General features: G+C 44.7%; 202 protein-coding genes, 2 pseudogenes and 1 riboswitch. Of the genes and pseudogenes, 166 read left to right on the top strand and 38 right to left on the bottom strand.

What is annotated here, in order from left to right; translation table 11 throughout:
* Positions 1-197 precede the first annotated feature (197 nt).
* From MHH93_RS04410 to MHH93_RS04385, 6 genes are all read left to right on the top strand, one after another.
* Positions 198-950: a TrmB family transcriptional regulator gene (locus MHH93_RS04410; RefSeq protein ID WP_500052970.1), complete on the top strand. Its 753-nt coding sequence runs from the start codon at positions 198-200 to the stop codon at positions 948-950.
* 125 nt (positions 951-1,075) lie between these two features.
* Positions 1,076-2,239 (top strand): MFS transporter, encoded by a 1,164-nt coding sequence (locus MHH93_RS04405; RefSeq protein WP_500052969.1) that lies wholly within the window; start codon positions 1,076-1,078, stop codon positions 2,237-2,239.
* 277 nt (positions 2,240-2,516) lie between these two features.
* Positions 2,517-3,218, top strand: a complete 702-nt coding sequence (locus MHH93_RS04400) for an SDR family NAD(P)-dependent oxidoreductase (RefSeq protein WP_500052968.1) — start codon at positions 2,517-2,519, stop codon at positions 3,216-3,218.
* A 310-nt stretch (positions 3,219-3,528) separates the two neighbouring features.
* Entirely contained in the window at positions 3,529-3,939 is a 411-nt protein-coding gene (locus MHH93_RS04395) for a MarR family transcriptional regulator (protein WP_500053325.1), read from the top strand.
* A 180-nt stretch (positions 3,940-4,119) separates the two neighbouring features.
* Positions 4,120-4,686 (top strand): sugar O-acetyltransferase, encoded by a 567-nt coding sequence (locus MHH93_RS04390; protein WP_500053324.1) that lies wholly within the window; start codon positions 4,120-4,122, stop codon positions 4,684-4,686.
* A gap of 38 nt (positions 4,687-4,724) precedes the next feature.
* Entirely contained in the window at positions 4,725-5,270 is a 546-nt protein-coding gene (locus MHH93_RS04385; protein WP_500053323.1) for a sugar O-acetyltransferase, read from the top strand.
* A 237-nt stretch (positions 5,271-5,507) separates the two neighbouring features.
* Here MHH93_RS04385 and MHH93_RS04380 read toward each other — a convergent pair whose 3' ends face one another.
* Positions 5,508-6,938: a glycoside hydrolase family 1 protein gene (locus MHH93_RS04380; RefSeq protein ID WP_500052967.1), complete on the bottom strand. Its 1,431-nt coding sequence runs from the start codon at positions 6,936-6,938 to the stop codon at positions 5,508-5,510.
* A gap of 183 nt (positions 6,939-7,121) precedes the next feature.
* Between MHH93_RS04380 and MHH93_RS04375 the strand changes: the two genes are divergently transcribed.
* Positions 7,122-8,090, top strand: coding sequence for a LacI family DNA-binding transcriptional regulator (locus MHH93_RS04375; protein ID WP_500052966.1), 969 nt, complete (start codon positions 7,122-7,124; stop codon positions 8,088-8,090).
* A 204-nt stretch (positions 8,091-8,294) separates the two neighbouring features.
* Positions 8,295-8,588 (top strand): DUF3817 domain-containing protein, encoded by a 294-nt coding sequence (locus tag MHH93_RS04370; RefSeq protein ID WP_500052965.1) that lies wholly within the window; start codon positions 8,295-8,297, stop codon positions 8,586-8,588.
* A gap of 100 nt (positions 8,589-8,688) precedes the next feature.
* Here MHH93_RS04370 and MHH93_RS04365 read toward each other — a convergent pair whose 3' ends face one another.
* On the bottom strand, positions 8,689-8,826 hold the full coding sequence (locus MHH93_RS04365; protein ID WP_500052964.1) for a hypothetical protein: 138 nt from the start codon (positions 8,824-8,826) through the stop codon (positions 8,689-8,691).
* 118 nt (positions 8,827-8,944) lie between these two features.
* Between MHH93_RS04365 and MHH93_RS04360 the strand changes: the two genes are divergently transcribed.
* The 6 genes from MHH93_RS04360 to MHH93_RS04335 all read left to right on the top strand — a co-directional run bounded on the left by MHH93_RS04360 (position 8,945) and on the right by MHH93_RS04335 (position 15,556).
* Positions 8,945-9,289, top strand: coding sequence for a thioredoxin family protein (locus MHH93_RS04360; RefSeq protein ID WP_500052963.1), 345 nt, complete (start codon positions 8,945-8,947; stop codon positions 9,287-9,289).
* Positions 9,290-9,469: 180 nt separating this feature from the next.
* Positions 9,470-10,492, top strand: a complete 1,023-nt coding sequence (locus MHH93_RS04355) for a LacI family DNA-binding transcriptional regulator (protein ID WP_500052962.1) — start codon at positions 9,470-9,472, stop codon at positions 10,490-10,492.
* Positions 10,493-10,611: 119 nt separating this feature from the next.
* Positions 10,612-11,601 (top strand): ABC transporter permease, encoded by a 990-nt coding sequence (locus MHH93_RS04350; protein ID WP_500052961.1) that lies wholly within the window; start codon positions 10,612-10,614, stop codon positions 11,599-11,601.
* Between the two features lie 15 nt (positions 11,602-11,616).
* Positions 11,617-12,504, top strand: coding sequence for a carbohydrate ABC transporter permease (locus tag MHH93_RS04345; RefSeq protein ID WP_017688674.1), 888 nt, complete (start codon positions 11,617-11,619; stop codon positions 12,502-12,504).
* Positions 12,505-12,540: 36 nt separating this feature from the next.
* Positions 12,541-14,184 carry a type 2 periplasmic-binding domain-containing protein gene (locus MHH93_RS04340; protein ID WP_500052960.1) on the top strand — a complete coding sequence of 548 codons (1,644 nt, stop codon included), beginning with the start codon at positions 12,541-12,543 and terminating at the stop codon, positions 14,182-14,184.
* A 22-nt stretch (positions 14,185-14,206) separates the two neighbouring features.
* A complete protein-coding gene (locus MHH93_RS04335) occupies positions 14,207-15,556 on the top strand; it encodes a glycoside hydrolase family 30 protein (RefSeq protein ID WP_500052959.1) in 1,350 nt (449 codons plus the stop codon).
* Between the two features lie 112 nt (positions 15,557-15,668).
* Here MHH93_RS04335 and MHH93_RS04330 read toward each other — a convergent pair whose 3' ends face one another.
* Positions 15,669-16,073: a hypothetical protein gene (locus MHH93_RS04330; protein ID WP_500053322.1), complete on the bottom strand. Its 405-nt coding sequence runs from the start codon at positions 16,071-16,073 to the stop codon at positions 15,669-15,671.
* Between the two features lie 311 nt (positions 16,074-16,384).
* On the opposite strand from MHH93_RS04330, the gene MHH93_RS04325 reads away from it, so the two are divergent.
* Both MHH93_RS04325 and MHH93_RS04320 read left to right on the top strand, forming a co-directional pair.
* On the top strand, positions 16,385-17,377 hold the full coding sequence (locus MHH93_RS04325; protein WP_500052958.1) for a CgeB family protein: 993 nt from the start codon (positions 16,385-16,387) through the stop codon (positions 17,375-17,377).
* Between the two features lie 58 nt (positions 17,378-17,435).
* On the top strand, positions 17,436-18,524 hold the full coding sequence (locus MHH93_RS04320) for a glycosyltransferase WbsX family protein (protein ID WP_500052957.1): 1,089 nt from the start codon (positions 17,436-17,438) through the stop codon (positions 18,522-18,524).
* Positions 18,525-18,550: 26 nt separating this feature from the next.
* Here MHH93_RS04320 and MHH93_RS04315 read toward each other — a convergent pair whose 3' ends face one another.
* Positions 18,551-19,396: an AraC family transcriptional regulator gene (locus tag MHH93_RS04315; protein ID WP_500052956.1), complete on the bottom strand. Its 846-nt coding sequence runs from the start codon at positions 19,394-19,396 to the stop codon at positions 18,551-18,553.
* A 122-nt stretch (positions 19,397-19,518) separates the two neighbouring features.
* Here MHH93_RS04315 and MHH93_RS04310 point away from each other — a divergent pair, with 122 nt between their 5' ends.
* Positions 19,519-20,976 carry an alpha-L-fucosidase gene (locus tag MHH93_RS04310; protein WP_500052955.1) on the top strand — a complete coding sequence of 486 codons (1,458 nt, stop codon included), beginning with the start codon at positions 19,519-19,521 and terminating at the stop codon, positions 20,974-20,976.
* Between the two features lie 212 nt (positions 20,977-21,188).
* Complete coding sequence (locus MHH93_RS04305) at positions 21,189-22,745, top strand: exosporium glycoprotein BclB-related protein (protein WP_500052954.1); 1,557 nt, start codon at positions 21,189-21,191, stop codon at positions 22,743-22,745.
* A gap of 127 nt (positions 22,746-22,872) precedes the next feature.
* On the opposite strand, the gene MHH93_RS04300 is transcribed toward MHH93_RS04305, so the two are convergent.
* Positions 22,873-23,307: a hypothetical protein gene (locus MHH93_RS04300; protein ID WP_500052953.1), complete on the bottom strand. Its 435-nt coding sequence runs from the start codon at positions 23,305-23,307 to the stop codon at positions 22,873-22,875.
* A gap of 993 nt (positions 23,308-24,300) precedes the next feature.
* Between MHH93_RS04300 and MHH93_RS04295 the strand changes: the two genes are divergently transcribed.
* From MHH93_RS04295 to MHH93_RS04145, 31 genes are all read left to right on the top strand, one after another.
* Entirely contained in the window at positions 24,301-29,550 is a 5,250-nt protein-coding gene (locus MHH93_RS04295; protein ID WP_500052952.1) for a S8 family serine peptidase, read from the top strand.
* 199 nt (positions 29,551-29,749) lie between these two features.
* The gene (locus MHH93_RS04290; RefSeq protein ID WP_500052951.1) at positions 29,750-30,511 is read left to right on the top strand and encodes a YheC/YheD family protein; all 762 of its coding nucleotides are present in this window, start codon (positions 29,750-29,752) and stop codon (positions 30,509-30,511) included.
* A gap of 186 nt (positions 30,512-30,697) precedes the next feature.
* Positions 30,698-31,870, top strand: coding sequence for a GntR family transcriptional regulator (locus MHH93_RS04285; RefSeq protein WP_500053321.1), 1,173 nt, complete (start codon positions 30,698-30,700; stop codon positions 31,868-31,870).
* Between the two features lie 223 nt (positions 31,871-32,093).
* The gene (locus tag MHH93_RS04280) at positions 32,094-33,395 is read left to right on the top strand and encodes a glycoside hydrolase family 125 protein (RefSeq protein ID WP_500052950.1); all 1,302 of its coding nucleotides are present in this window, start codon (positions 32,094-32,096) and stop codon (positions 33,393-33,395) included.
* Between the two features lie 101 nt (positions 33,396-33,496).
* Positions 33,497-34,876, top strand: coding sequence for an extracellular solute-binding protein (locus tag MHH93_RS04275; RefSeq protein WP_500052949.1), 1,380 nt, complete (start codon positions 33,497-33,499; stop codon positions 34,874-34,876).
* Positions 34,877-34,944: 68 nt separating this feature from the next.
* Complete coding sequence (locus tag MHH93_RS04270; protein WP_036608294.1) at positions 34,945-35,811, top strand: carbohydrate ABC transporter permease; 867 nt, start codon at positions 34,945-34,947, stop codon at positions 35,809-35,811.
* Between the two features lie 22 nt (positions 35,812-35,833).
* Positions 35,834-36,658: a carbohydrate ABC transporter permease gene (locus MHH93_RS04265; protein ID WP_062834233.1), complete on the top strand. Its 825-nt coding sequence runs from the start codon at positions 35,834-35,836 to the stop codon at positions 36,656-36,658.
* A gap of 18 nt (positions 36,659-36,676) precedes the next feature.
* Positions 36,677-39,478 carry an alpha-mannosidase gene (locus MHH93_RS04260; RefSeq protein WP_500052948.1) on the top strand — a complete coding sequence of 934 codons (2,802 nt, stop codon included), beginning with the start codon at positions 36,677-36,679 and terminating at the stop codon, positions 39,476-39,478.
* Between the two features lie 244 nt (positions 39,479-39,722).
* Entirely contained in the window at positions 39,723-40,727 is a 1,005-nt protein-coding gene (locus MHH93_RS04255) for a Gfo/Idh/MocA family protein (RefSeq protein WP_500052947.1), read from the top strand.
* 24 nt (positions 40,728-40,751) lie between these two features.
* Complete coding sequence (locus MHH93_RS04250; protein ID WP_500052946.1) at positions 40,752-41,675, top strand: AraC family transcriptional regulator; 924 nt, start codon at positions 40,752-40,754, stop codon at positions 41,673-41,675.
* A 12-nt stretch (positions 41,676-41,687) separates the two neighbouring features.
* Positions 41,688-42,782 (top strand): Gfo/Idh/MocA family protein, encoded by a 1,095-nt coding sequence (locus tag MHH93_RS04245; RefSeq protein WP_500052945.1) that lies wholly within the window; start codon positions 41,688-41,690, stop codon positions 42,780-42,782.
* A gap of 152 nt (positions 42,783-42,934) precedes the next feature.
* Positions 42,935-43,648 (top strand): glycosyltransferase family 2 protein, encoded by a 714-nt coding sequence (locus tag MHH93_RS04240; RefSeq protein WP_500052944.1) that lies wholly within the window; start codon positions 42,935-42,937, stop codon positions 43,646-43,648.
* 188 nt (positions 43,649-43,836) lie between these two features.
* Positions 43,837-44,589 carry a FadR/GntR family transcriptional regulator gene (locus tag MHH93_RS04235; RefSeq protein ID WP_500052943.1) on the top strand — a complete coding sequence of 251 codons (753 nt, stop codon included), beginning with the start codon at positions 43,837-43,839 and terminating at the stop codon, positions 44,587-44,589.
* A complete protein-coding gene (locus MHH93_RS04230; protein ID WP_500052942.1) occupies positions 44,586-45,791 on the top strand; it encodes a M20 metallopeptidase family protein in 1,206 nt (401 codons plus the stop codon). The genes MHH93_RS04235 and MHH93_RS04230 overlap by 4 nt, the downstream gene beginning before the upstream one ends.
* Positions 45,792-45,793: 2 nt before the next feature.
* Positions 45,794-47,359, top strand: a complete 1,566-nt coding sequence (locus tag MHH93_RS04225; RefSeq protein ID WP_500052941.1) for an ABC transporter substrate-binding protein — start codon at positions 45,794-45,796, stop codon at positions 47,357-47,359.
* 105 nt (positions 47,360-47,464) lie between these two features.
* Positions 47,465-48,382 carry an ABC transporter permease gene (locus MHH93_RS04220; RefSeq protein WP_500052940.1) on the top strand — a complete coding sequence of 306 codons (918 nt, stop codon included), beginning with the start codon at positions 47,465-47,467 and terminating at the stop codon, positions 48,380-48,382.
* A 16-nt stretch (positions 48,383-48,398) separates the two neighbouring features.
* Positions 48,399-49,328 carry an ABC transporter permease gene (locus MHH93_RS04215; protein WP_253435129.1) on the top strand — a complete coding sequence of 310 codons (930 nt, stop codon included), beginning with the start codon at positions 48,399-48,401 and terminating at the stop codon, positions 49,326-49,328.
* Between the two features lie 21 nt (positions 49,329-49,349).
* Entirely contained in the window at positions 49,350-51,368 is a 2,019-nt protein-coding gene (locus MHH93_RS04210; RefSeq protein WP_500052939.1) for a S9 family peptidase, read from the top strand.
* On the top strand, positions 51,365-51,841 hold the full coding sequence (locus MHH93_RS04205) for a hypothetical protein (RefSeq protein ID WP_500052938.1): 477 nt from the start codon (positions 51,365-51,367) through the stop codon (positions 51,839-51,841). The genes MHH93_RS04210 and MHH93_RS04205 overlap by 4 nt, the downstream gene beginning before the upstream one ends.
* 164 nt (positions 51,842-52,005) lie before the next feature.
* Positions 52,006-52,368 carry an Asp23/Gls24 family envelope stress response protein gene (locus MHH93_RS04200; protein WP_500052937.1) on the top strand — a complete coding sequence of 121 codons (363 nt, stop codon included), beginning with the start codon at positions 52,006-52,008 and terminating at the stop codon, positions 52,366-52,368.
* Positions 52,369-52,400: 32 nt separating this feature from the next.
* Positions 52,401-53,009, top strand: coding sequence for a GNAT family N-acetyltransferase (locus MHH93_RS04195; protein WP_500052936.1), 609 nt, complete (start codon positions 52,401-52,403; stop codon positions 53,007-53,009).
* 251 nt (positions 53,010-53,260) lie between these two features.
* Complete coding sequence (locus MHH93_RS04190; protein ID WP_500052935.1) at positions 53,261-53,866, top strand: pentapeptide repeat-containing protein; 606 nt, start codon at positions 53,261-53,263, stop codon at positions 53,864-53,866.
* 60 nt (positions 53,867-53,926) lie between these two features.
* The gene (locus tag MHH93_RS04185; protein ID WP_500052934.1) at positions 53,927-54,463 is read left to right on the top strand and encodes a GNAT family N-acetyltransferase; all 537 of its coding nucleotides are present in this window, start codon (positions 53,927-53,929) and stop codon (positions 54,461-54,463) included.
* Positions 54,464-54,848: 385 nt separating this feature from the next.
* The gene (locus tag MHH93_RS04180; RefSeq protein ID WP_500052933.1) at positions 54,849-56,327 is read left to right on the top strand and encodes an Lsa family ABC-F type ribosomal protection protein; all 1,479 of its coding nucleotides are present in this window, start codon (positions 54,849-54,851) and stop codon (positions 56,325-56,327) included.
* Positions 56,328-56,542: 215 nt separating this feature from the next.
* Complete coding sequence (locus MHH93_RS04175) at positions 56,543-57,109, top strand: TetR/AcrR family transcriptional regulator (RefSeq protein ID WP_500052932.1); 567 nt, start codon at positions 56,543-56,545, stop codon at positions 57,107-57,109.
* A 351-nt stretch (positions 57,110-57,460) separates the two neighbouring features.
* Complete coding sequence (locus MHH93_RS04170; protein WP_500052931.1) at positions 57,461-58,615, top strand: glycosyltransferase family 2 protein; 1,155 nt, start codon at positions 57,461-57,463, stop codon at positions 58,613-58,615.
* Between the two features lie 37 nt (positions 58,616-58,652).
* Positions 58,653-59,960 (top strand): aminotransferase class III-fold pyridoxal phosphate-dependent enzyme, encoded by a 1,308-nt coding sequence (locus tag MHH93_RS04165; RefSeq protein WP_500052930.1) that lies wholly within the window; start codon positions 58,653-58,655, stop codon positions 59,958-59,960.
* A 43-nt stretch (positions 59,961-60,003) separates the two neighbouring features.
* Positions 60,004-61,035 (top strand): zinc-dependent alcohol dehydrogenase, encoded by a 1,032-nt coding sequence (locus tag MHH93_RS04160; protein WP_500052929.1) that lies wholly within the window; start codon positions 60,004-60,006, stop codon positions 61,033-61,035.
* Positions 61,036-61,127: 92 nt separating this feature from the next.
* A complete protein-coding gene (locus MHH93_RS04155; protein ID WP_500052928.1) occupies positions 61,128-62,372 on the top strand; it encodes an MFS transporter in 1,245 nt (414 codons plus the stop codon).
* Between the two features lie 82 nt (positions 62,373-62,454).
* Positions 62,455-63,048 carry a DUF1349 domain-containing protein gene (locus tag MHH93_RS04150; RefSeq protein WP_500052927.1) on the top strand — a complete coding sequence of 198 codons (594 nt, stop codon included), beginning with the start codon at positions 62,455-62,457 and terminating at the stop codon, positions 63,046-63,048.
* Between the two features lie 39 nt (positions 63,049-63,087).
* On the top strand, positions 63,088-63,729 hold the full coding sequence (locus tag MHH93_RS04145) for an HAD family hydrolase (protein WP_500052926.1): 642 nt from the start codon (positions 63,088-63,090) through the stop codon (positions 63,727-63,729).
* Here MHH93_RS04145 and MHH93_RS04140 read toward each other — a convergent pair.
* Positions 63,726-64,541, bottom strand: a complete 816-nt coding sequence (locus MHH93_RS04140) for an AraC family transcriptional regulator (protein ID WP_500052925.1) — start codon at positions 64,539-64,541, stop codon at positions 63,726-63,728. The two genes, MHH93_RS04145 and MHH93_RS04140, sit on opposite strands and share 4 nt — an antisense overlap.
* A gap of 294 nt (positions 64,542-64,835) precedes the next feature.
* Between MHH93_RS04140 and MHH93_RS04135 the strand changes: the two genes are divergently transcribed.
* The 3 genes from MHH93_RS04135 to MHH93_RS04125 all read left to right on the top strand — a co-directional run bounded on the left by MHH93_RS04135 (position 64,836) and on the right by MHH93_RS04125 (position 67,706).
* The gene (locus MHH93_RS04135; protein ID WP_500052924.1) at positions 64,836-65,978 is read left to right on the top strand and encodes an NAD(P)/FAD-dependent oxidoreductase; all 1,143 of its coding nucleotides are present in this window, start codon (positions 64,836-64,838) and stop codon (positions 65,976-65,978) included.
* Positions 65,975-66,262: a hypothetical protein gene (locus MHH93_RS04130; RefSeq protein WP_500052923.1), complete on the top strand. Its 288-nt coding sequence runs from the start codon at positions 65,975-65,977 to the stop codon at positions 66,260-66,262. The genes MHH93_RS04135 and MHH93_RS04130 overlap by 4 nt, the downstream gene beginning before the upstream one ends.
* A 211-nt stretch (positions 66,263-66,473) precedes the next feature.
* Positions 66,474-67,706, top strand: a complete 1,233-nt coding sequence (locus MHH93_RS04125) for a cytochrome P450 (protein ID WP_500052922.1) — start codon at positions 66,474-66,476, stop codon at positions 67,704-67,706.
* A gap of 95 nt (positions 67,707-67,801) precedes the next feature.
* Here MHH93_RS04125 and MHH93_RS04120 read toward each other — a convergent pair whose 3' ends face one another.
* Positions 67,802-69,241 carry a DHA2 family efflux MFS transporter permease subunit gene (locus MHH93_RS04120; protein ID WP_500053320.1) on the bottom strand — a complete coding sequence of 480 codons (1,440 nt, stop codon included), beginning with the start codon at positions 69,239-69,241 and terminating at the stop codon, positions 67,802-67,804.
* Positions 69,242-69,523: 282 nt separating this feature from the next.
* Between MHH93_RS04120 and MHH93_RS04115 the strand changes: the two genes are divergently transcribed.
* The 16 genes from MHH93_RS04115 (at position 69,524) to MHH93_RS04040 (ending at position 88,387) form a co-directional block, all read left to right on the top strand.
* Positions 69,524-70,129 carry a TetR/AcrR family transcriptional regulator gene (locus MHH93_RS04115; RefSeq protein ID WP_500052921.1) on the top strand — a complete coding sequence of 202 codons (606 nt, stop codon included), beginning with the start codon at positions 69,524-69,526 and terminating at the stop codon, positions 70,127-70,129.
* Positions 70,130-70,220: 91 nt separating this feature from the next.
* Positions 70,221-70,754: a GNAT family N-acetyltransferase gene (locus MHH93_RS04110; protein ID WP_500052920.1), complete on the top strand. Its 534-nt coding sequence runs from the start codon at positions 70,221-70,223 to the stop codon at positions 70,752-70,754.
* Between the two features lie 70 nt (positions 70,755-70,824).
* Entirely contained in the window at positions 70,825-71,499 is a 675-nt protein-coding gene (locus tag MHH93_RS04105; RefSeq protein ID WP_339187595.1) for a response regulator transcription factor, read from the top strand.
* Positions 71,496-72,866, top strand: a complete 1,371-nt coding sequence (locus MHH93_RS04100; protein ID WP_500052919.1) for a sensor histidine kinase — start codon at positions 71,496-71,498, stop codon at positions 72,864-72,866. The genes MHH93_RS04105 and MHH93_RS04100 overlap by 4 nt, the downstream gene beginning before the upstream one ends.
* 216 nt (positions 72,867-73,082) lie before the next feature.
* Positions 73,083-74,072, top strand: a complete 990-nt coding sequence (locus tag MHH93_RS04095) for an alpha/beta hydrolase (RefSeq protein ID WP_500052918.1) — start codon at positions 73,083-73,085, stop codon at positions 74,070-74,072.
* Positions 74,073-74,235: 163 nt separating this feature from the next.
* Complete coding sequence (locus MHH93_RS04090; RefSeq protein ID WP_500052917.1) at positions 74,236-75,219, top strand: alpha/beta hydrolase; 984 nt, start codon at positions 74,236-74,238, stop codon at positions 75,217-75,219.
* 133 nt (positions 75,220-75,352) lie between these two features.
* Positions 75,353-76,807: an alpha/beta hydrolase family protein gene (locus MHH93_RS04085; protein WP_500052916.1), complete on the top strand. Its 1,455-nt coding sequence runs from the start codon at positions 75,353-75,355 to the stop codon at positions 76,805-76,807.
* Between the two features lie 35 nt (positions 76,808-76,842).
* The gene (locus tag MHH93_RS04080; RefSeq protein WP_500052915.1) at positions 76,843-78,933 is read left to right on the top strand and encodes a serine hydrolase domain-containing protein; all 2,091 of its coding nucleotides are present in this window, start codon (positions 76,843-76,845) and stop codon (positions 78,931-78,933) included.
* Positions 78,934-79,034: 101 nt separating this feature from the next.
* Positions 79,035-79,709, top strand: coding sequence for a response regulator transcription factor (locus tag MHH93_RS04075; RefSeq protein WP_500052914.1), 675 nt, complete (start codon positions 79,035-79,037; stop codon positions 79,707-79,709).
* Positions 79,706-81,067 (top strand): sensor histidine kinase, encoded by a 1,362-nt coding sequence (locus tag MHH93_RS04070; protein WP_500052913.1) that lies wholly within the window; start codon positions 79,706-79,708, stop codon positions 81,065-81,067. Before MHH93_RS04075 ends, MHH93_RS04070 begins: the two co-directional genes overlap by 4 nt.
* A gap of 194 nt (positions 81,068-81,261) precedes the next feature.
* Positions 81,262-83,394, top strand: a complete 2,133-nt coding sequence (locus MHH93_RS04065) for a serine hydrolase domain-containing protein (protein WP_500052912.1) — start codon at positions 81,262-81,264, stop codon at positions 83,392-83,394.
* A 21-nt stretch (positions 83,395-83,415) separates the two neighbouring features.
* Entirely contained in the window at positions 83,416-84,357 is a 942-nt protein-coding gene (locus MHH93_RS04060; RefSeq protein WP_500052911.1) for an alpha/beta hydrolase, read from the top strand.
* A 179-nt stretch (positions 84,358-84,536) separates the two neighbouring features.
* The gene (locus MHH93_RS04055) at positions 84,537-84,911 is read left to right on the top strand and encodes a hypothetical protein (RefSeq protein WP_500052910.1); all 375 of its coding nucleotides are present in this window, start codon (positions 84,537-84,539) and stop codon (positions 84,909-84,911) included.
* Positions 84,912-84,913: 2 nt separating this feature from the next.
* Positions 84,914-86,632, top strand: a complete 1,719-nt coding sequence (locus MHH93_RS04050) for an ABC transporter ATP-binding protein (protein WP_500052909.1) — start codon at positions 84,914-84,916, stop codon at positions 86,630-86,632.
* Positions 86,633-86,888: 256 nt separating this feature from the next.
* Positions 86,889-87,311, top strand: coding sequence for a MarR family winged helix-turn-helix transcriptional regulator (locus MHH93_RS04045; RefSeq protein WP_500052908.1), 423 nt, complete (start codon positions 86,889-86,891; stop codon positions 87,309-87,311).
* Positions 87,308-88,387 carry a threonine aldolase family protein gene (locus MHH93_RS04040; protein WP_500052907.1) on the top strand — a complete coding sequence of 360 codons (1,080 nt, stop codon included), beginning with the start codon at positions 87,308-87,310 and terminating at the stop codon, positions 88,385-88,387. The genes MHH93_RS04045 and MHH93_RS04040 overlap by 4 nt, the downstream gene beginning before the upstream one ends.
* Positions 88,388-88,558: 171 nt before the next feature.
* On the opposite strand, the gene MHH93_RS04035 is transcribed toward MHH93_RS04040, so the two are convergent.
* Positions 88,559-89,476, bottom strand: a complete 918-nt coding sequence (locus MHH93_RS04035) for an AraC family transcriptional regulator (RefSeq protein WP_500052906.1) — start codon at positions 89,474-89,476, stop codon at positions 88,559-88,561.
* A 371-nt stretch (positions 89,477-89,847) separates the two neighbouring features.
* On the opposite strand from MHH93_RS04035, the pseudogene MHH93_RS04030 reads away from it, so the two are divergent.
* From MHH93_RS04030 to MHH93_RS03970, 13 genes and pseudogenes are all read left to right on the top strand, one after another.
* A pseudogene (locus MHH93_RS04030) lies at positions 89,848-90,121 on the top strand (aldo/keto reductase); the annotation flags it as partial.
* A 162-nt stretch (positions 90,122-90,283) separates the two neighbouring features.
* A complete protein-coding gene (locus MHH93_RS04025; RefSeq protein WP_500052905.1) occupies positions 90,284-91,063 on the top strand; it encodes a class I SAM-dependent methyltransferase in 780 nt (259 codons plus the stop codon).
* On the top strand, positions 91,060-91,689 hold the full coding sequence (locus MHH93_RS04020) for a pentapeptide repeat-containing protein (protein ID WP_500052904.1): 630 nt from the start codon (positions 91,060-91,062) through the stop codon (positions 91,687-91,689). Before MHH93_RS04025 ends, MHH93_RS04020 begins: the two co-directional genes overlap by 4 nt.
* 69 nt (positions 91,690-91,758) lie before the next feature.
* Positions 91,759-91,862: riboswitch (guanidine-I (ykkC/yxkD leader) on the top strand.
* 102 nt (positions 91,863-91,964) lie between these two features.
* Positions 91,965-92,303, top strand: a complete 339-nt coding sequence (locus MHH93_RS04015; RefSeq protein WP_500052903.1) for a DMT family transporter — start codon at positions 91,965-91,967, stop codon at positions 92,301-92,303.
* Positions 92,303-92,617, top strand: a complete 315-nt coding sequence (locus MHH93_RS04010; protein WP_500052902.1) for a DMT family transporter — start codon at positions 92,303-92,305, stop codon at positions 92,615-92,617. Before MHH93_RS04015 ends, MHH93_RS04010 begins: the two co-directional genes overlap by 1 nt.
* 116 nt (positions 92,618-92,733) lie before the next feature.
* A complete protein-coding gene (locus tag MHH93_RS04005; protein ID WP_500052901.1) occupies positions 92,734-94,149 on the top strand; it encodes a DEAD/DEAH box helicase in 1,416 nt (471 codons plus the stop codon).
* Between the two features lie 131 nt (positions 94,150-94,280).
* A complete protein-coding gene (locus MHH93_RS04000) occupies positions 94,281-94,637 on the top strand; it encodes an MmcQ/YjbR family DNA-binding protein (RefSeq protein WP_500052900.1) in 357 nt (118 codons plus the stop codon).
* A gap of 56 nt (positions 94,638-94,693) precedes the next feature.
* Positions 94,694-95,383 carry a hypothetical protein gene (locus MHH93_RS03995; RefSeq protein ID WP_500052899.1) on the top strand — a complete coding sequence of 230 codons (690 nt, stop codon included), beginning with the start codon at positions 94,694-94,696 and terminating at the stop codon, positions 95,381-95,383.
* Between the two features lie 172 nt (positions 95,384-95,555).
* On the top strand, positions 95,556-96,440 hold the full coding sequence (locus tag MHH93_RS03990; protein WP_500052898.1) for an alpha/beta hydrolase: 885 nt from the start codon (positions 95,556-95,558) through the stop codon (positions 96,438-96,440).
* Positions 96,441-96,695: 255 nt separating this feature from the next.
* Positions 96,696-97,853 carry a type III polyketide synthase gene (locus MHH93_RS03985; RefSeq protein ID WP_500052897.1) on the top strand — a complete coding sequence of 386 codons (1,158 nt, stop codon included), beginning with the start codon at positions 96,696-96,698 and terminating at the stop codon, positions 97,851-97,853.
* Positions 97,840-98,559, top strand: a complete 720-nt coding sequence (locus MHH93_RS03980; RefSeq protein ID WP_500052896.1) for a methyltransferase domain-containing protein — start codon at positions 97,840-97,842, stop codon at positions 98,557-98,559. The genes MHH93_RS03985 and MHH93_RS03980 overlap by 14 nt, the downstream gene beginning before the upstream one ends.
* A gap of 6 nt (positions 98,560-98,565) precedes the next feature.
* Complete coding sequence (locus tag MHH93_RS03975) at positions 98,566-99,714, top strand: NAD(P)/FAD-dependent oxidoreductase (protein WP_500052895.1); 1,149 nt, start codon at positions 98,566-98,568, stop codon at positions 99,712-99,714.
* Between the two features lie 180 nt (positions 99,715-99,894).
* Complete coding sequence (locus tag MHH93_RS03970) at positions 99,895-101,085, top strand: aminotransferase-like domain-containing protein (protein WP_500052894.1); 1,191 nt, start codon at positions 99,895-99,897, stop codon at positions 101,083-101,085.
* A 72-nt stretch (positions 101,086-101,157) separates the two neighbouring features.
* Here the strand turns inward: MHH93_RS03970 and MHH93_RS03965 are convergent, their stop codons facing one another.
* Positions 101,158-101,583, bottom strand: a complete 426-nt coding sequence (locus MHH93_RS03965) for a MaoC family dehydratase (RefSeq protein ID WP_124114590.1) — start codon at positions 101,581-101,583, stop codon at positions 101,158-101,160.
* A gap of 163 nt (positions 101,584-101,746) precedes the next feature.
* On the opposite strand from MHH93_RS03965, the gene MHH93_RS03960 reads away from it, so the two are divergent.
* From MHH93_RS03960 to MHH93_RS03920, 9 genes are all read left to right on the top strand, one after another.
* A complete protein-coding gene (locus MHH93_RS03960) occupies positions 101,747-102,745 on the top strand; it encodes a LacI family DNA-binding transcriptional regulator (RefSeq protein ID WP_500052893.1) in 999 nt (332 codons plus the stop codon).
* 115 nt (positions 102,746-102,860) lie between these two features.
* Positions 102,861-103,745 carry an AraC family transcriptional regulator gene (locus MHH93_RS03955; RefSeq protein WP_500052892.1) on the top strand — a complete coding sequence of 295 codons (885 nt, stop codon included), beginning with the start codon at positions 102,861-102,863 and terminating at the stop codon, positions 103,743-103,745.
* Between the two features lie 85 nt (positions 103,746-103,830).
* Positions 103,831-105,096, top strand: a complete 1,266-nt coding sequence (locus tag MHH93_RS03950) for an ABC transporter substrate-binding protein (protein ID WP_500052891.1) — start codon at positions 103,831-103,833, stop codon at positions 105,094-105,096.
* Between the two features lie 106 nt (positions 105,097-105,202).
* Positions 105,203-106,093 carry a carbohydrate ABC transporter permease gene (locus MHH93_RS03945; RefSeq protein ID WP_500052890.1) on the top strand — a complete coding sequence of 297 codons (891 nt, stop codon included), beginning with the start codon at positions 105,203-105,205 and terminating at the stop codon, positions 106,091-106,093.
* 14 nt (positions 106,094-106,107) lie between these two features.
* Positions 106,108-106,989, top strand: a complete 882-nt coding sequence (locus MHH93_RS03940; RefSeq protein WP_500052889.1) for a carbohydrate ABC transporter permease — start codon at positions 106,108-106,110, stop codon at positions 106,987-106,989.
* Positions 106,990-107,176: 187 nt separating this feature from the next.
* Positions 107,177-108,586 (top strand): spore germination protein, encoded by a 1,410-nt coding sequence (locus tag MHH93_RS03935; protein ID WP_500052888.1) that lies wholly within the window; start codon positions 107,177-107,179, stop codon positions 108,584-108,586.
* A gap of 40 nt (positions 108,587-108,626) precedes the next feature.
* Positions 108,627-109,742: a GerAB/ArcD/ProY family transporter gene (locus MHH93_RS03930; protein WP_500052887.1), complete on the top strand. Its 1,116-nt coding sequence runs from the start codon at positions 108,627-108,629 to the stop codon at positions 109,740-109,742.
* 18 nt (positions 109,743-109,760) lie between these two features.
* Positions 109,761-110,936 carry a Ger(x)C family spore germination protein gene (locus MHH93_RS03925; RefSeq protein WP_500052886.1) on the top strand — a complete coding sequence of 392 codons (1,176 nt, stop codon included), beginning with the start codon at positions 109,761-109,763 and terminating at the stop codon, positions 110,934-110,936.
* Between the two features lie 43 nt (positions 110,937-110,979).
* Positions 110,980-111,198 carry a hypothetical protein gene (locus tag MHH93_RS03920; RefSeq protein ID WP_500052885.1) on the top strand — a complete coding sequence of 73 codons (219 nt, stop codon included), beginning with the start codon at positions 110,980-110,982 and terminating at the stop codon, positions 111,196-111,198.
* A gap of 89 nt (positions 111,199-111,287) precedes the next feature.
* On the opposite strand, the gene MHH93_RS03915 is transcribed toward MHH93_RS03920, so the two are convergent.
* A complete protein-coding gene (locus MHH93_RS03915; protein ID WP_500052884.1) occupies positions 111,288-112,562 on the bottom strand; it encodes a stalk domain-containing protein in 1,275 nt (424 codons plus the stop codon).
* A 182-nt stretch (positions 112,563-112,744) separates the two neighbouring features.
* Here MHH93_RS03915 and MHH93_RS03910 point away from each other — a divergent pair, with 182 nt between their 5' ends.
* Positions 112,745-113,113, top strand: coding sequence for a hypothetical protein (locus MHH93_RS03910; protein ID WP_124114600.1), 369 nt, complete (start codon positions 112,745-112,747; stop codon positions 113,111-113,113).
* Positions 113,114-113,131: 18 nt separating this feature from the next.
* On the top strand, positions 113,132-114,364 hold the full coding sequence (locus tag MHH93_RS03905; RefSeq protein ID WP_500052883.1) for a sialidase family protein: 1,233 nt from the start codon (positions 113,132-113,134) through the stop codon (positions 114,362-114,364).
* Between the two features lie 78 nt (positions 114,365-114,442).
* Here MHH93_RS03905 and MHH93_RS03900 read toward each other — a convergent pair whose 3' ends face one another.
* Complete coding sequence (locus MHH93_RS03900) at positions 114,443-114,868, bottom strand: hypothetical protein (RefSeq protein WP_500052882.1); 426 nt, start codon at positions 114,866-114,868, stop codon at positions 114,443-114,445.
* 42 nt (positions 114,869-114,910) lie between these two features.
* Complete coding sequence (locus tag MHH93_RS03895) at positions 114,911-116,146, bottom strand: GAF domain-containing protein (protein WP_500052881.1); 1,236 nt, start codon at positions 116,144-116,146, stop codon at positions 114,911-114,913.
* Between the two features lie 162 nt (positions 116,147-116,308).
* Between MHH93_RS03895 and MHH93_RS03890 the strand changes: the two genes are divergently transcribed.
* From MHH93_RS03890 to MHH93_RS03850, 9 genes and pseudogenes are all read left to right on the top strand, one after another.
* Entirely contained in the window at positions 116,309-116,617 is a 309-nt protein-coding gene (locus MHH93_RS03890; protein ID WP_500052880.1) for a hypothetical protein, read from the top strand.
* Positions 116,618-116,771: 154 nt separating this feature from the next.
* A complete protein-coding gene (locus MHH93_RS03885; RefSeq protein ID WP_500052879.1) occupies positions 116,772-117,377 on the top strand; it encodes an esterase/lipase family protein in 606 nt (201 codons plus the stop codon).
* A gap of 191 nt (positions 117,378-117,568) precedes the next feature.
* Positions 117,569-118,567, top strand: coding sequence for a helix-turn-helix transcriptional regulator (locus MHH93_RS03880; protein ID WP_500052878.1), 999 nt, complete (start codon positions 117,569-117,571; stop codon positions 118,565-118,567).
* Between the two features lie 129 nt (positions 118,568-118,696).
* Positions 118,697-119,491 (top strand): annotated as a pseudogene (locus MHH93_RS03875) (SDR family NAD(P)-dependent oxidoreductase).
* Between the two features lie 183 nt (positions 119,492-119,674).
* On the top strand, positions 119,675-122,497 hold the full coding sequence (locus MHH93_RS03870) for a DUF8487 domain-containing protein (protein ID WP_500052877.1): 2,823 nt from the start codon (positions 119,675-119,677) through the stop codon (positions 122,495-122,497).
* Positions 122,498-122,726: 229 nt separating this feature from the next.
* Positions 122,727-123,467: a LytR/AlgR family response regulator transcription factor gene (locus MHH93_RS03865; protein ID WP_500052876.1), complete on the top strand. Its 741-nt coding sequence runs from the start codon at positions 122,727-122,729 to the stop codon at positions 123,465-123,467.
* Between the two features lies 1 nt (position 123,468).
* A complete protein-coding gene (locus MHH93_RS03860; protein WP_500052875.1) occupies positions 123,469-124,770 on the top strand; it encodes a GHKL domain-containing protein in 1,302 nt (433 codons plus the stop codon).
* A gap of 111 nt (positions 124,771-124,881) precedes the next feature.
* Positions 124,882-126,933, top strand: a complete 2,052-nt coding sequence (locus MHH93_RS03855) for a serine hydrolase domain-containing protein (RefSeq protein ID WP_500052874.1) — start codon at positions 124,882-124,884, stop codon at positions 126,931-126,933.
* A gap of 193 nt (positions 126,934-127,126) precedes the next feature.
* The gene (locus MHH93_RS03850; protein WP_500052873.1) at positions 127,127-128,530 is read left to right on the top strand and encodes an outer membrane protein assembly factor BamB family protein; all 1,404 of its coding nucleotides are present in this window, start codon (positions 127,127-127,129) and stop codon (positions 128,528-128,530) included.
* A gap of 69 nt (positions 128,531-128,599) precedes the next feature.
* Here MHH93_RS03850 and MHH93_RS03845 read toward each other — a convergent pair whose 3' ends face one another.
* Positions 128,600-129,274 (bottom strand): class I SAM-dependent methyltransferase, encoded by a 675-nt coding sequence (locus MHH93_RS03845; RefSeq protein ID WP_500052872.1) that lies wholly within the window; start codon positions 129,272-129,274, stop codon positions 128,600-128,602.
* Positions 129,275-129,517: 243 nt separating this feature from the next.
* Here MHH93_RS03845 and MHH93_RS03840 point away from each other — a divergent pair, with 243 nt between their 5' ends.
* From MHH93_RS03840 to MHH93_RS03830, 3 genes are all read left to right on the top strand, one after another.
* Positions 129,518-130,498 carry an SDR family NAD(P)-dependent oxidoreductase gene (locus MHH93_RS03840; RefSeq protein ID WP_500052871.1) on the top strand — a complete coding sequence of 327 codons (981 nt, stop codon included), beginning with the start codon at positions 129,518-129,520 and terminating at the stop codon, positions 130,496-130,498.
* 267 nt (positions 130,499-130,765) lie between these two features.
* On the top strand, positions 130,766-131,656 hold the full coding sequence (murB, locus tag MHH93_RS03835; protein ID WP_500052870.1) for a UDP-N-acetylmuramate dehydrogenase: 891 nt from the start codon (positions 130,766-130,768) through the stop codon (positions 131,654-131,656).
* A gap of 149 nt (positions 131,657-131,805) precedes the next feature.
* Positions 131,806-132,501 (top strand): hypothetical protein, encoded by a 696-nt coding sequence (locus MHH93_RS03830; protein ID WP_500052869.1) that lies wholly within the window; start codon positions 131,806-131,808, stop codon positions 132,499-132,501.
* 16 nt (positions 132,502-132,517) lie between these two features.
* Here the strand turns inward: MHH93_RS03830 and MHH93_RS03825 are convergent, their stop codons facing one another.
* Complete coding sequence (locus MHH93_RS03825) at positions 132,518-133,303, bottom strand: DUF817 domain-containing protein (RefSeq protein WP_500052868.1); 786 nt, start codon at positions 133,301-133,303, stop codon at positions 132,518-132,520.
* A 267-nt stretch (positions 133,304-133,570) separates the two neighbouring features.
* Here MHH93_RS03825 and MHH93_RS03820 point away from each other — a divergent pair, with 267 nt between their 5' ends.
* The 7 genes from MHH93_RS03820 to MHH93_RS03790 all read left to right on the top strand — a co-directional run bounded on the left by MHH93_RS03820 (position 133,571) and on the right by MHH93_RS03790 (position 138,877).
* Positions 133,571-133,915: a YojF family protein gene (locus MHH93_RS03820; protein ID WP_500052867.1), complete on the top strand. Its 345-nt coding sequence runs from the start codon at positions 133,571-133,573 to the stop codon at positions 133,913-133,915.
* 23 nt (positions 133,916-133,938) lie between these two features.
* Complete coding sequence (gene bshB2 / locus MHH93_RS03815) at positions 133,939-134,613, top strand: bacillithiol biosynthesis deacetylase BshB2 (RefSeq protein ID WP_500052866.1); 675 nt, start codon at positions 133,939-133,941, stop codon at positions 134,611-134,613.
* Between the two features lie 211 nt (positions 134,614-134,824).
* Positions 134,825-136,189, top strand: coding sequence for a right-handed parallel beta-helix repeat-containing protein (locus tag MHH93_RS03810; protein ID WP_500052865.1), 1,365 nt, complete (start codon positions 134,825-134,827; stop codon positions 136,187-136,189).
* On the top strand, positions 136,186-136,767 hold the full coding sequence (locus MHH93_RS03805; protein ID WP_500052864.1) for a nitrous oxide reductase accessory protein NosL: 582 nt from the start codon (positions 136,186-136,188) through the stop codon (positions 136,765-136,767). Before MHH93_RS03810 ends, MHH93_RS03805 begins: the two co-directional genes overlap by 4 nt.
* A 28-nt stretch (positions 136,768-136,795) precedes the next feature.
* Complete coding sequence (locus tag MHH93_RS03800) at positions 136,796-137,617, top strand: ABC transporter permease (protein ID WP_500053319.1); 822 nt, start codon at positions 136,796-136,798, stop codon at positions 137,615-137,617.
* A complete protein-coding gene (gene ccmA, locus MHH93_RS03795) occupies positions 137,610-138,323 on the top strand; it encodes a heme ABC exporter ATP-binding protein CcmA (protein ID WP_500052863.1) in 714 nt (237 codons plus the stop codon). The genes MHH93_RS03800 and ccmA overlap by 8 nt, the downstream gene beginning before the upstream one ends.
* 11 nt (positions 138,324-138,334) lie before the next feature.
* Complete coding sequence (locus MHH93_RS03790) at positions 138,335-138,877, top strand: TlpA family protein disulfide reductase (protein ID WP_500052862.1); 543 nt, start codon at positions 138,335-138,337, stop codon at positions 138,875-138,877.
* 111 nt (positions 138,878-138,988) lie between these two features.
* Here the strand turns inward: MHH93_RS03790 and metE are convergent, their stop codons facing one another.
* Entirely contained in the window at positions 138,989-141,283 is a 2,295-nt protein-coding gene (gene metE / locus MHH93_RS03785; RefSeq protein ID WP_500052861.1) for a 5-methyltetrahydropteroyltriglutamate--homocysteine S-methyltransferase, read from the bottom strand.
* Between the two features lie 192 nt (positions 141,284-141,475).
* Here metE and MHH93_RS03780 point away from each other — a divergent pair, with 192 nt between their 5' ends.
* Positions 141,476-142,099: a DUF8426 domain-containing protein gene (locus MHH93_RS03780; protein ID WP_500052860.1), complete on the top strand. Its 624-nt coding sequence runs from the start codon at positions 141,476-141,478 to the stop codon at positions 142,097-142,099.
* Between the two features lie 71 nt (positions 142,100-142,170).
* Here the strand turns inward: MHH93_RS03780 and MHH93_RS03775 are convergent, their stop codons facing one another.
* Positions 142,171-142,836, bottom strand: coding sequence for an MBL fold metallo-hydrolase (locus MHH93_RS03775; protein ID WP_500052859.1), 666 nt, complete (start codon positions 142,834-142,836; stop codon positions 142,171-142,173).
* A gap of 199 nt (positions 142,837-143,035) precedes the next feature.
* Between MHH93_RS03775 and MHH93_RS03770 the strand changes: the two genes are divergently transcribed.
* Entirely contained in the window at positions 143,036-143,506 is a 471-nt protein-coding gene (locus MHH93_RS03770) for a GNAT family N-acetyltransferase (protein WP_500052858.1), read from the top strand.
* A gap of 105 nt (positions 143,507-143,611) precedes the next feature.
* Here MHH93_RS03770 and MHH93_RS03765 read toward each other — a convergent pair whose 3' ends face one another.
* A complete protein-coding gene (locus MHH93_RS03765) occupies positions 143,612-143,977 on the bottom strand; it encodes a winged helix-turn-helix transcriptional regulator (protein WP_500052857.1) in 366 nt (121 codons plus the stop codon).
* 204 nt (positions 143,978-144,181) lie between these two features.
* On the opposite strand from MHH93_RS03765, the gene MHH93_RS03760 reads away from it, so the two are divergent.
* Positions 144,182-145,357 carry an MFS transporter gene (locus tag MHH93_RS03760; RefSeq protein ID WP_500052856.1) on the top strand — a complete coding sequence of 392 codons (1,176 nt, stop codon included), beginning with the start codon at positions 144,182-144,184 and terminating at the stop codon, positions 145,355-145,357.
* Positions 145,358-145,444: 87 nt separating this feature from the next.
* Here the strand turns inward: MHH93_RS03760 and MHH93_RS03755 are convergent, their stop codons facing one another.
* Positions 145,445-146,257, bottom strand: a complete 813-nt coding sequence (locus MHH93_RS03755) for an undecaprenyl-diphosphate phosphatase (protein ID WP_500052855.1) — start codon at positions 146,255-146,257, stop codon at positions 145,445-145,447.
* A gap of 211 nt (positions 146,258-146,468) precedes the next feature.
* Between MHH93_RS03755 and MHH93_RS03750 the strand changes: the two genes are divergently transcribed.
* The 5 genes from MHH93_RS03750 (at position 146,469) to MHH93_RS03730 (ending at position 150,418) form a co-directional block, all read left to right on the top strand.
* On the top strand, positions 146,469-147,497 hold the full coding sequence (locus MHH93_RS03750) for an ABC transporter substrate-binding protein (protein ID WP_500052854.1): 1,029 nt from the start codon (positions 146,469-146,471) through the stop codon (positions 147,495-147,497).
* Between the two features lie 186 nt (positions 147,498-147,683).
* Positions 147,684-148,109, top strand: coding sequence for a MarR family winged helix-turn-helix transcriptional regulator (locus MHH93_RS03745; RefSeq protein ID WP_500052853.1), 426 nt, complete (start codon positions 147,684-147,686; stop codon positions 148,107-148,109).
* Between the two features lie 136 nt (positions 148,110-148,245).
* Positions 148,246-148,890: an SDR family oxidoreductase gene (locus MHH93_RS03740; protein WP_500052852.1), complete on the top strand. Its 645-nt coding sequence runs from the start codon at positions 148,246-148,248 to the stop codon at positions 148,888-148,890.
* A 50-nt stretch (positions 148,891-148,940) separates the two neighbouring features.
* Positions 148,941-149,306, top strand: a complete 366-nt coding sequence (locus MHH93_RS03735; protein WP_500052851.1) for a rhodanese-like domain-containing protein — start codon at positions 148,941-148,943, stop codon at positions 149,304-149,306.
* Between the two features lie 89 nt (positions 149,307-149,395).
* Positions 149,396-150,418: an NADH:flavin oxidoreductase/NADH oxidase gene (locus MHH93_RS03730; protein ID WP_500053318.1), complete on the top strand. Its 1,023-nt coding sequence runs from the start codon at positions 149,396-149,398 to the stop codon at positions 150,416-150,418.
* A 101-nt stretch (positions 150,419-150,519) separates the two neighbouring features.
* Here MHH93_RS03730 and MHH93_RS03725 read toward each other — a convergent pair whose 3' ends face one another.
* Positions 150,520-151,425, bottom strand: coding sequence for an AraC family transcriptional regulator (locus tag MHH93_RS03725; protein ID WP_500052850.1), 906 nt, complete (start codon positions 151,423-151,425; stop codon positions 150,520-150,522).
* A 291-nt stretch (positions 151,426-151,716) separates the two neighbouring features.
* On the opposite strand from MHH93_RS03725, the gene MHH93_RS03720 reads away from it, so the two are divergent.
* Complete coding sequence (locus tag MHH93_RS03720; RefSeq protein ID WP_500052849.1) at positions 151,717-152,295, top strand: TetR/AcrR family transcriptional regulator; 579 nt, start codon at positions 151,717-151,719, stop codon at positions 152,293-152,295.
* A gap of 91 nt (positions 152,296-152,386) precedes the next feature.
* On the opposite strand, the gene MHH93_RS03715 is transcribed toward MHH93_RS03720, so the two are convergent.
* A complete protein-coding gene (locus MHH93_RS03715) occupies positions 152,387-152,800 on the bottom strand; it encodes a MerR family transcriptional regulator (RefSeq protein ID WP_500052848.1) in 414 nt (137 codons plus the stop codon).
* A 193-nt stretch (positions 152,801-152,993) separates the two neighbouring features.
* Here MHH93_RS03715 and MHH93_RS03710 point away from each other — a divergent pair, with 193 nt between their 5' ends.
* Positions 152,994-154,034: an NAD(P)-dependent alcohol dehydrogenase gene (locus tag MHH93_RS03710; RefSeq protein ID WP_500052847.1), complete on the top strand. Its 1,041-nt coding sequence runs from the start codon at positions 152,994-152,996 to the stop codon at positions 154,032-154,034.
* A 143-nt stretch (positions 154,035-154,177) separates the two neighbouring features.
* Here the strand turns inward: MHH93_RS03710 and MHH93_RS03705 are convergent, their stop codons facing one another.
* Positions 154,178-154,696, bottom strand: a complete 519-nt coding sequence (locus MHH93_RS03705; protein ID WP_500052846.1) for a hypothetical protein — start codon at positions 154,694-154,696, stop codon at positions 154,178-154,180.
* Between the two features lie 210 nt (positions 154,697-154,906).
* On the opposite strand from MHH93_RS03705, the gene MHH93_RS03700 reads away from it, so the two are divergent.
* Entirely contained in the window at positions 154,907-155,380 is a 474-nt protein-coding gene (locus MHH93_RS03700; RefSeq protein WP_500052845.1) for an HIT family protein, read from the top strand.
* 120 nt (positions 155,381-155,500) lie between these two features.
* A complete protein-coding gene (locus tag MHH93_RS03695; RefSeq protein ID WP_500052844.1) occupies positions 155,501-155,872 on the top strand; it encodes an iron chaperone in 372 nt (123 codons plus the stop codon).
* A 75-nt stretch (positions 155,873-155,947) separates the two neighbouring features.
* Here MHH93_RS03695 and MHH93_RS03690 read toward each other — a convergent pair whose 3' ends face one another.
* From MHH93_RS03690 to MHH93_RS03680, 3 genes are all read right to left on the bottom strand, one after another.
* Positions 155,948-156,928, bottom strand: coding sequence for an aldo/keto reductase (locus tag MHH93_RS03690; RefSeq protein ID WP_500052843.1), 981 nt, complete (start codon positions 156,926-156,928; stop codon positions 155,948-155,950).
* 261 nt (positions 156,929-157,189) lie between these two features.
* The gene (locus tag MHH93_RS03685; protein WP_500052842.1) at positions 157,190-158,071 is read right to left on the bottom strand and encodes an SDR family oxidoreductase; all 882 of its coding nucleotides are present in this window, start codon (positions 158,069-158,071) and stop codon (positions 157,190-157,192) included.
* A 146-nt stretch (positions 158,072-158,217) separates the two neighbouring features.
* Positions 158,218-158,538, bottom strand: a complete 321-nt coding sequence (locus tag MHH93_RS03680; protein WP_500052841.1) for a winged helix-turn-helix transcriptional regulator — start codon at positions 158,536-158,538, stop codon at positions 158,218-158,220.
* A 368-nt stretch (positions 158,539-158,906) separates the two neighbouring features.
* On the opposite strand from MHH93_RS03680, the gene helD reads away from it, so the two are divergent.
* Together helD and MHH93_RS03670 are read left to right on the top strand one after the other, a co-directional pair.
* The gene (gene helD / locus MHH93_RS03675; protein WP_500052840.1) at positions 158,907-161,324 is read left to right on the top strand and encodes an RNA polymerase recycling motor HelD; all 2,418 of its coding nucleotides are present in this window, start codon (positions 158,907-158,909) and stop codon (positions 161,322-161,324) included.
* Between the two features lie 258 nt (positions 161,325-161,582).
* Positions 161,583-162,287: an SDR family oxidoreductase gene (locus tag MHH93_RS03670; RefSeq protein ID WP_500052839.1), complete on the top strand. Its 705-nt coding sequence runs from the start codon at positions 161,583-161,585 to the stop codon at positions 162,285-162,287.
* A 117-nt stretch (positions 162,288-162,404) separates the two neighbouring features.
* Here MHH93_RS03670 and MHH93_RS03665 read toward each other — a convergent pair whose 3' ends face one another.
* From MHH93_RS03665 to MHH93_RS03655, 3 genes are all read right to left on the bottom strand, one after another.
* Positions 162,405-163,235, bottom strand: a complete 831-nt coding sequence (locus MHH93_RS03665; RefSeq protein ID WP_413408958.1) for a carbohydrate ABC transporter permease — start codon at positions 163,233-163,235, stop codon at positions 162,405-162,407.
* 1 nt (position 163,236) lies between these two features.
* Positions 163,237-164,109, bottom strand: coding sequence for a carbohydrate ABC transporter permease (locus MHH93_RS03660; RefSeq protein ID WP_339242596.1), 873 nt, complete (start codon positions 164,107-164,109; stop codon positions 163,237-163,239).
* Positions 164,110-164,177: 68 nt separating this feature from the next.
* Complete coding sequence (locus tag MHH93_RS03655) at positions 164,178-165,491, bottom strand: ABC transporter substrate-binding protein (protein WP_500052838.1); 1,314 nt, start codon at positions 165,489-165,491, stop codon at positions 164,178-164,180.
* Positions 165,492-165,697: 206 nt separating this feature from the next.
* Between MHH93_RS03655 and MHH93_RS03650 the strand changes: the two genes are divergently transcribed.
* The 4 genes from MHH93_RS03650 to MHH93_RS03635 all read left to right on the top strand — a co-directional run bounded on the left by MHH93_RS03650 (position 165,698) and on the right by MHH93_RS03635 (position 172,288).
* Positions 165,698-167,461: a sensor histidine kinase gene (locus MHH93_RS03650; RefSeq protein WP_500052837.1), complete on the top strand. Its 1,764-nt coding sequence runs from the start codon at positions 165,698-165,700 to the stop codon at positions 167,459-167,461.
* Positions 167,462-167,523: 62 nt separating this feature from the next.
* A complete protein-coding gene (locus MHH93_RS03645) occupies positions 167,524-169,053 on the top strand; it encodes a response regulator transcription factor (RefSeq protein WP_500052836.1) in 1,530 nt (509 codons plus the stop codon).
* A gap of 243 nt (positions 169,054-169,296) precedes the next feature.
* The gene (locus tag MHH93_RS03640) at positions 169,297-171,282 is read left to right on the top strand and encodes a methyl-accepting chemotaxis protein (protein ID WP_500052835.1); all 1,986 of its coding nucleotides are present in this window, start codon (positions 169,297-169,299) and stop codon (positions 171,280-171,282) included.
* 250 nt (positions 171,283-171,532) lie between these two features.
* Positions 171,533-172,288, top strand: coding sequence for a gamma-glutamyl-gamma-aminobutyrate hydrolase family protein (locus MHH93_RS03635; protein WP_500052834.1), 756 nt, complete (start codon positions 171,533-171,535; stop codon positions 172,286-172,288).
* A gap of 113 nt (positions 172,289-172,401) precedes the next feature.
* On the opposite strand, the gene MHH93_RS03630 is transcribed toward MHH93_RS03635, so the two are convergent.
* Positions 172,402-174,726 (bottom strand): MMPL family transporter, encoded by a 2,325-nt coding sequence (locus MHH93_RS03630; protein WP_500052833.1) that lies wholly within the window; start codon positions 174,724-174,726, stop codon positions 172,402-172,404.
* Positions 174,727-174,746: 20 nt separating this feature from the next.
* Positions 174,747-175,394: a TetR/AcrR family transcriptional regulator gene (locus MHH93_RS03625; RefSeq protein WP_500052832.1), complete on the bottom strand. Its 648-nt coding sequence runs from the start codon at positions 175,392-175,394 to the stop codon at positions 174,747-174,749.
* 240 nt (positions 175,395-175,634) lie between these two features.
* On the opposite strand from MHH93_RS03625, the gene MHH93_RS03620 reads away from it, so the two are divergent.
* The 4 genes from MHH93_RS03620 (at position 175,635) to nspC (ending at position 181,249) form a co-directional block, all read left to right on the top strand.
* On the top strand, positions 175,635-176,519 hold the full coding sequence (locus MHH93_RS03620) for a TetR/AcrR family transcriptional regulator (protein WP_500052831.1): 885 nt from the start codon (positions 175,635-175,637) through the stop codon (positions 176,517-176,519).
* A gap of 233 nt (positions 176,520-176,752) precedes the next feature.
* The gene (locus tag MHH93_RS03615; protein WP_500052830.1) at positions 176,753-178,012 is read left to right on the top strand and encodes a cytochrome P450 family protein; all 1,260 of its coding nucleotides are present in this window, start codon (positions 176,753-176,755) and stop codon (positions 178,010-178,012) included.
* Between the two features lie 869 nt (positions 178,013-178,881).
* A complete protein-coding gene (locus tag MHH93_RS03610; protein WP_017688530.1) occupies positions 178,882-180,120 on the top strand; it encodes a saccharopine dehydrogenase family protein in 1,239 nt (412 codons plus the stop codon).
* Between the two features lies 1 nt (position 180,121).
* Entirely contained in the window at positions 180,122-181,249 is a 1,128-nt protein-coding gene (gene nspC / locus MHH93_RS03605) for a carboxynorspermidine decarboxylase (protein ID WP_500052829.1), read from the top strand.
* Positions 181,250-181,440: 191 nt separating this feature from the next.
* On the opposite strand, the gene MHH93_RS03600 is transcribed toward nspC, so the two are convergent.
* Positions 181,441-182,214 (bottom strand): SDR family NAD(P)-dependent oxidoreductase, encoded by a 774-nt coding sequence (locus MHH93_RS03600; RefSeq protein ID WP_500052828.1) that lies wholly within the window; start codon positions 182,212-182,214, stop codon positions 181,441-181,443.
* Between the two features lie 111 nt (positions 182,215-182,325).
* Between MHH93_RS03600 and MHH93_RS03595 the strand changes: the two genes are divergently transcribed.
* From MHH93_RS03595 to MHH93_RS03575, 5 genes are all read left to right on the top strand, one after another.
* The gene (locus MHH93_RS03595) at positions 182,326-182,682 is read left to right on the top strand and encodes a MerR family transcriptional regulator (protein WP_500052827.1); all 357 of its coding nucleotides are present in this window, start codon (positions 182,326-182,328) and stop codon (positions 182,680-182,682) included.
* 90 nt (positions 182,683-182,772) lie between these two features.
* Positions 182,773-183,645 carry a YitT family protein gene (locus tag MHH93_RS03590; RefSeq protein WP_419892429.1) on the top strand — a complete coding sequence of 291 codons (873 nt, stop codon included), beginning with the start codon at positions 182,773-182,775 and terminating at the stop codon, positions 183,643-183,645.
* A 155-nt stretch (positions 183,646-183,800) separates the two neighbouring features.
* Positions 183,801-183,995 carry a hypothetical protein gene (locus MHH93_RS03585; protein ID WP_017688524.1) on the top strand — a complete coding sequence of 65 codons (195 nt, stop codon included), beginning with the start codon at positions 183,801-183,803 and terminating at the stop codon, positions 183,993-183,995.
* A gap of 217 nt (positions 183,996-184,212) precedes the next feature.
* Positions 184,213-185,346: a serine hydrolase domain-containing protein gene (locus tag MHH93_RS03580; protein WP_500052826.1), complete on the top strand. Its 1,134-nt coding sequence runs from the start codon at positions 184,213-184,215 to the stop codon at positions 185,344-185,346.
* Between the two features lie 298 nt (positions 185,347-185,644).
* On the top strand, positions 185,645-186,787 hold the full coding sequence (locus MHH93_RS03575) for a DUF4309 domain-containing protein (RefSeq protein ID WP_500052825.1): 1,143 nt from the start codon (positions 185,645-185,647) through the stop codon (positions 186,785-186,787).
* A 115-nt stretch (positions 186,788-186,902) separates the two neighbouring features.
* On the opposite strand, the gene MHH93_RS03570 is transcribed toward MHH93_RS03575, so the two are convergent.
* Entirely contained in the window at positions 186,903-187,877 is a 975-nt protein-coding gene (locus MHH93_RS03570; RefSeq protein WP_500052824.1) for a DMT family transporter, read from the bottom strand.
* A gap of 274 nt (positions 187,878-188,151) precedes the next feature.
* Here MHH93_RS03570 and MHH93_RS03565 point away from each other — a divergent pair, with 274 nt between their 5' ends.
* The 9 genes from MHH93_RS03565 to glyA all read left to right on the top strand — a co-directional run bounded on the left by MHH93_RS03565 (position 188,152) and on the right by glyA (position 197,400).
* Positions 188,152-189,141: a LacI family DNA-binding transcriptional regulator gene (locus MHH93_RS03565; RefSeq protein WP_500052823.1), complete on the top strand. Its 990-nt coding sequence runs from the start codon at positions 188,152-188,154 to the stop codon at positions 189,139-189,141.
* Entirely contained in the window at positions 189,134-190,012 is an 879-nt protein-coding gene (gene rbsK, locus MHH93_RS03560) for a ribokinase (protein ID WP_500052822.1), read from the top strand. Before MHH93_RS03565 ends, rbsK begins: the two co-directional genes overlap by 8 nt.
* The gene (rbsD, locus tag MHH93_RS03555) at positions 190,012-190,413 is read left to right on the top strand and encodes a D-ribose pyranase (protein WP_500052821.1); all 402 of its coding nucleotides are present in this window, start codon (positions 190,012-190,014) and stop codon (positions 190,411-190,413) included. The genes rbsK and rbsD overlap by 1 nt, the downstream gene beginning before the upstream one ends.
* Before the next feature lie 14 nt (positions 190,414-190,427).
* Positions 190,428-191,909 (top strand): sugar ABC transporter ATP-binding protein, encoded by a 1,482-nt coding sequence (locus MHH93_RS03550; protein WP_500052820.1) that lies wholly within the window; start codon positions 190,428-190,430, stop codon positions 191,907-191,909.
* A 10-nt stretch (positions 191,910-191,919) separates the two neighbouring features.
* Positions 191,920-192,882 carry an ABC transporter permease subunit gene (locus MHH93_RS03545; protein WP_500053317.1) on the top strand — a complete coding sequence of 321 codons (963 nt, stop codon included), beginning with the start codon at positions 191,920-191,922 and terminating at the stop codon, positions 192,880-192,882.
* A 13-nt stretch (positions 192,883-192,895) separates the two neighbouring features.
* Positions 192,896-193,828 carry a ribose ABC transporter substrate-binding protein RbsB gene (rbsB, locus tag MHH93_RS03540; protein ID WP_500052819.1) on the top strand — a complete coding sequence of 311 codons (933 nt, stop codon included), beginning with the start codon at positions 192,896-192,898 and terminating at the stop codon, positions 193,826-193,828.
* A gap of 333 nt (positions 193,829-194,161) precedes the next feature.
* Positions 194,162-194,905, top strand: a complete 744-nt coding sequence (locus tag MHH93_RS03535; protein ID WP_500052818.1) for a YggS family pyridoxal phosphate-dependent enzyme — start codon at positions 194,162-194,164, stop codon at positions 194,903-194,905.
* A 19-nt stretch (positions 194,906-194,924) separates the two neighbouring features.
* Positions 194,925-196,130 (top strand): benzoate/H(+) symporter BenE family transporter, encoded by a 1,206-nt coding sequence (locus MHH93_RS03530; RefSeq protein ID WP_500052817.1) that lies wholly within the window; start codon positions 194,925-194,927, stop codon positions 196,128-196,130.
* Between the two features lie 25 nt (positions 196,131-196,155).
* Positions 196,156-197,400, top strand: coding sequence for a serine hydroxymethyltransferase (gene glyA / locus MHH93_RS03525; RefSeq protein WP_500052816.1), 1,245 nt, complete (start codon positions 196,156-196,158; stop codon positions 197,398-197,400).
* Positions 197,401-197,536: 136 nt separating this feature from the next.
* On the opposite strand, the gene MHH93_RS03520 is transcribed toward glyA, so the two are convergent.
* Together MHH93_RS03520 and pdxR are read right to left on the bottom strand one after the other, a co-directional pair.
* Positions 197,537-198,157: an NAD(P)-dependent oxidoreductase gene (locus MHH93_RS03520; RefSeq protein ID WP_500052815.1), complete on the bottom strand. Its 621-nt coding sequence runs from the start codon at positions 198,155-198,157 to the stop codon at positions 197,537-197,539.
* A gap of 44 nt (positions 198,158-198,201) precedes the next feature.
* Positions 198,202-199,632: a MocR-like pyridoxine biosynthesis transcription factor PdxR gene (pdxR, locus tag MHH93_RS03515; protein WP_500052814.1), complete on the bottom strand. Its 1,431-nt coding sequence runs from the start codon at positions 199,630-199,632 to the stop codon at positions 198,202-198,204.
* Positions 199,633-199,913: 281 nt separating this feature from the next.
* Here pdxR and MHH93_RS03510 point away from each other — a divergent pair, with 281 nt between their 5' ends.
* The 4 genes from MHH93_RS03510 to MHH93_RS03495 all read left to right on the top strand — a co-directional run bounded on the left by MHH93_RS03510 (position 199,914) and on the right by MHH93_RS03495 (position 205,018).
* The gene (locus MHH93_RS03510; protein ID WP_500052813.1) at positions 199,914-202,019 is read left to right on the top strand and encodes a serine hydrolase domain-containing protein; all 2,106 of its coding nucleotides are present in this window, start codon (positions 199,914-199,916) and stop codon (positions 202,017-202,019) included.
* Positions 202,020-202,361: 342 nt separating this feature from the next.
* The gene (locus MHH93_RS03505) at positions 202,362-203,810 is read left to right on the top strand and encodes an amino acid ABC transporter substrate-binding protein/permease (protein ID WP_500052812.1); all 1,449 of its coding nucleotides are present in this window, start codon (positions 202,362-202,364) and stop codon (positions 203,808-203,810) included.
* Positions 203,803-204,531 carry an amino acid ABC transporter ATP-binding protein gene (locus tag MHH93_RS03500; protein WP_500052811.1) on the top strand — a complete coding sequence of 243 codons (729 nt, stop codon included), beginning with the start codon at positions 203,803-203,805 and terminating at the stop codon, positions 204,529-204,531. Before MHH93_RS03505 ends, MHH93_RS03500 begins: the two co-directional genes overlap by 8 nt.
* A gap of 130 nt (positions 204,532-204,661) precedes the next feature.
* Positions 204,662-205,018, top strand: coding sequence for a hypothetical protein (locus MHH93_RS03495; RefSeq protein WP_500052810.1), 357 nt, complete (start codon positions 204,662-204,664; stop codon positions 205,016-205,018).
* Positions 205,019-205,076: 58 nt separating this feature from the next.
* Here MHH93_RS03495 and MHH93_RS03490 read toward each other — a convergent pair whose 3' ends face one another.
* From MHH93_RS03490 to MHH93_RS03480, 3 genes are all read right to left on the bottom strand, one after another.
* Complete coding sequence (locus tag MHH93_RS03490; protein ID WP_500052809.1) at positions 205,077-206,357, bottom strand: glycoside hydrolase family 27 protein; 1,281 nt, start codon at positions 206,355-206,357, stop codon at positions 205,077-205,079.
* 108 nt (positions 206,358-206,465) lie between these two features.
* Positions 206,466-207,347 carry a helix-turn-helix domain-containing protein gene (locus tag MHH93_RS03485; protein WP_500052808.1) on the bottom strand — a complete coding sequence of 294 codons (882 nt, stop codon included), beginning with the start codon at positions 207,345-207,347 and terminating at the stop codon, positions 206,466-206,468.
* A 26-nt stretch (positions 207,348-207,373) separates the two neighbouring features.
* The gene (locus MHH93_RS03480) at positions 207,374-207,985 is read right to left on the bottom strand and encodes a TetR/AcrR family transcriptional regulator (RefSeq protein ID WP_500052807.1); all 612 of its coding nucleotides are present in this window, start codon (positions 207,983-207,985) and stop codon (positions 207,374-207,376) included.
* A gap of 136 nt (positions 207,986-208,121) precedes the next feature.
* On the opposite strand from MHH93_RS03480, the gene MHH93_RS03475 reads away from it, so the two are divergent.
* From MHH93_RS03475 to MHH93_RS03460, 4 genes are all read left to right on the top strand, one after another.
* Positions 208,122-208,883, top strand: a complete 762-nt coding sequence (locus tag MHH93_RS03475; protein WP_500052806.1) for an alpha/beta fold hydrolase — start codon at positions 208,122-208,124, stop codon at positions 208,881-208,883.
* A gap of 165 nt (positions 208,884-209,048) precedes the next feature.
* Positions 209,049-209,483, top strand: coding sequence for a ribonuclease domain-containing protein (locus MHH93_RS03470; RefSeq protein ID WP_500052805.1), 435 nt, complete (start codon positions 209,049-209,051; stop codon positions 209,481-209,483).
* Positions 209,484-209,497: 14 nt separating this feature from the next.
* Positions 209,498-209,773: a barstar family protein gene (locus tag MHH93_RS03465; RefSeq protein WP_500052804.1), complete on the top strand. Its 276-nt coding sequence runs from the start codon at positions 209,498-209,500 to the stop codon at positions 209,771-209,773.
* 275 nt (positions 209,774-210,048) lie between these two features.
* Positions 210,049-211,743 (top strand): ABC transporter substrate-binding protein, encoded by a 1,695-nt coding sequence (locus MHH93_RS03460; protein WP_500052803.1) that lies wholly within the window; start codon positions 210,049-210,051, stop codon positions 211,741-211,743.
* Positions 211,744-211,879: 136 nt separating this feature from the next.
* On the opposite strand, the gene MHH93_RS03455 is transcribed toward MHH93_RS03460, so the two are convergent.
* Positions 211,880-212,743, bottom strand: coding sequence for a helix-turn-helix domain-containing protein (locus tag MHH93_RS03455; RefSeq protein WP_500052802.1), 864 nt, complete (start codon positions 212,741-212,743; stop codon positions 211,880-211,882).
* A gap of 163 nt (positions 212,744-212,906) precedes the next feature.
* Between MHH93_RS03455 and MHH93_RS03450 the strand changes: the two genes are divergently transcribed.
* From MHH93_RS03450 to MHH93_RS03430, 5 genes are all read left to right on the top strand, one after another.
* On the top strand, positions 212,907-214,424 hold the full coding sequence (locus MHH93_RS03450; protein ID WP_500052801.1) for a glycoside hydrolase family 43 protein: 1,518 nt from the start codon (positions 212,907-212,909) through the stop codon (positions 214,422-214,424).
* Between the two features lie 7 nt (positions 214,425-214,431).
* On the top strand, positions 214,432-215,982 hold the full coding sequence (locus MHH93_RS03445; RefSeq protein ID WP_500052800.1) for a glycoside hydrolase family 43 protein: 1,551 nt from the start codon (positions 214,432-214,434) through the stop codon (positions 215,980-215,982).
* A 125-nt stretch (positions 215,983-216,107) separates the two neighbouring features.
* The gene (locus MHH93_RS03440) at positions 216,108-217,787 is read left to right on the top strand and encodes an extracellular solute-binding protein (protein WP_500052799.1); all 1,680 of its coding nucleotides are present in this window, start codon (positions 216,108-216,110) and stop codon (positions 217,785-217,787) included.
* 48 nt (positions 217,788-217,835) lie between these two features.
* Positions 217,836-219,602 carry a sensor histidine kinase gene (locus MHH93_RS03435; protein ID WP_500053316.1) on the top strand — a complete coding sequence of 589 codons (1,767 nt, stop codon included), beginning with the start codon at positions 217,836-217,838 and terminating at the stop codon, positions 219,600-219,602.
* On the top strand, positions 219,587-221,212 hold the full coding sequence (locus MHH93_RS03430; RefSeq protein ID WP_500052798.1) for a response regulator: 1,626 nt from the start codon (positions 219,587-219,589) through the stop codon (positions 221,210-221,212). Before MHH93_RS03435 ends, MHH93_RS03430 begins: the two co-directional genes overlap by 16 nt.
* A gap of 118 nt (positions 221,213-221,330) precedes the next feature.
* Here the strand turns inward: MHH93_RS03430 and MHH93_RS03425 are convergent, their stop codons facing one another.
* Positions 221,331-222,098, bottom strand: coding sequence for a helix-turn-helix domain-containing protein (locus tag MHH93_RS03425; RefSeq protein WP_500052797.1), 768 nt, complete (start codon positions 222,096-222,098; stop codon positions 221,331-221,333).
* A 274-nt stretch (positions 222,099-222,372) separates the two neighbouring features.
* Between MHH93_RS03425 and MHH93_RS03420 the strand changes: the two genes are divergently transcribed.
* From MHH93_RS03420 to MHH93_RS03395, 6 genes are all read left to right on the top strand, one after another.
* A complete protein-coding gene (locus MHH93_RS03420; RefSeq protein ID WP_500052796.1) occupies positions 222,373-223,728 on the top strand; it encodes an extracellular solute-binding protein in 1,356 nt (451 codons plus the stop codon).
* 105 nt (positions 223,729-223,833) lie between these two features.
* Positions 223,834-226,731 (top strand): extracellular solute-binding protein, encoded by a 2,898-nt coding sequence (locus MHH93_RS03415; protein ID WP_500052795.1) that lies wholly within the window; start codon positions 223,834-223,836, stop codon positions 226,729-226,731.
* Positions 226,732-226,750: 19 nt separating this feature from the next.
* The gene (locus tag MHH93_RS03410; RefSeq protein ID WP_500052794.1) at positions 226,751-227,707 is read left to right on the top strand and encodes a carbohydrate ABC transporter permease; all 957 of its coding nucleotides are present in this window, start codon (positions 226,751-226,753) and stop codon (positions 227,705-227,707) included.
* A 2-nt stretch (positions 227,708-227,709) separates the two neighbouring features.
* On the top strand, positions 227,710-228,585 hold the full coding sequence (locus tag MHH93_RS03405) for a carbohydrate ABC transporter permease (protein ID WP_278295182.1): 876 nt from the start codon (positions 227,710-227,712) through the stop codon (positions 228,583-228,585).
* A gap of 15 nt (positions 228,586-228,600) precedes the next feature.
* A complete protein-coding gene (locus tag MHH93_RS03400; protein WP_500052793.1) occupies positions 228,601-230,064 on the top strand; it encodes a hypothetical protein in 1,464 nt (487 codons plus the stop codon).
* Positions 230,048-230,683: a YIP1 family protein gene (locus MHH93_RS03395; RefSeq protein WP_500052792.1), complete on the top strand. Its 636-nt coding sequence runs from the start codon at positions 230,048-230,050 to the stop codon at positions 230,681-230,683. The genes MHH93_RS03400 and MHH93_RS03395 overlap by 17 nt, the downstream gene beginning before the upstream one ends.
* Positions 230,684-230,686 lie beyond the last annotated feature (3 nt).

Raw genomic sequence — 230,686 nt, 5'->3', positions numbered from 1 at the left:
ATTACATCTCCTTTCACAAGTGAAATGTGTATTCCCGATTGTTAATATAACCATTGGAAGGTCATTTTATTTTTGGTGATCGTTAAATTGAATTAGAGTCCACCTTTTCAGGTTAGTATGGGACATACTGGACAGGGAAAGTGTAGCCGTCTAAACTAGATAGACCAGACATAATAAGAAGGGATGCCAATCCGAGTATGTTGCAGAAATTCGGTTTTACACAATATGAGAGTCAGGTATACGAAGCTATATTTGCGCAGGATAAACCGCTTGATGCCACATCTATCGTTAATTACTCCAACGTTCCCAAAGCCAAGATCTATGAAGTGCTTAATCGGCTGATTGACAAGGGAACGGTGCTGACCACGATGGATGGGAAGAAGAAATTATATATGGCTGTTGATCTTCAGTCCATTATTCATAAGATCAAGGCTGATTTTGAGAAAGATATTGAGGAACTGAAGAGTTACAAAATCAAACGTACATTCACAGACGAACATATCTGGACGTTAAAAGACGAATCTTCCATCGAATCAAATATCGAACAACTCATCGAGGAGGCTGACTCATCCATTCTTTTCCTGGCTTGGAATGAGCGAATGGAAAAATATCGTGAGTTGCTTGAGCAGAAGGAAAAGCAGGGCGTGTACGTTGAAGTGCTTGCCGTTGGGGGAATGGAGACATCCTTAACTCGGAAATACTCGTTGATTCCATTGCTTGATGCCCCGGAGCCTTCACAGTTGCTCATTGTGGATCACGCGTATCTGCTGTTTGCCGGTGTAGAGCATGATTCATGGAGAGCCATTAAGACGATGTCCAAACCGATCGTTAAAGCGATGACCGATTATTTCTACCATGATGTAGCGCTTACTCAAATCACTAAAAAATACGGTGACCAACTGTTACAGGATGCTGAAATTGAGCGACTGCTTACCCGGTTGATCTATTAAAACTATTCTCTCGGAGGATAGTTTTTTTGTTATATCTTCTTATGAAAACAATTATGAAAATAAGTATTGAAACTTTCAATATTATAGGTTACTATCGTAGTTGTAACTTTTGAGGAGGATTCAACATGAATAAAAAAGTATATGTGCTTGCTATCGCAGCATTCGTGGTCGGAACCGTTGAACTGATCTTGGGCGGCATTCTGGACCTGATTGCTACGGATCTTCATCTATCCCTGGCTAAAGCCGGGTACTTAATTTCTATTTTCTCACTTGTCTATGCGTTGTCTGCGCCTATTTTATTAAATATAACAGCCAGATTTGAACGTAAAAAGGTATATATGTGTACGCTATTTGTTTTTCTGATCAGTAATCTGATCTCTGCGTTCAGTACCAGCTTCTACATGCTGATGGCGGGTAGAGCGCTTGGAGCTGCGACGGGTTCACTTATTTTTGTGCTCTCTCTGACCCTTGCAGCGCGCATTGTGGAACCACAGTACAAAGGACGCGCGGTGGGGACTATTACCATGGGAGGCAGTGCATCACTTATCCTGGGTGTACCACTTGGTATCTTTGTAGGCAACTTGGCAGGCTGGCGTGAAGTGTTTCTGCTGATTGCTATTCTGACTGCAGTGGTGATGGTAGCCATATGGATTGCAATGGATCGTGTGCAGCCTATTCCTGCATTGTCGCTGAAGAAACAGCTAACGGCTCTGTGGAATCCGAAAATGTTGGCAATCCATGCTACGACTTTACTGGTACTCGCTGGTCATTTGACTTTATATGCATACTTCACGCCATTTCTGCAAGAAACGCTGGGAGCCAGCGCGACGATGGTTACCTTTATCTATATGATGTTTGGGATCGCCGCTGTTGCAGGGGGAGGCATCGGAGGCATGTTATCTGATCGTCTGCATCCTGCTAAAGCCATTGTCATTGTGCTGATTCCTTTTATCGTGAGTATGGCTGTCATTCCGTTCAGCGTAGGATTACCTCTGATTGCCTTCTTGCTGCTGTTAAGCATCTGGAGTGCGCTGAGCTGGACCGTTACGCCTGTGCAGAATAGTCTGATTATCAAAACTTCGCCGGAAACAGCTGAAACGCTAATCAGCACCAATTCCGGTATTGCACATGCCGGTATTGCACTGGGTACCTATATCGGTGGTATGGTGATTGATCATTCATCAATTCTGAACACCGGATGGGTTGGTTCTGTACTGATTTTGCTTGGTTTGGTATCTGCCATTTACGCCATTAGTGTTAAGGAAAAAACCGTTCAGGCGGTTGCTTAGAATAAAAATGCACAAAAACATAAACACTATATTCCATATTCAGTTCGTTCTTGGAAGGAAGCAACATAACCAAAAAGGAAAGTCGCTCATTTATCGACTTTCCTTTTTGTCATACACTTATACGATGATATCCATCATCCCTTAGCTTGGTTGAGTTGAAAAACACCCCCTAATAAAAAGCTTGCTATAAAATAAAATCTGTCATAAACTGTTGATACATCAACGTTGATATATCAACAGTTTATGGTGAAATGTATAAAAAAGGAGATCAAAAGAGATGACAAAGACGGCATTAGTAACTGGAGCGAATAAAGGAATTGGATATGAAATTTCAAAACAGTTGATAGAAGCAGGGTATCGTGTTTTAGTTGGAGCACGAGACCAAGAGCGAGGAGAAGCCGCAGTGGCAGCCCTAAGAACATTTGGTGATGCAGAGTTAGTATTATTGGATGTTACTGACTTGGAAAGTATTAGTAGCGCAGTAACCACTATTAAGCAAAATTATCCGGAATTGAGTCTACTAGTGAACAATGCCGGTATACCAGGTGATATGCATAAAGCCGGGTGGGAATTTGACGTTGAGGATCTTCAGAGAACTCATCAAGTTAACTTTATAGGTCCCTTTGCTCTTTCAAAAGGCCTACTCCCACTATTGATTACCAATAAAGGCACTATTCAAAATATCAGTATACCGATTGAGCCATTACCTTTCTTCAATGCATTTGCTTATTCAACATCCAAGGCTCCTCTAAATGTAATGACCAAGTCTTGGGGAATGAGTTTTGAGAAGGAGAATATACCTGTAGAAATATTTGCAGTGATGCCGGGTGCTGTTTCGACGGATTTGAATGGAAATATGACAGGGGATTTTGTAAAAACACCTGCACAAGCTGCACAATTAATTCTAAGCTTTGTATTGGATAATGAAAATCACAATGGACAGATCATTAATTATGATGGAACGTTAGCAGTATATTGAAAATTTCATTTTTAATCCATTTTGAATAGTAGCCAAAACTTCGAATGATAGCATTAAAAAAAGAACACAAACTCCACTTCAGTGCGGAGTTTATGGTCTTTTCTTTCATATAGATATATGATGTGAAACTGATATTTAAAATCATTATTCTATGCCATTTGCACTAAAACCATTGTGATTGCAGGCTGACTTACTTGTAAAAGAAGAAATTAAGTTGTATATTGTCTAATACATTACAAGCCTTGTGCAGTAAAATATGATTAAGAAAGATGTGATAGTTTTGAGCAAAGATTGGTCACAGGACTCTGCGATGTTATACCAAATGTACCGTGTAAACAACGCGATAAATACTACATTCGATGCTTACATCAGCATTAGCCAATCTCGCTTTGAAATACTCGCATTAATATATCAGGAAAACGAAATTAGCCAAAGTGATTTACAACGAAAAGTGACCATTGACAAGGCTGCGGTGGCAAGACACCTCAAACAGCTTGAGGATAACGATATCGTATCAAGAAGAAAAAAAGATGGAGATAACCGCGTAACTTGGGTTAAACTCACTAATTTAGGTAAAGAGCTGATCGAAGTTTCACAACAAGAGAAAGAACACTTTGCGAAAGAATTATTAACGGATATTAGTGATTTAGAACTTACTATGCTCAGTAAAGTTTTAATTCAGTTGAATAAAAATATTGAAAGAATGAAGGGAAATGCTTAAAAATCATTCTTAAACATATGTAAGGAGGTCGCTATTTTAGCGGCTTTTTTTATTGAATGAAAATCATTTATGTCGAATTATGACTTGCTTTATTCAACATAATTTATATAATTAAAATAGTTTTAAAAAGTATTGTTATTAATAACAACTTATAATTGTCCGATAAAAGGAGATGCAATGATGACTACGAAAACAGAAAAACAAAAAATGCTGGATGGCGAGCTGTACATGGCTTCTGATCTCGAATTGTCTCAAGGCAGGGAGTATGCAAGAAGAATGACGCGGACATTTAATCAAACGACAGAAACAGACGGTGAGCTTCGCACCAAGTTACTGAAGGAATTGTTGGGATCTACAGGGGAACACTTGAGCATGGAACCTAATATTCATGTGGATTATGGATACAACATTCATGTAGGCAACCATTTTTATGCCAATTTCAACTGTACGATATTAGATGTGTGTGAAGTTCGTATTGGAGACTATTGTTTAATGGGGCCTGATGTACATATTTACACGGCTACTCACCCAATCCTTCCGCATGAACGCAATACGGGTGCAGAATATGGCAAGCCAGTCACGATTGGAAATAATGTATGGATCGGTGGTAGGGCCGTTATTAACCCAGGAGTTACGATAGGGGATAACGTTGTTATTGCTTCTGGGTCGGTAGTTACGAAGGATGTACCGGATAATATGATCGTGGGCGGCAATCCTGCCAGAATCATTAGAGAGATAGAGCTTTAACTTAATTAAGGGCAGAAGATGGGGAGTGCATCGACTTGATGACTGAAAAAGAGAAATCGCAATTAGGGCTACTGTATAATGCCAATTATGATCAAGAGTTAATTGAAGAGCGTTTGTATGCCAAAGGACTTTGTTACGATTATAATCAGCTCCATCCAGGCAAGATCAATGAACGAGAAGCGTTGATTAAGAAACTGCTCGGGAAAACAACCGATCGTTTCCTGATTGAACAGCCATTTGTATGTGATTATGGTTATAATATTGAAATTGGTGAGAACTTCTATAGCAATCATAATATTGTCATGCTGGATGGAGGCAAAATTAGTTTTGGAGATAACGTTTTTGTTGCTCCAAATTGTGGATTTTATACTGCAGGCCATCCTTTTGATGTGGAGCAGCGCAATGAAGGTTTGGAGATTGTTGGACCCATAACGGTAGGGAATAATGTGTGGATCGGTGGCGGTGTGACAGTTCTTGCTGGTGTGACGATTGGAGACAATACGATCATTGGAGCAGGGAGCGTAGTGACCAAGAGTATACCGTCTGGGGTGATTGCTGCGGGTAACCCTTGCAAGGTCATTTGAGAGATAACGGAAGAAGACACAACAAAGTACAGCAGGAATGTAGTAGGGTAAAGAACATAAAGTGAGGAATAGCATTTTAGCCCATGACAAAGCCCGATGTTTATTATCGGGTGTTTTTAATAAAATCCCCCACACAGAACACTTGCCAAGGTATCGTATAATCGACACTTTTACATGTGCTTTGCTGGGGGATAGAGGGATATATCTGTTACATTTGCTTAAACATCTGATTGAACCTTAACGTTTCAAACTTTTTCCGTTACTGCTGATCACTTCTTTGTACCAATGGAAGGATTTTTTGCGGTAACGTTCGAGTGTTCCTGAACCATCGTCATGACGATCAACATAGATGTAGCCATAACGTTTTTTCAACTGGGCAGTAGACGCACTGACTACATCAATACAACCCCATGAAGTATAACCCATGATCTCCACACCATCTTCAATGGCTTCGCCTACCTGAACCAGATGATCGTTCAAATACTTGATCCGGTAGTCATCCTCAACCGTTTTCTCGCCATCCGCACCGGTGATCAATTCATCCACTGCTCCAAGGCCATTTTCCACAATGAACAGCGGCTTCTGGTAACGGTCATAGAACATATTGAGTACATAACGCAATCCTTGCGGATCAATCTGCCAACCCCACTCACTTGCATCCAGATATGGATTAGGGTAACCACCAAGCAAGTTGCCTTCACCGGCAATCTGTTTCGCTGGATCAGCAGTCTGACATAGGCTCATATAGTAGCTGAAGGAGATAAAGTCTACCGTGTGAAGCAGCATATCTTCGTCGCCATCTTCCATATGAATCTGAATTCCGTTCTCACGGAAGTAGCGTTTCATGTATCCTGGGTAGCGACCTCTAACATGCACATCACCAAAGAAATAATTGCTATGTTCGAATTCCATTACCTGGATCATGTCGTCTGGATGTGGCGTCAGCGGATACGTTGGCATGCTGAGCATCATACAACCAATCTGAGCATCGGGAATAATCTCATGACAGAGTTTAACGGCAGAAGCACTGGCTACAAATTCATGGTGAATGGCTTGATACAGATCCTGCTTGCTCAGTTTCTCTTTGGGTGTGTATATACCTCCGCTCATGAATGGTTCTTCAAGAATGGAATTGATTTCATTGAAAGTCAGCCAGTATTTCACCTTGTTCTTATACCGGTTAAAGACAGTAGTTGCGTAGCGCTCATAGAATCCAATCATCTTGCGGTTCACCCAGCCGTCGTATTCTTTGGATAGATGAAGAGGGGTCTCGTAATGGGACAACGTAACCAATGGCTCAATTCCATATTTATGGCATTCGTCAAAGAGGTTGTCGTAGAAATGCAAGCCTTCTTCATTCGGTTCGAGCTCATCACCTTTCGGGAAGATTCGGGACCATGCAATGGACGTACGGAAAACTTTGAAACCCATCTCGGCAAACAGTTTCACATCTTCCTTGTAACGGTTGTACAAATCGATACCAATCAGTTTCATATTATCTTCAGTCGGCTCTTCCGTGATGGGACCCTTGATGCCTTGGGGAGCTACATCCTGAGTAGAAAGACCTTTGCCACCTTGATTGTATGCACCTTCAGCCTGATTGGCTGCAATTGCGCCACCCCACAGGAAGTTTTCCGGGAAGTGATATTGATTCAGAGCTTTGCTCATGTGTATCGCTCCATTCGTCATAAGTTTTTATTTTTCTATTCATTATGCTTGGCATAAGAAAAGCTTAATCGTTGTAACGGGTTACACGTCAAGTTTTACTTTTGACCCAGATTTGAGGCATACTATTATTCAAAATAATACTGGATGAACTTATGTAGTTCGTTAGCAAGAAAGGAGTCTCCGATGTCCAAGTTCGATGAAATTATGAAACGATCTGGTTACTCAAGAGCGACAGTGTCGCGAGTAATCAATCATTCCCCACATGTTAGTGACGAAGCAAGACATATCATAACGAATATTATGAAGGAGTTAAATTATATTCCAAACCGGAATGCAGTATCATTATCTACAGGCAAGACCAAACAAATTGGCATCATAACGTCAACCATTGACGATCTCAGTCTCACCTTCATGAATCAGTTTATGGAAACAGCGATGGATTTCGGGTTTCAGACGATCGTGTATACTTCCCGTGGAAATAAGGAAATTGAGTTACAAGGATTTGAAGACCTGCGTAGCAAGCGTGTGGATGGACTCTTAATTGTTACCTGTGTTAACGATCCTCGAAAATTAAAAGCGTATATGGAATACGGCCCGATTGTTTCTTGGCAGCGAATGGGGAACGACGAGATTCCGTCTGTAGCGATGGATCAGGCAAAAGGGTATAAGTTAGCTCTGGAGCATCTGGTATCAAGAGGATACACTCGAATTGCAAATGCATTTGGCAGGGCTGAGAGTCTGAATACCCAGAGCCGCCGTAAAGCCTATGAAACTTTCATGAAGAGTAGAGGGTTACCTGTATGGAATGAAGCATATCAGTATTCCGTATTTAGCTCCTCCGATGGTGAAGAAGCGATGCGAAGAATGGCAGAGGAGCGAGAGCTTCCACAGGCCGTATTATGTTCGAATGACTATGCAGCCATCGGCATTCTGAGTGAAGCACGCAGACGGAATATTCAGGTGCCGGAACAACTTGCCATTGTGGGGTTTGATGATATCGAGCTTTCCCGTGTTCTCGGAATTACGACCATACACAATCCGATCGCGAAGCAGGCGACCCAGGCATTCCATCAATTGTGGGCTGTATTGGGTAAAACAGAGTTGAAGACAGAGCAGCTGACATACCAGCTGATTGAGCGTGAGACGACTTGAATCCGTAAGACCTGATGTGGGAATCGGGTTTTATGGATTCAATAATTATTCAAATTTGAAGCATCTTCGAAATAACCTCATACGTTATACTGAGGATAAGCTTCAGAACGACATATCTGTACGGAGATGTGATTGAAGTTCTCGTAGCATGTTACAAGTTACATATTTCACAAACGATCAGCGGGAAAGGTGAGAATGGACTTTATGAAGACAGTGACAGGCCGATTTAGAATTGCGGGCATATGGGAGGGGGTATCCTTACTTCTGTTGATTTTTATTGCTATGCCTCTGAAATACTTTGCTGATATTTCTTCTGCTGTAGCCGTAATGGGCATGATTCATGGTGTTTTGTTTCCTTTGTACCTTATTGCGCTAGTGCATTTGGCTGTGGTCAAAAAGTGGAAGATCACGCGCTGGCTGATGGGTGGACTGGCTGGTCTTTTGCCGTTTGGAACTTTTGTATTTGAATCTTATCTTCGGAAGAGAGATTGGAAGTAAACATTCAATAAATGAGGAAAAATTTAATAGAATCTAATCAAAGCAGGCGACCGAGTACGGATGTTATCCGAACAGGTCGCCTGCTGAGTTCTAACGAATTTTATTTCACTGTACCTTGCTGACGATCAGACAGAAGGCTTACACCAATATCGCCAGAGGCATTCGACACAGGTGCATACGCCGAGAAGGAAGTTACAACAACAAGGGCAGTGAACAGAAATAAGATTGATTTTTTCATACCATAACCTCTTTCATATGGGGATATATTCCATTTTATTTTAACCCACATAGGCTATACTTGAAAAGAAAAATTTATAATAAGCAAGCTATCGAATGACGGAAAGGGTTGAGCTTCTATGAAAGATATTCATGAGTTAACATCCATAGAAATGGTTGAAGAAGCTATTCAACAACATGAATTGGTTTTTTTGTATGTATCTCGGCCAGAGTGCAGTGTGTGCCACGCTTTACTTCCTAAGATCAGGACGTTGCTTGAACCTTATCCATTGATATACCTGGGTCACATTAATGCTAATGAAGTGGAAGAGGTTGCGTCCAAGTTTCTTATTTTTACCGTTCCAACAATGATCATGCTTGTAGAGCAGAAGGAATATATTCGAGCGGATCGTTTTGTTCGCTTGGAACGTCTGGAAGAGCAGCTGCAACAGATTCACTCCATGTATGTCCAGGATGAGGAATAGAAAGCTAAAACTACAGGAACGGCGGCTCATACATGAGCCGTTTTTTTGCGCCCGCAGTGGCATATAGCTATGAATAAAGGGCATGATGCCTGAGCTCGCAAATTAAAGTGTTGCCATGAAAACGGTTTTATGATAATTTAAACATTATAAAAACGTTTTTATAGTAAAGGAACAAAACTTATGGCAAAGATAACGATTAAAGATGTGGCAAGGGAAGCTGGGGTATCCATATCTACCGTCTCCAACGCTTTAAATGGTGTAGATGTCTTGAACCCGGAGACAAAATCACATGTTCTTAAAGTGGCGGAGCGACTGAATTATGTGCCCAACCTGAATGGCAAGCTGTTGAAATCCGGTCAAACCAAAATGCTCGGTTTTTTCACCACAAGTGTATCGGGTCCGTATTTCTATAAGCTGGTCGAGTCGATGTCTCGCGAATGTGATCGTCTTGGGTATGGCTTGAATGTATTTGTGACCAAGGATAAACACGTTATTATGAGCAATATTCTGGGTCGGCGGGTGGATGGTGTCATTATCTACGAAGAGCTTCGGATTGATGAGCAAGATATTATCGCCATGGAGAAAGACAAGATCAAGGCTGTTTTTCTGGATCGGGTCTATCAGAGCAATACGATGGGAAGTGTCATTTTTGACTCGTACGTGGCGGCTTACGAAGCTACCAAGTATTTAATTGGGCTGGGGCATAAGAAAATTGCTTATATTTCGGGTGTGGATACGATGTTTGACAGTGTACAGCGTAGAGATGGCTATCTGGCTGCCTTGCGTGAATACCAGCTTCCAATTGATGAAGATTACATTATTCAAGGGTATTTTGAGGAGGACAGCACGTATAGTGCGATAAAATCTTTTCTTCATTTACACCCCGGCAAGCGGCCTGATGCATTTCTTGCAGGGAATGACTTGAGTGCCATTGGCTGTATGCATGCGTTGAAGTCTGAGGGTTTTGAAGTGCCTCAAGATGTTAGTGTCGTGGGTTTTGACGATATTGATATCGCACAGTATTTCTCTCCACCGCTCACAACGGTAAGAAATCAAATTGCAAGACAAGGTATCCTGGCAATTAATCAACTGGTGGGTATGATCAAGGAGAATGAACAAGGGTCTGCGCAAAAATTGGCGGGTGAGCTCGTAGTTAGAGGTTCAAGTCATGTGAAGATCGACCGGAAAGACTACCGTACATAAGTTGATTCAGCGTCTTCTCCGGTCTTTTTTTACATAAATATAAACAAAGGGGTTTTTTATACCGAAAAATAAAAACGTTTTTATAAACATGCATGCATGATGGAGGGGAGTAAAAAAACGTGGATAAATTAGCCGTAGACACATCAACCGGTAAAAATGCGATCAGTCCCAATGGGAAGAAACCCATCGGACAACGGATTAAAGAATTCATAGTCGATTATCGGAGACAATGGGAGATTCAATCGATGATTATCCCAGGCATTATCTTTATGATTATTTTCTGTTACATCCCGATTTACGGATTGACAATTGCCTTCAAAAACTACACGGTCATTGATACACTAGCCACGGCTCCATGGGTAGGACTGGATAATTTCAGAATCATTTTGTCAGACAAATACTTCTGGGATGCAGTCGTGAATACACTTGGGATCAGTTTTTTGAAACTGGGTATCGGCTTCGTCATTCCCATTATTCTGGCGATCATGATCTATGAGTTAAACAGCGGACGATTCAAGAAGTTTGTGCAAACGGTTTCATATTTACCTCACTTTTTGTCCTGGATCGTACTTGGGGGAATGCTGATTACCTGGTTTTCAACAACGGGCTTATTTAATCAGTTGTTGCTTAGTCTGGGAGTGATCTCGCAACCGCAGAACATTTTGCTTGATGCAGGGAAGTACTGGTGGATTGCTACGTTATCGGATATTTGGAAAGAGGCAGGTTGGGGAACCATTCTGTATCTGGCGATCATGGCGAAGATAGATCCTACGTATTATGAAGCTGCCAAAATCGATGGCGCAAGTCGTCTCAGACAAATCTGGAATATCACATTGCCTAACATGAGATCCATCATCAGCCTAAATCTGATTCTAACTGTAAGCGGTTTATTGGGGTCGAATCTGGATCAGACCCTGGTTCTCATGAACTCCCAAAACCGCGATAAAGCAGAAGTTATTAACTCGTACGTCTATCGTATGGGGATGTCTCAGGGTGACTTTTCATATGCAACGGCCGTTGGCCTAGGTGTCTCAATCATCTCTGTCATTCTGCTCGTCACGGCGAACAAAATTACTAGCAAATTAAACGATAATCAATCTGTGTTGTAGAAGGAGGCATCCCGTGTGAATGGAAAGGTGGCAAAAGAAGATCTCGATAGTCGGATCTTTGATACCTTAAATATGATTTTGTTAATCATCTGTACGATCGTTATTCTGGTTCCGCTCTGGAATGTCATTATCTCTTCCTTTAGCTCAGGCAAAGCGTTGGCGGAAGGTGGATTCATCTTCTGGTCCCCGGAATTCTCGCTGGAGAATTACAGAGCGGTGTTCAACGATCAGGGCATATGGCAGGCGTTCTTCATATCGGTGTCCAAAACAACGATTGGTGTTGTTACACATGTGTTCTTCTGTGCCATGGTTGGTTACGGTCTGAGCAAAAAGTACATAAGAGGCCGTAAATTATATGTTGCCATGGGGGTCATCACGATGTTCTTCTCCGGTGGCATGATTCCAACATATCTGTTAATCAAATCCCTTGGATTGTTAAACAGCTTCTGGGTGTACATTATTCCGGCGTTATTCAGTTTCTATGATGTCGTGATTCTGATGAATTTCTTCCGAAATGTCCCGGATTCTCTGGAAGAATCGGCTAAGATTGACGGCGCAGGGGATTGGCATATTTTCCTGAAAATCTTCATTCCACTCTCCATGCCTGCCATGGCCACAATTGCGCTATTTAATGGGGTGGGACAATGGAACGACTTTATGACAACCAAGTTATACATTACGGATCAATCATTGTACCCACTTCAGATGATGCTGTATGAGATTATCGTGCAGTCCCAGACCCAATCCATGCAAAATGTCGGGGGTTCAGCTGTGATTGAAACCACGACGAAGGGCGTGCAGTTGGCCACCATTGTTATTACAACACTACCTATCGTGCTGATCTATCCCATTGTTCAGAGATACTTTATCTCGGGAATGATGCTCGGAGCGGTCAAGGAATAGGAGCAGCAAAAACCCCATTATGAGGAGGAACAAAACATGTTGAAGTTGAACAAAGCATCAGGAAAAAAAGGGATACAATTGTTCGCAACATTGCTTGTAGCCGTAATTATGATTACAGGTTGTAGCGGTGGATCTGGGGGCTCCAGTGAAGGGAATTGGGTGTCTATTGAAGATCGGTATACGGTTGACCCGGAAAAGCCGGCTTGGCAGTTGGATAAAAAAGAAGAGGCTACCGATCTGACGTGGTACGTCAATGCAGACTGGTGGAACACCGATTTTGGCAAGGACATCGTCACCAAGAAAATCAAAGAGGATCTGAATATCAATATTAAATTCATTACGGGTGATGACACCAAGTTAAATACCTTTTTCGCAGGTGGAGATATGCCTGACTTGCTGACCGTATTTGACTCCAACTCTCCTGTGGTTCAAAAAGCTGCAACCTGGGCCATGCCGCTGAACGATCTGGCGGAAAAATATGATCCTTACTTCAATAAAGTTGCGGCTGCGGATACATTGAACTGGTTCCAGTTGGCGGATGGTAAAACCTATGGTTACCCGAACTATTCCAATACACAGGAGGATTATGATAGCGGTAACATTCCTGCCAAAACGGCATTTGTCATTCGTAAGGATGTGTACGAAGCTTTGGGTAGTCCGGTCATTGGAACGCCAGAAGAATTCCAGAGTGTGATGAAACGAATTAAGCAAGAGTTCCCTGCACTGATACCGTTTGGATTCAACTCTATTGGTGAAGGAACAGGTTCGCTCGGGGATACGTTGCAAGATTTCATCGGCGTTCCGCTGGAGACCGAATCGGGAGAATTCTACGATCGTAATCTGGATGAAGATTACCTCACGTGGCTGAAGACATTGAACACCGTTTACAGAGACGGCAATATCAGTGATGACAGTTTTGCCGATGATGGAACGGCTTTTGAGGAAAAAGTAAAGTCCGGTAAATACGCGACCATGCTCCTTGACGGTACACCTCAACAAGGGGGGAACCTGCAAATCTACATGAGTGCCAATCCGGGCAAAGAATATGTCGCCATTGATGGACCGCAGAGCACCAAAGGCAATGCACCAACATTGAATCAATCGGGGATAACGGGGTGGATGATCAATTTCATCTCCAAGGATTGTAAAGATCCGGCCAAGGCTATTCAGATATTCACATATTTATTAAGTGAAGAAGGCCAGACACTCATGAATTACGGGGTTGAAGGCGAAACCTACCAAACCAAGTCGGACGGTAGTGTTGAATTGCTGCCAGCTGTGAAAGACCTGCAACTGAATAACGCAGATCAATTCAAAAAGGATTATCGGATGGGTGAATTTATGTTCTTCGGTCATGATCGTCACAAAGCACTCAGTGCAGATGCATTTCCGGAAGCGATTAAACAGATGCAGGAGTGGGGCAAAGGCAAGCTGAAACCACATTTCATTCTGGAGAATATTAGCCCGGATCAAGGTACACCTGAAGCTCGTGCGTTGTCAGCAATCAATACGAAATGGAATACTACGCTGGTCAGTATGGTACGGTCCAAGGATGATGCCTCATATGACAATGCATTGGCTGCCTACAAATCGTTTTTAGGTGAAAATCGCTGGGAAGAGATTGTGAAGGTACGCAGTGAAAAGATGAAACTGAACAAAGAGAAACTAGGCATTCAATAATTGAAATATGAAGGAGAATCCTATGACTACATTCAAAATGTACAAATCAACAGGAGAAGATGAATTATTCGTATCCGTGTCCTCGGATCAATTGCAACCTCATGCCCCTGATCTGGAGACAACGACCGTTCTTCTGGATGATCAGCTAACGTATCAGGAGATGGACGGATTTGGTGCTTCTTTTACCGATTCTTCCGCTTATCTGATCAATCAAATCTTGAATGAGGAGCAGCGGGATGAGCTCATGTCCCGGCTGTTCCATCCGGAGAATGGTATTGGGCTCTCGGTCATTCGCAATCCGATGGGGGCTTCGGACTACGCCAGAACGGTATACAGTTATAACGATATGCCAGAACAACAAACAGACGCGGAACTAACCCAATTCAGCATTGCGCATGATGAAGAGGACGTTATTCCTTTAACCCAACAAGCCTTAGCATTGAATCCTGAATTGAAACTGTTTGCTTCACCATGGAGTGCACCCGGCTGGATGAAAACGAGTGGCTCCATGATTACCGGACAATTGAAGACGGAATGGTACCCCGTTTATGCCGAATATTTTGTGAAATATATTCAAGCGTATAAAGAGCATGGATTACCGATACATGCCATCACACCACAGAATGAGGCGTTATATGAACCGGGGCATTATCCCGGTATGTTGATGCCGGCCGAAGCACAAGCAGACTTTATCCAAAACCATCTCAAACCAGCCTTTGTTAAAAACGATATTCTAACCAAAATTCTCTGTTACGATCACAACTGGGATCAACCGGACTATCCACTCACCGTGCTGGAACAAGCGGGAGAGCAAGTTGACGGCGTGGCCTGGCACTGGTACGGGGGCGATGCATCTGCTCAAACGAAGGTATACGAAGCCTTTGCAGGTAAAGAAGTGCACTTCACCGAAGGTTCAGGCGGAGAGTGGATCCCGCCATTTGAACAGGCCTTCTCGAATGTGATACGAACGGGAATTCAGATTCTTCGTAATTACAGCAAGTCATTCGTACTATGGAATATGGCACTTGATGAGAACAATGGACCTACGGTTCCTGGTTTTGGCCGCAGTACGTGCCGTGGTATCGTGCAAGTGAATCAGCAAACCAAGGAGCTTACGTATACACTCGATTATTATGCCTTGGCACACTTTAGTGCATTGATTCGTCCAAAGGCTGTTCGGATTGAATCAACGTCCAATAAAGATGGAATTTATTCTGTGGCTTTTAAAAATGTCGATGGTTCCGTAGCATTAGTCCTCTTCAATGATGGGGAGGCGACGGGCAACGTACAGGTTAAGCTGCGCGACGATGTATTGATGAAGTTCCAGCTGGAAAGCAAGAGTGTCTTGTCCATATTAATCACAGATGTATAAATGGACGAAGTTGTACTAGGCTATATCATTAGAAAAGAAACCAAAAGAAGCGATATCCGGAGTGTAGACGGATATCGCTTTTTTTGCTGACATTGTCTGTGGATGGGTCGCATTATAACGATTGAATGGCAAGATGGGGTGTTCCACTGCTCTCATCAACGAACAGAATATATTGGTTGCCAGCGGTTCCGGTTAAGACCAGACCGGGTTGACCCGCAACACCAGGATTGTAATATCTGAACTGTTGTAGAGTTGGTAGAGACACGGGAAGAGAAGGCTGATTGAGTGCCATTAATTGTGTAGCAGCCTTAACGCTATCTCCAGCTTGGATTACTCCGCCTACACCCAAATGATTGACAATTGAAGAGCTGGCGTTGATTTGCAGGCTGCCTGCTATGGTCTGGCTGCCATTGACATGTAGATCAACACCAACGGTTTGATTACCATTAACCTGCAAATTCTGATTAATCGTCTGATTGCCGGTGACAAGGATACTATCAAATGTTGGCAATGACATCATCTCCTATATAGTATTCTTATATTCTATGAGGACAAGATTTGAACCGACCCGGGTGACCACACATTATATGTACGAGTTAAGGCCCGTTTTGCGAGGAAGAGCGAGTGAAGCGGTCAACAGAAGAAACCATGCCACTAACTTGTGCATATTGTAGGCAGAGAATGTTTTCGTATGGAACGGGAGGGTTTGTTATCCGAAAGAAGTCAAAAATGCAAGTTAAGGCGATCAAAAAGAATCGTTCAGTTCACGATGCAAACCAGTTATTTCTGAGACAAATGCATGCAGTGCTAAACAGAAAACTCAAATCCATGCGCAAACATATGGCAGTACAGCAGTTGGATCTCAAGCAACAATGGTTGAAAATGATGCAGGAGGAACATGCATCTAGCCGAGTAAAATCCAAAGTGATCTATAAGGAGTTAAATGTGCTTCTGATTACCCCGTGTAATGACCGGGAAATGTCATCACATTGTGTACTGATTGAACAAAGCCTTAAACATCTCGTGAGGCATGTAAATGAGATTAAATATATAGAATCCGTAGCAGCCAGTCTTTCTGCGATGGAGGTTGACCTGATTCTGATCGTGGGAAGTGATGAACATTTGCCAAATGAGAATATCACTGCATTAAAAGCATCAACTGCCAAAAAAGCAATCTGGTTGTCTCCGAATCAAAATGGAAGTCAAAGCGATGCCATATTGCCGTGGTTTGATCACGTGTTTGTGCAGCATTCATGGTCAATAAGTGACCATCAGCAGCATCTGGCAGGCTCTGCTCTTAATGAACTGTTAATGCCCCCTGATCCCCATATTTTCTGTCCGCAAGCTGTTCCCCCGGAGTATGAATCGGATGTTTATATCATCGGGGATGCAGTACCGGATGGCATCATCACAACTTTTGCCAAATCGGGTCTTCTGGATAACAAAAACGTTCGGGTGGACGGGAAGGGGTGGACTCCGCTTGGGGATTTCTATCCCGTTCTCAAACATGAAGCTCGTCAGATGTTGTATAACGGAACCAAACTGGTCATTCATAGTGGAGCATCGATCAAACACATGATGGAAATTGCCACCTGCGGGACGTTTCAACTCATAGGATCATCGGCGAATCAGAGTAACCTGGTAGATCTTAGCATCTTCCAACAATTCGCCTCCTGCGAAGAACTCATTCAGAAGTTTGAACATTACTGGCAGAGTATTGATGCAAGAAGACTGGCAGCTAGTCACGCCTTGGCATACATGAAATACAATCAATCCCATCTGCAAAAAACACTGCGACTGTTGGATATCATTTTCATATAAACCATCAAGAATCTCAGGGTGTATGCTGCATCATGTTGCTCCATTGGAGGCGTTCTGATTGAAGGTAATTGCTCTGCATCTACCCCAGTTTCACCGGATTGAGGAGAATGACCGTTGGTGGGGGGAAGGTTTTACTGAATGGACCAATGTAAAAAAAGCCACTCCCCTATATTCGGATCATCATCAGCCGAACCAGCCATTTCAGGGGAAATATTATGATCTTTCCGATCCGGATGTGCGAAAGTGGCAAGCAGAAACAGCCAACCAGCATGGCATTTATGGATTTTGTTATTATCATTACTGGTTCAAAGGCAAACGATTGCTGGAAAAACCGGTGAATGAAATACTGAGCAGTGGAGAGCCTGATTTTCCATTTTGTTTGTCTTGGGCCAATGAAACATGGACAAGAAAATGGGATGGCCAGGAATCGGACATTCTCATGGCCCAGAACTATGGGGATCAAGATGATTGGGAAGAGCATTTTAATTATCTGGTAAACGTATTTAAGGATAAACGATATATTCGAGTCGAAGATAAACCGCTATTTCTGATCTATCGGCCAGCAAGCATTCCTCGATGTGAGGAAATGATACAGTTTTGGCGTGAATTGGCTCTGGAGCATGGCCTGAAAGGGATCCATTTTGTGCAGACCATTGGTGGGTTCCCTACATTTAATCATCAGATCTTCGATGCAAGTATGGAATTTGAACCACATTACACGTTTGCACATGGACATATGAATGGAATCTGGATCGAAATGAACATCGAGGGTCGGCAACATATTGCTGTGAATTACGACAAAGTATGGTCCTCCATTCTGGAACGAACGCCACATCGTAACGGAGAAATGATCTATCCAGGTGCTTTTGTCAATTGGGATAATACACCGCGAAGAGGCGTTGACGGCCAGAGTACGCTAGGGTCAACCCCAGAGAAGTTTGGGATATATCTGGCGAGGCAGATGGAGAGAGCGAGGACAGTGTACAATAGTGAATATCTCTTTGTTAACGCCTGGAATGAATGGGCGGAAGGGGCATATCTTGAGCCGGATCAAAAATATGGTTACGCTTATTTGAGAGAACTCAAAAAAGTAATCCAGCAAGAGTTGTTGAACAGAAACAAGTCTGTGGGAGGGAGTTCCCAATGAGGGAACTCTCTCTTAATTGTGCTTGTTCATAAACCATGTTTCGTAGTCAGTACCGTTTTTTGCCTGCGGTATTCCGTTGGCGTGAGTCCTGTGTGCTTTTTGAACTGTCTGGAGAAATAGTACAAATCACTAAAACCGAGATGCTCGGCGATGGCGGTTATTGTGTTCGGGGTACAGGTCAGCAGCTCCTTGGCTTTATCAATTTTTTTGCCAGCTATGTAGAGAATCGGAGGAAGGCCGATCTGCTGTTTGAAGAATCGAATGAAATAATTGGGATGCATGTAAGCAATCTGGGCCAGATCCTGTACTGAAATATTCTCTTCGATATTGGAATCAATGTAAGCCAGAATGGCAGACAATTTCTCCATAACAGGCACGTTAATAAAAGAAATCTGTTCCAGATCCAGATTCATAAGATAGTGCGACAGTAACTCGGTCAGTTTGCTCTTGGCCATCATATGAGCATACACTTCACCGGATTTTGCATATGTAAGGATACTGCTGAAGATTTCTTGGATCAACTCGGGCTGATCTATCGTGCAGATGTGCGGGAATTTCAGAATTTGGAACAGATTGATTCCCCCAACCTTCGCGCTAAAGTGACACCAATATTTGAGAAAAGGACGGTCATTAATGGCAGCGTAGGATTGTTTGATTCCCTCAGGCATTAAAATAAGCTGATTAGGCGCAGGATAGTATTCCTCATCCCCAATCTTGAGCCAACCTTCACCTTCACATATGAAATAAAACTTGCTGTAATCGGGCGTGTAATCCAGATCCCGCCAATCCGTATCGCACCGATTGTAATTGACCATAAATAATTCGACTTGGAGATTAGACAGGTAGTTCGTAAGCAAAGTTTGTTGATTCATACTTTTCATCTCCATACAAGGTTATTATTGTCCATCTAAAAGTTAGTGTTCTGCATGTTTATCCTTCGGCCGTAGCACTACAATACAACTACAGACGATAACAGAAGGGATGAGAACATATCATGGACAAACACGAATATATGCAACAGATTGAAGCAACGATTGCGAACGGTAAATTCAAGGACAACTGGAGTTCACTGAGCGCTTTTCAAGTTCCCGAATGGTACCCCAAAGCGAAATTCGGCATATTCATCCACTGGGGACTGTATTCTGTACCGGCCTATGATAGCGAATGGTATTCGCGTAATATGTACATACAAGGTACCAAAGCTTATGAGCATCACCTTGCGGTGTATGGACCTCATAAGGAATTTGGATATAAAGATTTCATTCCGATGTTTCGTGCAGAGAAGTTCGATGCAGACGAATGGGCAACGTTATTCAAAAAAGCCGGAGCCAAATATGTTATGCCAGTGGCTGAGCATCATGATGGCTTTCAGATGTACAAGAGCTCTATCTCTCACTATAACACATATGAAATGGGCCCCAAACGGGATCTTCTGGGTGAGATGAAGACTGCGTACGAGAAGCAGGGGCTGACCTTATGTGTGTCGTCTCACCGCGCCGAGCACTGGTTCTTCATGTCTCACGGGAAGGAGTTTGATTCCGATATCAAGGAACCCCTGGAGCGTGGGGATTTCTATTGGCCAGCCATGCCTGAGCCGGATCATCATGATCTGTATGGTTCGCCTCCAACCGAGGAGTATCTGGAGGATTGGTTGATTCGATGCTGTGAACTGGTGGATCAATATCAGCCGAAGGTCTTTTATTTTGATTGGTGGATTCAAACCGTTGCGTTCAAACCCTATCTTAAAAAATTTGCAGCCTATTATTATAACAAAGGTGAAGAATGGGGCGTTCCTGTAGCTATCAATTATAAACATGAGGCCTATATGTTCGGAAGTGCCGTTCCGGATGTGGAGCGGGGACAGTTCGCTGAGCTCAAGCCCTATTTTTGGCAAACAGATACGGCTGTCGCTAAAAACTCATGGTGTTATACGGAAAATAATAACTATAAAACAGCTGAAGAGATTATTCGGGATCTCGTCGATATTGTAAGCAAAAACGGAAATTTGCTGCTGAACATTGGACCCAAAGCAGACGGCAGTATACCGGATGAAGATCGTGACATTTTGCTCAGCATCGGCAAGTGGCTGGAAGTGAATGGGGAAGCGATCTATGATACTACATTCTGGCGCACATTTGGCGAGGGACCGACAGAGGTGAAGGAAGGGCAATTCACGGATGGAGATACGAAGATATTTACAAGTGAAGATATACGGTTTACGTTAAAAGAAAGCAATCTGTATGCCACAGTTCTTGCCTACCCGGATAACGGAGTGATTCACATTAAATCGCTGAAGGAAGGTTCCCATCATTATCAAGGCGTTATTCAAGACATTCAGGTACTTGGATGCGAGGAAAAACCGCAATGGGAGAGAACCACGGACGCACTGACGATCACTACCACAACTGTGAAGAGTAATGCACCGATTGTTTTCAAAATTGAATTGGACTAATCAACAAAGAACATTTCAATACGGACGGCTATATCAAAAAGGGCGCATCCAGGAGTTTCGTACTCATCGGATAGCGCTCTTTGAGTTGTCCACTCGCGAATAGAAATATTCAGTTCATATTGCGAATATAATTCATGTAAGTGCTGTCAGTATGGCTCGACCGACTACGTATTAAGTAGTAAATTGACTCACTAAGGAGGAGATTCCGACAGATGAAGCCAAAGAAACGTATACGATTTGGTAGAAACATTTTTAAGAAAAATAGAGGAGAAGAAGAACATCAGAAGTGCTTTGAGATTGAAGCTGAATTACTGTTCAAGCTAATTGGTGAGTTGAAAGGAGCCATTGTACAGGTTTTTGCCAATCCCACTCCGCACAATGTTTCACTTCTGATTGAGGTATTGCGTAAATTACTGGCTCTAATTCATCATTCGGACTTGAAAAAGGGAACCCGGGCAGACCTCGAAGCAGTCTTGGAGCTCACAATTGTATCTGCAGAGGCCGTTCCTTTTTCTCCAATCAGTGTGGGGACCAATTTGCAGCAATTGCTGGATGTGCTACTCTCTGTCGTTTTACAGGGAAATATCGATTCGGCTGAGAAAGATCAACTTGTCATTTTGATCCGGGCGACCGAATTGGCTATTACCACAGGGCTTAGAAACATCGGGAGTCAAGGTCCGGCTGGACCTGCTGGACCTGCGGGTCCTCAGGGCGTACCTGGTCCACAAGGCCCGGCTGGCGCTGCTGGATCTCAAGGTAGTGTAGGACCTGCTGGTACACCGGGAGCAGCAGGTGCAACGGGAGCTACCGGTGTAACGGGTGCGGCAGGCCCGGCGGGTGGTGCAACAGGAGCGACAGGTGCAACGGGGAGCACTGGAGCTGTTGGGGCAGCAGGTCTTACAGGATCAACGGGCGATCCTGGCGTAGCAGGGGCCACAGGAGTCACAGGCAATACGGGTGCAGCCGGAATTGCAGGGATAACCGGAGCTACCGGAGCAACGGGCGATCCTGGCGTAGCGGGGGCCACGGGAGTCACAGGCGATACGGGTGCAGCCGGAATTGCAGGGGTAACCGGTGCTACCGGGGCAACGGGTGATCCTGGCGTAGCAGGGGCCACGGGAGTCACAGGCGATACGGGTGCAGCCGGAATTGCAGGGGTAACCGGTGCTACCGGGGCAACGGGTGATCCTGGCGTAGAGGGGGCCACAGGAGTAACTGGCAGCACTGGCATAACAGGCGCTACGGGTTCTGGAGCTATTATACCGTTTGCTTCTGGCGGACCCGCCATATTGACAACAATTGCAGGTGGACTGGTAGGAACAACAAGTCTTATTGGTTTCGGAAGCTCGGCAACCGGAGTCAGTATTCTGGGTGGCACAATTGATTTAACAGGGACGGTTGTTGGCCCACTCATTAACTTTGCGTTCTCTGTCCCACGAGATGGCGTCATCACTTCCATTGCTGCCTATTTTAGTACCACAGCAGCCTTGGCCTTGGTCGGGTCAACAGTGACCATCACCGCGCAATTATTCAGTTCACCTACTCCGGATAATGCATTTACTGCTGTACCAGGGGCCATCGTTACGCTGGCGCCGTCACTCACTGGTATCATAGCTTTGGGTAGCATCTCCAATGGCATAACAAACGGATTGACGATACCCGTGACAGCAGAGACACGTCTCCTGCTAGTATTCTCCGCAACAGCATCTGGACTTACCCTTGTGAATACCGTTGTTGGTTATGCAAGTGGTGGCGTGAACATTACATGATGAGATATACATGATCTGGAGCCGACTCAATCGTTTCTTTAAAAATCATAAAGTAACCCCATGACTCATATGAGCCATGGGGTTAGAACTTTTTATAAATAGCTATAACATTTACTACTATCAAGCATTAGTAGTAAATGTAATAGCTTCCACCATAACTATTTGGTGAGTACGCTACAATTTTATGATAACCATACAAGTTACCAAGAGTGATGCTTTTCGTTCCAAAATCAGACACAATTACTCTTCCACTGCTCTTCAGAGTTCCACTCATATCTTCAACATTAAACACATATTCCCCTGTTGTAAGCGGAGTAAAAGTAAACGTGACATTTCCACTCAAGTATATATCGGTACTATATCCACCATTGAAATATTCTGTTAAGGGATTTTGGGCAAAAATATTAATTTCTTGTGCTTGGGACTGTTGTTGTGTCTGAACTTCCTGGGAGGAAGGGTTAGTTAGCGTAAGAGCTTCATCAGCGAATACCGCTGGAACAGATGCTAAAAGCATCGCCATGGAAGAAAGAGCTGCAATTGCTGTTTTTTGATATTTTTTCACAATCAAACATCTCCTTTTGGTATTTAAAATTTAATTAGATTTGAGTTCATACTGTTCACAAAAAGACAAAAGATCAATGGAGCAGGAGCTTTCCTCACAATCATTTCCTAGGATGAGAGTAAGGTTGATCTGGCGCCAAATGTATGTTGCAAGATAATCGTACAATTTATTCCAAATATATACAATAACGTTTACAGGATTTTCTATACTATTTTTGTTAAATATATACTTTATTCATATATAGTTCACAAATTAACATTTATAAGCTCAGACGATTACGGAGAAGGGCCCCACGATTCCAACGCACCATGAACGAAAAAGGTAACAGCAGGATAGATGTCTACTTTGCCCCTTGGTTTGAATAGTAACCTTGACCATCAAGACGTAGTTTCATAGAACTACTAATTTGATCATTAAGTAAAATAGAATGCATAATTGCGAAAAAATAGTATGAAAGCGTAAGCGACATGAGACATATAAAAGCATTTAATAGGCTTATTTTCTATATTTTTCAATAAAGTGCTTGTATATATCGAATAATGATTCTATACTATACCAATAAAATCCAATTAAATTCCTAATCGACTAGTATATGTAATTTAAAATGTTCCTAACTCACTCGAAACACAATCCAAATTCATATTCACTACTCCTTGGCAAGCGTTCTGCTAACGCTCCAGATCACCCTTCCACATGAATGCTTATAGACATTCACACTCGTTTGCACAACTCAAACACTCAAACTTTTCACTTTCTTGGCTTAACCGGACTTGTTCAATCTCCTAAACTTCCAAGTGAAAAATCATAGACTGATCTATTATCTCTTCTGACCCATATTGTTCCCTAACCAGACCTGTAAAGGAGGTGAGGCTTTATGTGAAACCGAGGGCGTTTATACCGTCCACAATAAAGGCTAGTCTACCGTTTTATTCTGCAGAGAAGGGCATATGTACCAGACTAAATTACAAAACCGGGTAAAGGGAGTGGAAAAGTTTGATAAAGATTAATCGGTTACGCAAGCCCATCTCCATGGGGCTCTCGCTTCTCCTTGCATTTTCGATCATTCATCCGGTTTCAGCTGAAAACTCCACATCATCCAAATTGGATATGAAATCTGGACTCGCCAAAGTTTCAGAATCCAAAGTGAACGCCAAGTTATCCAAAGAATTTGAAGGTAGTGAATATGTTACCTATCTAGTGAAAATGAAGGAACAGGTGGATACAGCGGCGGTCTCCAAGCAGGCCCTCGAAAAGGCGACCATCGCCAAACAAACGGCTTCAGCCACAAAGCTGTCCGTTCGGAATTCAGTCGTCAGCTCTCTGCGAGAAACGGCCTCACGTACACAATATCCATTGGAGACTTATCTGGAAAAGGAAGTTGACCTGGGCAAGGTCAAAGAATATAAAAGCTATTTTATTGTCAATTCACTGGCAGTGACGAGTACCAAAGAAGTCATGGAACAGATTGCGCTGCTGCCTGAGGTAGAGAAGATTCTACCGAATGAGACACGATACTTACAGAAAGCCGAAGTAAGTAAAGAATCGGCGAATGCGGCATCAGCCAAAGATGCTGTCCAAACGCCAGCCCAAGACTCTTCAGTTGGAGTCAAAGATAAAGAGCCTGCTGCAAAGGACAAGCTTGCAACAGAGAACGTGGAATGGAATCTGGACTACATCAATGCGCCAGCCGTATGGGATCGGGGCATTGATGGAACAGGTATTGTCGTTGCCAATCTGGACAGCGGTGTGGACTATACCCACCCGGCACTCCGCAGTAAATGGCGGGGACTGGATGCTTCGGGCAATATCATTGATCCCGAACTGAGCTGGTATGATCCGCACAGTAACGCTTCTCTCCCTGCGGACGAAGACGGACACGGTACGCACACAATGGGTACGATGGTTGGCTCCGAAGCAGATGGTACCAATCAGATCGGGGTTGCTCCCGGTGCGAAGTGGATTGGTGTACGGATATTCAATCCGGAAACAACGGATGCCATTATTCTGGATGGCGGACAATGGTTGATTGCCCCAGTGGACGCGGAAGGCAATCTGCATCCTGAGCTTGCACCAGATGTCGTTAACAATTCATGGGGCGGAGGTGCAGGATTGGATGAATGGTTCCGGCCCATGGTCCAAGCCTGGCGTGATGCTCAGATTTTCCCGGAATTCTCCGCCGGAAATGTGAGACTGGGTAACCCGGGCGGACCTGGTTCTGTTGCGAACCCTGCCAATTACCCCGAAAGTTTCGCCACGGGAGCTACTGATATCAATGGTAACTTGGCATCCTTCTCGTTGCTGGGTCCATCTCCATATGGCGAGATCAAACCGGAAGTATCTGCTCCTGGTGTGAATATCCGTTCAGCAGTTCCAGGTGGTGTCTATGAGGGAGGCTGGAACGGAACGTCGATGGCAGGCCCGCATACCACTGCGCTTGCTGCACTCCTGCTTCAGGCCAATCATTCCCTTACGGTGGATCAGCTGGAGCAGATCATTACAGATACGGCCACGCCAAGAACAGATAGTCAGTATCCGACATCTCCTAATAACGGCTACGGTCACGGCATTATTAACGCTCTTGATGCTGTGGGATCTGTACTCGAAGGAATCGGCACAGTATCCGGAAGAGTCGTTACAGCCGGAGATGATCTGGAAGAGCCGGTACTGGAACACCCCCCTGTCAATTCGGCCTTTACAGGCATTGATATACCACTAACGGCTCATGTGACAGATAACGTAGCAGTAGTCTCCGTCGAGGCTTTTGCCAAAACGACAGGTACTAATCAATATATCTATCTGCCGATGAATCGAATTGCCGGAGATAACAAAGATGGTACGTATACAGCGACAATTCCAGCATTTCTTATTGAGCCACAAGGTGTAGAATATTATATCCGCGTGAATGACTATGGCAATAACGGATTCGATAGTCAGGTATACAAGGTGGCTGTCTCCAATGGTGTTCAGCCCGGATATCTTCAGGATTTTGAAGAAGATCAGCTGGGCTTCACCACTGGCGGCACAGGAAGTACATGGGTATGGGGAGCACCAAGCAGTGGTCCTGGAAGTGCATACTCCGGTGACAAGGTGATTGCAACCAACTTGCAAGGCACTTATCTGGCGAATAGCAATGCATATCTGCTTGCGCCACCAATTGATCTTACTGAGAGTCCAGAAGGTGCGTTATTATCGTTCAAACACTGGTATGACCTGGAGAATAACATCGACTTTGGCAAGGTATACATCGCTTCCGAGGATAGCGATTATGTGTTCGAAGAGTTGTTAAGCTTCACCGGTACGGGTGGTAACTGGAAGAAACAATATGTGGATCTACGCGCATACGCGGGACAACAGGTATTTGTTAAGTTCAATCTGACCAGTGATAACTCGGTACAGAAGGCTGGTTGGTATATTGATGATTTTGCAGTTGAAGAATTGGATGATCTTGCACCGGGAGCTCCTGCGGGATTGACTGCAACTGCCGATATTCTGGGTAACGTAGCCTTGAGCTGGACTGGACCGAGTAATGAGGATCTAGAATCCTATGTTGTGTATCGTTCCACAACTGCAGGTACAGGTTATGAATCCATTGGAAGTACAACAGGAACAACGTTTACGGATACAGCTACAGTTACGGATTCGACCTATTACTATACCGTTGCGGCACTAGACTATAGTGGCAATGAAAGTGACAAGTCGAATGAGATCTCCATTACCGTGGAAGTGCCTGAGGATATCTACATCGATCAATTCGACGGCAGTGATGATAATGGCTGGACTCATTCGGGAACCAAAGATGAGTGGGAACGCGGCATTCCGGTAACGGGACCTGCCAGCGCCGTTTCTCCGCCGAATGTCTGGGCGACTGATCTCGACAATACGTACGAGAATGGCTCCAACTATTCGCTCGTATCCCCGGTCATTGATTTGACGGATGTATCCGAAGGGACACTTACGTTTAATCATTGGTACGAGATTGAGAGCGGATACGATTATGGATATGTGGAAGTCACCAAAGATGGTGGAACGACATGGTCAGAACTGGGTAAATTCTCACATAGTACAAACGGTAAACAGTGGACACCGGTATTCTATGACCTGGATGCACTTACCGGCAATGAAGTACAATTCCGGTTCCGTCTGACGTCAGACAACAGTGTTGTGAAAACCGGCTGGTTCATTGATGATTTCCGTGTACTGGGTGTTGCTGCGGAGACGGTCACGGAGGACAATGCGGTTGTGCTTAACAGTGACAAACCAAAACCGTCCTATGATAACCCATGGTACAAAATTTCGCGGACAGACAAAGCGGAATTCAACAAAACGAAACAGCAACAACCGGAAGTCGAAAAACCAGGCACAGGTTCGGTTAATCCACAAAGCCTGCCTGCAAGTGCAACGGTTACCGTATTGGAAACCGGACGTTCGGTGAAGACGGATTCGGCTACAGGCAAGTACAGCTTCACACACGTAGCAGGTGATTACACGTTAAAAGCTGAGGCATATGGATATTATCCTCGTACCCAGCAGGTGACGATCACCGATGGCAGTGGAGCCAAAGCCAACTTTAATCTGGAGGCAATCCCGCATGGACAGATTGAAGGTGTAGTAACGGATGAGCGGACAGGACAACCACTGGCTGATGCTTCCGTTCTCGTGGTCGAAGATGCCAATGTAGCTGAAGTTCGCACAGGTTCAGATGGAAGCTTCGTTATTCAGGTATTGGAAGGAAGCTACACTCTATCCATCCGGGCGGCTGATTATTACAGTAAAACCGTCACTGTGACTGTACCTGGTAATGGTACGGCAGAAGCCAATGTTGCCTTGAAGCCGTTCATCGGTTTTCCAGGGGAAATTGCCTATGATGATGGAACAGCAGAGAATGCACGAGCTTTTAACGCTGCGGATAACGCTTGGGCGGTTCGAATGACACCTGAGCTGGAGACTGCACAACTGACAGGTGCATCGTTCCGTTTCTGGAACACCGAATGGCCTGTACCTGGAGGCACAGCGTTCCAATATGCCGTATATGATGCATCGGGTGCGGGCGGAGCTCCGGGAAGACAACTGGCTGGACCATTTGACGGTACTGCACTCCGTAACGATCAATGGACAACCGTTGAATTCCCGGAACCGGTCATTGTAACGGGTGACTTCTATATCGTGTATGTACAGAGTTTAGCTGGAACTAGCGCTCCGGGACTCGCTACCGATGAGGATGGTCCAAATGCAGGTCGAAGCTGGCAGCGAGTAGGTGGGGCGTGGAGCACTTCACCTGCAGAAGAAGGTAACTATATGATTCGTGCAGTTGTGAGATATCCGGTAAATGCACCTGTGCTCACAGCACCTGCGAACACGTATACGAATCAATCAACCTTCACCGTGTCGGGAACGTCTCCGGCATCCGGCGCTCAGATCAAGATCTACAACGGCAAAGATCTGGCTGGTACGACAACTGTGGCAAATGGCAAGTTCTCATACGGTGTGAAACTCCGTTCTGGCATTAATGCGATTACTGCCGAGGCAGTGGTGGACGGAAAAACAACCGACCGTTCATTGCCGGTTGTCATCATTTTGGATCAGACCAAACCTCAGTTGACTATAACGAGCCCGACGGAAGGAAGCCGTATCAATACGGAGGTTGTTCACGTAACGGGGAATGTCGTGGAACAATTCCTCGATAAGGTAACTGTTAACGGACAAACCGTGCAAGTGGGCAAAGACAGAAACTTCAGTCACCGCGTATTGGTCAATGAAGGCGAGAACACGATTACCGTTACAGCAACCGATATTGCTGGTAACAAAACGACCGTAACCCGTACCGTCTACGTGGAAACGGCGTTACCAGAACTTACGAATATTACGCCAGCTGAAGATGTTCGAATCACATCAGGGGAGAGTGTCAGTGTTTCATTTGACAGTAAACCTGGTCTGCAAGCATCTTTCCGAATTCAGTTACCGCTCAATCTGAATGCCCAAGGGGCAGGAGAGATTCCATTGTTGGAGACTGAGCCTGGTCGTTACACGGGTACGTACACAACACCTTCAACCCTTGTTCTTGAGGGTGGAGTCATTGTAATTCGTGCTCAGGATGCAGCTGGCAACAAAGTAGAAGCCGAAGCAGCTGGACGATTGTTCGTCAGCGCAGCACAAGAACAATCCGTTCCAGAACCAGATTCGAGCCCTGAAGTGGACGAATCTGATGAACCTAATCCATCGACCGCTGAGGGTCTGCAACCTTAATTACTCAAAGTGTGTCCTGGATGATAACTGCATTCTGACCATCTGAGCAAGAAGCCGATAAGCCGAGATATCCGGGCTTGTCGGCTTTTTGTTGTATCCCGATTCGCAGCTGGCGCCTAAGATTCGTTCGAGAAGATTGCATATACTGCATGGTTCAGTGCATCAGGATTAACTAATACGATAACAGGAGGAGTGAACTGTGGGAGTTAATGCATTACAACGATCCCAACCGTTACGAAGCAAATGGCTCAAAACCAAAATGTTGCTGAATAACGCATCTATCAAACCATTTATCCCTGATACGCAGCGATATAGCCAATCCAACTTGAAGTCCATGCTGGGGAAATATAGGATGGTATATATCAAACCCGAGATAGGCACCTTTGGAATGGGAGTTATTAAGGCTGAGATGGACAATCATCAGCATTTTACCTACCAGATTCAGCAAAAGCGCCTAACGTTCAACAGCTTTGAGTCGTTCCATCGAAGTCTGACCCATCTGGTTAAGCAGAAAAACTATCTCATTCAGCGAGGCATTCATCTCTTACAGCATAACAACAGGCGTTTTGACATACGGGTAATGGTCCAATTGAATCCCGAACAGAAATGGGAAGCGACCGGGGTCATCGGCCGACTGGGCCACCCGAAGAAAATCGTCACAAACTATCATAGCGGTGCCAAGCCAATGAGCATTCACACCTTGCTTAAATCCCATGCTTCTGACAAGAGGATTAAAGAATTGATCCAAGAGATGAACCGCTTGGGTGTTGATATAGCTCGACACATGAGCAAGAAATACACACGTTTAAAGAGCATTGGCGTGGACATCGGGCTTGATCGAAGTTTAACGCCATGGATTATTGAAGTGAATGCCAAGCCAGATCCCTTTATTTTCAATCAGTTAAAGGATAAGGCGATGTATCGCAAGGTGATTCTGTATTATCGCCAGAGCCGACTATAATGAATGGCAGTGTCAAAAAGAATTCAGCGAATCATGTGAAAATAAATATGTGAAAATGAAGCATCTGTCTGGATGCTTTTTCTTTTGCTCTCATATGACAGAGGGGAGTAGCCTCCTTTCTTCACATTAATGATATAACATGATATATTAGGATGTAGAACATGAGAAGTATGGGTATTTATGGAGGTGCTTGTATTGGGGAAGGACTCGGCATCCAAGCCGATGTATGAACAGATCTTTGAATCCTTGCGCGAACGGATACAGCTTCATCAATATCAAGTGGGTGAGCGTGTTCCATCGGAGAAGGAATTATGTGATGAATTCGGAGTTAGCCGGATTACGACGAAGAAAGCGCTTGAGATGTTGGCGAGTGAACAATTAATTGTTCGTCAGCCGGGACGGGGTTCTTTTGTAGCCGATACGGCAGATATGACACAAGAAAGACCTAACAGACCTGCACCGCGTTCTGCGAACAAAGATCCAGAGAAGAAGCTGCTCATTGGTCTGGTCATCACTAACTTCAGCGATATGTATGGTACAGAACTATTATATGGTATGGAGGAAGCTTCGCGAGAGCATGATTGTTTTCTCGTACTTAGACGCTCCTTCGGGATTCCCGAGCAGGAGGAACAGAGCATTCAGGAACTTCTAGAACTAGGTGTGGATGGATTGATTATTTTCCCGGCACAGGGTGAATATTTCAGCGATGAGATTCTTAAACTGGTCGTTAACAAATTCCCGTTTGTCCTGATTGATCGGTACTTGAAAGGCATTCCGGCTTCATCTGTCAGTACGGATAATGTAGGCGCGGCGCGAGAAGGGATGAATTATTTGTTCGATCTCGGTCACCGACACACCGCTTTTCTGACGCAGCCTCCGGCGAACACCACACCGATTGAAGAACGAATTGAAGGGATTATTGAGGCACATCATGATCAAGGTGTACTTGTGAACAGGGAATTGTGGTTGGAATCCTTTCTTTCGACATTGCCTAGTGTGTTCGATCCTCAAGTCGAGGTCCGCGATGTGGAGACACTAGTGGAACATCTGCAGAAATACCCGCAGATTACTGCACTCTTTGCTGCGGAGTACCATATTGCTTTACTTGCAGAACAAGCAGCCGATCGGCTGGGTCTAAAGATTCCGGAAGATTTGTCCATCATTTGTTTTGACAGTCCGAACGCTGCCGAAGGAAGCCGTGTAACACATATGAGACAAAGTCAGTTTGATATGGGGAAACAAGCATTCGAGATGGTGCTTCAAAGTATGCAGAACAACGAAATGGCAGTGAACAGAGTTGTTTTGCCTGCCCGATTGGTGAAGGGTAAATCAACGAGTGTGGTGAAACAAAAGGGGTAATTATAACAACTTAATATTCATTGTGTTCAATCAGGGGCTTGGTGTAAACGAGGCCTCTTTTTGGTGCGGATAAAAAGGGGAGAAACACTTTAAATGGTATGTCATTTAGTTTCGTAAAATTAAAATAACATGCTAATATACAAATAAATATATTGACATAACATTATATTCGTTTTAGGATGATGAAAGCGGTTAACAAACTGGATTACATAAGGAGGACAACATGCTGACACCTAGAGATGATCAAGACATTTCCCCCTCGATATACAACATGATTGATCGAGTTAACAAACGTATGCCGGATTATCCGGAGCTTAACCAAATGTTCAAAAACTGTTTTACCAATACGATGGCGACTACCATTCAGCGCAAAGAAGATGGAACAACTTTTGTGATTACGGGAGATATCCCTGCCATGTGGTTACGTGATTCTGCTGCACAGGTCAGACCGTATCTGGTTCTCGCTTCAGAGGATGAAGATATCGCCGACATGATCGCTGGACTGGTTGAGCGTCAACTGAATTATATTCTCCTGGACCCTTATGCAAACGCTTTTAATGAGACGGAGAGTGGGAAAGGACATCAGGAAGATCTGACGCAGATGAATGATTGGATCTGGGAACGGAAGTATGAGATTGACTCACTGGCTTATCCGATTCAGCTCAGTTATCTCTTGTGGAAGAACACGGGAAGAACAACTCAATTCAACGATACGTTCCGCAAAGCAGCCCAGATTATCATGCAGTTATGGCAAGTGGAGCAGCATCATGAGACGAAATCACCCTACACGTTCCAACGTCTGGATGCTCCTGAAACCGATACGCTCAGTCGAGAGGGACGAGGTACTGAAACAGCCTATACAGGCATGACTTGGTCGGGATTCCGTCCCAGCGACGATCGCTGTGAATATGGCTATCTGGTTCCATCCAATATGTTCGCCGTTGTGGCGCTTCGATATCTACAGGAAATTGCTGAGACCGTGTTCAAGGACGAGACGCTGGCAGCGACTGCTAAAGCGTTGGAGGAACAGATTAACAAAGGTATTCAGAATTATGGCACTGTCGAACATCCGGAATATGGCACTATATATGCGTACGAAACCGATGGGAAAGGCAATCACAATCTGATGGATGATGCCAATGTGCCAAGCCTGCTGTCTTTACCTTATCTCGGATATGTGGATGAGAACGACGAGGTGTATCAGAATACACGCCGTTTCATCCTATCCTCACACAACCCGTATTTCTATGAGGGAACAGTAGCAGCTGGAATCGGTAGTCCACATACACCGGAAGGGTACATCTGGCATATCGCTTTATCGATGCAGGGGCTGACTACAACGGATCGCAACGAAAAACTGCGGTTGCTCCAGCTTATCCAACAGACGGATGCGGGCACCGGACTGACCCATGAAGGCTTTTCGGCTAACAATTCACATGAATATACACGTCCATGGTTTTCATGGTCCAACATGCTCTTTAGTGAACTGATGATGGATTATTGCGGATTCAACGTTGAGAAATAGGATTGCGTACAGAAATGAAATAGATAGGAAAGCAAGAGAGAGCCTGCGAGTACATCATAACGTTCGGAGTTCTTTGAATTCCGACAAGAGGAGAGCGAACCATGAGAAAAATATCTTTGAAATTGCCGGTAGCAGCAGTTATGACATCCTTGCTCATTCTAACGACAGCCTGTTCGGGCGGAAGCTCGAGCACAGGCACAACCAGTGATGGCAAGAAGGAAGTAACCGTATCGTTCCGTTCTTCGGGATCTGAAGATACACTTACTAAATTTTTCCAATCAGGTTTGGTGGATCAATTTGAGAAAGAAAACCCGGATATCAAAATCAACATTGCACCTGTATTGGCAAGTGAGGGTGATTACACGTCCAAAATGGTTCTTCAAATGAAATCCCCGGAAACGGCACCTGATGTCATTGCCGAAGATACATCCATCATCAAATCCGATGCTGCTGCGGGATATCTGGAGCCGCTGGATACGCAGGTTCAGGGCTGGTCCGATTGGGAAGAACACATCATCGACAACCTGAAGGCAGGGGTTACAGGTGAAGACGGCAAGGTATATGGCGTTCCGGCTACCTCGGATACACGGGGAATTTGGTACAACAAGGAGCTGTTTCAGCAGGCGGGCCTGGAAGTTCCATTCAAACCTGCAAGCTGGGCAGAAGTTCTCGAAGCAGCACGTACCATCAAGCAAAAACTGCCGGGTGTAACGCCGCTTAATATGATCGTGGGCAAAGCAAACGGTGAAGGTGTCACCATGCAAACGCTGGAAATGCTGCTCTATGGTACGGCGGATACGCTGTATAACGACACCAGCAAGAAATGGGTCGTTAACAGCCCGGGTCTTTTGGATTCATTCAAATTCATAGATCAAGTGTTTAACACGGATAAAACAGGTCCGACCATGCAGGTTGCCCTGAATGGACAAGCTGGCAGTATTGCATTCCAGCAACAGTTCCCGCAAGACAAACTGGCGATGGCTGTAGATGGTAGCTGGGCAGGTTCGACATGGGCCGAGAATGGTGCGGCTCCAATTGCCAACGTCGAAGAGAAAATAGGATTTGCGCCATTCCCGACACAAAATGGGGAAGAACCTGGAGCAACGACGATGTCTGGAGGATGGGCTTGGTCCGTTCCTGCACAAGCGAAGAATAAGGAAGCAGCTTGGAAATTTATCGAGTTCCTGATGAATAAGGAGAATGCGACTGCGCGCGTCGTAGCGGAAGGCAGCCTCAGTCCACGTAATGATTCTACAGAAGTTGAAGGTTATACCGATCGTCCATATACCAAAGAAGCACAGGAACTCTTGAATGTAGCCCATTTCCGTCCAGCGAACGATCAATATGCAGCGGTATCCGCACAATTGCAAAGCATCGTTGAGAGTATTGCCTCTGGCAAGCTGACGCCGGAAGAGGGAGTTACGCAATTGAAGGACAACGTATCCCGTTCCCTTGGCGCGGACAGCATCGAAGAGAAATAAGGATATCGATATATTCGGAGGGGGAGGCATAATACTCCCCTTTTTCCGGTTCGAATGGAGAGTGACTTATGAAAAGGAAAGCACCAGGTTCATTTCTGTTTCTCATGCCTTCCGTACTGTTATTACTTGTGTTTTTCATTGTTCCCATCATTCTGACGATCTGTTTTGCCTTTACGAATATGGCCCTGACCGGGGCGGCAGCCAAGAGTCTGGAGTTTGTCGGGTTCCAGAATTTCATTAATATGTTCCATGATCCGGACTTCCGCATTAGTGTCTGGCGCACACTGGTCTTTCTCATCTTCTCCGCAGTCATTGGTCAGGTATTGCTTGGGTTCATCCTGGCTCTTCTAATGAAGGAGAAGAACGTGACGTTCCGCCGCGTCATCGGCATCATCGTCATTGCTGGTTGGGTGACACCCGAGATTGTCGTGGCATTCTGTATGGTGGCTTTTTTCAGTGACAATGGTTCATTGAATCAGATCCTCGGGTGGTTCGGGGCGAATCCAGTCTCCTGGTTATTCAGTTTCCCGATGGTGAGTGTCATTATCGCGAATATCTGGCACGGTACAGCCTTCTCCATGATGGTCTATCAATCGGCTCTGGATGATATCCCGAAGGAAGTTGAAGAAGCTGCCATTATTGACAGTGCAACGGGGTTCCAGATTGTCAGACACATTACGATTCCAATGGTAAAAGGGTCCATTGTGACCAACATGATGTTGGTTACTCTACAGACACTGGGTGTGTTTACGCTGATCTATACGATGACCGGTGGTGGCCCGGGTACTTCAACACAAACCTTGCCGATCTTCATGTACAATCAGGCCTTTGTGAACTATCAATTTGGATACGGCACAGCCATATCGCTAGTCCTGCTGTTTATTGGTATTATCGCCAGCCTGTTCTACATGCGATCCATGAAAGTGAAAGTGTAACCATGAAGGAGGTTCGATCCCTATGGTCAAACATGGGCTTCAACGTAAAATCCAGTACGGGATTCTAGTCTTTCTAGGGCTCTGTTTTTTATTGCCGCTGCTCTGGATCATTCTGGCTTCATTTGATCCGAACGCACAGCAGGGCATCAAAATGCCCAGTACCTGGACCATTCAAAATTTCAAGGATGTACTCGGGGATTCGAGCAATCTTCGTTCATTCGGTGTTGGTTTGATTCTGTCGGGAGGGCAAGCGATATTGGTTGTTGTGGTATCGGTTCTTGCTGCGTATCCATTATCCCGTTATGAAATGAGATTCAAAAAAAGCTTCTTGTTATCTATTCTGTTCATGACAGCACTTCCGATTACTGCCGTGATGGTTCCGGTGTTTCAAATGTTTCTGTTCTTCAAAATGCAAAATAGCATCATTGCCACGATGCTGTTCTTGACCGCATCTTCACTTCCCTACGGCATCTGGATGATGAAAAACTTCATGGATTCGGTGCCCATTGATCTGGAAGAATCGGCATGGATTGACGGCGCATCCGTGTGGAACGGATTGAGACGAATTGTAGCGCCATTGATGTTGCCGGGTATTGCAACGATCGCGATATTTACCTTTTCGGGAAGTTGGGGCAACTTCTTCGTGCCATACATCCTGCTCCAGACACCGGAGAAACTTCCGGCATCGGTCACGATCTATCAATTCTTCGGCAGCCACGGTATGGTTGAATACGGCAGATTGGCTGCATTTTCACTACTTTATACAATGCCTTCGGTTGTGCTATATATCTTCTCCCAGCGTTACATGTCCAAGGGCTTCAGCATGGGTGGGGCAACTAAAGGCTAATGACAGGAGGTACGCAATATGACTACCAAAAAGACGGCACATCTTATCTCACATACTCATTGGGACCGCGAATGGTATATGCCTTATGAACACCATCATGTACTGCTCATTGAGCTGATGGATAAACTGTTGGACACGCTCGATCAGGACCCGGAATATCGTTATTTCCATCTGGATGGACAGACGATTATTCGTGAAGATTATTTGCAGGTTCGACCTGAACAACAGGAGAGGCTCGACCGTTATATTCGTGAAGGGCGCATCCATTTTGGTCCATGGTATGTGTTACAGGATGAGTTTCTGACCAGCAGCGAGGCTAATTTGCGTAATCTGCTGATCGGTCATCGTGATGCTCGACCTTTCGGTGTGATATCCAAGACGGGTTACTTCCCGGATTCGTTCGGGAATATGGGACAAGCACCACAGATTCTGCAACAGGCGGACATTCAGAACGCGATCTTTGGGCGTGGGGTGAAGCCTACGGGATTCAACAATGCCGTGGTTGATGCCGACAGTTACGAATCTCCCTATTCCGAGATGATCTGGCGTTCACCGGATGGTTCGGAAGTGCTCGGTATTCTGTTCGCGAACTGGTACTGTAATGGGATGGAAGTTCCGGTTGATCCGGAGAAAGCCCAAGTATACTGGGATAAAAATCTGGAGGATGCCGAGAAATTCGCCTCGACCCCACATCTGTTGTTCATGAATGGTTGTGATCACCAGCCGATCCAGACGGATCTGCCAGAGGCTTTACGTACGGCAGCTGCCCTGTATCCGGATGTGGAATTTATCCACTCCAATTTTGACGATTACATTGAGGCGGTTACAAAAGATGTCCCTGAAAATCTGGCGACCATCGAAGGCGAACTTCGCAGTCAACACACGGATGGTTGGGGAACACTGGTGAACACGGCATCCGCACGGGTTTATCTAAAACAGTTGAATCAGCAGGGGCAGACGTTGCTTGAAAAAGTAGCCGAACCACTGGCCGCCATGGCCCACATAGCCGGGGTAAAAGATTATCCGCACCATCTGTTGACGCATGCATGGAAGATGCTAATGCAGAATCACCCACATGATAGCATCTGCGGATGCAGTGTGGATGAGGTTCACCGTGAGATGGTGACCCGCTTCGCCAAAAGCAGACAGTTTGCAGAGAAATTGGTTTCGCAGAGCGCGCAAGCGATTGCTGAATCCATTCGTGCGCAACCTGCTGAGGCTTGGGGAGAGGAAGCGGTGCCGTTCACTGTGTTCAACACGAGTGGTTGGAATCGAAATGGAATCATGGAAATGGATCTGATTGTGGACAAAGCCTTTTTCCCGGAAGGGCCCAATCCTCAGGCGCTTGCGCAGAAGATGGAGAAAGATGCGCTGCCAGCGTATCAACTGGTCGATTCGGATGGACACACGTACTCGGCAGAAATCAAGGATTTGGGTGCACATTTCGGCTATGAACTTCCGAAGGATCGCTTCCGCCAGCCTTATATGGCTCGTAAAGTAAGAGTGACCTTCCAGGCAGTGGATGTACCTTCGCTGGGTTATAAGACGTATGCTCTCATTCCAGTTCAAAAGCAAACAGAGAGTGCTGAGATGGTTGAAGTGTCCGCTACGAGCGAACTCGTTCAGGTTCAGGGAAGGATGATGGAAAACGGTCATTTGCGGGTGACGATTGAAGAGAATGGTACGGCTACAATTGAAGATAAGATATCCGGTGCTGTATACAGGGGATTGAATTCGTATGAGAATACCGGGGATATCGGCAATGAATATGTCTATCGCCAGCCTGACGAAGAAATAACGCTGACCACGGAGCATCTGAAGGCAGAGCTGCGGATCGTGGAGCAATCCCCGTATCGGGCAGTTATGGAGAGTGTATTACGCTGGGAAATTCCGGCTGGAGCAGATGAACTGTTCGACCTTGAGAAGCGTCAAATGGTTCCTTTTACAGAACGGAAGGCACAGCGGGTGAAGAACACGGTTCCGTTGGTGATTACGACAACGTATACACTGGAAGCAGGAAGTAATATGGTCAAGGTAAAGTCTGACTTTAACAATCAGGCCAAGGATCATCGGTTGCGCGCACTCTTTCCATCCCGACTGGTGACAGACAATCATTATGCGGATTCCATCTTTGAGGTTGCCAAACGTTCGAACACACCGGCCAAAGAATGGGTGAACCCGAGTAATGCACAGCACCAGCAGGCATTTGTACATGTGACCGATGGTGATCATGGCTTGATGATTGCAAACAAAGGGCTGAATGAATACGAGATTTTACAGCATGAAGAGGGCAGTACGATTGCGGTTACGCTGCTTCGTGCCTCTTCGGAGCTGGGAGATTGGGGTGTGTTTGAAACACCGGAAGCCCAATGTCTGGGACCTCAGAGCGTGGAATATGCGATTATTCCATTTGCGGGCGATGCTGCGGAGTCAGGTGCATGTGCATCCGCATATGTGTATCCGATTCCGTGGACGACTGTGCAGCTGGGGGCATTAGCACGCACGTTTGAGCGGGAAGGGCATGCCGGAGCTGATGGGCAGAAGGTGGAACTACCTTTGTCGAAGAAATGGCTGGCATGGAATGCACAAAGTTCGTCACTAGCCTTCTCCACATTGAAGATTGCAGAGGAAACCGGAGATGTGATTGTTCGCTGGTATAATCTGAATTCTGAAGCCGCTGAATTGAACGTTCAGCCTGGATTCGAGTGCGCCTCTGTCTATGAGAGCGATGTGCTGGAACGGGTCAAGGATACGTTGCATGGAGACAGCCAGACGGTATCCGGATACAAGATCGTTACGCAAGGGTATACGTTAGGTTGAGTTACGTTTGAACATTATAATCTTAGGAGCCTCCTGTTCACGGTAGTGTGGACAGGGGGTTTTGCCATGTGCCCGTTAAGCACACCCACACCAAAGTAATATGGGAAACAGCATACATACCTAATGATATTCTTGTCGTGATTTTATACATTAATTGTCGTGAGTTTCTATTAAAAATACATTAAGTCTGTGATAACTTATAGATAAATGTCAGAATATTATATAGTATGGAGGTAAGACAACAGTGACCATTCGAATTGGGAAAATTAGCTTGTGGCATGTTCACGCATGGGATTACATCAAGCAGGCACAGGAACATGAGGATACAGTCATCGCCGCTGTGTGGGATGAAGATGCCAAGCGCGGACAAGAAGCCGCTGAACGTTTAAACGTACCCTTCTATGCTTCACTCGAAGATATGCTGGCCAAAGATGACATCGATGCCGTTATTGTAGATGCGCCAACCCGCATCCATGAAGAAGTGATCACCGCTGCTGCAAAAGCTGGCAAACACATCTTCACAGAGAAGGTTATAGCAGCGACACAGGCGGAATCCAACAGAATCCTTGATGAGGTAAAGGCAAACAAAGTTAAGATGACCGTCTCCTTACCACGCCTGAATGCAGGGTATACGTTAACGATTCAAGATGTGCTTAACCAAGAATTGCTTGGCAAAGTGACTTACGTTAGAGCGCGTTTATCGCATGATGGAGCGATATCTAACTGGTTGCCTGAACATTTCTATGACCTGAAAGATTGTCAGGGCGGTGCGTTGATTGATCTGGGTTGCCATCCGATGTATCTGGCCAAACTGTTTCTGGGTCAGGAAGTAACAGCGGTTAACGCGAACTTCGGATATATTACAGGCAAAGAAGTGGAAGATAATGCAGTTGCAACCTTGTTCACGGATTCGGGAGCAGTCGGCGTTGTCGAAGCTGGTTTTGTGAATAGTCATTCTCCGTTTACGATTGAGGTTCATGGTACGGAGGGTACACTTCTGTATGGTACACCTGATGAAAAGCTATTAATTCGCACAAAAGCAGCACAGGGAAAGTATCCAGAGTGGACTGAGCTTCCTTTGTCAGATCAAAGAGAAAGCGCATTCAATCAGTGGGTTGCACATATACAACATGATACGGATGCAACTGAGAACGTGCAGATGGCTATGGAACTGACCCGGTTGATGGAAGCTGCAAATCTCTCTAACAAGGAAGGGCGCAGAATCGCACTGAAAGAGTTGAAGGGTTAGGTTTTATGAAGGAGGTGTGCAGTCTTGAGCCTGTATCCTTATGAGAAAATGCTTGAACGGCAGGATCTCCTGGAGAGACTGGATATTTCAATGGTTTGGGGCCATTATGAGATTCGCGTGATGCGATTTCATCTGACTTCTTTTCCAGCGGGCCGAGTTGTGGATTTCCATAATCATGCGGAGTTTGAGTTTCATTTTATCCCAAGAGGTAAAGGCAAAGTTATTCTCGATGATCAGACACATGCGCTCTCGGAAGGTATGCTGTATTTGACTGGACCAGGTGTCGTTCATTATCAGGAGGCGGACGCCAAAGAGGATATGGATGAACTATGTCTTCATGTGGATATCGTTCACAAGCCTAGAGAACATGTTGACCCCTGGGAAGCAGCTGAATCCGAGGAAACGATTGAAAAGCTGAGAACGCTTCCGCATACTCCAGTGAATGATTATCATCGGGCGATGCAGTGTTTTTTGGAAGCTTATGAGGCCTGTGATCAGAAATTGTTAGGTTATTATACGTCGATCAAGCAACTGGTCATCAGCATATTACTCAAAACCGTGCGCGCATACGACACCGGAGGCAATCGGCCGGAAGCCCCTGTACGGGACATGTCGGCATATCGTTATGAGTATGCAGTGCAGTATATGGAGGCGAATCATCCTACGGTAGTCACGCTGGAACATGTAGCTGAGAAACTTCATATCAGCAGCAGACAATTGCAGCGAATCTTCTATCAAGTACAGCCCGAGATGCCGTTCAGCCGCGTGTTGGAGGATATTCGTCTGCGCGCCGTGTGCCGCAATCTGGAGGAAAGCAACGTATCCATTGAACAGATCGCTCTGGCTTCAGGATTCAATAATGCCAACTATTTGCATGCTGTATTTCGTAAACGTCTGGGGATGACCCCGTCGGCTTTTCGTAAAATGAAACAACCAATACTTAAGTGAGGGTGAATATATATGAGTAAAGTATATCGTATCGGAATTATCGGTTGTGGTGGGATCGCGAATGGTAAACATCTGCCGAGTCTGAGTAAACTGGATAATGTTGAACTAGTGGCTTTCTGTGATATTGTTCAGGAACGTGCAGATGAAGCCAAACAAAAATATGGCTCTACTGATGCTGAAGTCTACACCGATTATCAGGAATTGCTCAAGGATGAGTCTCTGGACATTGTGCATGTACTTACACCGAATATTTCTCATGCCGAGATTTCCATTGCTGCCCTGGAAGCAGGCAAACATGTCATGTGTGAGAAGCCGATGGCGAAGACCTCTGCTGAAGCACAGCTCATGCTGGAAGCGGCAGAACGTACCGGTAAGAAACTGACGATCGGATACAACAACCGTTTCAGAGAAGACAGTCAGTACTTGAAGAAGGTGTGCGAAGCGGGTGACCTGGGTAATATTTATTTTGCAAAGGCACATGCAATTAGACGTAGAGCAGTACCGACCTGGGGTGTTTTCCTGGATGAGGAGAAACAAGGCGGCGGTCCATTGATTGACATTGGTACGCACGCACTCGATCTGACGCTCTGGATGATGGATAACTATCAACCAAAGGTTGTGCTCGGCACGACCTATCATGAACTCTCGCAACGTGAAAATGCGGCCAACGCTTGGGGCCCGTGGGACCCGAAACAATTCTCCGTAGAAGACTCGGCCTTCGGCATGATTGTGATGGAGAATGGAGCAACGATCATGCTGGAATCCAGCTGGGCTCTCAACTCACTGGACGTGGATGAAGCCAAATGCAGCTTGAGTGGCAGCGAAGCCGGTGCGGATATGAAGAACGGACTGCGCATCAATGGCGAGAAATTCAGCCGTCTATACACGAACGAGATTGAACTAAGTGCAGGCGGGGTAGCATTCTACGATGGTAAGAGCGAGAGCGCACCGGATGTGGAGATGAGAAAGTGGATTGAAGCGATTGAGAACGATCAGGAGCCAGTCGTTACACCAAAACAAGCGCTGGTTGTATCTCAGATCCTGGAAGCCCTCTATGAATCTGCTCGCACAGGTAAGGCTGTATACTTGAATAATAACGAAGCATAGAATTGACATAAACCAACAGATTACAAAACCCTTTGTCCCGCTAATGGAGACAGAGGGTTTTTTTGGTGTTATGGCTACTAGCTATTGGTCCATACCAGACTCTATCTTGGCACATATGATGAGAGAAAAATGAGCTGAAAAGAGGTTGTGTCTTGACTAAACAGAAAACGGGTCACGGTGTTTCCATTGTTGTATGTACCAATCGTCCGCAATTTTTTGAAAATATACTGCAAAATTACAATCGACAGCTTTATCAAAGCAAAGAGCTGATCATAGTTCTGAATCATGACCGTATGAATCTGGCATTATATCAAAAGCGCGTTCGAAATCTTGCCAATGTTCATGTATATCAGGTTCCGGAGAGCATTTCATTGGGACAAAGCCTGAACGCCGGGATCACTAAGACTCGCTTTTCACTGATTGCCAAATTTGATGATGATGACTACTATTCCCCATATTATTTGACAGAACAGGTGAGAGAACTTAGACGCACCAAAAGTGATATTGTGGGCAAACATTCGTGTCTGGTCTACTTGGATGCTTCCAAAACACTGTTGGTCAGATCTCCCGCTGAAAAAAATAAACCGGTTGAATTTGTACAAGGGGGCACGATTTTATTCAAAAGGGAGGTCTTGAAAAAAGTCCGCTTCACGGACCGTTCCATAGGGGAAGATGTAACCTTCCTGAGACAATGCAGAAAAAGAGGATTCAAAGCATATGCGACCTCACCATTCAATTATGTCTATCACCGCAGACAGAACAAAAAAAGCCATACGTGGAGAGCGGATGATAACTTCTACCTGGAGGGAAGCACCAAACTTGCGGTTACGGACGATTTCAGACCCTTTGCTAATAAGAAATTATAGAGGTACTACCAAATAGCAAAAGATGCATCTGCTGCGTGCAGATGCGTCTTTTTTGTGCCCAGATGGTTTAATTGGGAGGTGGTGAGAAAAAAAGTTGAATTTAATTGAAAAAAAGTATTGCATATAAGTTTAGTCGGAATTATATTAATGGTATAAGGTCTAGACCATATACAGATCGGAGTGTTTAGATGTCCAGTACGTTTTCATTTCGTTTTGAGAAAGTATCTACCAAAAAGGTTAGTGAGTTCATTAGAGAACAACTGGAAGAAGCCATTATACTGAAGGAATTAATGAGTGAAGAACAGCTTCCAGCCGAACGAGATCTGGCAGAGATTTTTAATGTAAGTCGCATTACCGTTCGTGAGGCACTCTCTTCACTGGAAGAGAAAGGTTTGATTGAGAAAAGGGTGGGTGCCAAAGGCGGAACATTTGTACTGCCACTGACAGCCAATTCGCATAAACGGACTAGAGAAGAAATTAAACGGGATTGGTCACAGATGCTCAAGGTGTTTGAATATCGAACCATCATCGAGCCGGAGGGAGCTTTTTTGGCTGCTGAGCGGATCACCGCAGGCGAACTGGCGCTGCTTGAGAGCTATATGGAGCAAAGTATAGAGCCAGACTGTACAAGGGAATGGTTCAGGGCGCTGGATGTGAAGTTTCATCTGACCATCGCCAAAGCCTCGGGGAATCCATATTGCGAGAAAGCCGTTCGAGAGATCCGGACCAAAATTAATCCGGCGCTTGACTTAATGCCTTATGATGACCGGATACGTTCCGTCAACCACGGTGTACATATGGAGATTCTTGAAGCACTGAAAGCACATGACAAGTTCAGATCTCGAGAGACGATGAAAAGACATATCGAATTCTCGGCTGACGCGATCTATGCCCGTTTGGTTTCTGAATCGGACGAAAATGAAGGGAATGACAGCGAATGAATCGTTCAGAACTAATACAGTTGGCTCAGCCACTACAAGCCCAGTTAAGCGCCTGGCGCAGAGATTTGCATCGCCATCCGGAAATTGGCTACGAAGAGCATCGTACATCCGCTATCGTAGCTGAGCATCTGGAGAGCCTAGGGCTGGAAGTTACACGCAATGTCGGTCAGACAGGGGTTACAGGCTTGCTTCGCGGAGAGACAGATGGACCAACATTTGCCTTGCGCGCAGACATGGATGCCTTGCCAATCCAAGATCAGAAAGCGGTGGAATACCGCTCGCAAGTGGAAGGCAAAGCGCATCTGTGTGGACATGACGCCCATACCTCCATCCTGATGGGAGCAGCCCAGCTGCTTACTGGCCTTGGAAGACCGAAATCAGGGAACATCAAATTCATTTTCCAGCCAGCGGAAGAGGGACTTGCAGGAGCAAGAGCGATGATTCAGGACGGTGTTCTGGAGAATCCGAAGGTTGATGCGATCGCTGGGTTACACATGACTCCTGGACAGAACACGGGAACTTTGGGCGTAAGTCAGGGCGTTGCGTTCGCGTCAGCTGATCCCTTGATTATCAAGGTGTTCGGCAAGGGCGGCCATGCAGCTCGTCCGCATGAGGGCATTGACGCGATTGCGGTATCGGCTCAGGTCATCACCGCATTGCAAAATATCGTTAGTCGGATGGTCGATCCGCTTGAACCCGCTGTAGTCACCATTGGCAAAATCACCGGAGGTTATATGGGAACAGCCATTGCCCCGGAAGTGGAGATGATCGGTACGGTTCGTACACTCTCACCTGCCATTCGTGAACGGATGCCAGCTTTGATCGAGCAGGTTGTTAAAGGGGTCTGCGATTCTTTTGGAGCTGAATGCGAAATTGTCTACGGCGATGGATACCCTGTTGTCGTGAATGATCTCGGCATGGTTGACCTGCTAACAGAGACTTGTGATCAGGTTAATGCGGAGAAGGGATGGAGCTATATCAAACCCTCCACAGGGGGCGAGGATTTCGCTTTTTATTGTGAACAGGTTCCGGGTGTGTTTTTCAGACTAGGATCCGGGAATGATGAGGAACGTACTCGCTATCCACTCCACCATCCCATGTTTGATCTCGATGAGACAGCGATGCCTTATGGTGTGGGCATGTTGTCTGCAGTAGCGCTTGAATTTTTGGCACGGAATACAACTTCTGAGGGGGAGCAATGACAATGAAAAAAAGACAATGGACAGGCTTGTGGATCACGTTACTGGCAATCGTAATGGTACTCAGCGCTTGCGGAGGTAAAACGACAAGCACGAATGACAATACCGCAACAGGAGGAACGGGCAGTGGAAGTCCAAGTACAACACTGACCATTGCTGCGGCAACCGATATTGAGAGTTTCGATCCGCACAACAACAATAACACTTCCAGTGAAGCGGTTCTGGTGAACGTTTTCGATTATCTGATCAAAAATGACAGTGAACAGAAAAAAGTGGCGGGACTCGCGACATCATGGGATCAGGTTGATGATACAACATGGAGATTTAAGTTGCGTGAAGGCGTGACCTTCCACAATGGCGATCCTTTCACTTCGGCAGATGTAAAATACACGCTGGAGCGCGTAGCCAAGGACGAGACACTGAAACAAAACAGTTATTTCAAGAATATCGTAGAAGTTAAAGCGGTGGATGACTATACCGTAGACATTATCACAGATGGCCCAGATCCGCTCTTGCTGAATCGTTTGTCCAAAATGGGAGCAGGCATTCTGCCAGCAAAATATATTGCGGATAAAGGATTTGATGCTTTCCTGAAACAACCGGTAGGCACAGGCCCTTACAAGTTCAGTAAATGGACCAAAGATGATCGTGTGGAACTTGTGAAAAACGAGAACTACTTCGACGGTGAACCAAAATGGAATGAAGTGGTATTCCGCGTTATTCCTGAAGCCTCCACACGTGTATCCGAATTGCTCGCTGGTGGTGTAGATGTGGCGTCTTCCATTCCGTCCACTGACATTGCCCGGATCGAAGGTGAAGCCGATAAGAAGATTGTCAAAGCGCCAATTCAACGTGTGCTTCAGTTGATTTTCCGTCAGACAGAAGGCAGCATCACGGCTGATCCGAAAGTACGTGAAGCCATCGACCTGGCGATCGACAAACAAGGAATCGTGGACAGCATTGCCGGCGGAGCAGGTATTGTAACCCGCACATCCGTAACACCAGGCAACTTCGGTGCTGATCCTTCATTGTACAAAACGTCACTCTATGACCAGGAAAAAGCCAAACAGCTCCTGCAAGAAGCTGGCTATGCAGAAGGTGAAGCTGAGATGACCATCTCCGTTTCCGCACAATACAAAGAACAGGCTGAAGTTGTTGCAGCGATGCTGGAACAAGCCGGATTCAAAATCAACCTGGATGTCCTGGAAGCAAGTGCATTCAGTGAACGTTACAGCTCCAAATCATTCAAAGAAATCTTCATGATCGGTATTGGTAACTCCTTGTTCGATGCTTCGAACAATTACAATCGTTATATGTTGGAAGAAGCCAAAGGCGAGTCGGATTACAACAACCCTGAAGTAGAGAAACTGCTTCAATCGGCATTGGTGAACATGGATCCTGCGTCTCGTGAGAAAGAGTATCAGCAAGTACAACAGATCTTCTCTGAAGAACGCCCAGCCGTATATCTGTACCAAATGGAAGGTGTCTACGGAACCAATGCTAAAGTGAACTTCGCGCCGCGCAGTGACGAGATGTTCTATGCTGACGAGATTACACCTGTTGCACAGTAACATCGGGTATAACAACCGGTCATTGAAAAGATAGGCCGTGAACGGCAGGGACTGGATAACCATGTTCCTGCCGTTCTTTTTCTTAACAAGGGAGGTGAACAAGGAATGGGCAAATACGTACTTAAGTCATTACTACAGATCATTCCGGTGCTGTTCATTGTTTCATTAATTGTGTTCATTTTGGTTCGAGTCACCGGTGATCCGGTTGCGCTAATGTTGCCTGAAACGGCTACCGCTGAAGATCGTGCTGTCTTGACGCAGGCACTTGGTTTGGACCAGCCTTTATATACGCAGTACGTGAAGTTTCTGGGCAGTGCGGTACAGGGAGACTTTGGTCAGTCTTTTCGCTACAATCAACCTGCTTTAGAGCTTGTTCTGGAGAGATTGCCTGCCAGCTTTGAACTAGCAGTAGCAGCCATGTTTTTTGCCGTACTTATGGCTGTGCCACTTGGTGTCATTTCAGCTGTCAAACGTAATACGTTTACCGATCTGATCATCTCCGGAATATCCGTCATTGGTAAGGCCATGCCAAACTTCTGGATGGGGATTATGCTGATCCTCTTGTTCTCCGTCATGCTGGGCGTTTTGCCGGTATCTGGTCGCGGAGGATTGTCACATCTGATCTTGCCGGCATTTACACTAGGCGTTGGACTGGCTGCGCAGATGACCCGACTGATTCGCTCCAGTATGCTGGAGATTCTTAATCAGGACTATATTCGAACAGCTCGCAGCAAAGGGCTTGGCCGGATGGTTGTCATTGTGAAACATGCCTTTCGGAATGGACTGATTCCGGTGGTAACGATTATGAGTTTGCAGTTTACAAGTCTGATCGGGGGAACCTTGATTACGGAAACGGTGTTCTCCTGGCCTGGACTGGGTCAGTTGCTGGTCGTTGCAGTCAACACACATGATATGGCGATTGTGCAAGCCGCGGTGTTTGTCATTGCCTTTATCGTTGTGGTCATCAACATCTTGACGGATGTAGCTTACAGGCTACTCGATCCGCGCATTAAATACGACTAGAAGGAGGTGCAATCATATGACAGGCAGCAATGAAATGCCAATTCCGGGTACAGAACAGGAACAGGACAATGGACGTGCACCAACGGGATTTCGTTATATCTGGCAGCAACTGATCATCAGCAAGACCGGAATGTTTGGTGCTGTGCTTGTACTGTTGGTTGTGTTAATTGCCATAGGTGCACCTCTATTAACGAGTCATGATCCAGCGGCAGTGAATCCGCTCAATCGCCTTAAACCGCCTGCATGGCTTGAGGGTGGAACGGCCGAATACTGGCTGGGGACCGATAATCTGGGCAGAGACATGTGGAGCCGAATTGTATATGGTGCAAGAGTTTCCTTGATTGTGGGAATGGGTGCAGTGATTGTATCAGGCATCATCGGCGCCATTTTGGGGTTGGTGTCCGGATTCTATGGAAAATGGCTGGATGCCATCATCATGCGTGTAGGCGATGCCTTCATGGCGATCCCAACCATTCTATTTATGCTCGTTGTGATGGCGATTGTTGGTCCGGGTATTACAACGTTGATTTTTGTCATCGGGGTGACGAACTGGGTTCCATTCACCCGTGTGGTCAGAAGTGAGGTTCTCAGTATCAAAGAGCGTGATTTTGTGCATGCGGCCAGATCGATTGGCGCGAAGAATGGAAGATTGATTCTGAAACACATTCTGCCGAATATCCTTTCATCCTTTATCGTAATCTGCGGTATGAATGTCGGCACAACGATTATTATGGAAGCTTCACTCAGTTTCCTGGGTCTTGGCATCAAACCACCCGATGTATCCTGGGGAGGGATGCTCAGTGATGGCAGACAATACGTTGCAACAAGCTGGTGGGTCGCTACATTCCCTGGATTAGCCATTACTTTTACCGTACTCGGTGTTATTTTCCTTGGAGATTGGCTGCGTGATGTGCTTGATCCACGTACGGAGACAACCCAAAAATAAACGGAGAAGGGAGCCATCATTATGAATCAAAGACCAATTATGCCGGAGGATCTGCTTCACTATCGTTGGATCAGTCAGCCTGTTGTCAGCCCGAACGGACAAGTGGCTTATGTGGAACAGACCATAGATCAGGAAAAAAACGAATATAACACGCAAATTCGAGGGATTTCGCTCGATGGTGATGAAGATATTGCACTTTCGGATGGTACGAAGGATTCTTCGCCTGCTTGGTCGCCGGATGGCACACAGCTCACATTCATTCGCACTGTGGATGGAGGTAAGGGACTATGGGGACTCGATCAGGGTAAAAAAGAGCCTGTCATGCTGATCTCTCCCGCACGTAAAATATTGAATTACATCTGGTCCCCGAACGGGCAATACATTGCGTTTACCAGTAAAGTGCAATCGGAGGATCAACAGAAGAAAACTGACGCCCAGCAGGAGCCCGCACCTGTGCTGCGAGGCAAGGTTTTTGAGCGTACAACGCCGAAGGCGGAAGGGGCTGGCTGGTGGGATGGTCAATACAGCCATTTGTTTGTATATGAGATCGCAAGCGGGGAGATCACGCAGGTAACTTCCGGGCTGTGGAATATCAGTGCCCCGACATGGTCGCCAGATAGCCAGTATCTTTCCTTCATATCTAAGCAAGTGGAGGATGAGGAACTCGATGCGGATCTGCTGTACTTTACAGATGTATTCAGCATTCGATGGGGAGAGCGTGATCTCTACAAAGTGACGGATTCCAGTCTGGCAATAAGCCAGTTTTCCTATTCACCGGATGGACAGCAGCTGATCCTGATTGCCAGTGATCGCGAATACGGGAGCGGGAGCCACAACAGCTTATATGCTGTGCCTGTTCATCGGGGGAAACCCAGGATAATTGCACCGCAGTTAGATATGCAGATTGGTAACGCAGCACTGGGGGATATGAAGTCGGCAGGTGCATCACCTTCTCCGATATGGGATGTTCATCAACCGGAACGTGGTGTGTATGTACTCGGAACGCATAACGGGAATGTGGATGTATACCGCATTCAAGAAGATGGAGCATGTCAATGGGTGACGGGTGCTGGTGAAAAGGATATATATCAGTATACCTTAACGCCAGATGGTACGTCGCTGGTTATCGCTGCGTTAACTGACGGATATCCTGGAGAGTTATATCGCGTGCATATCGACAGTGGCGAAATGTTCCGGCTTACCCGGCGGAATGATGAATTCATGGCTGAATTAGAGGTAAATGTACCTGTTCGTGTGGAGTTTAAGTCTTCCGACGGCTGGCCGATTCAAGGATGGTTAGCGACACCTGCTGTACGTGCATCCAATGGAAAGTTGCCGCTGATTTTGCAGATTCATGGCGGCCCCCATGCGATGTATACGGGAACATACAGTCATGAGATGCAGACACTTGTTGCGCAAGGTTACGCTGTGCTGTGGATCAATCCTCGTGGAAGTATGGGATATGGTCAGGAGTTTGCCAGAGCTTGCCGTGGTGACTTTGCCGGAGGCGATTACCGGGATCTGATGGAGGCTGTTGATTATGCCCTGGATACCTATGATTTCCTGGATGCATCACGTCTGGGGGTCGCTGGTGGCAGTTATGGCGGCGTAATGACGAATTGGATTGTAGCACATACGGACCGTTTCAAAGCAGCTGTAACCCAGCGTTGTATCTCTAACTGGTTGTCCATGTATGGAACGAGCGATATTGGAATTTCCTATGTGGAGGGCGTCATTGGTGGCAATCCTGCGGCAAACGCTGAGTTCCTGTGGTCCCGCTCACCTCTTGCTCATGCACACCGTATTGAAACGCCACTTCTGATCATGCACGGCGAGCAGGACTATCGAACACCAATTGCACAAGCGGAAGAATTATATACTACGCTAAAACGATACGGCAAAAAAACGAAACTGATTCGTTACCCGGGTTCCAACCACAGTTTGCTGAAAAGCGGTAAACCTTCATTACGTATCGATAGCTTCGAACAGGTGAATGCCTGGTTCAATCAGTACCTCGGGAATGAGGAGGGCGAGCAATGAGTCGAACTCAGCTGTCCATTCCTGTAGGGCTTCTTGTAGAGAATGTTCTGACGAGTGGGGAACCCAAAGAAGTGATTATTGAATGTTTACAACGTCGGGACTATTCCCAGTTGTTGCCTTTGGTTAAGGAATCCGCGATGGATTTCGATGAAAGACTACAGACAGCAGCTGATATCGGAGACGATTGGGAAAAGGCGATACGTCAAGGTTATGAGTTCAAATTTTTGCATATTAACGGATTGAAACGATTGCTTGATTTCCGGTTTGATCGTAAGATGGATCGGGATTATGTTCAAGATGGACTGACACTTAGGCAGATTCATCTGACTACACATGAGATTGAATTGCTTCAATCGATAATAGGCAGACAATGGATCGTGCAAGTAGAAGTAACAGAGGCAGTAGAGGAAGGGAGAACAGATACCGGGCCATCCTCCCACATTCCTGTCCGTATTCAATTGAAATTCCCATAGTATGACCAACAGAAGCTGCGATGATCGCGGCTTTTTTGGTATGTACAGGTAGAAATGTGGACGACCGAATTCGAAAAGTTGAAATCGGACTCCGCATGATTTATATTTATATTAAATGATATGATGATCTATCAATAATTTAGACGTAAAGAGGAGGACCTAGGATGTCCATTCAAAATGTTTTGGGAAAAATTCAAATATCGGATGATGTGATCTCCAAAATTGTTGGCAAGATCGCGAATACTTCCAGTGAGATTTCCTCCATGTCGACAGGATTTGTTGAAGGATTCACCAAAAAGTGGAGTGGGAAAAGTCTGCAAAATGGCATAGCCGTCCGTAACGTAGAATCCAGATTGGAGATTAACTTGAAGGTTGTTGTTCGTTATGGAACGAAAGTGCACGAAGTCTGCAGGGAATTACAAAACAATGTAAGAGTACATGTGGAACAGCTGACCGGATTAACGATTGATACGGTGAATGTGATCGTTGAGGGGTTATCATTCAACCAACCTGATGTAAGGACTTAATCCAATTTCAGCTACCTAGAGGAGTGACAGCGATGAATAAGATTTCCATAACAAAAGCCAGTCCACAATCCTTAGTCGGCGGGCAACTAAATCAGATGGCACTTGAATATATGGCCTATTCGCTTGCAGGAACCAAAGATAAAGGCATTATAGAAAAAACATTCAACAAGTTATGGCGTGCGAATCAAAACCGATTCAGTCACCAATACGCTTATGAAGCCAAAATGGGTAGCCAAACGTTGGGCATGATCATGTGTTATCCGACCACTTTAATGAACAAACTCGCTTTGCCAACGTTCACGAAGCTGTTTGAACTTCGTCAATGGAGCCTGATTAAGTATAATCTTCAACATTGGAAAGAGTTCTATTCCATGGTGACATTAAAAGAAGCAGAGAATGACGAATACCACATCGGAACATTGGCTACCTTGCCTGAGAGCAGAGGACTTGGTGTAGGGACACAGCTCATTGAATTTGCAGAGGAGCAAGCTATGATACAAGGTTTCTTCAAGTCTTCACTTACGGTAAAAAAGGAAAATCTACTAGCTATTAAACTGTACGAGCGTTTGGGATACCAGAGAGTAGGGGAAATCAAAAAACCTTCACTGTCCCTGTACCGAATGTCCAAAATACTGGTGTAATGCTTTCTGCTAGGAATAGACAAGCAGCTAACTGGAGAGTTTCATATATATAAGCCCACATTGGAACAGTTAAAAATGTGAGCTGGAGGGGCGCTTTATGCGTTCCTTTTTTAGTTTTCAGATTTTTCTCATAAAAAAAGTAACTTGACTTTTACGGGTGTTTAAGCAGGTACTTGACAGGGGTGTGGTATAGTATAAAAAGTTCATTTAATGAAGAAAGACGGAGAAATATACAATGTGGGGTGTAACCAGTGTATCAATATAAGGATCAGGAATATGAAGAAGTACATTTTGAGGGCCGTGATCTGCGCTATGGAGAACTCATAAGTTGTGTTTTCAAACAATGTACATTTATGAACGCTTCTATGGAAGAGATCGAGACAAGTAACTGTCGTTTTATCGAGTGTGACTTCAAAGGCGCTTCGATGAATGGTTCGATTCATACGGAATCGGCTTTTGAAAACTGCTCATTTGGTGGTGCGAATCTATTTGCTTCCAAATTCAGCTCCTGCAAGATGACAGGCTCAGACTTTTCAGGTGCGCAAATGGATGGCATCACACTAAGTCACGGTGATTGGTCTTATACGAATCTGAGACACACCCGATTAGGGAAACAGGATCTGCGAGGAATTCGTTTCTTTGAGGCTGACTTTACGGACACGGATTTCACCAAAGCGGATTTGAGGGACTGTGATCTGACAAGAGCCGTTATGAGCAGAGCCAAGCTGCAAGGGGCTGATCTAAGAGGGGCTAACCTGGAAGGCATCGATCTGAAATCGCTGGATATCAAAGGTGTACGTTTGGATCGCGAACAAGCCGTTCTGTTTGTACGTTCGTATGGTGCAAAAGTAGATTGAGTTGAACATACACAGCATGAAGCCGCCCTTAAGGCGGCTTTTTGGTAGGAGGATATTTATTTGAAATTAATTAAAACATATGATGTAGATCTGAGTGAGGAATGGTCAGCTCTTCTTCAAGAATTACTTGTTTTCAGTTTTCCAGAGGTTTACCCGAAAGATCGATTGTTTTTTAAGCAAATACCACAGTGCAGAATATTGGCATTTACCCCTGATAACCAATTAGTTGGGCATGTAGGACTAGATTACAGGATGATGAATTTAAATGGAACACCCATAAGAGTATTGGGGATCATCGATTTGTGTGTTTCTCCGGCTTTTCGCTCTCAAGGGATCGCTTCTTTGTTAATATCCGAAGTTGAAAGGATGGCTAAAGCGCGTGTTGATTTTGTCCTTTTATTTGCAGATCATGAGGGAGTGTATAGTAAAAATGGATTCAAAACGGTAAGCAACACATGTACGTGGTTGAAAATTGATCATGAAACCTTAACCACAGTTGGAGTAGGGACTCAAAAGGTGGAGGGGTTAATGATTAAAGAAGTTGGAAGCCGGCTATGGGAAAAAGGAGAACTCGATTTCTTAGGATACTTATATTAATCAAGTTGGGTTGTGCGATGAGACTCTATCTGCTTTCTCGCCTTGACCCGTGTTGTTGTTCCATGTTAAGTTTTCTGTATTAAATTTTAAGCTTCGAAGGGGTGATAAAGTGATGACAGAATTAGAGGTTGTAGATGTTTATGTGGACCTGTCAACGAACTTGAACAATGGCATGGTTCACAATATAACTAATCAGAATCCGACACTTTATCCTCCTATGCATAGATCTACTTGGCGCTGAAGGTTTTATCTCCAGTTTCATGATCGCATAAGCGAATCTAAATTCTGATTATGTCCAAATATTAAAGTGAGGGAATCCATGCCGTGTTCAATGGTGAAATCCCGTCAGTTTACTTTTATATTTCACATAAAAAGGATGATCTGCATGTCTTTAATTAACGTTACCAACCTGACCTTTGCCTATGATGGCAGTTACGATAATATATTTGAGAATGTTAGTTTCCAGTTAGATTCCGATTGGAAATTGGGTTTTACCGGCAGGAACGGCAGAGGTAAAACGACATTCCTCAATCTGTTGCTCGGTAAATATGAATACAGCGGACATATCTCCGCGAATGTTAGCTTTGAATACTTTCCTTTCCGGGTAGAGAATAAGGGAGCCATGACAATCGATGTCATCGCCGAGATTCATCCTGAATATCTGCACTGGCAAGTTGTGCGCGAGTTTAACCTGTTGAAGGTGTCGGAAGATGTGTTGTATCGGCCTTTTGACACGTTATCCAACGGAGAACAAACAAAGGTGATGCTGGCTGCCTTGTTCCTGAAGGACAATCGGTTTCTGCTCATTGATGAACCAACCAATCATCTTGATCTTCATGCGAGACAAATTGTAGGTGATTATCTCTGCAGCAAAAGCGGATTTATTTTGGTGTCTCATGATCGCTCCTTTCTTGATCAAAGTGTAGACCACATCCTTTCGATCAATAAGAGTAACATCGAGATTCAGAAAGGCAATTTCTCCGCTTGGTGGGAAAATAAACGAAGACAAGATCAGTTTGAACTTGCGAGTAATGAGAAATTAAAGAAGGACATCAAGCGTTTATCCGATTCAGCCAAACGGACCGGTGGATGGTCGCATGAAGTAGAAAAGACCAAAAACGGCACGAGAAATTCCGGTTCCAAGGTGGATAAAGGATATATTGGGCACAAGGCTGCCAAAATGATGAAACGTTCCAAAAATATCGAACAAAGGCAGCAGTCTGCGATTCAAGATAAGTCTAAACTTCTCAAAAATATCGAGAGTGCAGAACGTCTGCAGATCCATCAGCTGGATTTTCACAAGCATGAACTTGTCGAATTGGAACATGTATCGGTAACATATGGCTCCAATACGGTGTGTAAAGATATCAGTTTTACGGTTGAAAAAGGGGACCGAATTGCCCTGTATGGTAAAAATGGCTCGGGCAAATCCAGCATTCTTAAACTGATCTGTGGTGAAGATATTGCTTACACAGGGCTTTTCCAAAAGGATCATCAGCTTAAAATCTCGTATGTGTCGCAGGACACGTCCGATCTCGGAGGATATTTATCTGAGTATGCATCCACACAGGGAATTGATGAGAGCCTGTTCAAATCGATACTCCGAAAGTTGGATTTTTCTAGACAGCAACTGGAGAAAGATATTTCGACATTTAGTGCAGGTCAAAAAAAGAAAGTGCTCATCGCCAAAAGTCTTAGTGAGAAAGCTCATCTTCATATATGGGATGAACCACTGAACTTTGTGGATGTCATCTCACGTATGCAGATCGAAGACCTGCTGCTGGAATATTCACCGACCCTGCTTTTTGTAGAGCATGATCGTGAATTTTGTACCAATATTGCAACAAGAATCATTGAACTATAAGCAACAGCAACAGACTGCGTTAAAAGATAACGATGCTAAGAGCCGCCGAATGGCGGCTTTTAAGCTTTATATGTACAGCAAGAGTATAGTAGGTAGCGTGTAAGGTTCAAACTGCGATATGGTGAGAATGTATGCTATAATTTTATGAACTCATCCAATCATATGATGGATGAATCGATCATTTGTAGACTAATTCGCCAAGAGGTGTAATACCCATGAAAAAGGAAATGACAACAATTAAACAAACCAGGCTTCATTCCATTTTGGACGAGGCTACCAAGTTGCTGATAGAAAAGCCGAATGCTTCCATGAATGAAATTGCTGAATCTGCCAAAATCGGGATTGCTACATTACATCGTTATGTGGAAAGCCGCGAACAGCTCATGGTTCATCTGGGATTACGCGCAATCGAGGTGGTCAGTGAGACCATGGAACAAATCCAACTGGATGAGGAGCACTGTGAAGAGTACATACCTGAGCTGATCGAAGCACTGATTCCATTAGGCGACAAAATATATTTTCTGGCTCATGACACGACCATTAACTATAATCCCGAGATTGAGGGAGCAGATCTGAAATTGAGAGAACCGGTACTTCATGCGGTCGGTCTGTTACAGCAAAAAGGTTATTTCCGTTCCGATCTCGATAAAACCTGGATTGTAGATGTGCTGTATTCCATCATGTTCCTGACGTGGCAGCAGGTTGTAAGTGGTCATATCGCGAGAAAAGCAGCTCCTGCGCTTGTAGTAGACACGTTTTATCATGGTTTTAAGCAGCGCTAGGTCAGGACCAATTCAACGAAAAACGATCAATTTTAGTACGAAAGCACTCTTAAACCGTCAACCGTATCGTGCGATACGCAGACTCTTTGGGGGTGTTTTTTTTGCGTTCACAACAGCGTTTCCCAGTGTGTAAGCATTAAATTCTTGCTTTTTTCACATATTCAAATATTAACAGGGTTCAGAATTTAAGATTTCCAGTTTACAAAAAATGATATAAATTTCTAGTAGATTCAAATCATTACCAAATAAAGACAAAATATTCAAACGAGGGGGCCGGACAGAAATACCTGCAATTGTGTACTTCGAATCAGCTTATGTACTCATTCCATCAACCCAATCAGGAGGGATTCCATGCTTTACACCATTATTGTGCCAGTCAACCAGGACTATAACATTTTGAACCTGTTCACAGATTCGTTGCTCCGGACGGTAAGCCCATCCACTCAGATTATTTTCATCAACGATGGTTCCGGCTCAGCAGTCTTTCAACATCTGGATAAACTGAAGCAAGAAGTAAGAGAAGGTGTGACCATCGAGATTCTTCAGCATGATTTTCCACTCGGTTGCGCCGTGTCGATTAATAGCGCACTCAGTCTTGCCAAGGGAGAGTACATTTTCTTCCTGGATTCCGACACCATTCTTCAACCGAACTGGCAACCAATGATGAAAGAGACTCTGGATAGCGATATTACGATCGGCATGATTGGAGGCGTTCTGTTGTATCCGCAAACCGGAGGCGTGCAGCACTGCGGCATTGCTTTTGCGGACACCATCGGTCGACACCTGTTCCTGAACGCATCCCCTGATGATATCCCGAAAGAAACGTTCTCTGTTCAACTGGTGGTGTTTGCCATGTTCGGCATGAAGCGGGAGGTCTACGAGACCATCGGCAACCTCGATGAGAAATTCTTTAACGGGTACGAGGACTTTGATTATCAGATGCGGGCACGAGCTGCCGGATACGATACAGTCATTAATCCGAATATTCAAGCCTATCACTGGGAACGCAGCAGCGGCATTCACCGAAACTTCAACCGCAAGAACAATCTGGCACGCTTCTGGAAAAAGTGGGGCGGTCAAATCGAAGCTGACGTGTGGCCATTCGTTTTCGGTCATCTGAAAGCGCAGCTTGAAAGCCAAGAGGAATACCAGCATCTGCCGATTGTCGGGATTGACCTTGCCGAGGTTCGAAGTGATGCGGATACATTCTGGACTAAGCTGGAGGAAGCTGAATTTGCAAATGTAGCCGAAGTACGGGACTATTCAAACCGCTTTAATTCCAATGGGGCCATCTGGCTGCCACAGGTACTGGGTAAGGAACTGATTCATAGTGAGAACCGGTTACTGTTTTTGGTGGACAATTTCGCCCGTTTGCTGGAGAACCGCTACTGGATTGAGATGAGACATGCTCATCGAGCCAAGGATCTGATCATTGATCTGTATGGCAATGTAATTACGATGGATCGCATCTACGATGGATGCTGGCCTGGAACCAAAGTTCGGTAATTCACGCACAACGAAAATAAACAGGGAGGTACTTAAGGTGAAAGAAAAAGAGAGCACGCTCGATCGTGCCGTAAGATTTACCCGTAATCTGGAGTGGTTGGAGCAAGTCGAAAAGGTAATTCCGAGCGGTTGCAGTACTTTAGCCAAAGCACCTGAACGTTTATTTCCGGGGCATACACCCGTGTGTTGTGCAGAGGCTTACAAATCCCGATTTACAGATATTGACGGTAATGAATGGCTGGATTGCGAAATGGCCATGGGTACGGCGTCTTGGGGACATGCGAGACATGAAGTCCAACTAACCGTCATTCACCAGCTGAAAAAAGGGACAAGCTTTTCGGTACCGGCCGACATCGAGCTTGAATGCGCCGAGTTGATCCTGGAGCGGTTCGAGGGTCGTTATCCGTCGCTGCGCTTCACCAAGAGTGGTGCCGATGCAGTGAGTGGGGCCGTACGACTTGCTCGTGCCGCAAGTGGCAAAAGCAAGGTTATTGCGACGGCTTATCATGGGTGGCATGACTGGTCCGCATACGGCTATTATGGTGGCCAGACAAAAGAACGAGGCATTCCAGTAGATATTGAGCGTTCGACAATCTGGGTCAACAAACCCACTGCGGAGCGAATTGAGGCTCAGATTACCTCATCTCCCGAGGATATCGCATGTATTGTTTTATGTCCCAACGAGTGGAAACGAGATGGGCTGGAGGAAGTCGTCAACCTATGCCGCTCTCTGGACATCATTATCATATTCGATGAGGTCACTTCCGGTATTCGAATGGGCAAACAGGCTACAGCAGGAGAATATGACATCTGGCCTGATCTGCTCTGTATCTCCAAAGGTATGGCAAACGGGTTACCGCTCGCTGCGGTTCTGGGGCCGGAGCACTTGATGTCTCTGTCGGGACAGGTTCGATTCAGCAATGCGCATTCCAGCGAAACAACAGCGCTTGCGGCAGCCATTGCCTGTGAACGATTAATGAAGAATGCGAAAGTATGGCCGACCTGGCGTGATCCGGCAACCCGGATTATGGACAGTCTGGAATCTGAACTTGTGTTACTCGGTTTAACAGATCAATTGGAAGTGAAAGGGACGTATGCAAGCTTCTGCATTCAATCCCTGGCCGAGGATAACTTCCAAACGGACCCTTTCCGAGAGTTCATGGTGAAGAGAATGGCTCACTTCGGCATCTTCACCAAAGGTTACTTGATTTTCTCGGATGCCCATACACGGGAAGAATTGCTGTGGGTCGAGGAAGCGCTATTACAGATCCTGTCAGATTGGAAAGAGATTCAGAAGCAGGAACATCTTCATTTGATGCAACTTTCGAAAACGTCTGAAGCTTAATCCATAGTTTAGAAATCGACAAACGACTAGGAGGAATTATTCAATGAAAGCACTCGTATATCAGGATCTCAAACAGGTGACGTACCAGGAGATTGAGGAGCCAACTATTCAAAAGCCGAATCAAGTTAAGATTAAAATCTACGGTTCAGGCATCTGCGGGACAGACCTGAATATTGTCAAAGGCAAAGTGCCTGCGAATAAAGGAACGATCATTGGTCATGAAGGCGTAGGCACCGTGGTTGAGGTGGGCGAAGAAGTACGTGGTTTCAAGATCGGCGATCGGGTATTGGTTGATCCCACGCAATCTTGCGGTACCTGCTCTTACTGCCGCGAAGGTCTCTTCATCTACTGTGAGAATTTTGATGACTATCAGGTAGGGATGACGACCCACGGAACCTTTGCCGAGTATTTTGTAGGGGACGAAAAGTATATCTATGCCATCCCGGATTCCATGAGCTGGGAAACAGCCATGATGATTGAACCACTGGGATGTGTGCTTCAGACGTTCATGAAAGCAGGCACTAAGCCAAGTGACGCTGTACTGGTCCTCGGTTCGGGTGCAATAGGTTCCTTGTGTCAGCTTGTGAGCAAACGATTGGCAAGGCTTACTGTAGGCACGGAAGTTGATCCATACCGCAAAGAGTTCGCTTCTGGGATCGCGGATCATGTGTTCTATCCTCAGGACCTGACGCTCGATAAAGTATACGAGATCAATAATCACAAGAAGTTTGATATTGTAGTGGACGCGGTGGGTAACCAGCTTCATGTAGGGTTTGAGATGATTGCCAAAGGCGGCAAAATCATTCCTATGGGATATGACGACAGCTATGAGGTGACGTTCAAATCAACTGCCGTGATTAATGATGGTATTAGTATCATCGGTGCAGTTGCTAATCACTCCATGATAAGTACGGCATTGAAATTTGCCCAAAGCATTCCGGAACTGGAACAGATGGTGACAGCGAAGGAACTGCTGAGTGATTATGAACAGGCCTTTAATGGAACGATTGGTTATGACTTGCATACTGGAGAGAAGTTGCCGATGAATTCAGTGAAAACAGCTCTGATCCTATAAGAGGTACTATAAGCATGTAGACATTAGCAGGTTCGCCGCTGCGAGAAGTCGGAATTCGCAGCGGTGGAAACTGCAGAAGGAAGGGATATCGATTGAAATTGCTTCAAGATTTGCCGAAGAATCCACGCTACTCCATTCTACTCGAACCGGTATGGGCGATTCCGGGCACGATTGTTCTCTTCTACGCTCCTTTATATATGAAGGAAGCCGGACTTTCGGACATCGAAATTGGTTTAATCAATTCGGTAAATCTTTATTTTGCCTTTATCTTTCAATTGTTTGCGGGTTCCATTACGAATAAGCTGGGACGGAAACGAACAACGCTGATCTTTGATCTGCTTGCCTGGAGTGTTCCGATGTTCATCTGGGCATTCTCCCAGAACTTCTGGCTGTTTCTGATCGCCTACTTGCTGAACGCAACTTCGAAGTTTGTAACGGTCGCATTTAACTGTCTGATTATTGAGGATGTGGAGGAACACAAACGATCAAAAGTGTTTGCCATTCTCAATATGATCATTACAGGAGCCGGGGTATTAACGCCTATTGCCGGGGTAGTCATTGCTGATTATGGTATTGTGCCTACACTGGCCAGCATTTACTTTGTCGGGGGCATCCTGATGACGGCCATGTTCTTCATTCGTAACCGATACACGGATGAGACTGAAGTTGGCAAGGAACTTATGGGATTGCATAGTAAAACCCGTGTGCTTCAGAGCTTAGGTGCCAGTCTGCGTCTGTTCGGCAAATCATTTTACAAACGGCGACTTTTTCCGATCATTTTGATTACAGTTTTGTCCAATCTGATCTTGCAACTGAATTTCTTTCAGGTCATTTTCTTCAAGGAACAGTTGAAATTTGATGACCGTGTTATTTCGTTTATCCCAGTAGTGACTGCGGTAACCGTCATGCTGCTCTATCTGGTGATCATTCCGCGACTTAAACGGCGTTCGGAAGAAAAGTATGTTGGTTTTTCCATCGTGCTTAGTACAGCAGGGGCCATCCTGTTTCTATTGATCCCTGTGGGGAATATCGCGATGTTGTTTCTCACGCTAATCGTGCTCGCTGCGGGTAATTTCATACTACAGACGTACCGGGATTCCCTGCTGATGAACAGATTGGGTACGCATGAGAAAGCCGACATGTTCTCGGCCGTGCAGACGGTCATGACGCTAACAGCCATTCCATCCGGATATCTGACGGGCTTGCTCTATCATCACAATCCAACGCTGTTGTTCAGTGTCATTCTTGGTCTATATATCGTACTCATGGTCATCATGTTATTCCTGCCGGATCCGCATAAGCACTCCCAAGTACTGGAGCCTTACAAAAATATGTAGAAAAAGGGGTTTACTGTATCTGGAGAGAATATGTAGTACAGAAAAAACTAGATTAAACTTTAACTTGGGAGGCTGCTAACAAATGACTAACGTAATGACAACAGAAGCGCGGAAGCAATGGAGCTGGATGAACGAGCCCGAAAGCTGGTCCTATACGGATCAGGGAGGTGTGCTGGTGGAAGCGAAGGCGGACACCGACTTTTTCCAAGATCCAGCGGGGAAGCACATTCGTGCAACTGCTCCGTTCTTGTCCATGCCCGTGCCTGAGGACTTCGAAATCACAACCCAGTTAACCGTGGATATGAAAAATCAATATGATTCCGGATGTCTGATGGTGATGGCAGATGATCTTAACTGGTGCAAAATTTGTTTTGAGTATGATGGAAAAGCACCTACGATCGTGTCAGTGGTCACGCGTGATGGTTCATCCGATGATTGCAATTCGGAGGAAGTCTCCGTACCTAATCCCTATCTGCGTATACGCAAAGTAGAGGGCTGCATATCATTCTTTTATTCACCCGATGGGAATGAGTGGAAACTAATTCGTTATTTCGGCATGCCGATAAAAGGGGAACTTCGAGCTGGATTAGTTGTTCAGTCGCCGACTGGAACGGGCTGTACGTGTCACTTTTTATCCGTGAACGTTACTCATCCGGACTTGACGGCACGCTTCTAATCCGCTCCCCCGGCCGATCATTGGAGGGAGAACAGGTTCATGGTAAAAGCATTTATATTTGATTTTGATGGACTCATTGTGGATACAGAGACGCCCTGGTACTATGCGTTTCGCGATATTTATGAAGAGCACGGTGTTGAACTTGGTCTGGACCTATGGTCGAAAAATGTGGGGACATCCTTTGAGGAATTTCATCCTTTTTTGTATCTGGAGCAGGCGCTTCAAAGAAAAATTGATCATGATCATATCAAACTGCTCTCAGAACAGAAATACGAAGTTTATCTGGGGCAGGCAGCTATACTTCCAGGGGTGAATGAATTGCTTCAGTCTGCGAGGGAAAAGGGGATTAAGCTTGCGGTTGCTTCCAGCTCCACACGGGACTGGGTTCATGGTTACTTGAAGAAATTAGGCATTTTTGATTATTTCACAGTCGTTCATACATCAGAAGATGTGAAGCGAGTCAAACCTGATCCTGAACTGTACCTTCTTGCTCTCCAGAGTCTGGGTATCAAGGCTTCGGAAGCGATTGTGTTCGAAGACTCTCCTAACGGACTGAAGGCAGCCAACGCCGCAGGTATTCGTTGCATCATCGTGCCTAACGAGGTAACGCGTGGTCTGGAATTCGCCATACATGAACTGCGGTTATCCTCGCTGGCCGAGATTGATATGGAGGCTCTTTAATCCAGATACTGTTTGCGCAGCTCGATCGGTGAGATCCCTTCGTATTTTTTGAACACTGATCCAAAGTAACTGGCACTGTTAAAACCAACAGCTTTGGCTATTTCATGAGCCGTAGTTGAATGATTTTCAATGAGCATTTCCTTGGCTTTCAACAACCGATATCGCATGAGATATTCCAGTGGCGTCATTTGAAATTCTTTTTTGAATATCCGATTCAGGTGTTGTTCGGTTACGTCCATCTGCTCAGCCAACATGGGGAGAGAGATATCCTGATGATAATTTTGTTTGATAAAAGTAATGAGTTCATCCAATCTTAATCGAGCATCAGAACGTTCATATGCACTATAGCGTTCACCTTCAATGGTTAATCTGACCAAAAGCATGTACAGTAATGCGGATACGTGCCAGATCTGATCCTTGTGCCGGGACTGCAGCGCCAGCGTAATTTCATGCAACAGGATATGAAGCATTCCGTCCGGCTTGAAGGCGCGCAGCTCCCCGATCTGCAAGGTATGCAAGAAACGTGGCAATAAATAGCCATTAAAAGACAGACAATCAAATCGTAATGAATCACTCAGATTGTGGTAACGATAGGTTACCTCCGGGAACAGAATGAGAGCGGTTCCTTTTTTGATCGAAAATTCATGATTTTTTGCTGCGATTCGCCCTGTTCCTCCGATGCACTGTACAATGCTGTAATCCCGTGAATGGTCGCTCCAATTCATCAATTCATCAACGGTCAACTGGTTTTGCCCTGTAATCATGAGCGGCATATCGGTATCCAGTGGATTCCCCATGCTAGGTTTCGGCATCGTCGTGTTATTCCTCTTTTCGTTAAAGGATCATGTGCGTAAGTGGCGTGGTTACAGCGTTAAAAGAAACCTAGAAAGAATTATATTACATAAATGGAATAATTTTAATTGAATGACGGGCAATATATAAAACGTTTTCAAAGAAATGATTCAACCATTCCATATTGGATGGACTAGCATGAACCGCAGTCAGATCAGTCTATATTTCTGGACCTGGAAGTACGCCTGCCTTGCCAACAGAATGCGAAACGGTATACGCTATAAGGAATGAGTGATAAGGAAAGGGATGCAAACATGAAGAAAGTCATCGTAGTTGGATCGGGTATTCTGGGGGCATCAACAGCCTATCAATTAGCCAAACGGGGCGCTGAAGTCATCATCATAGATCGAAAAGATATAGGACAGGCAACGGATGCAGCTGCCGGGATCATCTGTCCATGGCTGTCACAGCGACGCAATCAGGACTGGTATCAACTCGCCAAGGCTGGTGCGCGGTTCTACCCTGGCATCATAGCGGAGCTTGAGAATGAAGGGGAAACGGAAACCGGATATGCTCAAGTGGGCGCACTCAGCATTCATATGGATGAGGACAAAATCAATAAGATGCAAGAGCGGGCACACCTTCGCAAAGCAGATGCACCGGAGATTGGTGAGATTACACCTCTTGATGCCAAAGAAACCCATGAACGTTTTCCACTGCTGGAAAAGCACTATCAATCGGTACATATTAGTGGTGCTGCACGTATAGATGGAAGAGCGCTGCGCGATGCATTAATCCGGTCTGCACAGCGAAATGGAGCGAAGGTAATCCATGGAGACGCCACGCTTCAGTTCGAAGCGGATCGGGTCATTGGTGTGCGTGTTCATGATCAGAGTTTCCTGGCAGATGAAGTCGTTGTCTGTGCAGGTGCATGGGCGAATGCACTGTTGAAGCCTCTCGGCATACACTTTAAAGTGCACTATCAGAAGGCACAAATTATGCATTTACATGTCACGGATGAGGAGAATACAGGCCGTTGGCCTGTAATTATGCCTCCGTCTGACCAATATCTCCTGGCCTTTGATCAACAGAAGATTGTCATTGGAGCCACTCATGAGAATGATGTGGAAGGTTATGATACAAGAGTAACTGCTGGCGGTATGCAGGAGGTTTTGAATAAGGGCCTGGAATTGGCACCGGGTCTCGCAAACAGCACGTTCCAGGAAGTACGAGTCGGCTTCCGACCGTTCACACCTGGATTTCTGCCTGTAATGGGTGCTGTACCAGGGTGGCAAGGACTGATTACCGCGAATGGACTTGGGGCATCTGGCTTGACTATGGGTCCTTTTATCGGGAGTCAGCTGGCGAAACTAGCTCTCGGCATGGAACTGGATATCGATATTGAGCCCTACACGGTTGGTAAAGCAATGGATGAAATGAAAAGAGGTGAATCATGACCTATTCACAACGTTTATCCGATGGAGCGAACTCGTCCGATATCATATATCTGGAGCATCAGATCGATACGACGAAAGAAGAACTGCAAATAGCTTTGGAGAAACAAGAAGCGTACGAACACGAATTGTCGGAATTGAAGTCATCACCAAACGGCAAAGCATCAAAAGACAATTCGGACGAACAAGTCTTATTGGAGAAGGCAAGCGATACACAGAATCTGATTAGAACTCTGTCTGAACAGCTGGAACAGCTACAGGAAGCATTGGCGAAACTTGGCGATTGATCGGCTCATACCTCGTGTTTTCTGGAACTCTGACAATTAAATATACGCTTTGTATACAAGAAAACCCCTTATTTAAGGGGTTTTCTTGATTTAGTTCAAATGGTTTATACCAATAAATGAACGGTTGGTATAAAATGGATGTAGGTGCTGAACTGTCAATTCAGGTACCCATGTAAGCAATCATGAATCTATTCTGAGAGGTGGCTTCCTAATGTATAAAGAAGTGATACGTGTTGAGGACATCACAGGGTTCCAGACCAGATCTGAGGAGTTTTTTCCACTTCACTGGTTTCAAAAAATGTTGTCCGAGCATCCTGTGTACTATCACGAAGATACAGATACCTGGAATGTGTTCAGATACGATGATGTGAAGCAGGTCCTGAGCAATCATGAGTATTTTTCAGCTGAAGGGACTCGAACGACTATTGCGGTCGGAGCGAAGAATAACGAAGGAACACCTCCGGACAAATTAAACATTTCAAGTATCGATCCGCCCCGTCATCAAAAAAGTCGTTCGTTGTTATCCGCTGCTTTTACACCACGTAGTCTGAAAAACTGGGAACCACGAATTCGCAACATTGCACAGCAGCTCGTAGCAGATATTAAGCCTAATACGACAATTGATATTGTTCAAGCGTTGGCCGCTCCTCTGCCTTCCATGGTTATGGCGGATCTGCTCGGCATCCCTCTCACAGACAGCCATCGCTTCAAGAACTGGGTAGATATTCTGTTTCAGCCCACTAATCCGAAGACTGCTGAGGAGAGTGAACTGAAAAAGCAGACTGCAGCTCGAGAGTATTATCAATTCCTCTATCCCATAGTGGTTCATAAACGGACCCATCCTGGTGAAGATATCATTACGGATCTGTTGAGTGTTGATGTTGAAGGAGAGAAGTTCACGGAAGATGAGGTTGTTCGCACGACCATGCTTTTGCTTGGAGCGGGTATTGAGACAACGAGCCATATGGTTTCCAATACGTTCTATTCCTTCCTATACGATGACCCGAGTCTGTATGAAGAACTTAGACAGAATCCGGAGTTGGTACCGCTAGCAGTGGAAGAAATGCTTCGTTATCGGTTTCGTAATGCCAAGCGGCATCGAACAGTGAAACAGGATAACCAACTGCTTGGAGTGGACTTGAAAAAAGGGGACGTTGTCATTTCCTGGTTGAGTGCAGCCAATATGGATGAGCAGATGTTTGAAAACCCGTTTGAGTTAAATATTCATCGTCATAATAATAAAAGACATCTTACTTTTGGCAATGGTCCACACTTTTGTCTGGGTGCTCCGCTGGCGCGAATGGAATTAAGTATTGCCTTGACTGCATTTGTGGAGAAGATTGCTCGGATTGAACCCGTGGAGTCCTTTGATCTGGAGAATAATCTGGCCACTTCAGCTCCGGGACAGTCATTGACCCATCTGCCAGTGAAGATCGTTGGGTAGCGAGCAGGTTCCACGTATAACCATTCAAAAAGCGGCAGATCAGACGTGAACGTCTTGATCTGCCGCTTTCTTATGCAAGTATGAGGCTGGATAACTTAATTTGAATTCATGGAAACTTTTTGTCTTACAACCTGTTTGATTTCTTCCTCTTTGGCTTGTTTGGTACGTTTAATAAAGAAGGAAAGAATCAATCCCACGACAGCGATACCGATGATAACAACATACGCATCATTGATCCCCTGGATCATGGACTCTGTAGCCAATTGTTGTTGACTGAGGCCATTGGCTGCACCAGTCGCCATCATATCCTGTACGTGTGCTGTTGTACGGGAAGTCATGACACTCACGAGCAATGAAGTACCTACAGCACCCGCAACTTGTCTGACGGTGTTGGAGATGGCTGTACCATGTGCGCCGAGTCTTGATGGCAGTTGGTTAAGTCCCGCAGTTTGAATCGGCATCATGAGCAAAGCCATACCAATTCGGCGGCCGGTTGACATTAATACCAGGTAACCATAACTGGTTGAATCCGTTAAGTCGATGAAACCAATGGTCGTCACGATGGTGATGACCATCCCGATAACAGCCAGCCATTTCGCTCCAAATCGGTCAAACAATTTTCCGGCTACAGGCATCAGGAAGCCCATGACAAGGGCACCCGGAAGGAGTAATAATCCGGACTCCAGTGCAGTGTAACCACGTGCATTCTGGAGGTACAAAGGAAGCAACATCATATCAGCATACATGATCATGGTAATCGCGATACTGATGACCGTGGTCAGGGAGAACATGTTGTATTTGAAAGCCCGCAGGTCAAGCAAGGGAGTTTCAGATACGAGTTGACGCCATGTAAACAGGGCAAGAGCCACAATTCCTGCAGCAATACAGATAAGTACTTCTGCACTTGACCATCCCAGACTTCCTGCTCTACTGAAGCCATACAGCAATGCGCCGAATCCGATGGTGGATAACACAACACTCATCGTGTCGAACTTCGTGCTGACACGTTCGGATACATTCTTCAGGTATACAAACGCAAAGGCAATGACAATAAGGGTTAATGGAATCATGCCGTAGAACATCGTTTGCCAAGAGTAGTTCTCCAGAATATAACCGGCAAGTGTAGGTCCTATTGCTGGGGCGAAAATGATGGCAAAGCCAACCATCCCCATCGCAGATCCTCGTTTTTCAGGAGCAAACAGGGTCAAAATAACATGCATTAAGAGTGGCATGATGATGCCGGCACCCGCTGCCTGAATCATGCGACCTGTCAGCAATGTGCCGAAGTTGGTTGCAAGGGCGGATACAATGGTACCAATTAAGAAAATAAACATCGATGCTTGAAATAATTGCTTGGTTGAAAAGCGTTGCATGAAGTAGGCTGTGATGGGGATTAGCACCCCGTTCACCAGCATGTAACCAGTCGTTAACCATTGTGCTGTTGCGGCGGTGATATTAAAATCACCCATCAGTTCCGGTGTAGCGACACTCATGATCGTTTGATTCAATGTTGCAAGGAAGGCTCCCAAAATCATGATAAACAGGATGGGGCCTTTCTTAACGGATAATTCATCTTGCACTTTAACCTGACTCAATCCTTTTCATCCTTTCAATCCACGCGTGACTAAATTTACAACGTGTTGTATAGTTTACAGTGTATTTATTGAATTATATACATATTCGGACAGATTACAATTTACGTTATGAGGTGTTTTCGTCGTTTATTTTACAAAAACTATGAATATGTTGCGTAAATCGAAAATAAACGACTGATTGTTTAAAATTGTAATGTTCCAAATTTGATGGGAGGGATACACGTGAAAGATGAGAAGAAATCAGCCGTGGACCCAAGAATATTGCGAACACGTCAGTTAATTCGAGGTGCATTTGTTGAGTTGCTGCAGGAAATGGATATTGAGAAACTGTCAGTGAACAAAATTGCCGAACGAGCGACGATTAATCGGGTAACCTTTTACCTGCACTATCGCGATATTACGGATATGATGGAGAAGATGGCTGACGAGATGATTGAGAATATCAAACAAATTGTAGATGAATATGCCCCTCATTTTGAGAAGCAGCGGACGGAGGAGGCTTGGCCTGTTCTGGTTAAGTTACTGGAGCATTTTGCAGATAACGCCTCGTTCTATCAGGTGGTTCTTGCGACGAAGCGCACACCCATTTTCACAGAACGACTCCTGAAACTGTTAAGTACCTTGGTCAAAGCTAAGATAGATCGTGCCGAAATGGAAGATGTCCTGGAGGAATCCGGAATTCATAAGGAAATTGCCATCTGGTATGGTTCGTCCGCCCTGATTGGCACCATTGTGGCTTGGTTACGTAACGACATGCCGTATTCCCCGCATTTTCTGGCAAAACAATTCTCGTTGATTCGTTCGTACTCCTATAATGACCTGATATAATTATACTGCAACGCTCAGACGGTACATCGGGGCCAATGAATCGCAAAGGCCATCTCTATGCAACCCTACATAATAGAGGAGGAATAATATAATGAAATATAGTTCAGAACGTATCTATGTACGATTTTGGAATGTGGAAGATGCCTCGTTGCTTCTGGATCTACAGGTTCGTAATCGTGTGGCAATTGAGAGAACCTCAGCGAGTAATCGGGATGACTCTTACTACAGCTTGGAAAGTCAAAGGGCACTCATTGAGAGCTGGAATAAGAAGAGAGAAGAAGGAATTCGCTATTCTTTCGGTATTTTTCAACATACAACGGATGTACTTGTCGGTGAGATTTCTTTGTTCGAGATTGTACTGGATTCAACCCCTAAATGGATCGTTGGTTATGTAACAGATGTGCTGCATCAAGGAAAAGGGTATATGAGCGAAGCCCTGCAATGTGTGCTGGAGTTTGCCAAACATGAGACTGAAATTACTTGCATCGAAGCTGGTGCGGTACCTGATAATACTGGGTCCATCCGTGTACTTCAAAAGGCAGGATTCACAGCGTGCGGGTCACAGTCTGTCCCGATCCAGGGAACGTTGAAAGAACATACGATGTTTGCTGTGGATATACAGTGAGAAAAATGTATTACTATTGACTATAATCTGAACTATATATTTAAACGTAACGGAGAGGACAGAAAAACCTATGGCTACTATACTTGTTGCAGACGACGATGCAAACATTCGTGAACTCGTCTGTCTCTTTCTCAAAAATGATGGATTCACAACAGTGGAAGCTGCAGACGGTAAGGAAGCTCTTACCATATATGGCGAAACCCCAGTGGATCTGGTTGTGCTAGATATTATGATGCCTGTCATGGATGGCTGGGCACTGTGTAAGGAACTTCGAAGAGCCAATCCCGATCTCCCGTTACTCATGCTGACGGCGAGAGGTGAGACGTGGGAGAAGGTGAAAGGATTTGAATTGGGTACGGACGATTATTTGACCAAACCGTTTGATCCATTGGAACTGACTGCCCGCGTCCGGGCATTGTTGAAACGATACAAGATTGGCTCCACACATACAATCCAGTTTGGCAACGTTATTCTGGACCGTCAGACGTATAAGGTGATGAGAGGCACGGAGTCACTTACGTTACCGCTTAAGGAGTTCGAATTGCTGTATAAGCTTGCTGGAACACCAGGCCAAGTCTATACACGTGAGCAATTGATCGATCAGATATGGGGTATTGATTACGCCGGAGATGATCGAACGATAGATGTACATATTAAGCGCCTGCGTGAACGATTCGCGACTACACCTGATTTTCGGATTGAAACGGTGCGCGGGCTAGGATACCGACTTGAGGTCCATGAATGATCAGATCATTATACATTCGTGTGGTGCTCACCTTTCTGATCTCTGTCATCGCGGGTACAGTTATTTCTTTTTTTATGTCAACCTGGATATTCGAAGATAAATTGAACGAAAATGCTCGAATTAACATACGCAACTTTGGCCAAGACGTAGTGCAGATATATAAGACGATGCCTCTGGATGAAGCAGAATTATTCGTTAGCAATATGAAACAGCTTGATTCATATCATATTCGAATTTATGATGCAACGGGCAAACTCCAGACTTATGGGAAGCTTAATGGACATAAATCAGCTGCTGTATCGATGGAGCAACTCAAAAAAGTTTTAAATGGAGGAGTTGTTCAAGACACACCGAAAGGGATCGCTACCGTTCTTTTGGGGCTACCGATCAAGACGGAAATGGGCACAAAAGCGATGTTTTTGGAAACACTCGCACCGCCCTCCGCCTCTTTTGTAGTCCAGTTTGGTTTAATCTTTGCAAGCTGTTCGTTGATTGCAGGAAGCTTGCTGATTCTGGTTGCTTCTGTATATCTGGTAAGACCCATCAAGAAGTTGACCAAAGCGACCAAACGGATCGCAGCTGGAGACTTCAACGTCAAGCTGAACATTAAGCAAACGACGGAGATTGGTACGTTAGCTCGCAGCTTTGAAGAAATGATGCATGATCTGAAGCAGTTGGAGCAGATGCGCAGGGAATTCGTTACGAATGTTTCGCACGAGGTTCAGTCTCCGCTCACCTCGATATCCGGTTATGCTTCGGCACTCAAGCAAGTAAATCTCTCCGAACAAGAGCGAAACCGTTACCTGGATATTATCATCTCTGAAGCGAAACGAATGTCCAAAATGAGCGATAGCCTGCTCAAATTGAGTTTGCTTGAATCGCAGTCACAGCAACTCCGGCTTAACACCTTAAGCCTTGATGAACAGATCCGGCGGGTCATTGTGGCACTTCAGCCCCAATGGTCTGGGCGCAACATTCATTTCGAGCTTGATTTGGAGAACATGAAGGTAACGGCTGATCACGACCAGTTAAATCAGGTATGGACCAACATCATCGGAAATAGCATCAAGTTTTCCAATGATGGCGGTATGATTAAAGTGACTATCCAAGGGGATATCAACCATGTGAGTGTACGAATATCCGACACAGGCATTGGTATTCCCATTGAAGACCAGAAGCGCATATTCGAGCGCTTTTTCAAGGCAGATCGTTCCCACAGTCGTAAATATGATGGGAGTGGCATGGGACTCGCTATCGTTAAACAGATCGTATCCCTTCATCAGGGTGACATTCGAGTGGAAAGCGAACCTGGTCAAGGTACAACCTTTATTATTACGTTACCCATCCATCCACCAACGGATAGTTAGGCTCACAGGGTAGGTGAATAAATAGAATATCCATCGGAGTATCTAAACTGAATTTTTATGCCATGTGTAACATGCAAGCTTTCTTGTATGTTACACATGGCATTTTTTTTGCTTGTTCATATTCCGTTCATATTACGGTCATGGAGAGTACATCTTTGTTGGTTAGGCTTGCATTAGCAACCTGTTAGGCCAATATACAGATGAGGATAGGAGCAGATGAATGTGAATCAACAAGGAGACAAAGAAGTACGAAGTAAAAGCAAAATAAAAAAAGTGTTAAGCATTTTGTTCAAAGTGCTTGCTGCAATCATTATAGCAATATTACTTTTTGTAGCTATCGTATACACCGTTAACAAAATCAGTAGTTATTCGGAGCAAAAAAGAATGGAGCCGTATGGACAACATGTATCCGTAGATGGGAAAAATATGAATGTGTTCATTCAAGGTGAAGGCGAGGAAACGATTGTACTTCTGCCGGGTTTTGGAACAGCGTCACCTGCACTAGATTTTAAGCCACTCATTTCAGAGCTATCCCCCGATTATAAAGTCGTCGTGGTTGAACCGTTTGGTTATGGATTGAGTGATCAGACCGAAAAGGAACGCAGTACTGCAAATATCGTCAGTGAAATCCACGAAGCGTTACAAAGTCTACATGTTGATCGTTATATCTTGATGGGTCATTCCATTTCGGGGATCTATAGTCTGGATTATGTGAACAAATATGCAGATGAAATAAGTGCATACGTTGGGCTGGATACCAGTGTTCCAGCGATTAGTGAACAGAAGGTTGAAGCATCAGAAATTGTACCGATTAAATGGTACCGTAATTTGGGTTTCCCGCGTTTGCAATTGAAAATGAGTGATGATCCATATGCGGGACTGCCGTATGATGAACAAACCAAAGAACAATTGAACATTTTGATACAAAAGAACATGTTTAATTCAACTCAATTAAACGAGATTTTAAGCATGTATTCCAATTTTAAAGCAGCTGAACAGTTAACGTTCCCAGTTGATCTCCCGGTCCTTTTATTTGTTCAGAAGAATCATCCGGCAGTGGACAATTGGGTTCCCGAACACGAGAAGTTAATAGAGCACTCTGTGCGTGGTGAAATGGTGCTGTTGGAAGCAAATCATTATTTATACCGCTCCCATGCCAAAGAAATAGCTGAAAAATTCAGGAGTTTTATGGTGGGAGTTCAATAACTCCATCATGTAAAGGCTCCGTGCCCGTAACGTCGGAACATTTTCTTGCTTGTTCATGTTCAGTTCATATTGACGTCACGGAGCGTACATTTTCATTGGATAAGATTTCATTAGCAGCAAAGAAGACAACCGAACAAACAGTTCAAGACAGGAGAAGATCAGAATGACACAACCAGAAGGAAAGAAAGCCAAGAATAGAAGCAGGGTCAAGAAAGTACGAAATATTATACTTAAAGTACTAGGAGCAATTGTAATTGCCATTATTTTATTCCTAGGTATTGTTTATATCACGAATGTGATCAGTAGCAATTCAGAAGCGAAAAAGATAGAACCTTATGGTCAGCATGTGTCTGTAGACGGGAAAAATATGAATGTGTTCATTCAGGGTGAAGGCAAGGAAACGATTGTGCTTCTGCCTGGTTATGGAACCGCAACTCCAGTGCTTGATTTCAAGTTGCTTATTGACCAATTATCACCATATTACAAAGTTGTTGCTGTTGAGCCATTCGGTTATGGATTAAGTGATGAAACTGAAAAAGAAAGAACCACAGAGAATATCGTAAGTGAAGTTCATGAAGCTCTGCAACAACTTGATATTCATCAGTACATGCTCATGGGTCACTCCATTGCAGGCATTTACGGCATTGACTATGTGAACAAATATCCGGATGAGGTAACTGCTTTTGTCGGTATTGATAGCAGTGTATCCACCCAACCAAGTATTACAGATGCGAAGTTCCCATTAAAAACGTTTGCTTTTCTCCGAAATACAGGTCTCTTAAGATTAATGATGAAAGCGGGTGCGGACCCCTATGAGGGACTTGCATTCGATGAACAGACGGTTAAGCAGATGAAAATGATCTCGAATAAAAACATGTATAATACCACGTCATTAAACGAGATGGATCATATTTATTCCAATTTTAAAGGTGCTCAAGGTTTAAGCTTCCCTAATGATCTTCCACTTCTTCTCTTTGTACAAGCGAATAATGAAGGGGTAGAAGGATGGATTCCATTGCATGAAGGACAGATCAAAGACTCGGTCCATGGGAAAGTAGTTACAATGGATGGTTCACATTATTTACATCACACTCAATTCAAAAAAATTGCTGAAGACGTTAGAGCTTTTATGAACGAAGCGAAGTAAATATGGTGTAGACGTACACGCTTTAATTTAACAAGTGTACATGAGCGAATATGAGAAACCGTCTTGGGGGGCGGTTTTTCCATAATACATCTAATTCGGACCATGTCCGTGATGAAAGAGAGAGGCATTCAAAATGAGATTATTTGAGATACTTTTAGTTCTATCCTGCTTCGCTTTACTCTTAGACCTACTCTTTATTAAGAGAGGTGCAAAGAAAACAGGCTTGGGTGTGGGTATAGGAAGTGGCGTTATACTCGTAATCCAATTATTGGTTGAGGGATACCGATGGCAGTTACTTGTGGTATATATCATGACGGCACTATTCATAATCATCGTTTTATTGAGGCATTCCGAAAAAATGGTGAATCTAAAAATAGGAACGGTGTTGAGATATAGTTTATCTTCCTTAATCGTCATTCTGCTTGTTGCTACTACCCTCTTGTCTGCATACTTACCAGTCTTTGATCTTCCGAAGCCTGATGGTCCAGAGAAGGTGGGGACTCAAACCTTTCATTTTACAGATCAGAATAGAGATGAAGTCTTAACAGAAGATCAAAGTGATAAGAGGGAGCTAATGGTTCAAGTATGGTACCCAACTGAAAATATTAATAACAACAAGCGTGACACGCTGTTTCCATATGATAAAGAAATGTTCAAAAAATATATTCAGAGCTTCTCTGCTTCTTTAAAACTTCCCGAATTTGTGCTCAACTACTGGAAGTATAGTCGGACCAACTCTTATGAAAATGTAGAAATAATACCTTCTGCAACTCCTTATCCCGTGGTACTGCTATCTCATGGTATGGGAACCAGTAGAGTTCTACAAGCATCACAGGCGGAGAATCTGGCCAGTCATGGGTTTATCGTAGTGACAATCGATCATACGTATAGCACCTTTGCTACCCTTTTTCCTGATGGCCGTGTAACGGGATATACAACAAAGATGACAACTATAGATGACCGTAAAGAAATTGGTGATATATGGACAAAAGACGTGGAATTTGTAATCAATCAAATCGAAAAGCTGAATTCTGGTGCAATTGAAAGTCAATTCAAAGGGAAAATGGATTTAAATAACGTCGGCACGATGGGGCATTCTTTTGGGGGTGCAACGGCGTTTAATGCAACGTATTTGGATCATAGAATTAAGGCCGGGGTTAATATGGACGGGTCACTGAATGAAGTAGAAGATAGGGAGGATATAAACAAGCCGTTTATGTTTATCAGATCAGGAAGTTTTGAAGACTGGTTAGCCAATTTCGAAAAGGATAGAAATTCGGATGACGAAGTAACTAAATTTCTTTCAGATGAGCTGCACATTATGAAAAATGTTATTGAACATGGGGGGGATGTGATTTATATAGATGGAACCCAACACTTCAATTTCACAGACCTTCAATTCTATTCGGAGCTGGTTAAACTTTCAGGGATCACAGGAGACATCAATGGTAAAAGAGGATCAAATATCGTAAATCAATATGTACTCGATTTCTTTAACAAGCAATTGAAAGGAACGGGTGGAGATCTGATGGAAGGGCCGAACGAAGACTATCCAGAAGTGAAATTTATAGATCCGGAAGAGCTGTAATCAGCCAAAATATTTAAACTCAGGAGATGATCTGAATGGGACGATACAAGGGGAGACGTACTTCAATTACTACCTTGACTCTGATATTAACGATGTTAGCTCCAATGTCAGTTATGGCGGCACCAGCTACGAGTAACAACAGTGATCTGACCTATGGACCAACCAAGCAAATAGTAGCGGAGAAAGCGAAGATCCTTACCGCAACGTATGGTACAACTAGTGTGCAATATGCATTAATGGATGGCGGAGAGATCGTAGTGTCCGGTCAGACAGGCAAGAACGATCTAGAGGATAAAGTACCGCTTACTTCAGATACAATCTACGGCATCGGCTCAACAAGTAAAATGTTTCTTACAGCTTCTGTTATGAAGCTTGTTGATGATGGCAAGATCGATTTGGATGTGCCAATTGTAAACTATTTACCTGATTTTAAGATGAAAGATAACCGCTACACATTAATCACACCACGTATGTTGTTGAATCATTCCTCTGGTCTGTTAGGCAGCACCGGAAGCAATGCCACATTATACGGGGATAATGACACGTATTCACATGACACGTTTCTGGATCAATTGGCGAATCAACACCTGAAGGCTGATCCTGGCGCGTACTCGGTGTATAGTAACGACAGTTTTACGTTAGCCGAGATTCTAGTTGAAAGAGTGAGCGGCATTGGCTTTACAGCTTTTATACACCAGTATTTTACGGAACCTCTGGACATGAAACATACCAAAACACCACAGGATGTCGTTGACCCAGCAGCAATGGCGGGTATCTATTCTCCATTGGTCAAGGATCAGCTTCCCCAAGAGAATTATAATATCATTGCTACTGGAGGCATCTATTCCACCGCTGAAGATTTGGTTAAATTTTCACAAATCTTCACGGGAGAAGTCAATGGCATTCTATCCAGTAAGTCGGTAGAAGCCATGGCGCAAGAAGAATACAAAAGAGGTATGTGGCCGGAGGATAGCGACACGTCTATCTCTTATGGGCTAGGGTGGGATAGTGTGAATTTGTACCCATTCAGTGAGTATGGCATCAAGGCCCTGACGAAAGGTGGAGATACGATATCGTATCACTCCTCTCTAATCGTACTGCCGGAATACAATCTGGCTGCAGCCGTTACCTCTTCAGGGGGAACGAGTGCCAGAGATCAGTTTATTGCAAGTGAATTATTACTTAGCGCACTTGAGGAAAAGGGTATCATTACAGAACGAAAGCCGGAAAAATCTTTTGGCGTACCAGTGAAGGCGGATATGCCTGAAGAAATATCCACGTATGCGGGTATATACGGTTCTAATAATTCGGTTAAGAAGATCGAAATGAATCATGCTGGACAAATGACTGTATCCGCGCTAACAGCTCCAAATAATCCGGCTCAAGAATACACATATACAGTGGATGGTACGTTTGTTAACGATAAAGGCACAGAAAAGCTGAAATTCGTTACGGAGCAGAATGGAAGGACGTATCTGTGGTCTAGATCTTATATATCCTTGCCGGGGCTTGGTCAGTTGGCGTTCTCCGAATATACGGCGGAGAAGCTGGAAGCCAATGAATTACCCCAGGATATTACCGCCTCATGGGAGAAGCGTGAAGGTAAGATATACTACGTGGTGAATCAGAAGTATACATCAACTGTATATCTGCATTCATCACCAATCCTTTCTTTCCATATGAACGAAGAGACTCCAGGGTATGTGACCAATAGTAAGATTATAGGAGCCAACGAAGCAGTTACGGATCTGCAAATTCCTGGCATGGCAGGACGGGATTCAAAGGAAATTTATTTCGCTGAAAAGAACGGAGTGGAGTACATTACAGCTCTAGGTAGTGTGTACGCCAGCGATGAAATTGTAAAACCACTCTATTCGGGTAAACAATCTGTAACAACGATTCAAGCAGACGGTTATGCCAAATGGTTCTCGGTGCCAACAACGTTGAATGGAAAAGTCATGACCGTTAAACTGCCTTCAAATGGCGCCTTTGCCGTATATGATCAAAAGGGGGTATGTATTAATCACACCGTAGTCAGCGGGAAGAATGAGGTTGTTTTACCGGAAAAGGGCCGCATTGTATTTGCAGGTGAGGTCGGTTCCAAGTTTGAAATTTCATTAAAATAGATGAATTCTAGTAAGGTAGCATGTTTAACGAAACTAAGAAGGCAGCCGATCAAAGTAATCGGCTGCTTTTGTTCATATTCTTTTTTAGGAGAGTGGAAACGATGCCTACGATATTAGTTGCTGACGACGATGCGAACATTCGCAAACTCGTCTGTTTATTTTTGCGCAACGACGGATTTACAACCATCAACGCCGTAGACGGAAAGGAAGCCCTGGCTATCTATACCTCCACGCCAGTCGATTTGGTTATTCTTGATATTATGATGCCAGTCATGGACGGTTGGGCATTATGCCAGGAACTTCGAAGAGCCAATCCGGATCTTCCGTTACTCATGTTGACGGCAAGAAACGAGACCTGGGAGAAAGTACAAGCTTTTCAGCTCGGGACAGATGACTATATGACGAAGCCATTCGATCCGCTTGAGTTGATGGCTCGCGTCAAGGCACTGTTGAAACGATACCGTATAGGTTTAACGCAGACCATCCAATTAGGAAACGTTATTCTGAACCGACAGACTTATAAGGTCCTGAGGGGTACAGAGTCGTTCACCTTGCCGCTTAAAGAGTTCGAATTATTGTATAAACTTGCTGGATTACCGGGACAAGTCTATACGCGGGAGCAATTAATCGATCAAGTTTGGGGAATTAATTATACTGGCGATGATCGAACGATAGACGTGCATATTAAACGTCTACGCGAACGTTTTGCTGATATTTCCGATTTTCGTATCGAAACGGTGCGGGGACTTGGCTACCGGCTAGAGGTGCAGGAGTGACCGGCTCCCTCTATACACGTGTAGTCCTGACCTTTCTGGTCTCCGTGATCGGGGGCACAATCCTTTCTTTTCTTGCTACAACCTGGATATTTCAAGATAAATTAAACGAAAACTTACAAGGCTCCTTGCTTGACTTTGGCCAGGATATCGTCCGCATTTACGAGACATTGCCTCTACGCGAAGCAGAAATGTTTATAAGTGAAATGAAACAACTCAACTCTTACCACATTCGAATCTATAAAGCAACGGGTCAGTTTCAATCCTATGGAGAACTTAAAGGACAACATCCTTTCCTAGTGACTACAGAACAAGTGAAGAAAGTGCTGAATGGGGAAAGGGTCCAAGTTAATGGAATCGATACGATCTTCTTGGGATTGCCGACAAAAACTGAAACGGGAAGCATAGCCATGTTTGTAGAGCCCCTCACTTCCTCTTCCACCTCATTTCTTATCAAGTTTGTTGTAACCTTTTTGATTTGTTCGTTGTTAGCAGGAAGCCTATTGATACTAATTGCGGCTATTTTTCTGGTAAGACCGATCAAAAAATTGACAGAAGCGACCCGGCTTATAGCTGCTGGAGATTTCAACGTCAAGCTTAATATTAAACAAAAGGGTGAGATAGGTACTTTGGCTCGCAGCTTTGAAGAAATGATGCACGATCTAAAGCAGCTTGAGCAGATGCGCAGGGAATTCGTAGCAAACGTGTCCCATGAAGTTCAGTCTCCGCTCACTTCCATTTCCGGTTTTGCTATAGCGCTCAAGCAGGTAGACCTCCCGGATGACGAAAGAAGCGATTATCTCGACATTATCATCACTGAAACTGCACGAATGTCCAAAATAAGTGATAGTCTGCTAAAGCTGAGTTTGCTTGAATCTCAATCATTGCAAATGCGGCTCGCCACGCTCAGTCTGGATGAACAGATCAGACGAGTAATTGTTGCTATTCAACCCCAATGGTCGGCCCGTAACATTCAGATCAATCTTGATTTGCAGCCCACCAAAATCACGGCCGATTATGACCAGTTAAATCAGGTGTGGATCAATATCTTCGGCAATGCCATCAAATTTTCCGAAGAAGGTGCCCGAATTAACGTCACGATCAAACAGAATATCAAGAACGTGATGATCCGCATATCGGATTCGGGTATTGGTATTCTCCCGGAAGACCAAAAGCGTATATTTGACCGATTCTTTAAAGCTGATCGTTCCCACAGTCAGAAATATGAAGGAAGCGGTATGGGACTAGCTATTGTAAAGCAGATCGTCTCGCTTCATCAAGGGGACATCCGGGTGGAGAGCGAATATGGACGAGGAACGACCTTCATCGTCATCTTGCCAATCACAACACCCACAGATTGATTGGAATTCATGCCTTCTCTAAGCTATGACACCCTGTATAAACCTCCTTGCGTATGATGATGCAAACTTTTTTTGCCTGTTCATCCTCCGTTCATGTTGTAGTCATTAGGGGGACATCTTGGTTTGTTATATTGTCTTTAGCGCCCACGTTATGGTGGCTTAACACAATGATGAAGACAGGAGTAGATGCAAGAATGAAACCAAGAGAGGTAACAAAACTGAAGATGAGTGTGAGGACAGCAAGAAAGAGAAATACTATAGCTGCTGTGACTCTCATGCTGACGATACTTGCCCCAATGTCTGCAATGGCCGCACCGGCTGCCATGAATAACAGCATTAACCTTGCGTATGAGACAACAAAGAAAACCGTAATCGAAAAAGCCAAATTACTGACTGAGACGTATGGCACAACGAGTCTGCAATATGCGCTCATTGATGATGGAGAGATTGTGGTTTCCGGTCAGACGGGCAAGAACGATATAAACGACAAGGTACCTCTTACTTCGAACACGATTTATGGTATTGGCTCAACCAGTAAAATGATGCTTACAGCTGCTGTAATGAAGCTGGTGGATGAAGGCAAGATCGATCTGGATGTGCCTGTTGTGAACTATATGCCTGATTTTACAATGAAAGATAAACGATACAAACAGATTACACCCCGTATGTTACTGAATCATTCATCTGGTCTTATGGGCACTTCAACCAGCAGTGCCATATTGTACGGAGATAATGACACGTATTCACATGATACGTTTCTCGATCAATTGGTGAATCAAAACCTGAAGGCAGATCCCGGCGCATATTCGGTTTATACAAACGACGGGTTTACTTTAGCTGAAATTTTGGTAGAGCGAGTTAGTGGCATGAGTTTTACGGCATTTATACACAAACACTTTACAGAGCCTCTAAAAATGGATCATACGAAAACACCACAAGATGTGGTTAACCCGGCAGAAATGGCGGGAATCTACTCTCCTTCGTATAAGGGGCAGCTTCCACAAGAAAATTATAATATCATTGCTTCAGGAGGCTTATATTCCACCGCTAAGGATCTGGTGAAATTTTCGCAAATCTTCACAGGAGAGGTCAAAGGGATTCTTTCCAACAAGTCGGTAGAAGCCATGGAGCAAAAAGAATACAGAAGAGGCATGTGGCCAAAGGATAGTGATTCTTCTATGTCGTACGGATTAGGGTGGGATAGTGTGGACTTGTTCCCATTCAGTGACTACGGCATCAAGGCTGTTACGAAAGGTGGAGATACGTTATCTTATCATTCCTCACTCGTCGTACTTCCGGAATACAACATGGCTGCAGCCGTGATCTCTTCAGACGGGTCAAGCGTAACCGATCAATTCATTGCGAGTGAGTTATTACTCAGCGCACTTGAAGAAAAGGGCATTATTAAAGAACGGAAACCGGAAAAATCATTTGGTGTACCTGTGAAGGCTGATATGCCTAAAGAAATCTCCAAGTTTGCAGGAAGATATGGTGGCAATAATTCAGTGACGAAGATCCAGATAAATAAAGCTGGACAAATGACGGTCTCCTCTCTCACGGCTCCAAGTAATCCGGTTCAAGAATACACGTATACAGCCGATGGTACTTTTGTGAATGAAGATGGGTCAGAAAAGTTGAAATTCGTTGTGGAGAAAGATGGGAATACCTACCTGTGGTCTCGTTCGTATATCTCCGTTCCAGAACTCGGACAGGTGGCTTTCTCCGAATATAATTCGGAGAAGCTCAAAGCCAATACATTATCCAAGGAGATTAACGCTGCATGGGCAAAGCGTGATGGTAAAAAATATTATCTGGTGAATGCGAAATACACATCCATGTTCTATCTTAATGCTACATCAATCCTGCCTATTCATATGAGTAAAGAGAATCCAGGGTATATGTCCAATAATAAAATTATTGGAGCAGACGAAGCAGCCAATCAATTGCAGATTCCGGGTGTTGCCGGACGAGATCCGATGGACATTCATTTCTCCAAAAAGAACGCAGGAGAGTATCTTACATTTTCAGGTTATGTATTCGCCAGTGAGGAAGTTGTGAAACCCATCTATTCGGGTAAACGATCCGCAACAACCATTCAAACAGATGGATATGCCAAATGGTTTTCGGTACCCGCTACTGCGAAGGGAAAAGTCATGACCGTAAAGTTACCTGCAAATGGAGCCTTTGCTATCTATGATCAGAACGGAATTTGTATCAATCACACCGTGGTCAGCGGTAAGAATACAGTTGTTTTACCAGAAAACGGACGTATTGTATTTGCAGGTGAAGCTGGCGCCAAATTTGAAATTTCACAAAAAAGTAAATGAACTCAACAGGAGAGAACCATCATGATGAAAAAAATATTAATCATTTTGCTCAAAATATTTGGTGCGATCGTTATCGCTTTTGCATTATTTATTGCGACTGTCTTTATTGTTAATGTAGTTAGCAACAAATCGGAGGAAGGGAAAATAAAATCTTATGGCCAGTTTGTAGCGGTTGATGGCAAAAACATGAATGTATTGATTCAAGGAAAAGGCAAGGAAACGGTGGTATTGCTTCCTGGATATGGAACACCCGCCCCAGCCCTTGATTTCAAACCGCTCATCGATGAGCTATCTCCATTTTACAAAGTCGTTGTCATTGAACCTTTCGGTTATGGATTAAGTGACATTACTGAAAAAGAGCGTACTACGGAAAATATGGTTAGTGAAATTCATGAAGCGTTACAGCAAATTGGTATTCAACATTACACGCTTATGGCTCACTCCATTTCAGGGATATACGGACTGGATTATGTTAACAAATATGCAAACGAAGTAACTTCCTTTGTCGGCATCGAGAGCAGTGTCCCAACGCAGGGAGGTAACGATGATCCATTTCCAACTGAAACGTACAAATTGCTTAAAAAATCAGGATTCTACCGATTGTTAATGAAATTGGCCCCTGATCAACTGATTGCACCCGATGTTGATGATGAAACCAGAGAGCAAATTCGAATCCTTTCACTCAAAAATACGTTTAATCCGAACAACCTGAATGAAGGCGAAAACTTTGGTCCTAACTTCAAAGCAGCTGAGAACCTGTCCTTCCCCAAAGATCTTCCGTTGATTTTCTTCTTACAGGCGAATGATACCGAAACGGAAGGCTGGATACCCTTGCATGAAGAGCAAGTCAAAGATTCATTGCATGGAAAAGTAATGACTTTCGAGGGAGATCATTATTTGCATCACACCCGCTCCAAAGAAATGGTTCAAGAATATAGGAAGTTTATGAGTGAAATAGAGTAGAGTGTGTCAACAAAAGAAGCCGCGAAATCGCGGCTTTTTTTTCTATTGAAAGAGGTGATGAGCATACATGCGTAGTTACTTTATTGGAAAATTAAGGTTGACACTCCTTGTTGCCGCGTATACAATCGTATACATGAATGCGCTGTATACATATGTATACACGCAATGGAGGTGGCAGGATGAGAGATCGACAGATCGAAGAATCGGATGGAAGTGTACGTCAAGGCGAACGTCCGAGACGTGATGTGAGTGACAGCGAGCAACGTGGAGAGCGTTCCAGACGTGGCAGAGGACATGGTGAACAGCAGGGAAAACGGGGCCATGGTGCGCAAACATTCCGTCGCGGCCGGATTCTCGTATTTCTGGAACAGATGCAGAATCGGAGAACAACGCTCGCCAGACAACTTGGTCAGGAGGAGTATGAACATATTCGCCTGATGATCAGTGGGGAGTTGAAAGCCATTGATCAGGTCATCGACGAGTATATCCATCTATTCGAACTGCAAAATGAAGATATAAGTCCCAATAAGAATCTGGAGAGTGAGAGTGAATAAGTATGATTCGTCGTTTTTTTTCGTATTATCGTCCTTATAAAAAACTGTTTTTGATTGATTTTGGATGTGCTGTACTCGCAGGTCTTCTGGAGTTGGCTTTCCCCCTTGCCGTCAGTAAATTCATTAATGAGTTGTTGCCCGGTCAGGATTGGCCTCTTATTTTGCTTGCCTGTATTGTGCTGTTATCCATCTATGCACTTAATACAGTATTGAACTATGTCGTTACATACTGGGGACATATGCTGGGCATTAACATTGAGACTAACATGCGTGAGAAGATGTTCGCTCACTTGCAGAAGCTGTCTTTCCGGTTCTTCGATAATCGCAAAACAGGCCACTTAATTGGTCATCTTACAAATGATCTGAACGATATCGGCGAGGTTGCTCACCATGGACCTGAAGATGTATTCATCGCAGTGATGACATTAATCGGATCGTTCTGGCTGATGGCTAACATTAATCTTGAGCTTGCGCTCCTCACCTTTATCATTATCCCGATTATGGCTTGGGTTATTATCGTATTTGGTGGCCGTATGACGAAGACGTATCGAAGACTCTTCGGAGACGTCGGCAATTTCAATGCTCGCATTGAAGACAATGTTGGTGGCATGCGTGTTGTGCAATCGTTCGCCAACGAAGAACACGAGAAGGAGCTTTTTGCTGTAGATAATCAGAATTTCCGTAAAACCAAGCTGCTTGCCTACAAAACGATGGCGAAAAGTATCTCGGTCAGTTATATGATGATGCGACTGGTTACGGTATTTGTCATGATCAGCGGGGCTTGGTTTTATATTGATGGCAGAATTAATATGGGTGATTTTATGGCCTTCCTGCTGCTGTCGAATATCTTCTTTCGTCCTATCGAGAAGATTAACGCTGTCATCGAAAGTTATCCGAAGGGCATCGCTGGTTTCAAGCGTTATCTGGAGATCATTGATACAGAACCTGAAATTGCGGATAACAAAAACGCCGTGGAATTCGAAAGTGTGAAGGGCGATATTCGTTTCGAGAACGTCTCGTTCGGATATGAATCCAGTCGGCGTATCTTGAATGATATCAGTCTGTCTGTTCGACCAGGGGAAACCGTTGCTTTTGTTGGACCTTCGGGTGCTGGTAAGACAACCATCTGCAGCTTGCTTCCGCGATTCTATGAGGTAGAAGAGGGGCGAATCACTGTTGATGGAGTGGACATTCGGGATATTAAACTTCAATCGTTGCGTAAGCATATCGGGATTGTACAACAGGATGTATTTTTGTTCTCGGGTACGATTAAGGAGAATATTGCTTATGGTGACCTAAGTGCAACGGACGAACAGATCTGGGATGCCGCTCGCCGTGCCTCATTGGAGGAATTGATTCTTACGTTGCCGGACGGCATGGATACGGTCATTGGTGAGCGTGGAGTCAAGCTATCCGGAGGACAGAAGCAACGGTTATCCATTGCTCGTATGTTCTTGAAAAATCCACCCATTCTTATTCTGGATGAGGCAACCTCTGCACTGGACACGGAAACGGAAGCACTTATTCAGCAATCACTCGCGGAACTGTCGGTGGGTAGAACGACACTTGTGATTGCACACCGATTGACAACGATCAAGAATGCGGATCGAATCATCGTAGTGAACACAGATGGTATCGCTGAACAGGGTAACCATGAGGAATTGGTCGCCGCTGGAGGCATATACAGCCGTCTTCATCAGGTGCAATATAGTCACTCTTAATCCATATAAAATGAACAAAAAAAATTTACACTGGCCACTCCGATGACAGAATAACCTTCCGATCGCTGTTATCCCCAGAAGGCCGCGCATAAGCGCGGCTTTTTTGTAAGGACTGAAAATTTAGCGATGAAATACCAAGGGAAAATATAATGTTGACAACGTCCACTAACCTGATTATTATAATGTTGACAATGTCCACTAAAAAGGAGGGTTTGACATCGACTCTCAGTACATAAATCCAGATATTCTGGCTGACATGCGACGTTTTAACCGTTTCTATACCAACATACTTGGTGTACTTGACAAGCATATTCTCGGAACAGGGTATTCCTTTGCTGAAGTAAGGGTCATTATTGAGATTGGAATTCGGGGAGAAAGCATTGCGAACAATCTGGTGGATACACTGACCATTGATCGCAGTTACATGAGCCGAATTGTGAACAAGCTATCCAAGGAAGGTCTGCTGGTGAAAGTAAATTCTGCGTCCGATAGCCGGGTCAGTCTGATTCGTCTAACAGCCAAGGGTGAGGAACTGTATGCCCAATTGAATGATCGATCGGATCAACAGATCCTGAAATTAATGCAAGACCTCAATGAAGAAGAGATTCAAGAGGTATACACCTCCATGATGAACATACAAGAGAAGTTGAACAAGAGTGCAGGAGAGACAACACGATGATACGATTTGAATGTGACTATAACGAAGGTGCGCATGAACGCATTTTACAAAAACTGATGGAAACCAACATGGAACAAACAAGCGGGTATGGTACGGATGAGCATTGCGAACGCGCGAGGATGCTTATTCGTCAGGCTTGTGACAATGAGCAAGCTGATGTTCATTTCTTGGTTGGCGGTACACAGACGAATACAACAGTGATTGCCTCTATTTTGCGTCCATATCAAGGTGTGATTGCAGCGACCTCGGGACACATTGCGGTTCATGAGACTGGAGCTATTGAAGCAACAGGTCATAAGGTACTCACGGTCCCAAGCGAGGACGGAAAAATCACGCCTGAACAGGTTAAGGCAGTCTATGATGCGCACATGAACGAGTCGTCACCGGAACATTGTGTACAGCCAGGTATGGTATACATATCTCAGCCAACGGAGAACGGAACGATGTACAGCAAGGCAGAATTGCAAGCATTGCACGCAGTCAGCAGAGTGTGTGGTCTTCCATTTTTCGTGGATGGAGCACGCCTTGGATATGCACTTGCCTCCCGAGATTGCGATATGACACTTGCTGATCTTGCGCGCTTGTGCGATGTATTTTACATCGGAGGAACCAAGATTGGGGCATTGATGGGAGAAGCAGTCGTTATCCTGAATGATGCGCTCAAGCCAGATTTTCGTTATATGATCAAACAAAAAGGTGGTCTGCTTGCCAAAGGCAGATTGCTGGGGATTCAGTTTGAAACCTTGTTCGAAGACGGCCTGTATCTTGAGATTTCCCGTCATGCCGTGGATATGGCGTTGAGAATTCATGATTCACTCGAACAACAGGGAGTACGCTTCCTGTATGACTCACCAACCAACCAGCAGTTTCCGATTCTGCCCAACCTTTTGCTTGAGAAATTACGGAATGATTATACCTTCTCCTTCTGGGAAAAGGTTGACGATACACACAGTGCGGTGCGCTTTTGTACCAGCTGGGCAACCCGGCAGGAGAATGTGGATGCACTGACTCGTGACATCGCTCAATTATTGCACGAAGAGATCCACGTGCCAGAACGGGTCGAAGCATTGGTCTAATCTTGTTCAAAATTTAAATAGAACAGCTCCGATTTCCTCTCGTAAATTTTGAACATTCCCAAAGATATTACGCAGAATTTTGATATTGAAAAAAGGACAAACCGTTATGGTTGTCCTTTTTTGGTTTTCCTTTTGTGTGATAGTTGTGAGATAGAGAGGGTGAATACTCGGTTACTCACTCAAGGCCATGTCATATTTCTCTTTCAACCGTCGGATATCGGCTCTTGGCGGCGCACCGAACATGCGTGCATATTCGCGGCTAAATTGAGAAGCACTCTCGTAACCAACCCGGAATGCTACATCTGCCGCATCAGCAGATTCGGCCATCAGAAGTCGCCGGGCTTCCTGTAATCTTATTTGTTTCTGGAATTGTAATGGGCTCATAGCTGTAATCTCTTTGAAGTGACGATGGAATGAAGAGACGCTCATGCTGGCGGTCTCAGCCAGATCTTCAATGCGAAATGGCTGTTCCCAATGATGAACGATGTACTCAATCGCTTCTCTGATCCGATAAGTGCTGCTACCTTCAACCGCAATCTGCGCGAGTTCCCCTCCGTAAGGCCCTTGAAGGAGGCGAAACAGGATTTCTTTAACGTACAACGGAGCCAGAAATGGAATCTCTCCCGGCGTATCCAGCAAACGAACAAGTCGGAGTACAGCATCCTGAATGGACGATTCCATCTGACCTACAAACATGGCTCGTCTGGCGTTTTCGTTGAATGTTACCTTGATATTGCAGTCGTTAAGTACTTCGAGAATTTGGTTCGGTGTGAATTCGAGTTTGAGACTTAAGTAGGGTGCTTCAGCGGATGCCTTGATAATCTGTCCGATGACCGGGAGATTCATGGAAGCAATCAGGTAATCGGAAGGTCCGTATTCATAACGCTTCTGTGCGAGCAATACTTCTTTCAACCCTTGAACAATCACACAAAATGAAGGTTTATATACTCTGTATGCCGGTTCGCTAATCTTGGAATGGTGATAGACAAACAGGAAGGGAATTGCCGTTTCCATTGCACCGTTATGGTGGGAATGGCGTTTAATCAGGTCACTCAATTCCTGTTTTGGTTGAAATGATTCTTCGGTCATACGTATCCTCCTCACGGATTTAACCTGCTTACATTATAAAGCTTACCGTACAGAACCAAAAGGGGGCCTGAGAGGATCGGGCAATCAATTAAGACGATTGATATACCGCTATCAGCCCATGACTCGGCATACTAAGAGTATGTTAAAAGAGCAAAGCGATTAAAGTTTATTCGAAAAGTTGGGTGAACAAGGTGATGAAGTGGTTATCAAACCATGTGAGGCAAATATTGATTGACAGGCTCGAATCACAGATCAAGTTCGAAGAAAATTCCGTACATCGAGAGATATACTTCACATGCTGGTTAGAGCTAGTTACCAAAGAGGTCGAGACAACATCCGTTTACAGAACAAATTCAAGGAGAGTGTGAAATATGGAATATGTGAAATTAGGACGTACCGGTCTGGATGTCTCCAGATTATGTCTAGGTTGTATGAGTTATGGTGTACCGGAACGCGGAATGGCTCCATGGTCCCTGAATGAAGAGCAGAGTCGACTTCATCCGGAAAGCAATGGGATAATACAACTCCTATTGAGGAAACCATGGAAGCTCTTCATGATGTCGTTAAGGCCGGAAAGGTTAGATACATTGGAGCTCTTCGATGTACGCCTGGCAGTTCATGAAAGTCCAATATACAGCTGAGCGTCGCATCCGGTAACTGGAAATCTCAGTTGATCCGAATTCTTAATGTTAAAGTCGCCATTCGGCTGCTTTTTTTATAGTTTTCTATTGAGTGAATTGACACTTCTCTTATATTAAAGTTATTATAGATACATTAGATCCTTAATTGAGAAGGAGATTATATTCTATGAATAACGGACATTCATCCGGTCAAACGAACGAATCGTGGAGGGGTCATTCTGCTCCTTTTACAGCGTTACAGGAAACATCTATCTTATCCTTGCTCCAGCCGTCCCATGGAGAACGTATTCTTGATGTGGGTTGTGGCAATGGGGATCTGACAGCCAAAATTGCAGTCGCAGGAGCGCTGCCAACAGGTATAGATTTTTCAGAAGAGACGATTAGGCAAGCTAAACAAAAATATCCTGATATGAATATTCAAGTCGCTAATGCCTGTCATTATCGGTCTGAAGAATCGTTTGATGCGGTCTTCTCTCATGCCGTTCTGCATTGGATAAAGGATGCCCCAGCTGTGGTACAATCCATATCCTTAGCGCTTAAGACGGGCGGGCGGTTCGTGGCTGAGTTTGCTGGAAGTGGTAACACGGCTATATTAATAACAGCGGTAAGGGAAGAACTGCATGCCCGTGGATACGAATGGGAAGGTCGGAATCCATGGTATCACCCTACCATTGGCGAATATGTTAATCTACTGGAGCAAACCGGATTTCGAGTTAGTCTGGTCCAGCATGTTGACCAATTTACCCCGTTCAAGCCAGGTGCCAGAAAGTGGCTGGACAGCTTCGCGGCGTATTTATTCAGTGGTATCAAACCTGCGGAACAGGATGTTATTATGGAAGCTGTAGAGAAAAAAGTACAGCCACAACTGATGCAGGATGGACAATGGTATCTAGACAGAAGCCGACTGCGAGTGGTAGCTATTAAGGAATCGGGGAATGCGGTGTGAAAGTAGACAAACCCAAGCTTCAGGAGCAGTTGCTCGAACCAGAGACGATTGGTTTTCTCGAATCCAAAATGGAGTACAAACACAAACTGATTGAGAACATAACATTGGATCAACAGGAAGCGAGTAAGGTTTCCTTTGAAAATGTTGTATTTAGACATGTGACGATCTCGGAGTCTAACTTGGAACAATTTGAATTCACCGATGTCCGGTTCGAACACTGCGACTTCTCCAATGTCAATCTTTCTGGTGCCTTCATGCACCGGATCGAATGGCATAACTGCAAGTTTGTCGGAACTGATTTTTCCAATTCTCGCTTGCATAATGTCAGTTTCCTTCATGGTTTAGGGGATTACAGCAATTTCCGTTTTGCCCATCTGAAACAGGTCTCCTTCTCGGAATGTACCTTGATTGGTGCGGACTTTGCCTATCTGGCTCTTCAGAAAATGGAGTTCACCCAATGTAACATCGACCAAGCTTCCTTAACGGGGACCAAAATGAAAGATTTGGATCTTAGCGATTGCCAATTTGATTCCTTGGTGTTAACCATGGAAGATCTCAACGGTTGTGTGATCTCACCACATCAAGCTGCAACATTTGTAGGATTAATGGGCGTCATTATCAAATGATCGCATGAACCTATTCATGGGGTTGCCAATATAGTGAAAGTGTGTATAATTGGAGACACATTAGAATAAAATCAGGTTTTCTAGGGTTCCGCGACGCATTATGTGTCGGTCTGGTCCGAGAGAAAACCCGCAACCTGTTGGTTGTGCCACGGAGGGATAAAAGCCTGGGAGATGAACTGCGATATGCAGTTTGTTTCCCGGGCTTTTTTTATTTTTCCGCTAATGTACCCATATTGTGTGTGCCAAAAATGAATTAGAGAAGGGGTGTTACAGGTATGAACAAAACCTGGATGTCGGTTGTGCTTGCTGCGTTGTTTGAAGTGGGTTGGGTCATTGGATTAAAACATGCCAGCGGGATGCTGGAATGGAGCCTTACACTGGTTGCGATTATGATCAGCTTCAGCTTAATGATTGCAGCTTCGCGGACACTTCCTGTGGGAACCGTATATGCAGTATTTGTTGGCCTGGGTACTGCTGGTACGGTACTTGCAGAGATTGTTCTGTTTAATGCGACTGTTCAAGCCGGAAAAATGATACTCATTGTTATACTTTTACTCGGCGTTATCGGTCTTAAAATGCTAAGCAAAGAAAAGAATAAGGAGGTGCAGCTATAATGAACTGGGTATTTCTTATCTTGGCAGGGGTGTTTGAGATGATCGGCGTGCTGATGATAAACAAGTTGCACAAAGACCGTAATCTCATTTCACTGGTTCTATTGGTATCCGGGTTTGGTTTAAGCTTCCTGTTCCTGTCCATTGCAATGGAAACTCTTCCGATGGGGACAGCATATGCCGTATGGACGGGAATCGGAGCCTCGGGTGGTGCCATTTTGGGTATGGTGTTTTACGGGGAGCCTCGAAATGCCCTAAGAATGCTGTTTATCGCCATGGTGCTCGGATCCGCAGTCGGTCTCAAATTGGTCAGTTGAACAAGTGAAAGTGAAAAGTTAATGTACAAATTACATTTTTAATGTTATCCTTATACGTTACGTGTGAAATAAAAGATGCGTCTTATTCATAGATGTGCGTAAATGAAGGAGAAAACATGACATTTAACGACTTAAATATTATCCCCTCTATTATGGAAGGGTTAAGCAAAGCAAACTATACTAATCCTACGCCTATCCAGGAACAGGCTATTCCAGCTGTATTAGCGGGTAGAGACCTGCTTGGATGTGCACAGACAGGAACAGGCAAGACGGCAGCATTCTCGGTGCCGATCATTCAATTATTAAGCGAGAGATCCAAAGGACCTAAGTCCGCACGACATATTCGCTCATTAATTTTGACACCAACAAGAGAACTGGCTATTCAGATCGCGGATAACATCAAAATATATAGCCGCTATACGGATATTCGTTGTACGGCTATCGTTGGCGGTGTTTCACAAAAAGTGCAAGAACGCGCGCTTAATCAAGGTGCAGATATTATTATCGCAACACCTGGCCGTTTGAACGATCTGATTAACCAGAAGCGTATTGATCTGAAAATGGTTGAGATTCTCGTTCTGGATGAAGCAGACCGGATGTTGGACATGGGCTTCATTCATGATGTGAAACGAATCATTGCCAAGATGCCGAACAAAAAGCAGACGCTGTTCTTCTCAGCGACCATGCCTCCTGAGATCACCAAAATGGTTAAGACTTTGCTGGTTGATCCAGTCAAAGTAGAAATTACACCGGTATCTTCAACCGTAGACCGTATTGAGCAGTCTATATATTTGTTGGAGAATGGCAAGAAGCAGCTTATGTTGAACCAAATTTTGGAGGATAAATCCATCGTCACGGCATTGGTGTTCACACGCACGAAGCGCGGCGCTGACCGGGTTACACGTGATTTGGCCAAAGTGAATGTAACGGCACAGGCCATTCATGGCAACAAGTCTCAGAACGACCGTCAACGGGCACTGAACAATTTCAAGAGTGGGGCTACCCGAGTACTGGTGGCGACGGATATCGCAGCAAGAGGAATTGATGTGGAGGAACTGTCACATGTCATTAACTTTAATCTGCCGAACATTCCGGAAACGTATGTTCACCGTATTGGACGTACAGGTCGAGCAGGGAAAAGCGGGATGGCCATCTCATTCTGTGAGAAAGATGAACTTCCATTCCTGAAGGATATTGAGAAAGTAATCAAGAAGACGATTCCTGAAGTAAAAGGTCATCCGTATCCGATGACAGGTGTACCTGTGTTTGAGAAAACCAGCAAAGCATCGGGCAGTAAACCTGCGTTCAACAAATCAGCTGCGGGTAAACCAGCCAAATCCAAGGCGAACCCGGCACGCAAGCCGAAATCCGAGTGGTTTGCCAAGAGTGGCAAAGCCAATAGCAGTCGTTCAAGCGAAGGTAGATCCAATGGCAGCAGACCAAGTAGCAGTAGATCTAACAGCAGTAGCAGTAAATCAAATCATGGCTCATTCAATCGCAGTAGCAAAACAAGAAATGATAGAGCCAATTAAGATCTAAATAAATCCAGATAAAACCTTCTCCAGAATATGGAGGAGGTTTTATTATGTGCAGGGAGCTTATTTACATACGAACTTACATTCGGTATCATTATATTGTTCAATGTGAAAGGGGAGGTACTGACTTGAAGGATACGATGATTGAATACAGTTTGAAGAAGAAAGGTGCGATCAAGGATTATCCATTTGGACCTGATCCAGTCGCGATTAAGGTCGCGGGTAAGATGTTCGTGCTGATTTTTGAAAATAAAGAAAAGAACTGTCGCTTGAACTTAAAATGTGACCCGATTATTGCAGAGAATCTGAGAGAGCAGCATGAAGCTGTTCAACCAGGATATCATATGAATAAAAAACACTGGAATACCATTACGCTGGATGGTTCTTTGTCAGATGAGGATGTCTACGTAATGATCGATCACTCGTATGATATGGTTATCCAATCCCTTCCAAAAAGCGCTCGGGAATCTCTGGCCGAATCGTGAGGTATTTCGTTCATATCAATGCCCATGGTCTGCTCGCCAAGTAGAATGAATATCTTATGAAAATGAAGACATACTTGAAGCCCATATGGGACCGTTATCTTGGAAATAAGCAAGATCGAACGGCTTTGTTCAACGTTGTATCCCTTGTTATCAATGCCTGGATTGGGATAGGCAAGCTAGTCTTGGGGATATATCTCCTTTCGGGATGGTTCATCACAAATGCAGTGTATTATTTGATTCTGTGTATAGCCAAAGGCCAGGTGCTTCATCAATATAAAGTTGCCAAAGGGATGGTTTCTCCCCAAGAAAGATATTCTTTGGAGCTTGCGGTGTATAAACGCGGTGGTCTTTTTCTATGTTTTCTGGGCGTGTCCTATTCGATCGTCTGTCTGCGAATGTATCTGATCGGTGATGCCTTCATATATAGCGGACTTATTGTATATATCGTAGCTATAGTCGCTTTTACCAAACTTGCTTTTGCCGTGTACGGTACCTGGGCTAATCGTCATCTACATAACCCAATTATATCTACATTGAAAATGATTAACTTCACCGATGCCATGGTATCCATCGTCGTGACACAAGCGACACTACTTACCATGCAAGCCTCACCTCTCGCTTTAAAAACCAGTAGTTTGTTTGGCATGGGGTGCAGCGTTTTCTTTTGTCTGATGGGGTTCAGAATGATGTCCCACAAGAAAAAGGACTCAAGTATGGAGCAGGTGAGCGAATCCAACGAACAGTGAGACAACTGGGGGAGCTTGATATTTCGCATGAACATGCTGTCACAACGGAAGGTGGACCGGCCACGACAGTGGGGGAGGAAAATTTCATCACTGTCTTGAATTCATTGGAGAATGAATGATTCAAATCTCCGATTGTCGGAGTCATTCTTAATGCAAATAAGGAGTGATAAATATGGATCAACAACAACAATTGGCAATGGTACAACAAATGCGTCAAAATGTCGTCGGTACAGACGCAGCTCTTCAACCCAGTTCCACGTATGCTGTCACAGTAGAAGAAGTTATGATTCCTACAACCAAAGGCGAGACGCGTGTACTCGTGTATAAACCGGATAGGGATCATCCCGCTCCGCTGCCAGTCTTTTTCAATATGCATGGGGGTGGCTTCATCTTGGGACAAGCGGAGGGAGATGATCCCTGGTGTCGCCTGATCGCTGAGCGTGCTGATTGTTTCGTTATCAATATCGATTACAGCCTTGCACCAGAGAATAAGTTCCCAACAGCGGTCCACGAATGTTACGACATTGTAAAGTGGGTTCACACCAATCCCGAATCCTTCTCGGTTAATCCGTCTTTATTCGCCATTGGAGGGCATAGTGCTGGTGGTAATCTTGCTGCAGCAGTGTGCTTGTTGAATAAACAACGTGGTAGCGAGCTGCCACTTGTTCTGCAAGTTATCGATTATGGCGTGTTGGATGTAGCAACAGATCCGGCCGAGAAACCGAGTTTTGAAGAAGCCATTCCAGCCGATATCGCCAGAACATTCAACGCCATGTACCTTGAAACGCCTGAAGATGCGCACGATCCATTAGCTTCACCTGTGCTCGCAAAATCATTACAGGAACTCCCGGAAGCTTTGATCATTACCGCGGAAAAAGATTCGCTTGCTCAAGAAGCAAGAACTTATGCAACAAGGCTTGAAGCAAGCGGTGTGAAGGTGACACTTAAGGAATACGAGGGAGCTGCTCACGGATTCACGCATTATGGAGATCTCACGATGGCAGAGGATGCCTGGTATCTGATGAGTGACAAGATCAGAGAAGCTTTTTCCAAATAACTTGGTTGAGAATAAACGTAAGAAGTTATCTCACGAAGCACTTATAGTAAGGTATATGTAAATTCACCCTGAAGTCGCCTATTGGTGGCTTTTTTGGTTGATCTCTGGTTAAATCAATCGTTTGATGAAACCAAGCTTCTGAGCTTGCGGATGTGTTAATAAACTAGTATAGGACTGTTCTTAAGATTATAACGATATCGTTAAGGGTAAGAGTGTTAATTAGAGGAAATAATAACCAATACCAGGAGGTTTATTATGAACCAATATAACAGTCCATCCGATATCGCGATTCTTGGCATGGGAACGGCTCTCCCTGCTCACCCCGTAGCACAGTCAGATATTGCAGAACTAATCGCTTCTTCTCTTCAGGATCGGCCCGATTTGGCCCGCTTTGCCAGGCGGATATTCAAGTCCTGTGGTGTTGAAACACGATATACCGTGGAACCGAGCTATCTCGGTTCACTGGAAGAATGCCGATATCTGCCCTCTGGTGAGCGATCAGACGTCCCGACAACCGAAGAACGAATGAATACATACAAGCGAGAGGCGCTTCCGCTCGGAATTGAGGCGGCAGAGAAAGCCCTGAAGGATTCAGGCGTATCTCCGAAGAGCATCACGCATATCATCACGGTCAGCTGCACCGGTCAATATCTGCCGGGGCTTGATGTTATGCTCATCCGTCACTTGGGTCTGTCTGACCGTGTTAACCGACTGCCGCTGATCTTTCAGGGCTGTGCCGCAGGGTTGAAAGCCATTCAGATGGCACGAGATGTCGTGCAGGGTGCTCCGGGATCACAGGTACTTGTTATCTGTGTAGAGTTGTGTACAATTCATTTTCAGCCGGTGCAAGATCGGGAAGCGCTGTTTGCAGCTTCATTCTTCGGAGACGCAGCTTCTTCTTGTATAGTGGGCACACCAGAACCTCAGCACAAGAATGTTCTGAGCCTGGGAACGGGCTATTCTGTGCTTCTTCCGGATTCAACTGAAGATATGACCTGGGAGGTGGGGAACCTGGGGTATGACCTGTATCTATCCCCTCGTATTCCGAAGATGCTTGGTGTTCATTTAGAAGAGGAATTGCGTCTCTTATTGCAAAGTGAACAGCTTCCTGAGCTGTGGGCCATTCATCCGGGAGGACGCGGGATTGTGGACTCTGTGCAGAATGTAATGAAGCTGCGAGACGAGCAAACGAAATACAGCAGGGATGTCCTTAGAACGTATGGTAACCTGTCTTCCAACACGATCCTGTTTGTACTGAATGCGATGCGTGAGGACATGAAGGTACAGGGTCAATCCTCCACAGATGGTGTAGCCATGGCATTTGGACCGGGACTTACTGCGGAATTGATGAAATTCACTTATGTACCCTCATTCTCTTCAGGGATGGAGGAGCACGATCATGTCCTTCTTTAGAACATTGTCCATACGGGCTAAGGAAGAGGAACTGATGGATGACTTCTCTATGGGAGGGGAGGAGCTGCGTGAAGCACTCAGACATCTGAGACGTCTTAACAAAATATTCGCAGCACCCGGCCCAACGCTTGCTGGTGTAGAGAAGTTATGGAAATCTGTCGGTAAGCCGAATAAGCTGACCCTACTGGATGTGGGGGCAGGTTCAGGGGATGTGAACCAGAAACTGCTGCAATGGGCAGATCGTCAAGGTGTTCAGCTGGAAATTACGCTGGTTGATCTGACGGAGGAGGCGTGTGAGGAAGCAAGAAAACTATTCCGTGACGAACCCCGAGTCAGGGTACAACGTGCCGATCTTACACAATTGCCGGATGCTTCAGCAGATATCGTGACAGGTTCCCAGTTTGTGCATCATTTTGACGGAGATATGCTGGTTGATATGGTTTCTCATATGCTGCGAGCATCCAGATATGGTGTCGTCATTAATGATATTCACCGCCACCCCGTATCCTATAAAGCGGTCTGGATTACAACACGAATGATCTCGCGCAATCGGTACATTCGTCATGATGGGCCTCTTTCCGTAGCCAAAGGCTTTACAGGGAGGGATTGGAAGGAACTTAAACAACGTCTCAATCATGATACGATGACTTATGAATGGAAGCCTTTATTCCGTTACTCTGTTGTTATTCCCACGAAAGGCAGGTGATCTGACGTGTCGAAATCGATAGATGTGATTGTCATCGGAGCCGGAATTGCCGGTAGTACGTGTGCAATGCAACTGGCAGGAAAAGGTCATCGGACCCTTTTGCTGGATCGTCAAGAGTTCCCTCGACACAAAACCTGCGGTGAGTTCATGTCACCCGAAACCAAGGAAATGTTAGAGGTTCTGGATATTCACCTTCTGGACCAGACGAAGAAACCCAGCACCATGGATCATGCCAAAATCGTTATGCCACAAGGCGGAGTGATCGAAGCACCGCTGCCGGGATTCGCATATGGCATAAGTCGATATGAGCTCGACCAGATTTTGCATCAGAAGGCTCTGGAGGCCGGAGCCCAGATTGTGACCAAAGCGACCATAACGAGCATCGAGCAGCTTGAGGATGCCAGTTATGAGGTTCAGGTAAAACAGGGAGATGAGCAGATCAGTTACAGAGCCAAAGCCGTCATCGGGGCACATGGGACCAAAAAACCGCGTGGGATGTCATCCGCACCTGATCTCCGGGACCAAACCGTATACGTTGGCGTTAAGTCCCACTTCAGCGGAATCGAGATTCCCGCGCGGGTAGAGTTATATTTTTGCGAGGGTGGTTACGTGGGCATTTCACCGATTGAGGATGGCATTGTGAATGTCGCCGCATTGTTGACACTGGATACCGTACAGAGAAGCGGCAAGTCTGTAAACGATATTTTACAGGCGGCATCCCTGACCAACGTGAGTTTGGCAGCCCGTTTGGCCGAAGGAAAACCTGTAGATGGAACGCAAGTGTCGATTGCGCCTCTGCATCTGTCCAATGTTCCTGAACCTTGGTCCCAATATCCGCATATTGGAGATGCCATGCTGATGATACCGCCTTTATGTGGAGACGGAATGTCCATTGCCCTTCGCTCCTCTCTCCTGTGTGCAAGGTGGACCGATAAGTACCTGCAAGGCGACATTGAACATGCCGATTGGCAGAGTAATTACACACTGGAAGCAAGCCGTGAATTTACCCAATTGCTCAGACGCGCAAGAAGAATTCAAAAGCTGGCTTTTGCCAAAACCAATAAATTCTATCCTGGTCTGGCTCGGATGATCCCCGGTTTAGCAGCTTATGTCGTGAAGGCCACGCGGTTATCCGAGATGAACGCAGCGCGCTAATCCATTGATACTTTGCTCAATACTTATGCGAAAGAGGTTGCTGACGGTGGCCTCTTTTTTTGGTGCATAAACATTAATTTGGTGGAGAGAGTTTGGAAATTCGGCAAATGCTCGTATAATAGAATCTAATGTAACGATAGAGAACTAAGTCAGATGAAATGTCGGGAGGCACTATTTAAGATGAACTATTCATTTTCCAATCGTATCGCAGCACTGCAACCATCCATTATTCGCGAGATTTTGAAGGCTTCCTCTGGGCAAAATGTGATTCCATTCTCTGCGGGAAACCCCGCACCGGAGACCTTTCCTATTGAGGCGATTCGCACGTTCACCCAAACCATTCTGGAGCAAGACCCGGTCACGGCTCTGCAATATGGAATTACGGAAGGATATGTTCCCCTAAGGGAAGCCTTGACGCAACATTTGAAGACAGGTTTTGATACGGGTAAGCCATCCGATCAATTGTTCATCGTATCTGGAGCGCAGCAGGGGATTGAACTTGCCTGTAAAGTGTTCTGTAATGAAGGGGACACGATTATCTGTGAGAGTCCGAGCTTTATCGGCTCCCTGAACTCCTTCCGGGCATCCGGTGCGAAGCTTGCCGGGGTTCCGATGGAGATGGACGGCATGGATATCGAGAAGCTGGAACAGGCGCTGCAGACGGAGCCTAATGTGAAACTGATCTACGTGATCCCAAGTTTTCAGAATCCTACTGGTGTAACGACGAGTCTTGCGAAACGTAAGGCCATATACGAGTTGGCTAAGAAGTATGGCGTTATGATTTTGGAAGATAATCCGTACGGAGAACTTCGATTCAACGGAGAGGATGTGCCAACCATCAAGTCTATGGATGATGAGGGTCTGGTCATCTATGTTGGATCATTCTCCAAAATTTTGTCGGCGGGGCTACGTGTCGGTTTTGTACAAGCGCCACATGAAGTGGTGGAGAAGATGGTTGTTGCCAAACAGGGAGAAGACGTACATACCGCCATGCTTCCACAGATTCTGGCATACAAGTTCATGACAGAGTATGACTACGCGGGGCATATTAACAGCATTCGTGAGGTATATCGGAGAAAAGCTACATTGATGATGGACAAGCTGCAAGAGCATATGGGTGAGTCCATTACCTATACTCAACCCGATGGTGGACTGTTCCTCTGGTGTGACCTGCCAGCACATGTGCCCATGCTTGATTATGCCAAGACAGCGGCAGCTCAAGGGGTTGCGGTTGTACCGGGAAATGCATTCCTGGTGAATGAGCAAGACCCTTGTAATGCCATCAGACTTAATTTCTCAACCCCATCAGACGAACAGATTATCAAGGGTGTAGAGATTTTGGGGCAGGTATTGAAGGGCTACAACGTTTAATATGATCAAAAATGCAATATATCCAAGAGAAGTCGCCTATTGGCGACTTCTTTTTTTGGCCTTTCGCAGCCCTTAATTATCAATTAATGCACTTAATTCTGCCTGAAAAACCTTTTGATTCTTCTGATTGAATGTACTCAGCAGCACGGTAACAATCCCATTTCCTTTTCGTCTGGGTGTCAATCCAATAACTTCTGCAATGACATGAAGTTCATCATCCGGATAGACAGGTTTCAAGAATTGAATATTATTCATTCCGGTGCCCGCCACGACATGCTCTCCATAGACGCCGACCTCAATCCATAATTTGAAGGAGATGTTCATCGTTTGCATACCAGAAGCAATTAAACTGCCGAAGCGCCCTTGCTTGGCCTTTTCCTCATCCAAATGCATGTACTGTGGATCATAGATTGTGGCAAACTCGATAATATCGCTCTTGGACAATGCCAAGGATGTGGTTTCATAGCGCTGACCTATTACATATTCACTGAATCTCATGAAGGCACCTCGGTTTCTTTGATATGTTTTTTCGTAGTCGATGCCTTGGAAAGAGACATGACTGGACTGACGTGTTAAAATGCTAGTGAACAGTCCGGTGTGTATTGCGCTGTGTTACTGACATAATGAAATAAACAGATGAAACTGTCTTTGAGGAGTATATATGATGATAACGATTAAAGATGTAGCCAAGATGGCGGGTGTAGCCAGTTCGACCGTATCTTGTGTACTCAACGATAAAGGGAATGTGAGTGAGCGGACAAGACTCCGAGTACTTGAGGCAGCGAGCCAACTCAATTACGTTAGGCATGGTCCTGCATCTGAATTAAAACGAAATAGTACACAAACCATTGGTGTTATTGTCCATGACATGTCCAGTCCATATTTCTCGGATCTGGTGAATGGAATAGAAACGGTCGTTATGAGTCACGGATACGATATGATCGTATGTAGTTCGTTGGGTGGAGAGAAATCAACAGCCCATCGTTACATCCGAGAAAGAAGAATTGATGGAGCTATTGTTATCGCTCAGAATATTCAAGATCAATTGCTGATTGAAGCATCTGAAGCAGGATTTCCGATTGTCGTCATGGATCGGGATCTGGATGCTCAACATATTGTAAAGGTTTTGATGAGTGATACGCAAGGCGGATACTTGGCTACCCGCTATCTGATCGATAAAGGTCACCGGACAATAGCTTATATCAGTGGTCCGTCACAATCGGAATGTAATCTCCATCGTTATCAAGGTTATTTGAAAGCCTTGAAGGAGGCAGGCATTGAAGAGAACCCCGAATGGAAAATTGGCGGACAATACATGAAGCAAGATGGCTACATTGCAGCCAAGAAACTGCTTGAAGGAGAGTTGCCCTCCGCTGTTTTCTTTGCTAATGATGAAATGGCGATTGGCGGCATGGAAGCTTTCAGGGAGCATGATATTTCAATTCCCGAGCAATTATCCGTGATCGGCTTTGACAATATACCTGCATCACAGTACATGAATCCACCATTAACCACCTTTCGTCAGCCAAAGAGGGATGCAGGCCAGCTTGCAGGTCATGTTCTCTTCCAACTGCTGAATGGAGAGATCGTAGAGACGTTATATACACTGGACATCCAATGCGTGGAACGTGATTCTGTTCGGCTCCTCAACCTGAGTTGAGGAGTTTTTTCATTCTATAGCATTTTAAATACTTAAAAAGAAAGGAGTGTGGCGATCTATGCATAATAATAAAGACGAGAGATTCTTGCATAGGAAATAAATGGAGGGTGATTAGATGGGCGTACCCACGTTTCTGGAGACAGGCCATATGGAAGAAGGTTTTCCCATTCGGGTGATTCATACAGGTGGTCAGTTCAATTATGCTGCACACTGGCATGATGAGGTTGAACTGGTTGTTGTAAATGGAAAGAGCGCACGAATTGGCGTGAACGACCACGTTTGTGAGTTGGCAAAAGGGGATGTGCTGCTGATCAAACCAGGAGATGTGCACTGCTTTTTTCCGGGGACTGAACAGCTAACCATTATCTTGTTCCGACTCGAATTGTTAACAGGGAGTTTCACGACCGAAGCCGAAATTCAGGATCTCGGACAACTTTTTAACAAAACAACAGTTATTCCCTCGAACACGGGAAGTCAGAGCAATCTGGCTCATTATATAGATGTCATCATTACCGAGAAGAAAAATCAGAAGCCGGGATATCGATGGTTAATGGTATCCAGATTATATGATCTCATCATACTTTTACTACGCACAATCGTACCGGCTACCACCGATGAATCAACATCTTCTGGATGGCCCTGTACTTCCTCCAAAAAATTTGAATTCCTTGAATCGGTCTGTGAATACCTGGAGGAGCACTATGCTGAACCGATCAAGCTGGAACAGGTGGCGGAACATATTAAGTTCAGCAAGTTCCATGTCTGCAAGCTGTTCAAAGAGATTAAGGGCGTAACATTGATGGAATACTTGAATCACTTTCGTATCATCAAATCAGAGTGGGCCTTATTGTTCCGTCAGGATACCATTCTGGAGATTGCGATCGGGCATGGGTTCAACAATGTAAACTCCTATAACCGTCTTTTCAAAAAATATAATGACTGCACCCCCTCCGAATTTCGTAAAAAACACCGTACGAATATCACAAAATATGGAGGGTAATGCACAATATTTGTGGAGAAAGCCCTCTCCAAAATCAATATACTCTAATAAATTGTAAGCGTTTCCTTTTTGAAGGAGGGGGCCTATGAAGAAGTGGTTTAAGCCAACTATTGTATTTGTATGTGCAGCACTGTTGTTAGCTGGTTGTCAGTTCAGTCCATCCAATCAAAGCAAGCAACAGGAGATTACCGTGTGGAGTTTTACGGATGAAGCAGGATATGCCATCGAGAAATTCGAACAGCAATATCCTGACATCAAAGTGAACTTTGTCAACATCCCCGGTAATTTCTATATTACCAAGCTGAAATCTGCGCTACAGACGACCTCGAAGGCTCCAGATGTATTTATGATTGAAAATGCAAATATTCGAGAACTGATTGACGTTCCTTATCTGGAGAATCTATCAGCTTCGCCGTACAACGCCAATGAACTTATCCAGGAACAATATGCTTTTGTGCAGGCCAATGAAAAGGACAGCGAAGGAAATGTCAGAGCGATAGGTTATCAGGGAACACCAGGGGGCATCTATTATCGTCGGGATTTGGCGAAGAAATATCTGGGCACCGATGATCCTGAAAAGGTGGGTTCACAGATCGATACATGGGAGAAGATCTTCGAGATTGGAGAGAAGGTGCAGCAACTAAGTGGGAATAAAGTACATGCACTGGCAAATTGGAATGCTATATCGAATTCATATGATGGTATACCTTGGGTGAAGGACGGCAAACTCGTCATCGATCCAACCTACTTGGAGGTGCTCGATCTTGTACGTGAAGCACGTGAGCGGAAAGTACTTGCCGAGTATGATGATGGAAGTGCCGGTTACGCGGCATCCATGCAAAAAGGAGAGGTCATGTTCTATCCCGGGGCAACCTGGGCCCTGCAATTTACGTTCAAGGCAAATGCCCCGGATACCGAAGGATTGTGGGGCCTGGCACAGGGACCTTCCGCGTTTAGTGCAGGTGGAACTTATATAGCGATGTATAGTAAAAGTGACAAAAAAGATCTCGCCTGGAAGTTTATCGAGTTCTATAACTTTGACCACGACTTTCTATCAGAGCTCGCGAAAGAGCAGGATTATTTCACGAGCAACATGGTTGTGAATGATGAACTTGCCCCGTCTCTCTCATCGTCTTATTTGGGAGGACAGAAGCATTTCGAATTTTTCTCGGAGGCTGCGAAACGGATTCCTGTATACGAACGCACCAAATATGATGCGACGATTAACAACGATATCTACAAGAATGTACTCCAGTTGTATCTCAATAAGGACATTCAGACCAAGGAAGAAGTCGTAAAGCGAATCAAACGTGATGTCACCTTGAGATTTCCGGAGCTGGAAGTGGATTAGCTTAGGACGTGTCTGAAAACCTACCTTTGAAGTTTTCAGACACGCCCACGAAGTAAACGATGGTTATACACATCACACATCCGATGATAACTGGGGGGGATAGAACATGTTTGCCAAAACGATTCGCAAGGACCATTACGGCTACTACTTCATTGCTCCGTTCTTTATTATTTTCACCATTTTTGGGCTTTATCCCATTTTATATTCGCTCTATATCAGTTTCACCAACTTTGATGGCATCACGACGCCTGATTTTGTAGGGATCGGCAACTACGTGGCTGTACTACAAGACCCGCTATTCTACAAAACCTTGTTTAATACATTATTCATCTGGGGCGTATCTGTCGTTCCGCAACTGACAATCTCCCTGGTGTTGGCTTTTATCCTGAATGATAAGCTGCTCAATGGACGGGATTTTTTCAGAGCCGTGTACTTTTTCCCGAATATCGTAACGGCTGCATCTCTCGGGTTGCTTGTCAGCCTGATCTTTGACTGGCAATCCGGAGGACTGAATCATTTTTTGGTGCAAACTGGCATCATACAAGATCCAATTAACTGGAAAAATAATCCCTGGTTTATGCGGCTGATTGTCTCATCCATTTTGTTTTTCCAATACTTCGGGTATTCCATGGTCATCTACCTTGCAGGTCTTCAGGGGATAGATCCGTCATTGTTGGAGGCTGCACAGATGGATGGAGCGAAAAAGAAACATATTTTCATTCATATCATCGTGCCAATGCTCCGTCCAATTATTCTGTTTCAGATGATTACCTCCATTATTGGTGGCATCCAGATTTTTGATCAGCCATTTACATTAACCAATGGCAATGGTGGTCCTGACCGGGCAGCCATGACAAGCATTATGTATCTCTATAATGTCGCATTTCAGAGCACTCGTTTTGGGTACGGCGCTGCAATCGCATTTTGTCTGTTTATTATCATCATACTGTTGTCCGTTGCATCCTTCATCATGACCAAGCGGAAGAGCCGTTCATAGGGAGGGGAGTTCTCATGCAAACTGCAAAATCAGTTGAACAACCAAATGCAGCGATTCAGCAATATGCCACCACAAGGCGACTGACGGCAGGCAAGATCATCATCTATCTGTTATTGATTGGTCTTGCCGTGCTGTGCATTATTCCATTTTATCTGATGCTCATCTATTCAACACATAACAATGCAACGATTGCTTCAACATTCACCTTTCTTCCCGGATCGTTTTTGGTGGATAATTATATGAATATGGTATCGAAAATCAACATTTGGCGAGGGTTTGCCAACAGTATTTTCATTGCAGGATCATCAACCGTGTTATCTCTGTATATTGGTGCTCTGACCGCATACGGTTTTGCCAAATTCAAATTCAAAGGGCGGAACTGGTTGTTTCTGTTCCTGTTGGCAACCATGATGGTGCCGGGCCAACTGGCCCTGATTGGGGTATATCGCCTATTCAGTATGTTGGGGCTTCTGGACAGCTATGCCGCGATTATTTTGCCGGCTGCGGCCAACGCGTTTAATGTATTCTTTATCAAACAGTTCATGGAGAGCAGTATCCCGGATGAGATTATTGAATCTGCACGGGTGGACAGTGCTGGTGAGTTCCGAACGTTCAATCAGATTGTACTGCCTATTCTGGGGCCGGCAATCTCAGCCCTTGGCATATTCACGTTTATTGGTTCATGGAATAATTTCCTAACACCGCTTGTTCTATTTTTCTCCCTGGATAAATATCCGCTTCCAGTGCTGGTTGCATTAGTGCAGGGTTACTATGGGATGGATTATGGGCTCTTGTATTTGGGCGTAGCAATCTCAATCCTGCCTATTATTGTTGTGTTCTCTATATTTTCCAAACAGATTATTGGAAGTGTTGCTTTGGGTGCGGTCAAAGGATAGGGGCCAATGCATACCGGAATATCAGGAAGAATTCAAAGGGTTTGAATTTCTGAATATATCTTCAGGGTCGCTCACGAGGGCGGCCCTTTTGCTATTCAATATTTTGCGTATATATCCCAACTTATAAGTAAAGGATACCTTTAACTGAGAATATCTGGACGAGCATGCGCAGAAAGGGGAGGGCGGTATGGACACATCACAGATAACACATCAGAACCTGCCGTTAACCGGATCTCTTGCTGTTGATCAAGAAATGCTAAGCTCCGTTTTTGCAGGTTGCTCGGATGTTGTGTTTCATACATTCCAGACCGCGTGTCATATTTCAGCGGTATGCGTATATTGTGTTGGTTTATGCGATACAGAACGGTTGGAAAGACAGGTACTAACGCCCCTTCAGGAAATTGGGATTGAAGCTGCGCAGGTTCCCCTGGCTTCTGTTAAGAATGTTGATACAACCACTCAGGCGGTGCAGGCTATATTAGAGGGGGAAGCTCTGTTACTGCTGGAAGGCTCAATAATTAGAACTACCTACCCTCTATACAAAGCTGAAAATCGTTCAACCGAGGAACCGTTAGCTGAATCGACCGTGCGCGGTGCACGAGATGGATTCACAGAATCGTTGACTATGAATATGTCTCTACTGCGCAAACGTCTCAAGACACCTGCATTTAAGATTCAAACACGCAACATGGGAGATCGTACCAACACCAGTATTTCACTTGTATACATGGAGGGAATTATTGACCCCAAACTGGTCAAAGAAGTGAAGACACGACTTGCCGATTTAAAACTTCGAGACGTACTGGAGAGTCAGTACATTGAAGAAGGCATAGTTGATCAGCGATATTCACCATTCCCGCAGATGATTGCAACGGAACGTCCGGATGTCGTTGCTTCCAACTTGCTGGAAGGTCGATTTGCTATTCTCGTTGACGGAACGCCATTCACCCTGATCGCGCCAGTGACCATTTTTTCCATGTTACAGTCCCCGGAAGATTATTATCAAAATGTATTTATGAGTGTATTTGTACGCTGGCTGCGATACATTTTCTATGTTTTATCCATGCTGCTTCCATCGGCTTATGTAGCGATTACGACATTTCATCAGGAGATGATTCCTACCGTATTGCTTCTCAGTATTGCGCGGGCAAGAGAAGAGATCCCTTTTCCTGCACTGGTAGAAGCACTCATTATGGAGATTGCCTTTGAAGCACTGCGTGAGGCTGGGGTCCGGTTGCCAAAGCAGGTCGGATCAGCGGTCAGTATCGTGGGCGCATTAATTATTGGGCAAGCGGCGACGAGTGCCGGAATTGTGTCAGCCCCCATGATTATCATTGTCGCGATTACCGGTATCGCTTCTTTCATGATCCCTCGTTACGCTGCCAGCATCGCGACCCGATTACTGCGTTTTCCTATGATGTTTCTGGCGGGAACGCTGGGACTTACTGGCGTCATGTTGGGAGTCATCCTGGTTGTCATTCATCTGAGCAGTCTTCGTTCATTCGGAACGCCTTATCTGTCACCTGTGGCGCCAACGATGAGCAAAGAACTCAAGGATGTATGGTGGCGACCAGCACCAAGGAATAGACCGGACTAGAACAATCGATACTCAAGCAATCAAGGGAGCGGGATTACACATGTTGACTGACAAAGGAAAAATATCGGAGACGCAATTGGCATTCTTGATCTTTCCCGCTATTCTAGCGACCGCCATATTGTCTGTACCGGGTATTACAATGCATTATGCAGGCCATGACATGTGGCTCTCTCCGATTATAGGCTCCATCGTTGGTTTTGCAGCGATAGCGGTTTCCATTGGACTAGATCGCCTGTACCCTGGAAAAACGCTCATTCAATCGAGTGTATCGATTGCGGGTCGTATCCCTGGGAAATTAATTGGATTGGTATATATCATTTTTTTGCCCCATTTGACGGGCTTGATTATACGGACGTACGGAGAATTTATTGTTAACAATGCACTTCCGCGAACCCCGCTATTTGTTGTAATGGGGACTATGGTTGCGGTGTGCGCGCTTAATGTCAGACTGGGAATCGAAGTGGTTGGACGCACCTCTCAAATCTTTGTAACCCTCCTGATCGTGCTGCTTAGCCTAATTTTCATTCTATTGATCGGGGATCTGAACCCAGCGGAATTATTCCCTTTCATGGAGAACGGACTACTACCTAGTATCAAAGGAGCCCTTGCACCTGCTGCATGGTTTAGTGAGTACATCGTAATCGCCTTCCTGCTTCCCTATGTCAATCGTAGAAAACGCACAACACGAGTCATGTTGGGTTCCCTTTTAATAACGACAACCGCAATGACGGTGATCAATCTGTTTTGCCTGTTTTTAATTGGAGATCTGACGGATAGCTTTGTATATCCGGTTATGATTGCCGCAAGATACATAACCATTGCAGATTTTCTGCAACATATTGAATCCCTGATTATTGCCGTTTGGATTTTTGGAATCTTCGTCAAAATTTCTGTTTTTCTTTATATTTTTGCAACATCCACAGCCGAATGGTTCGGTTTGAAGGATTACAAACCCGTCGTTGCCCCCCTTTCTTTTCTGTGTATGGTTTATGCCTATTGGGTTGTGTCCGGCGGATCAAGTGCTTCCAGTCTGGTTGGCCCTTCAGCTAACTTGTATACGATCAGTATTTTATTAATTCTTCCGGCTATGATCTACGGTATCGCATGGCTGAAGAAAGAGTGGGCACATCTTCGAAAGAATCAAGCGAACACCTGATTGATGAGGGAGGAGCACTTGCGAATATATAGAGTACTACTGATGCCAATATTGTGTTGTTTGCTTTTAAGTGGATGCTGGGATCGCATCGAAATTAATGACTTGGCTATTGTGCTGGCTACGGGTATAGATTACGAAGATGGCAAAGTACAACTGACTTCACAGATATTTATTCCGCGCAAAGCAGGTGGGGGAGATAGCAGTGGGAGTGGAGGCAGTCCAAGCGGGGTCACGATGATTCGAACTGCGGAAGGACGTACAATTGCAGAGGCCTTGAATCGGTTGCAACGTAAAGTTCCCCGGAATATGTTCTGGGGCCACTGCGAAGTCATCATCATTAGTGAGCAAGCCGGCAAACGGGGAATTCGCGAGTACATCGATTTCTTCTTGCGTTACCCTCAGTTCAGGGAGCATGCATATGTCTTTTCCAGTGAAACGGCGGCGAAAGACATCCTTGCCTTACTTGATCCTCTGGAGCGAAGTTCTGCAGAGTCGTTGCGAGAAATGGCCAATCTGAAGCTGGGTACACGGATTACCGCTCTTGAACTAGGTAAATCGATTGAAGGTCCAGGTAGTTCCGTTATCTTGTCTCGCATGTTAATCTTACCTCTGGAGCCCGATCAGGATAAACTGACCACCACGCCATATGTGAAAGGTTTGAGCTTGTATAAGGAGGATCGCTACGTCAAGACGGTCAAAGAACCATTAAGTGTAGGTGTATTATTACTTGCAAAAGAACTGAACAACATTATCATGCCTGTTGAATTTAAGCCGTTGAAAGGTTCTTTTTCGATTCAGCCTATTGAAATTCAAACTGTCTTGAAACCTCGGATTATAAACCAACAGTGGAGTATGAAGGTCGACATCCAAACCAGGGGAGAAGTGGTGTTAAATACAACCGATGCCGATCTGACTGATCCCGCTGTTTTAACTAAATTGGAACAGGAATGGTCAGCTAAACTTACAACTCTGGCTCATGATGCTTTAGACTTGTCCCAGAAGGAGCTGCGTACCGATTTCTTCAAATTTGCCGTTGAATTCCGCAGATACTATCCGCATCAATGGAAGAAGCAGGAGAAGAACTGGGAAACCATCTATCCTGAATTGGACGTGGAAGTCAAAGTGGAAGCCCATGTAGTACGTACCGGAAAATCAACAGGACCACAGGGGATACCTGATGAGGACGAAAATTGAACAGAGACCGCTCCTGTTAATGCCTGAGAAATGAGGTGATTGCATGAAACTAGGCTCAATCCTTGGAATTGTGATGCTGGCGGCTGCGATAATGTATGGAGAGTGGAAGAGTAGTAAAGAGAAACGAGCCAGAATAGTGAGTGCGGGAATTACTGCAGTGGCGACAGTCATTGGGATCATTCTTCTCTTTCAGCCCCGTTTTCCTGGTCCTACTCAGGTTATGAAGCTTGTATTTGGAAGCATGGATAAATTAATGAAGTGAGATTATGGAAATAGAAGGACCACGTCTTTACGTAACAGAGATGAGGTCCTTCTTTTAGTATTAAGTGAGCTGTATCCGCTCTAAGATGTCTATTCTTTGATTACTGAAGTGTTCACGGCATCTTCCATATTTGTATTGTAGGAACGGAACAGACCCAGACGCCAGAACGCAGCTCCTTTGAGGTCATAACGTTTGGCAAGACCGAGCTTATCATCAACAGAGGAGGGCGTTTCACTGCTTAGACTGATCCCGAGCAGAAGTTTACTCTTCGGGGCACCGGCCTCTATAGCTAATAGAATCGCCTGATTTACAAGACTATTTGGCTCTGGTACCTGAGATTTGGTGCCAACCGGATTATACTGATAGGCCATAATAATAAGATCATCTGCAATAGAGGCAAGTGTCTTGTAATCATAACCTTTATAAGCACTATTTAGAGGTGGTACCGCTAGTGATAAGGCTGTATCCTGGGGCAAGGAACTCTTTAATTGCTTCACATATACATTGAGCAACTTTTGTTGTTCAACCGCATCCAGTTTAAAACCGAGTCCTTCAAAATCCAGAACAACTCCACCAAAACCATGCTCTGTGACAGCAGCACTTATGCCTTCAATTGATTTTTGCCGCAAATCAGCGTTACTCAATACTTTGGTCAGTTCGCCGTTTCCATCCAAGGCATATACCATGAGCTGCGGTTGGATCTGCTGATCTGCCGCGTCAGCAACGATGGACTGCGGTGTAATATCACCCGAAGCAGCAGGAAGACGGTACTCATCCCCCTGAAGTGTAAACTGACCTTCACGATCAATGCGGCTCCAGCCAAAGGCTACGGAATTCATGGAAGTGATGAGATCTTTTTCTTGAAAGGATTGCAATGCATAGAAGGCTCTCAGGTGCATCTCACGTTGTGGGGAGACGAGGGAGACCGTCTTGGTTGCCTGATTCCAGCTTGCACTTACACCGAACTGATTGCTAAAAGAACTGAGTGGAATGAGTACGCTCCCCTCCCGCTGAACAGGTGCTGCTGGGAGAGTAACTTTCTTCCCGTTTACGGTCGCTGTAGTACTACCTACTTGAAGCAGTACTTCTGTTGCTTGTCCTTTCACAATTTGCGTCGCTTTTACAGTTTGTGATTTGCTATTCCAGGTAATATCGATACCAAGGGCTTCCCCGACCGTCCGAAATGGAACATAAGTGACACCCTTATCAACTCGGGGAGCTGCATCAAACTGTAATGGAACATCATCCAATTGAACGGTAATGGCCGGAGCAGCATAGGCTCCACCAATATTTGGGGTACCCCCGATGATAGAGAGAGCAATCACAGTAACCGCAGCAATTTTTCCTGCACGTTTAATAAACATCGTTTGTTTCCTCCTACTTTGTACATAATAATAGAATCATATTTGATAACAAAATCTAGTAATCTAGCATATGTAGCATAACAAAATTTTCATATCGTTCCAATATAAGAGTCGAAGTTTAGTCATATTGGTGGCAAGAATCGTAATATACTTTACTATATATTGCGGAAGGAGTGTGCTTTTTGCCAAACTCTACGGGTTTTATATACAATCCGACCACCGGTGCAACTCAGTCCACGCAGCTCATCGTGACTTGCATTAACGATTCTCTTAATGCTCCTGTTAATATTGAGCTTGAGGTTTTCAGGTGGGATACTACTCAAACTGCACGTATTGCGATTGGTCATGATCTGTTTGAATTACTGCCCCAAGCGACAAGAACATTAATCTATCCACTAATCAATGCAGCTTTTTTCGAGGTGCAAAGTGATTATTTTAGCGCTACAAGCACTATCATTCATGTATATGGTGTTGATTCTACAGGCCAGATTATCCAGCGTGTGCTTCAATCGGAGATGACATTAATTGACCGATTCACAAATATCCCTTAAAGCAAGAGAGGTGAGCAGATGGCAGTTGTGAATATTACTGGAGCATTAGCAGGCAGCCAATTCGAACCTTCCATTGCAGTTAATACGTTGAACCCGAATATTATGTGCGTGGTAGCTGTGGATACCAGTACCGGAGCAACATTGACTGGATTCTATCGTTCCATTGATGGAGGGAGTACCTGGTCTACAACGATACTTCCTCAACCAGCAGGATATGCAGGAGCAGAAGCACCAACAATAGACTATACGTTTCCCAATACCTTTATCGTTACCGTTCACTTGTTTAACGGGATTAATGATGGGACGATTGCAAGTTACACCTCATTTGACGATGGACTAACGTGGCAGCCACCCGTTATCGTGCAGGCAGGTTTCGGTACCATTGTTCATAATGATGAGCCTTACATAGCGGTAGACCGTTCTCCTGGTAGCCCCTATCGAGGCAATGCTTATGTCGGATATACCCCACTTGCCACGACTTCTTCCGCTATATTTACACAACGGTCGGTCTCACAGGGGTTAACCTGGGAGCCACCTGACCGACAGTCGAATCCGAGAGGAATTCATGACCGGGCAGCGCTGGCTGTTGGATTCTCGGGTGAGGTCTATGCAGGCTACATCATAACAGGGCCTGCCAGCCCTTCTGCACTATTGCGTATTTCCTACGATGGGGGCATTACCTATCAACCTCCTCTGGATAGACAGGCGACATTCATCTCATCCGTTGTGCCAGCTCCTTCGCCGTTACCTGTACCGAATTACGCTTTTCGGGTACAGACCAATCTAAGTCTGGGAGCAGATATTTCCGTTGGACCTAACAGTGGAACCGTATATGCCGTATGGAATGATGCACGAGCTGGCTATACTGATGTATTACTCTGCGAATCTCCGGATGGTCTCCTGTGGTCAGACCCGATCAGTATTACAGGCGCTCCTCCAGGCACGCAGAACTTCTTTCCTTCCATAACCGTATCTCCGTTTGCCGGGACGATCAGGGTCATTTATTACAGCAACCGAATTGACGGGTTCCTTCTGGATGTTTTTGTGGCAGAATCGTTCGATGGCGGGGCGAGCTTCACCAATCGTCGAATCACAACCACATCTTTCAATCCCAATGGTAACTCTCCGATGCCAACGGTACTAATTGGGGACTACATCACTGCTGCAACGTATGCTCCAGATAATTTAGCAGCCGCGTGGATGGCCACAACACCACCCACGGGTAAGCTGGATGTTTACTTTGGAAACTAATTTATTTTAAATGAAACACCCCCATACCTTAGCCCTGTGTAAAAACAGGTTAAAAGTATGGGGGTGGACGTAGTCATTCTAATCCGAAACGATAAATCCGTCGAAACTCTCAGGGCCTACACGAACTGTTCCTAACAAGTTAGTACTGATAAATGCAGTGTACGTCAGTTGTGGCTGGATCGGTGGATTATAGTCATTGGCAGAGAAAACGATGACTTGGGGAACAAGGAGACCACTCAGACCGTATGTGAAGTTTGCAGAGTACACAATCGGATCGGTAGCCACTGTCCCTCTAACAATAGTGATTCTTACTTGAAACAAGGCTAGCGGTAATTGCACAGTAATAGTTCCTTTTAACGAAACCCTTGGATTGGGTCCGGCTCCAGCTGTCAGCAGACCAATCTGGCCGAATATTTGAGGCGTGTTGATCACCGGAATGGGTATGGAGATGGAATTGAACAAAGCAGCATTTTGTGATGATCTTGCATCAAGAAATTTCGTCATCGAATATACCTCCCATCTGTTCCAGATAGAATAATATATTCCTCATTCAGAGATTTGCATGGACGTTGGTGCAGCGCTTGAAATACTAAAGGCAAACCGACTGCCCAAGTAACTTGTCTCTTTGAGCCATACAACCCCACCCATTAATTCAGCGAGTTGTTTACATATGGACAGACCTAGCCCCGCTCCGCCATATTTTTTTGGGTTACCGTGAATTTGCGAATAAGACTTGAACAACAGATCTTGGCGATCTGGCTGGATGCCGATGCCAGTATCTCTAATCTCATAGGATACATGGAGTGTGCCTTCTGGATCAGCAGATATCTGAGTGGAGATGCATACTTCACCTTTTTCTGTAAATTTAAGCGCATTGCCCACGAGATTAATGAGGATCTGACGGACTTTGTGCTGATCGCCGACAAGCATCCGATGATCATTGATATTGTATTCTGCGTATAATCGGATTCCTTTTTTCTCTGCTTCTGAAGAAAATAACTGAAGTACGTGATCAACGGTGTCAGTCACACTATAGGGATTGATCTCCAAGGAGATCGCACAGGCTTCTGCTTTGGAGTAGTCCAGAATTTGATCCATCATAGATAGCAGGCTCGTGCCACTTGACTCAATGACATTAACATACAGTACTTGATCTTCATCAAGTTGGGTAGATTGCAATAGATTTGCCATGGCAAGAACACCATTCATCGGGGTACGGATTTCGTGGCTAAGGACGGCTAAGAGATTTTTCTTCTCTTCCAGCACTTTTGCAGCGGTTTCTTCCGCATGTTTTAACTGTTGCAACGTCGTTTCCATCTCAAGAAGACTTGTGAAGAATGAAGACAAGGAGAGAAGCAGATCCACGTCCTTTTGTTGATATTTATAGAAATTCTGATCAAATGAGCAGAGGGAGCCGTAAATTTCTCCGTTCTCATTATGTATGGGCACACCGACAAATGAACAACCGCCTACAAATTCCGTAGCGTCCATATGTCTGGTTAATGGATGAGTCAGATTATTATTGATCACCAATGGGCCTTGGGTATGTTCAGTCACAAGTGCACAGTATGACTCGGCGTTTTCAACGACTAATCCCTCACCCAGAATTAGTTTGTCGCGATTATATACGTTCAGAACTTTGGTGGAGAGATGATCCAACTGGGCGATACAAAACGTATTTGCAGGAATTAACCTGCTTGCCGTGTTCATGACATTAGCAGCTGCATCGTATAATTTATGTGAGACGATGGATAGTACATCAATGAATTCTGTTTTCAACATATTGATATGACTCCTCCTGATTGTAGAAATTCGTTGTGCACTGTATTCAGTATATATGAATTCGAAGATTAGAGCATGTATGGTTTTGACAGTGGAAGACGGAAATGAGAAAATATAATGCTGTAGAACATGAAAAATATATAAAGTGGTGGAGGCATCTGAATGAATCAGCGTTTTCGTATTACCCGGTCCATGCAAGATAGCAATGCGGAACAATCCATCTCCCTGGAAGAGTGCAAACTCTACTTCGAGTCCAAGCCCGATTTTACCTATTCACCGGTTCTTCACATTGTTGGAGCAGAAAGCACGATGTCCATCGATGGGGACTTTTTTATGTGGGAACTTGAGGGAACACAGATTGCTTTTCGTTTGTACATGGGGGATATCTATGTAGCTATATCTAACGAAGCTATTGTCCCCAAAATGATGGAGATTGCAACAGATCTACGTGCAGATATTGTTGAAGGATAAAAGAGGTTGAGAACTAGATTATGATACATGTAATCATGTTAGTCATAGTTCCACTTGGATAATCCTGTAAAAATGAGACTAAAGATTCATTTATATTCCATATGTTAGCTTGTAATATATGGAATATAAATCATTATACAGGAGGTTGAATCAAGTGAAAAAGACTAAATTATTACTTGTTGTATTCATGAGTATGATCCTTGCTTTATCGGTACCTGGGATAGGCTCCAGTTCACAGGCTTCCGCAGCTACGGCACGTACACCCATTGTATTGGTCCATGGACTGACTGGTTCAGATAGCAATTTTACAGCGATTGAGAGTTATTTGCGCAGTCAAGGGTGGACGAGAGATGAACTATTTGCAATTGATCTTCCTAGCAAACAAGGAAACCAACTATTGAACTCCGCAGCCATTAGCCGTTTTGTAGATGATGTACTGCAACAAACGGGTCACACGAAAGTTAACATCATAGCGCACAGCATGGGCGGAGCCAATAGTCTCTATTACATACTTAACCGTGGAGGCGCTTCCAAGGTGGATAAGTTGATCACCCTTGGCGGAGCCAATCGTTTAACCACATCTACAGCACCGAGTGGAGTGAAGGTGACTTCGATCTATTCCACCAGTGACACGATTGTGTCCCCGGCACTTTCCCGATTGAACGGGGCGAACAACATCTCTGTTTCCCTTGTATCCCATATCGGTCTGCTGTTTAATTCACGGGTGAACGCCTTAATTAAAACTGCATTGAATGAGTAGTTGAACATATACAAAGTGATTCTTTTATAATATACGGAATGACTGACTTGAACACGACTGACCTTTCATGGGTAGTCGTGTTTTTTGTATTACCGAAAATGGCTCGCTGAGGTAAGATTCAAAAATAGCTACATCCGTTCTATAATTAGAAAACAGAATGAAAATGGAACAAGCTAAAGGAGTCTGGATTCATGCAACTTCAAGCAAATGATCGAATTAAAGTTCACCCAGGCTTTTGGGCCGGATTACATCAATTGGGGATTGGTGCAGAAGACATCGCTCGCACAGCACAACTATCTCTTGAGACAATAAATAAACCTGTAGTGACTCAATCTCAGTACTATGCAATCTGGCAGGCTTATTCAGATCTCATTGGAGAAACTGCCGAAGGCATCATCAAACTTGCAACCGGATATGAGATATCGAAGTATCCTCCGCCTGTGCTGGCGATGTACCATGCTCGTGATTATCGTTATGCGTTGAATCGAATGGTCCGTTACAAGCAGATGTGTCCTCCCGAGAGTTTGCAGATTACCGAAGCAGGGGAGGAGTGTATCATTGAACTCGAATGGTTACATAAGGAGCTACCGGGTCCGCCATTACTGGTCGGTATTACGCTGGCATTTCTGCTTGAACTTGGACGAAGGGGCACGGGACAGCTATTAACTGCAAAAAGAGTTGAATTCTCGCAACCAATGGGTGACGCAGACAGCCTTGAAGCTTACTTCGGCTGCCGAGTCGATACAAATTCCGGCTATAATCGGCTGACGCTAGATCGAAAAGATCTAAGTCTTCCATTTCTCTCGTATAACGAGGAGTTACTGGAGATCCTGAGCCCGGCTCTGGATCGGTCGCTGGATGAACAGAAGAGCAGTCGGTCCGTTATTGAAGTGGTTAAATGGATTATGAAACGCAACCTCTCAGGAAAGCGCCTTGACATCCAGACGGTCGCCAAAGAGCTTCATATGAGTGACCGTACCCTACAGCGGCGACTGACGGAAGAGAACACAAATTTCAAGCAGTTATTAACCGAAGCCAGACGTGAGCAGGCCCGGGAGTACCTGGCAGATCCTTCGCTCGATATCAAAGAAGTAGCATTCCTGGTTGGATATGAAGACCAGAATTCGTTCTATCGTGCGTTCCGGACCTGGGAAGGAGATACACCTTCGAATTGGCGTGTCAGGCAATAACTCTGGCGCAAGGTGCTAGTTACTGAACCCTTCAGACCTCGTAATATTATACCTATCCGGTGCATGAAGCTGTTGGCAATTTTCAATAAGCCGCTGACGGATAGTTGTAATCAAGAAGGAGAATGCAGGATGGATATGGGAGTAAAAGAGAAAACAGCCTTAGTTACAGGATCAACAAAAGGAATCGGTAAAGCGATTGCCATGGAACTCGCCCGAGAAGGTGTTCATGTGCTGATTAATGGACGCAATGATGAAGAGGTGGAACGAACAGTTGGTGAAATCAAGTCCACTTTTCCAGACACCACTCCGCAAAAGGCAACGGCTGATCTTGTTGATCAGACGCAACGCCAAGCTTTATTTGAGAAATTTCCTGAAGTTGATATATTAATCAATAACATGGGCATATATGAGATCATGCGTTATGAAGACGTGAACGATGAAGTGTGGGAGAAATACTTCCGTACCAATGTTCTTGCTGCCAATGGTTTGTCTCAATTTTATTTACCTAGAATGATGAAGAACAATGACGGTCGTATTATTTTCATTGCAAGTGAAGAGGCCCTTATGCCCTCAGGCCAGATGCCCCAGTATTGCATGACCAAGTCCATGCTGCTGTCATTATCCAAAAGTCTGTCCAAACTGACAGCAGGCACTGACGTTACGATCAATACAATCATGCCAGGGCCAACCCTGTCTGAGAATGTGCGTGGGATCATTGACGATATCTACCCTGATTAGACGTTGACTTTTGAGGAAAAAGAGAAAGACTTTATGAAAAGCAATCTGCCTCAGTCTGAATTCCAGCGATTCATCAAGCCGAGTGAAATAGGCAGACTGGCAGCTTTTATATGTAGTCCGTATGCATCAGCTTTTAGAGGATCCCCGATCCGTATGGACGGAGGTATGGTGCCTACCATATTTTAAAAATGCTCAGGATACAGCATAAGTATTCTCAAGAAGTCGCCAAAATAGGCGACTTTTTTTATTCATAAACCTATGCGAGAAGCGTAAATCAAGTTTATAATACAGGTATGATTTGCCGAAAACGGTTTCTATGACTTGGAAGCGATTACTTATATCCATTAGATGAACTTAAAAGGGGCCAACATGATGATAGCTGCACTTAATCTGGAAGGTATCTGGAATTTTCAACTCGATGAACATAAGGTAGAACGGGGTCTGCATTTCTCAGACGTCATTACATTGCCCAATACCACATCTCATGCGTCCAAAGGCAAGAAAAACGAACAGGTGTTAATCGGCGCACTGACGGACGAGTATCTATTTGAAGGTTATGCCTGGTTTTCACGAGAGATTGAAATTCCTGAACATTTGGCTGGCAAACGTTGCTTCTTGCATCTGGAGCGAACACGAGTTACAACGCTTTGGATTGATGGGGTGGAATGGGGCACGCAAAACAGTCTGAACACACCTCACCGTTACGAGATGGAGGAAGGGCTAACCGCCGGGACTCACACCATTACCATTCGAGTAGACAATACCGATTATCCAACCAAAGGTGGGCACCTTACATCCGAAGACACACAGACGAATTGGAATGGGATCACCGGGAAGATGGAACTTCAGTTTTTTGAGCGTGTTTATCTGGATAATGTTCAAGTTTACCCGATTCTGTCGGCTCGATCTTTCGATATTAAGGCAGCGCTTGTGGGTGATCTGCAAGGAGTCCGAATCGTCGTATCCGCTGTTGCTGTCAGTGCAGATCCGGTGTTTACGACGGAGGAACAGATCTTCATTCCGGATTCGCCGGAGATCCAGCTGACGTACCAGATTGGCGAAGATGCCATGTTATGGAGTGATGATGAGCCTAATCTGTACCAACTTCACATTCATCTGCAAGACCAGAACGGGGAAGTACTGGACTCCACCGAAATATGGACAGGGCTACGGGAATTCCGGGCGGCTGGGGACAAATTCATGATCAATGGTAGCCAAACATTTCTTCGCGGCAAACATGACGGGCTGATCTTTCCGCTCACGGGATATGCGCCAACAGACGTGGATGAATGGGTTCGCATTCTTGGCATTTCCAAGTCCTACGGTATCAATCACTACCGTTTCCATACCTGTTGTCCTCCAGAGGCTGCTTTCATTGCGGCGGATCTGCTCGGCATCTACATGGAGCCTGAGCTTCCGTTCTGGGGAACCATTACGGACGAATCCTCGGATTCACACAATCAAGCCGAACAGGATTACTTGATTAGCGAGGGTTTCGCAATGCTACAAGCTTTTGGTAATCATCCTTCGTTTGTCATGATGTCCATGGGGAATGAGTTGTGGGGCAGCAAGGACAGATTGAATTCAATTCTGAAGGCATACAAAGCCTGTGATCCTCGGCATCTATATACCGAAGGTTCGAATAACTTTCAGTTCGTGCCGGACATTCTGGAGGAAAGTGAATTCTTCTGCGGGGTGCGTTTCTCCAAAGAACGGTTGTTCAGGGGATCTTATGCCATGTGTGATGCACCGCTTGGTCACGTACAGACCGACTTGCCAAATACGCTGAAAGATTACGATTCGAACATTGTACCGGACCAAGGCAGTGATGCTGGCCCTTCTAGTCAAACGGGGAACAAAGAGATTCAGATTCAGTATGGGACAGGTTCGAAAACGGTGCAGGCCGAAGCAGGAAGTGATCAACTCGTCTCACATGTACCAATCATCTCGCATGAAATTGGACAGTACGCTACGTTTCCCAATTTTGAGGAGATCAGTAAGTATACAGGCTCTCTCAAAGCCAAAAACTTCGAAGTGTTCAGAGAGCGTCTGGAAGTTAAAGGATTGGGACATCTGGCAGAAGCCTACTTCAGGGCCTCTGGTAAGCTTGCAGTCGCCTGTTACAAAGAAGAATTGGAAGCGGCTTTTCGTTCGCAGCAACTAGCGGGTTTCCAACTGCTGGATCTCCAAGATTTCAGTGGTCAGGGAACAGCGCTGGTAGGTGTACTGGACGCATTCATGGATTCCAAAGGCATGATTACACCTGAAGAGTGGAGAACGTTCTGTTCGGATGCGGTGCTGCTCGCGAGATTCCCCAAATATAATTATCAAGCTGGTGAATTATTCGAAGCACGTATTGAACTAAGTTACTTCCGGAGACAAGTGTTGGATGGACTTCAACTGAAGTGGGAGCTACTAAGCGAGCAGCAACAAAACGGCATACTTGTAGAAGGGAAAGCTGACCTACCCGCGTTCAATGGAGAACATTATGTGAGTATCACGGATCTCAGCATTCGCATTCCTGAAGTCTCTAATATGACCAAAGTGGAGCTTAGACTGTCTATTCCGGGCACGGATATCCGTAAGTCTTACGACCTGTGGATTTACCCGAGTCAACAGGAAGTGGACATGAGCGGTTTGAATCTCTTTACCGAGCTATCGGACCAAGCGTTGGCGCTACTTGAACAAGGCGAGGATATTTTACTTTTCCCGAATCCCAATCAGCTTGAACACGCGATCCAAGGTTTCTATAGTACCGATTTCTGGTCTTACCCTATGTTCCGATCAATATCGGAGAATATGAAAAGAGAAATACCTGTAGGCACAATGGGCTTGTTGATTCAACAGGACCACCCGGCCTTTGAACATTTTGTCACAGAAGAACATTCCACTTATCCCTGGTGGAGCATCGTTTCAGAGTCGTCATCGATCATTTTGGATGAGCTGAGTCAAGATCTGCAACCAATCGTACAGACCATTGATAATTTTGAACGGAACCATAAACTTGGATTGTTGATGGAGTGTCGGGTACGTAATGGGAGAGTGCTGATGGGAGCCCTGAATCTGGAGAGCCTAATGACAACGCTAGAGGGAAGACAGTTGTTATACAGCTTCCAACGTTATGTACAAAGTCCGGCTTATCAGCCAGCTACCCGTCTGGAAGTCGACGAATTACGCCAGTTGTTTATTTAAGACTGGTGAAGAAGCTGCAGCAGGTTCCTTATTCTTAAATATTTATTTTTTGAATATGCGCTTATAAGACTCTTCCATTCGTGGAGGGGTCTTTGACATTCTCTATTCTCTTACAGTTTAGGGTTAGAATATTGCATTTCATCCCAATTCGACTCCGAAACCTATGGTAAAATAGTATATTCGAGAGTGAAATTCAGAGTCGATGTTGATGAAAGGCGGATGTCCCTCCATGTTTAATATTGCAATCTGTGATGATGAGGAGCAGCAACGAGAACGTGTGAAAACAATGCTGGTCTCCTTGTCACTAAAAACCAATTTTGATTTTCAAATTAGCTTATTCACCTCTGGCGAACAACTGCTCTCACACTACAGAGAGGTTGGGGATACATTTCATATTCTTATCATGGATGTGGAGATGGGCGGGATGAACGGGATTCAGACCGCCAAAGAGATCAGGAACATGAAGTTTCTGGATGTACAGATTATGTTCCTAACCAGTTATCCGGAATACATGGTGGAGAGCTTCGATGTCATCACCTTTCAATATCTGATCAAGCCGATCCAGCCGCACGTTTTCGAGGAAAAGATGATCAAGCTGTGTCAGTATTTTCAGGCATTGGACAAAAAGTATGTATTAATCAAGTCAGATTATGATGAGCTGTTGCTGAAATATGATGATATTCTCTGGATTGAGGTTGTCAAAAGTGTAACGATTAAGAACAAGTTGAATTTTGTGACACAGGAACATGTACTTGAGACCAAAGGCATTTTATCCAGTTACGCTACCGGTTTGAAAGATCATGGTTTTTTGCAGATTCATCGCTCGATTATCATTAATCTGATGCATGTGCAGAAGTTTTCCGGTACTCAAGTCGTTATGCTAAATGGGACGGAGCTGCCCATAGGCCGATCCAAGGTCAAGGAAGTTAAGGATGCTTACACTAAATTTATGATTATGAGGATTCAATGATATGGATACCTATATGATTTTTTCCATCATCTTCGTGACCTTGCTCATGGCGTTTCAGGCGAATTTTTATTTTGATTCTGTGTTGGGCAAGTCCAAGCGGAAGCCAAAAAGAGCGATCTATTTCATGGTATATATTGTGCTGGATTATTTTTATCTGTCAACTTCCTTCTCCGACATCGTTTCGACAGCGATTGCCCTGTTATTAATCTTCAGTCTGGCACAATCCTATGAAGTGGAGTTTAAAATCAAGCTTGTCTTTACCATCCTGTATGGGGTTTTGATTACAATGGCGAATACGATAGCCGTCTATATTCTTGGCGTTTTGGAATCGACAGGAGACTTCATCTCATGGGAACAATTCAATGGTGAAAACCACTGGATTCTCTCCAAAGTGATGCTGGTTGGTTGCAGTATCATGTTTATTGTTATTCAAATTGTGCGTCTAGTTGCCAAGCGCAGAGGTTTTGCTGTGCATTATCGTTATTATTTGTTGTTTCTCATTGTGCCGATCATTACGATCTATCAGATCAATGTGGCCTCCATCTATAGTGAAAAAAACATATTCTACGTGTTTTCTGTGCTGGGCTCTCTTTTTCTCAACGTGTTTATTGTTTATGTATTCGATAATATGGTGGAAAAGGTACAGCTCATACATGAAAATAGCCAGTTACAGCGTCAAATGGACTACCAGGATGCCAACTATGAGAAGACCGTTCACAGTTTCAAAAACATTAAATCCATCATTCATGATATCAATCAGCAATTTCTGTATATCGATGAATGTATCAAACGTAATGAATTAGCGGCGGCAGGTGACCATATCCAGTCTACATTAAATACCATTGAAGGTGCATATCAACGGGTGAATTCTGGCAATCTGGTGATTGATGCTCTCGTTACGAATACCCTGGCTATGGGGCAGGCAAATGGAATCAAAATCGACACCAAAATTCAGCTCCACTCGCAACATGTCCAGATTGATCGATATGATCTGTGTGTGGTGCTTGGTAATATGCTCGATAACGCCATAGAGGCCTCCAAGAAGGTTAGACAGGCGGAGGATCGATATGTCCTCATTGCCATTCACTCCACACCATCTGCACTCTTCATCCAGATTATGAATCATGTAGAGCAACCGATAGTTGATTTGAAAAGTGAGAAGCCCAATCCGGAGTACCATGGAATTGGTCTAACCAATATATCGAGAATATGTGAGAAATATGGCGGACATATGAGTATTGAGCATCAGCATCGGAAGTTTAATAACATGGTCGTGCTTCCGTTTCACACCGACACTCCCTGAACCTACCGTTCGGGGATTGTTTTTTTCCATTCAGGGTTCGTTCACGCCAGATAAGTCTTTTCTCAGATATGATGAATTCATTCATAAGAATATTTGAGGGAGGCCATAAAGATGAAAAAATTAATCAGTCTTTTATGTACAGCAGTGCTTGTAATCACTCCAATGGCAGGTGTCAGTGCAGAGGCGAATATCAGTGGGACGGTCGAGGTACGGGCGGAGCAAATCGCCAAGGAGATGGTACAAAATTATGGTGTCACCAGTGTACAATATGCGATCAGGGATGAAGGAAAGCTCATTTTATCAGATAGCGTGGGAATGCACGACAAGGCAACAGAGAAGCCGATAGACAAGGATAGCATGTATGGTATAGGATCGGTTAGCAAAATGGTTGTTACGGCAGCTGCCATGAAGCTGGTTGATTCCGGTAAAATAGATCTGGATGAGCCGCTTACTTCGTACATTAAGGACTTTAAGATGGCAGATGCGCGCTATACTCAAATTACACCGCGTATGTTAATGAACCATTCATCCGGTCTTTACGGCACACATTATGGAAATAGCATGTTGTTTGACGATAATGACAGTCGCAATCATGATGAACTGTTGCACAAGCTTCAATCCGAAAAGCTAAAATCCAAGCCTGGAGCCTTCTCTGTCTATGCAAATGATGGTTTTCAGTTGCTGGAGCTTATGGTGGAACGGGTGAGTGGGCTAAGCTACAGCGAATATATCGCCAAGTTCATCAGCGAGCCACTGAATCTGAAATCAACCAAGACACCACTGGATTCCTTTGACAGAGACCAGTTATCCGAAACGTATTGGCCTACACTTGAAATGAAGATGCCTGCCGAAAATGCGAATATTATCGGTACAGGCGGAGTGTACTCCACAGCAGAGGAATTGAGCGAATTCGGAGAGGTTTTGATGGGGAACAGACCGGATATTCTGTCCGAATCTGCTGTGAAGGCCATGCAATCTCATGAATATCGTAAAGGCATCTGGGTATCGGATGAACAAAATACGATCAATTATGGCCTGGGTTGGGATGCGGTTGACCTTGCACCGTTCAGCGATTATGGGGTTACCGCACTTGCCAAAGGTGGAGATACCATGATGTATCATGCCGTGTTAATCACGATACCGGAACATGATATTTCAATGGCGGTTTTATCATCCGGCGGATCTTCCGTTTACAATCAGATGTTTGCCAGTAAAGTGCTACTGGAAGTTCTGGAGGATCAGGGCATCATCGATGATGTTCAGCCTGATCAGACATTCTTACCACCTGTGAAAGTGAAGATGCCAACGGAGTTAAATACGTACTCAGGTCTGTATGGTACTGTAGGTGAAACACTGGATATAACAATCAAGGATGGTGAATTCAAACTCCCTGCCTTGCTAGGAGGCATTATCCCGGAGCAGAACTATGTGTACACAGGCGATGAACATTTTACGAGTACGGATGGCAGTGTGAAGGTCAGCTTTGTGAAAGAAACGAATGACAAGGTATATGTTAAAGTTCAGAGTGTGATAACGTTACCCGGTGTGGGCCAAACGATAATGAACACATACGATTATCAGAAGCTGGATCATCATGCGCTGGACGCAACAACAAAGGAGAAATGGGCAGCTCGTAACGGCGCCAAATATTACGCTCTGGATGAAAAAATAACATCAATCTTCTATCTGCTTCCAACGATGCTGATCAAGAACCTGTCCGTTGATGCGGAAAATGGTTACGCTAATGGCACACAGATTATAGATCCGAACAACGCAGAGAATGTTGCCCAGATTCCTGTTATGAACGGAAGAGACACGTTCGATCTGCAATTTTACACGAAAAATGGCGCCGAGATTTTAATCCAGGATGGGCAGGAATACGTTGCAGAGGATGCGATTACTCCTATCTTTGGTGGAAAAAAAGGAATTACGACTATCCCGGCAAACGGTCAAGCCCGGTGGTATGCCATCGATGCCCGATCGGCGAACAAATCCATCACTGTGAATTCTCCCAACACCGGAGGTTACGCAGTATATAATGATAAAGGAGAAATGGTTGATTTCTCGATAGCAACCAATCAGGAATCGACGAAGCTTCCGAAAAGTGGTTTTATCGTTTTTGGTGGTGACGCCGGTGATGTATTCCAGATTGAATTAAAGTAAAGCAGGGACCTTGTTGCAAAGGCACGTTCCCAACGTGTCACATAAATAATGTCGTATTCAGAAAGTCGCCCTAAGGCGGCTTTTTTATTTTTTTAGAATAATTTAACAAGCGGGTAACTTTTCCGTCTCACTGCTCGTTATATTTTATGTAGTTATATATCAGGCTCATTTATCACAGGAGGAATCACTTTCTATGATCAATCGACATAAACGTCACACAATGAAGCATTACAAAAGAAGTGCAGGCAGACCCATCATTGCTGGTCTTACTGCCGGAATGCTGATGGTTCATGGAGTCATCGGCGTACTGCCATCTCAGGCACATGCTGAAGCATCGGATGTATCCATCCGCAACTGGTATTCGTATCAGCGAATCACTGTACCTGAACTGAAACCTACTTGGACAGCAAATGTAGATAACTATTTGAATATGAACGAGACGTACATCGGAGCTAGTGCCATTGCAGAAGAAGGCAAAGTATTCACGTTTGCTGGATCGAAGTTGGTGGCACTTGATGCGACAACAGGTAAACGGTTATGGACTTACGGCAAAGATCTGACACCTTATATCACCTATCAAAGCGGTGTCCTTTACGGACTGACCAGTGATCATAAGCCTTATGCCTTGAATGCAAAAACAGGCAAAGCACAATGGCAATCTGTCACATCCACCTGGATTGATACGGTTCAACGTACAGAAGTGTTGGTGCCAACAATGGATACGCTCTACGTGATTAAAGGAAGTACAACGTTTGCACTGGATATCAAGTCAGGCAAATTGCGTTGGTCGGCAGATGAACCATTAGGGGAAGGTCATGGTACTGAGTATCTGGAAGAATCTAATGGTGTGGTGCTGAGAACCTTTCTTGTTCAAGGAGCACTTACATCCACTCAGCTTAATGCATATGACAAGAAAACGGGCAAGAAGTTATGGGGTCATTTTGGACAAGGGGAAGCTATTCAGATCAAAGACGGTCTTGTATACTCAGCAGACTACTATTCTCCAATGTTGGAAAGTGACGAGTCTTCACCTGAACGCAAATGGAAAGTTAATGCGTATAACCTGAAGACAGGTGTGTTAAAAGGAAGTCAGGAGTACACTTGGAAAATCCCGGGTGACCCACCGTATGTAAGTGGGTATGGAGGAATTTTTGCCAATAAAGATAAACTATACATTCTGCAAGGGGATAAAATAGCGGAGTATTCGTTGACCTCAACTAAATCGGATCCCACGCCACTTCGAACTTTTCAGCGCCCTCATGGAGAAAATATGGTGTGGGTTGGCATTACACAGGAAAGATTGATCTTCAATAACGCCAACACGGGAGAGCTCACAGGCATTAAGCTGGCTAATGGTCAGGAGGTGCAGTGGCATGGTGATGCCCCCGTTTCTCAGATTGATGTTTATGGTAAAGGCATGTATCGAGCGCAACGTAACGGCACCCTGCTTGCCCTCAACATGATGACGGGTCAGCCTGCTTTTCGAGTCTCCACCGGGGGAGACCTGCACAACACAACCTTGAAGACAAACGGAATGATTATCATTCAAGCCGAAGGCAAACTTCTCGGGGTTAAGCTACCAGCATCGCTGAAATAATTGATTCAGAATGAAAATTAAGGGAGAAGACCGAATCACGGGCATAACTTGCTCATAATCCGGTCTTTCTTATTTTTGCGCATAAAAAACTGCAAAGTCCAAGTATTTATACATGCAATCTGCCACACGAAACCCCGCTTCCTCCAACCATACGAATTGATCCTCCAGCTTGCCATTGATATCCACCTTACGTCTCTCGATCGAAGCCGAGATGGCTTCCTCAGACAAACCACTTTGATGAATTGCTTCTAACCAACGCTGGCGGTAATAGGAGTCTGTATCGGGGGTTCTTCCCTGAACCTGATCTGCGTTGATGAAGCGACCACCTGGTTCTAACAGCTTATGTACAGTATCAAACACCTTTTTCTTGTCAGCGTGGGTCAGATGGTGAATAGACAGGGAGGAAATAATCATATCGTAGGAACTGGTGAAGTTATACTTTGAGTAATCCCCAACCAAGTACTCTACTTGTGTAGCATCAGCGAACCTTTGACGTGCCCCTTCGAGCATATGATCACTGATGTCGATCAGGGTTAATCGTGCATTGGGATACTTTTGCAGGACTAATCCGGAGAGAAGCCCCGTTCCTGCACCCAGATCAAGAATACGTGGCGAATCGAGCGGGCTTACCATTAGATCCAGAGCCATGCCATAAAAATCATCAAAACAGGGAATAAGTTGCTTTCGCTGCACATCATAATCTTGGGCTACCTTATCAAACAACTGCTTTACTGAGAATTCCATGTGCTTACCACTCCTTAAAGTTTTCTTCATAGTTTACAAAGTGAAAAGCCTCAAGGGAAATATCGATTATGGATAAGTTCATAGGCTTGAGCTATGGGTTCTAAGTCAAAAAGTCGCCAACTGGCGGCTTTTATTAAATTGAACGGAGACGTTAAGACGAATGGTTCGCTGTATTTGACCTAGAGTGTACTCTAAGGTGTAGACTTGCATTAGATAGAAACTATTTCAAAGGAGACGGATAAGATGACACAAGAAGATATCTTTAAAACCTTACAACATAAAATCGGCTCAGGGTTCGATCATCGGAGTACAACAGAGGACGTATTAAGTAATATTGATCTGACAGGACAACTTGCTATTGTAACAGGTGGTTATTCGGGATTGGGGCTCGAGACGACACGCGCACTTGTACAAGCAGGAGCCAGAGTGGTGGTTACGGCACGCCGACCAGCTGCTGCCCAAGAAGCTCTATCCGGACTGTCCGGTGTGGAAATTGACGAACTAGATCTCGCGGATCTCTCAAGTGTTCGTGCCTTTGCCGAGCGGTTTGTGGCGAGTGATCGCAACATCGACATGTTAATTCTCAATGCGGGCATCATGGCTTGTCCGGAGACGCGTGTTGGTCCTGGATGGGAAGCTCAATTTGCAACCAATCACCTAGGCCACTTTGCATTGACTAATCTGTTATGGCCAGCACTTGCAAATCAGGGTGGCGCACGTGTTGTTTCCTTGGCATCAGCGGGACATCATTTCTCACCGATTCGTTGGGATGACATCCAGTTTGAGCATGATTATGAGAAATTCCCTGCCTATGGACAGTCCAAAACAGCAACCATTTTATTCAGCGTTGAGCTGGACAGACGTGGTGCTGAACAGGGAGTGCGTGCGTTCTCGGTTCATCCAGGTGGAATTATGACGCCGTTGCAGCGTCATATGCCTAAAGATGAGATGATCGCATTGGGCTGGATTGATGAATCTGGACAAGTGGCCAATCCTGCATTCAAAACACTTGAACAGGGGGCGGCAACGCAAGTCTGGGCAGCAACTTCTCCTCAGCTTGAGGGCAAAGGCGGTGTCTACTGCGAGGATTGTGACATCAGTGAAATGGCTCCAGAGGATGGAGGTTTCTATGGGGTGAAGGAATATGCGATTGATTCTGAGCAAGCTCTTCGTCTATGGAAACTGTCCGTAGAGCTGACGGATACGGATATCCCAACCACGTAAACCCTTGATTTGCACAACAATTAAATTGAGATACACACTAAACGCTACTGAAGTTGTCCGTAGCGTTTTTTTATATTTTTGCTCATACGAATTGAGAAAGTAACATCCCTCATGGTTAGGTGAATATCATATATCAGAATAGAGGGAAGAAAGGATACATTATACGGCTCAGTGAAGTGAAATAACTGTGATGGATTGTAATGTGAGTGCTTTTCCATTTAAAATAGAGGAATCATGTTCTTTTTGAGAACGCAGGGAGAGAAAATCATGAATATTTTTGAGCAACACATACCTTTGGAAAAAGTGAAATTTAATGAACCGCTAAAAAATCACACGTTTATTAAAATTGGTGGTAAAGCAGATATCCTCATCCATCCAACAACGATAGACGAAATCACTAAAATCGTAGAGATTGCCAACATACATCAATTGCCGCTGACGGTTATTGGCAAAGGCTCCAACGTTATCATCAAAGATGGAGGCATCCGTGGTGTAACCATTTCCCTTAGTCATTTCGATCAAATTAAATTGAGTGAGGACAGCATGATTGCCCAAAGTGGTGTTGATATCATTGATGTATCCAGACTTGCTTTGGAGCATAGCTTGACTGGTTTGGAGTTTGCTTGCGGTATTCCCGGCAGCACGGGGGGCGCACTTTACATGAATGCGGGTGCTTATGGCGGTCAGATCGCCGATGTTGTTGAACGAGCGACTGTGATCACCAAAGACGGTGCAGTGTTGGAGATCCCGCGAGAAGAGATGAAGTTTGGATATCGAAATAGTCTCTTCAAGATGGATCACTATATCATACTGGAGGCCGAGTTCGGACTCAAAAAAGGAAACAAGGAAGATATTGCAAGCAAAATGAAGGAATTAACGTTCCTGAGAGAATCCAAGCAGCCGCTTGAATTCCCCTCTTGTGGAAGTGTATTTAAACGACCCGAAGGACATTTTGCCGGTAAACTGATTCAGGATTGTAACTTGCAGGGCACTCGCATCGGAGGGGCAGAGATCTCCATGAAACATGCGGGTTTTATCGTAAATGTGGATCACGCTACTGCCCAGGATTACTTGGATCTGATTCAATTTATTCAGAAGAAAGTCTATGATACGTTCCAGGTTGAATTGGAAACCGAAGTGATTTTCCTGGGAGAATAATTTTCGATGAAATACTTGAGAGGTCGCCGCTGGCGGCCTTTTTTTGATTGTGGACTTGGTACGGATTTAAATATCAGTATGCTAATTATGGTAATATTAGAATGATTTTGTTTAATATCTTATCGTTCTCATAAGGAGTGTGTATTGATATGTTCAAGCGTAAAAGAAGAATATTACTAATCACGACAATGGTGATTCTGTTGTCGCTCTTGTCAGTTGTTACGTATATGTATATGAATGAACGAGCTGGCGGACTAGCTGATCGACGGATATCCAAAGTTTGGGGATTGAATGAAACGATACATATTCCTATAGGAAGCACTCCTGAGGGCGCAGTTCAGGAATTTAGAGGGGAGTTCTATACCGCTCAATTCATTCATCAGGAGGCTGTAGATGGAGGTATGATCTTGTTTTCACAAAAAAAGGATCGGGAAAACAACAGTAATCTTCAGATGGAGTATACCCGCAAGAATATTTTTGGATGGAAATGGGTATGGGGTGGAGGTTATTCCATCAGTGAGGGCCTACACACCAATTCTGCTTTGAATTATATGAGTATACCGAAATTGGAAAAAGTCTCAGCCCCGTTTCCAATGTTATTTGGTCACATCATAGATCCAACTATTAAAAGTGTAACTATTGAAACTAAAGAAAATAGAGCGCCAGTCACATTCGATGCGAAGCTGGTTAAGGCAGGTGAGAACCAACAAATCTGGTACGTATTCCTGCCTTCAACAGCGACTCCCCCTTATACGATCAAAGCATATGACGAGAAGCGGAACCTTCTAAGCAATGAGGATATTGAAGAGTCAGATGGGTATGGCTCATTACTTGTCGGAGAATAGCCTCACATTAGAGTAATTAGATGGGTTTTGGATCATCTGTTGTTCGATTGGCTTTCACATATTTGAGCTGCGCAACGATAATAACGCTGATGATGACCAGCAGGAACCACGAACTGATTTTGCTAAAGCTAACCAGTTGCCAGGCATCATGCTGATCGGGATACTTCCAGCCATTGAAGAAGGTAGCGATATTCTCAGCAGCCCAGATGAAGAAACCGACAATGATAAAAGCGAGCGATAACGGCATTCGATAGGTCGTTGCTCGTACCCGGTAGATAATCCACGTTTTCCAGAAGACAATAAATACAAGCGCCGTCAGCCACCAACGAAAATCGGGAATAAAATGATGGGTGAAAAAGTTGACATAAATGGCGGCTCCGAGCAGAACAGAAGGTAATAAACCAGGCCAGCCCGTCATGTCCATTCGCAGTCTTCGCCACACCTGGCACATAAAGCTGGCTACACTCGCATACATGAATCCGCTGTATAGAGGGACACCAAGGATTTTGGTGTACGCCGGCTCAGGGTACGACCATGATCCCATCCATACTTTGTAGATTTCCAGTGCCAGGCCAATGATGTGGAATACACAGATGACCTTGATTTCATCCCGGGTTTCCAAGCCGCTTCGATACATCAGGTACTGCACAACAAGCAATACCAGAAGGATCGCATCATATCGATAAAGGAAAGGAATTGGGATTACGCTGGAGAGGGCTAATGTTCCAAAGATCGCTACAGGAAATATGCAACTCATCGCTTGATGATAGCCGAAATGAAGTAGCTGTATTAGAGGTTTCATTTCACGTATAACTCCTTTCCATACATGTTGGAGCAAAATTCATTCAAGGTTTAAGGGTGTTCATCCTAGGCGTTTTTTGCCTACACTCCATAATATAGATTTGATTCCAGAATAAAAATAGAAAAAAACGCGCAAATCTGTTCTTGTTTTCTAACTTGAATCATCAGGAGAGCGCTCGATGAGAGGCGACTTGGTCACTCCATGTATATTCTCTCGCGGTTATGTTAAAATGGAATTCGTACAATTACATTAGACAAGGAGGCCGCTATGCAGCCGATACAACCTCAAGATATTCAGCTCCGGATCAATGAACTTGTGGATCAGGACTTATACGTACACCTCGAACTCACGTCTGGAGCGTATGCGCATCATTATGACAGTTCGAAGCACCCAGCATCGGCATTCATTACCAATGCGGCCATACGATATACGCAGGGGTCCATTTCAGGTACGGGTCCATACCGGGTTGGTCTCAAAACCACTCAGGGATGGATTTATGCCGAGGGCCTTACACATATTGACGAACAGGACCAAGAAAGACTGATTCTGGCTGGTCACGACACCCAGGGTAAACTAGTTGTGGCACTACAATTAAGCCGAGAGATGTTCTGATGAAAGTGGAGGATTGAATAACCATGAATACTATACACAATGAGCATGAACGAATCTTGGTGGTGTATCCACATCCGGATGATGAAGCTTTCTCGGTATCCGGAACATTAGCCAAGTACATAGAAGGTGGCTCTCACGTTACCTATGCTTGTCTAACACTGGGCGAGATGGGACGTAACATGGGAATTCCACCTTTTGCTAACCGCGTCACATTGCCTGAGATTCGTAAACAAGAACTGATTGAAGCTTCCGCAGCGATCGGAATTCAGGACTTAAGAATGCTCGGTTTTCACGATAAAATGATTGAGTTTGAAGACCCGCAGCTGCTCGACGATTGTATTATGGCACTGCTTGAGGAACTGAAACCGTCGCTCGTCATCACCTTCTATCCGGGCTTCAGTGTTCATCCCGATCATGATGCTACCGGAGAAGCCGTCATTCGCACGATTACTCGTCTTCCTGTAGCTGAGCGCCCAGTGGTTCACTGTGTTGCGTTTTCGAAAAATCATGAACAGTTCATTGGCAAAGCAGATGTATTCGTTGATGTGACCGGATTTTTAGGTCAAAAAATGGCATCCATTCGTGCCCATCGTTCACAATTCCAGGCAGCAGAGCTTGTCGGAAATCGTGAGCTCGATAGTGAAGAAATCAAGAAACGCTTTGGTAGAGAAACATTTTGGACCTATCCATTTGAATAATCGTATCACTTAGAAGTCGCCATTATGGCGGCTTTTTTTGGTTACATCACAATATCGACACAAAAATGTGCTGTCTATAGCCTAATTGAGCTATATGGAAAAAATATCGTTTTAAGTACACTGTGATCATGATTGTGATAACGCTTCATTATTGGGTTGCTTCAATGTATGAGGAATAAGAAGAATTAATTCAGTGGAAAGGAGGGAAGGTGTGTACAACCAAAATAGTGTTGGGATGGTTAGGCTTCGGGGATGGATATTTCTAATCGGAATGATGTTTGTCCTATTGTCTGTCCCACATGGTAAAGCCATGGCCGTCTCCGGCGAGAGAAACCTGATTCCCCTTCAGCCCATAATTGACCGTTCTGCACCCGGAGAAGTTATTCAACTTGCATCAGGCCGATATTCTGGCCCCGTAACGATTGACAAGAACATTACCATTCAGGGTGATCCTTCAGTAACAGTCGTTAATGTGGAACCCACCTCTACGATAGCCATTCAGTCGGATGGGGTAACGTTGCGCGAGTTTACAATTGAGCACGATGCGATTGAACAGACTGCAGCTATTCAGGTGGAAGGAAAAAACAGTGAGATCACTGATCTAAATATTCAGACCCAGGCTTACGGGATGATCATCCGGAATTCGAGTCAGGCAACGATTCAGCGGAACAAGATCACTTGGGTGGGATCAGATTCTGCAACCAGTAGCCAGAAGGGCAATGGCATTGATCTGTACAACGCCCATAACAGTTATATTGAAGGCAATGAGATCACAGGCATGCGGGACGGAATCTATCTGGAGAACAGCCGGAAGTCTACCGTGCAAAATAATAAACTTTTACATACAAGGTATGGCATCCACTGTATGTACATTGATGGTTCTTCTGTCATAGATAATACCGGCGAGGGGAACATGACAGGTGCCATGATCATGGGCGTCAAGAACACGGTTATATCGGGAAATTCTTTTCGCAAACAAAGTACCCATGTTCATTCCCAAGGCATTTTGTTGTATGACGTACATCAATCCTCTGTTCACAACAATATCGTGGAGGGCAATCGTGTCGGCATGAATATTGCAGAATCATCGGGCAATGAGATCCGTGGTAATGCGGTACTCCGGAATTATATTGGCATCCAGCTGGTTTTGGCAGAAGAGAACGAGTTTACACATAACCAGTTGGTCTCCAATGTCATTGAAGCTTCGGCACTGGATAGCTCGAATAATGTCATGATGGAGAATTACTGGGACTCCTTTCAGGGACTTGATCTGAATAAAGATGGAATTAGTGAAATTTCCTATGCCATTAATCCTTTTTATGAGCAGTTGGTCAGTCGAAATTCAGCCTATCAGCTCTTTTTTCAATCGCCGGGCATGGTCTTTCTGAGTGAGTTGTTTACGGATGGCAGAGAACAGTGGACTACTGACAAGTCACCACGAATGAGCATGGGTACGGAATACATGTCAGTCGAAGGGGAAAGCGCAACAGGTTCAAATGTGGTGTGGATGCTGGGACTAATTCTGCTTAGCATGGCCACTTATATAATCATCTATATGGGGGTATTGCGAAAATGAATAAAAGTTTGAACAGAAGATGGGCAACGGTCATGGTACTTATGTTTGGCATTATGCTCTTAACGGCTTGTGGAACAAAATACGCGGCATTGCCGATTAATGAAGACGTTGATATCTGCGCGATCTGTAAAATGCAGGTGAAGGATGATGCGTATGCAACACAGCTTACCACAAAAGACGGTCAAAATTACAAGTTCGATGATATCGGTTGCATGAATCAATGGAAAACAGAGAATGGCACGGATAACATCGGGATGGACTACGTACGTGATTACAATGACAAGGAATGGATCGAATACAGCAAAGCCACGTATGTATACGATGCTTCATTACGCACTCCCATGGCCTATGGAATCCTTAACTTTAAGGACAAGCCTTCGGCCGAAGCTTTCATTGCAGAGCAAGGTGTAGGAACGATTATGACTGCTGAGGATCTTGCTTCTCATGACTGGAAACAGAATACAGAGAATATGGACATGATGGGTGAGCATGGACATGGAGAAGAGGGCATGAGTGACGAAGGAATGAGTGATGAGACACACCATGAAGGTGACATGGAAGAAGAGTCAGGTCACTAAGTATGACAATAGAAAATGGTGATTAATGATGGCAGATATGATACAGATTGCAAGACGAGAAGTGAAGATGGGATTCCGTAATCCTTGGGCGTATTCATTTCTAATCCTTTTTTGCACATTTAGCTTAAGCTTGTTACTCCTGAATTCACAGAATCTGGTTCAAGGATATTCGGGCACAACAGGTTCGATGTTAAATCTCATTCTTTACCTTCTACCATTAATGACGCTGTTCCTCGGTTCCTTCTCACTAACTTCCGAAAAGGAAGATGGTAGCTGGCAATTGCTGTCCACGTATCCCATTGGCACGATGTCCTTTATTGTTGGCAAGTATGTTGGTCTGTCGATTGTTTTAATCATCATTGTTGCATTTGGATACGGCCTGATGGGAGTCATTAGCGGAGTAGTTGGGAATCCACTGGATGTCATGACATATCTTCTTTTTCTGGCATTTTCCTGTGGACTGGTGCTGTTATTTCTGACGCTTGCGTTATTCATCGGTTCATTATCACGCAATCGGTGGCAGGCATTAACGATATCCGTGACCGTATGGTTTTTCGCAGTCATTGGTTGGCCGACGTTATTGCTCTCTGTGCTGGGACTGATGCCTTATATGTGGGTGAAACCGCTGCTTATTGTACTGACTCTCATTAATCCGGCTGAGCTGGTGCGATTGTTTGTAGTCATTAAACTGGGAGGCGGCTCCATTCTGGGACCGGAATATTATCGATGGGTGGAGTGGGTGCAGCAACCAAGTGGCAGTTGGATTTTCCTCGGGATATGTCTGTTCTGGATTGCCTGCTCTGTTCTGGCGGTATACGCGATCTGGGAGAGGGGGCGTTCTCATGGTTAAGGCGGGACTCGAAGTGATGGGATTGTGCAAATCCATTAAAAAGAAAACCATTGTTGAGAATATTTCCTTTCACATGAATTCTGGACAAGTGCTTGCCCTCTGTGGAGGCAATGGCGCAGGAAAGAGCACGGTGCTGCGCATGATTGCTGGAATTCTTCGTCCTACTACGGGTGAAGTTGTAGTGAACAATATTCGTTGGTCGAAGGAGCGCAAACGTTATTCACAGCAAATAGGATATATGCCGGATGATTTTCAATTTAACCAGGGACTGAGTGCGGAGGAGATGCTTCTGTTCTGGGCTTCTCTGAGGAAAGTTCCCAAGGAGAGAGTTCAGGAAGTACTGACCATGGTAGGCTTGGAGGATCAAAAGAAAAACCGGGTTACGACCTTCTCCAAAGGTATGCGCCAACGTGTGTTATTCGCCCAAGCTGTACTGTCGAAACCTCCACTGCTCATCATGGATGAGCCAACGAATGGGTTGGACCCATTCTGGATGCAGGAATTAGCTCAGCTACTCAAGGGCATCAAGCAGGATGGCCATATGGTTGTGTTCTCGACACATCAGCTGGAGATTGCAGATGATATTGCGGATCAGGTGATATTCATGAACCATGGACGTAGTGTGGGTGAGGGTTCCACCCATGATTTTTGTGATCAATATGGTTCGCTCCATGCAGCATTTCATCAAAGTCTCGGATTAAAGTGAAGGTGATTTCATTGCAGAAGAAGAGGTTTAAAAGCAGACGTACACTTACAATCTTGATTAGCTTGGTAGCATTGGTCACGGGTGCATGGGCCATTTTTGAAAATGTATCCAAACCTGAGTCTGGGCGAGGCAACACCATTCAAGTAGGTGCAAAGGCCCCTGAGTTCACCGCGGTTAATTCAATAGGCGAACAAGTCCGGCTGTCTGATTATCGGGGCAAAGCGGTTATGATTAACTTTTGGGCTTCTTGGTGTGTCCCTTGTGTAAGGGAGATGCCGCTCGTTCAACAGATTGCTCAGGACAATCAGAATGATGTGGAGACCCTGTTTGTTAACGTGGGGGAATCGAAGGGCACCATCCGTGAATTTATGGATAAGCAGGCATTTGATTTTCCAGTCATCATTGACGTGACGGGCAACATATCAGGCATGTATCGTATTACGGGTTTGCCCGCAACGATGGTCATTGATAGGGATGGGGAGTTCCGTCACATATTGCTCGGCGAACTGACTGAAGACATCCCGTTGCAGCAATGGTTGGAAGATAGTATCTAGTCGTGTGCAATGAAGGTGCGTTAAAAGTGACCAACTAAAAAGCCGGACACCCATTAAACATAGGGCGGTCCGGCTTTTTGCTATAAAAGACATGCTGCTTCGCAGCAGAGATTACAATACAGCAGCGGAAGCGTGATTGGCACGGGCGATTCGGGTTGCGTCCACCATGTTGCGCAGAGAGGCAACCGTTTCTTCCTGTCCACGGGTTTTTAATCCGCAGTCCGGGTTAATCCAGAACAGCTTCGGATCAAGAACACGCAGGGCGCGATCAATCATGCTGCTCATTTCATCCACACTCGGAACCCGTGGACTATGGATATCATATACACCAAGACCGATACCCAGCTCATACGTATTTTCTTCAAAACTATGAATGAGTTCACCGTGACTACGGGATGTCTCAATGGAGATAACATCTGCATCCATGGCTTCGATGGAATCAATCATGTCATGGAATTCGCAATAGCACATATGCGTATGAATTTGAGTCGTTTCGTGCACCGTGCACGTGGAAATGCGGAACGCTTTGACCGCCCAGGCCAGGTAATCAGCTTGTTCATTTTCCTTCAACGGAAGCCCTTCGCGAACGGCCGGCTCGTCAACCTGAATCATGCCAATGCCTGCCTGTTCAAGTGCCTCGACTTCTTGTCTCAGCGCATACGCCAATTGATAGGCAATCTGCTCCCGAGCAATGTCTTCACGTACGAAGGACCAGTTCATGATGGTGATCGGACCAGTCAGCATGCCTTTGACAGGGCGCTCTGTCTGCGATTGGGCATATTTTGTTTCTTCCACCGTCATTTCACCCGTAAATGCAACATCACCGAAGATAATAGGTGGCTTGACGCAACGTGAACCGTACGATTGTACCCAGCCGAACTGTGTAAAGGCAAAACCGGCCAGTTTCTCGCCAAAGAATTCAACCATGTCGGTACGCTCAAACTCACCATGCACCAACACGTCAATTCCGATCTCTTCTTGAAGCTTAATCCAGATATCAATCTGCTCCCGGATGAAAGCAGCATACTGTTCGTTGTTCAACTCGCCCTTACGCCATAATTGACGTGCTTTTCTGACTTCAGCAGATTGCGGGAAACTGCCAATCGTTGTTGTCGGGAAGAGTGGCAATTGCCATTTGGCCTGTTGGGCTTCATGACGCTCGGCAAAAGGACGGGAGCGCTCTGGCTGTTGAACACTGATGGAAGAAACGGCTTTCTGTACAGCGGTACGGTTCCGATCTTCGGATTGCTGAAGCGCCAGAAGAGGAAGCTCTGCTTCGTTAATTTTAGCGGTAATCTCTGCACTTGGTGAAGATAAAGCTGTAGTCAAAAGAACAACCTCATCCAGCTTTTCATCTGCAAATGCCAGAGCATTCTTCAGTTCGGATGTAAGTTTTGCCTCCCGTTCTGTCGTTACTGGCACATGCAGCAGGCTGCAAGAAGATTGCACGATGAGACGATCAGGCGTCACAATTTCAGTCAGTTCATTCAGCAACTTTAGTTTGCCTTGAAGGGAAGCTTTCCAGATCCCACGCCCATCAATAATACCTGCACCGAGCACTTTGTCTGCCGGGAAACCGGATGTTTGAATGGACTGGCTGTTGCCAGAGAGTCCATGTACAAAATCTAGTCCTACCCCTTGCACTGGCAATGACACAATGTCACTGTAGTTTTCGACAGATTCAAAGTACGTTTGCAGCATGATATTCAGGCCTGGAACGGCTGCTGCAAATGTCTCGTATATTTTATTCAGACGCTGCACATCTTCAACGCTTAATTTGGTTACCAGGATAGGCTCGTCGATCTGTACCCACTGAACACCTTCGCTTGCAAGTTCTTGAAGCAATTGTGTATAAAGTGGCAGCAAGCGGTCCAACCAAGCGTCCGTCTCGGATTTATCATAGCCCTTGGAGAGCTTCAGGAAGGTTAACGGTCCAACGATGACTGGTTTGCCTTCAATGCCGAGTTTTTCTTTTGCTTCACGATAAGCGAGAAGTGGTTTGTTCTCTGTCAGAGTTGGGGAAGCCCCATCCAGTTCAGGTACGATGTAGTGATAATTGGTGTTAAACCATTTTGTCATTTCGCTCGCTGCGGCATCTTTTGTTCCTCGGGCAATGCCATAATATACGGACAACGGAACCGAGCCACCATCATATGTAAATCGTTTGGGAATAATGCCGAACATCACGGCCGTGTCGAGGATATGATCATAATAACTGAAATCATTCACCGGAATGATGTCGATACCTTTTGCTTGTTGTTTGCGCAAATGATTGATGCGGATCTCCTGCAGACGTGCATGAAATTCATTTTCCTCCAGCTTGCCTGCCCAGAACGCTTCCAACGCTTTCTTCCATTCCCGATCAGCACCAATACGCGGATATCCCAATACACTACTTTTCGTCATCGTTTAAAACCCCTCTGCTTTTATGTTACACAAAATTTATCACAGATTCGGAGTTATAATGTAATTCCATTAAATTATACCTAGTTATAGCCTGCGGCTATACCAAAGAGATCATTACGTTTGAAATAGACACCACTAATGTTACAATGATTAACTATGTTCATATGAAGGATTGAAAGGAAGGCTGTACACATGAATCTGTATCATATCCAGTCCAACGTGCAGGGAATCAACAGAGTAGCATCATTTCTGGAGGATAATTACATTGGAATCGCTTGGTCAGGTACAGGAGATCTGGAGCAAACGCCCCCGGAGCTATGGAAGGAACAGCTGGTTCAACACGCTAGCTTGGATGAAGCGGAATTAGCGAGAGCACTCGGGACATTACATATGTTTGCCAACCTCATGCAGGATGGAGATTATGTATTAATTAGCGATGATGAATGGACGTATGTGGGGGATATCGGGGATTATTATTACGACGATTCCGCTGGCACGGAAGAGGACTTGATCTGTCACCGGCGCGGGGTTACATGGTTGGGTCGTATTCCTCTCGCTGAGCTAAATGACAAAGTTCAGGCACTGCTAAAAGATTCATCCACCCTTGTAAAGTTTGAGCATCCCGTTTCACAAGCACAGCTGGATCGTGGGCTTGCAATCAGTGCAGCATCCGAAGCAGTCAACGCTCCCTCAACAAGGGTAGATGAAGCCACGATTCAAACAGCTCTCCATGTGCTGAAGGAAGCGTTGCACAGTGAAGAAGAAGAGCTGCGAATTCGCGCGGCTACAGCCATTTTACAGTATGCCAAACCATAGTACTACTATGCCAAGAATTATGTATGGTTACTGGTTGAGACGGCCCTTGCTTGGAACAGCAATATTATTATTTATAACTCTTGAGTAAGTCCTGAGATCTGTTCATTTACATTCCGATGACTTAGTCCTCCGTGATAACAAATCACAGATGTAATATCGAGTTCGGTAAATTTTTTCAATGAGAACCGGGCTGTCTCTATATCCAGGGTGGTTGGTTCATGAATGCCTCCAAGCATGCCGTCCACACTGTACAATGAATCTCCGGCAATGAGTGTCTTGCTTTGCTTCAGATAAAGACTGATATGACCTGGCGTATGACCAGGTGTATGAATAACGCGAATTCCACCGCAAAACGGAAGTTCCTGACCATCAGTCACCGTTTGATCTACTCTGCCCTTTGGAAGATGCTCAAGGTGACCGTCTTTGAGAAGTGGGAGCTGTCCCTCAATATACGGCTTATCCAGTTCATGCGCATATATCTTGACTTGTGAGCCACACTCTTGCAAAATCTCGGGAAGACATCCGATATGGTCCACATCCTGATGCGTCAAAATCACTGCATTAAGTTGGCTGATCGGCATGCCTAACTTTTCTAACGCACGACGTAAATCGTCATATTGCCCTGGGAAACCGGTATCTATTAACACAGCTGTTTCTTCATCCCGTATTAGAATAGGGTGAATGACATTCCCTTCAAAACTGAGCTGTAACATCTCTATTCCTTTTGGAATTTCCATAATGCCGACCTCCAAAAAATAAATTGATATAAAAAAGGATCATATATTACTTAGGTAAACGAATAAAGACGGCAAAAAGATACGCGGATACTTATAGAAATATTCAATGAATGGGGGAATTGACGCTTGATGTTGGGAATGATAATTTAGATATATCATTAAAACCAATAAGTCCAATAAGATAAAGGGGGTATGTGAAGTGACACATATTGTGCGTGCAGCAGCTGAAGATATTCGCAGCGAGGAGTCGCTGCAATTGATTAAGGAACTGAGTGAAGAACTCGGTTTGTTATATGGCGGTGATGGAACGGCGGGATTTCAGCTCTCAGACGTTGAAGTACCACGTGCAGCTTTTATCGTTGCCAGAATTGACGGGTATCCGGTTGGTTGCGGAGCACTTCGTCCCCTTGATGAAACATCTGTGGAAGTCAAACGCATGTATACACGCAGTGATTACCGCCGTAAGGGGATTGCCCAGGCCATATTGGTCGAGGCAGAGCGTCTTGCGAGCGAACTTGGTTACACCAATCTAAAACTGCAAACAGGTCCACTGCAACCGGAAGCAGCCGCACTGTATGAGCGTGTAGGGTATTATCGAATCCCTGTTTTCAGTGGTAATTGGGACAAAGTGTTGGCCTACCAGAAAGATCTTGTACACGAAAAAGTATAAGTATACAAATGTATAAATACGAAAGTCGCCAGTTGGCGACTTTTTTGCGTTTTAACATACGCCAGATACTCCAATTATGTTATCTAAAATGATAGACACAATCGATTAATCGGCCGCGATATTCTTGACCGAGGTGTCTTGATGTTCAGCTCCCCATTCACATAGTCCTTCCAAAACGGGCAGTAACCTCTCAGCTTTGGCTGTCAGTCTGTACTCGACTTTAGGAGGGACTTGAGGGTATTCTTTCCGTTCAACCATACCATCTGCTTCGAGCTCTTTGAGCTGTGAACTCAGTGTTTTATACGTGATCGCGCCAATTTGCCTTTTCAATTCATTGAAGCGGACAGGCGGATTCTCTGCCAGAAGGTACATAATCACCATTTTCCATTTGCCACCAATAATAGACAACGTATATCCAAATGGGGTATCTTCAATGTTTGTCACTTTACCGTGGTATTCAGCCATACTCATGAGTAACACTATCCTTTCGGTCAGTACCAGTGATTCCGCTCAGTCTATATTAAACTTACCTTGAAGTAAAGAAAAGACATATATATCAGAATACTGATATAACGAGTCAATATTGAGGAAGATCCGGGCTAGGAATATCAATATTATTATATGGGTGGTTCAATGCGAATCAGAATTCAAACAAACTGAGGAGAGTACACACAGATGGTCACGTTATTGCTTATCATCATCTATCTCGCATTTATAGGGCTAGGGTTGCCAGATGCTTTACTTGGCAGTGCTTGGTCGGTTATGAAAAACGATATTCATGCGACAACAGAAATGGCAGGTTACATATCGCTAATTATTTCATTTTGTACAGTGATATCCAGTCTGTCCGCCAGCCGATTGTTACACCGGTTCGGCACGGGGAGGGTCACGTTATTCAGCATTCTCTCAACAACGATCGCTTTGTTGGGATTCTCGTTCTCTGAGAATTTTGTGTTTTTCCTGATTCTGGCGATCCCTCTCGGCCTGGGTGCAGGTTCGGTGGATGCGGCCCTTAGTAATTATGTAGCATTACATTTCAAGGCCAAGCATATGAACTGGTTGCATTGTTTCTGGGGCATTGGTGCGGTGACAGGCCCACTCGTTATGGCATACTGGCTGAATCAAGCAAACAACTGGCGTGCAGGATACGTTACTGTGGGGTTGATTTTGCTTGGAATCGCGGTGATCCTGTTGTCAACGTTATCTCTGTGGAAGATCTTCGAGAAGGGAAGAGTAGAGGAGTCAGGCGATGAGAAGAAACGGGTGAGCAACCGTGAGGCCATACGTATCCCTGGTGTGAAAATGTCGATGCTGGCCATGCTCTGTTACAATGGCTCTGAAACTGCAGCTGGTCTGTGGATGGCTTCATTCTTTATCGGAAGCAAAGGCGTTTACCCAGGTACTGCTGCAGCACTTTCCTCCCTGTTTTTCATTGGCATTATCTTGGGACGTGTGATCTCAGGCTTTCTTTCGACTCAGGTATCCAGCAAAAATCTCATCAGGTATGGCGGAATCATTGGATGCTTGGGACTGGTTATCCTAGTGATGCCAATTCCGTACTGGATTGCGGCAGGTGCTTTATTTATGTTGGGATTGGGCGGAGCACCGATCTATCCCAGTATCGTTCATGCGACACCGGAGCGGTTCGGCGAGAAGGCGTCCCCAAGTGTAATTGGACTTGAAATGGCCAGTGCCTATACAGGCTCGACAGTCATCCCGTTAGGTATGGGGCTGATAGCGAGCCAATGGGGAATGTCAATGGTACCCCTGATCCTGCTGATTCTGTTCACTGTCATGTTCGCGGCTACTGAGCTGGTTAACAGAAGCAAGGCTACGCGCCTGACCGTCTAGCACTTGCTATGGGTCAATAAGGCTCTGCTACTATACAACAAAGGAACAACCATCGCTGGTTGTTCCTTTTGGTGTGTGGACTATTTTTTACAAGAAGATCAGTAATAATGTTCCTGCGGCAAAACAGTAATACGAAAAGTATTTCAGGTTGCCTTTGGCCATAATGCCCATGAACCATCTCATGGAGAAATAGGTAACGAAAAGTGTCGTGATGAATGCAATTAGATAAGGGATAGCCAGCTGTGATCGATTCGGATCATTGGTAATGTCTGATACACCCATGATGAGTCCACCAATGCTTATGGGAATGTACAGCATGAAGGAGAACTTCAAAGCTGTTTCCTGTTTCATGCCGACAGCGATAGACGCAATCACAGTTGCCCCTGAACGGCTTATTCCCGGAATAAGAGCGACAGCCTGAGCCAGACCGACCAACAGCGCATCTTTCGTAGACAGATCTCCGTCTTGCTTACGACCACGAAGATTACGAATCAGCCACAAGGCAACCCCGGTGATCAAAAGCGCGATGGAAACGGTATACACGGAAGAGAAGATTTCTTCAATCCGATCCTTGAACAGGACTGCAACGACAGCAGCAGGAATCGTACCAATAATTATGTATAAGCAAAACATGAAGTCTGCTCGATATTCTTCTTTACGAGTACGCAGGTAACCTAATGCACCAATAATCAACTTTTTAATATCTTCCCGGAAAATAAAAATAATAGCGATAAGCGATGCCGTGTTCGTTAAAATCTCGAATGACAATCCATTCTGCTTGATGCCCATTAGTTTCTGAGCGATGATCAGATGTCCGCTTGAGGAGACGGGAATCGGCTCCGTCGCGCCTTGAACAATACCTAAAAACAAATACTTTAACCACAATATAATCTCTTCCATGTTGTCCTCCTTGAATATGTTTCATTGGCTTTCCAATGATCTCTCTTTTGAATAAAAGTGACATGTCTACTCCATTGATGATAGCTGTTTAAGCTGGTGACTTGCAAGTTAGAGTTCATAGAGGGAGGAATATAAACATAGCTTGTCAAATTCTGCAGAGCATGATATCGTTGATAACGATTATCAATATCAATGAAGAGGTGGGTTTATTTTGCGAAAAGAGAGAAAATCAATATGGATCATCATGGCACTTATATTGCTACTTGTCCTCAGTGCATGTGGTCAGTCTGCCACGACCAAGGATACAACCGGGGATAGCACGAATGCAGCTACGGAGACAGAAACCAAGACAGACGCGGATTCAGCTTCTGCTGCTGGTACAGAGGCAACTGCCGAAGAGGAACTCGTTACATATCAATCGGATGCAGGTGAAGTAAAGGTACCCAAAAATCCTAAGCGCATTATTGATTTGACGTCATTTTCGACAGGGTACTTTGTTGCCCTGGATGCACCGGTAGTCGGTGCTTTATCAGGAGCGATGAACAACAAGTATATCAAGGATCAACTTGCAGAAGCGGGTACCATCGATCTGGGTGAAAAGCCTACACCAGAGAAACTAATTAGCTTAAAACCCGACCTGTTTATTGTGTACACTGGCACAGAGGGAATTGACAAGCTGGAGCAGATTGCGCCAGTCGTACAGATTGATTATGGTAAGCGCAATTTCAAGGATCTCATGCTCGAAATGGGTAAGCTCACCAATAGAGAAGACGCAGCCAAGGCTTGGAACGCTAAGTGGGAAGCAAAGGTTAACGAACTGAAGCCGAAAGTTCAAGAGACTGTTGGGGATCGCACGGTTTCCATTCTGAACCCGTATGCCAAAGGATTATATGTATTCGGTCATAATTACGGTCGTGGCGGTGAGATTATTTACGGGGAGTTTGGTCTAAAAGCACCTGTGAAGGCTCAAGCTGAAGCGATTGACAGTGGAACTGGATGGGCCTCGATCTCGATGGAACTATTACCGGAGTATGCGGGTGATATCATCTTCACCAGCCCGTGGTCAGGAGATAAAACCGATCCCAAGATCGTATATGACAATACATTATGGAAGAACTTGCCTGCGGTGAAGGCAAATCATGTGTTCCAGCTTGACCCGACATCAGACTCATACAACGATCCGTTAACATTGGAAGGTCAGCTGCAATTTATTTCGGATAGTTTGCTTTCGGAAAAATAAGATAGAACTGCATAAATGGTCGTACTGGAGCATTTCCAAGCGTCGTTACACAACGGGGAAATGCTCTTTTTATGGCCGCATTATTTTAAAAAGGTTAATCGTTTATGGATTTTGACCGATTTAATTAAGCTTGATACAATAAGAGAACTGTATACGAACTTTTAATATCAAGTGGGGTGATCTAGATTGCAACAAAAAAGTGAACGTTTAAATGTATGGTTGTCTTTGTCTAACATTCATGCCCATCTGAACGAGAAGTTGGAGCAAGCCCTTCTTCAAGAATATAGCTTGTCATTGAAGGAATTCTATGTTTTAAACTTTATATTTAACACCGAGGGTAAGGAATTACGCCTTCAGCAACTACAAGAGTTGGTGGGGCTGAGCCAAAGTGCTACTTCCAGGCTCGTCGTAAGGATGGAAGCCAAGGACTGTGGGGCTTTGGAAAGACATACATGTGAAGATGATCGGCGTGGCATTTACACTCGTATCACGGAGCTCGGGGAAAATAAATACAAGAAAGCACTTCAAACGTTTAATCAGGTCTTGCAAACTGAATTGGAACAGGATGGATTTGAGACTCGATTAGAGAACCTCACGAAAGAATTGTTCTAAGGCTAGGGGAATATAGGGTAATGTATTCATTTACCCTATAGGAAGACTTGACACTCATTCATATATCCGTTAAATTAAATGCATGCGCATGCTTTTAATTTAGACGCGGTGATTCATTTATAAGGAGGCATTGAATATGAAGGTTTTCGTCGTGGGATCAAATGGACAGATTGGTCAACAGCTTATCCAGCTTTTGAAGAATAGCGAAGAGCACACCGTGCTTGCCATGGTACGAAAGCAAGAACAGGCAGATAAATTCGCAGCTCAGGGTGTGGAAACGGTTCTTGCCGACTTGGAAGGGACGGTGGATTCCATTGCAAATGCTGCAACAGGTTGTGATGCAATTGTATTTGCAGCTGGCTCGGGCGGTGCAACGGGGCATGACAAAACACTCCTGATTGATCTGGATGGTGCCGGCAAAACCATTGAAGCGGCTCAAAAAGCGGGCATTAATCGATTTATCATGGTTAGTGCAATCCAAGCCAATAATCGTGCAAACTGGCATAATAACATCCTGCCGTACTATGCAGCGAAGCACTATGCTGACAAAGTGTTGGAATGTAGCGGATTAACTTATACGATCATACGCCCAGGAATTCTGCAGAATGAACCAGGAACCGGAAAAATATCGGTTGCTGAGAACATCACAACCGGTAACATTGCTCGTGAAGATGTGGCTCAGGTGATTATGGCTAGTTTGAGTGAGAAGAATACCTATAATCGTTCATTTGATCTGATTGCTGGGGAGATTGCAGTACCCGAGGCACTGAGCAGACTCTGATTAAGAAAGAAAGACTTTATGATATCAGTAAAGTTAAGAGAGGACTTTAAATGATGGGATTTATAATATTATCCTTCATATTAGGTTTTTTCATCGCTGTTCGTCCATTCTGGCCGCTACCTAATCTTAAACGTATAGATTATGAAGAATTTCTCAGACAACAGAATGCTTATCGGCAATATAAGGTGATCGATATCCGAGATGCAACAGATTACTTGGCTGATCCAACGCCGGATACCATTAATATCTCACTGGGACGTCTTGCTTTCACATGGGAAAAATACCTTCTTCGAGAAGATAACGTTATTATTATGTCTCCGGGTATACTCCAATCCAAAAAGGCTGCACGCATACTGCGAAAGCGTGGGTTTAAATGTCTTTATGTAATGAAGTACAAGGTTGATGTGATTTCATGAAATATAAGAGAATGAATAATATTATTATAACTTTAATGCTTGCGCATGCATTTTAATAGTTTGCTTGATGAAAAGGGGAGTTTAATTTGATGACAGATTTGTTTAGTCCATTTTCTTTTAAAGGTTTAGAGCTTAAAAATCGTGTTGTAATGGCTCCAATGTGTCAATATTCAGTGGAGCAAAAAAATGGTATAGCAACAGATTGGCATTACATGCACTACGTTAGTCGCGCCGTGGGAGGAACAGGTCTCATTATTATTGAAATGACAGATGTGGAGCCGGATGGCCGTATTTCAGATTATGATCTTGGATTATGGTCGGATGAACAGATTCCAGCTCTGAAGCGGATTGTCGATGCATGTCACAGTTATGGTGCCAAAGTCGGTATCCAGATTGCGCATGCGGGCCGCAAAGCAGAAGATGCAGAAGTTCCAGTAGCTCCGTCCGCGATCGCCTTTGATGAGAATTCCAAGCAACCAAGAGCGCTCGCAACGGATGAAGTTAAAGGACTTGTTGAAAAATTCCGGAGTGCTATTGCTCGTGCTGTAAAAGCTGGATTTGATGCGATTGAGATTCATGGAGCACATGGTTACCTGATTCATCAATTCCATTCTCCACTAACGAACAAGCGCGAAGATGAATATGGTCAAGATTTAACGTTGTTTGGCCGTGAGATTATTCAGGCTGCTAAGGCAGAGATGCCCGAAGACATGCCCTTGTTGATGCGCATCTCCGCAAAAGAATATGTAGAAGGTGGCTATGGAATTAAAGAAAGTTCCGAGTTCGCCAAGGCATATAAAGAGGCAGGCGTTGATGTATTTGATATCTCATCTGGTGGCGAGGGACCTATTGCTGCATGGGGCAGACCAGGAACTCACGCAGCATATCAAGTGCCTCTCGCTAAAGAAATCAAAGAAACTCTTGATGTGCCTGTGATTGCTGTTGGAAGACTCGATGATCCTACGTTGGCGAATGCAGTCATCGGAAATGAAGAAGCTGATCTCGTTGCAGTGGGCAGAGGGCTGTTAAGAAATCCTTACTGGGCCTTGGAAGCTGCGTCTGCTTTGCGCAAGACAACGGACGTTCCAAAACAATATACAACTGGTTTTTAATGGATTAATCTATTGATCTTTATTAATACACGAGTAAGAAAGGACTCCAACTGATCAAACAGAAGGAGTCCTTTTTGGGTTAAACCAGACGAAAGTAGTCGTTAACGATCGCTGCTTCTCAGGCGTTTAATATCTTCTCTGGGCGGAAATCCGAACATGCGAGAATATTCACGACTGAATTGCGAAGGGCTCTCGTAACCTACCTGAAATGCTACATCTGCTGCATCGGTGGACTGGGTTAATAACAAGCGCCGAGCTTCTTGCAACCTAAGTTGTTTTTGAAACTGAATTGGACTCATGGCAGTCACTTCTTTAAAGTGTCTGTGAAGCGAGGCAGTACTCATATTCGCCAAATCCGCTAATTCCTCAATCCGAAAATTCTGATCAGCATGATTCATAATATAACTAATAACATCTCTGATTCGATAGGTATGGCTACCCTCCATCGTAGCTTGTTCCAGGGCAATCCCATGGGGGCCTTTCAGAACTTTGTAGAGAATTTCCTTTTTGAATAAAGGAGCGAGCAATGGGATATCTTCCGAATGATCTTCGAGCAATTGGGCTAACCTGACAACTGCGTCCAAAAGAGATGGCTCAGCTTGACTGACAAACATCGCTCGTCTCGTCGTTTTTCCCGGCCTTTCCGGGAAATCGGAGTGGTTCAATACTTCCAGAATCTCAGTGGATGTGAATTCAAGCTTCAGGGCCAGATAAGGAGCCTCAGACGTAGCCTGAATCACTTGTCCGCTAACCGGCAGGTCCACGGTTGCCACGATATAACTTCCTGGGCCATATCGGAAACGATCCTGCCCCAGCAGTACCTCTTTCTCACCCTGTACGATAATGCAGAAGGAAGGTTCATTCACTCTAAATATAGGTTCAGTAACGACTGATTCACGGATTAGAAATAATGAGGGGATTGCCGTCGGGTGCACCCCATCCTTGTTCGAATAACGGTCAATGCGTCTGGCTAAATCGTCTTGATGTTTGTGGAATCGATCAGACATGCGTAGTTCTCCTTTTTCGACACAGCTTAATAAAGCACATTTTATCGTATATTGACCCAACGCGGTAGTAAATGAATAGGAATAGGCAAACATTTGATGTGAATGGATAAGAGGAGCTGGTTGCTGGCCGCATATTCACAAGTACACAGGTCATGATATACAACAAGTAATGAAGTTATACACTTACGGATCAGATGATACATGATTAGATTGAGAGGGAAAAGAGGTATCTGCATCTTTTGTTTACTGATCGTTCCCGATGTGTTAGATTGATTCTGGGAGGGAAGTCGAATGGCTAGAAGTAAAGAGTTTGAAGTAAATGAAGTATTGGATAAAGCGATGAAGATCTTCTGGGAACAGGGTTACGAGAAAACATCGATGAGTGACCTGGTTGAGCATATGGGAATTCATCGCAGAAGTATATATGATACGTTTGACGATAAACATTCGCTGTTCTTGCAGGCAATGGATCGTTACAGCGGTAAGGTCAGCACTACATTACTTGCAGAAATTAAGGCATCCAAGACGGCAGTGGAAGCACTGCATAAAATTTTTGATGTTATGACCAGTGAAACAGAGGATACACCATCGGGTTGTATGATCGTGAACTCGGCGGTGGAGCTAGGCACACGTGATCCGGATGTGGACACCCGATCTCTTGAATCGTTTAACGAAACTGAGCGAATGTTTGAGCAGATTATTCAATGGGGACAGCGGGAGGGAGAATTCTCCTCTGATCATGATGCGAAGGAAATGGCAGAATACCTTCACAATATCTCTGTCGGCCTCAGAGCCATGGCGAGAACTTCGACGGATAAGGAAAAATTAAATCGAATTGTTAATGTATCCATGAAACTTTTGGAGAACTGATGAGCAGAGATGTATGAAAAAAGTAGCTTAAAATCCGTTAGCGGACTTCAAGCTACTTTTTTTGCGTCAATTTCATAAAAAACATCAACCATCAATTGGTTATGGCATTTTCCACCGGTTTGATTTTATGAATCTCTTCGGTTCCAGCTTCCAAAGCAGTTTCGTAGTATGAGCGTTTATGGTCAATAACTTCCATGGTCCTTCTTAGTTCCTCCATTTGTGCTTCCACAATCGCTTTTCGCTCCGTGAACATGTCATATCTTTGCTTCAGCGTGGAGTCCCCTTCAGAGCACCATTCAATAAAGTCTTTAATGTCTTTGATCGGCATCCCTGTCAGCTTCAGACATTGAATGATTTTTAGAAAATCAATGTCAGAGTCTTTGAACAAGCGTGTTCCACTCGTAGTACGTTCTACAAAAGGCATGAGTCCTTCCTTGTCGTAGTAACGCAATGTATATACCGTAAGGTCTAATTTTTTAGCAACTTCACCGATTGAATAGGTCATGTACAATGAATTCCTTTCTACTAGGGGTAGACTTTGAGTTAACTCTAGGATTGATCCGAGTGAATTCTAACATGTTGAATTACTGAATGTCAAAGTACAATTGGAGATAAAAAAATAAGATAAACATTTGACCTAGAGTTAACTAGAGGGCGTAAGATTACGTTGATCTTTAAATTACGAGGAGGTTATCCCATTGATTATAGCTAAAGCCAGAGCAGTAGACGGACCAGACCAACAATTCAGAAGTGCTGAAATTAAACGACGTGATCTGGATACCAATGATGTATTGATCGAGATTAAATATGCTGGGATTTGCCATTCTGACATCCATACAGCCCACGGTGAATGGGGTCCTGTCAACTATCCACTTGTTCCAGGACACGAGATTGCCGGGATTGTAACCGATGTAGGAAGCGGAGTCTCCAAATACAAGGTCGGTGACCGGGTAGGTGTAGGATGTATGGTGGACTCTTGTGGCGAATGTGAGAACTGCCGCAAAGGTGAAGAGCAATACTGCCTCAAAGGAAATATTCAAACTTACGCTGGAGTAGACAAATACGGTGAGCCTACGCAAGGTGGATATTCAACTCATATTGTTGTCGTAGAGGATTTCGTCGTTCGCATCCCTGATAACATTGCACTTGATGCTGCTGCACCTTTGCTGTGTGCGGGTATTACGACGTATTCACCACTTCATCACTGGGGAGCTGGCCCAGGTAAGAAGGTTGCCGTTGTAGGTATGGGTGGTCTCGGTCATATGGCTGTCAAAATTGCACATGCGATGGGTGCGGAAGTAACAGTTCTCTCCCAATCCTTGAGCAAAAAAGAAGATGGACTGCAATTTGGTGCAGATCACTACTATGCCACAAGCGAACCGGAAACATTTGAGAAACTTGCAGGGACATTTGATCTGATGATTAACACGGTAAGTGCCAATATTGACATTAACGCGTATTTCTCACTGCTTACGCTGGATGGTACACTCGTGAACGTGGGTGCTCCAGCGGAACCACTAGCTGTTAACGTATTCTCTCTCATCGGTCATCGCCGTTCATTCGCAGGTTCCATGATCGGTGGCATTCGTGAGACGCAGGAAATGCTCGATTTCTGTGCAGAACATGACATTGCGCCTAACATTGAGGTCATCTCCGCTGATCAGATCGATGAAGCTTACAAACGCGTATTGGCTTCCGACGTGAAATATCGCTTTGTTATTGATATCAGCACCATGTAAGTGGAAAGTGTGATTATTGATAGGGATAATTAAAGATAAAAGTAAGCAGCTGCCGATAAGGTCAGCTGCTTTTTATTTTGTTCATTAAAGGGTCGCTTTAGCTCACCTTCGCAGAAAAGAGCCAGAACGGCGGCTCAAAGAGATTAGAAATTAAGATGTAATAAAGGCTTAATATGATCAGCAGCTGCATTAAACTTGTCAAAAAACTCTCTGGAATTCTGGTACTCCATTGGCAAGTCTTTCAGGAATAATTTGATCTGTTTGGCCACTTTTATACGTACTTCAGAATCTGCATGGTTACCTTTTAATTGATCCTTTACAAGATAACCATATTCATTTCTAAATATTAATAAGTCATTGATAAGAAGATCTAGATGATCAGAGAAATTTTTAGTATTTTCTTTGATGAGGGTTAATCGGTCATTGACTAAAATAATGGAAGTATAAACATCAAACATTTGCTCGATTTCTCCATTAGACCCTACTTCACTGATTTGAGAAAGTGTATCATCTAATTTCTGTACTGTCGAAACAAAGCCAGTATAATAATTCGTATTAACTGCCACTTCTTTCTCTCTAATAGAGTTATGAATTAAAATAAAAGTTGAACCTATGATCAATAGAAACAAAAGGACTATAATGATATTAGAATATTTTTTCATGCCACTTTAGGTTTTCCCTTAGTAACAATAAAGTGTAATTTTGCAGCTATGAGAATCAATAGTCCTCCCAATGAAATTAAAACTTTCAATTTAGTAAACCCCCATAATGTTTTTTGTACATAACATTAGAGAGGTTAACACAACAAAAGGGACTAGATCTATCTGCACAATTTACCAACGCTATAGGCTATAAGGAGTGGAAGAAGAAAGATGACAGCATTATTTTCACATCAGCCTGAAGGGTATGAATGCCCATTTTGTTATATTTGGGGTATCAAGCGACCTGATCAGGGAACAAAACAAAGGGATATCATTTATCAGAATGAAAAGGTAACGGCATTTATAGCAGGCAAATGGTGGCCAAACAATAAAGGACATGTTCTTATTATTCCTAATCAACATTTCGAGAACATCTTTGAACTCCCTGCGAACTACGCTGTTGAGATTCATCGCGCGGCCCAGCTTACAGCATTGGCAATGAAAAGTACATATGGATGTGATGGAATCTCTACACGACAACATAATGAGCCTGCTGGTAATCAAGACGTGTGGCATTATCATTTGCATGTTTACCCTCGATATGTGAATGATCAACTTTACCTGACCAAAGGTTCTCCGTCCGATCCAGATGAACGAGCACGCTATGCTGATCAGCTGCGTTCTTGGATCAAGGAAAACATTTAAAGTCTAGCAGGCTACTCATTTTTTTGTTGAGTTATCCGGCATCTGAATTAGTTATTCATGATAGAATGAGTTTGAATGGGGCAAATTAAATAGTATATTTCATGATACAGGGGGGAACTAATGGAGACCTTTGCAGAATTTATAGCACGCATCGATAACCCGGAACATCAGGCACGAACGGAAGAAGTCCTGAACTGGATCACTGAGAAATTCCCGAATTTAAAACAAAAAATAGCATGGAACCAGCCGATGTTTACCGACCATGATACTTTTATTATCGGTTTTAGCGTATCCAAGCAACATTTGGCTGTTGCTCCCGAGAAGGCAGGAATTAATCGTTTTTCGGAAGAAATCACTCAGGCGGGTTATGATCATACCAAAGAATTGGTGCGAATGAAGTGGAAACAGGAGATTGATTATTCGTTACTTGAGAGAATGATTGAGTTCAATATAGCGGATAAGGCAGAATGTTCGACGTTTTGGCGCAAATAAATCACGATATATAAAGGAGACCCCCAACTTCCGGATACGGAAAGAGGAGGTCTTCTATATTTTAAGCAAAAACGATTATTGAGCGCCTACAACAGGGTGGGGTACATAAGGCTCTTCAAGGAATGTTACATCTTCTGAGGTCAACTTAACCGAGAGAGCACCTACCGCATCTTCCAGATGCGACAATTTGGTAGCACCGATAATTGGAGCGGCTACAGTGTCTTTTTGTAGCAACCACGCTAGTGCGATGTGTGTGCGAGGGACACCGTATTTTTCTGCAATGGATGCAACACGTTCAACAACAAGTCGATCTGCATCGCTGGTTCCATTGTACTTGGATTTCTGCACTGCGTCTGTCTCGGACCGAAGCGTGGTCACAGACCAATCACGAGTTAATCTGCCTGAAGCAAGAGGACTGTAAGGAGTCACAGCAATCTTTTCTTCCTTGCATAAAGGAAGCATTTCGCGTTCCTCTTCACGGTAGATGAGGTTCAAGTGGTTCTGCATGGAGACAAACTTGGTCCAACCATGCTTCTCTGCTACATGTAATGCCTTCTGGAACTGCCAGGCGAACATGGCTGAAGCACCAATATATCTTACTTTTCCGGACTTCACCACATCATGTAAGGCTTCCATAGTTTCTTCAATAGGCGTATTGTAATCCCAACGATGAATGATATACAGATCTACATAATCCGTCTCCAATCGTTTCAGGCTCTTATCAAGCTCACTAAGGATGGCTTTTCTGGAAAGGCCAGAACCGTTGGGTCCTTTATGCATTTGTCCATGTACTTTGGTTGCAATAACTATCTCATCCCGATTGGCGTAATCCTTTAACGCCCGACCAAGATACTCCTCGCTCGTACCCAGAGAGTATACATTGGCTGTATCAAAGAAATTGATGCCCAGATCCAACGCTTTTTTGATCACGGGGCGGGAGTCCTCTTCATTCAGTACCCATTGATGGACCCATTTACTGGCATCCCCAAACCCCATACATCCCAGGCAAAAGCGAGATACGTCCAAGCCGGTGTTACCAAGTTTCGTATATTCCATGTCATGTTCAAATCCTTTCTCATGTTTATTATTGCCACCTTTATGGCGACCTATTTACACACTATTATGTCATAACGAATGAACCGGCGTGTACCACATTCCTATCAAACTTTTGCCTAAAACTATCACAATCTCTGAATTTGAGTCAGTTGAGTCCATTGAGGTTCTCATATAAAAATAAGAACAAGCCATGCGTTTCTCCGTTGGAGATTCAGATGGCTTGTTCATAAATAGCAGGAGAGAGGGGAATCCGAATGAAAATTATTGTTTAATCATTGTTTGATGAATCCATTCACTTATTTTGGTTAATTTAACATTTGCTTTGATGTTATCATCCAGCTCTTCATACCGTGGAAGAAGATCCGTATGCCCATCAATCCATTGGTACAATCCTTTAAGACCTGCTGCTGTCTCACTTCCCAACAAAGGCTGAATCGCTGCTTCAAAATGATCAAAAGGTAGAGACATAAAGCTGATGTTTTCGCCGAGTGCAGCACTAAATTGTTCGGCTAATTGTTCACCTGTCAGGGCTTCTAATCCAGGTGCCGGAATAATGCTTCCTGCCAATTCCGAATGAGTCAAGGCATAATAGTGGAATTGAGCTGCATCGTTTAAGCTAATCCAGGAGATCGGCTTGTCCGCTGGTACCGGGTAGGCCAAAACGCCATTGTTCAGTATTCCGGGAATCAGGAAGTTTTCCAGGTATACAATGGGTTCCACAATGATATATGGAAGTCCGCTTTGCTGTAATTCATGGATAACTTCACGTTTCAATTCAATTCCTTTGGAATGGGTGACTGGATCAGGAACGTAGGTCCCCGTGTTAACCACAATTAATTCGACGTTTGCCTGTATAGCAGCATCAATTGCATTTACGGTATATTGTCTGATCTTATCCGGATTGAACTCCACTGGCAGATTCAGGAATACTTTACTTACACCTTCATGTGCCGCATGGAGCTGTTCAACATTGGATAGATCCCCGATGAAGGCTTCAACATGTTGTTCCTTTAGTGCTTGGGCTGTTGCCTCATTTCGAGTAATCGTACGCACCTCACAACCATTTTGCACGAGTAATTGAGCAACAGCGCCGCCCTGGGAGCCCGATGCTCCATATACTAAAAATCGATCGTTCTGTGTCATAGTGGTCAATAACTTCCTCTCAATATGTGATTGGAATGGATGAGTTAGCACTCAGCATTGACCTCAGCATAACGGATTTAGAATAGGAGGGTAAGTACGCACATTAATGATATAAAGTATCCCTTGAGATACTGTGGGAAGGCGTATTACATATGTTTCGCTCCCCAATCACCTAACTGAAACAAGATCGAAGTCAGACTTTGTCCTTTTTCTGTCAGGGAATATTCGACTTTAGGTGGAACTACAGGGTGAGTAACACGGTTTATCAAACCGGCTTCTTCAAGTTCGCGTAATTGCCTGGTTAACGTACGATGTGTAATGGGGTCCAGCATTTTCTGCAATTCGTTGAATCGAATTGTTGAATGGTGGATAAGTCGATTTATAATTAATAACTTCCATTTCCCACCAATCATATTGACTGCAAACTCAACCGGGCAGCGGTCCTCCACAGGTTGTTCTATATTCATATTTATGTATCCCTCCTACAAAGTATGATCTCATGTTCCATGTTTCGTTCATTTTATCGAATTAATAAAGGGGTGTATAGCTTACAGTGCATTCAGGTTATGAACCATGCCCAGTACATAAAAAAAAGATGCCCCATGTGTAGCTCAAGGGACATCTTATTCAAAGTGAAATTGTTGTTAATCTATATGGACAGAAAAAAGATTGAACTAGAAAAAGCGCCATGATATAATCTATAGCGCGATTGACATATTTATTGGATATAAAAGATGTAACATTATTTCTCCTAATTTAATTTTACATCCGACATTCCAATTTGTCAATGCTCTTTTTTAGACCCAATAAATGGAAAAAGGGAGTGGACTTATTCATGGATAAAGCCGTTGAATGGAAGTTGGAAGAGGAAAGATTAGTGCAGGTGAGGAACAAACTTCAGGCAAGACTCGAGGAGTTAGAACCGAAGGTTGCAGGATTGCATGAACAGGCGGCCGAAATTCGTAAACGCTTTTGGGAAGAAGTGACGATTAACACGGGTTCGTACACGGACTTTGAAGATGCATTCTATACCATTAATCAGCAGTCCAGAGTGTTGGCCGAGCGGGAGCGCGGGCACAAGCTGTTATCACAACAATGGAAAAATACAAAGAGACTGCTCCCCGCGCCGTATTTTGGTCGCTTCGACTATAAGGAAAAAGGCATGACATTTACTGAACAGATCTACATCGGCGTATCATCTTTCATGGATGAGGATGGTTTGAACTTTCTAATCTATGACTGGAGAACGCCAATTGCGAGTCTGTACTATGATCACTCTCCCGGACCAGCAAGTTATGACACACCTTCAGGACGAATCGACGGAAAGATGGAGCTCAAGCGTCAATTCCAGATTCAACATGGGCAGCTTCATAGTATGTTTGATTCAACTGAGACGATTGGTGACGAATTGTTGCAGCAAGTGCTCGCCAAGGGTGCAGACTCACAGATGAAGAGCATTGTAGCAACGATCCAGAAGGAACAAAACGCCATTATTCGTGATGATCGAAGCCGGATGCTTATCGTTCAGGGAGTAGCTGGCAGTGGCAAGACGTCCGCTACGTTACAGCGAGTGGCCTACTTACTATACAAACACCGCCAGACCGTCAAAGCAGATCAGATTGTACTTTTCTCGCCGAATCCGATGTTTACCAGTTATACTTCCACCGTACTTCCGGAACTTGGTGAAGAGAATATGCAGCAGACCACTTTTCAGGAATATCTCAATTATTGGCTGGATTCCTCCTTGCGACCGGAGGATGCCTTTGATCAGATTGAATATGTGCTGACAGCCCAGGAAGATCCAGGATATGAAGCTCGTCTGGAGGCGATCAAGTACAAAGCTTCCGAGATATTCCTGCAAGTGCTCCAAAACTACGGTAAGTGGCTGGGCCGGGAGGGCATGCGTTTCAACGGCATTCAATTTCGGGGACGTGAATTCATTACTGCGGACCGAATTAAGGCTCAATTTTACAGTTTGGATCAAAATCTTACCTTGTCCAACCGTATTCTTCTTTTGCAGGAATGGTTGTTGAGAGAACTCGTTACGCTGGAACGTCTGGAGCGGGAAGCAGACTGGGTTCAGGAGGAGTTGAATTATCTGGACACGGATGAGTATGTGGAAGTTTTCCGCATGTTGCACAAAGAAAAGCCTGTGTTTGATGTGGCGGAAAAATATGCAGCCCGTGAGAATGGAAATAACAAGGAAGTGCAAGATGAGGGTGCCTCTAACTTTGGAGTGCGGGAAGAGGAACTGCTTCGTCAGAAATTGGTGAAAGATATGTTTAAACCGTTAAGAAAGAGTGTGCGGAATTTCCAGTTCGTGGATGTGAAAGGGATATACGAACAACTATTTGTAGATGAAGCCGCTTATCGAGAACAAACGAATGGGGCAATCCCCCCACAGCACTGGCCTGAGATCTGCAAACAGACGAAGGAAATGATTTCGCAGAATAAGCTGTTCCATGAGGACGCTACTCCTTATTTATATGTAAAAGAACTGATTGAAGGCGTCCGGACGAATACGGAGATTCGTTATGTCTTTGTCGATGAAGGCCAGGATTATTCGGCGTTTCAATACGAATATCTCAAGAAACTGTTTCCTCGTGCCCGCATGACGGTGCTGGGGGATTTCGGGCAAGCGATCTTTATGCAGGCTACGGAGCTAGCAGCATCCAACTCGCCGTTGGTCCACCTTTATGGAGAAGCCGAAACCACATTGATCCGCCTGGTACGCAGTTATCGTTCAACCAAAGAGATTGTTGAATTCACGAGACACATGTTACCAGGGGGAGAAGAGATTAGACCTTTTGAAAGGGGAGATCAGAAGCCTCTTTTAACAAGACTGAAGGACGAAAAGCAGCGTGGTGCGCAGATTCTCGCAGACATCTCCGCACTTAAGGCGGAGGGGTTTGACTCCATCGCTGTAATTACGAAGACCGCGGCTGAAAGCCGGGCAGCCCATGAAAGGTTACAAAATCAGGGAGGCGAAGGCTCACAACTTATAACGAAGGATACGCAGATTTTTGAAAAAGGAATCATGATCATTCCTGTGTACCTCGCCAAAGGCGTCGAGTTCGATGCTGTCCTGATCTATGATGCTTCACTGGAAGCATACAGCCAGGAATATGACCGCAAGCTTCTGTATACGGCCTGCACACGGGCCATGCATCGACTTCATCTATATACAGTGAGTGACTGGTCACCATTTGTGCAGGCGTTACCTGCGAATCTGTATGACATAAAATCACAGTGACTGCGGAGGCCTGATGTAGGTCATTACCGTAATCAAGAAGTAATTCATTGTTTATGAAGAAATTTAGAAAGCTGCTCGTAGCCTTTTATCAAAAAAAGGTATGGGCAGCTTTCTTTGTAATGAATACAGGAGTGATGAAAGTTATTCTTTACTGATCGTTCCTGATGTGATAAATTGTTATTAGGGGTTATGAGAATGATCGTTCTCATAACATTCTCAAACATAAATGAATTCTCAAATGAGAGGGAGTATTAATAAATGGACATTTCCAAACAAGTTGCTATTGTAAGCGGGGCTAATCGAGGTCTGGGTAAGAAACTTGCTCTCGAGTTGCTAGCGAGGGGGGCCAAAGTATATGCTGGCGCGCGAAACCCTGAATCCATTGATCTTCCTGGGGCTATTCCACTGCAACTCGATATTACTGATCCTCAATCTGTCTTGGCTGCAGCTGAGGTAGCGAGTGATGTAACCCTACTAGTTAATAATGCTGGTTCTTCTACGGGTGCTTCGCTGCTCACGGGTGAACTGAACGATATTCACTTGGAATTCAATACACATGTGTTCGGTACGCTATCCATGATTCGTGCGTTTGCACCGGTAATTGAAAAGAATGGAGGAGGTTCGATACTGAATATTCTGTCCGCGCTATCCTGGCTCAGCCTGGGTAACTCAGGTGCATATTCTGCTGCAAAATCTGCTCAGTGGGGAATAACGAACGCACTACGTATGGAATTAGCCCCTAAAAATGTTCGCGTTGCCGGATTACACGTTGCATTCATGGATACGGATATGACGGCAGGTATTGACGCACCAAAAACGAGCCCAACGGATATTGCCAAGATTGCAATAGATTCCATCGAAGCGGATCTGTACGAGATTATTGCCGATGATACCAGTCGGAATGTACAACAGGGTCTTGCCGGTGGTGTTGCTGCCCTTTACCCGCAATTGTTTCAAAAATAGAGAGGCGTAGATACATTTTCTCGTTATAAATAAAGCAACCCCCACCAGATAGGTGGGGGTTGAGTACGTCATGAATACTCCAATTCCATTCCCTCAAGAACGGTAAGAATATAAGGTTTAACCTTTAACTGCACCGGCAGTAAGGCCGCTGACAATATATTTTTGCCCGAATAGATACAGGATGAATACAGGCAGGGAAGTTAGCACGAGATTGGCGAAGATCAGGTTCCAGTCCCGGCTATATTTGCCGTAGAAATTGTAGATCGACAGTGGCATCGTCCAGGTGGAACTGTCTGTCAGGAAGTACACCGGAATGGTGATATCATTCCATACGGACATGAACACCATGATGGCTACCGTTGCGTTAACGGGCAGGATGAGCGGTGTGACGATGCGGAAGAACACGCCGAACACACTTGCTCCTTCCAGAAATGCGACTTCGTCCAGCGCTCGTGGAATGGTTTTGATGAATCCACTGTACAAGAATACACTGAAGGCCGTATTTAACGCGGCATAGATCAGGATAACGCTCGTGATGCTGCCGTAGAACCCCAATCCCTGTACAACCCGTATGGTCGTAATAATCGACATTGGCGCAATCAATCCCATGAAGAAATACATGTAAATGGTGCCGGATAGTTTGGTTTCCCGACGTGCCAGAATGAATGCCGCTGCCGAAGAAGCAACGATATTAATGATGGAAGATACGCCGGTAATCAAAATACTGTTGAAGAATGCCCGTGACAGACCGCCTTCCTGGAAGACACGAACATAGTTCGAGAATTGCCATGTTTTCGGGAAACTCAGAGAGAAGCTGAGCACTTCGGCGCTGGTTTTGAATGAGCCAAAGATCAGAATGACAAGCGGCAACAGAACGATAAGAGAGGCCAGAATCAGGAAGCCTTCCACGATATAGTTGCGGATGGCGAGTTTGCGTGTATAGCCCATATTATTCCGTAACCTCCTTACGCCGCATGAAGATCAATAGCGGTATAGCGATAATGGTAACGACCACGAACAGAAGGGTGTTGACCGCTGTTCCAAGTCCCCAGTTGCCTTCGCCGAAAGACCGTAGAATGATCGTACCGACGACCTGTGAAGCGTTACCCGGGCCACCACCGGTCATGACGTACACTTCGGAGAATACTTTGAGTCCACCGATCAACGTCAGCATCAGGTTAATGTTAATGGCGGGCAGCAAGAGTGGCAGTGTGATTTTGAAAAAGCTTCTCCACGAACTTGCCCCATCAATCTTGGCCGCTTCGTAATACTCTTGAGAAATGGACTGCAGACCTGCCAGATAGATGGCCATCTGGAACCCGGCGCTCTGCCAGATCGAGACGATGGCAATCGTCCAGATCACAATCGATGGGTTGGTCAGCCAAGCTTGGCTTAACGAATGCAATCCTACCGATTCCAACAAATTGTTAATTGTACCTTCGGTACGCAACATGGGAGTGAACAGGATGCTGATCACAAGTATGCTGAGTATGGAAGGAGAGTAGAAGATCGCACGCAGCAGGTTCTTTGTTCTTAATCGCATGTTAAGTCCTACGGCCAGCAATAGGCCGATGACATTCTTGCCAACAACGGTGACAATCGCAAATATCGCTGTGTTTTTCAGCGCCAGAATCAACGTTTTGTCTGAGAAAATTTTCTCGAAATTATCCCACCCGATGAACTTCAACTCCAGCCGGTCCAACCGCCAATCCGTGAATGAGTAATAAAAAGCGGCGAGAGCAGGCACAACGAAAAAGATGGAGTAGATCAATAGTGCGGGAAATATCATGTAATACGAGTACAGATTTTTAGTCCTTTTCATGTCTCACACTCCGTTATAGCCAGGCAGTATAACGTCCGATCATGTGATGCTGCCTTATATTTCACTCTTTAGAAACCTTCTACGCCTTTATCCTGCATCAGCTGACTGAACTTCTCATCCCAGGATTTCAGTACTTCCTCTGGTGACAATCCACCAGCGAATTGATCCTGCAACAATCGGTACAATTCACTGCGATCAACCAGCATGTATGCATCCGTTGTTAGCACGGTTTTCTTCGGCGTAATGTAATTGTCTACAATGTCCTGTTTGTATGCCGGTAGTTCCGGTGTAGTAACGTCACTGAAATTGGATACGTATCCTTTGGAATCCACGATCTGTTGGGCGACATCTTTGGAAGCGATATAGTCCAGGAACTGTTTGGCTTCATCCAAATGTTTGGATTTCTTCGGAATGAACAGTTGTCCGCCGAGTGGACTCGCACCCAGACTGGCATTATCCGACGATGGAATCGGGAATACACCCAGTTCCATATTTGGATCTTGCTCGGCCACGCCTTCAATTAACCAATCGCCCATAAACATCATGGCTACTTCCTTGTTCAGGAATTTACCTACTGCCATGTCATAGCTGTCGCTAAGTACATCGGTGTTGGTGTACCCTTTGGTGTACACTTCATACTGTTGTTCCAGGAATGTTTTGAATTCGGGAATATCGGACCATTTTTTCTTGTTACTGTTCAACTCATCAAAAAACGTCGGATCATTTTTGGCTACAAAATCGGCAAAAGCTGCAGCAGGCCAGATGTTGGCAGCCCAGGCATCTTTGTAAGGCATGAATACAGGTGTAATGCCACTTGCTTTGATTTTTTCACAGTTCGCCAGGAATTCTTCGTAGTTGGTTGGAATGGACAACCCGAGTTCTTCAAAGATTTGTTTGTTATAAACGACACCTTGCATCCCGGTATCTTGGCTGACATGGAAACTGTAAAGGTGACCGCCAGAAGAGAGGACGTCTTTGTTGACGATTCTGTTCGCCCAAGGTTCGCTATCAAGAATCTCAAAGTTGCGTTCAAGGTTGAGGTCCGTGACTGCACTCGCCAGATTGTACTGAATAATATCAGGTGTTTCATCTACAGCCAGTTTGGTCTGCAGTACAGTCGTCGTTTGTTCTGCCGGAATCAGTTGCAGATTGACGCGAATGTTCGTCTGTTTTTCGAATGCATCGAGAATGTCCTGCTGGATGAAGGCAGAGTCCTGAGAACTTTTGGAGATTGCCAGCTCCAATGTGACTTTGCCACCCTTGCTGTCCCCGCCAGCAGCTGTGCCGGAATCCGTACCTCCTGATCCGCAAGCGGTTAATGAGATGGATAAGATACTGGCCAGAATAATAGAAATCGCCTTTTTTCTTTTTATTGTTTTCAATGCAAATCCCCCTCTGAAACGTTTAGTGAATCCGTTTACAAGTCCGATTATAGATTCTTTTCTCGCCCCGGTACATGTCTGTGCTTGAACGTTGATGTGTAAAATCCTGAACTTGAAATCGCTATCATTTCATGGAGTACCGTGATAGAGTAGACATCAATCTAAGTGATCTCACATCATGTCAGAACAGGAGGGCATCTCTAATAATGGCGAAGCTCCTACATAAAGCAACTCAATTCAGTTTGCAGACGAAGGTGTTTTTGACGTTTTTGGCTCTGCTTTTGTTTGTGCTGGGCTGTTTTATCGTCTATGTAAATGTAATCGTTGTCCGCCCGCTCAAACTGAAAACAGAGCAGGATACGCTCGTAACCGCTACAAAGGTTAGAGAGCAAGTTGATCTCTACGTGGAACAACAGAACCAGATGTCGCAGCGGATATTATCCAGCAAAAATATTTTTGCGGCCATGGACAAAAGCTCTTCAGCGCATAGTAATTATGAAAGGCTGAAACAGATTCGGATCATCAAAGACATCATGTTTCAGGCGATCGGGCCGAGCATGAATATCAAGGACATGTCCATCTATGACAATCACGGCGTTCTCCTGACGTCATATCTGGGTTCGGGCAATCCGCCCGCAATCCTGAACACCATGATGGAAAGCAGTCAGATCGGACGAAATTGGACGGAAAGTGGTTTTGTTCTGCTGCGCCAAGACGATACCATCTCCTTTGTTCGCACGATCAATGATCAGAATGGCAAGGTATACGGTTATCTTAGCATTCAGATGGAACAGGCCTATATACAGAACCTTACGGAAGGTATCACAGCAGGAGATGTCTATATTCTGAATGAACAAGGGGAGCAGATGACAGGATCGGAAGCGGGTGTGACATTTGCCAATTGGACAAAGCCTGCATCTGACGAGGGACTGGATGTCGACAAAGACGACAATTATATCACGCATTCCACATCACCCAGTACAGGTTGGATTACGTATATCATTACACCCAAAAAATCTGTCCTGGGCTCGATCCATTCGGTTCAGACGATGTCCATTCTGCTGATTACAGCACTGATGCTGGTTTCATTTGTGTATATCTTCCTGTCAACGCGTAACCTGCTGCTGCCAATCCGTAAGCTCCGCAGCCAGATTTGGCGCATGAACTACAGCAATATGAATCTGAAAGTGGATGAAACGCCGAAGAACAATGATCTCTTATTGCTGAATGAAGCCTTTCAGGATCTGATGGAGCGGCTTCAACAATCCATTGACCGGGAAAAATCGGCACTTCATGAAGAAGTAAAGGCGCGTAATTCAGCATTGCAAGCCCAGATCGCACCTCATTTTATTCATAATGTTCTATATCTGATCAGTATTGCCGCGCAAGAAGGGAAGACCAAAGTTGTATCGGATATGTGCAAGCATCTCTCCGACAGTTTGCGTTATATTGTATCTTCACCATACGCGCATGTGACTTTGGCTGAGGAGCTTCAACATACGAGACATTATCTTTCTCTTGTACAACAAAAGTACGAAGAGGATCTGGAATGGGACATCTGTGCTGACGAGCTGGCCAGCGAAATCCGGTTGCCGCGGTTGGTCATTCAGCCGTTTGTGGAAAATTGCATTGAACATGCCTTTGCCAACACCGCGCCGCCTTGGCGTATCCGGATTACTGTGAAGCAATATAACGGATTATGGGCTCTGGAGATTAAAGATAACGGAGAGGGCTTTCCACCGGATAAGATCCAGAGGATATTAGCCAATATTCAGGAATCGGGTTCCGGAATGAACCAGACGGCCGATCGTGCCACAGCCTTTGGTAATATGGGGATTATCAACAGTGTCAATAGACTCAAGTTAATGTATAACAACCGGCTCTTTATTAATATATTTAACAATCATGCGAAAGAGGATCGTGGAGCAACGATTCAAATCATCGGCTCACTCACGAAGGATTTTTACTAAGGCGTGTCTGAAAACTCCGAAGGAAGCAGATTTTGAGCCACGACCTAACTCAGGAGGTACAGATGATGTATAACGTTATGATCGTAGAGGATAGCAAACCAATATTACGTAATATCAAAATGCTCTTGGAAACGCTGAGCTTCCCGATTCGTGTAGCGGCTACCGCAACAAATGGGGAAGAAGCTTTGGCGGGGATAAAGCAAGAATCCATTGATCTGCTGTTGACCGATATTCGAATGCCCAAAATGGATGGTCTGTCCCTGATTGAGCAAGCCAAGCTTGCCAACCCGGATCTGAAGGTCATTCTAATTAGTGGGTACAGCGATTTTGAATACACAAGAAAAGCATTGAACCTGCAAGTGTTTGACTATTTGTTAAAACCTGTCGAGCAAGAGGCGCTTGAAGAAGTTATGGGTCGGGTCATTGAGCAACTCAATCAACAGATATCCAAGGACCTGCTGGATCTGCAAGAAATCATTCATCCCCATTGTGAGAATACGCCGAAACAGGGGGAGTATTTTCCGCCCTTATTCAGCCAGATGATGATGATCATGAGCAAACAACCCTTCACCTCTGGGCATAAACGATGGGGGCGGGCGGAGCTTGAGGCTATCATGCAGGATTTTTTTACATCCTACGCATGTCGTGTGTACACAAGTCAAACCCCGTATCAATATGTCGTTTTCGTCAACAAAAGTGCACTGGACTTGTACTCTTCTGTACATGAATGTCTCGAATCGTTGCGACGACATTTGGTTGCGCATGACATCGATGCGATCATTGGAGGACAACTTCTATTCGCTGAGTCTGGTAATCTGCCTGAGCTTTATCACCGCATGTCGTCCATTGTGTCTGAGCAGCAACGGTTGAAACAAGGAATAGTGTTAGATACCGGGAATCCGGTGTCGATGGCCAGATCCGAGACAGGCTGTCTGGATTCGGTGTTGGAATCTGCTTTTGTACAGATGATACAGGCCCGGCAAAAAGAACGGTTTGCTCTTAAGCTATCTGAATTGTTGAATCGATGGGCAGAGGAAAATGTACATATGACCGAGGTGGAGCGGTTTATCGGATTGGTCGTAGACACCTTCGCGCATCTGTACGAGGAACAGGGGTCGGGCATGAGATTGGGGCTGGAGCTTCGGTCAAGACAATTCGCTCAGGCACAGTCCTATACGGATTTTTGCCGGGAACTGACGGAATGGACGGGACAATGTTTCGATATGCTGCAATCCCACGTTCGAAAAAGCAAGGCGATCCTGTTCGAGCAGATTGACGATTATGTAAAACTTAATAAGTACTCTCCATTGTCTATCAACGACATCGCCATAAAGTTTCACGTCAGCCCGTCCTATGTCAGCAGAGTGATCAAAAATGAAACACAAATTACGTTTGTTCAGTATTACACCCAGCTTCGCATTCAGGAAGCCTGCAGACTGTTGGAAAGCCAACCGGACATGAAGTTTAAGGAAGTATCCGATTTGCTGTCGTTTAGCGATCAACACTATTTCTCGAAGGTGTTCAAAGAGTATACGGGGCTAAGTCCTACGGAATATAAACAACAGATGCTTGGTATAAAGAACCAATCCTAGCTAACAAACCCTTTTTATTTATGCTATAATACGAAACAAATACGGCTTGTTACTGAATTCATTCAGGCAATACCTATGTATATATACGCTCAACGTTTCTTTGGGTGTGTACATATATGGGTTTTTTTGCGTTTACTTGCCGGTTGATTCTACTAAAAATGAATACAGAGAGGAAGATTCACTTTGGAAAAAGAGAAGAAAAAAAGATCATTTTATAAGAAAGGGGGAGCCAGTTTACAATTAATGAGTACTCGACTGATTGCAGCTTTCCTTGCGGTACTTATTATCCCAACTGCACTTATTGGTTATTTCTCGTATCATAGTGCCAAAGACCAAGTGCAACAAAAAATGACAGATCCCATCAATACAATTTTGACAATGACAGGACAGCATATTAACAATCTGGTAGGGGAAAAAGCAGAAATGTTGAGTTATATAGACAGTATGTATGGTTCCCTTCCCAGTCAGGCAAATAACGAAGTGGTACAAGTAGGAATTGACCAATTAGCTGATACATATCCTGATATTCTTGCTATAACTGTGGGTAACGACCAAGGTGATTTCATATCATCTCCAGCAATAGAGGATGCAACATATGATCCACGCAGCACAGAATGGTATACCAATGGTGAAAGTAAGAATGGATCACTCTATTTTTCGAGTATTATGAAAGATCCGGTATCCGGGAAGATTTATGTAGAAATTTCAAAGGCTCTTTCAAATCAACAAGGTGTAGCAAATATTAAACTTGATCTGGAGCAATTAGCAAAAGAAATATCAGTTGTGGATGTAGGAGGCAATGGGAGCCTGATTGTAGTTGACTCCAATCGAACAATCGCAGCTTGGTCCGGTGCCATTGTAAAAGGTGGGGGAGGAGAGCTCGGCGGAGCGCTTATCGAGGGGATTCCAGTTCATCCGAATACGGCTTCAAGTTCCAATGAACCGATGGCATTTTCCCAATTTGTTAGAACGGATCTGGCGTATGACTTGGAGGTATATAACGGTGTTAATGCTTTGACGGGGTGGAATGTCATTGCTTTGATGGGCCATGAAGACTTCATCGCCGCAGCGAAACCCATCATGGTATCGAGTCTAACCGTCATTGCTGTATCTGTATTAATTGCCGGAGTTATTATTTTCTTCATTCTGAGATCGTTTATTGTACCCATGCAAAAACTGCGAAAGGCCACTCGCAGCGTAAGCGAAGGGAATCTGTCCGAACGGGTTAATCTCAAAACCGAAAACGAATTTGGTATATTGGCCAATGATTTTGACCAGATGACTATCTCACTTCAATCGGTGGTTGCCGAACTTCATCAGACGTCATCGTTGTTAAGTCACTCTTCCCAGATGATTCAGGAGAGTACAGAACAAACTACCCAATCGGTTCAACATGTGGCGGAAACCATGCACCAGACTGCGGAATCAGCTATGGTTGGGGCGGAAAATTCGGAACAAACCGCGAATGCCGTAGAAGAGATGGCGAGAGGCATCAGTACAATTGCAGAATCTGCGAGTGCCATCGTTGATTCGGCTGAAGAGACGGAGCGCGCTGTTGCTAATGGCGGGAAAACCATTAACCAGGTCGGTGAACAAATGGAACATATTCTCGGAGCTGTTGAAGAAACCTCGGCATTGATTAATGAGCTGTCCAGTCTATCCGCAGAAGCGAATCGAATGAATGAAGCGATTGCGGATATCTCACGGCAAACCAACCTTCTATCACTGAATGCCTCTATTGAAGCATCAAGAGCGGGAGAACACGGTAAAGGTTTTGCTGTCGTTGCTGGTGAAGTGCGCACGTTATCCATGCAATCCAAACAAAGTGCGGACGACATTGGCGCTACTATTGGCAAAATGCTCGATCTGATTGCGAAATCGACGTCCCTTATGAATGATAAAGTTCGCAATCAAGTTGGTGAGGGAATGCGAATTAGCCTAGAAGCTTCTGCAACCATATCGAACATTGAACAATATACAACTCATATCGTGGATCAAATTCAGGATATATCCGCTGTCTCCGAACAGTTGTCAGCCAGTACGGAAGAGGTCTCGGCTACCGTTGCCTCGATGAGTCACATCTCTAAAGTGTCGGCTGATAGCGCTCAGACAACTTCAGCAGCAGCCCAAGAGCAAATGGCAGCAATGGAGGAAATATCCGCATCTTCTGCACAGCTATCCAAAACAGCAGAGAATATGCAAGCACTGGTTCGCCGGTTTAAGCTCTAGAGTAGAGGTAAGTAAGCGTGAAACGAAACGTGTTAAGCAAAAGGCGTTCCCCAAAGGGAGCGTCTTTTTGCGCTTAGCTAAGAAAGAGGAGTAAGCATGTGATCACTTGAGCACTCATCCTCAACATATCCTTTCTAGCATTTCGGATGAAACGGGTTTGCAGATAATAGAGGTAGGATAATGCAATAATTCAGTGAATTTGTATAGGAAGAGATCTGATAAAATGAATGAAAAGCTGGGAGGTAAAGCCATGAAAAAGCCTATGATCGGTGTACTGCCTTTAGTTGATACTGACAGAAAAAGTTACTGGATGCTTCCAGATTATATGAACGCAATTGAGGAAGCCGGCGGGATTCCAATTATGCTGCCTTTGACAACGGATGCCGAGATCATTGCAACGTTGGCTAATGCGTTCGATGGGTTCCTGTTCACCGGGGGACATGATCTCAATCCTAAATTATATCATGAACAGACAGAGGATACGTGCGGGGAGTTATGTATTGAACGCGATATGATGGAGTCGATATTATTACAAAAGGTAATGGAGCTAGATAAACCTGCGTTTGGCATATGCCGTGGATTACAGCTATTTAACGTTATTTTGGGTGGTACGTTGTATCAAGATATTCCGACCAGCCTTCAACTTCATGGGAACAAAATCGTTAATCATAAGCAAAGTCCGCCGTATACGAATCTCGTACATGATGTACATATTGAGAAAAATAATATCCTATTCGATATTTTGCAAACAGATACGATAAAAGTAAACAGCTATCACCATCAGGGGATCAAGATGTTATCGGATAAATTAACGGCCGTGGCAGTCGCTGAAGATGGACTCGTCGAATCCGTGGTCATGCCGAACCGTTCATTTGTTTTGGCTGTGCAGTGGCATCCAGAGTACAGCTACAAAGTAGATGACTATAGTCAAAAGTTATTTGCGGCGTTCGTTAATGCCTCTATAACCCCGAGATGTAATATGCATATTGAAGACATTACCGCATAAAATGCGGGGAAGAAAAAAGACCTCCTGTTAATAAAAACAAAGGAGGTCTTTGTATTGGTGATGTAGTCACAATGAGTAGTCGTGCTATGACTAGTACCATTGTTGTGGAATGATTATTTTAATCCAGGCTTGGTGTTGGCATGCTCTTCAGCGTGAAGGGAAGCGATTAGCTTCTCGCCTTCAACATCCAGGTTTGGCAGGATGCGATCCAGCCATTTTGGAAGTGCCCAAGCTTTGTCTCCGAAGATCGCCATGATGGCAGGGACCAAGCCCATACGGATGATGAAAGCATCGATTAGGATGCCCACCGCCAAGGTAAAACCAATCTGCTTAATCATGACATCATCGGTGAAGATAAATCCTGCAAATACAGAGACCATAATCACTGCTGCGGCAACGACCACGCGACTGACCTGATTGTACCCATGAACGACGGATTCGGTGCCGCGATGACCGTGAACATATGATTCCCGCATGGAGCTAACCAGGAAGACTTGATAGTCCATCGCGAGGCCATACAAAATACCTGTGACGATGATTGGCATAAAGCTTAGCAACGGTCCGCCGGTATCGAAACCAAAGAGTGAATGCAACCAGCCCCATTGGAATACAGCTGTTGTAATCCCGAATGTAGCCAGGATACTAAGCAGGAAGCCAATCGTTGCTTTGATGGGAACGATGATCGAACGGAATACGAGTAACAGGATGATCAGCGACAACAGGATGATAATGCCTACATAAATAGGGAATACCTGCGCGAGTTTGGCAGACATATCAATGTTAACTGCCGTAAGACCCGTAACCCCAAGCTTCACATCATAGGTCTGTGCGATACTCGAATCAGCCGAGCGCAGATCACTGACCAGTGTTTTAGTGAGCGCATCGTTAGGACCCGTTTTTGGAATGAGACTAAAGATCGCCAAATCTTCTGTCATCCCAAGCGGTGTAACCTGTGCAACGTTGTTTTGACCTTGCAGTTCCATCACCAGACCACCCAAGAGTTCCGGCGTAACTTTTGCAGAAGATTGATTAGGCTCTGCGACCAGAATAAGTGGTCCGTTGAATCCTTCTCCGAAGCCTTCTGATATAGCATCATAGCTCTGTCTTGCATCTGTATCAAGATTCGCTGAGGAAGCACCAGGGATACCCATTTCCATTTTCGAGATAGGTATCGCCGCAAAACCTAGAATAACGATGATGGCGATAATGGTAGCCCAACGATTCTTGATAACGAATTTCACCCATCTATCCGCTACTCCGTGGCTAGCGGCTTTAGGATGTTTCGTGCTTTTCTCACGAGCTTTGGCGGAACAGATGCGTTCGCCTACCAATCCCAGTAAAGCCGGCAACAGGGTTAAAGCAACGAATACGTTGATGAGCACGGTGGCAGCTGCGACCAAAGCCATCGTAGATAAGAATGTCAGACCAATGACGAGCATACCGCACAATGCAATAATGACGGTTAATCCGGCAAAAAATACTGCGCTACCCGATGTGCCAATGGCTCTTGCCGTTGCTTCTTTTGCGCTCAAGCCTTGATCAATAATCATTCGACGCTGGCGATTGACAATGAAGAGCGCATAGTCGATTCCGACAGCCAATCCAACCATAAGAGCCAGAACGGAAGTGACACTAGGCATTTCAATGAATTTGGAGATTGAGAATGCTCCACCTACCCCGATCGCAACACCCAATAGTGCAGTGATCAAAGGCAGACCTGCTGCAACGACGGAGCCAAGTGTGATCAGCAATACGACTACAGCAATGACCAGTCCAACAATCTCTGCGGAGCCGACCCCAATCGATACGGCTTTAAGCGTTTCACCTGGCAAGACTGTAATGTTGGTTCCTTGCTCTACCGTCATAACGGATTGAATCACAGAATCAAATACATCCTGCGTGATGGCAGACTGCTCGATTGTAAATTGGAACTGGAATAGTGCAATACTGCCGTCTGAAGAGATCAACATACCAGGTACAGGAATACCATCCACCATCAAAGGTCCATAGGGAGGAGGTGTGGCTGTTGCGGATTGAGCTGCACCCGCAGACTGAGCATTCTGAGCCATCTCTGCTGAAGCCCCTGAATTACTCGCTTCAGCTGCATAATCCGCAGGGTTAAGGACTTTGTCTAATGCGTAAACTTCATTAACACCTTTCATCATGGCAGCCAAACGTTCAGGCGTATCCAAACGCTCGTTGTCCGGTGCCTTGAACACAACACTTCCTTGACCGCCGGAGGCGGCAGGCAGTTCTTTGGCCAATTGATCCAGAACCTTCTGCGACTCGGTGCCTTCAATCTTCATTTCAGAACTGATGTGAATACCATTGATACTGATCATGGAGATGACAATTCCCAGAACTAATACCCAGCCAATGATAAAGTAGGCAGGTTTGCTAAAAGCGGTTTTCCCCACTCTGTATAATAATGTAGACATTTATCTATTTTACACTCCCTCTATGATGAATGTGGATGGTTGGCATGTTCAAATCCTGCCCGCAAATGACTAAACGTCGTTTCCAAAAATTGATCGAAGGTGATAGCACCGGGCTTGGCATCTTCAGTAATGACTTGTCCGGGCAGCAACACATTGAGTCTTCCATCAATTAATGGCAGTATCGTTCCATATAGTGCATTAATCAGAAGATAAGTATAGATCTCGTCATACTTCCCGTTGGATAAGTCTAATAAGGTATCTTGTGCCTGCGTTTGCATCCGGTGCATGGCTCCGAGGTAATGAGGTTCAAGCACTGGATAGGTCTTGGATAGCGAGAGCAGCTGATGAAGCCTTCCAATTAGCTCTGTTGTAAGTTGCATCTGGATCAGGTCATACAGTACGTCTAGCAAGGAAGCATTATCAGGCATTTTGGTAAGTAACTCTTCGAGTTCCGTTGTATTCTGAACGGATATTGCGCCTCTTGCTACGGCTTCTTCTTTACATGTGAAGTAGTTAGCAAATGTTCTACGTGAACAACCCACCTGATGCACGATATCTTCGACCGTAAAGCCATCAAGCCCATGTTCAAGAGTCAGTTCAAATGCAGCACCGGCAAGGGCTTTTTCCGTTGCTTCTTTCTTCAAATGTCGCAAGTTTCGTTTAATCATTATTTCCGCTTATGCGTGCACCTCCAGCACCAATAACTATGGTTAAAGTAGTTTAATGAAGAACATACTCGTAAGCATAAGTATGCACTCAGTGAGATTCATCATAACAACAAGTTGCTCATTGTGCAAATTTACTCATTGAGCAATTATTTTGTATGGCGGTCATGCTGCGAATCCACGCTTCAACTTCTAAGGAATGAATGTTAAAATCAATAGAAAAACTTGGGGCGATAACGAGACATGAGTAGCCGTAAACAAAGTTTATTGGAGACAGCACTTGCACTTTTTTTAGAGCATAGCTATGCAAATACAACAATCCAGATGATCCTTGATCAATCGGGTGTATCCAAAGGCACATTCTACAAATTCTTCAGTTCCAAAGAGGATTGTTTATATTCGATTATAAATCAACGCATGCAAGAGGATGTTTTCATTCGCAAACAACTTGAACAGAATCACTATACATCGGATTATGACTTGCTCGTAGACCAGATTGCGATTCCTATGTCTGTACCTAATAAAGAGCGAGTATGGGAATTATATTGGACGGGATTTTATTCTGGGGAGATTAACTCAGCCAAACTGGCTACAGTTCACCTCAAATGGCTGTCTACACGCTTGATTCAGGTGTACGGGAACGACATTAGCTTATATGCCAACGAAGGGGCCATATTGTGCTACGGCATATTACATCAGATTGCCAACACTTCGAGAAGTCTGAATACGCAAAAGCCAGTATGGAGCGAAGTTGTTCCAAAAGTATTAACGTACATTGAATTGATCCTGCGAACTATGCATCAGAGAAATGAACACATTTTCGACTTTCAGTCTCTCTATTTCCTGAACGCCGATGAGCGTAACCATGATATGGGTCTGGACATCGATAAACTATTGAAAGATTTTGATGATTTCAACAAGCGTGTTCAAAAATCCGAGGAATCTGCTTCATTGAAGCAACTCTCGAAGGGGCTTTTAACGCTATTACAAGATAAAGAGGATATAAATATTCCTGTGATCGAAGCGGTACTTCAAGCGTTTCACAAAGAGTACAAGTCCGGTACATTTCAAACCGAAGCCAACAGAGTGACCGAGGCCTGTTGGTTGTATTTAGAAATGGTGAAGTAACGTAATTAATATGGGGGTTGGCTCAAAGCCACCCTCTTTTTTATGCTTATCGTAATTGTTGTTATCTCAATATACTAATAATGTACTTATAGTATATTTATAATCATTGTTATAACAGTTGTTTTGTAATGTGAAACTATGAAATTTGAAATGAAATATACGAGTAGTATATAATCGAAATGCACATATATTTCCATAGATTCGAATAACTTCACTTCGAAAGGAAGATTTATATGACTCATTCGGATAACCAGACATCAGAAAAAGCGCAATTTAATTTGTTTAGTGAAGAAAATAGTAAAGATCCATTTGCCATGTTTGCGCAGATGCGTGCCAAAGGCTCCGTTGTCCCTATTCCTAATCCGATGGGTGGAGAAGGGCAAACCTGGATTGTAACTCGGATGGACGTCGCCATGGAAGTGTTGAAAGATCATGCTCGATTTACGGTCGATATGAGCTCTATCGATCGTGGTAATGACATTCGAAAGAATCTCTCAGGCGAGCTTGCTTCATCGGAACCTCAGACCTTTTTTACCGGAAAGTCGATGCTCTTTGTTGATGAACCGGATCACCGAAGATTGCGTAGCCTAGTGTCCAAAGCATTCACTCCAAGATATATGGAGAGCCTGCGTCCACGTGTTCAGGAAATTGCCGATGAGTTGATTGACCAATTCGAAGGAAAAGGGGAGATGGATCTTGTAAAAGACTATGCCTATCCTTTCCCAATTAACGTTATTTCTGAGATGTTGGGTATACCGCAGGAAGACCGACCTCAGATTCATGTATGGTCTGAAGCGATTGCGAAGGGTCTTGGTTTCGGTAAACAGGACCCGGCAGTAGCACAGCACCTGCGATCATTCGCAGAGTACACCGCACAACTTGTGGCGAACAAACGAGTAGAGCCTTCAGATGACCTTATCAGTCAATTAATTGCGATTGAGGAGGAGGGTGACCGATTGAATGAAGATGAATTAATATCCATGATCACCTTATTAATATTTGCTGGACATGAGACAACATCCAACCTGATTGCAACCGGCTCGTATCTTCTTCTGACACATCCCGAACAACTGGGACACCTTAAACAAGATCCAAATCTGGTTCCTTCTGCGGTGGAGGAGTTGTTACGATATAATGGCCCCGCCACTTCTTCAGGTCCTCGTTATGCAACGCGGGACACGGAACTGGGTGGACAATTGATCGAAAAGGGAGATGTTGTGATACCCCTATTGAAATCAGCGAATCGAGACGAGCAGCAGTTCACTGACCCCGAAGAGTTGGATATCGAACGAAAAATAAAACGGCATTTGGCCTTTGGACACGGCATCCATATGTGTCTTGGCGCTCCACTTGCTCGTGTAGAAGGGGACGTGGCGTTTACTACGCTTCTACGTCGGCTACCGGATATTCAGCTCAGTATTCCTCAGGAAGAGATTCATTGGCACTCTGCTTTGTCATCACAGGGATTGGCATCGTTGCCTGTAAAATTTTAATAGATGAACTTAGTTTGACCCACTGGAGTATGACGGATTTTCGTCATACTCTTTATTTGTAATGATGATAGAATGGAATGGATAGATCTCAGTCGTGTCATTGATCAATGATTAAAAGCAAGTACATAATTTTTGTTCTGGAGGTAAACGATATGAATAAAGATGAACAATTCATGCATAAAGCCATTGAGATTGCTCTGCAAGCTCGCAAAGAAGGAAACGAACCATTCGGGGCTATTCTGTCCTGAAGTAACAGGGCGATTACTGGGCGCAGAAGGGTTAAGAGTTTTCGAAGGATATCAATTTCATTCCTAGTCGTGTTTAGGACAAAAAAAATTTTTTTTGATAATTGCTTGATTTTTTTTTCAACGTCTGATAGTGTAAGACCTGTGATTTTGGGAAGTTGATTTATCAATATGAATTAGAGCTTTCCAGCAGATAATTTTTGACCACTTCACCAGGAAGTTAAGGCCATACGGACAGCCGGGTCAAACGCCGATTGGCAACTTACGTTGCTTTATTGATTGAGTTCAAAGCTCAAATTTTATAAGTTGGTTACTTTACAACCAGTGCAATTGCACATCAACTTGTGAAACGGTCAATAAGAGTGGTAAAGGCGAATTATTTGCTATATAGACTCTGATCCAATATTGATATACATGAAGGAGCTTTCCGCCAAGGAGTTCTTGTGAACTTTTTTGGTCATGGAGACTTCACGTCTTTTTTAGGATGTATATCGATAAGCAAGTGTGATGATGCGCGATTGCGAGCATTTTTCACCTTGCTTTTTTTGTTGTCTTGTTGTTGTCACCGTATTAAACCAAATTAAACCAATTAAAAAAATACATATTGGGATAGGAGAATGTAAAATGGGAAAAGCACTAATCATCGGCGCCGGCGGCGTTGCTTCCGTGGCAGTACACAAATGCGTTCAAAACAGCGAAGTTTTTGAGGAAATCTGCATCGCGAGTCGTACAAAATCCAAATGTGATGAACTCAAAGCCAAGCTGGACGGCGGAAAAACAAAAATTACGACAGCACAAGTAGATGCTGATAATGTTGACGAATTGATCGCTCTGATCAACGAAGTTAAACCGGATATCGTGATGAACCTTGCTTTGCCGTATCAAGATCTGACCATCATGGATGCTTGTCTTGCAACTAAAACGAATTACATGGACACAGCGAACTATGAGCCACATGATACAGCGAAGTTCGAATACAGCTGGCAATGGGATTACAAAGAGCGTTTTGAACAAGCAGGCATCACTGCATTGCTCGGAAGTGGATTTGACCCAGGCGTGACTGGCGTATTCTCCGCTTATGCCCTCAAGCACTACTTCGACGAAATTGAGTACATCGACATTTTGGACTGCAATGGCGGCGACCACGGCTATCCGTTCGCAACCAACTTCAACCCTGAGATCAACATTCGCGAAGTATCTGCGAACGGAAGATACTGGGAGAATGGTGAATGGATCGAAACAAAACCGATGGAGATCAAACGTGTCTACGACTTCAAAGAAGTTGGCGAGAAAGACATGTACCTGTTGTACCATGAGGAACTGGAATCTTTGGCAAAAAACATGCCAGGTCTGAAACGTATCCGTTTCTTCATGACATTTGGTCAAAGCTACCTGACTCACTTGAAAGCTCTTGAAAATGTAGGCATGACTTCAATCGAGCCTATCGAATATGAAGGCAAACAAATTATCCCACTGCAATTCCTGAAAGCAGTTCTGCCGGATCCAGCATCCCTTGGACCACGTACTGTGGGTAAAACGAACATCGGTTGTATTTTCAAAGGCAAAAAAGATGGTCAAGACAAAACATATTATGTTTACAATATCTGTGATCACCAAGAGTGCTACAAAGAAGTGGGTTCCCAAGCGATCTCTTACACAACAGGCGTTCCAGCTATGATTGGTGCGGCAATGGTCATGACAGGCAAATGGAACAAACCAGGTGTTTATAATGTAGAAGAGTTCAACCCGGATCCATTCATGGAAGAGTTGAACAAATGGGGCCTCCCATGGGTAGAAGACTTCAACCCGGTACTCGTTGATGAGCTGCCAGAAGAAGTTAAAGAATCGGAGCTTGTTCGTTAAAATGCGGTTCGAGCAATTACCGACACCATGTTTTGTTGTTGACGAGGCGCTTATCGAGAAAAACCTGAAAATCCTGAACGGTGTTATGCAACGTACAGGTGCCAAAATCGTGCTCGCTCAAAAAGCATTCTCCATGACTGCGATGTATCCGCTGATTGGAGAATACCTGAGCGGTGCTACGGCGAGCGGTCTGTATGAAGCGCGTCTGGGCCATGAGGAAATGGGCAAAGAGAATCATGTCTTTGCTCCGGCATACCGCGCAGAAGAGATCGACGAGATTATCTCCATCTGCGACCACATTATTTTCAACTCATTTTCACAGCTTGCAAAATTCAAGGATAAGGCGCTTCAGGCAGGCCGTAAGGTTGGCTTACGCGTCAACCCTGAGTGCTCTACCCAAGAAGGACATGAGATCTACGATCCGTGTTCTCCGGGTTCGCGTTTTGGCGCGAAACTGGAGGATTTCGATGAAGAGATGTTGGAAGGTGTCTCTGGACTGCACTTCCACACACTGTGTCAGCAAAATTCCGACGATCTGGAGACTACGTTGAACGCGGTTGTTGAGAAGTTCGGACAATGGTTGCCACAAATGGAATGGATCAACTTCGGTGGTGGACACCATATCACGCGTGAAGATTATGATATTCCAAGATTGGAAGCTTGCATCAAGCGTATGCAGAATGATTATGGCCTGGAAGTATATCTGGAGCCGGGAGAAGCTGTTGCACTGAACGCGGGTTATCTGGTGACTTCAGTGCTGGACTTCCATAAGAACGGTATGGACATCGCCATTCTGGATACTTCAGCTACGTGTCATATGCCAGATGTGTTGGAAATGCCATATCGCCCGCCGCTGATTGGTTCGGGAGAAGTGGGAGAGAAGGCTCATCTGTATCGTCTTGGTGGACAAACCTGTTTGTCTGGTGACGTGATTGGGGATTATTCGTTCGATCAGCCTTTGCAAGAAGGCGACCGTCTGGTATTCGAGGACATGGCGATTTACTCCATGGTGAAAACCAATACGTTTAATGGCATGCCACTTCCAGCGATTGCTGTTAAGAGAAAAGACGGCGATTGCGAAGTTGTCCGCGAATTCGGATATCAGGATTTCAAAATGAGGCTGGCATAAGCTTTCATTATATAGAAGGTATTAATATAGAATTGTTATAAAAAAGAAGGGAGCCTGGAGACAGGTTCCCTTTTTAACGTCCAATGATGTTTTAATGATTAGATGTAGTGATGTTTATCATTGATGACTATCAGTAAGGTTAGATGATGTCTAACGCTATTCAGGTGACTTGGTTTAACTTCAGCTTAGGGTTAATTTTGTGGTTTAGAGGCAGCTCTCGCTGCGTACGGAAAAATCGGTTCTCTGAGTTCAAAGTCATACGTCAACCCATCCACAATGCCGACTACACTCTCACTGTCATACAACTCCAGCAAAAAACCAGCCATTTGTTCCGCCGTATGGAATTTGGGAACTCTGCCCTCATATTCAAACTCCTCTACATTAAAGGAATGTTTCGCAAATTCCGTCTCCGTTGCAGCCGGTGCGAGCACTTTGGCTTGCATTGCTGCGTTCTTGCCTTTTAACTCTTGCGCAAGTCCTTCCGTAAAGGCACTTACATAGAACTTGGTTGCACAGTAGGTTACTGCATCGGCTACAATTGTATATCCCCCACCAGAGGAAATATTAATGATCTGTGTGCCATCGACATCTGCATAATCACGTACATACAGGGAAGAAAGAATCGTGAGAGCTTCTATATTCAGATGAAGCATCTGCTCGATCTTAGGCAGATGTTGCTCACCTACGGAAGCAAAATTTCCGAATCCCGCATTGTTAATCCATGTCTCAATGGAATAAGCCTGAAGACTTTCATAGAATTCATGTACATTAGCGGCAATGGACAGATCAACTGTACGAATGACAACATCCAGAGCAGGATTGATTTCAGCTACTTTCGCTTTTAACTTGTCCAATTCATCGGTTCTGCGTGCTGCCAGGATTATATTTTTGCCACGAGCAGCAAAAGCTAAAGCGGCTTCATATCCGATACCTGAACTGGCACCGGTAATCACTGTGTATTTCATGGGAATTCCTCCTGGATCTGATTTCATTATTTATTGTGATGTGCCCACGAGTTGATTATACTGATTAGAGCTTACTCTAAGTCAAGCTGGAAAATGGAGGGGAGGTTAACCATGCATACCATTGGTGAAGTGGCAGAAATACTCCATATCAGTGCACATACGTTGCGTTATTATGAGAAGGAACAGATTGTAACTCCTCTCCGAGATGCGAGTGGAGGCAGGCGGTACAACGAGTCACACCTGAAGTGGCTACAATTTGTGATCAAATTAAAAGAGACTCAAATGCCCATTGCGATTATTAAGAAATATGCCTCCTTGTTTAAAGAAGGGGAGCATACGGCGGAGGATCGTTTGAAGCTGCTGGAGGAGCATAAAGAGTCGATTCAGAAACAGATGCACATCCTTCACACAGCAGATGAGATGCTTGAGCATAAAATATCGTCGTATCGAACGCTTATCGGACAATGAACTAACACACACAAATGACGATCTATTGCCAAAACAGTGATTTTTATTATAGACTGTTTTTTATCGGTTGTTCATCAAGGGGGAAAAGCAATGCATCAAAACAGAAAACAAAAGTCAAACAAGTTAAAAATCCTCTCCAAAGTATTATTGATTATCATTGGGGGATTTATAACGGCATATGGCCTCGAAGCCATATTGATCCCGAATAATGTCTCGGATGGTGGTGTCACTGGTCTGAGTATCGTAGGATCACAGCTGTTCGGATTACCACTGGGGATGCTCATCGGGATTATTAACATTCCGTTTGTGTGGCTAGGGTACAAGCAAATTGGTAAAAGCTTCGCGTTATATTCGATTATCGGTATTGCTTCACTGGCTATCAGCACCAGTCTGATGCACCATGTACCAACCATCATTGAAGGCGACACCTTGCTCGTTACGGTGGTCGGCGGGATTATCATCGGTTTCGGTATGGGGCTTGCATTGCGTAATGGCGGGGCATTGGACGGCATAGATATGCTGGCTGTACTCCTTTCGCGAAAAGTACCTTTTGGAACCAGTGATCTCATCCTCTTTCTGAACATGTTTGTCTTTATTGTCGTTTCTACCGTATTCGGTCTTCAAGGAGCGATCTTGTCAGGACTTGCGTATTTTATTGCATCCAAAGTAATACATATTGTTGAAGAGGGATTGAGCGGCTCCAAAACGTTTAAAATTATTACGAATCAACCTGAAATCATGGTTGAAACCATTCGTGATCGACTAGGTCGTGGTGCAACGTACACTGAGGCGTACGGTGGCTATTCTAATGAACAATTTAAGGAAATCACTTGTGTCATTAACCGGATGGAAGAGAGTAAAATTAAAGATATCATTCATGAGATTGACCCATCTGCTTTTGTAGTCGTATACGATGTAGCTGAGGTAAGAGGCGGCAATTTCAAAAAGAAGGATATTCACTAAACAAAACGCGCTGGCAGGAGGGAACTCTTGTCAGCGTTTTTTTGTTTTTCCTTGTTTATTACTAATATTTAGCACTTATGCATAAGCAAAGCTTTCTTATGGGAAACTTCTGTAGAGTGATTAAATAGCATGATTTTCTATGGGAGGTTAACTTAGTGACAAAACAGGACCCGCAAGAGCTTTTGAAGCAAAAACATGAGCTGGATGAGCAAAAAAGACAGTTCACTAATTTTTCCCGAAATATCTCAGGTCATGGTGAGGTCGAAGCTGGCCAAGAGTTCAGTGTTGACCGGGTACCAGATGATCAAAACCGTATGAAATCAGTTGAAAACAGACGCGGCGAGGTCTAAAACGTTACAACATAAGCTGATCCTTTATTGGATCGGCTTATTCGTGCGAAGCATTTTATTGATGCGGAAGATATATGATGTAATTGAACACGGGAGAACATATAGATGGTGGTCAATCGTTATAAAAGGTCGTATATTATTACTATGTGGATTGTGGGAGCGAACATGGGCCACATCGCAAAATGATAAACGATTTTACATAAAAGGACGGGAAAAAATGGACTTTAAACCGCTTTCTTCATTTATTGACCGCATTACATCTTGGCGCATTCCGTGGGCTGAGGTGCTGGTGATGCATCGAAATGATACCGTTTTCCATTACCGGAATGGTTACGCCAATCTGGAGGAGAAAACGCCCATTGGCGATGGAGCAATCTTCAATCTATACTCCATGTCCAAAATCATGACCTGCGTGGCAGGCTTGCAATTGGTGGAGAGAGGGGACATGCTGCTAAGTGATCCACTGTCCGATTATCTGCCAGAATATGCTGATATGACGGTGAAGAAAACGATGGCGAACGGAGAAATTCGACTGGAAAAGGCGACAAGAGCCATTACAGTGCGCGATTTGTTCACCATGACTGCCGGGTTCTCCTATGATGTGGGTAGTCCAAGTATTCAGGAAGCTGTAAAAAGCACCAACGGAACATTGCCGACACGAGACTTTGCGAGAGCGCTCGCGAAAGAACCACTGCTGTTTGAACCAGGAACACACTGGAATTATAGCATGTGCCATGATGTGCTGGGAGCATTGGTGGAAGTGGTAAGTGGTAAAAGCTTTGGTACGTATCTACGGGACGAGATCACCGGACCTCTTGGCATGAACGATACAACATTCAATCTGAACGATGAGCAGCAGACGCGCCTGATTCCGCAGTATGCATACAATGATGAGCTTGAAAAGGCAGTACGTCTGGATGGTAATGGATTCCGTGTGGGTACTGAGCTGGAGAGCGGTGGTGCAGGGTTATTATCAACGGTTAGTGATTACGCACGTTTTCTGAACACGCTTACTGGACTTGGTACAAGTCCTGAAGGCGTACGCATTTTGTCACAAGCTTCAGTGGAACTAATGCGAACCGATCATTTGAATGAAATGACTTGTGGGGATTATTCGTGGGATCATATGTATGGATACGGCTATGGATTAGGTGTCCGTACTCATATCTCCAAAGCAGGCAGTGGTTCGCTAAGCCCGCTTGGTGAATTTGGATGGAGTGGTGCTGCTGGGTGTATGGCTATTATTGATCCGGATTCAGAGCTTACGGTCATGTATGCCCAGCATCTGCTGAATAGTCAGGAAGGATATGTTCAACGACGCTTACGCAATGTGATATACTCCTGTCTATAAATTATATCGTTTTCGAATATGGAAGATGAGCCGCTAATCAGCGGCTTTTTTATGTTATATGGATTCATAACGAAAAAATAGATTGTTATATATTTCTTTATTAGAAAGGGTATGTTATCATTCTTAGGAAAATAGTACTAGTAGGAGGATATGCTTATTGAACATAAATCTATATTAATTACATAGTTTGATCAAGAGTACACTCTAGCAAGACCTATTGAAATGTTGAGATTATGCACGATTCAGAATTAGAAATGAGCTTGTAGATGTTTATTTTCAACTCAAAGGAGAGTCATCAATGATACACCCTAAACACAAAGCAAAATGGGCTTCTCTGGCCTTACTTACCTTAATTGGCTATGTTCTGAGCGCATTGCTCTTGTTACCACCCCATGCTGCTGCCAAAGGAGAGCAAATCTCTGCCAAACAACTCGCAAGTATGAGCCGACTTTCATTTACACTTCGTGATGCTAAGCAAACGGCTTACAACGTTTATATTTTCGCTTATGATGAACAGAAGAGCACGTTGGCCGAAGAAAATGGTTGGACCAATAATAAAAAAGGCGACAAGAGTTATTCAGGAACCTATCGCGCAGCCTTGGTGAAAAAAGGAGCAGCATACGGAACCGTCCAAGCAGCAAAACTGGATCTGAATACAATTATTTTGCCTCAAACCTGGAATTTCGTAGTGAAAAGCAAAGGGGCTAGTACACCAGACATGCTGATGATCACCGACTGGGGAACATCAAATATGAATGAAGTCAAAACGTATATTGTTCGTTCCGGTGAACTGCGTCGTGTAACGTATGTGGAGAACAGTGGGAAAAAAATGGGTGACTCGTACTATGCCATCAGGGATGGTGGAATACGTACCCTTTCAGGTGCTCGAGTACAATTTAAAAATTACAACAATGTTCAATTTGTCTATGAATTCAATACGTTTAAGTTGAATGTAAACAAATTGGAATTGCGTTTGGAAGATACGCGCAACCTTCGTACAAGAGATTGGCCGAACTCGGGTGTTGGCGATCGCGCTTACTTGAAAAGCCTGAAAGAATCTGCATTAAAGGGTGTACTGCCAGGCCGAACGGACATCAAGATTGGCATGACGCTTCAAAATGCGCAAAAAAAGCTGGGGAAACCTAATTCTCGTTCAAATGAAGAATGGGGAGCGTTCTATTATTATTCTAAATTCGGCGTTGGATTCGATTCATATATGCATGAGCTTACCAATAAATCACGTATTGCCGTTTTTGATTTGTACAATGAGAAGCAGAATCTTTCACCATGGAATGTGAAAATATGGATGGGTAAGCCTTCCTCAGAATATTACAATGAAGTCGTGGGTGGATATGAGATGGTATACCAATTGGGTAATCATGCCATTGTATTCAATTATGAGGAAGAAGAGGACTTGATTGACTTTACGAGTATATATTAAGGTATACGATCGTAAGAAACGAAAAGTATAACGTATGGGAATTTACACAAAAAGCCGCTGATTAGCGGCTTTTTTTGCTGTCGATCGGATGGATTGCTGTCCATGAGAGTGTTGTCTATTTTATTAAAGTATCATTAGAGCTTTGCACGGAACGTACACGATTGACCAAATAAATGCCGACCGATACGAACAGCAATGCAGCCAGATTCTTCAATTCCAAGATCGTTTCACCGAGGAATAACGCTGATAACAATGCACCAAACACAGGGATAAGAAAGTTGTATACAGACACTCTTCCGACCTTATTGTACTTAAGAAGCATATTCCATAGACAAAATGCAACAGATGACAGCAAGGCCAAATAGATCAAATTACTGGTGGACTCCAGAGTGAAATGAGTGACTCGACCACCGAGTAACAGACCCAACAGTGTAAGGACCAACCCCCCGACGAATAAGCTGACACCTGTGATGATCAGAACATCGATCGTAGCCGTGAGACGTTTTGCGTAAAGGGCTGTAACGGAAAACACAAGTGCTGCTAAAATAATGAAGCCTTCACCTGTAAATGAAAAGGAAAAAGTAAGCAGATCGGTATGAAAATTTACGATAATGACGCCAACGAATCCGAGCAAGCAGCCAACGATTTTATTTCTGCTTAATTTGTCGTTCTTATAGATGAAATGGGCCAGAACAACACTGAAGAAGGTCGTCGTTGCGTTCATAATGGAACCTTTGACACCCGTCGTATTGGCTACGCCAACGTAGAAAAACATATATTGCAAACCTGTTTGCAACACGCCTAACATGATGAGACTTGTCCACTGAGACTTGGACAATTGCAGCTTCTGTTTTCTAACGACACGAGAAAGAAGCAAGAGCAACAAGCCCGCCAATGTAAATCGGTATCCGGCAAATACGTACTTGGACGCAATGTCTTCGGGTAAAATGTTAAATGCGATATATCCAAGTTTGATGGACGGGTATGCACTACCCCATAACAAGCAACAAAGGCTCGCTATAAGCATGACAAAAATGGGATCACTAAATTTACTTGGTTTTTGGTTTTCAAGGGTATTTCTGTCTGTCACTTTCAATCTTCTCCTCGCATTTCTTGCACATATGTATGTACGAATCTAATATCCTCACTGACCATATCACATATCGCTAATATTTGTAATCATAATTAACTCTGTAATATAGCTAAGAAGTCTGAATAAGACGGGAAGAAGCCAGGTTACAGATGAATTTCAATGTACTTTCATGTTTACTTGGAGAAATTTCCAGAATGAAAACGCTTGTCAAATCGAAAATAATATGATAATTTAATGTCTGTAACCGGTTACACATAGAGGAGAGCAACTTATGACAACAATTAAAGATGTAGCTCAACGAGCGGGCGTATCCGTTGCCACCGTTTCTAGAGTCATTAATGATAGAGGTTATGTTCATGCGGATACACGCAAGAAAGTGGAAGATGCTGTGAAGGCGCTTAACTTCTCGCCTAATGAAGTGGCCCGTTCATTATATAAGCGCAAGTCCAAACTGATTGGCCTGTTGTTGCCGGATATTGCGAACCCTTACTTCCCGCAGTTGGCTCGCGGTGTAGAGGACGGGATGCAGGAACAGGATTACAGACTGTTATTTGGAAATAGTGATGAGGATGAACAGAAGGAGCAGGATTACATTCAGACGTTTATCCAGAACAATGTGGTCGGTGTGATCTCTTCAACGAACTATCCTCATTCTTCAATATATGAAAAACTGAAAATTCCCGTTGTGTTTCTGGACAGAACATCACTCGATCGTCCATCCGTGTATGCGGACGGCAGGGAAGGTGGAAGACTAGCTGCAAGGGAGATTATCCAACGCGGCAGTCGCCGGATCACAGTTATGCAGGGACCGTCACAGATCAGACCTGCGCAAGATCGCTTCGAAGGAGCGATTGAAATCATCCGTGATGCAGGGCTAGACTATCACGTCATTCAAACGACCTCATTTTCGATTAACGAGGCAGGGGGATGGGCTGAAGAGTTATTCAGGAAGTATGCGGATACAGATGGGGTGATTGCCAGCAATGACATCGCAGCCATGGCAGTACTGCATGAGGCATCACGAATCGGAAGGAAGGTTCCTGATGATGTACAAGTGATTGGCTTCGATGACATTCCGATGAGCAGCCTGTTATCGCCGGCATTGTCCACCATCCATCAGCCAGCATATGAGATGGGAAGAGAAGCGGCGGGATTACTTATCCAGCTTGTGGAGCAAGTTGCAATAGAGAACAAAAACATACAGTTGCCCGTAAGCTTCATCGAACGGGGCACTACGAGAAAGGTGAGATCAGATGGCTAAAATATGTGTAATTGGAAGCAGTTCAATGGATCTGGTTGTTACTTCGTCAAGACGGCCGGGAGCGGGTGAAACCGTTCTCGGAGACAGCTTCAAAACAGTCCCTGGCGGTAAGGGAGCCAACCAGGCTGTCGCTGCTGCGCGACTGGGGGCCGAGGTTGCGATGATCGGCCGGGTAGGCGACGATGCTTTTGGCAAAGATATTTTAGAGAACTTCAGAACAAATGCTGTAAATACGCAAAATGTGAAACCGGTTACACATTTAGAAAGTGGAACGGCTCATATCATTCTGGCCGAAGGTGATAATAGTATCGTAGTGGTTGAAGCGGCCAATCGCGAAGTCACTCCTGCATATGTCGATGAAGCAGCGGAAGTGATCCGCAATGCAGATATCGTACTGATTCAGCAGGAAATCCCAGAGGAAACTGTTGTTCATGTCAGTGCAATGTGTGCGGAGTTCGGAACACCATTATTGCTTAATCCAGCTCCGGCAAGAAAATTGCCGCAAGGAGTTATTGATAACGCTGCATATATCACACCGAATGAGCATGAAGCTGAGATTTTGTTTCAGGGCATGAGTCCGGCACAGGCATTACGTCAGTATCCAAACAAACTGTTCATCACGGAGGGCAGTAAAGGTGTACGTTACTTTGATGGCACTGAGGAAATTCTAGTCCCAACTTATAAAGTTAAGGCTGTTGATACTACTGGGGCAGGGGATACGTTCAACGCCGCATTTGCAGTTGCTTTGGCTGAAGGCCAACCGTTGCAAGAGAGTATACGCTTCGCCAATCGGGCTGCATCGTTGTCCGTCACCAAGTTCGGAGCGCAGGGCGGCATGCCGACGCGTGATGAAGTAGAGGAGAGCTTGTAATGAAAAGAAATGGTATGTTGAATAGTCACATCTCCAAGATTCTGTCTGATCTGGGCCATACGGACATGATTGCGATTGCGGATGCAGGCCTGCCGGTACCGGATGGGGTACTCAAAATCGATCTGGCACTCAAACTGGGAACACCAAGTTTTCGCGAAGTGGTCGAGGTGATTGCAGAAGATATGGTCATTGAAAAAGTGATTGTTGCGAATGAAATTTGCGAAGGCAATCCCGCAGCTATGCAATTCATTACAGAAAGATTCGGGGAAGCAGCCATTGATGCTTCCGTCAGCCACGAACAATTCAAAGTGTTAACCCGGCAGGTGAAGGCAGTCATCCGCACAGGTGAAGCGACACCCTATGCCAATTGCATTTTACAATCGGGAGTCCATTTCGGGTAAAAGGAGGTTGCGTAATGCACATTAAGATGCAAAACATTCATAAAGCGTTTGGAACGAATAAGGTGCTGAGCGGGGTGGATTTCGAACTAAAAGATGGTGAGGTTCATGCCCTAATGGGGGAGAATGGAGCCGGCAAATCCACGCTGATGAACATTCTGATAGGTCTTCATCAGCGAGATCAGGGAACCGTCAGCATCGATGGAGCAGAAACCTATTTTGGGAGTCCGAAGGAAGCAGAGCAAGTGGGTATCACCTTTATACATCAGGAGCTGAACGTATGGCCTGAAATGACGGTGCTGGATAATCTCTTTATTGGTAAGGAACTGACATCATCCTTCGGTTTGCTTAATACAAGACAAATGAAAGCGCTTGCCAATGAACAGTTCGCTAAGCTTTCCGTAGACATTCCACTGGAACGTCCAGCGGGAGAGTGCTCTGTCGGGCAGCAGCAGATGATTGAAATCGCCAAAGCACTTATGACAGATGCCAAGGTTATCATTATGGACGAGCCAACAGCCGCACTCACGGAGCGTGAGATCCAGAAACTGTTTGGTGTAATCAGCTCACTGAAGAAGGAAGGCGTATCCATCGTGTATATTTCTCACCGCATGGAGGAGATATTCACGATCTGTGACCGGATTACCATCATGCGTGACGGAAGAACGGTAGACACTCAAGCCATTCCGCAGACAAGCTTTGATGAAGTGGTTCGGAAAATGGTAGGTCGTGAACTTACCGAGCGTTATCCTGTCCGTAATCCTTCTTATGGTGAAGTTGTTCTGGAAGTAAGGAATGCAAGCAGCAAAGGGTTGTTCGAGAATATTAACTTCACCGTGAGAGCAGGAGAAATCCTTGGTTTCTCAGGACTTATGGGTTCTGGACGAACCGAGATTATGCGAACAATCTTTGGTTTGGATACGTTGGATAGCGGTGAAATTTTCATCCGCGGCAAAAAAGCGAACATTCGTAAACCGGCAGATGCAGTGAAACATGGAATTGGTTTTATTACAGAAGACCGAAAAGATGAGGGGCTGGTATTAGACTTCTCTATTCGCGAAAATATGGCGTTGACGAATCTGTTCAGTTTCTCGAGCAAAGGTTTCATTTCAACTTCGAAAGAACAAGACTTCGTCGATACATTGATCAAACGTCTACAGATCAAAACGCAATCCTCCGAGACGGCGGCAAGGAATCTATCCGGGGGGAACCAGCAGAAGGTGGTTATCGCGAAATGGGTTGGGATCGGACCAAGCGTGCTGATCCTGGATGAACCTACCCGCGGAGTGGATGTTGGGGCGAAGCGTGAAATCTATGAATTGATGAATGAACTGACTGACCGCGGCGTTGCAATCATCATGGTATCGTCGGAGCTACCTGAAGTGCTTGGCATGAGTGACCGGATCGCGGTTGTGCATGAGGGACACATCAGTGGCGAGGTTGCAAGGGAAGTAGCAACACAAGAACACATTATGACATTGGCCACAGGGGGACAGTGATATGACAACAATGCAGGAAAACAAAACGACTAAAAGCGGATTCCGTTTCTCAAATGTGATACAAAAATTAGGACCGCTGCTCGGCTTAATCATTCTTATTCTCATCGTATCGGTGTTGAATCCAAGTTTCTTGGAACCGCTTAATATCTTGAATTTATTGCGTCAAGTTTCCATTAATGCGCTGATTGCTTTTGGTATGACGTTTGTTATCCTCACGGGTGGAATTGATCTGTCGGTCGGCTCAATCCTGGCTTTATCAAGTGCTTTTGTAGCAAACATGATGTTGTCTGGCCTCGATCCGATCTTGTCCATCATTATCGGTGTAGCACTCGGTGGTGTCATGGGTATGGTGAATGGACTGATGATTACCAAAGGCAGAATGGCTCCATTTATCGCTACATTGGCAACGATGACGATATTCAGAGGACTGACGTTGGTGTACACGAATGGTAATCCAATTACAGGACTCGGGGATAACCTGTTGTTCCAACTGTTCGGCCGTGGTTACCTGCTAGGCATTCCAGTACCTGCAATTACGATGCTGATTACCTTCATGATTCTGTGGATTGTTTTGCATAAAACAGCTTTTGGTCGCAAAACGTACGCGATCGGCGGTAATGAGAAAGCTTCCATTATCTCGGGTATCAAAGTCAATCGTGTGAAAATTATGATCTACTCCCTGACAGGTATGCTGGCTGCTCTGGCAGGTGCAATTCTGACATCACGCTTGAATTCAGCGCAACCAACAGCAGGTACATCCTATGAGCTGGACGCAATCGCAGCCGTTGTATTGGGTGGTACAAGTCTTGCTGGAGGACGCGGGCGTATCGTAGGTACACTGATCGGTGTTTTGATTATCGGCGTGTTGAATAATGGATTGAACTTGCTTGAAGTAAACTCATTTTATCAAATGGTTGTAAAAGGTATCGTCATTGCCATTGCTGTCCTGCTGGACCGCAAGAAAACAGCATAAGGAGAGAATATATATGAAAAAGTGGACGTTAACACTCGTAAGTATGCTGATGATCATCGTTCTGGCTGGGTGCTCTCTGGAGCCACCGGAATGGGCCAAACCTGATCCTTCCAAAAGTAACGGACAGAAGAAAATAGGCTTGTCGATATCTACACTAAACAATCCATTCTTTGTATCACTGAAGGACGGGGTAATGGCTGAAGCCAAAAAACAGGGAATACAGGTCATCGTGGTGGATGCGCAGAACGATTCGGCCAAACAAACCAATGATGTGGATGATCTCATTCAGCAAGGCGTTAGTGCACTTCTGATTAACCCTGCGGACTCTGCAGCGATCTCCACAGCGGTTCAATCCGCTAATAGTGTGGGTATTCCTGTGATTACGCTGGATCGCTCCGCAGATAAAGGCGAAGTGGCGGCACTAGTGGCATCTGATAACGTTAAAGGTGGACGCATGGCAGCTGAATACTTCGTCGAACAACTCGGTGAAGGAGCCAAAGTCATTGAACTTGAGGGTGTACCTGGCGCTTCCGCAACAAGAGAACGAGGTAAAGGTTTCCATGAAGTGGCTGACAAGCAACTCGATGTGGTTTCCAAACAATCTGCTGATTTTGATCGGTCCAAAGGATTAAATGTCATGGAAAACTTGCTGCAAGGTAATCCTGACGTGCAGGCCGTATTTGCCCATAATGACGAGATGGCACTGGGTGCGATTGAAGCGATTCAAAGCTCAGGGAAAGACATTCCGGTCATTGGATTCGACGGCAATGATGATGCAATCAAATCCATTAAAGATGGGAAATTGACAGCAACAGTCGCTCAGCAGCCTGTACTGATTGGTCAACTGGCGCTGCAAGCTGCTCTGGATGTGCTCAGTGGCAAACAAGTGGAGCCATCGATCCCGGCTGAATTGAAGCTTGTAACGAAGGAAAACGTGAACGAATAAATCATGACATGCAATGTTTCTCGTCTTGTGGAGAAGAGAATAGGGATATAACCAAGCCGCTAATTTAGCGGCTTTTTTACGTTTTGTAATGTGTGGGCATCACATCAAATCAAATAGGCTTTTTGGCCTTTAAAAGCCTACAAAAAGGTATCACACTCGAAGTGTAGTCTTTTTCATTCTTTTGGATTGCTCCAAAAGAGTATTTTTGGATATGTATAACCAATCCATCGATTGATATACTAGCATGACGTTCTACACAAAACTTCACAATAAATAAGGAGGAGCTCATCTTAATGATCCATTCCTGTGCGGAATAGAAAGAAGGCGGATGACATGACACATCTAGTTGAAGAAAATCTCCAATCAGTAAGAAAGCAAATAGCATTGGCCTGTCAGGCTTCAGGGCGTGACATAACGGACATTACATTGTTGCTTGCCACCAAAACGGTACCGCTAGAGAAATTACAAATGGCTATTCAAGCAGGGGAGGTCCTGTTTGGAGAGAACAAAGCTCAAGAACTTCGGGACAAATTTCCACTTATGCAGCAACACAAACAGGTAGAATGGCATTTTATCGGACATCTGCAAACGAATAAAGTAAAGGATGTTGTTAAATATGTTACGCTCATCCATTCCGTGGATCGTCTGAAACTCGGTCAGGCGTTACATAACCAGCTTCTTAAAGAGAACAAGACTTTAGACATTTTAGTGCAAATTAACACGTCCTACGAAGAAAGTAAATTTGGTGCCTCTCCAGAAACAGCCGTTGAGCTTGTAGAACAGTTGTCTCAATTCGAGACATTAAACGTAAAAGGCTTAATGACCATTGGAAAACTGAATGCAACGAACGAAGAAACACGGCATTGCTTTCGTTTGTTAAAACGTATCAGCACTCAAATTAAAGAGAAAAACATTCCGCGGGTAGAAATGGATATTTTATCGATGGGCATGTCCGGTGACTTCCAGGTCGCCATTGAGGAAGGAGCTACAATGATACGTGTAGGAACAAGCGTATTTGGGCCACGGTATTTACCGGACGAATATTACTGGAATGAAAACACGTGCATCAATGATTAAGTGAGAGGTAGTGTTCAATATGAAGACAGCATCCCCTTCGTTACGTGGTCGCGATCTGATATCACCGGTGATCGCCGCTTTAATATCCGTAATTGTGAATTACGGGGGGACATTTATTCTTGTGTTTCAAGCTGCAAAAGTGGCTGGTTTAAGCCCTGAAATGACGGCTTCCTGGATTTGGTCCATCTCGATTGGGGTAGGAGTAACAGGAATTTGGCTTAGTTATCGATACAAGGAGCCGATTATAACAGCCTGGTCTACGCCGGGTGTGGCGTTTCTCGTTTCAGCATTAGCGGTAACTCCTTATCCAGAAGCCATTGGAGCTTACATGATTTCAGCAGTCGGATTTATTATTTTGGGTATGTCAGGCATGTTTGAACGTTTCGTTCGACTTATTCCCCCAGGCATCGCCTCCGGATTATTAGCAGGTATTTTGCTACAGTTTGGAATATCGGCCTTTGGAGGGGCGAAGGTAGATCCTTTGCTTGTTACTGTGCTGTTTGCAGCTTACATCGTTTTAAGAAGGTTTACTTCCCGTTATGCCATTGTTGGTATATTGGCCATTGGTTTGATTTATTTGATATGCATGGGAAAAACGGACTTCAGTACGATCCAATTAGCGGTCGCTTCGCCTATATTTGTTATTCCAGCGTTTTCGTTAAATGCTTTACTTGGCGTTGCGCTACCGCTGTTCATTATTACCCTGACAGGGCAGTATATGCCCGGAATGCTTGTTCTGCGTAATGATGGATTCAAGACAAGTGCTAATCCCATTTTGGCGGTAACTGGTTTGGGATCACTTCTTGCAGCTCCATTCGGCTCGCATGCTTTTAACGTGGCAGCTATTACAGCAGCGATATGTACAGGAAAAGATGCACATGAGGATGCAACCAAACGTTACATAGCAGGTATCGCTTGTGGAATCTTTTATATTTTTGTCGGTATTTTTGGCGTAACATTGGCTGCTCTGTTTTTGATTCTTCCTGCTACCTTTATTGCAACATTAGCCGGACTGGCGTTACTTGGAACAATTGGGGGTAGTCTCGCGAATGCATTAACGGATCCTAAAGGACGTGAAACCGCATTGATCACATTTCTGGCGACCGCAGCCAATGTGACCTTGCTTGGTATCGGTGGTGCATTTTGGGGACTGCTTGCAGGAATGATGGCCCATCTACTAATGAATAGTAAATTTCCCAAAAAACAATTTGGATCGAATAGATAACTTCAATATGGAGAGGAAGATGTTCATGAAACATTTGGAGAAGCAAGATCAAATCATAGGAAATGCTATTCAGCAAGAGCTTGGAAGGCAGAAGGATACGATTGAACTGATTGCATCAGAGAATTTTGTAAGTCCAGCTGTGATGGAAGCAACAGGTTCGGTATTGACCAATAAATATGCGGAGGGATATCCGGGCAGAAGATATTATGGCGGATGTGAGCATGTCGATACAGTCGAAGAGATAGCAAATAGCCGCCTTAAAGCACTTTTTGGAGCCGAACATGCGAATGTGCAGCCTCACTCTGGTTCTCAGGCCAACATGGCAGTATATTTTGCCTCGGTTGAGATTGGGGACACGATCCTCGGCATGAATCTATCCCAAGGGGGTCATCTAACACACGGGAGTCGTGTTAATTTTTCGGGGAGATTTTATAATTTTGTTTCATATGGTGTGGATGCACAGACGGGCCGCATTGACTTTGACGAAGTACGCAAACTGGCTTATACGTACCGTCCACGCATGATTGTTGCAGGTGGAAGTGCGTACCCTCGGACCATTGAGTTTGAATTATTCGCCCAAATTGCCGCCGAAGTGGGAGCCCTTTTCTTTGTAGATATGGCACATATAGCCGGAATAGTCGCAGCAGGTTTGCATCCTAATCCGGTACCGCATGCTCATTTTGTCTCAACCACCACGCACAAGACTTTGCGAGGTCCACGAGGGGGAGCCATTTTATGCCGGCAATCGTGGGCACAGGCGATCGACAAAGCTGTATTCCCGGGAATTCAGGGCGGGCCATTCATGCATGTCATAGCAGGAAAAGCGGTGGCCTTAGGTGAGGCATTGCAATCTGATTTCACAACATATATTGAATGTGTTCTGAATAACGCCAACGTACTGGCAGAAACTTTAATGAATGAAGGACTCAACCTTGTATCGGGTGGGACAGATAATCATATTGTGTTGGTTGACTTGCGAACTATGGGCCTTACAGGCAAAGAAGCCGAAGCTTTACTGGATGAAGTAGGGATTACGGCGAATAAAAATGCAATCCCTCACGATACGGCAAGTCCTTTGATTACGAGTGGTATCCGTTTTGGAACACCGGCTATGACCTCAAGAGGTCTTGGAGTTGCGGAAATGAAAGACATTGCTCAGCTGATAGGGCTTGCCTTTAAGAATCCAAAGAACTCGGACGTAAAAAAACAGATATTAGGAAGTGTCCACGAAATCACTTCGCAATTTCCTCTTTATGAAGGGCTTGAATAATTTAAGAGCAGACACATATGTAACCTGCAATTGATCCTGATGGATTACAATTGCAGGCTTTTAGTTTTGCTTGCTTAGATTGGAACCTTATTTTTGAACAGAAGAGATATACGTTAAGTAAGTTTTAAGACATACCCTAGTAGGCTATTCCTACACGTGACTGTACATACTCATCAGACATTAATTGCTGATAAGCAAACTCTGCCGTATCGATTACAGATATTGAAGTTCCACCGTCTGGCAAGTAGTCGCGCTCAACCCGATACTTACCAAGAGATTCTCCATCATATAAGTAGGTGGGGCACACAATGGTCCATTCCAACTCAGAGGCCTTGAGAATGTTGTACATCTCCAGATGTTCTTCAGCTGCGCGCGTTGACTTACGTTTGGATTCGGAGGATTGAAAACGAAACAAGCCAGGATTAGTTCGACTTTCCAATATTCCTGCTGTACCAATGGTAATAATTCTTCTGATATGCTCCTGAGCCATAGCCTCAACAATTAATTTCGTGGATTGCGATAACGTAGTCGTTCCATCGGTACTTAAGGAACTAACAACGAGATCCACACCCTGTATGGCGTGATGAATATCCTCTTTGACTAAAGCGTTTCCTTGAAGCGGAACGAAATGCTCATCGCTGATTTGTAGCTTTTCCGGGCTTCTAACCAGTGCAGTTACATGATGATTGGAACGTAGGGCATTAGATACGAAATGCCTTCCAACCCGTCCGGTGGCTCCTAACACTAAAATTTTCATCAAAAAAACATCCTTTCAATTCCGATTGCAGAGTATGATCTCCATCATAATACAATCTTTGCAAGTCGATCTATGCCTTCCTTAATCTGATCTTCATCCACTTTCGCAAAACCTAATATCCATCCTTTTCGATGACTCTCCAGGCAATATCTACTAAGCGGATACACGCGCACACCTTGATCAAGGGCAGCATTCGTCAACGCTTCTTCGTCAAATGACGTTTCAGATTCAAGAAGCATATGTAATCCCGTCTCCACACCGCTTAATGTAAATCGTGAGCCTAACCCAGAAGCAACAATGGCTTTTGTCATGACTTCGTGTCTGCGTCGATATATGTTCCGAACTCTTCTCATATGGCGCATAAAATGACCACGCTCAATAAAATGAGTTAACGTTAATTGTTCCATAATTGGCAGATGACGATAAGTCAATTCATGAACTTGGGTAAGACGATCGATGGCTATTCTTGGCCCGATGATAGCGGATAGCCGAATGCCAGGTGCAACCATTTTGGAAAAACTCATCATATAAAGCGTATTTTGAGGTTGCTGACTGAATATAGTCGGAAGTGGATCTCCACGGTACCTAAATTCGCTATCGTAGTCATCCTCAACAATCCAATATCGATGATGAGCAGCCATGTGCATTAATTGTTGCCTGCGAGGTTCTGACATAATAACACCTGCTGCGCATTGATGAGAAGGTGTGACATATACGAGTTTTGTCAGTGGGTGAATACGATCTACACATAATCCATACTCATCGACTGGAACCGAATCGACTTGCATCCGGCGGTGTTTCATTGCCATCCAAGCGGCAGGGAAGCCGGGATCTTCTACGGAAACTCTGTCTCCCTCACTTAAGAGGGCCTGAGCGATTAAATCAATGCTATGTTGTGCACCGGATGTTAACAAGATTTGATCCACTTCGATATGAATGCCTCGTTCAAGTGACAAATAACGCTGAATCTGCTCTCTTAACGCCAGTAAGCCTCTGGCATCGCCGTAAGCCCAAAGATCCAGATTGGGTTCAGTGGAAGCTTGTAAAAAAGATTGCCTCCAGGCTTTTGTGAAACTTTCATCCAGATAAGGCTCGTGGGGATTAAAATCTATCTCGATCTTGCGACGGTCTCTATTGCCGAACCAACGATGCAGATGACCAATAGATTCGGTTAGTGCAGGCAGTTCGGGAGGAAGCGGCCCTTGGATCGTGGTTTCTTCTGATGAACGCGGGGCGTATGCCCAATCACTAACCCTTGTCCCTGCCCGACGGGAAGTTACCGTATACCCTCGGCTGAATAATTCCTCGTACACAATCTGTATGGTTGACCGTGAAACACCAATCAATTGGGCGAGTTCGCGGGATGGGAGCAGCAATTCACCTGGTCTCCATTTTCCGGTTGTAATATGTTGAATCGCTTGATCCAAAAGTTGCTGCCAGATCGGGCGAGGGTCATCTCGATTCACTTTTAGCATAAATTCAACTCCAATGTGGGGCGTTATGGATTGCTTTTAATTATGTATTTATGGACGTTATTGGCACTCCATTGATTGATATATTATCATGGAAAAAGTTTGATTTGTAAACAAAACAAAGCTGTACTAAAGGGTTCTTTATCATGTGTTCAATCTATTTTGGTCGTTCCTCCCTGGTTCATACTCGATTCATATTCAAGCCACAGACAGTTCATCTTCTTCGGTTACACTACGGGAGTACTAACACAGAGATTCCTAATCCATAGACTAGACAGGAGAAGATGAGATTGACAAGAAAGAAACGAACAACGATTGCCGCCATAACCTTGGTGTTTGCGATGATGTCCCCAATGTCGGCCATGGCCACACCCGCTATCAGTAACGGTAGTAGCCCAACGTATGATCTGACGAGTAAGGCAGCAAGCGCAAAGGCCAAGGTGCTCACTGAATCTTATGCTACGACAAGTGTGCAGTACGCACTGATGGATGAAGGGAAGCTTGTGATCTCCGGTCAGGCAGGCAAAAATGACCTGAAAAACAACATTCCGCTTTCTTCAGATACCATGTATGGCATTGGTTCAACCAGCAAAATGATACTCGCAACCGCCGTAATGAAGCTAGTAGACCAAGGCAAGATTGATCTCGATGAGCCTGTCGTGAAGTATATCCCCGACTTTACAATGAAAGACAAGCGTTACCAAAACATCACACCACGCATGTTACTGAATCATTCATCCGGGCTTCTTGGAACGTCGAGCAATAGTGCAATACTGTTTGGAGATAATGATACCTACGCACATGATACGTTACTTGAGCAATTGGCAACGCAACATCTAAAGGCGGACCCGGGCGCATACTCGGTTTATAGTAATGATGGGTTTACATTAGCTGAGATTTTGGTGGAGCGGGTCAGCGGTATGAGCTTCACCACGTTCATGCACCAGTACATAACTGAACCCCTTGGTATGGAGCAAACCAAAACACCGCAGGATATTGTGGAACTTAGCCATATGGCAGCAACATATGCTCCTTCGAATGATGAGCAACTCCCATTAGAAACTACCAATATGATTGGGTCGGGAGGCATCTATTCCACCGCTGAAGATCTGGTTCAATTCTCGAAAATCTTTACAGGTGAGGTTAAAACGGTTCTTTCACAGGAAGCTGTAGAGGCTATGGAGCAAGAAGAATACAAGAGAGGCATGTGGCCAGAAGAAGGTGATTCGTCCATTGGTTATGGCCTGGGGTGGGACAGCGTGAACCTGTTCCCTTTTAATGATTACGGCATCCAAGCCGTAAGTAAAGGCGGCAATACGATAACCTACCATTCCTCATTAATTGTGCTACCGGAATATAATATGGCTGCTGCCGTAACCTCTTCAGGCGGTCACAGCTCAACGGATCAATTGCTGGCAACTGAGCTGTTGCTTGGCGCGCTTGAGGAAAAAAATATTATTCCAGAGCGTAAGCCGGAGAAGTCACATGATGCACCGGTGAAAAAAACCATGCCGAAGGAACTGACACAGCACACAGGCATGTACGCTGGTGGGGCAAACATGTTAATGAAGCTGGACGTAAAAGATGACGGGCAATTAACGCTATCTAATCTGTCGTCTCCTAACAGTCTAGATCAGACCTATACGTACACCGCTGATGGCTCATTTGTTAATGATGCGGCTACAGAAAAGCTTAAGTTCGTTCAGGAAGTCAATGGGAACACATACTTGTGGTCTCGCTCATATCAGTCTGTTCCTGGACTTGGGCAAGTTGCTTCTTCGGAATATAAGGCAGAAAAGCTTGAAATCAATGAATTGTCGGAAGAAGTAAAGACCGCATGGCAGAAACGGGAAGGCAAAGCCTACGTGTTGGTCAATGAAAAATACACATCAACACTGTACAATGCAGCGATGCCGATGATCCCCATTCATACTTTTAATGAGCTACCGGGTTATGTCTACACGAATAAAATCGTTGGGGCTAACCAAGCTGTGAACCAATTGCAAATTCCTGGATTGGCAGGCCGTGACACGATGGAGTTCAATTTCTATGAGGAAAATGGCGTGGAATATGTTACAGCTGGAGGCAACGTATATGCTGCTCAGGAAATTATAAAACCGATCTATACGGGAAGACAATCTAAGACAACCATTCAAGCGAATGGTCAGGCCACATGGTTCTCGATTCCGGCATCTGTTGCAGGTAAAGAAATGACGGTCAAGATGTCTGCAAACAGCGGATTTGCTGTATATAACCAAGCGGGTGTAGGCATTAATCATACAGTGGTCAGTGGACAAAACGAAATTGTGTTGCCTGAGAACGGAACCATTGTGTTCGCGGGTGAAGCTGGTTCTAAGTTCGAGATTGTATTGACAAGCAGAGAAAATTAATAGATGATAAAAAAACTGTACAACAAGAAGTCGCGGAAATCGCGGCTTTTTTGAGTTTTAAATTTTAAATAATACGTTTTAAAGTAAATGTACCTTTTTCAGATTCGCGATGTAATATTGGGTTTCGTAAAGCTTACCTAAAGGGTAAGTATGAAGAGGGCTTTTACGGGTTGGAAAAAAAATGATGGAGGAAAATGTTGCAAGTGGAAAGGCAAAGCATTGATTGTTAATATACAGTAAATAATAACAATCAAATAAGCAGAAGATCGACAAAAAGGTTAACAGCAATACGGATTTCAAAGAAAATAATGATTATTCGGACAACCGAGACGGGGAGGACACATGAAAACAACGAAGATCTCATTTTTTATACTTTCACTGATGCTGCTCCTGGTGAGCGGTCTATCAGGGTGGGTTGGGAACGCTGCTGCAGCATCCGATTCCGGTAAGACTTATGTTATTGGGACTGATGTCACATTTGCTCCATTCGAATATGAAGATGAGAATGGTGATTTTGTTGGTATCGATATGGACTTACTGGATGCCATCGCTAAAGATCAAAATTTTAAGTATCAAATCAAAGCTCTGGGTTTCAATGCAGCTGTCCAGGCACTTGAAGCTAATCAGGTTGATGGTGTCATTGCAGGAATGAGTATTACGGATGAAAGAAAAGCAAAATTTGACTTCTCAGATACCTATTTTGAATCAGGTGTCGTAATGGGGGTTAGTGCCAACAATGACACAATCAAGAGTTATGAAGATCTTCGTGGACAAAAGGTAGCTGTAAAAACCGGAACAGAAGGGTATAGTTTTGCAGAGTCCATTGTTTCAGAGTACGGATTCACGATCGTTCCGTTTGATGAATCTTACCAAATGTACGAAGATGTAAAAACCGGTAATTCTGTGGCTTGTTTTGAAGATTATCCAGTGCTGGCCTATGGGGTTAATCAGAACAACGGTTTGAAAATTGTGACTAAAAAAGAAGAAGGAGCTCCTTACGGATTTGCAGTAAGTAAGGGGAAAAACCAAGAGCTACTAGAGATGTTTAATACAGGTCTCGCCAATATCAAAGCTAATGGTGAGTATAAGCGTATTACCGAGACATATCTTGGTGAGAACGCTCCGACGGTTGCTGATCAGAGTCGTTGGGAGCTCATTCAGAAATCTCTTCCTGCCTTGTTTAAAGGTCTAGGGAACACACTTATATACACGATTGTGTCACTGTTCTTCGCGTTTATCATCGGTCTGGTATTCGGATTCATGAAGGTGGGACAGAACAAATTCCTTCGTGGTGTTGCCACCGTATTTGTGGATGTTTTCCGCGGCATTCCGCTAATTGTCTTGGCATTCTTTATTTACTTCGGGATACCACAGGCGATGGGATTCACGATGCCATTGTTCCTGGCAGCAATACTTACACTCAGCTTGAACGCAGGAGCATATGTTACTGAGATTATCCGAGGCGGGATTCAATCGATTGATCGTGGTCAGATGGAAGCTGCGCGTTCATTGGGACTTCCTTATCGCAAAGCGATGATCAAGATCGTCATTCCACAGGCAGTGCGGGTTATGATTCCGTCCTTCATTAACCAGATGGTCATTACGTTGAAGGATACGTCCATCTTATCCGTCATTGGTCTCGTAGAGTTAACACAATCGGGTAAAATCGTCATTGCAAGAACGTTCTCCTCGTTTGACATTTGGCTAACGGTTGCAATTATGTACCTGATTGTTATCATCACATTGACCAAAGTTGCTGATTATCTGGAGGTGAAGGTTCGTCGTGGCTAAAATAAAAGTTGAAGGTTTGAAGAAAAGTTTCGGCTCGAATCAGGTTCTCAAGGGAATTGATGTGGCGGTCAACGAAGGAGAAGTCGTCTGTGTTATCGGACCTTCCGGTTCGGGGAAAAGTACCTTCTTGCGCTGCATCAACCAATTGGATGCCATTACTGCAGGCCGAGTTATCGTGGACGACCAGGATCTGAATAACCCTAAAACCAACCTAAACAAAGCTCGTGAAAATATTGGAATGGTATTTCAACATTTTAACTTGTTCCCTCATTTTAACGTCTTGAAAAATATAACGTTTGCGCCAAGAGAATTAGGGGTTTTAAACGCAGAAGAGGCTCGAAAAACAGGTCTTAGCCTACTCGATCGTGTCGGGTTGTCTGATAAAGCGGATAGTTTCCCAACTCAACTCTCGGGCGGGCAAAAACAACGGGTTGCTATCGCTCGTGCGCTTGCCATGAACCCGGATGTGATGTTATTTGATGAACCAACTTCGGCGCTCGACCCTGAGATGGTAGGAGAAGTCCTTGGTGTTATGAAGGACCTCGCGAGCGAAGGCATGACGATGATGATCGTTACCCATGAGATGGGTTTTGCGCGTGAAGTAGCTGATCGTGTGATCTTCATGGACGGTGGTTATATCGTCGAGCAGGGGACCCCAGCAGAGATATTTGGCAATCCAAAGAATGAGCGGACGATCAGCTTTTTGGAAAAAGTATTATAGAGCCAATCAAGGCCATACAGTTATCACATTGAAAGTCGCTATTTAAGCGGCTTTTTTTGTTATATTTATTAGGTGATTTGATATATTTGAATACCGACCAAATCAAGTAAGAAAGTGAGGACCATACTCCATGGAAAACGTGTCACAAGAAGATCAACTGGAATCCATCAAAGCCTTTCAATCAACCATCCGCAAATCTGAAAATGCCTTAGTGAATATGACTCAGAAAAGCAATAACACGACATTGTTACAAAAACGTCTCCAAGCTTTTTACATCGGCCTCGCACTGTTGGATAAACAGTGGAATCAAAAAGCTCATTCATATACCAAGGAAGATATAGCTGAAGCCCGACTTGTCTTGATTGGATTGTTTCCATCCCTTGAGAGCATGTATGCCAAGTCCAAAGAAGGTAGCCCTCAAAAGACTCTTCTGGACAAAAGGATTAGAGCTTTTCATTTGGCCGTTCAAGCCATGGATACTTACTGATGAAATGAAAGAGAGGTCTGTCTAATGAACGACAGACCTCTCTTTTTCTTTTACAAGCTTAGGAAAAGCGATAAAGACGCACACCGTGCGCAGGTACAGTCGTAACTAAGGAATTCTCCGTAAATTCGGCTGCTTCTCGGCTCCACAATTCGGTACCTTCAGTAATGCCGGACAGTCCAACCTCATCAATGGACAGATCCACAGGTAGAGCATTCTCACCGATGTTAAACACAGCGACGTAAGAGGAACCATCCGTATGCTGGGCAGTCCATACAATTAGATCTTCTTTGCGTAAGGCTTCCTTTGCTCCATAACTCTCGCGATGCATTCTCAGAACCTCACGATTGGTTAGCAGGGACAGCGTCCATTCATCGTTATCTCGCAGTTCACCACCAAAAATGAGCGGTGAACGGAAGATGCTCCACAGCGACATCATGGTCAACTGCTCGTCAGGCGTGAACCGAGTCCACCGATCTGCTCCACCACCGTCAACAGAACGGATACCGATATGACCCAAAGGCAACATATCACAGTCTGGCCAGCAGCCTGCTTGGGGAACCCCTTGCCACGTCCGGCAGCGATCAAACATATCCAATAACAGCGGCCAAAGATCCCAGAAATCATCCGTAACACGCCACATGTTTGCATGTGCGGCTAAGAATTCCGAGTATTCCACCGGAGCAGGCCCAGGAGAGAGACTCAGTACCATGGGTCGCCCGGAGCGCTCAATCGCTTTGGATATCATCTCGATCTCAGGCTGATGGGTATCGTAGAGCCTCGAAGCAGCAATATCGTCTACTTTCACCAAGTCAACGCCCCATTGTGCATACAGTTCAAAGAGCGAATCGTAATAGGCCTGTGCGCCTTCTTTTGAGCTATCGACACCGTACATATCTGTGTTCCATGGACAGATGGAGTTCGGATGAGCAATGTCGCGCCCAGTGGAGGTTGAACCCAGGATCGGAGTAGCCGCATGTGCAGCTTGACGTGGAATACCACGCATGATGTGAATCCCGAATTGCAGTCCAAGACTATGAACGTAGTCGGCTAACGGCTTAAATCCTTGTCCACCTGCAGCGGAGGGAAAACGATTCTCAGCAGGCATAAGTCGTGAATATTCATCCATGATTAGTGGGACGAACGGACGATATTGAGAAGAATTGGCCAAAGGCTCGTACCACTGAATGTCGACTGTAATATAGCTCCAGCCAAATTCTTTAAGATGTTCTGCCATATACTCGGCGTTGCCACGAATTTCGTCTTCCGTAACGGCTGCGCCGTAACAATCCCAGCTGTTCCAGCCAAGCGGTGGAGTTGATGCTGCAAGCGTATGATTCATGGGAATACTCCTCTACTGATTAATTATTGCTCTCGCTAAATTCATCATAATAAAGGATTTTATTAATATCTACAGTAATGTTGAGTGTGGAATAGCATAATATTGCGGTTAATCGAAGAACAATTTACGGTATACAAGGCTTTCACCGCCACTACGAAATTCGCCTGGTGTAACCCCGGTTATACTGCGAAAAGCTTTGATAAAATAACTTCCACTGGAATAGCCAACGTGTTCGGCGATGACTTCAACACTATGAGTAGTTCCGCGCAACAATTCCATTGCTCTCTCTGTGCGTACACGGGTCAGATAAGCACCTGGAGTCAAGCCCGTACTTGAGGAAAAACGACGTATAAAATGATATTTGGAAAGGGAAACATACTCGGCAAGGTGATCCATACTGATCATCTTGGAGTAGTTGTTTTCTATGTATTCAACAGCTATTTGAATGTTCTCAGACCAGTTTTCCCTGTTGCGCAATGTTGTTTTCTGTAATCTAGTCAATTCTGTCATGAACTGATATACGCTGGATGATGCGATCAGAGGATCAGTGATTCTGCCTGCCGCCGCATCAGTCACGATCATCCGCAACAGTCGAATCGGTGTGCAATCAGCGGGTAAGAAAGGGACTTCTCCTGCTTCCCGCAGAAATTTTCGCCAATGGGGCAGAATAAGGTTGGGTCTGAACAGCAGGAACAGAAACGCCCAAGGTTCTTCTGATGCTGAATGATAGTAATAGCGATGTGCTCCTGGAATTTCAGCCAAAAAAGCTTGTCCTGCGGTAACATGATGAATGCGATTATTCGACTCAAATATACCTTCACCCGAAATTGTATATTGGAATAACAGGAGAGGTCCGTCTGAACGTTCGAGCCCATCCCAATGATAAGAAGGATCGGTTACTGAATCACTTCCAGCCGCATAAAGTACGCACAGTTGGAGCTCCTTGTCTTCGGCGAATCGAAACCCATACGTTCCTCTATGGATATTCATGTCAGTTCTCCTTGTTGCCCTGAATTTTATTGCGCTCCGCGAATGAAAATTTCTACTAATCTTTGGCCTAGTGAAAAATTGGAGCCATATTTATGGAGGTTATCTTCGCGGTTACCCATTAACATCATCGTCGAGAAGGTCTCTGCCAGGAAGAACGGATCGTCCATCCGCAGTCTGTTTTCATCCATTGCTCGCTGAAAATGAGTGGCTAACACGTCGTGAATATGATGCTCTGCCTCACGGATGTCCTGAATTTGAGCATGGTCAAGAAAAGGCTCCGCTTCTCGGAGCATGGTTTCAATCTCTGCATGTGGATTGGCCAGTCTGGCCTCTGCCAAACGCACAAGCCCCGACTCCAGATTATCGGCTTGATCAAGCATATGCGAGGTTAAGCGGCTCACATTCTGTAACATCGTTGTAAATGCAACTTTAAACAGCTCTGGTTTGCTACTGAAATGATAATAAATGGTTGGTTTTGACACGTTACATGCTTTACCAATTTGCTGTAGTGTGACTGTTTCGTAGCCGTACTCCATGAATAGCTTTGAAGCTGTATGAATAATCGTTTGCTGAACTGAGATTTCATCGTCTCCCTGTTTGGGTCTTCCGGGCAAACGTTTGTGTGAATTTTTGGTCATTGGACGTCCCTCCATGAATATTTTATGACAAATAACGATAGTTAGCAAAACGACTTGTAATTATACTTACCGGTAAGTATAATTATGAAGAGTAAAAAAGGTATATCATTATCCTCATACTAAGGTGGTTTTAAGGTTGAAAACAGCACAACGTACAAACAAATGGAAAAAGATAATGATGTGGACGATCTTGTCCATCGTGATCATTGTGGCTGGAGTGTTCGTATATCTCAATTCGGTTACGTATAGTCCTTCTGAACGAGCTGAAGCGGCAATAACAAGTGACGCTCAGGTTACTGTCACTAAGTTGAAGGACGGTTACCGGTTTGAACCCGTGAATACAAAGGTAACCGAACCAAATATTATTTTTTATCCAGGAGGTCTAGTCAAACCTGGAAGTTATTCTCCACTTGCTAGAGAAATGGCAGAACAGGGACACCGCGTATATATCGCTAACATGCCAATGAACTTGGCGATTTTCGGTCAGAACAAGGCAGATTCATTTATCGAGGAACATCCGAACGAAGCTTTTGTAATTGGCGGACATTCATTGGGAGGGTCATTCGCAGCACGGTATGCTGCGGAGCACAATGAGAAGCTGGATGGCGTCTTTTTCCTGGCTTCCTATGCAGATGATGGGGGGAGCTTAAAGAATACGAACTTGTCTATTTTACAAATTACAGGCTCGAATGATGGGGTGCTTAACAGGGAATCCTGGGAGAGCGCCAAAGCAAACCTTCCAGAAGACACGACTTATGTGAGTATTGAAGGTGGAAATCACGGTCAATTTGGCTCTTACGGTATGCAAAAAGGAGATAATCAACCTAAAGTTACAGAAGAGAAGCAGCTGGAAGAGGTTGTTGCAGCATTGGTGAACTGGATGGATCGATTCAAATAAGACCTTAAATGAATGTGTTGAATGGTAATGATCCGTGGCACGATTAAAGTCGCTATTTTAGCGGCTTTTTTTAGTTGAAGGAGTATATTGATTGAATATCAGTTCAATGATAGGCTTAAAAACGAAGACACAGCAAGAGCAAGAACATTCAAAGGAGAAAAGATTATGTTTTTCAGAAAATTTGTTTACACGTTAGTAATTGTCTTCTCTGCATTATTGTTCTCAGGTTGTACATCAGAGTCTGTGCTGGATATCGGATCACCTCAAGTATCAGAGGATATGGGATTTGATGAAGTTGCCAATTATATCTCGGAGCATCATGAACTCCCACCGAATTACATTACCAAGAAAGAGGCCAGGGAATTGGGCTGGGAACCAAGTGAAGGAAATCTACATGAAGTCGCTCCAGGCAAAAGCATCGGCGGCGATGTGTTCGGTAACCGGGAAGGACTACTTCCCAACAAAAAAGGCCGGATATGGTATGAAGCTGATATCAATTACTCAGGAGGACGGCGCGGAAGCGACCGAATTCTATACTCGAATGACGGTTTAATCTACCAGACGACAGATCATTACAAGTCATTTGAACAGTTAAAATAAACGGAGGTCATGATATGAGCAATATTCAGATTGACGGATACCACATTCACAGCAAAGAAGAGTTGCATAAAGTGCTTCAGAACCAGCTTGAGTTAGACGAGAACTACGGAGGCAATTTGGACGCGCTGTGGGATGTCTTAACTGGGGCTGTAAGCATGCCGCTTACTGTTCAATGGCTTGGTTTCGAGAAAAGCAAAGAAATCCTTGGAGATTATGCTGACCAAGTCATCGAATTGTTGCGGGATGTGGAAGCGGAGATTCAGGGATTTACGTTGGAATTATATTACTGAAAAGGATGTTAGGTGTTATGAGGCGATGGGCAACCATCGCTTTTTTGGTCTTCACATTTTACGGAGATTCATGTCTAGATCATGCTATTTTCATGGCTTAATAATCAAGGTTGGGGTTATTGGACTTCCTTATACTTTAAGCATGGAACAGCTTAGGCAGGAGTGTAATCGTACACTCCCGGTTGAATATGTAAGCGTATACCACATCTGAGCGAACCATCTTTAATGTCTGGATCGGTTATTACGACTAACACCATTTAGGGGGCAGAAAAATAATGAGAGCCGTTTCAAAACTGCTAGGAGCATGTCTCGTAACAAGTGTTGTACTGGTTTCCGCCGGTTGCGGAAACACTACAGAGAATTCAGAATCGAATACCAGTGACCCTAACAGCCCGATTACGTTTACCTTCTTCGGTGCGGATGCAAGTCCCAACTGGAACAATATGCAGGATGCTGTAGGGAAGAAAATTACGGAAAAAACGGGTGTAACCATTAATGCAGAATTCGATATCTCAAGCGGAGGAGGAAACGATCGTATATCTCTTATGGCTGCAAGCGGTGATTACCCGGATCTGATCTTTCCCAAAGGCAACTTAAGCCGACTTGTTGATGCTGGTGCAATGATTGATCTGACGGATCTGATCGAAGAACATGCACCCAATTTGAAAAAGATATACGGTGAGCATTTTAATCGCTTGAAATATAGCAATGAGGACCCATCCATATATTGGATTCCAACGAATGGTGCGATCGATCAAGAAAGCTTTGATGCAACGAATGGTGCTGCTATTCAGCATCGTGTAGTCAAAGAGCTTGGGTACCCTGAGATCAAAACCTTGGAAGATTATGAAAATGTCCTCCGAGAGTTTTATAAGAATAACCCAACGACAGATGATGGCCAACCGACAATCCCGCTGACACTCAGTGCAGATGGATGGCGTCGTATGATTACCGTAACTGATCCGGCAGTCATGGCTACAGGAGGACCTGGGGATGGTGAATATTTCATTAACCCTGACACATATGAAGCTGTTCTTCATTATAAACGTCCTGAAGAGAAGGAATATTTCCGTTGGTTGAACAAAATGTATAATGAAGGTCTGGTAGATAAAGACAGTTTTGTACAAAAGGATGATCAATATAAGTCCAAAATCGCCAGTGGACGTGTTCTATCCGTGCTTGATCCGCTTTGGGGATTTAGCGATGCCGAAAATGCTTTGAAAAGCGCAGGCAAGGACGATATGACTTATGGCTTCTATCCGGTAACGCTGAACGACAACTTCCAGCGCAAAGATTTTCAGGATATCGGCTTTGATGGATATGGTATCGGTATAACTGTTGATGCTGAAGATCCGGTTCGGGCCATCAAATTCCTGGATTGGCTTTCTTCTGAGGAAGGTCAAGTGTTGAGAAATTGGGGTATCGAAGGAGAACATTACGTTGTGGAAGACGGAGTTCGCAAAATACCGGCAGATATTCAGGAACGTAAAAACAAAGACAATAGTACATTCAGCAAAGAAACCGGTATCAACTTATACACTATTTTTGGCGCTCATTATGGAGATGGTGTCAAAGATTCAACGGACAACTATTATACAACCAACTATCCTGAGCAGATCCAGGAAGCTTATTCCGATATAGAAAAAGAAACACTGAAAGGGTACGGTATTACAACCTGGAAGGAGCTATTCCCTAACGGAGATGAATTCCCGGTGAAAGAGTGGGGCGCAGCTTATAATATGCCGATTCCTACGGATAGCGGAGACTATAATGTGGTGTATCAGAAGACACAGGACATTATCCAGAAACGGATCGCGGAAGCAATTACATCCTCTCCAGGTGCCTTTGAAGAGATATATGACAATATGATTGCAGAGCTTGATGCTGCGGGCGCTGTAGCCATGGAAGAGCAGTACACAGAGTGGATTAAAGAACGTGTTAGTCTGTGGTCTGGAAAAGAGATTAAATAACTGGTGAACATGATCTCGTTAACAGTTTGATACAGATTAAAATATGTATACCAAGCAAATGAAGAAAAAGAAAAACATCGAGCCATCCAGCATGGCTTGATGTTTTTTGCTTTGGTGCATGATCTTGTCGTTATCATCATATTATTTCGATTGCATCACGTCGTTGTTTGCTATATTTGCCTGGAGAAGTGCCGACCATTTTGGTGAAACTGCGAATGAAGTTAGCATAGTCACTAAAGCCAGATTGAAAGCAAGCATCCGTAATACTCATTCCTTCAGACAGGTGGAATTTGGCCCGTTCAATCCGGCGACCCAAAATGTAGGAACGAATCGTCAATCCGGTGTGCTTTTTGAATTGTCTACTGATATAAGTGCTGTTCATATAAAAAGCTTCAGCAAGTTTGCGAAGCGTAATATCTTGATTGAGATGTATTTCAATATAATCCATCGTTTCACGAACCAGCTCAGGCATGATGTCATTGGGAACAAAAGAATTGTTGTGAAACCTGACGTTAATCATGACCAACAATTGGGCTACTGCTGCATTAATTTTGATGTCCGTACCATAAGCATCCGAAGCAAGTAATCCTTCCAATTCGTTTGTCCATTGCAACATCACGTTCAAACCATGATCGTCCAGATGTATAATATTTCCTGTTCCTTTGGGGCGATGATCAAAACATGACAACAGATTGGTTGATGGTGTAGACAAGTGATAAAAGTAGTTTTTTTTGAGATTGATGGTAATGCGCTCATATTCAGATTCATCCAGAATAAAGGCTCGGTGCATCTCCTCGGGTGTCATCACTAGCAAATCCCCCCGCTGCACATGATAACACCGATTTTCTACATAAAAGTGAACGTTGCCACGAAGAAACAGGTAGATCTCGTATGCATTATGGCGATGATAGATCGTTTCCAGCTTATACGTTGTTACGCGGTGCAGATATAAGAGCTCAGGCTGGATGGGATCATAAAAACATTCAGAGGATCCACTCATGAAGTACCTCCCGTCATTTCACGCAATAAATAGAGCGGTTAACGCAATGAAATTGTAGTCAGCTTACCTTAAAATGTAATCATCCTATCATGATACCTTTTGTATTGCAAACGCTTTCTATTTATAAAGTACAACTAAAAACGATTATAGGGGGATTTTTTCAATGAATCATCATTCTACACCACATGCTGGTGAGCAAAAGCAAACTCAAGCTGCCAATCTGGAGAGGATTCCAGGGGAGATTGGAAAGCTTCATCCCAACGGTAACCCTCTGGTGGCCCACAAATTCGGAGCCGATCCCTATGCTTTGGTATTTAACAATCGAGTCTACTTATATATGACTAGTGATAAGCTGGAATATGATAAGGACGGTCTTCCTCAGAAAAACAGTTACAGTTCAATCAACAAGATTACGGTCATTTCTTCGGATGACTTAATTAACTGGACCGATCATGGGGAGATCAAAGTTGCTGGACCTCAAGGCGCTGCAAAATGGGCTTCGCAATCCTGGGCGCTGGCAGCTGCTCATCGAAACTTGGATGGCAAAGACTGTTTCTTTCTTTATTTCGCCAATAATGCCAGTGGAATTGGTGTATTGTCTGCACCAACACCTATTGGCCCATGGACAGACCCGATAGGCAAAGCGCTTATTACAAGAGAAACTCCGGGAGTGGAGGAAGTAACCTGGTTGTTCGATCCGGCTGTAATCGTAGATGATGATCATCAGTCCTACATATACTTCGGTGGTGGTATTCCGCAGGGGAAACCAGAAAGACCTGATACGGCAAGAGTTATGCGATTGGGAGATGATATGACCAGCGTTGTTGGTATAGCAAAGGTGATTCAGGCACCTTATATGTTTGAAGATGCAGGGATACATAAATATAATAATAGTTACTACTTTACGTATTGTTCCAATTTTGTTGAGGGTGATCGGCCAGAGGGCAGTCCACCACCCGGTGAAATTGCATATATGACCAGTGTTCAGCCGATGGGACCATGGACTTATCAGGGAACGTTGCTCCAGAATCCGGGCCACTTTTTTGATGTTGGCGGCAATAACCATCATGCTATATTCCAACTGGCCGATCAGTGGTACATTGCCTATCATGCTCAGACACTAAGCCAGGCCATGAATATTCCCGATGGTTACCGTTCAACACATCTGAATCGAGTCGAGCATGATGAGGCCACGGGTAAGATCCAGAAGGTACATGCAGATTATCAGGGCGTAGATCAAATCAAGTGCTTCAATCCTTATGAGTGGGTAAGCGGTTCGACAATTGGATGGAGCAGCAGAGTAACAACCGAGCAATCTCCTGACTCTGCTGAGATATCTGCATCCGATTCGAATATCATGTCCGCTAAGCTGCAAAATGACAGTTGGATAGCTATATCCAAGGTCGATTTTGAAAGTGAAGGACCCACAACCTTTACAGCTATTATTGCGAATGAAGGAAGCGAAGGTACGTTGGAACTTCGGCTTGATCGTGCAGACGGACCGTTAATTGCCGAAATTATTGTTCCGCCTGCGACCGGATCTCTTCAATGGATGGAACTAACAACGAAAGTTACGGGTGCAAAAGGTGTGCAAGATTTGTATATTAAGCTTAAGAATTCAACAGACAGCTCCATCATCCTTTTAAGAGAATGGAAGTTTAACAGAAAAAATGAGGTGTAATTGAAACATGTATCCAAATCCGATTATTTGGGCTGATTACCCGGATCTTGACGTTATTCGTGTAGAGGACACATATTATATGGTTAGTACGACCATGCATATGATGCCGGGATGTGTCATCCTGCGTTCATATGACCTGATCCATTGGGAAGTAGCCACATATGTATACGACACATTGGACGATACACCTGCACAGCGGTTGGTGGATGGGCAACACATTTATAGCAAAGGCATGTGGGCTGCATCGCTGCGCTATCATCAAGGGATGTTCTATGTGATCTTTGTGGCGAATGATACCCGAAAAACATACTTGTATACTTCACCAACCATCTCGGGAGTGTGGAAGAAACAAATAGTCGAAGGGTTTTATCATGATTGCTCCTTATTCTTCGACGATGATGACCGAGCATATCTTGTGTATGGTAATACCGAGATCTATCTGACCGAATTAAGCGCTGATCTGTCCGGACCGAAACCTGGCGGAGTGCATCGCGTAATTGTAAAAGACGAGCAGCCTCATCACCTTGGTTATGAAGGAGCACATTTCTACAAGATTAATGGGAAATATGTTGTATTCCTGATTCATATAACGAAAGCTTCCGGCCGGAGAACACAGGCGTGTTATACGGCAGACTCTCTGGAAGAAGTCTTCACTGGTGGAGAAGTATTCAATGACGATATGGATTATTTCAATTCAGGTGTGGCTCAGGGAGGTATCGTGGATACGCCGGATGGAGACTGGTATGCAATGCTGTTTCAGGATCATGGGGCTGTTGGTCGTATTCCTGTTTTGGTTCCGCTACATTTTGATCAGGATATACCCGTGTTTGCAAGCAAAGCCCCGAAACAGATTGATATCCCGAGCACTAGACCTGAACACCGTTATAAACCGTTAATAGGTAGCGACAGTTTCAATTATGCAGCTGAAGAAGATGGAAGAATACGGCTCCGCGATTTTTGGCAATGGAATCATACACCTCATCATGAACTTTGGTCCGTCACAGAGAAACCGGGAGTTTATCGTGTTCGAACTGGACAGATCAGCCCAAATCTGACGTTCGCCGTAAACACACTAACCCAGCGTTCCATGGGGCCCGCTTGCGAAGCAAGGGTTACGCTTGATGGCAGTCATCTGAATGATGGGGATTATGCCGGGTTGTGCTTTCTGATCGGTTCGTACGGTATGATCGCTCTTACGAAGCAGGATAGCAAGTTTTACTTGGTCATGCATGCTAGAAATAGTGGGGACTCAACCATATTCGGTAATCTTATTGACCAGGAGCCAGCCACTGAACATGAACGTATCCCGGTATCAGATCCAGTCGTTCAACTTAAAGCATTCGGAAATTTTGAGAACAATCTGGATGAGTGCTCTTTTGCCTATTTCGACGGGATGCAATGGAGAGATATAGGGATTGTCCATAAAATGGTATATAAACTCGATCATTTTATGGGTTGCCGAACGGGGTTATTTGCATACTCAACTCAAATGGTTGGCGGAACAGCTGACTTTTCGAATTTTGAATATCGTGTGATTAATCCCGATGAGAAACAATGAAATATGTAAAAGCCGCCCAACGGCGGCTTTTCGTATTCAATGATTACAAGTTGTTGTACAATGATATGGATTCATAATGGACAGAGAGAAGACAGTTGTTTAAACCGAACTGGGGGCATGTCGTCATGTATAAGAGATGTCTGGACATAACAAAATGGACTTTTATTCTGTTCCTTGCGGTGTCGATACCAGCAGGTCATACCGAAGGGAATTCCAAACAACATCATCCGCAGCCAGATGGGCAACAGATGCAACTTCCCGCAACGTTTGAGAGGTATTCTCCTCCTATTGTGGTCTCTTTTGTCAGGGAAACCGGAGATGACCTCGAGCGCATGATTGGCCAGTTGCCTGGTGAGACGATGCTGGATAATCGCTGGACTCGTTTGTACGAGAAAGAGTTAGGTATTCAAATTCACTATGACTGGATTGCTAATGGAGATGTATACAATCAGAAGCTGGGTGTATCTCTTGCTGCAGGACGTTTCCCGGATGTGGTCAAAGTAAATCCATATCAACTTAGACAACTGAGTAACGCTGGAATGATCGAAGATTTAACCCATGTGTACCAAGAGCATGCTTCACCACTTACGAAGAGCATATTAGAGGCAGAGGGCAGAGGAGCATTTGATGCGGCAACCATAGACGGTCAACTTATGGCTATTCCTGAATCCTCTTCCTCCATTGAGACTGCGCAGTACCTGTGGATTAGAACCGATTGGTTGGAGAATCTGGGACTACGGCCGCCTGAAACGATGGAAGAGCTTCTTCAAATTTCGAAAGCGTTTACAGAGGGGGACCCCGACGGGAATGGAGAGCAGGATACTTACGGACTTGCGCTAACCAACCATTTATGGGATCCGGTTATGGGAGCTGCGGGATTGATGTCTGGCTACGGTGCCTACCCTAATATATGGGTTAAGGATGCAGAAGGAAATCTCACTTATGGAGGTATACAGCCTGAAGTTCGCGAGGCTCTGAAAGCACTGCAGTCATTGTATCGTGAAGGCCAACTTGACCCGGATTTCGGCTATAAAAGTGGAAGCAAGGCGTTTCGTCTGGTTCAGGACGGAAAAATAGGGATGCTCTACGGAGAACAGTGGACACCCTTTATGCTCCAGACCACCCGTGACACAGATGCAGATGTAGAATGGCAGGCATATCCCATTGTTGCCAAGTCGGACCGGAGTCTGTTTGTACCGCTACGTTCCAATACCGGGCAATACTTTGCTGTAAAAAAGGGATTCGCTCATCCGGAGGTGGTTGTAGAGCTCATGAATCTGCATCTGGACATCAACTGGGGCGATCAGGCACAGTACGAAACATACTATAATGACGACTCCCGAGCTGTATGGATGCTTTCACCGGTGACTCCATTTCCCGGTAATAAAAACATAGATGCATACAAACAAATTCGTGATGCCAGAAGCACAGGAGACTTCTCGGCTCTGGAGAACGAAGCTCTCGCCATTCACAAACGCATTGTGGCCTATGAATTGGAACATGTAGAGAGCGGCTGGGGCTGGAAACAAACCTATGGTCCTTCGGGTGCTTTTAGCATTGCAGATACGTATGAGAAGAACGGTCAACTTCTCTATGATGAGTTCACTGGCGGCATTACAGACACCATGGTTGATCGACAAATCATTCTTCGAGATCTTCAGCTTGAAGCCTATATGAACATTATTCTAGGCAGGCCGATAGAAGAGTTTGATCAATTCGTAGAGAATTGGCGCAAGCTGGGGGGAGATCAGATCACATCGGAAGTTAACGCGTGGTTTCGCACCAGCAAGCCAAAGGAGCACTAATGTTCACTTTATTCATACAAGGAACCCACTCAGCCTTTGGCATTGGAGGTGAATGTATTGATCAAGATCCCTGCTAAATCATGGTTTAACAGTATATTTGCGCGATTAATAATCACCTATCTGGTATTTGTGCTCCCCCTGATTCTCCTTGGAGTGTATCTGTATCATTGGAGTTATGACAATGCAAGCCAGGAAATATCATTGTCAACAGAGAGACGGTTGGACCAATATGTCATGGAATTGAACAGAGAGATGGAATGGATGGAATTACAGCAGTTTGATATCGTTGAGGATCGCAAATTGAATCGTCTGGCTATTCTCTGGGATATGATGGATCAGGTTGAGCGACGGGATACATTAAATTATCTGACTGAACGACTCGCTTCATTCAAGAATAGCACGGCTTATATCAAAAACGTATATGTACATATCCCTTCAGTTGGCAAAAGTATATCCGCGATCCAAGGTATCGATGATTTTGATAAAAGTTCATATGTGTACTTCAGTTCAGGCATGCAAGGAAAAGGTACACGTTTCACGGTGAAAGAGGACACCCTGAACCTCAGTGCCGTCAGACTGACGGGTACGAGAGGAGAGCCCCCGCTTTTTGTCATTCAAGTGGAGCTGGATACAGCTCATTTTCAAAATGAACTTACACGACTTAATTTGTACCCGGAGAGTTCAACTTTCCTGATTGAGGACGTCACGGGGCATGCCATCACAGATAACCATCAAGCTAATGTTATTCTCGCAAATTATCGTGAGAACAGTGTGAAAGGTACACTTGATGGTTTTCGGATGAAGGTGGGGGACACCATGTATCATGTTAGTCAGTTGCATATGGATTCTCTGGGCTTATCCTTAGCTACATATCTACCCGAGGCCATTGTCACCAAACCGCTTAGCAAGTTCTATCATTGGGCTTGGCTGTTTGCAATTACATCATTTGTTGCCATCACGGCGTATCTCTATTCAAGCTACAAGTTGATTCATATTCCGTTACTGTTATTGGTGAAAAGATTCAAAAAAATGGAGGGAGGCATGCTTGATGTTCCCATCGCGCATAATCGAAAGGATGAATTCGGCTTCCTCTACACCCGTTTCAACCTAATGATTGAAAATCTTCAATCCCTGATCGACCGGGATTTCAAGAAAACACTGATGATGCAACGGGCCGAGTTGAAACAGCTCCAATCCCAGATTAATCCTCATTTTCTGTACAATAGTTTCTTTATTCTGAATTCACTTGCAAGAACAGGGGAAACAGAACGGATTGAGCAATTCACGAACATGCTTGGAGAGTATTTCAGGTTCATTACCCGGAATGAAACAGATCATGTGAAGTTGAAAGTGGAAGTTGAGCATTCACGGATCTACACAGAGATTCAACAATTACGATTCTCCAGACGAATCAAGGTCGATTTTGGGTCACTACCTGCTGAGATGGAACATATTCATGTTCCCAGACTCATTATTCAACCCATTATTGAGAATGCATATGAACACAGCCTTGAAAAGAATACGAACTCTGGTCTTCTAATTATCGGGTTTCATATGGAAGGTTCATATGCCGAGATTACCGTAGAGGATAATGGAAATGAGTTGGAAGAGCAACATATACATTCTCTTCAACAACGCTTGCATAAGGATGGAAGCACGGATGAAATGACGGGTTTAATCAATATTCATCGGCGTCTGGTCCTGACGTATGGCGAGGGAAGTGGCCTTTTCCTATCCAGAAGTGAACTGCAAGGATTAAAAGTCACAATTCGAATCCAGTGGAAAGAGGGAGAGAACGAATGTATCGACTTTTGATTGTAGATGACGAGGAGATTATTACAGATAGTCTCTATGAAACGTTCGCCAGATATAAACCTGATCAGCTTGATGTATGTAAAGCATACTCTGCAACAGAAGCATTGTCCTGGATGCAACGTTCGAGAATTGATATTGTTCTAACGGACATCCGCATGCCAGGCATGAGTGGCTTGGAATTGACAGAGCGGATTCAAGACAGTTGGCCGAATTGCCGCGTTATTTTTCTGACAGGACATAGCGATTTTGATTATGCTTATCAAGCTTTTCAGATGGCCAATGTGCGTTACTTGCTCAAAACGGAAGGTTATGACAAGGTGATGTCTGTTGTCGAAGATGTGATGGAAGAGATTCGGCGAAGTCACAGCATGCTTGAGTTATTGGAACATTCTCATAAAGTCAACTCGCAGCTTGCACTGATTCAACAGAAAGAGTATTTGCGGAAGCTGCTTCAAGATTGTACAGCAGTTATGGCTTCTACTATGGATATACAGGATGAACTGTTGAAAAGAGATATCAGATTACAGATCAACTCGCCTGTTTATCTCATACTGGGTCGTTTCAATCATCCGCCAGAAAAAGGTTCGGACCTCACACAAGTCCAGGAATCTGTTCGTATTATTGGCTCATCTTTAATGCATGAGCGTACGGTGTGCGCAAGTGTAACAGATCACTACGGGGATACGATCTGGCTGCTTCAACCGAAGCAGGAGGAAGAGATGGCCAATGATAAACTTGTACGATTCCTAGAAGGCACACTGGAATTGGTACAAGAGGCTTGCATGGTATCACTTGGCGTGTCCATTGCTTTTTCATTAAGTAGTCGAAGCTGTAATTGGTCCGAGTTAACCAAACAATATGAACGTCTGAGATTACTCCAGTGGATGAAAATTGGAGATGGGGTATCCATGGTACTCACGGATCATCGTAATGATTCATCATCTGATGTACCCAAAGAATCCATGCGGATCTCGAACCGGATCGAGATTATGTCAGGATATTTGGAAACAGGCCGAATTCAGCCATTTTACGATATATTTGAGGAGCTTGCAGGCGAATTGCTGCAACAGGATATTACGATGGAACGTGCCATGGAAACATACTACAATCTGGCTTTATTATTGCATTCAACAATCAATCGTTGGGGTCTTCAACAGAAGATCCCGGATCAACGAAGTTTATTGCATTTAGGGGAGTATACTTGCATGAAGGATGCAGTACAATTTTTATATCGTGCTGCCGATGAATTAGTCCGTTACAAAAGATCAAATGAACAGGAACGCGCTAACGTTGTCATTCATTCCTTATGCAGTTACGTCAAGGAGAACCTTGAGAAAGACCTTTCTCTGGTGAGACTCGCAGAGCTTCATCATTTTAATCCATCCTATCTGTCCCGATTCTTTAAACAGGAAATGGGAATTAACCTGTCAGAGTTCATTGATGACTGCCGAATAAAAAGAGCCAAAGAATTGCTTCAGAACACAAATCTTATGGTACGTGAGGTTGCAGTTCAAGTAGGGTACGAGGCAGCACATTCGTTTACCCGACTGTTTAAGAAAATCACGGGAATGACTCCCCAAGAATACCGGGAATCCCTTTTGGTACGTTAATGGTGAATACTCTGGAATTGACCAAACCCAAACAAAAAAACGCAGGAAGAAGAATACATCCTGCGTTTTTTTGTAGTTGTTATCTAATCGATAAACAAACCGATTCGGCAATCCACCTTTAGGCCGTGTGGATTTTTTGTCTTCTATAAGCATTGGGACTCGATCCGGCATACGCTTTGAACTTTTTATAGAACCAATCAATATCCTTATAGCCTACCTCAATAGCAATCTCATATATTCGCAGATTCGTGGAAGACAACAACTGCTGTGCTTTTTCCATCCGTTGCTGGAGCATATAATCATTGAAAGACATCTTTTCTTCCAGCTTAAACTTCTGTCCAAGGTATGCACAGTTAAAATGAAGCATATCAGAGATTTTCTTCAGCGTAATTTCATCACCCAGATGATCCCGTACATAAGCTTTGACAATTCGAATAACATGACTGGAGTGCATGGGCTTACCGTTCATTTGAACTGGCGTTTTGAAGAACGACGACGTTTTATGTGCCGGGTCGGTTTCAAGGTGGGATCTAAGTCCATGCAGACTGTTAAGTAAAGATGAGGGACTGACAGGATACGGGAGATAATCATTCACCTGATACGTCAAGGCTTTGCGTACGAACCTGAAATGATCTCTTCCACCCATTAGGAGGATGGGGATCTGACTTTTTTGTCGAATGTCGTTGCATAACCAGAGCCCCGCGGTATCAAACCTCTCTGTATGTACCATAACAAGGGAAAAGTCTCGTTCTGACAATGCGGTCAAAGCCTCGGCCGATGAGAATACACAATTTGCGATAGTATATTGAGCTTTGCTCCGTAGCAACATCTGTTGCAACTCTCCGCACAAACGACGGCTGAAATCCACAAGTAAAATATCATACATGAAGCAATACCCCACCTTCTGTTGAATTGTAGTCCGCCAGATTAACTGAAATATGACTTAATTTCATTATGGTAATAAAAGAAAGCGCATACAATGTGCATATTTTTGTAGAGAGTGCATTTCTTTACCAATTAAAACCTATACTGCGCTTTGCTTGAGCAAAATTACGAAAATCTATATTCAGCCCGGGTAAACATCTGTATTCTGGCAGGTTGTTTGCGCTTTCATTTGAACGATACACTGTGAGAGCAAAAGACAATCAGGGGGGAAGACGATGAGAAAAAACAAGTTCATGCTACTGAGCCTGGTATTTGCGGTCTTGTTGGTGATTGCTGCATGCAGTTCTGCGCCTACCGCTCAACCCGAGCCGGAAAAGACAACACCACAGGAGGAACAAACACCCGCGGAAACCGAGGCAAAGAATGAAAACTCAACGCCAGAAATGGATTTTGACATGGGCGGCAGAACGATTAAAGTGGTTGCTTGGTGGGACATGGAAATACAGGGGAACAACCCGGACAACATTCAACGCCTTGAGAATCTCGAAGCGCTGAAGAAAAAACACAACTTTAATATTGAATATGTTTCCATCGATTTTGGCGAATATCAGGAAAAGGTGGTTGCTTCCCTGATGGCGGGTGAACCGCTTGGCGATCTTGTGAGACTGGGCAAAAACTATGCCATTCCGGCATTGACCAAACAGGATCTGTTATGGCCAGTGGATGATTATATTAAGAACGACAAGGTATTCAACCAGAAAACAACCAAGGAGTACATGCAGTATGAAGGCAAGGGTTATGGCTTTACCGAGGACCAGTCCTCGTTTATCAACGGAATTTTCTATAATCGTACGCTCATGCAAGAGCTTGGCTTGAAGCCGCTGCAGGAGTATGTGGATGCCGATGAATGGAACTGGGATACGTTCCTCAGCGTTGCCAAACAAGCGAACAAGGATCGGAATAACGATGGCAAGCTGGATACTTGGGGACTCGCTCAAACGGGCTTGCTGGAACCGATTCTGTATTCCAATGAGGCTTCTCTGACCAAGGAGGATAAGCAGAACCTGGAAGATCCAAAAACGAAAGAAGCGTTGAACTTCCTGTCCAAACTGGCTACCGAGAAGGTCGGAAGGGCTTCTGAGGGCGGCGACTGGACAGAGCCATCTACGTTCTTCCGTCAAGGTAACACCTTAATGTATTCAGGTGCAATGTACGAAGTTGAAGGCATTATGACGGATATGAAGGATTACGACATCGGTTTTGTACCGTTTCCCAAAGGTCCAAGTGCAACAGCATATCACTCCGGTGAATCACGTTACCAGGCTATAACAATTCCTAAAGCGGTAGAGAATCCGGAACAACTGATGTACATCTGGGAGAAAATTAACGAGATCGATTCGATCTATGATTATCCGGGGCAATCCACACTGGAGACACATCTGACCGATGAAGCAGATATCAACAACGCCAGAGAGGTCGCGGAAGGTATGTTGGTTCTCGACCATAACACATTCCCGTCTTTGCCTTTCTGGGACTTTGATGGGGAGCTCAAAGAAGGGGTTTCCGTATCTACGCTGATCGAGAAATACAAGGCTCCTTTCCAGGCTGCGATTGATGAGGTATACAAATAAGCATCACATTACACGGGCAGAACGCACCAGTGAAGGTGCGGTCTGTCCGGGTTAGTCAATCGTCCAGTTTTCGCAACGTTTAGAGGAAAGGGGATACATTCAAACATGCGGTCACGTAAGAAAAAGGGACTAATCCTGGTGCTTGTCCTGGCCTTGGTGCTCTCCATATGGACACTATATCCATCGCGGGATCGTAATCCGGGAACCGTACATGCGCTTGAGGACTTTGAAGCGGTATCGGGAACCGAGGATTCATTCAGTTATGAGCATTATTTGACTGCTCATGACAATACGGCCAAACCCGATGAAAGGGTACGCATCGAAGGGGAATCTTATGTTCAGGCAGAGAATGGGGAATTTGAGGTTGTGCAAGGGTACGCCGGATTAGATGGAAGTGCCGTAATTACGCCGGAAACCGGAACCATTCGCTGGGATGTTCCCGTTCAAGTGAGCGGTTTGTACAACATTCGCATTCACTATTATCCCGTAGAAGGCAAAAGCTCCGGAATCGAACGCAGGCTTGAGCTTAACGGTAAGGTCCCGTTCAGAGGGGCCGATATTCTTCTGTTTGACAGGGTATGGGGGAATCGCGAGGATAACGTCCGACAGGACGATCGTGGCAATGACCTCAGACCAAGACAAGTGGAACAGCCTGAATGGCAGCTGACTTCGTTCAAGGACAGCGCAGGGTACTTCGAGGAACCGTTTCAGTTTTATTTTGACAAAGGCAATCAGCAGTTATCGCTCACTTCATTAAGAGAGAGCATGGCGATCGATTACATCGAGTTGTACCAGGAAGGTGAAGTCCTGTCCTATGCAGAGCTGGAGCAGACCTATGCTTCACTTGGCTTGAAACAAGCGTCTCCTGTCATGCTGAAAGTACAGGGGGAGGAAGCTGTCAGCAAGTCATCTCCTACACTGGCACCGATCTCGGACCGCTCAAGCCCTTCACTGGAGCCTTATAATGTATCCAAAATTCGGATGAATGCCATTGGAGGAATTAACTGGAAGCTACCGGGCGAATGGATTGAGTGGGAGATCGACGTACCTGAAGACGGACTGTATCAGCTTGCACTTAAGGTGAAGCAGGATCAATTGCGTGGCATCTATGCCACCCGCAGTCTGACGATCAACGGCGAGGTTCCGTTTAAGGAAATGAAACGCATTCGATTTAACTACAGCCCGGCCTGGCAGACTCAGGTGTTGGGATCAGGGGAAGATCAGCCATATCAGTTTCATCTGGAAAAAGGAAAACACCGAATCCGAATGACGGTTACACTCGGCGACATCGCTCCGCTGCTACGGACCGTGGAATCCAGCGTGCTGGAACTAAATGAGATGTATCGCAAAATATTAATGATCACCTCCAATAGTCCGGATCCAATGCGGGATTACCAGCTGGAACAGCGTATTCCGGAGATGACGGAGGTGTTTGAGCGACAGGCTGACACCTTGCGCTCCGTTGCAAATTATCTGGAAAAAGCCACGGGTGAGCAAAGTGACAAAGTGGCCGTACTGCACGCCATGGTATTGCAGCTGGAAGATATGGCAGCAAGACCGGAGACGGTTCCCAAACGGCTGGATACGTTCAAAATTAACGTAGGCGGTCTCGGCACATGGATTCTATCGGTGCGTGAACAGCCGATTACGCTGGACTACCTTGTTGTATCTCCGCCAGGTGAATCGTTGCCAAAAGCGGAGGCAAGCACCATCCAGCAGGTTAAGCACGAATTGGGCGCATATGTTGCCTCGTATACCGAAGATTACGACAGCATTGGCAACGTGGAACAAAAGAAAGATGCCATCACCGTATGGATCACGACTGGACGTGATCAGGCCCAAGTACTGAAGGGCATGATCGACGATTCGTTTACCCCGGATACCGATGTATCGGTGCAGTTACGTCTCGTACCGCCTAATATTTTGCTGCCCGCTACACTCTCGGGGGAAGGACCGGATGTCGCCATGCAGATGGGCGAAGACATTCCCGTGAACTATGCGATGAGGAATGCAACAGCGGATCTGAGCCAGTTCCCCGATTTTGAGGAAGTTTCCGGCAGGTTCCGCGAAAGCGGGTTGACGCCGTACCGCTACAACGACGGGGTATATGCCCTGCCGGAGCAGCAGCATTTTCCAATGCTTTTTTACCGCAAAGATATTCTGAATGAGCTGGGCCTCGAACCGCCAAAAACGTGGCAGGACGTATATAACGCTATAGCCGTGCTGCAGAAGCATAACATGGAGTTTTATCTGCCGATCGAGGATACGCTGAACAATGCCAACCTGGTTCCGAATTCAACCTTTGCGATGTTGTTATATCAGAATGACGGAACCTTCTATACCGAAGACCAGAAGAAAAGTGCACTGGATTCGGAAATTTCAATGGACGCGTTCAAACGCTGGACGCAATTCTATACCAATTACAAGTTTCCGCTCAAAGCTGACTTTCCGAACCGTTTCCGCACCGGGGAAATGCCGATCGGGATTGCTGATTACACTACGTATAACATGCTGACGGTTATGGCTCCTGAAATCCGCAACCTTTGGGACTTTACGATTGTTCCGGGTACACAGCTTCCGGATGGATCCATACGGCATGAAGTGGCCAGTGCAACGAGCGCGGTGATGATGCTCGAAAATGCTGACGACAAGGAAGCAGCGTGGAAGTTCATGAAATGGTGGACTGATGAGCAAACCCAGATTGAATACGGGAGAGAAATGGAAGGCCTTATGGGAGCGGCTGCCCGTTACCCGACGGCCAATATCGAAGCCTTGAAGCAATTGCCTTGGCCTGTGAAGGATTATCAAAATCTCGAGAAACAATGGGAGTGGGTACAGGGAATTCCGCAGCTGCCCGGAGGTTATTTCACAGGACGACATCTGGACAATGCCTTCCGCAAGGTGGTTAATGCGAATGAAAATCCGCGTGAAGCCTTATCGGACTATGTGTTGTACATCGATGATGAAATTGAGTTGAAACGCAAAGAATTTAATCTGAAATAGAGGAAAGGGAGGGTAACGGTTGCAAGCTAAAACAACCAAGACAGCCGCCGCTCCTGCCGTTCATACCCGCCAGGTCGGCTGGTGGTCCCTATTGAAGCGGGATCTGTATCTCAGCAGGCATTATTATGTATTGATGGCACCGTTTATGTTGATTTTTTTCTTGTTTACAGTCATTCCGGTCGGCATTTCACTTGGGCTCAGCTTTTTTCACTTCAATATGCTGGAGCTACCGCGATTTGTCGGCTGGCAGAACTATTCCCGGCTGTTTCTGAACGACGACGTATTTCTGATCGCGCTCAAAAACACGCTGCTTTTCGCAGTAATTACAGGTCCTGTCAGTTATGTTGCCTGCTTTTTGTTTGCGTGGATCATCAATGAACTGTCTCCCAAAATTCGGGCGGTCATGACGCTGGTTTTCTATGCTCCATCCATATCAGGCAATGTCTTCTTCATCTGGCTGATTATCTTCTCGGGCGACAGCTACGGGTATATGAACGGTTTCCTGATGCGACTTGGCGTCATACTTGAACCGATCCAATGGCTTGCAGACGAGAAGTATGTACTGGCAATCGTCATTATTGTACAGCTGTGGCTGAGTCTTGGAACCAGCTTCCTGGCTTTTATTGCAGGACTGCAAACCATTGATCGTTCTCTGGTTGAAGCCGGAACGGTGGATGGGATCAAAAACCGGTGGCAGGAGCTTTGGTATATCACCTTGCCCTCGATGAGACCGCAACTGATGTTTGGTGCGGTAATGCAGATTACCGCCTCCTTCGCCGTAGCCGAGATCTCGATCGCGCTGGCAGGCTTCCCAAGCGTAAACTATGCAGCACACACTGTTGTCACGCATTTGATGGACTTCGGAACGATACGTTTCGAGATGGGGTATGCCTCGGCCATCGCAACGGTCCTGTTTGCCCTGATGCTGGGCACCAACGTTTTCACGCAAAAAATGCTTAGAAAGATAGGTGAATGACGATGACCAGCAAAGTACGTGCCGTGTTTGGCATGCCAAAAAGGCTTAATCGGTCATTTACCGTCAGCCTGATGTTATTTGCATTGCTGGCTGTGTTCGGATCCTTTATGGTGCTTCCGCTCATCTATGCAGTCAACAATGCATTCAAACCGCTAGATGAGCTGTTTATCTTCCCGCCGCGCTTCTGGGTGAACAATCCGACAACGGAGAATTTTGCCGATCTGATCAACCTCATGGGCAATTCGTGGGTGCCGTTATCCCGTTATATTGCCAACACTTTGCTCATAACGATACTTGGCACAGCAGGACATATCCTTCTTGCATCCGCGGCGGCTTATCCGTTGGCTAAATATCGTTTTCCGGGTTCCAAAGTGTTGTTCACCATTGTCATTCTGTCTCTAATGTTCTCGCCGCATGTTACGGCGATTCCAAACTACATGGTCATGTCCTGGCTTGGATGGATTAACACTCACGCATCGATTATTGTGCCATCACTCGCGTTCTCATTGGGACTTTTCCTCATGAAACAGTTCATGGAGCAGATTCCAGATGCATTGCTGGAGGCAGCCAAAATCGACGGAGCCAATGAATACCGGATATTCTGGAGCATCGTGATGCCCAATGTGAAGCCGGCATGGCTCACGCTAATGATTCTGCAGTTTCCAGCGTTATGGGGAACGGACGGCGGGAGCTTCATTTACAGTGAAAATCTCAAAACGTTGCATTATGCGCTCAGTCAGATTGTACAGGGAGGGATTGCAAGAGCCGGTGTAGGTGCGGCTGTTGCCTTGCTGTTGATGATCGTACCGATCACGCTGTTTATCATCTCTCAGAGCAGTGTTATGCAGACGATGGCCACTTCGGGCATGAAAGAGTAGAAAGGAGGCAGCGAGGTGCGGAGAAGCACATGGAATAAACGCAAATCGGTCATCATGGGCATGATCTGCCTCCTGTTGTTCGTTCAAGAGGCATCTTATGTGAGTGCAGACGGGAAGACGGATGCGTATCATTACTCCTTCTGGGGTGACGCAGTTCCGGCACCGGCGGCATATGAAGCAACTACGATTATCACCGGCAAAAAGCTGAACACGACACCTATGAAAGAGCCAAGCGACATGCACGTCACCGCTGATCAGCACGTCTTTGTGCTCGATTCAGGTAATGGCCGCATCATTGAGATGGATCGCAACTTCAAGCTGGTACGGACGATTGATTCGTTTGTACAGGAAGGCAAGGAAGATCATTTTAAAAATCCACAAGGATTGTACGTCACGGAAAAAGGCCATCTGCTGATCGCTGATTCAGATAATCACCGTGTGGTGCATCTGGATGAACAAGGGAAGCTGGTCAAGATTGTGTCTGAACCGAAATCAGATCTTCTAAAAGCAGACTTCCAATTCAAACCGATGCGGATTGTTATGGACAAAGGGGAACGCATCTATGTTATGGCCGAAGGCGTATTTGATGGATTCATGGAGTTCAGCGCCGATGGTACGTTCTCTTCCTTCATTGGAGCGAACAGAGTCCAGGTGGACCCGGTGGAATATCTGTGGAAACGGTTTGCGACACGGGAGCAGCGCAGCCAGATGGTGATGTTCACTCCAACGGAATTTACCAATCTGGATATGGATGAAGAGGGTTTTATCTACGCCACTAGCGGCGATCGCGGCAAAGATCCGGTCAAGAAGCTGAATGCCCAAGGTACAGATATTTTGCGCAGAGAAGGCTATCAGACCCCGCAGGGTGACTTGCTGTACACCCAGGAAGCCGGACCATCCCGACTGATTGATGTGGATGTGGGGGACAGTGACATGTTCTCCGTACTGGATTCGAGCAAGGGCAGAATCTTCACCTACAATGGAGACGGATATCTGCTCCATATTTTTGGGGGTATCGGGAATCGCCTGGGTCAGTTTAATACACCTGTTGCCCTGGAACGTGCGGGAGACCGGATGTTAGTTCTGGATAAAGCACTTGGCGAAATCACCGTGTTTCAAACAACCGAATACGGACGTACGCTCCACGAAGCAGTACGCAGTTACTATAACGGTGATGAAGATCAATCTTCAGTACTGTTTGCCCAAGCTGCCGAGATGAACGCTAACCTGGAATATGCGTATGCGGGAATTGGTAAAGCATTGCTTCGTCAGAAAGAATACGCCGAGTCTGCGAAATATTTCAAGCGTAGCATGGAGCCCAAAGGGTATTCCAAAGCATTTCTTTTGTACCGCAAAGAGCTGATGCGTGAGCATTTTTCATGGATGATGTCCGGACTATTCCTGGCTGTCGCTGCGTTTGTCACCATCATCATCGTTCGCAGGCAGAAAAGGAGGACTACGAATGCAGGCATCAAGTAAGCAATTTTACCAGTACCCGCTTCATCTGATATTTCATCCGTTTGACGGATACTGGGAATTGAAATACGAACGGAACCAGAGAAACTCACTGCTGATTGCCTTCATGATCCTGGTGCTTCTGGTCATCACCAAAATTTTGCATGCCCAGTACAGCGGTTTTCTCATTAATCTCAGTAATCCAAAGTACCTGAACAGTCTGCTTGAAATGGTATATGTCATTATACCGGTGCTGTTTTGGTGTGTTGCCAACTGGTCATTAACCACATTGATGGACGGGGAAGGCAAGTTCTCTGAAATTTTCATGTCAACGTGTTTTGCACTGGTGCCATTGTTCCTCGTTCATTTTCCGTGGATCTGGCTGAGTCTTGTGATCTCTGCGCAGGAAACTGCTTTTTATTATTTCTCCAATGCACTTGCCGTCGCATGGACGGTATATCTGTTATTTGTGGGAAATATGACCGTTCATCAGTATTCACCAGCCAAAACGGTGCTTACGATGCTGCTGACACTTGTAGCGATGGCGTTTATGGCATTTCTGTGCCTGTTATTCTTCAGTCTTGTACAGCAGATTGTATCGTTTGTCGTAACTATCTATCAGGAATTAGTGCTTCGGGGCTAAGGG

Source organism: Priestia sp. FSL H7-0729 (assembly GCF_038005685.1).
In the GTDB taxonomy this organism is placed as follows: Bacteria; Bacillota; Bacilli; order Paenibacillales; family Paenibacillaceae; genus Paenibacillus.
This window is presented reverse-complemented; position numbering and strand designations above follow the sequence as displayed.

Excerpts from the sequence above, each read along its gene's own strand:
- MHH93_RS04275 (WP_500052949.1), top strand. The coding sequence starts at position 33,497 with ATGAGAAAAATATCTTTGAAATTGCCGGTAGCAGCAGTTATGACATCC.
- MHH93_RS04135 (WP_500052924.1), top strand. The coding sequence starts at position 64,836 with ATGAAGAAAGTCATCGTAGTTGGATCGGGTATTCTGGGGGCATCAACA.
- MHH93_RS04375 (WP_500052966.1), top strand. The coding sequence starts at position 7,122 with ATGTCCAAGTTCGATGAAATTATGAAACGATCTGGTTACTCAAGAGCG.
- MHH93_RS04310 (WP_500052955.1), top strand. The coding sequence starts at position 19,519 with ATGGACAAACACGAATATATGCAACAGATTGAAGCAACGATTGCGAAC.
- MHH93_RS03780 (WP_500052860.1), top strand. The coding sequence starts at position 141,476 with ATGAATCTGTATCATATCCAGTCCAACGTGCAGGGAATCAACAGAGTA.
- MHH93_RS04205 (WP_500052938.1), top strand. The coding sequence starts at position 51,365 with ATGAGTCGAACTCAGCTGTCCATTCCTGTAGGGCTTCTTGTAGAGAAT.
- MHH93_RS04150 (WP_500052927.1), top strand. The coding sequence starts at position 62,455 with ATGACTAACGTAATGACAACAGAAGCGCGGAAGCAATGGAGCTGGATG.
- MHH93_RS04170 (WP_500052931.1), top strand. The coding sequence starts at position 57,461 with ATGCTTTACACCATTATTGTGCCAGTCAACCAGGACTATAACATTTTG.
- MHH93_RS03850 (WP_500052873.1), top strand. The coding sequence starts at position 127,127 with ATGATCAATCGACATAAACGTCACACAATGAAGCATTACAAAAGAAGT.
- rbsK (WP_500052822.1), top strand. The coding sequence starts at position 189,134 with ATGGCTAAAATATGTGTAATTGGAAGCAGTTCAATGGATCTGGTTGTT.
- MHH93_RS03490 (WP_500052809.1), bottom strand. The coding sequence starts at position 206,357 with ATGAATCATACGCTTGCAGCATCAACTCCACCGCTTGGCTGGAACAGC.
- MHH93_RS03480 (WP_500052807.1), bottom strand. The coding sequence starts at position 207,985 with ATGACCAAAAATTCACACAAACGTTTGCCCGGAAGACCCAAACAGGGA.
- MHH93_RS04370 (WP_500052965.1), top strand. The coding sequence starts at position 8,295 with ATGAAGACAGTGACAGGCCGATTTAGAATTGCGGGCATATGGGAGGGG.
- MHH93_RS03700 (WP_500052845.1), top strand. The coding sequence starts at position 154,907 with ATGACAGCATTATTTTCACATCAGCCTGAAGGGTATGAATGCCCATTT.
- MHH93_RS03485 (WP_500052808.1), bottom strand. The coding sequence starts at position 207,347 with ATGAATATCCATAGAGGAACGTATGGGTTTCGATTCGCCGAAGACAAG.
- MHH93_RS03660 (WP_339242596.1), bottom strand. The coding sequence starts at position 164,109 with ATGAAAAGGACTAAAAATCTGTACTCGTATTACATGATATTTCCCGCA.
- nspC (WP_500052829.1), top strand. The coding sequence starts at position 180,122 with ATGCGGTTCGAGCAATTACCGACACCATGTTTTGTTGTTGACGAGGCG.
- MHH93_RS04005 (WP_500052901.1), top strand. The coding sequence starts at position 92,734 with ATGACATTTAACGACTTAAATATTATCCCCTCTATTATGGAAGGGTTA.
- helD (WP_500052840.1), top strand. The coding sequence starts at position 158,907 with ATGGATAAAGCCGTTGAATGGAAGTTGGAAGAGGAAAGATTAGTGCAG.
- MHH93_RS04085 (WP_500052916.1), top strand. The coding sequence starts at position 75,353 with ATGAGATTATTTGAGATACTTTTAGTTCTATCCTGCTTCGCTTTACTC.
- MHH93_RS03845 (WP_500052872.1), bottom strand. The coding sequence starts at position 129,274 with ATGGAATTCTCAGTAAAGCAGTTGTTTGATAAGGTAGCCCAAGATTAT.
- MHH93_RS03735 (WP_500052851.1), top strand. The coding sequence starts at position 148,941 with ATGATGGGATTTATAATATTATCCTTCATATTAGGTTTTTTCATCGCT.
- MHH93_RS03920 (WP_500052885.1), top strand. The coding sequence starts at position 110,980 with ATGAAACTAGGCTCAATCCTTGGAATTGTGATGCTGGCGGCTGCGATA.
- MHH93_RS04145 (WP_500052926.1), top strand. The coding sequence starts at position 63,088 with ATGGTAAAAGCATTTATATTTGATTTTGATGGACTCATTGTGGATACA.
- MHH93_RS03760 (WP_500052856.1), top strand. The coding sequence starts at position 144,182 with ATGGTCACGTTATTGCTTATCATCATCTATCTCGCATTTATAGGGCTA.
- MHH93_RS04340 (WP_500052960.1), top strand. The coding sequence starts at position 12,541 with ATGTTGAAGTTGAACAAAGCATCAGGAAAAAAAGGGATACAATTGTTC.
- MHH93_RS04010 (WP_500052902.1), top strand. The coding sequence starts at position 92,303 with ATGAACTGGGTATTTCTTATCTTGGCAGGGGTGTTTGAGATGATCGGC.
- MHH93_RS04035 (WP_500052906.1), bottom strand. The coding sequence starts at position 89,476 with ATGACCGAAGAATCATTTCAACCAAAACAGGAATTGAGTGACCTGATT.
- MHH93_RS03535 (WP_500052818.1), top strand. The coding sequence starts at position 194,162 with ATGACACATCTAGTTGAAGAAAATCTCCAATCAGTAAGAAAGCAAATA.
- MHH93_RS03545 (WP_500053317.1), top strand. The coding sequence starts at position 191,920 with ATGCAGGAAAACAAAACGACTAAAAGCGGATTCCGTTTCTCAAATGTG.
- MHH93_RS03415 (WP_500052795.1), top strand. The coding sequence starts at position 223,834 with ATGCGGTCACGTAAGAAAAAGGGACTAATCCTGGTGCTTGTCCTGGCC.
- MHH93_RS03715 (WP_500052848.1), bottom strand. The coding sequence starts at position 152,800 with ATGACCTATTCAATCGGTGAAGTTGCTAAAAAATTAGACCTTACGGTA.
- MHH93_RS03595 (WP_500052827.1), top strand. The coding sequence starts at position 182,326 with ATGCATACCATTGGTGAAGTGGCAGAAATACTCCATATCAGTGCACAT.
- MHH93_RS03860 (WP_500052875.1), top strand. The coding sequence starts at position 123,469 with ATGGATACCTATATGATTTTTTCCATCATCTTCGTGACCTTGCTCATG.
- MHH93_RS03720 (WP_500052849.1), top strand. The coding sequence starts at position 151,717 with ATGGCTAGAAGTAAAGAGTTTGAAGTAAATGAAGTATTGGATAAAGCG.
- MHH93_RS03455 (WP_500052802.1), bottom strand. The coding sequence starts at position 212,743 with ATGAGTGGATCCTCTGAATGTTTTTATGATCCCATCCAGCCTGAGCTC.
- MHH93_RS03820 (WP_500052867.1), top strand. The coding sequence starts at position 133,571 with ATGCAGCCGATACAACCTCAAGATATTCAGCTCCGGATCAATGAACTT.
- MHH93_RS04220 (WP_500052940.1), top strand. The coding sequence starts at position 47,465 with ATGGGCAAATACGTACTTAAGTCATTACTACAGATCATTCCGGTGCTG.
- MHH93_RS04060 (WP_500052911.1), top strand. The coding sequence starts at position 83,416 with ATGATGAAAAAAATATTAATCATTTTGCTCAAAATATTTGGTGCGATC.
- MHH93_RS03625 (WP_500052832.1), bottom strand. The coding sequence starts at position 175,394 with ATGATTAAACGAAACTTGCGACATTTGAAGAAAGAAGCAACGGAAAAA.
- MHH93_RS04110 (WP_500052920.1), top strand. The coding sequence starts at position 70,221 with ATGAAATATAGTTCAGAACGTATCTATGTACGATTTTGGAATGTGGAA.
- MHH93_RS04380 (WP_500052967.1), bottom strand. The coding sequence starts at position 6,938 with ATGAGCAAAGCTCTGAATCAATATCACTTCCCGGAAAACTTCCTGTGG.
- MHH93_RS03955 (WP_500052892.1), top strand. The coding sequence starts at position 102,861 with ATGGGCGTACCCACGTTTCTGGAGACAGGCCATATGGAAGAAGGTTTT.
- MHH93_RS04140 (WP_500052925.1), bottom strand. The coding sequence starts at position 64,541 with ATGCCGAAACCTAGCATGGGGAATCCACTGGATACCGATATGCCGCTC.
- MHH93_RS04395 (WP_500053325.1), top strand. The coding sequence starts at position 3,529 with ATGTTATACCAAATGTACCGTGTAAACAACGCGATAAATACTACATTC.
- MHH93_RS03900 (WP_500052882.1), bottom strand. The coding sequence starts at position 114,868 with ATGACGAAATTTCTTGATGCAAGATCATCACAAAATGCTGCTTTGTTC.
- MHH93_RS03550 (WP_500052820.1), top strand. The coding sequence starts at position 190,428 with ATGCACATTAAGATGCAAAACATTCATAAAGCGTTTGGAACGAATAAG.
- MHH93_RS03800 (WP_500053319.1), top strand. The coding sequence starts at position 136,796 with ATGGCAGATATGATACAGATTGCAAGACGAGAAGTGAAGATGGGATTC.
- MHH93_RS04090 (WP_500052917.1), top strand. The coding sequence starts at position 74,236 with ATGACACAACCAGAAGGAAAGAAAGCCAAGAATAGAAGCAGGGTCAAG.
- MHH93_RS03965 (WP_124114590.1), bottom strand. The coding sequence starts at position 101,583 with ATGAGATTCAGTGAATATGTAATAGGTCAGCGCTATGAAACCACATCC.
- MHH93_RS03830 (WP_500052869.1), top strand. The coding sequence starts at position 131,806 with ATGTTCAAGCGTAAAAGAAGAATATTACTAATCACGACAATGGTGATT.
- MHH93_RS03495 (WP_500052810.1), top strand. The coding sequence starts at position 204,662 with ATGGAAAACGTGTCACAAGAAGATCAACTGGAATCCATCAAAGCCTTT.
- MHH93_RS03945 (WP_500052890.1), top strand. The coding sequence starts at position 105,203 with ATGTTTGCCAAAACGATTCGCAAGGACCATTACGGCTACTACTTCATT.
- MHH93_RS03635 (WP_500052834.1), top strand. The coding sequence starts at position 171,533 with ATGAAAAAGCCTATGATCGGTGTACTGCCTTTAGTTGATACTGACAGA.
- MHH93_RS04015 (WP_500052903.1), top strand. The coding sequence starts at position 91,965 with ATGAACAAAACCTGGATGTCGGTTGTGCTTGCTGCGTTGTTTGAAGTG.
- MHH93_RS04335 (WP_500052959.1), top strand. The coding sequence starts at position 14,207 with ATGACTACATTCAAAATGTACAAATCAACAGGAGAAGATGAATTATTC.
- MHH93_RS03930 (WP_500052887.1), top strand. The coding sequence starts at position 108,627 with ATGTTGACTGACAAAGGAAAAATATCGGAGACGCAATTGGCATTCTTG.
- MHH93_RS03950 (WP_500052891.1), top strand. The coding sequence starts at position 103,831 with ATGAAGAAGTGGTTTAAGCCAACTATTGTATTTGTATGTGCAGCACTG.
- MHH93_RS03905 (WP_500052883.1), top strand. The coding sequence starts at position 113,132 with ATGGCAGTTGTGAATATTACTGGAGCATTAGCAGGCAGCCAATTCGAA.
- MHH93_RS03460 (WP_500052803.1), top strand. The coding sequence starts at position 210,049 with ATGAGAGCCGTTTCAAAACTGCTAGGAGCATGTCTCGTAACAAGTGTT.
- MHH93_RS03755 (WP_500052855.1), bottom strand. The coding sequence starts at position 146,257 with ATGGAAGAGATTATATTGTGGTTAAAGTATTTGTTTTTAGGTATTGTT.
- MHH93_RS03600 (WP_500052828.1), bottom strand. The coding sequence starts at position 182,214 with ATGAAATACACAGTGATTACCGGTGCCAGTTCAGGTATCGGATATGAA.
- MHH93_RS04075 (WP_500052914.1), top strand. The coding sequence starts at position 79,035 with ATGCCTACGATATTAGTTGCTGACGACGATGCGAACATTCGCAAACTC.
- MHH93_RS03640 (WP_500052835.1), top strand. The coding sequence starts at position 169,297 with ATGAGTACTCGACTGATTGCAGCTTTCCTTGCGGTACTTATTATCCCA.
- murB (WP_500052870.1), top strand. The coding sequence starts at position 130,766 with ATGAATATTTTTGAGCAACACATACCTTTGGAAAAAGTGAAATTTAAT.
- MHH93_RS04080 (WP_500052915.1), top strand. The coding sequence starts at position 76,843 with ATGGGACGATACAAGGGGAGACGTACTTCAATTACTACCTTGACTCTG.
- MHH93_RS04125 (WP_500052922.1), top strand. The coding sequence starts at position 66,474 with ATGTATAAAGAAGTGATACGTGTTGAGGACATCACAGGGTTCCAGACC.
- MHH93_RS04365 (WP_500052964.1), bottom strand. The coding sequence starts at position 8,826 with ATGAAAAAATCAATCTTATTTCTGTTCACTGCCCTTGTTGTTGTAACT.
- MHH93_RS04050 (WP_500052909.1), top strand. The coding sequence starts at position 84,914 with ATGATTCGTCGTTTTTTTTCGTATTATCGTCCTTATAAAAAACTGTTT.
- MHH93_RS03420 (WP_500052796.1), top strand. The coding sequence starts at position 222,373 with ATGAGAAAAAACAAGTTCATGCTACTGAGCCTGGTATTTGCGGTCTTG.
- MHH93_RS04100 (WP_500052919.1), top strand. The coding sequence starts at position 71,496 with ATGATCAGATCATTATACATTCGTGTGGTGCTCACCTTTCTGATCTCT.
- MHH93_RS04225 (WP_500052941.1), top strand. The coding sequence starts at position 45,794 with ATGAAAAAAAGACAATGGACAGGCTTGTGGATCACGTTACTGGCAATC.
- bshB2 (WP_500052866.1), top strand. The coding sequence starts at position 133,939 with ATGAATACTATACACAATGAGCATGAACGAATCTTGGTGGTGTATCCA.
- MHH93_RS04160 (WP_500052929.1), top strand. The coding sequence starts at position 60,004 with ATGAAAGCACTCGTATATCAGGATCTCAAACAGGTGACGTACCAGGAG.
- MHH93_RS03580 (WP_500052826.1), top strand. The coding sequence starts at position 184,213 with ATGGACTTTAAACCGCTTTCTTCATTTATTGACCGCATTACATCTTGG.
- MHH93_RS04385 (WP_500053323.1), top strand. The coding sequence starts at position 4,725 with ATGACTGAAAAAGAGAAATCGCAATTAGGGCTACTGTATAATGCCAAT.
- MHH93_RS03590 (WP_419892429.1), top strand. The coding sequence starts at position 182,773 with ATGCATCAAAACAGAAAACAAAAGTCAAACAAGTTAAAAATCCTCTCC.
- MHH93_RS03890 (WP_500052880.1), top strand. The coding sequence starts at position 116,309 with ATGAATCAGCGTTTTCGTATTACCCGGTCCATGCAAGATAGCAATGCG.
- MHH93_RS04235 (WP_500052943.1), top strand. The coding sequence starts at position 43,837 with ATGTCCAGTACGTTTTCATTTCGTTTTGAGAAAGTATCTACCAAAAAG.
- MHH93_RS03450 (WP_500052801.1), top strand. The coding sequence starts at position 212,907 with ATGAATCATCATTCTACACCACATGCTGGTGAGCAAAAGCAAACTCAA.
- MHH93_RS04355 (WP_500052962.1), top strand. The coding sequence starts at position 9,470 with ATGGCAAAGATAACGATTAAAGATGTGGCAAGGGAAGCTGGGGTATCC.
- MHH93_RS03705 (WP_500052846.1), bottom strand. The coding sequence starts at position 154,696 with ATGAAAAAATATTCTAATATCATTATAGTCCTTTTGTTTCTATTGATC.
- MHH93_RS03725 (WP_500052850.1), bottom strand. The coding sequence starts at position 151,425 with ATGTCTGATCGATTCCACAAACATCAAGACGATTTAGCCAGACGCATT.
- MHH93_RS03960 (WP_500052893.1), top strand. The coding sequence starts at position 101,747 with ATGATGATAACGATTAAAGATGTAGCCAAGATGGCGGGTGTAGCCAGT.
- MHH93_RS04315 (WP_500052956.1), bottom strand. The coding sequence starts at position 19,396 with ATGAATCAACAAACTTTGCTTACGAACTACCTGTCTAATCTCCAAGTC.
- MHH93_RS04045 (WP_500052908.1), top strand. The coding sequence starts at position 86,889 with ATGCGACGTTTTAACCGTTTCTATACCAACATACTTGGTGTACTTGAC.
- MHH93_RS03680 (WP_500052841.1), bottom strand. The coding sequence starts at position 158,538 with ATGAATATAGAACAACCTGTGGAGGACCGCTGCCCGGTTGAGTTTGCA.
- pdxR (WP_500052814.1), bottom strand. The coding sequence starts at position 199,632 with ATGCTAAAAGTGAATCGAGATGACCCTCGCCCGATCTGGCAGCAACTT.
- MHH93_RS03740 (WP_500052852.1), top strand. The coding sequence starts at position 148,246 with ATGAAGGTTTTCGTCGTGGGATCAAATGGACAGATTGGTCAACAGCTT.
- MHH93_RS03695 (WP_500052844.1), top strand. The coding sequence starts at position 155,501 with ATGGAGACCTTTGCAGAATTTATAGCACGCATCGATAACCCGGAACAT.
- MHH93_RS04260 (WP_500052948.1), top strand. The coding sequence starts at position 36,677 with ATGACTACCAAAAAGACGGCACATCTTATCTCACATACTCATTGGGAC.
- MHH93_RS03865 (WP_500052876.1), top strand. The coding sequence starts at position 122,727 with ATGTTTAATATTGCAATCTGTGATGATGAGGAGCAGCAACGAGAACGT.
- MHH93_RS04400 (WP_500052968.1), top strand. The coding sequence starts at position 2,517 with ATGACAAAGACGGCATTAGTAACTGGAGCGAATAAAGGAATTGGATAT.
- MHH93_RS04040 (WP_500052907.1), top strand. The coding sequence starts at position 87,308 with ATGATACGATTTGAATGTGACTATAACGAAGGTGCGCATGAACGCATT.
- MHH93_RS03870 (WP_500052877.1), top strand. The coding sequence starts at position 119,675 with ATGATGATAGCTGCACTTAATCTGGAAGGTATCTGGAATTTTCAACTC.
- MHH93_RS03505 (WP_500052812.1), top strand. The coding sequence starts at position 202,362 with ATGAAAACAACGAAGATCTCATTTTTTATACTTTCACTGATGCTGCTC.
- MHH93_RS03980 (WP_500052896.1), top strand. The coding sequence starts at position 97,840 with ATGTCCTTCTTTAGAACATTGTCCATACGGGCTAAGGAAGAGGAACTG.
- MHH93_RS04405 (WP_500052969.1), top strand. The coding sequence starts at position 1,076 with ATGAATAAAAAAGTATATGTGCTTGCTATCGCAGCATTCGTGGTCGGA.
- MHH93_RS04025 (WP_500052905.1), top strand. The coding sequence starts at position 90,284 with ATGAATAACGGACATTCATCCGGTCAAACGAACGAATCGTGGAGGGGT.
- MHH93_RS03430 (WP_500052798.1), top strand. The coding sequence starts at position 219,587 with ATGTATCGACTTTTGATTGTAGATGACGAGGAGATTATTACAGATAGT.
- MHH93_RS03805 (WP_500052864.1), top strand. The coding sequence starts at position 136,186 with ATGAATAAAAGTTTGAACAGAAGATGGGCAACGGTCATGGTACTTATG.
- ccmA (WP_500052863.1), top strand. The coding sequence starts at position 137,610 with ATGGTTAAGGCGGGACTCGAAGTGATGGGATTGTGCAAATCCATTAAA.
- MHH93_RS03470 (WP_500052805.1), top strand. The coding sequence starts at position 209,049 with ATGTTTTTCAGAAAATTTGTTTACACGTTAGTAATTGTCTTCTCTGCA.
- MHH93_RS04200 (WP_500052937.1), top strand. The coding sequence starts at position 52,006 with ATGTCCATTCAAAATGTTTTGGGAAAAATTCAAATATCGGATGATGTG.
- MHH93_RS03690 (WP_500052843.1), bottom strand. The coding sequence starts at position 156,928 with ATGGAATATACGAAACTTGGTAACACCGGCTTGGACGTATCTCGCTTT.
- MHH93_RS04360 (WP_500052963.1), top strand. The coding sequence starts at position 8,945 with ATGAAAGATATTCATGAGTTAACATCCATAGAAATGGTTGAAGAAGCT.
- MHH93_RS04175 (WP_500052932.1), top strand. The coding sequence starts at position 56,543 with ATGAAAAAGGAAATGACAACAATTAAACAAACCAGGCTTCATTCCATT.
- rbsB (WP_500052819.1), top strand. The coding sequence starts at position 192,896 with ATGAAAAAGTGGACGTTAACACTCGTAAGTATGCTGATGATCATCGTT.
- MHH93_RS03855 (WP_500052874.1), top strand. The coding sequence starts at position 124,882 with ATGAAAAAATTAATCAGTCTTTTATGTACAGCAGTGCTTGTAATCACT.
- MHH93_RS04095 (WP_500052918.1), top strand. The coding sequence starts at position 73,083 with ATGAATGTGAATCAACAAGGAGACAAAGAAGTACGAAGTAAAAGCAAA.
- MHH93_RS03440 (WP_500052799.1), top strand. The coding sequence starts at position 216,108 with ATGTATAAGAGATGTCTGGACATAACAAAATGGACTTTTATTCTGTTC.
- MHH93_RS04105 (WP_339187595.1), top strand. The coding sequence starts at position 70,825 with ATGGCTACTATACTTGTTGCAGACGACGATGCAAACATTCGTGAACTC.
- MHH93_RS04280 (WP_500052950.1), top strand. The coding sequence starts at position 32,094 with ATGCTGACACCTAGAGATGATCAAGACATTTCCCCCTCGATATACAAC.
- glyA (WP_500052816.1), top strand. The coding sequence starts at position 196,156 with ATGAAACATTTGGAGAAGCAAGATCAAATCATAGGAAATGCTATTCAG.
- MHH93_RS03645 (WP_500052836.1), top strand. The coding sequence starts at position 167,524 with ATGATGTATAACGTTATGATCGTAGAGGATAGCAAACCAATATTACGT.
- MHH93_RS03510 (WP_500052813.1), top strand. The coding sequence starts at position 199,914 with ATGAGATTGACAAGAAAGAAACGAACAACGATTGCCGCCATAACCTTG.
- MHH93_RS03620 (WP_500052831.1), top strand. The coding sequence starts at position 175,635 with ATGAGTAGCCGTAAACAAAGTTTATTGGAGACAGCACTTGCACTTTTT.
- MHH93_RS03825 (WP_500052868.1), bottom strand. The coding sequence starts at position 133,303 with ATGAAACCTCTAATACAGCTACTTCATTTCGGCTATCATCAAGCGATG.
- MHH93_RS03840 (WP_500052871.1), top strand. The coding sequence starts at position 129,518 with ATGACACAAGAAGATATCTTTAAAACCTTACAACATAAAATCGGCTCA.
- MHH93_RS04130 (WP_500052923.1), top strand. The coding sequence starts at position 65,975 with ATGACCTATTCACAACGTTTATCCGATGGAGCGAACTCGTCCGATATC.
- MHH93_RS04210 (WP_500052939.1), top strand. The coding sequence starts at position 49,350 with ATGAATCAAAGACCAATTATGCCGGAGGATCTGCTTCACTATCGTTGG.
- MHH93_RS03520 (WP_500052815.1), bottom strand. The coding sequence starts at position 198,157 with ATGAAAATTTTAGTGTTAGGAGCCACCGGACGGGTTGGAAGGCATTTC.
- MHH93_RS03425 (WP_500052797.1), bottom strand. The coding sequence starts at position 222,098 with ATGTATGATATTTTACTTGTGGATTTCAGCCGTCGTTTGTGCGGAGAG.
- MHH93_RS03775 (WP_500052859.1), bottom strand. The coding sequence starts at position 142,836 with ATGGAAATTCCAAAAGGAATAGAGATGTTACAGCTCAGTTTTGAAGGG.
- MHH93_RS03730 (WP_500053318.1), top strand. The coding sequence starts at position 149,396 with ATGACAGATTTGTTTAGTCCATTTTCTTTTAAAGGTTTAGAGCTTAAA.
- MHH93_RS03685 (WP_500052842.1), bottom strand. The coding sequence starts at position 158,071 with ATGACACAGAACGATCGATTTTTAGTATATGGAGCATCGGGCTCCCAG.
- rbsD (WP_500052821.1), top strand. The coding sequence starts at position 190,012 with ATGAAAAGAAATGGTATGTTGAATAGTCACATCTCCAAGATTCTGTCT.
- MHH93_RS03575 (WP_500052825.1), top strand. The coding sequence starts at position 185,645 with ATGATACACCCTAAACACAAAGCAAAATGGGCTTCTCTGGCCTTACTT.
- MHH93_RS03630 (WP_500052833.1), bottom strand. The coding sequence starts at position 174,726 with ATGTCTACATTATTATACAGAGTGGGGAAAACCGCTTTTAGCAAACCT.
- MHH93_RS03665 (WP_413408958.1), bottom strand. The coding sequence starts at position 163,235 with ATGGGCTATACACGCAAACTCGCCATCCGCAACTATATCGTGGAAGGC.
- MHH93_RS03670 (WP_500052839.1), top strand. The coding sequence starts at position 161,583 with ATGGACATTTCCAAACAAGTTGCTATTGTAAGCGGGGCTAATCGAGGT.
- MHH93_RS03615 (WP_500052830.1), top strand. The coding sequence starts at position 176,753 with ATGACTCATTCGGATAACCAGACATCAGAAAAAGCGCAATTTAATTTG.
- MHH93_RS04195 (WP_500052936.1), top strand. The coding sequence starts at position 52,401 with ATGAATAAGATTTCCATAACAAAAGCCAGTCCACAATCCTTAGTCGGC.
- MHH93_RS04270 (WP_036608294.1), top strand. The coding sequence starts at position 34,945 with ATGAAAAGGAAAGCACCAGGTTCATTTCTGTTTCTCATGCCTTCCGTA.
- MHH93_RS03940 (WP_500052889.1), top strand. The coding sequence starts at position 106,108 with ATGCAAACTGCAAAATCAGTTGAACAACCAAATGCAGCGATTCAGCAA.
- MHH93_RS03565 (WP_500052823.1), top strand. The coding sequence starts at position 188,152 with ATGACAACAATTAAAGATGTAGCTCAACGAGCGGGCGTATCCGTTGCC.
- MHH93_RS03915 (WP_500052884.1), bottom strand. The coding sequence starts at position 112,562 with ATGTTTATTAAACGTGCAGGAAAAATTGCTGCGGTTACTGTGATTGCT.
- metE (WP_500052861.1), bottom strand. The coding sequence starts at position 141,283 with ATGACGAAAAGTAGTGTATTGGGATATCCGCGTATTGGTGCTGATCGG.
- MHH93_RS04410 (WP_500052970.1), top strand. The coding sequence starts at position 198 with ATGTTGCAGAAATTCGGTTTTACACAATATGAGAGTCAGGTATACGAA.
- MHH93_RS04245 (WP_500052945.1), top strand. The coding sequence starts at position 41,688 with ATGAGTAAAGTATATCGTATCGGAATTATCGGTTGTGGTGGGATCGCG.
- MHH93_RS04055 (WP_500052910.1), top strand. The coding sequence starts at position 84,537 with ATGAGAGATCGACAGATCGAAGAATCGGATGGAAGTGTACGTCAAGGC.
- MHH93_RS04265 (WP_062834233.1), top strand. The coding sequence starts at position 35,834 with ATGGTCAAACATGGGCTTCAACGTAAAATCCAGTACGGGATTCTAGTC.
- MHH93_RS04305 (WP_500052954.1), top strand. The coding sequence starts at position 21,189 with ATGAAGCCAAAGAAACGTATACGATTTGGTAGAAACATTTTTAAGAAA.
- MHH93_RS03610 (WP_017688530.1), top strand. The coding sequence starts at position 178,882 with ATGGGAAAAGCACTAATCATCGGCGCCGGCGGCGTTGCTTCCGTGGCA.
- MHH93_RS03895 (WP_500052881.1), bottom strand. The coding sequence starts at position 116,146 with ATGTTGAAAACAGAATTCATTGATGTACTATCCATCGTCTCACATAAA.
- MHH93_RS04120 (WP_500053320.1), bottom strand. The coding sequence starts at position 69,241 with ATGATTTTGGGAGCCTTCCTTGCAACATTGAATCAAACGATCATGAGT.
- MHH93_RS04215 (WP_253435129.1), top strand. The coding sequence starts at position 48,399 with ATGACAGGCAGCAATGAAATGCCAATTCCGGGTACAGAACAGGAACAG.
- MHH93_RS03985 (WP_500052897.1), top strand. The coding sequence starts at position 96,696 with ATGAACCAATATAACAGTCCATCCGATATCGCGATTCTTGGCATGGGA.
- MHH93_RS04330 (WP_500053322.1), bottom strand. The coding sequence starts at position 16,073 with ATGTCATTGCCAACATTTGATAGTATCCTTGTCACCGGCAATCAGACG.
- MHH93_RS03465 (WP_500052804.1), top strand. The coding sequence starts at position 209,498 with ATGAGCAATATTCAGATTGACGGATACCACATTCACAGCAAAGAAGAG.
- MHH93_RS03995 (WP_500052899.1), top strand. The coding sequence starts at position 94,694 with ATGAAAATGAAGACATACTTGAAGCCCATATGGGACCGTTATCTTGGA.
- MHH93_RS03765 (WP_500052857.1), bottom strand. The coding sequence starts at position 143,977 with ATGAGTATGGCTGAATACCACGGTAAAGTGACAAACATTGAAGATACC.
- MHH93_RS03445 (WP_500052800.1), top strand. The coding sequence starts at position 214,432 with ATGTATCCAAATCCGATTATTTGGGCTGATTACCCGGATCTTGACGTT.
- MHH93_RS03935 (WP_500052888.1), top strand. The coding sequence starts at position 107,177 with ATGGACACATCACAGATAACACATCAGAACCTGCCGTTAACCGGATCT.
- MHH93_RS03880 (WP_500052878.1), top strand. The coding sequence starts at position 117,569 with ATGCAACTTCAAGCAAATGATCGAATTAAAGTTCACCCAGGCTTTTGG.
- MHH93_RS04325 (WP_500052958.1), top strand. The coding sequence starts at position 16,385 with ATGCGCAAACATATGGCAGTACAGCAGTTGGATCTCAAGCAACAATGG.
- MHH93_RS03395 (WP_500052792.1), top strand. The coding sequence starts at position 230,048 with ATGCAGGCATCAAGTAAGCAATTTTACCAGTACCCGCTTCATCTGATA.
- MHH93_RS04230 (WP_500052942.1), top strand. The coding sequence starts at position 44,586 with ATGAATCGTTCAGAACTAATACAGTTGGCTCAGCCACTACAAGCCCAG.
- MHH93_RS03530 (WP_500052817.1), top strand. The coding sequence starts at position 194,925 with ATGAAGACAGCATCCCCTTCGTTACGTGGTCGCGATCTGATATCACCG.
- MHH93_RS04390 (WP_500053324.1), top strand. The coding sequence starts at position 4,120 with ATGACTACGAAAACAGAAAAACAAAAAATGCTGGATGGCGAGCTGTAC.
- MHH93_RS04065 (WP_500052912.1), top strand. The coding sequence starts at position 81,262 with ATGAAACCAAGAGAGGTAACAAAACTGAAGATGAGTGTGAGGACAGCA.
- MHH93_RS03970 (WP_500052894.1), top strand. The coding sequence starts at position 99,895 with ATGAACTATTCATTTTCCAATCGTATCGCAGCACTGCAACCATCCATT.
- MHH93_RS04180 (WP_500052933.1), top strand. The coding sequence starts at position 54,849 with ATGTCTTTAATTAACGTTACCAACCTGACCTTTGCCTATGATGGCAGT.
- MHH93_RS03990 (WP_500052898.1), top strand. The coding sequence starts at position 95,556 with ATGGATCAACAACAACAATTGGCAATGGTACAACAAATGCGTCAAAAT.
- MHH93_RS03650 (WP_500052837.1), top strand. The coding sequence starts at position 165,698 with ATGGCGAAGCTCCTACATAAAGCAACTCAATTCAGTTTGCAGACGAAG.
- MHH93_RS03405 (WP_278295182.1), top strand. The coding sequence starts at position 227,710 with ATGACCAGCAAAGTACGTGCCGTGTTTGGCATGCCAAAAAGGCTTAAT.